The organism is Citrobacter rodentium NBRC 105723 = DSM 16636, from assembly GCF_021278985.1.
Taxonomy (GTDB): domain Bacteria; phylum Pseudomonadota; class Gammaproteobacteria; order Enterobacterales; family Enterobacteriaceae; genus Citrobacter_A; species Citrobacter_A rodentium.
The window spans coordinates 4,132,917-4,363,602 of the sequence record NZ_CP082833.1 but is presented as its reverse complement, the minus strand read 5'-3'; the positions used below and the strand labels follow the sequence as shown (position 1 = coordinate 4,363,602).

Below are 230,686 nucleotides of genomic sequence, written 5' to 3'. Positions count from 1 at the left end.
CCGAACGACCTGCTCGATCAGCGCGATCAGCTGGTCAGCGAGCTGAATAAAATTGTTGGCGTTGAAGTCAGCATTCAGGACGGCGGGACCTATAACATCACGATGGCTAACGGCTATTCGCTGGTGCAGGGCAGCAATGCGCGCCAGCTGGCGGCGGTGCCTTCGCAGGCCGATCCGTCACGCACCACCGTGGCGTATGTGGACTCCCAGGCTGGCAATATCGAAATTCCGGAAAAACTGATCTCTACCGGCTCGCTTGGCGGCCTGCTGACCTTCCGCTCCCATGAGCTTGACCAGACCCGCAACACGCTGGGGCAGCTGGCGCTGGCCTTTGCCGACGCCTTTAATAACCAGCACAACGCCGGGTTTGATGCGGAAGGCAATCCGGGGATGGATTTCTTTAACATCGGCGGTCCGACGGTCCTGAAAAACGGCAAAAATACCGGTACGGCCGACGTTGATGCGACGGTCACCGATGCCGCTAAGGTACAGGCCACCGACTATAAAATGGTGTTTGACGGATCAAAGTGGCAGATTACGCGCCTTGCCGATAACACCAGCTTCGAAGCGACGGAGACGGGCGGCAAGCTGTCTTTTGACGGTCTGGAAGTAACGGTGGGCAGCGGGGCTGCCGCCAACGACAGCTTTACCTTAAAACCGGTGAGCGGCGCCATTATCAATATGGGCGTTAACGTCACCAATGAGTCGCAAATCGCGATGGCGGAAGATCCAACGGCCGGTGAGAGCGATAACCGTAACGGCCAGGTGCTGCTGGATCTGCAAAATAACGGCACCACCGTAGGCGGCTCGAAATCCTTTAACGACGCGTACGCCACGCTGGTGAGCACTGTGGGCAGCAGAACCGCAGCGCTGAAAACCGCCAGCAAAACCCAGGACAATGTCGTGACTCAGCTGACGAAAGAACAGCAGTCTATTTCCGGCGTTAACCTTGATGAAGAGTACGGCAATCTGCAGCGCTATCAGCAGTATTACCTCGCTAACGCCCAGGTTCTGCAAACTGCCAACTCGTTATTTGACGCGCTACTGGGTATTCGCTAAGGGAGAGGGAAACAATGCGTATCAGTACACAAATGATGTATCAGCAGAACATGCGTGGCATCACCACCTCTCAGGCCGAGTGGATAAGATATGGTGAGCAGATGTCGTCGGGCAAGCGGGTGGTCAACCCGTCAGACGACCCTATCGCCGCCTCACAGGCGGTGGTGCTGTCGCAGGCGCAGGCGCAAAATAGCCAGTTTGCCCTGGCGCGCACTTTCGCCACGCAGAAGGTATCGCTGGAAGAGAGCGTACTGAGCGAAGTCACCACCGCGATTCAGGCGGCGCAGGAAAAAATCGTCAACGCCGGTAACGGCACGTTAAGCGACGACGACCGCGCCTCGCTGGCGACCGATTTACAGGGGATTCGCGATCAGCTGATGAACCTGGCGAACAGCACCGACGGCAATGGCCGCTATATTTTCGCTGGCTATAAAACCGGAGAAGCGCCGTTTGCTCAGGCCGACGGGACGTACAGCGGCGGCACGGAAAGCATCACCCAGCAGGTCGATTCTGCGCGCACAATGGTTATCGGGCATACCGGCGACAAGATCTTCGATTCCATCACCAGCAACGCGGTGCCGGAACCGAACGGCGATGATTCGGAAACGAATCTGTTCCGTATGCTGGATTCCGCTATCGAAGCGCTCAATTCGCCCGTCGGCGACGATGATGCGCTGAAGGAGCAGGCGAAAGCGGTGATTGATAAAACCAACCGTGGGCTGAAAAACTCGCTGAACAACGTGCTGGGCGTGCGGGCGGAGCTGGGGACGCAACTGAGCGAACTCAGCTCGCTGGATTCGCTGGGCAGCGATCGCGCGCTGGGGCAAAAGCAGCAGATGAGCGATCTGGTCGACGTGGACTGGAACGAGGTGATCTCCTCCTATGTCATGCAGCAGGCGGCGCTGCAGGCATCCTATAAGGCGTTCAGCGATATGCAGGGAATGTCGTTGTTCCAGTTCAACCGCTGATAAACCGTTTTAAAACATATCATGAAACTGGGTATGTTTTGTCTGCCCGCTCCATTCACCCCGGAGCGGGCAATTTTTTAACGGTCAGACTTCTGACGCCCGCGGCTCCGGCTGGCGCTTTCCGCTCACTCTTATCACCAGCGCGATAGCGCCGCTGACCGTCGCCAGAGCGACAACGCCCTGCCAGTTCGCCAGCGCATAAACCTGGCTGCCCGCCACCGATCCCAGCGCCATCCCGATAAACACGACCGTAAACAGCAGAGCGTTGAGACGACCTCTGGCCTGTGGCTCAAGGCTGTACACCAGATTCTGATGCGCCACCAGGCTTGACTGTAGCCCCAGATCAAACCCCACGGCGGAAAGAGCGATCAGCATCCACTGCCCCTGTACCGGCAGGAAGGGCAACAGGAACATCAGCGCAAAAGAGACGGTTACTAGCAACGCGCCTGCCTGCGTGACCTTTTCCGCGCCGATCCGGTCCGCCAGATGGCCCGCCATAGGCGCTGCCAGCGCGCCTGCGGCTCCGGCGATACCGAATGCGCCCGCGGCGGCGCTTCCCATCTGATAATGTTCGGCCAGCATCACGGCCAGCGTAGACCAGAACGCGCTGAAGGCGATGGAGAGAAAGCCCTGCGCCAGCGCGGCGCGACGCAGCGCCGGATGGCGACGCCACAGCTGCGCCATCGTCGCCATCAGCACCGGATAACGCAGCGCTGAGTGCGCCGTAAACGGCGGCAGCACTTTCCATAACAGCAGACCGATCAGCGCGATGCTGACCGCCGCGAGCTGGTACATCGCCCGCCAGCCAAACGCTTCGCCGACCAGACCGCTGACGGTGCGCGACAGCAGAATGCCCAACAGCAGGCCGGTCATCACCGTGCCTACCGTTTTGCCTTGTCGACCTTCGGGTGCCAGAATCGCCGCGGCGGGCACAATGTCCTGCGCCATCGTCGCCGCCATGCCCAGCAGCAGGCTGACCGCCAGCAGCGAAGGCAGATGCCCGGCGAGGCTACAGGCGAGCAACAGCAGGCTGAGCGCGAGGCTTTTAAGCACTATCAGCGTCCGGCGGTCATAGCGGTCGCCAAGCGGCAGTAAAAATAAAATCCCCAGCGCGTAGCCTGCCTGGGTCAGCGTCGGTACCAGACCCATGCCGCTAATATTCAGGTGCAGATCGTCTCCCATTAGCGGCAGCAGCGGCTGCGCATAATAGATTGCGGCAACGCTGAATCCGGCGCCGAGCGCCAGCACAAAAATCAGCCACGGTGAAGGTGTGTTCATTCTATTTTCCTCAGTCACAGGTGTGAGGCTATTTTTCACCGGCTGGCGCTGGTCTGGTAGCAGGCGAGGTGGTAAAACAGTTATACGTTTTGCGTATGAGCAGGCTGAAAATGATTAAAAATGAACGTATAGACAGGGTGGAGCTGATGCGGACGTTTGTGCGCATCGTTGAGGCGGGTTCGCTCTCTGCGGCAGCGAGGCAGCTTAATACCACTCAGGCGACCATCAGCCGACGCCTGCAATCGCTGGAGACAATGCTGGGGGTCAAGCTGGTGCTGCGCACCACGCACGCGATGAAGCTGACCGATGACGGCGAGCGCGGTTATCAGCATGCAAAACGCATTATCGACGCCTGGCTGGCGCTGGAGGATGGCCTCAACGTGGTGGAAGATGATCCGGTGGGTACGCTGCGGGTACGCGCGCCACATGCCTTTGGTCAGCAGCAGCTTCTCAGTCCTTTACTCAGCTTCCTTGCGCGTTATCCGAATCTGTCGGTAGAGTGGATGCTCAACGACAAAACGGTTGATTTTCTGCGTGACAATATCGATTGCGCCATCCGGGTGGGGGCAGAGGTTGATCCGGCCACGGTGTCGGTGCTGCTGGCGGAAGTACCGCGCAGCGTGGTGGCGACGCCGGAACTGCTGGCGCGCCATCCGCGCATCAGCTCCCCTGAACAGCTCTCCACGCTTCCCTGGATTGCGCTTAACACTTTTTACCAGCACAGCGTCTCGCTTAGCCATCGCCACAGCCGCGAGGCGGTAAGCCTGCCGATTGCGCCCCGGCTGAGCACCGACAGCATTTACGTCGCGCGCAATGCCGCGCTGGCGGGTCTGGGCGTGGCAATCGTCTCCAGCTGGACGGTGGCGGAAGATATTGCCGCCGGGCGGCTTGTTGAGCTGGTTGCTGACTGGCAGGCCGCGCCGCTGCCGGTACACCTGGTCTATCCGTGGGCGCGCTATTATCCCACCCGCCTGCGCCGGTTTCTGGAACTGATGAAAGAGGTGATGCCCGAACTGGCGGGGATGCGCCGACCGGCGGTGGAATAAAAAAAGCCGACCCGGAGGCCGGCTTGATACGCGTTTCTGCTGTTACTCGACAGGCTGCGGGCGAGTCGGAGCGGCAGAGGCGTGGTGCGTGGCGCTGTGTCCGCCTGCCGCGCCTTTACCTTCAAAGACGAAGGCAGGACGCTGCCACTCGCTGTGACGCGGCGCTTCCGGCACGTATTCCGGCGCTGGCGCGCGGGTCATCGGCGCGGTAGCGTGGCTGTGTTCGGCCAGCGGCGTGACGGCGACCGGTTTTTCCACCTTAACGGTTTCAACCGGGGCGGCAACAGGCGCAGGAGCCACAACCTCTTCCACAACGTCCTGCTCTTTCACCGGTTCGGCAACCACCTCAGGTTCGACAGCTACCGGTTCGACAGCCACTTCAGGCTCAACCGTCACCACTTCCGCCGTTTCTTCGGCCACCGGAGCGGATTCCTCGGCGGCGACGACCGGCTGCGCTTCGGCGGCGACCTCTTCAGCTACCGGTACATCCGCTTCAGCAATCACCTGTGGCTGTTCATCAACCGGCGCGGCAATCACTTCCGGATGGGTTGTTTCGATGGTTTCTTCCGGCTGAACCGGCGCTTGCTGCGCAACGGTTTCAACCACCGTCTCCGCCACTTCAACGGCGGCGACAACGGCCTGCGGCTCTGCCGCAACCGGCTGCGCCTGTACCTGTTCGATCTCCTGCTCACGCTGCTCCGCATCCTGCGGACGTGCGACCGGATAACGGATCCACACTTTACCGGAGGCCATTTCCGGCGATGCGCAGGCAACCGTCAGCGGCATCGGCGACTGGAGCGGGTAACGCTCGTCACGATAACGACGACGGCGCTGGCCGCTGACCCGCAGATGGCGCGGTGAACGACGGGAACGACGCGGCATACCGGCGCTGTCACGCGCTTCGCTGCTCTCTTCCTGCTCCTGAGGCGCTTCAGCGACAACCGGCAGCGGAACTTTCGCCAGCTCGGTGCTCTGCACAGGTGCGGACTCTTCGGCAACCGGCGTCGCCACTTTTTCTTCGCTCACTTGCGCAACCACGACTTCGCTGTCAGCCGCATTATCGGTGTAACGCACTTTCTGCGCCAGCTGACGCTGTTTACGGCGCGGCTGAGCCGGACGTACGCGCTCTTCCTGCTCGGTGTCCTGCGTCTGCTGCTCGTCAATACTCAGCGCTTTTACTTCCTGCTGCGCCTGACGTTTTTCTTCGCTACGGCGACGATTGCGCTCGCGACGCGGCTGTGGCTGCTGCTCGTCGCCGGACTTCGCTTTCTCTGCTACCTCAGCAGTCTGCTGGCGGTTGTCGCGATCGGCGCTCTGCTGCGCCTGTCGGCGGTTACGGCGATTTTCATCACGGCTTTCACCGCTTTCAGCACGTTCGCTACGGTTATCGCGGCTGTCACGACGCTCGCTGCGCTCGTTACGGTCATTGCGATCGCGGCGGTTGTTCTGACGCTTACGGCGATCCTGCTGGCGTTCCGGTTTTTCCGCCGCTTTCGGCGCAGGCTGCTCGGCAGGTTTGGCCTCTTCGCCACCGCTGAACAGCGATTTCAGCGCGCCAAAGAGACGGCTTAACAGGCCCGGCTCAGCAGGGGCGGCTGGCGCGGCGGCGGCTTTCGGCGCGGCCGCTTTCACCACCGGTTCGGCAGGCTCTGGCGCTGGCGGAACGTCTGGCATGGCAAAGGTGGCAAGCGCCGGTTGTTCAGGACGTTTGCGTTCGGCGTACTCTTCTTCAGAAGGCAGCGCCATTGCTTCTTCATGCAGCTTCGGCAGCATGTAGCTCAGGGTTGGCGTCTCTTCACCTTTGCGGACGCGCAGCACGGAGTAGTGCGGCGTTTCCATTTGATCGTTTGGTACGATGACGCAGCGCACGCCGTTCTGGCGGGTTTCAATGGCGTTGACGGCGGTGCGTTTTTCGTTCAGCAGGTAAGAGGCAATCGGCACAGGCACGATCGCATGGACCTCCTGGGTGTTCTCTTTCAGCGCTTCTTCTTCGATCAGGCGCAGAATGGACAGCGACAGTGATTCGTTGTCACGAACGGTGCCGGTGCCGCTACAGCGCGGGCAGACGTGATGGCTGGACTCGCCAAGCGACGGGCTCAGGCGCTGGCGGGACATCTCCAGCAGGCCGAAGCGGGAAATGTGGCTGATCTGAATGCGCGCTCTGTCCTGACGCACCGCCTCACGCAGACGGTTTTCCACCGCGCGCTGGTGACGAACCGGCGTCATGTCGATAAAGTCGATAACGATCAGGCCGCCGAGGTCGCGCAGACGCAGCTGGCGGGCGATCTCATCAGCGGCTTCGAGGTTGGTGTTAAACGCGGTTTCTTCGATATCGCCGCCGCGGGTAGCGCGTGCGGAGTTGATGTCGATGGCGGTTAACGCTTCGGTGCTGTCGATAACAATGGAGCCGCCGGAGGGCAGGCGCACTTCACGCTGGAACGCGGATTCAATCTGTGACTCGATCTGATAGTGGCTGAACAGCGGAATTTCACCGGTATACAGTTTAATTTTGCTGCTGAAATCCGGACGACCCAGCGCGGCGATGTGCTGACGCGCCATCTCCATGACTTTCGGGTTATCGATGAGGATTTCACCAATATCCTGACGCAGATAGTCGCGGAAGGCGCGAACGATGACGTTGCTCTCCTGATGGATCAGGAACGGGGCAGGACGGCTTTCCGCCGCTTTCTGAATCGCTTCCCAGTGTTTCAGGCGAAAGCTTAAGTCCCACTGCAGCGCTTCGGCCGATTTGCCGACGCCCGCGGTGCGCACGATAAGCCCCATGCCTTCAGGCAGCTCAAGACTGGCCAGCGCTTCTTTCAGTTCGGTGCGATCGTCGCCTTCGATACGACGGGAGATGCCGCCCGCGCGCGGGTTGTTGGGCATCAGCACCAGGTAGCTGCCCGCCAGGCTGATAAAGGTGGTCAGCGCGGCGCCTTTATTGCCGCGTTCTTCTTTATCGATCTGGACAATAACTTCCTGACCTTCACGCAACACATCTTTGATGTTGGGTCGACCATGCGCGTTGTAGCTAGCGGGGAAATATTCGCGGGCGATTTCTTTTAGCGGGAGGAAACCGTGACGTTCGGCGCCGTAATCAACAAAAGCCGCTTCCAGACTCGGTTCAATACGGGTAATTTTGCCTTTATAGATGTTCGCTTTTTTCTGCTCGTGTCCAGGACTTTCAATATCCAGATCGTACAGACGCTGCCCATCTACAAGGGCAACACGCAACTCTTCCTGCTGAGTCGCGTTGATTAACATTCTTTTCATCGTAACTTACTCATTATTCTTACATTGACGACTAAGCTGCGGGCAGAGTATCGCCTTTCCGGGTATGAACCGATGGCCTCGTGTCTAGTCGCGTCGCCAACCTCACGGTTATCGTCAGCTCAAAGAGGCGCAGAGTGTCGGTTGCCTGTATTTCATACGGAAACACAGCGCAATTATCAGGGGAACTGCCTGGGTATTACTCTCCAGAGAAGATCCAGTCTACCGGTAAGGACTGCAACCCGCAGCCCGCTAACTGCCTGAAAGATCAATACGTCTTACGCCATTGCTGCGTGGATGATCGTTCGGGCAAAATTGGGTTATTCCGTAAAATAACTTGTTTTAACAAGCGCTGGCACGGAAACGGGGACATTATTCCACTGCTAACCTTGTTATAGCAAGATGACTTTTACCATTTATCTCCCGCTTACTCACAGTTTTTTCACTTCCTGACGATGATTGCTTTAATAACCATCAAATCGTTAATGAAATCCCCGTGCGCCAGCGGATAAAGATAAATATAAGCATAGAAAAATGAGTGGCGCGAATCCGTGCGGCTATTTAGAATCGGCCCCCATGAAAACAGAGACTCCATCCGTAAAAATAGTTGCTATTACTGCTGACGAGGCGGGGCAACGCATCGATAACTTTTTGCGTACGCAGCTGAAAGGCGTGCCGAAAAGTATGATTTATCGCATTTTGCGCAAAGGCGAAGTGCGGGTGAATAAAAAGCGCATCAAGCCGGAATACAAACTGGAAGCGGGCGATGAAATTCGCATCCCGCCGGTTCGCGTCGCCGAGCGCGAAGAGGAGGCGGTGTCGCCGCATCTGCAAAAGGTGGCGGCGCTGGCCGACGTGATCCTTTATGAGGATGACCATATTCTGGTGCTGAACAAACCCTCCGGGACGGCGGTGCACGGCGGCAGCGGCCTGAGCTTTGGCGTGATTGAAGGGCTGCGCGCCCTGCGGCCGGAAGCGCGTTTCCTTGAACTGGTGCACCGGCTTGACCGCGATACCTCCGGCGTTCTGCTGGTGGCGAAAAAACGTTCGGCCCTGCGTTCGCTGCATGAGCAGCTGCGTGAAAAAGGGATGCAGAAAGATTACCTGGCGCTGGTTCGCGGCCAGTGGCAGTCGCACGTGAAAAACGTACAGGCGCCTTTATTAAAGAATATTCTGCAAAGCGGCGAGCGCATCGTTCGCGTCAGCCAGGAGGGAAAGCCCTCGGAAACCCGCTTTAAGGTGGAAGAGCGCTACGCTTTCGCCACGCTGGTTCGCTGTAGTCCGGTAACGGGACGCACCCATCAGATTCGCGTGCATACCCAGTATGCCGGGCATCCGATTGCGTTTGACGATCGCTATGGCGACCGCGAGTTTGATAAGCAACTGGCCGCCACCGGTCTTTCACGTCTGTTTCTGCACGCGGCGGCGCTGAAGTTTACCCATCCGGGAACCGGCGAAGTGCTGCGCATTGAAGCGCCGATGGACGGACAGCTTAAGCACTGCCTGCAGGTATTGCGCAAGCCCGGGTGACAGGACGCGTATGCGTCGCCATCAGGCCCACAGGAGGCACGCTACGCCTTGAGCGGGTTTATCCCCTCCTGGCGCAGCATCTGGCACAGGGCGATCAGCGGCAAGCCTACCAGCGTATTGGGGTCGCGGCCCGCCAGACGCTCAAACAGAGCAATCCCCAGCCCTTCGCTTTTAAAACTCCCGGCGCACTGTAGCGGACGCTCTTTGCGGACATAGTCCGCAATCTCTGTTGCGCTGAGATGACGGAAGTGGACGTCAAACGGCTCCACGTCGCTCTGTAGATGTCCCGTCGCTGAGTTATACAGCGCCAGACCGGTATAGAAGGTGATGATATTGCCGCTGGCCTTCGCTAACTGCTGACAGGCTTTCTCTTCCGTTAACGGCTTGCCGGTGATTTCACCCTCCAGCACGCATACCTGATCGGAACCGATAATCAGATGCGCAGGAAAGCGACGGGCGAGCGACTGCGCTTTTTCTTTCGCCAGGCGGCTAACCAGATGACGTGGCGTTTCGCCGGGCAGGGGCGTTTCATCGACCTCGGGCGCCGCGCATTCAAACGGCAACGCCAGTTTTTCCAGCAGGGCGCGACGCCAGGGAGAGGTGGAGGCGAGAATAAGATTGGGCATATTTTTTCTACCAGATATAGCGAATTAATGTGAGCCATTTTAAACTATGTTTTTCGGCGTTGAGGCGTGCCCTGGCGGCAACGTCCGCACGAAAATAAGGCTGTAAACCGCAATGTGTGCGAATTATTGGCAAAAGGCAACCGCAGGCTGCCTTTTTCTTTGACTATATGACGTTACAAAGTTAATATGCGCGCCCTATGCAAAAGGTAAAATTACCCCTGACTCTGGATCCGGTACGTACGGCGCAAAAACGCCTCGATTACGAAGGTATCTTTCCTTCCGATCTGGTTGAGCGCGTCGCCGATTCTGTAGTCAGTGTGGACAGTGATGTGGAATGCTCCATGTCGTTCGCTATCGATAACCAACGTCTCGCTGTGATTAACGGTGATGCTGCGGTTTCGGTAACGCTCGAATGCCAGCGTTGCGGGCAGCCGTTTACTCATCAGGTCCACACAACGTATTGTTTCAGTCCGGTTCGTTCCGATGAACAGGCTGAAGCACTCCCGGAAGCGTATGAGCCGATTGAGGTTAACGAATTCGGCGAAATCGATCTGCTGGCGATGGTGGAAGATGAAATTATCCTCTCCTTGCCGGTGGTTCCGGTGCATGATTCTGAACACTGTGAAGTGTCCGAAGCGGACATGGTCTTTGGTGAACTGCCTGATGAAGCGCAAAAGCCAAACCCATTTGCCGTATTAGCCAGCTTAAAGCGTAAGTAATTAAGGAGTAAGGTCCATGGCCGTACAACAGAATAAACCAACCCGTTCCAAACGTGGCATGCGTCGTTCCCATGACGCGCTGACCGCAGTCACCAGCCTGTCTGTAGACAAAACCTCTGGTGAAAAACACCTGCGTCACCACATCACTGCCGACGGTTACTACCGTGGCCGCAAGGTCATCGCTAAGTAATCACGCTTTTGCGTGATGAAGCTTAGTGAGGACGTTCCCCGTTCCGGCGGGGAAATACCGAACCAGGCGGCGAAGATACCTTGACACGTCTAACCCTGGCGTTAGATGTCATGGGGGGAGATTTTGGCCCTTCCGTGACGGTGCCTGCAGCTTTGCAGGCACTGAACTCTAATTCACAACTCACACTTCTTTTAGTCGGGGATCCCGATACAATCACGCCATTACTTGCTAAAGCTGACTTTGAACAACGTTCGCGTCTGCAGATTATCCCTGCACAGTCAGTTATCGCCAGTGATGCCCGGCCTTCGCAGGCTATCCGCGCCAGCCGCGGCAGCTCGATGCGTGTGGCGCTGGAACTCGTGAAAGAAGGGCGAGCGCAGGCCTGCGTCAGCGCCGGAAATACCGGGGCGTTGATGGGGCTGGCAAAATTGCTGCTCAAGCCGCTGGACGGCATTGAGCGTCCCGCGCTGGTGACGGTGCTGCCGCACCAGCAAAAAGGGAAAACGGTGGTCCTTGATTTGGGGGCCAACGTCGACTGCGACAGCATGATGCTGACGCAGTTTGCGATTATGGGCTCGGTGCTGGCGGAAGAAGTCGTGGGCATTAACCACCCGCGCGTGGCGCTGCTCAACATCGGCGAAGAAGAAACAAAGGGTCTGGACAGTATTCGGGACGCTTCTGCCTTGCTCAAGACGATCCCTTCCATTAATTACATTGGCTATCTGGAAGCCAATGAACTCCTGACCGGGAAAACCGATGTGCTGGTCTGTGACGGTTTTACAGGCAACGTCACATTAAAAACGATGGAAGGTGTTGTCAGAATGTTCCTTTCACTGCTGAAATCTCAGGGTGAGGGCAAAAAACGGTCGTGGTGGCTGCTGATATTAAAACGTTGGTTACAAAAAAGCCTGGCGAGGCGATTCAGTCACCTCAACCCCGACCAGTATAATGGCGCCTGTCTGTTAGGATTGCGCGGCACGGTGATTAAAAGTCATGGTGCGGCCAATCAGCGAGCCTTTACAGTCGCGATTGAACAGGCAGTGCAGGCGGTGCAGCGACAAGTTCCACAACGGATTGCCGCTCGCCTGGAATCTGTATACCCGGCTGGGTTTGAACTGCAGGACGCCGACAATGGCGATACGCCGCAGCCGCGCTGATACTGGCGCGACTGCCGGGCCTGACGTCGTCGCAGTTTATGATTCGCGGTATATAACCAAAAAGTGACTGAGCGTACATGTATACGAAGATTATTGGTACTGGCAGCTATCTGCCTGAACAGGTGCGGACTAACGCCGATCTGGAAAAAATGGTCGATACCTCTGACGAGTGGATTGTCACCCGTACAGGTATCCGTGAACGCCATATCGCTGCGCCGGAAGAAACCGTCTCCACGATGGGCTACACCGCCGCGCAGCGCGCGCTTGAAATGGCCGGCATTGATAAAGATCAGATTGGCTTGATTGTGGTGGCAACCACCTCAGCGACCCATGCTTTTCCCAGCGCGGCATGCCAGATTCAGGGCATGCTGGGCATTAAAGGGTGCCCGGCGTTCGACGTCGCGGCGGCCTGTGCGGGCTTTACCTACGCGTTAAGCGTGGCCGATATGTACGTTAAATCCGGCGCGGTGAAATATGCGCTGGTCGTTGGATCTGACGTCCTGGCCCGTACCTGCGATCCGACCGATCGCGGCACAATTATTATTTTTGGCGACGGGGCGGGCGCGGTGGTGCTTGGCGCATCCGAGGAGGAGGGCATTATCTCCACGCATCTTCATGCGGACGGAAGCTACGGCCCGCTGCTGACGCTGCCTAACGCCGATCGCGTGAATCCGGATAACCCGATTTATCTGACTATGGCGGGCAACGACGTGTTCAAAGTCGCGGTGACCGAGCTTGCGCACATCGTCGACGAGACGCTGGCCGCCAATAATTATGACCGTTCGCAGCTCGACTGGCTGGTTCCCCATCAGGCTAACCTGCGCATTATCAGCGCGACGGCGAAAAAACTGGGTATGTCGATGGATAAGGTGGTCGTCACGCTGGACAGACACGGCAACACCTCTGCGGCCTCAGTGCCGTGCGCGCTGGATGAAGCCGTGCGCGATGGCCGTATCAAAGCCGGACATCTGGTGTTGCTTGAAGCCTTTGGCGGGGGATTCACCTGGGGCTCCGCGCTGGTTCGTTTCTAGTATAAGGATTTAAACATGACGCAATTCGCATTTGTGTTCCCTGGACAGGGTTCTCAGACCGTCGGGATGCTGGCCGATATGGCGGCAAGCTATCCGATCGTTGAAGAGACTTTTGCTGAAGCCTCTGCTGCGCTGGGCTACGACCTGTGGGCGCTGACCCAGCAGGGTCCGGCTGAAGAGCTGAATAAAACCTGGCAAACTCAGCCTGCGCTGCTGGCGGCTTCCGTCGCGCTGTATCGCGTCTGGCAACAGCAGGGCGGCGAAGCGCCGACCCTGATGGCTGGCCATAGCCTGGGTGAATACTCCGCGCTGGTCTGCGCGGGCGTCATTAATTTTGCCGACGCGGTGCGTCTGGTCGAACTGCGTGGTAAATTCATGCAGGAAGCCGTTCCTGAAGGAACCGGCGCGATGGCGGCCATCATTGGTCTGGACGACGCCTCTATCGCTCAGGCGTGTGAAGCGTCCGCGGAAGGTCAGGTCGTCTCGCCGGTAAACTTTAACTCTCCGGGCCAGGTGGTTATCGCCGGTCATAAAGAGGCGGTTGAACGCGCGGGCGCCGCCTGTAAAGCGGCTGGCGCAAAGCGCGCGCTGCCGCTGCCGGTCAGCGTGCCGTCTCACTGCGCGCTGATGAAGCCTGCCGCCGAAAAACTGGCCGCTGAATTAGCGAAAATCACCTTCAACGCGCCGACCGTGCCGGTCGTCAATAACGTTGATGTGAAATGTGAAACTGACGCTGACGCCATTCGCGATGCGCTGGTGCGCCAGCTGTACAGTCCGGTGCAGTGGACCCGCAGCGTTGAGTTTATGGCGGCGCAGGGCGTGGAACATCTTTATGAAGTCGGCCCGGGTAAAGTCCTCACTGGCCTGACTAAACGCATTGTTGATACCCTGACCGCCTCGGCTCTTAACGAACCGGCGGCGGTATCTGCGGCGCTTGAGCAATAAAAGAGGAAAACCATGAGTTTTGAAGGAAAAATCGCGCTGGTCACCGGTGCAAGCCGCGGGATTGGCCGCGCAATTGCAGAGACGCTCGTTGCCCGTGGCGCGACCGTAATCGGTACGGCTACCAGCGAAAATGGCGCTCAGGCCATTAGCGATTATTTAGGTGCCAACGGGAAAGGTCTGATGCTGAATGTGACCGATCCTGCATCTATCGAATCTGTTCTGGAAAAAATTCGCGCAGAATTTGGTGAAGTCGATATCCTGGTTAATAATGCCGGTATCACTCGTGACAATCTGCTGATGCGAATGAAAGATGATGAGTGGAACGATATTCTCGAAACCAATCTTTCATCTGTTTTCCGCCTGTCAAAAGCGGTAATGCGCGCTATGATGAAGAAGCGTCATGGACGTATTATCACTGTCGGTTCTGTGGTTGGTACCATGGGAAATGCGGGTCAGACAAACTACGCTGCGGCGAAAGCGGGTCTGATTGGCTTCAGTAAATCGCTGGCGCGCGAAGTTGCGTCCCGCGGCATTACTGTAAACGTTGTTGCTCCGGGCTTTATTGAAACGGACATGACGCGTGCGCTGACCGATGAGCAGCGTGCGGGTACGCTGGCAGCCGTTCCGGCGGGTCGCTTAGGCTCCCCAAAAGAAATTGCCAGCGCGGTTGCATTTTTAGCTTCTGACGAAGCGGGTTACATCACTGGTGAGACTCTGCACGTCAATGGCGGGATGTATATGGTTTAACCACGATATACACAAAATCATCCGGGTCGCTACAGGCGGTAAGGTCAGAAAGTCCGCAAGCACAGTTTACTCTGTGACCTGGGACCGAGGGCGCAGCCGCTATCCCGGCGGCCCGATCGATAATGTGTAGAAAAATATTTGCGTTATTTGGGTGAAAAGCCGCAAAATAGCGCAAAATCGTGGTAAGACCTGCCGGGATTTAGTTGCAAATTTTTCAACATTTTATACACTACGAAAACCATCGCGAAAGCGAGTTTTGATAGGAAATTTAAGAGTATGAGCACTATCGAAGAACGCGTTAAGAAAATTATCGGCGAACAGCTGGGCGTTAAGCAGGAAGAAGTTACCAACAATGCTTCTTTCGTTGAAGACCTGGGCGCAGATTCTCTTGACACCGTTGAGCTGGTAATGGCTCTGGAAGAAGAGTTTGATACTGAGATTCCGGACGAAGAAGCTGAGAAAATCACCACCGTTCAGGCTGCCATTGATTACATCAACGGCCACCAGGCGTAAGTGAACATCTCCAGGCGGTCATTCGACCGCCTGAGTTTTATCCTTTTGTCCCACTAGAATCATTTTTCCCTCCCTGGAGGACAACCGTGTCTAAGCGTCGTGTAGTTGTGACCGGACTGGGCATGTTGTCTCCTGTCGGCAATACCGTAGAGTCTACCTGGAAAGCTCTCCTTGCCGGTCAGAGTGGCATCAGCCTGATCGACCATTTCGATACTAGCGCCTATGCAACGAAATTTGCTGGCTTAGTAAAGGATTTTAACTGTGATGACATTATCTCGCGTAAAGAACAGCGCAAGATGGATGCCTTCATTCAATATGGAATTGTCGCTGGCGTTCAGGCCATGCAGGATTCTGGCCTTGAAGTAACGGAAGAGAACGCAACCCGTATTGGCGCCGCTATCGGCTCCGGTATCGGTGGTCTCGGACTAATTGAAGAAAACCACAGTTCCCTGGTGAACGGTGGGCCGCGTAAGATTAGCCCGTTCTTCGTTCCGTCGACGATTGTCAACATGGTGGCAGGCCACCTGACCATCATGTACGGCCTGCGCGGGCCGAGCATCTCTATCGCCACCGCCTGCACCTCAGGCGTACATAACATCGGTCACGCCGCACGTATCATTGCATACGGCGATGCGGACGCGATGGTGGCGGGCGGTGCTGAAAAAGCCAGTACGCCGCTGGGCGTAGGCGGCTTTGGCGCAGCGCGCGCGCTTTCCACGCGTAACGACAATCCGCAGGCGGCCAGCCGTCCGTGGGATAAAGAGCGTGACGGCTTTGTGCTTGGCGACGGCGCCGGGATGGTTGTACTCGAAGAGTATGAACATGCGAAAAAGCGCGGCGCGAAAATTTATGCTGAGGTCGTAGGTTTCGGGATGAGCAGCGATGCTTATCATATGACGTCACCGCCGGAAAACGGCGCGGGCGCGGCGCTGGCGATGGTCAACGCGCTGCGTGACGCGGCGATTGAACCGGGCAAGATTGGTTACGTCAACGCGCACGGCACCTCCACGCCGGCAGGCGATAAAGCCGAAGCGCAGGCGGTGAAATCGGTCTTTGGCGACGCGGCGAGCCGCGTGATGGTGAGCTCCACCAAATCAATGACCGGTCACCTGCTGGGCGCCGCTGGCGCGGTAGAGTCCATTTACTCTATCCTGGCGCTGCGCGATCAGGCGGTTCCGCCGACCATCAACCTGGATAACCCGGATGAAGGCTGCGATCTGGATTTCGTGCCACATGAGGCGCGTCAGGTCAGCGGAATGGAGTATGCCCTGTGTAACTCCTTCGGCTTTGGCGGCACCAACGGTTCGCTGATCTTTAAAAAGATCTAATCGCCGTTGTCCGTAACTGCTTAAAGGCCCGCTTGTCGGGCCTTTCTTATTCTCTTCTCCACCCTTGTCCTGAGTCAGCCATCCTGCCACACTATCCTGTCATCCATAAGGAGCTGCTATGTTCTTGATAAATGGCCGTGAACAGGCGTCGCTTGCCGCGAGCGATCGCGCGATCCAGTTCGGCGATGGCTGCTTTACCACCGCGCGCATTATTGACGGAAAAGTATGCCAGCTGGCCGCGCACCTTCGACGCCTGCAGGAGGCGTGTGAGAAATTGCTGATCGCCTTCGCTGATCTGGACGAGCTTGAGCGCGAAATGAGCACGCTCTCTGCCGGTCATCTGCGCGGCGTGCTGAAAGTGATTATCAGCCGCGGCAGCTGCGGGCGAGGATACAGCGCGGCGCAGTGCCGGCAACCTACCCGCATTCTCAGCGTTTCGCCGTGGCCCTCTCACTATGACCGCTGGCGGGAGCAGGGGATTACCCTGACCCTTAGCCCGGTGCGCCTCGGACGCAATCCGATGCTGGCAGGTATCAAGCACCTGAATCGCCTTGAACAGGTGTTGATTCGCTCTCATCTTGAGCAGACGGAGGCCGATGAAGCGCTGGTTCTTGACAGCGAGGGCTGGGTTACGGAATGCTGTGCGGCTAATTTGTTCTGGCGAAAAGACAATGTGGTGTATACGCCCTGTCTCGATCAGGCGGGGGTGAATGGCATAATGCGACAATTCTGTATGCGACAGCTGGCACAATCGTCTTTTCGGCTTGTCGAAACCCGAGCCCGTGAAGAAGAGCTTCAGCACGCTGACGAAATGGTCGTCTGTAATGCGCTGATGCCGGTTGTTCCCGTACGTGCCTGGGGAACGAAACGCTTCTCATCACGTGCGCTGTATGAATTTCTGGCCCCACTGTGCGAGCATCCGAATTAGTCATGAAAAAATTGTTATCCGTTGTTCTGTTACTGGTTGTTGTGCTGGGCGTTGCCGCTGGCGTGGGCGTGTGGAAGGTCCGGCAACTGGCGGACAGTAAGATACTGATTAAAGACGAAATCGTTTTTTACCCTTAAACCGGGCACCGGTCGTCTGGCGCTGGGAGATCAGCTGTACGCTGAAGGTGTGATTAACCGTCCACGCGTATTTCAATGGCTACTGCGCGTCGAGCCTGAGCTTGCCCATTTTAAGGCGGGCACCTATCGTTTCACTCCTGGGATGCGCGTGCGCGAAATGCTGCAACTGCTGGAAAGCGGCAAAGAGGCGCAGTTCCCGCTGCGTCTGGTAGAGGGGCTACGTTTAAGCGACTATCTCAGACAGCTGCGCGAGGCGCCATACATCAGGCATACCCTGAGTGACGACAGCTACGAGAGCGTCGCCACGGCGCTGGGGATGAACGGCACCGACCGCCTTGAAGGCTGGTTCTGGCCCGATACCTGGATGTATACCGCCAACACCACCGATGTGGCCTTGCTCAGGCGCGCCCATCAAAAAATGGTGAAAATGGTTGATAGCGTCTGGGAAGGGCGGGCAAAAGGGCTGCCGTATCAGGACCAGAATCAGCTGGTGACGATGGCCTCGATTATTGAAAAAGAGACGGCGGTCGCCAGCGAGCGCGATCGGGTCGCGTCGGTATTCATTAACCGTCTGCGCGTCGGAATGCGTCTGCAAACCGATCCGACGGTGATTTACGGCATGGGTGAGCGCTATAATGGCAGGATTTCCCGCGCGGATCTGGAAACGCCGACGGCTTATAACACCTATACCATCACCGGTCTGCCGCCGGGGCCGATCGCCATGCCGGGCGAAGCTTCGCTGAAGGCCGCGGCGCATCCGGCAAAAACGCCGTATCTCTATTTTGTCGCCGACGGTAAAGGCGGGCATACGTTTAACACCAATCTTGCCAGCCATAACCGGTCGGTGCAGGAGTATCTGAAAGTGCTTAAGGAAAAAAATGCGCAGTAAGTATATCGTCATCGAGGGGCTGGAAGGCGCCGGAAAAACCACCGCGCGTAATGTGGTGGTCGAGACGCTGCAGCAGCTCGGCATTCGCGACATGGTTTTTACCCGCGAGCCGGGCGGCACGCAGCTGGCGGAAAAGTTGCGCAGCCTGGTGCTGGACATTAAATCCGTGGGCGATGAAATCATCTGCGATAAAGCGGAAGTGCTGATGTTTTACGCCGCGCGCGTGCAGCTGGTTGAAACGGTTATCAGGCCCGCACTGGCAAACGGCGCGTGGGTGATTGGCGACCGTCACGATCTCTCCACTCAGGCCTATCAGGGCGGCGGACGCGGTATCGATCGCCATATGCTGGCGACGCTGCGGGACGCGGTGCTGGGCGATTTCCGTCCCGATTTAACGCTCTACCTGGATGTGACGCCGGAGGTGGGGCTGAAACGCGCCCGCGCCCGCGGCGAGCTTGATCGCATTGAGCAGGAGTCCTTTGATTTCTTTAATCGCACCCGCGCCCGCTATCTCGAGCTTGCCGCGCAGGACCCCGGCATACGCACCATTGACGCTACGCAGCCGCTGGATGCCGTTATGCACAGCATTCGCACGGTAGTCAGCGAATGGGTGAAGGAGCAGGGCGCATGAAATGGTATCCGTGGTTACGTCCGGACTTCGAAAAACTGGTGGCCAGCTACCAGGGGGGACGGGGGCACCATGCGCTACTGATTCAGGCACTGCCCGGCATGGGCGATGACGCGTTGATTTACGCATTAAGCCGGTATCTGCTCTGTCAGCAGCCGGAGGGCCATAAAAGCTGCGGCCACTGTCGCGGCTGTCAGCTTATGCAGGCGGGCACCCATCCCGATTATTACGCGCTGTTGCCGGAAAAAGGGAAGAGCGCGCTGGGTATCGATGCGGTACGCGAAGTGGGCGAAAAGCTGTACGAAAGAGCCCGGCTTGGCGGCGCAAAAGTGGTGTGGATCCCGGATGCGGCGCTGCTGACCGACGCCGCGGCGAACGCCCTGTTGAAAACGCTGGAAGAGCCGCCGGAACACACCTGGTTTTTCCTGGCGAGTCGGGAACCGGCGCGGTTACTGGCGACATTACGCAGCCGTTGCCGTCTGCATCATCTTGCGCCGCCGCCGGAACAGTACGCCGTCGCCTGGCTGGTGCGCGAGGTGACAATGTCACAAGAGGCGATAATCACCGCGCTGCGCCTGAGCGCCGGTTCACCGGGCGCTGCGTATGAATTGCTGCAGGCTGAAAGCTGGGCGCATCGCGATGCGCTGCTCCAGGCGCTGACCGCCAGCGTTTCCAACGGCGACTGGTATACTTTACTGTCGGCACTGAATCATGAGCAGGCGCCGGAAAGGCTGCACTGGCTGGCGATGCTGTTGATGGACGCGCTGAAACGCCAGCACGGGGCATCGTCATTAACCAATGTCGATGCAGAGCCGCTGGCGGTGGCACTGGCCGCAAACTACTCCGCCAGCCGGATTCAGGCGATCCTGAATGCCGTCTGCCACAGTCGCGAACAACTGCTAAACGTGAGCGGCCTGAACCGTGAACTGGTCCTGACCGATCTCCTTCTCCGGATTGAGCATTACCTGCAACCAGGCGCCGTATTGCCTGTTCCCCATCTTTAAGAGAGACATTATGTTTTTAGTCGACTCGCATTGCCATCTTGATGGCCTGGATTATCAATCTCTGCATAAGGACGTGGATGACGTGCTGGCGAAAGCCGCCGCGCGCGATGTGAAATTTTGTCTGGCAGTGGCGACCACGCTGCCGGGCTACCGCAGTATGCGTGAGCAGGTAGGCGAGCGCGATAACGTGGTCTTTTCCTGTGGCGTTCATCCGCTGAACCAGGATGAGGACTACGCGGTAGAGGATCTGCGTCGGCTGGCAGGCGAAGAGGGCGTGGTGGCGATGGGCGAAACCGGGCTGGACTATTTTTATACCCCGGAAACGAAGCTTCGCCAGCAGGCGTCCTTTATCAATCATATTCAGATTGGTCGCGAGCTGAATAAACCGGTGATCGTCCATACCCGCGATGCCCGTGCCGATACGCTGGCAATTCTTCGCAATGAAAAGGTGACGGATTGCGGCGGCGTACTACACTGTTTTACAGAAGACAGAGAAACGGCAGGTAAATTACTGGATTTAGGCTTTTATATCTCCTTCTCCGGTATCGTCACCTTCCGTAATGCCGAACAGCTGCGCGATGCCGCGCGCTATGTGCCTCTGGATCGCCTGCTGGTTGAGACGGATTCGCCGTATTTAGCGCCGGTTCCGCACCGCGGTAAAGAAAACCAGCCTGCGATGGTGCGTGATGTCGCAGAATACATGGCCGTATTGAAGGGTGTTGCCGTTGATGAACTGGCGCAGGTAACCACCAATAACTTTGCCAGCCTGTTCCATATCGACGCTTCCCGCCTGCAATCAGCCTCTTAGATGAGTTTTTTTAAAGCTCGTAATTAATCGCTAAAGCGAGTAAAGTTCACCGCCACAAATCGGGCGGTGAATGAACGGCCTGACACATTCAGATACTATTTTTGTCAAAATGTGCAACTTAAAGCGTTACGCGGAGTTGAAACGTGATAGCCATCAAACAAAAATACGCTGAATTATTTTACTCTGTGTAATAAATAAAGGGCACTTAGATGCCCTGTCCACGGCGAGGCTCTCCCCCCTTGCTAATGCGTGAAAACATAGAAAACACAAATACTCAGGAGCACTCCTAATTATGTTTAAGAATGCATTTGCTAACCTGCAGAAGGTCGGTAAATCGCTGATGCTGCCGGTATCCGTGCTGCCGATCGCAGGTATCCTGCTTGGCGTCGGTTCCGCAAACTTCAGCTGGCTGCCAGCCGTTGTATCGCATGTCATGGCGGAAGCAGGCGGTTCTGTCTTTGCTAACATGCCGCTTATTTTCGCTATCGGCGTTGCGCTGGGCTTTACCAACAACGACGGCGTTTCCGCGCTGGCTTCGGTTGTCGCCTACGGCATCATGGTTAAAACCATGTCCGTGGTTGCGCCGCTGGTTCTGCATTTACCGGCTGAAGAGATCGCTGCGAAACACCTTGCGGATACCGGTGTTCTCGGCGGGATCATCTCCGGTGCGATTGCGGCGTATATGTTCAACCGCTTCTACCGTATCAAGCTGCCTGAGTATCTCGGCTTCTTTGCCGGCAAGCGCTTTGTACCGATTATCTCTGGTCTGGCGGCGATCTTCACCGGCGTGATCCTTTCCTTCATCTGGCCGCCGATTGGTACTGCTATTCAGACCTTCTCTCAGTGGGCTGCTTACCAGAACCCGGTTGTGGCGTTCGGTATCTACGGCTTCATTGAGCGCTGCCTGGTGCCGTTTGGTCTGCACCATATCTGGAACGTTCCTTTCCAGATGCAGATCGGCGAATACACCAACGCGGCAGGCCAGGTATTCCACGGCGATATTCCGCGTTATATGGCGGGCGACCCGACTGCGGGCAAACTGTCCGGCGGCTTCCTGTTCAAGATGTACGGTCTGCCGGCTGCGGCTATCGCCATCTGGCACTCTGCTAAACCAGAAAACCGCGCCAAAGTGGGCGGTATCATGATCTCCGCCGCGCTGACCTCGTTCCTGACCGGTATCACCGAGCCGATCGAGTTCTCCTTCATGTTCGTTGCGCCGATCCTGTACATCATCCACGCGATTCTGGCTGGTCTGGCGTTCCCGATCTGTATCCTGCTGGGTATGCGTGACGGCACCTCCTTCTCGCACGGTCTGATCGACTTTATCGTTCTGTCAGGCAACAGCAGCAAACTGTGGCTGTTCCCGATTGTGGGCATCGGTTATGCGATCGTTTACTACACCGTTTTCCGCGTGCTGATTAAAGCGCTGGATCTGAAAACCCCGGGTCGTGAAGATAACACCGACGAAGCGAAAGCGGGCGCGACCAGCGAAATGGCCCCGGCTCTGGTGGCGGCATTTGGCGGTAAAGAAAACATCACTAACCTGGATGCGTGCATTACCCGTCTGCGTGTCAGCGTGGCTGACGTGGCGAAGGTTGATCAGGCTGGCCTGAAGAACCTGGGCGCTGCTGGCGTGGTGGTTGCCGGTTCCGGCGTTCAGGCTATCTTCGGTACGAAATCCGATAACCTGAAAACTGAAATGGATGAGTACATCCGTAACAGCTAAGCAGTAAGAGTCCGGGGAGAACTAAGGCAGCCGCATGGCTGCCTTTTTTATATTCTGCGCTGCCGATCCGGCAGAGGGATCAGAACTGCCAGGTGGCGGTGATGCTCACGTTGCGCGGTTCACCGTACACAATCGAACCTTCGACGTTGGTATCGTAGGTCTTATTGAACAGATTATTGACGTTACCCTGCAGCGAGAAGTTTTTGCTGACCTGGTAGCGGGTGAAGAGATCCACCAGCGCATAGCTGCCCTGTTCGGCGCGGAAGGTGCCATACGGCGTCACCGTGTCGCTGTAGACGCGGTTTTGCCAGTTTACGCCGCCGCCGACGGTCAGTTCCGGCATATCCGGCAGGCGATAGCGGGTGAACAGTTTCACTGAAGTGCGCGGCAGATAAGGATTCACCGCATTGCCTTCGTTGTCGTTCGCGACGTAGCGCGTGGCGCCGAAGGTCATCTGCCAGTTATCGGTGATCGCGCCGTTGATCTCCAGTTCCACCCCTTTGCTGACGGTGCCGTCCACCGCTTTATAGGCGGTGTCGCCGTTGCTGCCGGCGATAGGCACGCCGGTGGACTGACCGACGTTGTCCTGCTCAATGCGGAATACCGAGAGCGTGGTGGTCAGGCGGCTGTTCAGCCAGTCAGATTTCAGACCCACTTCATAGTTATTGCCAATAATCGGGGAGAGATACTTGCCTGAGCTGTCTCGCTTATTTTGCGGCTGGAAGATCGAGGTGTAGCTGGCGTAGGTCGACCAGTTATCGTTGATATCGTAAACCAGACCGGCATACGGCGTGGTGTGGTTTTGCTCCATGCTGTAGGTCAGGGTATCAACACGCCAGTTGGTATAGCGCGCGCCGAGGATCAGGTGCAGCGGATCGGCCAGAGAAATGCGCGTTGCGGCATACAGCGACTTCATGTGCGTGGTGTCGTCCTGAGCCAGCGACTGCGGCGCCCAGTGGGTTTGCGGGAAGTTACCGTTGTCGTTGGCAAAGCTGCCGATTTCGTCCGGGAAGACGTTTGCCCATGAGCTGAAATAGCGGTTGTTTTGCTTGCTGTAGCTGCCGCCGAACATCAGGTTATGCTGTCGGCCAAACAGATCGTAGCCGCCGTCGGCAAAGAGATCGACAGCGTCAACTTTACGTTTGCCGCTGTTCCAGCCGGTCCCGCCCACATAATCGAAGCCCGGACCATAGTTTGCGTACGGGCCAACCAGCTCGCCAGTCTCTTTATTGACTAACGCATCGATATACATCGTTTTGCTGTCGAACTCCACCTCAGAGTGGGTGGCGTTCATCGTCGCCTGCCAGCTATCGGCAAAGCGCTGCCTGAGCGTCAGGAAAACTTTATTGATCTCTTTATCGTTATACGCCCAGTCCGGCGCGGTGCTGCGGGCGCGGTCATAGCTGTTTTTGCTGCCTTCGGTATTCCAGCGCGGCAGTCCGCCCCATGTCGGGCTGTTGACGTCGATTTTCTGATACTCATAGCCCGCCGCAAGGCTGGTGGTTTCGCCGAGATCGGCATCAATAATGCCTGAGAAGAAGGTTTTTTCGCTGTTGTAGCGATCGAGCCAGGAGTCGTTGTTTTGATAGCCCGCCACGATGCGCGCACGCACGTTGCCGTCGTCGGTGAGCGGGCTTTGCATATCCATAACGTAGCGCTGTTTGTTCCAGCTGCCATATTCAGCGGAAACGTCGCCTTTAAACTCGCGGCTGGTGGCGTGTTTACGGATCATATTGATCGATGCGGAGGGGTTGCCGGTACCGGTCATCAGGCCGCTGGCGCCGCGTACCACTTCCACGCGCTCAAACAGCGCGGTGTCGGAGAGCGCGTCACCGAGATTCCAGCGCGATTCAAACCAGGTCGGGATGCCGTCGACCATATAATTATCGATTTCGAAGCCGCGAGAATAGTAGCTGCTGCGGTCTGAGTCGGCCTGGCTTCTGCTGATCCCCAGCGTGTTATCCATCACCTCGCCCAGCGTTTGCAACTGCTGATCTTCCATCCGCTGCTGACCGACGATGCTGACGGATTGCGGAATATCGCGCTGGGTCATCATCATTTTGGTGCCTGCGCTGGTGGTTTTAACGCTGTAGTCCTGCTCATCGGCGGAATACCCGGCGGAGGCGGAACCTTCAACAATGACCGTCTCTTCCGGCGCGGAGGCGGCGAAGCTAATGGACGGCGTCAACGCAATTGCGATACAGGCGGCAAGCAGCGTTGGCTGACGCAGTTTGTCCCCATGAAGTGTTGTGAAAGACATCGATAAACCCTTAAGAAAGAAGGAAATTTGTTCATGCCGTGGAACGGCGCAAACCGTTTTTATTTTTTTTGCCAAGAAATGCGCATGGAAATACAAATGCGAAATATACGCATTCATATTTGTTGTGTAAACAGGGCTATTTTGCTTTTTGAAATCTTGTTTCAGGAAGTTTTACGTTCTCCACGGCGGGAAAGGGGGAAAAGCATCTTAATGCCGCTGATTTTTGCTTAAAAAATCGTGGCTTAAGGTTGAAAGAGCAGCTTTAAGTCGATCATACTCTATACTCGCAGTATGGCTCAGCGTAGCATGACATCACGCATGGCAATTTTAAGAAAAGGAAAACGTCGTGGCAGAAGAAACCATATTCAGTAAGATCGTTCGTCGTGAAATCCCTTCCGATATTGTTTACCAGGATGAACTGGTTACCGCCTTCCGCGATATTTCACCGCAGGCGCCGACCCATATCCTGATTATCCCGAATGTCCTGATCCCGACGGTTAATGATGTTACCGCCGAACACGAACAGGCGCTGGGACGGATGATCACCGTCGCGGCCAAAATCGCGGCCCAGGAAGGTATTGCCGAAGATGGCTATCGGTTAATTATGAATACCAATCGTCACGGCGGGCAGGAGGTGTATCACATCCATATGCACCTGCTGGGTGGCCGCGCGCTGGGACCGATGCTCGCGCATAAAGGGCTGTAATAATGAAAAGAGGATGCCTTGCGCTATCGCTGGGATTGCTGCTGCTGGCCGGGTGCCGTTCTCATCCTGAGATCCCCGTCAGCGATGAACAATCTCTGGTCATGGAGTCAACTCTGCTGGCGGCCGGTATTACTGCCCAGCCGCCATCGCTAAGGACGTCTGATATTCAGCCTTCGGCGTCCTCTACCTTATATAACGAAAGGCAAGAGCCCGTTACCGTGCATTACCGTTTTTACTGGTATGACGCCAGAGGGTTAGAAATGCATCCTCTGGAAGCGCCGCGCAGCGTAACGATCCCGGCGCGTTCGTCGGTCACGCTGTACGGCAGCGCCAATTATCTGGGGGCGCACAAAGTCAGACTTTATCTTTATTTGTAAGGGGTAAATCTTGAAGATGAAAATGAGTCGCTACGCACTGCTCGCCGCGCTGGCGATAATTCTTTCCGGCTGTGTGGCGCAACGCGAACCTGCGCCGGTTGATGAGGTTAAACCTGCGCCGCAACAGCCGACCCAGCCGTCGGAGCCTGCGCCGGTGGTGCCTTCTGTTCCCACTATTCCGGAGCAGCCTGGCCCGATTGAGCATGAAGATCAAACCGCGCCGCCTGCGCCTCGCGTTCGTCATTACGACTGGAACGGCGCGATGCAGCCGATGGTGAGCAAAATGCTGCAGGCCGATGGCGTCACGTCGGGCAGCGTACTGCTGGTGGATAGCGTGAATAACCGCACCAACGGTTCGCTGAACGCCAGTGAAGCCACCGAAACGCTGCGCAATGCGCTGGCGAACAACGGCAAGTTTACGCTGGTTTCAGCGCAGCAGCTGTCGATGGCGAAACAGCAGTTAGGCCTCTCCCCGCAGGACAGCCTGGGAACGCGCAGCAAAGCGATTGGTATCGCCCGTAACGTCGGCGCGCACTACGTGCTGTACTCCAGCGCTGCCGGCAACGTCAATGCGCCTTCCCTGCAAATGCAACTGATGCTGGTCCAGACTGGCGAGATAATCTGGTCAGGTAAAGGTGCCGTTCAGCAGCAATAAGCCTCTGGCGCGCGATGAGGTCCTGGCGCGCTATTTTCCGCAGTATCGCCCCGTCGCTGAAGGCCAGAATGGCCTCAGCGGCGGAAGCGTAATCATTGCGCATTCCGCCCGCCGTCTGGTGCTTCGTCGTCATCACGACCCCGATGCCCCTGCGTCCCATTTCTTACGCCAGTACCATGCGCTGGCGCGCCTGCCTGAAAACCTGGCGCCGAAGCCGCGGTTGTATATTCCCGGCTGGATGGCGGTGGACTATCTGCACGGTGAGATAAAATCGGCATTGCCGGATACCGACGAACTTGCGGGCTTGCTGTATCATCTGCACCAGCAGCCGCGTTTCGGCTGGCGCATCCAACTTCTGCCGCTGCTTGAACAGTACTGGCAGGAGAGCGATCCGGCGCGCAGAACGCCGTTCTGGCTGCGGCTGCTGAAGCGCCTGCGCCAGCGGCGGGAGCCGCCGCCGCTGCGCCTTGCGCCGCTGCATATGGACGTTCACGCCGGTAACATTGTCCATACCCCGGCAGGGCTGCGGCTTATCGACTGGGAATATGCCGGAGATGGCGACATCGCGCTTGAACTGGCGGCGGTGTGGGTGGACGACGATTTTCAACACCGGCAGCTGGTAAACGCCTACGCGGCGCGCGCGCGCATCATGGCGGAGACATTATGGCGGCAGGTCCGACGCTGGTATCCCTGGGTACTGATGCTGAAGGCCGGTTGGTTTGAATACCGCTGGCGACAGACCGGCGAACAACAATTTATCAGGCTGGCCGACGCAAGCTGGCGGCAGCTACAGACGAAGGATTAAGGAGAGCAGTGTGGGTCCAGTTATGTTGGATGTCGAAGGGTTTGAGCTGGATGCGGAAGAACGGGAAATTCTGGCCCATCCGCTGGTGGGCGGGTTAATCCTCTTTACCCGCAATTATCACGACCCTGAGCAGCTACGCGAACTGGTGCGCCAGATCCGCGCGGCGTCGCGCAATCATCTGGTGGTGGCGGTGGATCAGGAAGGCGGGCGCGTGCAGCGTTTTCGCGAAGGGTTTACCCGTCTGCCAGCCGCCCAGTCGTTTGCCGCGCTGCACGGGCTGGAGGAGGGGGGCAGGCTGGCTGAAGAGGCCGGATGGCTGATGGCCAGCGAAATGATTGCGATGGATATCGACATCAGCTTCGCGCCGGTGCTGGACGTGGGGCATATCAGCGCGGCGATTGGCGAGCGTGCTTATCACGCGGACCCGGCGAAAGCGCTGGCGATGGCGACGCGTTTTATTGACGGTATGCATGCCGCGGGGATGAAAACCACCGGCAAACACTTCCCCGGTCATGGCGCGGTGACCGCCGACTCGCATAAAGAGACGCCCACCGATCCGCGCCCGGAAGCGGAAATCCGCGCGAAAGATATGTCCGTATTCCGCGCACTGATCGGCGAAAATAAGCTGGATGCGATTATGCCCGCTCATGTCATTTACAGCGATGTCGATTCGCGCCCGGCAAGCGGTTCGCCGCACTGGCTGAAAACGGTTCTGCGCCAGGAGCTGGGTTTTGATGGCGTCATTTTCTCTGACGACCTGTCAATGGAAGGGGCGGCGATCATGGGCAGCTACGCGGAACGTGGACAGGCGTCGCTGGATGCAGGTTGCGATATGATCCTGGTCTGCAATAATCGTAAAGGGGCGGTGAGCGTATTAGATAATCTGTCGCCGATCAAAGCAGAACGTGTTACACGTTTGTATCATAAAGGTACATTTTCGCGTCAGGAACTGATGGACTCGCCACGCTGGAAACAGGTCAGCGCGCAGCTCAGCCAGTTACATGAACGCTGGCAGGATCAAAAAGCAGGTCATTAACGCAAGTTGGGTGGGGATGCGATGATTATCTATTTACACGGTTTTGACTCAAACAGTCCGGGTAACCACGAGAAGGTCCTGCAATTGCAGTTTATCGACCCGGACGTCAGGCTGATCAGCTACAGCACGCGGCATCCGAAACATGACATGCAGCATCTGCTGAAGGAAGTGGACAAAATGCTGCAGCTTAACGTCGACGAGCGTCCGCTGATCTGCGGCGTCGGTCTTGGCGGATACTGGGCTGAGCGCATTGGCTTTTTATGCGATATTCGCCAGGTGGTCTTTAACCCGAACCTGTTTCCGCATGAGAACATGGAGGGGAAAATCGACCGCCCGGAAGAGTATGCCGATATTGCCACCAAGTGCGTCACCAACTTCCGCGAGAAGAATCGCGATCGCTGCCTGGTGATCCTCTCCCGCCACGATGAAGCGCTGGACAGCCAGCGCGCCTCGGAAGTGCTGCACCATTTTTATGAGATTGTGTGGGATGAGGAGCAGACGCATAAGTTCAAGAACATCTCACCGCATTTACAGCGGATCAAAGCCTTCAAAACGTTGGGCTAAGGCCATTACCGGGCCGCAACCCTGCGCCGAACCAGCCTGCGGGCTGGTTTTTTTTGTTCCTGACGACGGTGATTGTCTATCTTTTCAGCAGCAAAACTTGATGCACATCAATTTTGGTATGACCAATGGACCGCATGTGCTATTCTCAGTGTCGAAGAAGATTTTCATTATCGTAACTTGTTGTTAATTAAAGGCTATGCTAATAACTTTTAATTAACAATTGGTTAATAATTTTAAGGGGGTCACGTTGACTACGCCATTGAAAAAGATCGTGATTGTCGGCGGTGGGGCTGGCGGGCTGGAAATGGCCACGCAGTTAGGGCATAAGCTGGGGCGCAAGAAAAAGGCAAAGATCACGCTGGTGGATCGCAATCACAGCCATCTGTGGAAGCCGCTGCTGCACGAAGTGGCCACCGGCTCCCTCGATGAGGGCGTGGATGCGCTGAGCTATCTGGCGCACGCGCGTAATCATGGTTTTCAGTTTCAGCTGGGTTCGGTGATGGATATCGATCGTGAAGCGAAGACCATTACTATCGCCGAACTGCGCGACGAGAAGGGCGAACTGCTGGTGCCGGAGCGCAAAATCGCTTACGACACGCTGGTCATGGCGCTGGGCAGTACCTCAAACGACTTCAATACGCCGGGTGTGAAAGAGCACTGCATTTTCCTTGATAACCCGCATCAGGCGCGCCGTTTCCATCAGGAAATGCTTAACCTGTTCCTGAAGTATTCCGCTAACCTCGGCGCGAACGGCAAAGTCAATATTGCTATCGTCGGCGGCGGCGCGACGGGCGTGGAGCTGTCGGCTGAACTGCATAACGCGGTAAAACAGCTGCACAGCTACGGCTACAAGGGGCTGACCAACGAAGCGCTGAACGTTACCCTGGTGGAAGCGGGCGAACGTATTCTGCCTGCGCTACCGCCGCGTATTTCCTCCGCCGCGCACAACGAGCTGACCAAACTCGGAGTACGCGTACTGACTCAGACGATGGTGACCAGCGCCGACGCGGGCGGTCTGCACACCAAAGACGGTGAGTATATCGAAGCCGATCTGATGGTCTGGGCGGCAGGGATCAAAGCGCCGGACTTTTTGAAAGAGATTGGCGGTCTGGAAACTAACCGCATTAATCAGCTGGTTGTGGAGCCGACGCTGCAAACTACCCGCGATCCTGACGTGTACGCGATTGGCGACTGTGCCTCTTGTCCACGCCGGAAGGCGGTTTTGTACCACCGCGCGCTCAGGCTGCGCACCAGATGGCAACCTGCGCGATGAATAACTTTCTGGCGCAGATGAACGGTAAGTCGCTGAAGGCGTATCAGTATAAAGATCACGGTTCTCTGGTTTCGCTGTCTAACTTCTCCACCGTCGGCAGTCTGATGGGCAACCTGACGAAAGGGTCGATGATGATAGAAGGGCGAATTGCCCGCTTTGTCTACATCTCTCTGTACCGTATGCACCAGATTGCGCTGCACGGCTATTTCAAAACCGGGCTGATGATGCTGGTCGGCAGTATCAACCGCGTGATTCGCCCGCGCCTGAAGCTGCATTAATCATCTTCTGCTCAGCATCGCCGGTTGGCGGTGCTGAGCGCCTGAACCGGCTTATACAGCGGTTATCCCGCAATCTCGCCTCAGAGTTCTCTGAATCATGCTGTTCTGACGCTGCCGGACGATATTTTCATCCGCAATCTGATGGGCCTTCGCTTGCTTTCATTGCAGTATTGTTAGCAATAGCAAAGAAGGAGGATCTCCCGTGAATAAATCGATGTTGGCGGGTATAGGGATTGGCGTAGCTGCTGCGCTGGGCGTGGCGGCGGTTGCCGGTCTGAACGTCTTTGATCGCGGCCCGCAGTATGCACAGGTCGTTTCCGCAACGCCTATTAAAGAAACCATTAAGACCCCACGCAAGGAGTGCCGCAACGTGACGGTCACCCACCGCAGACCGGTACAGGATGAAAACCGGATCGCCGGTTCCGTTCTCGGCGCGGTAGCGGGCGGGGTGATTGGTCATCAGTTTGGCGGCGGTCGCGGTAAAGATGTGGCGACGGTGGTCGGTGCGTTAGGCGGCGGCTATGCCGGTAATCAGATCCAGGGATCGATGCAGGAAAACGACACCTACACCTCGACGCAGCAGCGCTGCAAGACCGTCTATGACAAGTCGGAAAAAATGCTCGGCTATGACGTCACCTATAAAATTGGCGATCAGCAGGGCAAAATCCGTATGGACCGCGATCCCGGCACGCAAATTCCACTGGATAGCAACGGCCAGCTGGTACTGAATAACAAAGCCTAAAAAAGCTGTACTCTGCAAAATATTAGCCCCTCATTCGCTCAGGCTGAGGGGCTTTTTTCATCAGAAGGTTAGCGCATAGTTGAGGCCAAAGGTGCGTCCGCGGCCTTTGTATTCATACAGCGACGGACTGCCGTAGGTCGGACTGTAAAGCAGCGGCGCGCGCTGTCCCCAGAGGGTGGTGTAATCTTCGTCCAGCAGGTTCTCGATGCTGAAGGTCAGTTTACCCAGCGGGAGCTGATAGCTGCCGATAAAATCAACGGTGTTATAGCTATCAAGCTTATTGCCGCTGGCGTCAGTCAGGTCAAACGACTGCTGGCTCTGTAGCCGCAGCGACCACGGTTCCGGCGCCCAGCCGACCCAGGCGGTGGCTTTTGACGGCGAGGCCAGCGTCACATCCCACTTCTGCCATTTACCGCTCTGCTTCACTTCCGACTTCAGAACGTTGAAATTCGCCCCCAGGCTCCAGTCGCTGTCGGCAATGAAATAGTCCACCGCGCCCTCCATGCCGTAAATCCGCCGATCGTCAGGCTCTACGCGGATGGTCATATCGCTGCGGTTAATAACAATCGATTTATCGGAGTTGGAGTAATAGGCCGCCAGCTGCGTGCGCAGGCTGTCGCCGGTATAGCGCCAGCCCAGTTCATAAGAGTTAACCTTGATGCCTTCCAGACGCGAGTCGGCGACGTTGACGCTGCGCTGAAGCTGATAACGATCGCCCACCAGCTGATAAGTGCCGTTCCCGTAATAAGAAGTTACCGGGAAGCGATTCCCCGGTCAGGCAGGCGATTACGCTTTCAGCAGTTCAGGCCACATGCGCAGGGTGGTTCGGGTGATCTGCATCAGCTTGTCGAAGGTGGCGCCTTCGCGGGCGCTGATCGACATCCCCTGCAGGATACAGTTCAGATATTCCGCCAGATTCTGCACATTACAGTGCGCCGGTAGCTCTCCGCGCGTCTGGCGCTGGCGCAGAAACTGGGTCAGGGTTTGCTCCTGCATGGCGTGCCGGCTTTTCACGGTATGCGCGATGTCGCTTGACGCAGCGGCGAGCGTGGCGGAGGTGTTAATCATAAAGCAACCCGCCGGGGTATCTTTGCTGGTAAAGCAGGTCGCCACGGCGGTGAAATAATCTTCCAGAGCAGCCTCTGCGCTTTTTTCTTCGCAGAACAGCTGCGCTTCATGTTTCGCGGCGAAACGGGCGATATACCGGTCGAGCACCGCGCGAAACAATCCCTCTTTATTGGTGAATTCCGCGTACAGCGTCGGAGCTTTTGCGCCCGTTGCTTCAACAAGATCAGCAAGCGAAGTCGCTTCATAACCGTGCTGCCAGAAGAGTGTCATGGCCTTATCAAGCGCGGCTTCCCTGTCGAACACTTTTGGTCGGCCACGGCTTTTTTTAACGCAACCTGTCGGTTCAGTTGTCATGATGCCGTCGTACCTGAGTGAGTGTGATGAATGACCATTATAAAAATAAATGCTTCAGCTCACCAGTGCATTCAGCGGAAAAATAGTTTCAATGTATTTACATGAAAAATAACCGTTTTTTGTTTTATATAACGATCATTATAAAAAATAGTTGACGTGTGACCTGGATCACACCTATCATTTAGTTATCGATCGTTAATTAAATGCTAACTACACTGTTCATCTGCAAAGGTCATTATCATGAAAAACGTTAAAACCCTCATCGCTGCCGCTGTTCTGAGTTCACTGTCATTCGCCAGCTTTGCTGCCGTTGAAGTTCAGTCCACCCCCGCCGATCAGCAAAAAGTCGGCACTATCTCTGCAAGCGCGGGGACAAATCTGGGGTCGTTACAGGACGAACTGGCGCAAAAAGCCGATGAAATGGGGGCGAAATCGTTCCGTATTACCTCCGTCAGCGGTCCTAACACCCTGCACGGTACTGCCGTGATCTATAAATAAGCATTAATCCTCATTAATGCCGTCACTGCTTTTACTGACCTCGCCTGTTTTATACCGGCGAGGTTTTTTATAAATATCCAGTCGTTATTTTTTGTGATGTGTTTATTTATTAAATATATAATATAAACAAATCTAATGTTATCTCATGCTACATACGTTTTAAGCCTGCCTTAATCATCATGTAAGACTTATTAATTTTACTTAGTGGTTTACACTCATCTATTCTCTGTATGTATTTATAAGATTTTCCTTATTAAGCAAGGGTGCTTAATCAGTGGATAACGCTATGCTGGTTGCTGATTTTTCCGCGCCAGAACATGGATAGTAATATTTATTCTCAGGGAGCTCATAGTATGTTGCCGCTAAAAAAAGTATTATCCGCAACACTTATTTTTTCGTCCATTATTGTCACGCCTTTTACTGCGCATTCAGCCGGTATGGTTCCTGAAACCAGTTTATTGGTGATTGACGAAGCCACGCACAGTGGCACCATCAATGTAAAAAATACGGATGCCGCGCCAGCCCTGCTATATACCAATATCATCGACCTGCCGGATGATAACAACGGCTTAAAACTGATTGTCACCCAGCCTGTGGTTCGTCTGGAGCCCGGGCAAACTCAGCAGTTACGCTTTATTTTACAGAACAAGACGCCACTGGACGTTGAACATTATAAACGTGTTACCTTCGAAGGTATTCCGCCGAAAAAAGAGGGTAAAAAAATTAAAGTCGGCATTAATATCCGTCAGGATTTACCGGTATTAATTCGACCGGCAAAACTGGCGGTTGTCACCGATGCCTGGAAGTATTTGCGATGGAGTGGCTCCGGCTCGAATGTGACGGTTACAAATCCGAGTAAATACGTGGTACGTCTGGCGCAAAATGTTGTATTTCAGCCTTCCGCTACCGCCGGACGTATTGCTAAAACCTATATCCTGCCCGGTGAGACGCTGAACGTTTTACTGACCAAAGGCATTGCCGGAGATAAGAAGGCTAAATTTTTCCCGGCCAGCCGTTATGGAATTGAAGTCCCGAGCTTTACTGCCGACCTGAATGCCGAGTGAGGGGCGGTTATGCTTAAAAAAAGCTGCCTTACCCGCTGTGTTGGCGCTGCTCTTTACAGTGCATTACCGCTAATCGTCTGCCACTCTGTGATGGTGCAGGCGGAGGAAGTCACCTTTGATACCAGTATTATCCGCTCACGAGGTTTGAGCGCCGATCTTAACCATTATTTTGCTAACGCACCGCGTTTCCTTCCCGGCACGCATTCGGTTCAGGTGACGGTAAACGGTAAGAGGCGAGGCAGCGCCGCGGTGCGTTTTGGTGAGGATGGCACTCTTTGTATTGATAATGATTTTATCGAATTTGCCGGGCTGATGCCTGTAGCGCTTAAATCGAATGAGGCATGTCATAACATCACCGATGATTATCCACAGGCGGTAATCAACGCGTTGCCCGGACAGGAAAGCGTTGAGCTTTATCTGCCGGAAGAGGCGTTAAACGGCCTCAATGGCGAGATCAGAAATTTCCGCCACGGTGGGAGCGCCGGTATTCTCAACTATTCCCTGTTTACAACCCATAACGACAATGAAGGCAGCGACAGCAGCCGATATTCGCAGGCGAGTCTGGAAGGGGGGGGAAATATCGTCGACTGGTTATTGCGCAGCCGACACATCCTGACGGATGACAACGGCGAGAAGAATACCGAGAGTATTTACACTTTTGCCGAGCACGTCTTTGCCGCACAGAAAACGACTATGCAGGTCGGGGATATTAACGCCGAATCAGATGTCCTTAGCGGTGTGCCGATTACTGGCGTCCAGCTGATGCCCACCAGTGCGCTTCAGGGAAGCGGCTCGGGCGTCAGCGTCTCCGGCATCGCCAGAAACGCGCAGGCCCGCGTGGAGGTGCGTCAAAGTGGCCGTTTGATCTACAACACCCTGGTTCCCGCCGGGCCGTTTACTCTTAGCGACGTGCCCGTGGTGCGCAACAATGTGGATCTGGAGGTGACGGTTGTGGAATCAGACGGCGCGAGTAACCGTTTTATTGTTCCTGCGGCTTCGGTTAGAACCTCGCAACTTTCCCGCCCGCGCGGGCTGACGGTTTCCGCAGGACGCGTACGCAATATTAACGCCGACTACGATGAGCCCTGGGTCTTAAACCTGTCTGATGGCTGGCGTTTACGCCCAGGATTTAATTTACTGGCTTCCGGTGCGGCGGCGGAAAAGTATATCGCTTCCGGGATTCGTGCGGAGTTGTCCCTGGCGGAAAACTGGAGTACCTCTGCCAGTGTGGCGGCAAGTCAGGAAAAACACGGTGATGAAAAACGGGGGCTGAAAACGGAACTGCAAAGCACCGTTTCTCTGGCAGGATCGCTGAGTCTCTCCGCCAGCGCAGCCCATTTCAGCGGCGGTTACCGGGAGCTGGCCGACGCCCTGGTTGACGATTTTCAACCCTATGATAATACCTACGCTACGAATCTGAACTGGTCCACATCGCTGGCGGGCGCCTTCAGCGCGGGTTATACCTATAACCAGAGCGGCGGCGAAAACCATGACTCCCGCTATGTGCTGCTCTCCTGGAGTAAGAGCTTTAAATATGCCTCGGTTTCGGTGAACTGGCAGAGTGCGGTGGGCAACGTTGACGAGGATCAGGATGACGACATGATCTACGTTAACCTGAGCATTCCGCTGGGAGGCGCGCAGAGCATCAGTTCTTATATGCGTAAGCAGGGCGATCGTACCAGCTATGGGGTGCAGAACGCCGGTTCGTTGACGCAGAACACCTATTACTCGCTTTCCGTCGATCGGGACAATGACAGCCATGAGAACAGCTATAACGGTAGCCTGAGCAGCAATCTGCATTATACCCAGTTGGGCGTCGGCGGCGGCAGTAACGGAAATCATCAGCGGAACTATAATGCCATGCTGTCCGGCGGCGTAGCCATGCATAAAAGCGGGGTCACTTTCACGCCGTACGCCATTCGCAACACCTTTGCGATAGCGAAGCTCAATGAAGAAAAGGCGGGCGTGGAAATTAACACGCCGCAAGGCGTCGTCTGGACCGATGCCTGGGGTCAGGCGGTTATTCCGGGTTTAAATGAATGGCGTAACTCACGTATTGAGGTCGATGCTAACAAGTTGCCCGTGAACATGACGTTGGCCAACGGAATGAAATACCTTGCAGCCGCACATGCGTCCGTCAGCGAAGTGAATTTTAAAATCCTGAACAGCCGACGGGTGATGATTCGTGTGAAGCGTGCCGACGGCAGCACGCTGGCGAAAGGGATATCCATCGTTGATGAGAAAGGCAACTACATCGTGACCAGCGTGGATGATGGTCATGTTTTCCTGAATGACGCCGATCAGATTTCCTCACTGTACGCATCAGACGATGACCACCCTCGGCTCTGTAAGATTGATTACACCTTAAGCAATGACAGGGATGAACAGGCGTTTTACGAAGAGGTAGATGGGATATGTCAATAAAGACAGTACATGCGATAATTGCGGCGGCGGGCCTGCTACTGTCAGGAATTGTCTGTGCCGAAGAGTGTCAACTTACGGTTTCGCAGGCTGAAGTTAATTACCAGCAAATTCGCCGTGATGACATCGTCTCCACACAACAAAACTGGCACAAACTCGCGGAACGCGAGGTGAATGTCAATGTTTCCTGCCCCGAGCCACGGCAAATGGCGGTGCTGATGCAGGGCGCTTCCGGGGAGAAAGGCCGCGTGTTATTTGGCGCCCGCGGCGGTATCGGCCTGAAAATCGATAACGTCACCGTTGATGGCAGGCAATACAGCGCCGGGAAAACGACCGATCGGCTCAATTTCACTCCGGAAAGTGGAGCGACAGCACCCGTTTATTTGCGCAACAGCGAAGCCGCGATTGCCCTCGATAACCATACGGTGCCGGAAGGTAAGCAGATGAACTTTACCGTGACCCTCTTCCCGGTGCTTAATGACAGTATGTTCAATGGGAATACCGACAATACGGTCATTGAGGCGGATATTCGCTGGCAGCTGCTGACAAAATAACGTTGAAACCGCTGTGCCCGACATGCGCTGTCGGGCATTTTCCATCCTCACATCGCCTGCGGGTTCACGTCGTGATGGCGGGTGACGTCAACCGGCATCCCTGAACGCACCTCCATCACGTGCTGCATCACTGCCGCATCCGTCTGCGGCGCGCTCCTGAACGCCTGCATGGCGCTGTTTAAGGTGATAGGCAGCATCTGCGGATCGTCATCAATCTTCTTCGACAGCGGCTGGTGCACCTCAACCAGACGCGCGCCGTCTGGCTCTACCGAGGCTTTAATCGGCGTGTTGATAATATTGACTTTGGTGCCTGGCGTAACCTGTTTAAACAGCGTTTCGATATCGGCGTCGCGCAGGCGGATGCAGCCTGAGCTGACCCGCATCCCGATGCCAAAATCGGCGTTAGTGCCGTGCAACAGATAGACGCCGCCGTAGGCGGCTAAGCGAATGGCGTGATGGCCCATCGGATTATCCGGGCCTGCGGGCACCACGGCTGGCAGCTCGATGCCCTGCGCTTTATAGCGCGCGCGAATGTTCGCCGTCGGCGTCCAGGTTGGGTTGGCGCGCTTGTCGGAAACGGTCGTGACCATCGTCGGGGTGAGCGTATCGCCGCCCAGTTGACCAATGCCGATGGGGTAGACGGTAACCGAGTCTTTACCCGGCGGATAGTAATAGAGGCGCAGCTCAGCCAGATTTATCACAATGCCTTCGCGCGGCACGTCCGGCAGCAGGGTTTGCAGCGGGATAGTCAACACGCTGCCGGGGCGCGGCACATAGGGGTCGACGCCGGGGTTAGCCTGCAAAAGCGCCAGAAAACCAACGTTATATTTTTTCGCTATCGCTTCCAGTGAACCGCCGTTGTTTTCGACAACGTGATATTTATTTTCGCCCACCAGCTTGCTGCCGGGGGGCGGAAGGGGCCTGCTGTTCGCCTGCGCGGGCAACGCAAGCGTCATGCTGGCGGCGAGAGTTAAAAAGGCCAGCCAGCGGGAAAGTCGCATCGTATTCATTATCATCACAAATCAAAAGGTTATTAGAATAAGAAAAGCCAATGATAATTATGGCGGGGCGGCGCGTCCTGAAATGCAAGGGAAGTGCAAAGAGTTGTAAAGATTTCGGAAAATCGAGAGAGAAGATGCCCGATGGCGCCACGCCTTATCGGGCCTGGAAAGCACGTCCCGCAGGCCAGAAAAGGAGAAGCCGCCATCCGGCTCAGGGCATTACGCGACGGCGTTTTCCTCCAGCTGCGCCATAAACTGACGCACCCACTCCATACGCGTTTTCCGTTCCGCCAGATCCTGAATGAACTTCAGGCGCACAGGACCGTCGAGGCGGAAGTGCTGAGGCTGTTTCTGCAACAGGCCGATAAGCCAGCTCGGGTTAACGTGATTTTTCTCGGCGAACTCGATGGTGCCGCCTTTCTCGTTGCCTTCCAGCTTACGGATGCCGAGCTTCTGCGCCTGCTGGCGCAGCCTGGCGATATCCAGCAGGTTACGCGCCGGATCCGGCAGCAGGCCGAAGCGATCGATCAGCTCCACCTTGATCTCTTCCAGCTCGTTCGCACTCTTCGCGCTGGCAATCCGTTTATAGAACGACAGACGGGTATTGACGTCGGGGATAAAATCATCCGGCAGCAGCGACGGCATACGCAGCTCGACTTCCGTCTGCTGGCTGGTGAGATCTTCCAGCGACGGTTCGCGTCCGGCCTTCAGCGCATCGACGGCGTTCTCCAGCAGTTCCATATACAGCGAGAAGCCGATGGTTTCCATCTGTCCGCTCTGATCTTCGCCAAGCAGTTCGCCTGCGCCGCGTATTTCCAGATCGTGGGTCGCCAGCGCAAAACCGGCGCCCAGATCTTCCAGCGAAGCGATGGCTTCCAGCCGTTTCTGCGCGTCGGTGGTCATCGCTTTCGGATGCGGCGTCAGCAGCCACGCATAGGCCTGATGGTGCGAGCGGCCTACGCGTCCGCGCAGCTGATGCAGCTGCGCCAGGCCGAAGTGATCCGCGCGCTCAATGATGATGGTATTGGCGGTCGGAATGTCGATGCCGGTTTCGATAATGGTGGTGCACACCAGCACGTTAAAACGCTGGTGGTGGAAGTCATTCATCACCCGTTCCAGTTCGCGCTCGCGCATCTGGCCGTGACCAATGGCGATGCGCGCTTCCGGTACCAGTTCCGCCAGCCTGTCAACGGCTTTCTGGATATTTTCCACGTCGTTGTACAGATAGTAAACCTGGCCGCCGCGCAGGATTTCACGCAGGATCGCCTCGCGCACCACCAGGTTATCGTATTCGCGCACGAAGGTTTTCACCGCCAGGCGGCGAGCCGGCGGGGTGGCGATAATCGACAGATCGCGCATTCCGCTCATCGCCATATTCAGCGTACGCGGGATCGGCGTGGCGGTTAGCGTCAGTATATCCACGTCGGCGCGCATCGCTTTGATACGCTCTTTGTGGCGGACGCCGAAACGGTGCTCTTCGTCGACGATCAGTAAACCCAGATCCCGCAGCTTCACATCGCTTTGCAGCAGCTTGTGCGTGCCGATCAGAATATCGATTTTCCCTTCGGCGGCCTGTTCGAGAATCTGCGCCTGCTCTTTGGCGCTGCGGAAGCGGGAGAGCATTTCGATACGCACCGGCCAGTTGGCGAAGCGGTCGCGGAAGTTGTCGAAATGCTGCTGGGCGAGCAGGGTGGTTGGCACCAGCACCGCCACCTGTTTATGGTTTTCGACGGCGAGAAACGCCGCGCGCATGGCCACTTCGGTTTTACCAAAGCCGACGTCGCCGCAGACCAGCCTGTCCATCGCCAGCGGCTGGCACATGTCGCTGAGCACGGCGTTAATCGCCTGCGCCTGATCGGGCGTCGTTTCGAACGGGAAGCTGTCGCAGAACAGCTGGTATTGTTCGCGATCGTGTTTAAAGGCGAAGCCCTCTTTCGCCGCGCGCTGGGCGTAGATGTCCAGCAGCTCCGCCGCCACGTCGCGGACTTTTTCCGCCGCTTTCTGCCGGGCACGCGACCAGGCATCGCCGCCGAGCTTGTGCAGCGGCGCGTTTTCCTCCGCTCCGCCTGCGTAACGGCTGATAAGATGCAGCGAGGAGACCGGCACGTACAGTTTTGCATCACCGGCGTAGGTCAGCATCAGATACTCGCCCTTGATGCCGCCCGCCTCCAGGGTGGTCATTCCGGCATAGCGGCCCACGCCGTGTTCCAGATGCACCACCGGCTGGCCCGGATGCAGCTCCGCCAGGTTACGGATCAGCGTATCCGGGTTGATGGTGCGGCGGGAATCCTGACGACGGCGCGCGACGCGCTCGCCCAGCAGATCGCTTTCGCAAATCAGCGCCAGGTTGCGCTGCGTATCGATAAACCCGTGTTCGGCGGCGCCGATCATCAGATAACGTCCGGAGCCGGTCGCTTCATCGAGACGCATAATGCGCTTCGGCGCAATTTTAATCCGCGCGAGCAGTTCGCCAAGGGCTTCGCGGCGGCCTTCGCTCTCAACCGAAAACACCACCGGGCCGCTGAACGACTCAAGGAATCTGCGCAACGCGTCCAGCGGCGCTTTTTGCTGCGCCTGTACGGCCAGATCCGGCAGCGTTTGAAAGCCCAGATTGGCGTTTGCCGCTTTGTCGGGCAGATGTTCGGTTTTTAACTGGACGCGCGGCCAGCGCTTAAGTTCGGAAAACAGCGCGTCGACCCGCAGCCACAGCGCTTCCGGCGGCAGCAGCGGGCGCATCGGATCAACGCCGCGGTTTTCAAAACGCGCCAGCGTATCGGCCTGGAAGCGTTCGGCGCTGGCTTCCAGATCGCCGGTATTCACGACCAGCGTGTTTGCCGGGAAGTAGCTGAACAGCGGCGACAGCGGTTCGCTGAAAAACAGCGGCTGCCAGTATTCAATTCCCGCAGGGAGCGTACCTTTGCTGACCTGCTGATAGATATGCTCCGGGTCGCGTTTGACCTCAAACGTGTCGCGCCACTGGCTGCGGAACAGCTCAATGGCGGTTTTATCGGTCGGAAATTCGTGCGCGGGCAGCAGGTTGATCTCCGCGACCTCTTCCAGCGTACGCTGGGTATCGGCGTCAAACAGCCGCAGGCTGTCAATTTCATCATCAAAGAAATCAAGGCGGTAAGGCTGTTCGCTGCCCATCGGGAAGAGATCCAGCAGCGCGCCGCGGGTGGCATATTCGCCGTGCTCCATCACCTGGTCAACGTGCCGGTAGCCCGCGCCGTCGAGCTGGGAACGCAGGGCATCGCGCGACAGGCTCTGTCCTTTTTTCATTACCAGCGCGTGGCCGTGCAGATAGCTGTGCGGACAGACGCGCTGCATCAGAGTATTAACCGGCACAATCAGTACGCCGCGCTGCATGGTGGGCAACTGGTACAGCGTGGAAAGGCGCGAGGAGATAATTTCCTGATGCGGAGAGAAACTGTCGTAAGGGAGCGTCTCCCAGTCCGCGAGATTCATCACCATCTGGTCGGTAAACTGGCGAATTTCATCATGCAGGCGCAGGGCGTTTTGCATATCGGGAGCGATGAGCACCACGGGTCCAACATGACGCTCGGCGATTTCCGCCACCAGCGTGGCGCAGGCCGCGCCGGTCAGTTCGCCCAGCAGGCGCTGATCGCCCGCTTTAACGGGCAGCGTGTAACGTTGTAGTTCAGGCATTCGGTTGTCAGAATCTCTTTTAGATATACGACTGATAAGCAATGCTCTTTATTATCCGCGATCGTTCCTCTTTAGCAAATTGAATCGCCCTCACACGAGGGCGCAACGCTTAGCGGGAATAGCTGGCGACCGCCGGGCGGGAAGGGGGCGAGAACAGAATATCCCCCAACAGCCCTTGCGACAGTTTACGCACAGCCAGACCGAAGAGCGTACAGACCAGCAGGCTGATAAACGGGTAAACCAGCAGCAGCGCCAGCTCCGTCCGCGGGGACCATACGGCGCCGTTGATTGCAGGAATAAGCAGAAGGCTGAAGGCTTCCACCAGAATGCGGTGGGTGGTGTAAATCGCAATGGTGTTCGAGCCAATCACGTTCATCAGGCCGGATTCGCGCATGCCAAAGCGCTGTTCGTACTGATAAAACAGTTTCATAATCAGCACAATGGAGACGACCGACAGCAATAACGAGACGTTAAACAGCCAGGCCGCGACGGCCAGCACGCTCACGGCACTACATGCCAGCGCATAGCGGCGCAGCGGCACCTCTTTGATCCACTGCATCAGCGGGACGCCAAACCAGGCGCCGAGGCTGTAATAAGGCAGATTGCGGATCACGCTGTTCATGCCCCACCACGGCGTCGGAAGAAAGTTAATCGCTATGCTTAACGCGACGGAACAGACAAAAAGCGGTTTCGCCTGACGGCTAAAAATCTTACATACCGCAAAATAGACAATCAGCGCGTACAGATACCACAGGCTGGTGCTGGCGGTCAGCATACTGCGCAGGAACTGCCCGGCAGAGGCGGCGTAAGCGGCATTGGCGGCGGTATTCAGCTCGCGCTCCGGCGCCAGCGCGCCGTTGAGGGCAGTGATCGCCAGCCACTGCGCCACGCCCCACAGCGCCAGCACCCAGAAGATATTCCAGACGCGCTTATCAAGGCTCTCTTTCCAGCTCACGTCGCTGATATAGCGGCGAATCAAAAAGCCCGAGATAAAGAAAAATACCGGCATACGAAACGGCGCCAGGTAGAGGTTAAAGTAGATCCAGCATTTCGCCAGTAAGTGCGAAAACGGATACTGAAAGTGTGTCAGATGGGGGTAAAAGGTAATCACTGAATGATAAATGACCACCAGACAGATACACAGCCCCTTGATTTGGTTGATCCATAATTCTTTCTTTTTCATCGCTACAGCCTGCTCGCGTTGTTAAACATAGCGTTTAATCCTGCGAGGCGCGGCGGGCGCTGTAATGCGTAACATTCTGCTTTTTGATTTTTTTAAGATAAAGATCAGGGTGATGAGAGAGGGGCAGGAGGCGATATTTAGCAAATCGATTTGTTAAGCTTTTTCACCTTCCCGCTGACGAACACTTACGGTTCAGACATTTACCCTTTCCGCTTTCGCTTATATACTCGTGTCTTTGCTAATCGCAACCAGACGGATTTCATGTATCAACCTGTCGCTCTATTCATTGGCCTGCGTTACATGCGTGGGCGTGCAGCGGATCGTTTCGGTCGCTTCGTTTCCTGGCTTTCCACCATCGGCATTACCCTTGGGGTGATGGCGCTGGTTACGGTTTTGTCGGTTATGAACGGCTTTGAACGCGAGCTGCAAAATAACATTCTGGGCCTGATGCCTCAGGCAATTCTTTCCGCTGAACACGGCTCGCTGAATCCCCGGCAGGTGCCGGAAAAGGCCGTACAGCTAAACGGGGTTAATCGCATTGCGCCCTTGACCACCGGCGATGTGGTTTTGCAAAGCGCGCGTAGCGTGGCGGTCGGGGTGATGCTGGGTATCGATCCGGCGCAAAAAGATCCGCTGACGCCGTATCTGGTCAATGTGAAACAAACCGATCTCCAGCCGGGCAAGTATAATGTCATCCTCGGCGAACAGCTTGCCGGGCAGCTTGGGGTCAGCCGCGGCGATCAGATCCGCGTGATGGTGCCTTCGGCCAGCCAGTTTACGCCGATGGGCCGCCTGCCAAGCCAGCGTCTGTTCACCGTGATCGGCACCTTTGCGGCGAACAGCGAAGTCGACGGCTACCAGATGTTGACCAATATCCAGGATGCGTCACGACTGATGCGCTACCCGGCGGGGAACATTACCGGCTGGCGTTTATGGCTTAATGAGCCGCTGAAAGTTGACACGCTGAGCCAGCAGACGCTGCCGGAAGGGGTGAAATGGCAGGACTGGCGCGAGCGTAAAGGCGAGCTGTTCCAGGCCGTGCGAATGGAAAAGAACATGATGGGACTGCTGCTCAGCCTGATCGTGGCGGTGGCGGCTTTCAATATCATTACCTCGCTGGGGTTGATGGTTATGGAGAAGCAGGGCGAAGTGGCGATTCTGCAAACACAGGGGCTGACGCCGCGGCAGATCATGATGGTCTTTATGGTCCAGGGGGCCAGCGCCGGGATTATCGGCGCGCTGCTCGGGGCGGTGCTCGGCGTGCTGCTTGCCAGCCAGTTGAATAATCTGATGCCGGTTATCGGCATATTGCTCGACGGCGCGTCGCTGCCGGTGGCGATCGAACCGTTGCAGGTCGTTGTCATCGCGCTGGTGGCGATGGCGCTTGCTCTGCTTTCAACGCTTTATCCTTCCTGGCGCGCAGCCGCCACCCAACCCGCTGAGGCTTTACGTTATGAATAAGACCCTGTTGCAATGCGACAAACTGTGCAAACGCTATCAGGAAGGTTCCGTGCAAACCGACGTACTGCACGATGTCAGCTTCAGCGTTGGCGAAGGTGAAATGATGGCGATTGTCGGCAGCTCCGGCTCCGGCAAAAGTACGCTTTTGCACCTGCTGGGCGGCCTGGATACCCCCACCTCCGGCGACGTTATTTTTAGCGGCCAGCCGATGAGTAAACTCTCTTCAGCCGCAAAAGCGGAGCTGCGCAACCAGAAGCTTGGATTTATCTATCAGTTTCACCATCTGCTGCCCGATTTCACCGCGCTGGAAAACGTGGCGATGCCGCTGCTGATCGGCAAGCAGAATCACGCTGAGATCACCGGGCGGGCGCGGGAGATGCTGAAGGCGGTCGGGCTGGAGCATCGTGCGAACCATCGTCCTTCCGAACTTTCCGGTGGCGAGCGCCAGCGCGTGGCGATTGCCCGTGCGTTGGTCAATAACCCGCGTCTGGTGCTGGCGGACGAACCGACCGGGAACCTTGACGCCCGTAACGCCGACAGCATTTTCCAGCTGTTGGGCGAGCTGAACCGCGCGCAGGGCACCGCGTTTCTGGTGGTAACGCACGATTTGCAACTGGCGAAGCGCATGAGCCGCCAGCTGGAGATGCGTGACGGACGCCTGACGGCGGAACTGAGCCTGATGGGGGCGGAGTAATGGCCTCGCCTTTATCGTTATTGATTGGACTGCGCTTTAGCCGGGGACGGCGGCGCAGCGGCATGGTGTCGCTGATTTCGGTGATCTCCACCATCGGCATCGCGCTGGGGGTGGCGGTGCTTATCGTTGGCTTAAGCGCGATGAACGGTTTCGAACGCGAACTGAACAACCGCATTCTGGCGGTGGTGCCGCACGGCGAGATTGAGGCCGTTGAACAACCCTGGAACAACTGGCGCGAAGCGCTGGAGAAGGTGCAGAAGGTGCCGGGCATTGTGGCGGCGGCGCCGTACATCAACTTTACCGGCCTGGTGGAGAGCGGGGCGAATCTGCGCGCCATCCAGGTGAAAGGCGTTGAACCGCAGCAGGAGCAGCGTCTGAGCGCGCTGCCCTCTTTTGTGCGGAATAACGCCTGGGCCAGCTTTAAGGCCGGAGAGCAGCAGATTATCATCGGCAAGGGCGTCGCTGACGCGCTGAAGGTAAAGCAAGGCGACTGGGTGTCGATCATGATCCCTAACGCCAGCGCCGATCACAAGCTGATGCAGCCGAAGCGCGTGCGCCTGCACGTGGCGGGGATTCTGCAACTGAGCGGCCAGCTTGACCACAGCTTTGCCATGATCCCGATGGCCGATGCCCAGCAGTATCTGGATATGAACAATACGGTATCCGGGATTGCGCTGAAGGTGAATGACGTCTTTAACGCCAATAAGCTGGTGAGAGCGGCAGGGGAGGTCACCAACAGCTATGTCTACATCAAAAGCTGGATAGGCACTTACGGCTATATGTACCGCGATATCCAGATGATCCGCGCCATTATGTATCTGGCGATGGTACTGGTGATTGGCGTGGCTTGCTTTAACATCGTTTCAACATTAGTGATGGCGGTAAAAGACAAGAGCGGCGATATTGCGGTATTAAGAACGCTGGGGGCGAAAGATGGCCTGATTCGCGCCATTTTTGTCTGGTACGGCCTGCTGGCGGGACTGCTGGGCAGCATGATTGGCGTGGTGATTGGCGTGGCGGTTTCGCTGCAGCTGACGCCGATTATTAATGCCATTGAAAAGATAACCGGACATCAGTTCCTCTCCGGTGATATCTATTTTATTGACTTCCTGCCATCCGAATTACACTGGCTGGATGTGATTTATGTGCTGGTGACGGCACTGCTGCTGAGCCTTGTGGCAAGTTGGTATCCGGCGCGCCGCGCCAGCAATATTGATCCGGCAAGAGTGCTCAGCGGCCAGTAACAACAAAAGCAAAAGGACGAGGTGCGCAATGTATTACGGATTTGATATTGGCGGAACCAAGATTGCGTTAGGCGTTTTTGATAACCAACGCAAATTACAGTGGGAAAAACGCGTGCCGACGCCGCGCGAGGGCTATGACGCCTTTCTGGACGCGGTGTGCGGCCTGGTGGCGGAAGCCGACCAGCGTTTTGGCGGCAAAGGTTCGGTCGGCATTGGCATCCCCGGTATGCCGGAAACCGAAGACGGGACGCTGTATGCCGCCAATGTTCCCGCCGCCAGCGGCAAACCCCTGCGCGCCGACCTCAGCGCGCGTCTGGATCGCGACGTGCGTCTCGATAACGACGCCAACTGCTTTGCGCTCTCAGAGGCCTGGGACGATGAATTTACGCAATACCCGCTGGTGATGGGGCTGATCCTGGGCACCGGCGTGGGCGGCGGACTGATCCTTAACGGCAAACCCGTTACCGGCAAAAGCTACATTACCGGCGAGTTCGGCCATATGCGCCTGCCGGTCGATGCGCTGACGCTGATGGGTTTCGATTTCCCGTTACGCCGCTGTGGCTGCGGCCAGCTTGGCTGTATTGAAAATTATCTTTCGGGACGGGGATTTGCCTGGCTGTATCAGCACTACTATCATCAACCGCTGGAGGCGCCTGAAATTATTGCTCTGTGGGAGCAGGGGGATGAGCAGGCGCGGGCGCACGTTGAACGTTATCTGGACTTGCTGGCCGTGTGCCTGGGGAATATCCTGACGATTGTCGATCCGGATCTGGTGGTGATTGGCGGCGGGTTGTCGAACTTTTCGGCAATCACAGCTCAGCTGGCGGAGAGACTGCCGCGTCATTTGTTGCCGGTTGCGCGTGTGCCACGTATTGAACGTGCGCGTCACGGCGACGCGGGCGGAATGCGCGGGGCGGCCTTCCTGCATCTTACCGATTAAATAAAAAGAGGTTGTTATGCTGTCGCGGCGCGGTCACCGGTTAAGTCGATTTCGTAAAAATAAACGCCATCTACGTGAACGTCTGCGTCAGCGGATCTTTTTCAGAGACAGAGTGGTGCCGGAAGTGATGGAAAAACCGAGAGTATTGGTGCTTACTGGGGCGGGGATTTCGGCAGAGTCCGGGATCCGCACTTTCCGCGCGGCTGACGGCCTGTGGGAAGAGCATCGGGTCGAAGATGTGGCGACGCCGGAGGGTTTCGCCCGCAATCCGCAGCTGGTGCAATCTTTTTATAACGCCCGCCGTCGCCAGCTCCAGCAGCCTGAAATTCAGCCAAACCCGGCGCATCTTGCCCTGGCGAAGCTGGAAGAGGCGCTGGGCGATCGCTTTTTGCTGGTGACGCAAAACATCGACAACCTGCATGAGCGGGCGGGCAGTCGGAATGTTATCCATATGCACGGCGAGCTGCTGAAGGTGCGCTGCTCGCAGAGCGGACAGATCCTTGAGTGGACCGGCGACGTTACGCCCGAGGACAAATGTCACTGCTGTCAGTTCCCGGCGTCGCTGCGCCCGCACGTGGTCTGGTTCGGTGAAATGCCGCTCGGCATGGATGAAATCTATATGGCGCTGGCGATGGCCGATGTGTTTATCGCCATCGGGACTTCCGGCCACGTCTATCCGGCGGCCGGTTTCGTCCATGAAGCAAAACTGCAGGGCGCGCATACGGTTGAGCTCAATCTCGAACCAAGCCAGGTCGGCAGCGAATTTGACGAGAAAATTTACGGACCGGCAAGCCAGGTGGTGCCTGAGTTTGTTGATAAAATGCTGAAAGGTTTGTAAGCGCAGTTGCCGTAACGACATTGGCGATTTGATAATGGCTGCCCTCAGGAGCGAAAAGAGGTCGTTCTGCTGTAAGATGGCAGCGTTCTCTTCGCTGTAAGAGTCATGACAATTACTGGCTCAGCTGTGAGAAAAGTATTGAACATTTTTAGTTTACGCATTGCATCCATCAGTTGAACTCACAGCATAAAGCGGACGGAGTGTGGTGCAGAGGGGCCGCTTTGAGCGAGCAGCGGAAAGAGAGAAAAACCCCTTCAGTGACACAGAGCTATTTAAAGGGGGGTAATTAGGTTAACCGGCATATTCAGAACGTCGCAGACATAGATTAATTACTCTGCTTTTTCGGGTACAAACTGAGTCAGAAGTAGCGTAATAACACAGATCACCGCGCCTGCAAAAAATGTAGAGACAGAACCCCAGATATCCCATAACAGTCCTGCCCCCAGACTTGCTATAAGTAATCCCAATCCACTCAACAAACTGAAAAACCCAAACGCCGTTCCGCGAAGGTCAACCGGTGCTGTGCGAGCGATCATGGTGTTCAGTAAGCCCTGAGTCATTCCCATATGTAGACCCCATAATGCTACGCCAATTATGATCCCTACCCAGGAATTACTCAGGGCAAGAACTAAATCTGCCACAATGAGCACAACGAGACCCATCTGCAGTAATCGCCTGTGACTGATCCTGTCGGATAAGCGCCCAAATGGGTAGGCTGTAAAAGAAAAAACAATATTCATGGCGACCATAACGAGAGGAATTAAAGCAAGTGGGATATTGACCTCCTGTGCTCTGAGAACCAGGAAGGCCTCACTAAACCTGGCGAGAGTAAACACCCCGCCCAGTCCTATCACCCACCAACAGTGTACGCCCAGCCTTTTTAGATTTTCTTTTCTTACCGGGTTAGTTCTTGCTGTTACTACAGGTGTGCGTGGTTCATGTAATCCAAAGAATAACAGGGCAACGGCCAGAAATGCCGGCACGACCGCCATCCAGTAAACAGCGCGGAAATCGTTACTCCATAACAGCATCAGCCCCACAGCCAGCAGCGGTCCGAGGAATCCTCCCATAGTGTCCAGGGTCTGGCGCAGGCCGTAAGCCGCCCCTCTGATCTCGTGCGGCGTAACGTCGGCAACGAGAGCGTCTCGGGGCGCACCCCTTATTCCTTTTCCTACACGATCAATCATTCGCGCGCTGAATATCATTCCAGATGTGGAGGCCAGTGCAAACAGCGGCTTGCTGATCGCACCAAGACCATATCCAAGAACAGCAAGCCATTTACGTTTGCCAATGTAATCGCTGATCACGCCCGAAAATACTTTGACACATAATGCTGTTGCTTCAGCCAGTCCCTCAATAAGCCCAATGATGACAACTGGAGTTCCCAAAGCAGTTGCCATGAAAAGCGGAAGGAGGCTGTGGATCATTTCAGATGAAACATCCATCAAAAGACTGACAAAACCAATAATCCAGATGCCACCAGGAATGCGCCGCAATGTCGAAAATCGAGTGCTCATTTCATATCCTTGAAAAAGAAAAACGCTATTAAACATCACATCGCGTTATATGTTAATGAGAATCATTTTTTAACAAAACCGTGGCTGTCAGGACGAAGCTCAGGTTGCGTCTTTTTGCACAGGTAAACTTAACTTCCGTCTTTTCATGGAATTAGACGCTTCGAATATCATCAGCCGTGGTGACCGTAAGATTGATAATTTGCCTTTTGGTTCAGTTCCGCTGATCCGTGTAACGCCAATAGCAGAATCAGAGATTGAACACCTTGACCAATCTGATGAATGGGCATCAAGCGCAGCAACACGTGCTCTCATGGAACGGCAGATAGAAACATAGACAATTATCACGAAGTTATTCACGCCCCTTACGGGGCGAAGTGAGTTCACTCAACTTACTTAAAGGAAAAACTGATCCTACCCACGTCGTTAGACAAGCTCATAGAATCTGACCGTCTTTCCCTGCTTTTATACACCCGTCGAAGTCTATGAATCTAATGTATAAAATATTTTTCAGCGCTTCATCACGATATTTTGCAGGTACATTTTTAGCCGTAACGTAGGGATCTACAAAATGGACATCATAAGGGATAATTTTGATGGTGTCGTTTCTGTGTTTTTTACCGCAATCAACCCAAAACAGATCCGGGAATTTTGTAGCAGCCCATAAATCACCTTTAATGTTGAAGTAGTCAATATTAAATCTGTGGTCTATTTGCTTTAATTGTCTGTTATCTTTAAATTTGCGAATTTTAAAAGTAAGCGAATCTTTTGTTAGAACCCCTTTTTCTTGAACAAGAGAATCAAGGTTTTTGTAAGATTGCACTGTTGGCCTGACTAAAAATGGTAGCAATGTTGCAACTCCAGGATTTGACGTCAAGCCTTTTGATCCTACTGAAGTATAGGTTCCAGGATCATTATAATATAAATCTATGTTATCCATTGTATAGGATGTTAAACCTTTAGGTCTTGAAAATTCAATTGAGCCGTAATATTCATTTTTGGAGTACCCAGGTATATCAGAACCATCTCGTTCATAGTTTTTTGGTGAAGAAGAACATGACACAACAAATAATACACAACCAAATATTTTAATATATTTAATAAATTTCATTCTGCTCCCTGCTGAATAATATAACAATATATACGACTGATTTTATAGTATTATTAAAACAAAAGTGACACAAGTAAAATTGAATTCGGTTTCATAGTGTGACCGTTGCCCCGCTGTGCTTTACATTACCGCTTGAGCCTGGACAAAACGGCATATCCGGAAATTTTGCCGAAGTGACGTCAGTTTGCGGCGTTAGCCCTGGCCTTCATCGCAACATTCACGGTGCCATTTGCCAGCTGATGGCAAATCCTGCCTTTCACTTCGGATAAAAATTTATGTATATCCGAAAATAAATACTGACGGGACAAGATGTGTTCCCGCGGCAAAACAATGTTTTCAGACAGACACGGCGAATCGCATGCAATCTCTATTGGTCTGTCTATCCTGCATTGCTTCGGTGTTGATTTTAGCGGGTTTCGGGGCGCAGCCCTGAACCAGTCACGTAGCGTTAGCGGAGTGTATATTGGCTTACTATGTTGGCATAAGCGCTGTTATAGAAAAGGCACCATGCGTAAGTGCTAAATGCCAGTTCTGGGGATATGACGTCTCCTTGCTCACTTGATCGCTGATGCTCCTGCCGTTCGGCTGCGGCGGGCGTTACCTGCTGACGGAGAAAGGCATTAAAAACCCGGTACTCAGCTACCGGGTTAGTAAAGGACGGGGAAATCAGTGCTTCACGCTGTCAGAAGCTGAAGCGGTATCCGGCATTCAGCTGACGCTGGTTAAACGTCTCCCCAGATGTATTGTCGACCTCCAGGTACAGCGTGTGGGTGTTGTTAAACTGCGCGCTGACGCCCAGCCCATTGTTCCAGCCGTTGCCTCTGAAGCTGTGATTCTCGCGCGAGCCATTGAGGGTGAACGATGTGTCGCCCGCAAACTCCCGGATGGCGCCCGTTTTCAGGTAGACGTTCACCCGGCTGTTGCCCGTCTCCTTCTCATACCCCAGCAGAAGGCTGGCCCGTCCCAGAAGGGATTCGTAGCTGCCCAGATCAGTGTTAAGCCCGTTGCTGGCCCGCATTCCGGTGGAGTTCTGGTGGTTCCAGGTGAACTGCAGCTGAGGCTCGGCATAAAAACCGGCTGTTGTCACCGGCAGGGCAAACCGCTGTCCCGCTTCCAGCGAGACGCTGACGCCTGACGAGTTGCCATTGCCGGACACCCGGTTATTCTGGCTGTCGCGAACCGTAAAACTGTTTTTCTGCCGGCTGCCTTTCAGCACCAGATCGCTGTAGAAGCCATTCGCCGCAATCCAGCTGGCATACAGGCCCGCATAGTCTGAACGCACGGAGCCATCACCGCCCCGGTAATCAGGTGAGGCGCTGGTGGTACCTAAAAACAGACCCACTGACAGCGGCAGGTCTTCAGATACGCGTTTATCCGCGCCGATCTGGATCCCGCTGTAGTTCATGCTGAACCCGTCCAGAGTGCCACCGGAAAAGCTGTCCGCCTTACCGCCGTAGCCTCTGATCCACATATCTCCCTTACCGTTCTGCTGACGAAGATCGCCCATCCGCTGCATAAGGGTACTGGTTTCGACATAGCTGAGCACATAGCCCACGTTGAGATAGTTTCCGCCGGCATCCGCTGCACTGGTCAGCTGCGGCCTGTCAGGCGCGGGAGCGGGGACCGGCGTCGGTGCTGGTTCTGGTATCGAAGCTGGCTCCGGAGTCGGTACAGGATCGGGAGCCTGCGCGGAAGAATAGAGTTCCCAGTCCGTTCCGCTCTGCCGCACGCGGTACAGATATCCGCCCAGTTCAACATCAGAAGCCGCGGTAAATGATGCCCCGCCATCAGCGGTTTCGACCACGGTGAGCACCTCATTGCCGGTCGTGGCCATACTCCCCTGGTTTTTGAAGGTCAGCAGGTGGCTTCCCGCACTGCTGCCGGTCACCCTGAGTAAATCGCCGCCATTGTTAACGCCGTTACCGTCTCCGACCAGATCTGTACGCATCACGAACGACCCGTTGCCGCTCAGGCTGGCGACGGTGAGCGTACTGAAAACATCGGGATCGCTGGCCATGCTGGCGAAGTCCACCGTCGAGCCGGTCAGGGAAAGATTATCCAGATTTGAACTGCCGGAGATATTCCAGACGCTGTCATTCAGTGAGACATTCAGGTAGCCGCCGTTGACGTTATCGCTTAAGGCTTTCCCGGTCCATACCGAACCAGGGGCCATATCGATATCGATTTTCCCTCCGCGGGCATCTGCGCTGCCGACGATCAGCATTTTGCCGGTCGCACTGATGCTGCCCGGGGCATAGCCTTCATAATACGTGGAGTAAAAGGCTGTCTCGTCCGCGGAGGCCATTGAAACAGAGAGATCGCCTGTCAGATCGATACTGCCGCCGGTCATGGCATATATGCCCCGTGTACCTGCCGCGCCGGTTATGCTCAGATTTTTCCCGCTGATGGTTCCGCCATCTAACGCCACTAATCCCAGCCCTAAGTCACCACCGGGACCAACGGTGATATCCGTGTCAGAGAGCGTGATGGCAGCTCCTGTCACGGCCGCAGCTGCGTAGCCGCCGCCCGAAAAGAGCGTATTGCGCGCACTCTCTGAACCTCTGAAGTCTATTGTGGCGCCTTCGGAAGCTACCAGCGCGCTTCCTGCCGCAGAGCTGATATGGGTGTCTGCGCCGATCGTTGCGCTGCCACCACGTGCTTCGATTCCGTCAGCATCGCTTCCCTGCACATCTATCGTCAGAGCGTCAGCGTTGAACTGCCCGAAACTCGTGATCCCCATGGCGTAATCGCCTGCTGCGGTAATGACGCTGCCCGTGCCAATATCGACCACGGCATTCTTCTGAATGTACATTCCGTAAGCGCTGTTTCCTTCAGCCTTTATGGAAAGGGCAGTGGCGGTCAGCTGCGCTGGCCCCCTTGCGGCGTCGCCGTCTATGCCCGAGATGAAAATGCCGTAACTGTTCCTGCCGCTGGCGCTGATAATACTCTCGCTCCCCAGATCAACGAGGCTACCGTAACCGCCGATGTTCAGGCCAGTGCTGGCATAGCCGGCCGTCTCCACCGTCAGTTGGTCAGCCGTCAGGGCAGAGCCATTTCTGATAACAACGCCATTTGTAGAAGAACCCTCTGAAGTCGATGCGGTAATAACGCTTCCTGTGCCAAGATCGGCCTGAATGTTATTGGCGAAAAGCCAAAGTCCTGTGGCGTCCTTGCCACTGACGTTTATTGTCAGCCGATCGGCAGTCAGAACACTGTCCGCTCCCTCAACCATAACACCTTTGGCGTTCCTTTCAGGATCGTCCGCGGTGACGGTGACACCGCTGCCGAGCCTGACGGTGGCGGCCTGCTGACCCAAAGGGGTTTTTATGCCGTAAAGGTCGTCATCAGCAGTATCAGCAACGATATGGTCCCCGTTGCTGACTTCAATCAGAACACCTGTCTGGCTGCCAATTGTTGCTGCCTGCGTATAGCCGGGATAGACGGCAAGACCAATACAGCAGATACCCAGGCTAAATGCGCGCTGTGTTTCGCTGAACTGTCGGAATGCAGTAATTTTCATAGATGATCCTTTTAAGTAATGCTCCATATAAGCCGGTTGACGGCGTAAAACTTCCCTGAAGATCCGGGGCCGGATCTTCATCAGAGTCGATAATGAGTGGGGGGAGTGTGCTAAACAGCCGGAATTAACGTCAGTGGCATATGATTTCCTTTTCCTGTACGCAGAGATTTCAGCTTCACTGCTGATTCCATTCCTGAAGAATATATTATATTCACCGGGCAGATATTAACAACAGGATTACAGTATTGGCAAGTAACGTTAATCTATTGATTTTAATCGATTTAGCCGAGGATTTCGGATAAAGGAGTGATAATATCTGGAAATGTCTGTTTTCGGACTGATTTAATTCTCCCGCCCGATCGGTGCGCGGTCAGCCGTACTATTTCTGTTAACAGGCAACCTGGCATAAATATGACGCGCACTAAGGTCTGAAATAGATCTGTCGCCCCGAACCTCATTCAGAATAACTTTCAGTTTCGCTGGCTCAACAGTGAGAAAAGTGTTGAACATTTTTGGATTATGCAAGGCGTCCATTAGCTTAACTATTCTTGCTGATTTCATGAGGCGACAGAATTTCTTAAATAAACACATTAGCGCGTCAGATAATCATTATTGCCCGAATATCGTTTACGTTTGTTAACGTTGGACCGGTTATCACCAGGTCATCGATCGCGTGAAAAAAGCTGTAACTGTCATGTACATCAAGATAATTCCCCGCATTCAGGCCACCCATCTTGCCGCGCGTTAGCGTGTCCGGAAATACCAGTGCACCTGCTGCATCTTCCGTTCCGTCGATACCATCACTGTCGCCGGCGATTGCCCAGATACCGCTTTCTCCCTCTAACGCACAGGCCAGACTGAGCGAAAACTCAGTATTACGCCCCCCTTTTCCGTGCTGGCCATTATTTACCGTAACGGTGGTTTCGCCACCCGACAGCAATACAGCCGGACCGCGAACCGGATGACCATACTGTTTAACGGATTGAGCAATACCGGCCATAACAACGGCCACTTCCCGGCTTTCGCCTTCTATCGCATCGCCCAGAATAATCGGCGTGAGTCCGTGCCTGCGCACAGCCAACGCCGCAGCCTGCAAAGCCAACTGCGGCGTGGCGATGAGCCTGACTTCACTGTTCGCTGTGTTGTCAACCGGACTGGCCTGCTTGTTTAGCAGTTCATCAACCGGTCTGGAGACAGGAATCGCGTAACGCTGCAGGACCTGGAGTGCCTGCTGCGGTGTACTCTGGTCGGCAACGGTGGGGCCGGACGCCACATCAGCCGGACTGTCGCCGGGCACGTCACTGATAATCAGTGACACAATACGTGCCGGTTGCGCCATTCTTGCCAGCTTGCCGCCTTTCACCGCTGAGAGATGACGCCGTACCAGATTCATCTCTTTGATGCTGGCACCGCTGTGCAGTAGCGCGCGGGTAATTGTTTGCTTATCTTTCAGCGTTAAACCTGGCGCGGGCAGCGCCATCAGCGCCGACCCGCCACCAGAAATGAGCGCCAGCACCAAATCATCAGAGGTCAAACCGCGCAGCGCTTCCACAATGAGCATTGCGGCAACCTCGCTCATCGAATCAGATACCGGATGAGCAGCCTCGATAATCCGGATGCGGCCAGCAGGCACCGCGTAGCCGTAACGCGTTACCACCACGCCAGAAACATCCACATCCGGCCAGGCTGCATCCACAGCCGCTGCCATCGCCGCCGAGGCTTTACCGGCACCAATCACCACGCAGCGGCCACGTGGTTTTTCCGGCAGGTTAGCCAGGATCGCAGGTCCGGCACGGGCGCTATCGACGGCATGCTGAAAGATATCCTGCAGGATCTCTGCAGCCTGTTCATTTTTCATAGTCAGACGGTCCCGGCGATGGTTGCTCTGGCTTCGATAAATTCCACTACCGCGCGGGTTACTTCAGCGGTACTGGCTGTTCCTCCGACATCGGGCGTCAGAATGCCTTTCTCACAGACATATTCGATGCTTTCCATAATCAGCGCCGCGGCGTTACGTTCTCCAAGATGTTCAAGCATCTGTACCGCGGTCCAGAAGGTCGCTATCGGGTTAGCAATGCCTTTGCCAGTGATATCGAACGCTGAACCATGGATAGGTTCGAACATGGAAGGGAAGCGGCGTTCCGGATCAATATTGGCGGTCGGCGCTACGCCCAGGCTGCCCGCCAGCGCACCGGCCAGATCGGAAAGGATATCGGCGTGCAGGTTGGTGGCAACGATGGTATCCAGCGTCCGGGGATGAAGCGTCATGCGGTGCGTCATGGCATCAACCAGCATTTTGTCCCATTGCACATCCGGGAACTCCTGCGCCACTTCGGCAGCAATCTCATCCCACATCACCATGCCGTGGCGCTGGGCGTTGGATTTGGTCACCACGGTCAGCAGTTTGCGTGGTCGGGACTGCGCCAGTCGGAAGGCATAGCGCATGATGCGCGTAACACCCACACGGGTGAAGATAGCCACCTCGGTGCCGACTTCTTCCGGTAATCCACGGTGCGCACGGCCGCCATTACCGGAGTATTCACCTTCGGAGTTTTCACGCACAATAACCCAGTCAAGATCGCCTGGACCCCGATTACGTAGTGGCGAAGTGACGCCTGGCAGGATTTTGGTTGGCCGCACGTTGGCGTACTGGTCGAAACCCTGGCAAATTGGCAGACGCAGACCCCAGAGTGTGATGTGGTCAGGCACATCCGGCGCGCCTACTGCGCCGAAGTAAATCGCATCGAACGTTTTCAGCTTATTCAGTCCTTCTTCCGGCATCATCACGCCATGTTTTTTGTAATAGTCTGAACCCCAGTCAAAGGTCTCTACATCAAACTTCAGCTGCGGATCGTGGCGTGTCAGCGCATGCAGCACCTCAACACCTGCGGAAATTACTTCCGGACCGATACCGTCGGCAGGTATGGCGGCAATTTTGTAGTTACGCATCGTTATTTCTCCAGTTAATGAGTATGAGGATGAGGGATCTCTGCCGTTTGCGGCTTGGCGGCCCTGGCAGAAAGAATCAGGACAATGAGGGCCGAAATCGCCAGCAGGCAGGCGCCAATCACATGCCAGCTACGCTCTTTGGTGCGGTCGGAATGCCGTGCCCACAGGATCATAGCGATGACGCCGATGACAGCCGGGAAAGCGTTGAGGAAACCAATCTCCAGCGAGGAAGCGCCGAAGCTGCGGATGATTTGCGGGGACCAGATGCCAAGTGTGTACAATCCGGCAGACGTACCAAAATAGACCAGCGCCAGTGCCAGCACCCGCTTATCCGCAAGTCCTTTCCATGCGCTGCTGTGGCTCTGTTTTGCCGTTCGAGCCTGCTCCTCGGCCTGCATGGTGTTTTCCAGCCACGCACGCTCTTCGTCAGTCAACCATTTGGCTTTGGCTGGACGATCGGTGAGGAAGAACAGAACCACCACCCCAAGCACCAGCGCTGGCACGGCTTCCAGCACAAACATCCACTGCCACCCCGCATAGCCGAGGAAACCATGCATCTCCAGCAGGGCGGCTGAAATAGGCGAGCCCAGCGCGGTGGAAAGTGGTGCGGCGGCCATAAAGATGGCAGTGACCTGCGCACGTTTCACCGCCGGGAACCAGTAGCTGAGATAAAGGATGATGCCGGGAAAGAAACCCGCCTCCGCCACGCCGAGCAGAAAACGCAGGATATAGAAGCTTGTTGTGCCCTGCACAAAAGCCATGCAGCCAGAGACCAGGCCCCAGGTGATCATCACGCGGGCTATCCAGATGCGGACGCCGACTTTATGCAGGATTAAGTTTGACGGTACTTCAAACAAAAAGTAACCGAGGAAGAAAATGCCGGCTCCCAGCCCGAAAACGGTGGGCGAAAAACCCAAATCTTCGTTCATGGTCAGGGCGGCAAAACCAATGTTTACCCGATCGAGAAAAGCGATGAAATAAAGCAGCATAATAAAAGGAATAATGCGTAGGGTAACCTTCCGTATAACCTTTTTTTCGATGTCGTTATTCATTTCGGGATGCTCCATAGTAGTGTAGGGTTGTTATGGTTTTGTTATGATTTTATTATGAGGTTTTAGGCGGCTTTATCATCAGCACTACTTTATACAAATAATTTATATAATCTGATTCTGGTGAAAAAATGGATATAAATCAGCTGCGTTGCTTTGTGGTGTTAGGTGATGAACTTCACTTTGGCCGGGCTGCCCGTAAACTCGAAATGATGCCTGCGTCACTCAGTCGTTTCATCAAACTACTGGAGGAAGATCTGGCGATAAGGTTGCTGAATCGATCGACCCGCAACGTATCGCTGACTCCGGAAGGGGCAGAATTCTTAAATGAGGCTAAGGTTGTCATTGCTGATTTTGATGCGTTACGGCTGCGATTCCGGAAAAATATACCGTCGCAGAAAAGAACATTGCGGATCGGTGCAATTGACAGCGCCGCCAGAGGGTTATTACCGGAATTACTTAATCTTTTTGTCAGGCAGTATCCTGAAGCGGATATCCATATTACGGAAGATAAGTCTCACAGTCTTATTCCGCGGCTCATTTCAGGGTGGCTGGATATTATCTTTGTTCGTCCGCCCGAAGATGTTGATGCAACGCTGACGACGAGGTTTATCGCTAATGAAAGCTGTGTGCTCGCTGTTCCTGCCCTTCACCGGTTGGTCAGTTATGACGAAGTCAGTATTGATGATTTCTTTAATGAACCGGTTATTGTGCCGGAAAGACGCACAAGGCCCCACAGCCATGATTTAACGATGAATGTCTTCAAAGCTGGCGGCAGATCTCCTGTTATTGCGCAGTATGCTGAGGAGAAACAGACCATTCTGAGTTTAGTCGCTGCCGGGCTGGGCATTGCCTTGGTGCCAGCATCCTATAAAAATATGAATGCTGACGGTGTCAGGTATCTTCCTCTCTCGCCGATGCAGCATATTGAAGGGCTTCCCCTGAGCGCGATGTGGCATCAGGGAAATAATAATATGTATGTCAGATCCCTGCTGGATATGCTTTCCGGCAACATCGAAGAACTGACCCGTAACTTGTGATGTGAGTCCCGTATTTAAGTTTAATAATAAAATTTATAACTTCACCGTAACGGTTTGCGTTTTGCCTGAATATCCGCTGCTGACACAATAATCAGTGAATTAAAAGACAATGCTCATTGCTACCCGACGTGATGGATCGAAACCTTTTGCGAACTCATCCTCAATCATGGCCGCCAAATGCAGCGGTCGCGCATCTCCTTCCACAATCTCAAAACCTGACCTGGCGTAAAACCTGGCATTAAATGGGGCCATTTTATCCGTTGTTAGCGTGGCGCCTGTCAGGCCGCGTAGCTTTCCCTTATGGAGAATTGCCTGCATCAGTCGTTTGCCGATCCCACGTCGCTGCCAGTCCGGATGCACATCCATTTCTGCGATATGCATCCATTTGCCTTCGACTTTTCCTGCGATGAATCCGACGGGAACGGCATCTGGCGTATAGGCTGCAAGCAGTAGCCCGTTACGGCTGAAATCGCTTAATTCGTCCAGGCTACATGCGCTCGCCGGGCCGCGCATAGCCCCTGCGTGGCGTAGCGTTTCAAAGGCTGCCAGCTCGATGGCGCGAAGGGCGGCAAAGTGCCCGGGATGTGCGGGGATGATACTGAACTTTATGTGGGTGTTCTCCGTATGGGGGTTAGCGATGTCTACTTTTTTGTACGAGTTGTCATTTCTTCATTCATTTTATATAAAAAACCCGGTAATCGCCTACCGGGTTAGTACAGGACGGGGAAATCAGTGCTTCACGCTATCAGAAGCTGAAGCGGTATCCCGCATTTACCTGACGCTGGTTAAACGTCTCCCCAGATGTACTGTCGACCTCCAGGTACAGCGTGTGCGCGTTGTTAAACTGCGCGCTGACGCCCAGCCCGTTGTTCCAGCCGTTCCCCCTGAAGCTGTGATTCTCGCGCGAGCCATTGAGGGTGAACGATGTGTCGCCTGCAAACTCCCGGATGGCGCCCGTTTTCAGGTAGACGTTCACCCGGCTGTTGCCCGTCTCCTTCTCATACCCCAGCAGAAGGCTGGCCCGTCCCAGAAGGGATTCGTAGCTGCCCAGGTCTGTGTCAAGCCCGTTGCTGGCCCGCATTCCGGTGGAGTTCTGGTGGTTCCAGGTGAACTGCAGCTGAGGCTCGGCATAAAAACCGGCTGTTGGCACCGGCAGGGCAAACCGCTGTCCCGCTTCCAGCGAGACGCTGACGCCTGACGAGTTGCCATCGCCGGACACCCGGTTATTCTGGCTGTCGCGGACCGTAAAACTGTTTTTCTGCCGGCTGCCTTTCAGCACCAGATCGCTGTAGAAGCCATTCGCCGCAATCCAGCTGGCATACAGGCCCGCATAGTCTGAACGCACGGAGCCATCACCGCCCCGGTAATCAGGTGAGGCGCTGGTGGTGCCTAAAAACAGACCGACTGACAGCGGCAGGTCTTCAGACACGCGTTTATCCGCGCCGATTTGGAACCCGCTGTAGTTCATACTGAACCCGTCCAGACTGCCACCGGCAAAGCTGTCCGCCTTACCGCCGTAGCCTTTGATCCACATATCACCCTTACCGTTCTGCTGGCGCAGATTGCCCATCCGCTGCATAAGGGTGCTGGTTTCCACATAGCTGAGCACATAGCCCACGTTGAGATAGTTTCCGCCGGCATCCGCCGCATTTGTCAGCTGCGGTCTGCCAGGCGCGGGGGCGGGGACCGGCGTCGGTACCGGTTCTGGTGTCGAAGCAGGTCCCGGGGTTGGCACAGGAGCCGGTGTCGGTGCTGGTTCCGGAGCTGGTACAGGATCGGGAACCTGCCCTGAAGAATAGAGTTCCCAGTTCGTTCCGCTCTGTCGAACGCTGTACAGGTAACCCCCCAGTTCAACATCAGAAGCCGCGGCAAATGATGCGCCGCCATCAGCGGTTTCGACCACAGTGAGCACCTCATTGCCGGTCGTGGCCATACTTCCCTGGTTTTTGATGGTCAGCAGGTGGCTTCCCGCACTGCTGCCGGTCACCCTGAGTAAATCGCCGCCATTGTTCACGCCGTTACCGTCACCGACCAGGTCTGTACGCATCACGAACGACCCGTTACCGCTCAGGCTGGCGACGGTGAGCGTACTGAAAACATCGGGATCGCTGGCCATGCTGGCGAAGTCCACCGTCGAGCCGGTCAGGGAGAGGTTATCCAGATTTGAACTGCCGGAGAGATTCCAGACGCTGTTATTCAGTGCGACATTCAGGTAGCCGCCATTGACGTTATCGCTGAAGGCTTTCCCGGTCCATACCGAACCGGGGGCCATATCGATATCGATTTTGCCTCCGCGGGCATCTGCGCTGCCGACGATCAGCATTTTGCCGGTCGCACTGATGCTGCCTGGGGCATAGCCGTTATAATGCTGAGTGCCGAATGCTGTCTCGTCCGCTGAGGCCATTGAGACAGAGAGATCGCCAGTCAGGTCGATACTGCCGCCGCGCATGACATACAGGCCCGCCGTACCCGCAGCGCCGGTCACGCTAAGATTTTCCCCACTGATGGTTCCGTCATCTGACGTCGCTAATCCCGCCGCGAAGTCACCACCGCCATCAACGGTGATATCCGTGTCAGAGAGCGTGATGGAAGCGTACTCCTGGGCTCCCACAGCAGCAAAGCCGGAAAATAGTGTATTGCGTGCGTTCTCTGAGCCTCTGAAGGTTATCGTGGAGTCTGCCCCGAATGCGAACAGCGCGCTTCCTGCCGCAGAGCTGATATGGCTGTCTGCACCGACCGTTGCACTGCCGCCCCGCACGTCGATTCCGCCAGCAAAGATTCCCTGCACATCGATTGTCAGAGCGTCAGCGTTGAACTGCCCGGAGTCCTCGATCAGGACCCCCATGGCGTAATCGCTGGCAGCGGTGATTACGCTGCCCGTGCCGATATCGACCACCGCATTCTCCCGAATGTACATCCCGTAAGCGATCGAACCTTCAGCTTCAGCCTTTATGGTAAGAGCTGTTGCGGTCAGTTGCGCTGGCCCCCGGGCGGCGTTACCGTTCATGCCTGCAACGTAAATGCCGGTGCTGTTACTGCCGCTGGTGTTGATAACACTCCCGCTCCCCAGATCGGCGCGGCTACCATAACCGCTGATGTTCAGACCCGTGCTGCTAAGGCCGGTCGCCTCCACTGTCAGGTGATCGGCCGTCAGGGCAGAGCCATTTCCGACACTAATGCCCTCAGCAAGAGAACTCCCTGAAGCCGATGCCGCAATAACGCTTCCTGTGCCAAGATCGGCCTGAATAGTGTCTGAGGAGAGCCAGAGTCCTTTAGCGTTCTTGCCATTGACGTTGACGGTCAGCCGATCGGCGGTCAGAACGCTGTTTGCTCCCTGAACCAGAACACCTCTGGCGTTCCTGTCAGGATCGTCCACCGTGACGGAGACCCCGCTGCCGAGCCTGACGGTAGCCTGCTGGCCCGGAGTGGTTGTTACACCGTAAAGGTTGTCACCAGCGGTATCGGCAACGATATGGTCCCCGTCGCTGACTTCAATCAGGGCCCCGTTCTGGCTGCCGATCGTCGCCCCCAGCGAATATCCGGGATAAATAGCAAGACCAATACAGAAGATACCCAGGCCAAATATGCGCTGTGTTTCGCTGAACTGTCGGAATGCAGTAATTTCCATAGACGATCCTTTTCAGTAATACTCCATATAGCCGGTTGACGGCGTAAAACTCCCCTGAAGATCCGGGGACCGGATCTTCATCAGCGTCGATAACAGGCAGGGGGGAACTGAACAACCGGCATTAACGTCAGTGGCATAGGATTTCCCTCTCCTGTACGCGGAGATTTCAGCTTTTTACTGCTGATTCCATTTCTGATGAATATATATATTCACGAAACTGATATTAACAACAGGACTGCCCGATCGGCAAGCAATGTTAATATTTTGTTTTTATCTTAACATCTTGATTAAAGGTAGTGGTAATCACTATAAATATCTGATTGCGTATTAATTTAATTCTTCAGTATGACCATTATACGGTCAGATGTGCTATTTCTGTTCACAGGCAATCAGGTATAAATATGATGCGCACTAAGATCTGAAATAGTTCTGTCGCCCCGAATCATGTGCAGAATGACTCTCTGTTTCGCGGGCTCAGCGATGGGAAATGGGTTGAATATTTTTGGTTTATGCAATGCATTCATTTGCTCAACTATGCGCGAATAATCCTCGCGTATTACGTATACGTGAGGATTACTCGCGAAGTTCTCTCTTCTGGCCGCCCGGGAGGTGTTCAATATACTTACGCGTTTTGCGCGAGCGCTGTCCGGATGAAAAATAGCAAATATAATAGCCCTGATTGTCCGGGCTCTTATTTCTGCTGTTCCCCTTCGACATTTTTCAACCAGCCTGCCAGCGCCTCCAAAGACAGCGTTTGCGGCCCGCGCTGCGCGGGCTGACCGTGTTTTAGCACCAGCAGCGTCGGCAGACCGCGTACACCGAGAGCAGCGGCAAGTTCCTGGTTCCGATCGGCATCCAGATAGCAGGTATCCAGCGCGGCAAGTGGCGACTGGAGCTGCTCATGCGCCAGCAGTTGCCAGAGTTTACGGCAGTGCACACAGCGCTCCGCGCCCACAAATAACAGCACTGGTCGTTCACTCTCCAGCTCGCTCGCCGCGTTTACCGGCCTGAACGCGCTTTCCGCTACCTGAAACAGCTTCGGACTACGGCGCAGGGTATCGTTATCGGTTGCCACGCATAGCGCATCGGCGTTTTTGCTGTACGGCTGCACGCCCGCAACCCGTACGACGCTTTGCGCCGGACCCGCCGCCGCCGCGCTGGGCTGGCGCAGAGTACGTACGTCAACAGCGGCAATCGGCGTTTCCTGTGGCTGAGTGAGCTGCGGGATCCAGAAATACGGAATACGGTAAGCGCGATAGACCATATTGTTATTCAGCGTCTTGCCCCAGAACGGCGAGATGTACTCCCAGACAATCTCATGATCGCGGGTCACTTCAAAAATACGGCCATTAGAACCTTCGTTAATCAAGGTATTGCCATTTTCCAGGCGTTGCATATTACTGATGTACGGGCTGTAAAAACGATATGAATCGGTTGGCTGCGGTAGATCCGCTTCATAAGGGGAGTAGCGCCACTCAATATCAAGGGTAATCGGGTTAATCTCAAGGACCCGCGAATAATCGCGCCAGGCATTTTTTATCCCGTCCGCCGAGGCCGGGTTCGGCGCCCCGTATCCGGCCCAGCCACCGTTATCAAAGATCAGGATGTTCCCCGCGCCGGGCAACCCTTGTGGAATTAAATGCGCGTGGTGCTGGCCGATGATCCAGCCGATGTGCTTCAGCTCCGGTTTGCTGTAGTCCGGACCAAGCTGCCAGACGATTTTACCGCTCTGCTTATCAATGATGGCGATAATATTGGATTCGCGGGCATCCCAGATAATGTTGTCGGGATGGAAGCGTTGATCGCCCGCGTCATACCACTTATTCGGCCCCAGCGCCGACATCGAATTGATATGCATCCAGTCCCCCATGCCGCCGCCGCTGGCGCGCATGTTCGGGTTATTATACAGCGCGGTACGCGCCGCATCGTCAAAGCCAAGCTCATGGAAATGGTCGCTGCAGCGCCACTCCCACACCACGTTGCCCTGCCAGTCGACCTCAATGATGGTGTCATCCAGCAGCAGCTTGTCGGAGATGGCTTCATTAATCAGATTGGTATGGGCGAGGATAAGCGTATTCCCCCCCGTAACCTGCGGCTCCAGCCCGGGGGCATAATAGCCGACCGGGTTGCCCGCACGCTGGTAATCATGGTGCGCGCGCGCCATCCAGCGCGTTTCACTGCCCGGGTCGCTAATCTGCTCATAGCGGTCGAATTGCCAAGTGATGTTTCCTTCCCAGTCCACCTGGATTAAGTCGAGCATATCCTGCATACCGTAGCGCGGATCGCGCTCGCCGCTGTGGCCGAGTATTGCGCCGCCGGGCAGAATTTTGTTGGGGAAGCCGTGCAGCTCTGGCCATTCCCGTACCACGCAGCCATTCATATCCACCAGCACCGCGCCGTGCCCGGCGGCCTGGAAAAGCGTATAGCCGCTCCAGGCGCGCTGCGGATCGTAAAGCGTCGCGCCGGTCGGATAAACGGAAGGATGTCCCATAGTGTGCTCCTTAAATAAAAATCAGCCAGAAGTAATCAGATTACGAATTTGCCGGCAGGCCGCGATAAAAGCGGTATCGTCGCGCTGGCGCGGATGGGGCAGCGTCAGACTGACAATGTCGCGTATCCGCCCCGGACGTGGTGAGAACACCACGACTCGATCGGCGAGCGCGACCGCCTCTTCCACATCGTGCGTTACCAGTAGGGTGGTGGTTCCTGCGCTACGGTGGATTTGCAGCAGTACCTGTTGCAGGGTATGGCGCGTCAGGGCATCCAGCGCGCTGAAAGGTTCATCCAGCATCAGAATCTGCGGGCGGGCAACCAGACCGCGAGCAATCGCCACCCGCTGGGCCATACCGCCGGAAAGCTGAGCGGGCAGCGCGTGAGCAAACTCGGTTAACTGTACGCGTGCCAGCATTTCCTCTGCCCGCTGACGTTTCTCCGCCCGGCTGAGCTTTTCATCCGCCAGGCCGAGCATCACGTTGTCGATAACCTTAAGCCAGGGGAACAGGCGCGGCTCCTGGAAGACAATGCCGCGCTCTTTGCCAACGCCGGTCACCCGCTCGCCGTTGATGCGGATCTCGCCCTGAGATACCGACTCAAGGCCCACCAGCATCCGCAGCAGCGTTGATTTACCACAGCCGCTGCTGCCTACCAGCGCCACCAGCTCGCCGGCGGCAATATCAAGACTGACGTTCTGTAACGCCGTCACCTGTTGCCAGGATTTACGCACATGGTGAAATGAAACCAGGGTCGAAGAGATCATAAAGGCTCCTGTTGACGCCAGCGGGTGGCGCGAAGTTCGAGGACTCGTCCGGCTTTATCCAGCGCCGCGCCGGTGATGCCCACCAGCACCATGCCGCAAAGAATGGTCGGCATATCCAGCAGTTGCTGAGCGTTGATCATCAGACTGCCGATCCCAGGCCCCGAAGACATGAAGTATTCCGCACCGATATTGCCAAGCCAGGCGTAGATCAGCGCCAGCCGCAGACCGGCAAAAATACCCGGCGCCGCTCCGGGAAGGATCAGCGAACGCAGGCGCGTGAGCGCGCCTAAACGCAGCACGCGGGCGACCTCATCCAGTTGAGGATTACGCTGGCGTACGGCCTGCAACGTACTGAAGAACATTGGAAAGAATGAGGCGAGGGCAATAAACACGATTTTGCCGCCGTTATCGTTGCCCACCCATGCGGTCAGCAGCGGTAGCCAGGCAAACAGAGCAATATGGCGCAGCACATTAAGCGTGGGAGTGAAGATCTTCCCGGCGCGCGGGCGTAGAGCCAGAATTAACCCGCAGAGCAGACCGCTGGCGATACCCAGCGCGCCGCCGACAAAGGCCCGGCCCAGACTCGCCAGCATCGCCGCGGTCAGTTCTCCGTTCAGGGCGCCCTGAATAAAACGTTCCGCCACGGCCTGCGGGGAAGAAAACAGCGTACTGTCGATCCATGACCACTGGCTTGCCAGCTGCCACAGCGCCAGCAGCATAACCGGTAGCTGTAATGCCCGCCAGCTGGCCTGAGGCTTCCAGGCCAGGCGTCCGGCTGCTGGCTGCGGCCAGTACACCAGCCGGGAACAGGCCCGGTTAGCCGCCCATTCCATTATCATGCCGCTCAGTCCCACCACGACAATGATGACGAAAACGATATCCAGTTGAAACAGCTGGCGACCCCAGACCATCAGATAGCCAATTCCTTCGGAAGAGGCCAGCAGCTCAACGACAATCAGCGATACCCAGGCCTGGGAAAGCGCCAGCCGCAGGCCGGTAAACCAGCCCGGCAGGCTCGCCGGGATCACCAGCCAGCGTAAGCGCTGCCAGCGAGAAAAGTTCATTACTTTTCCGGCTTCGCTCAGCATCAGCGGCACGCTGGTCACCGCCTGCTGAGTATTGATGGTCAACGGCACAACGGTGGTTTTGATAATCACGGCCAGCTTGAGGCCGTTATCAATCCCGAACAGCACCATAAAGAGCGGGATCCAGCCCAGCGTCGGGATTTGCGCCAGCGCGTAAAACAGTGGCTCCACGCGTTGGGCAACTGCCGGCACCAGGCCAAATAGCGCGCCGAGCAGCGTGCCGGCAGCGGTCCCCAGCAGCAGGCCCAACGCAAGGTGGCGGAGACTAAATCCCCATTGCGCCAGCAGGTCACTGTTCAGCAGCGACAGCGCGGTTTCCGCCACCACCGACGGCGCTGGTAAAATCTGCTCCGGCATCCACTGTTCGCGGGCGGCGAAGTACCACAACAGCAGCAGTAACGCGGGCAACAACCACGGCCAGCCGTCAGGCCTGACGCCCGGCCTGTCGGCGTTGCCGGTTCTTAAGATCATCTGCGACATATCGGTCCACTTTTCGGGGAGTGATGCCGTTATAAAAACGTGACTCGCCCCGCTTCGCTATTGCGTTAGGCGAATAATCCCGATGCAACAAATGCATTTCAGCCTGCTGCAGCCGCGGCCTCTGCTTTAGCTTTTTTTTCGCTTTGCTTTGCGAATAAAAGTATTTAACAGCGGGCCCGGCGGCTCTTTAGGGTGAGAAAAAACTCAGGAGAGCAGCAGGTTATGATGAAAGTAATTTTTAGCCGCGCCTTAATTGCGCTGACGGCGATCGTCAGTCTGATGAGCGGCGGCCATGCCGAAGAGCTGCGCGCTATTCGTATCGGCGTGCCGGATCAAAGCGCAGGCAGCCAGCCTTTTATCGAGGGGCCGGTCGGCATGGCCTATATCCGCCATCAGCTGGAAGCGGTGTTTACCCCGCAGGGAGTGAAGGTCGAGTGGCAGTTCTTCAAAGGCGCGGGTCCGGCGGTGAATGAAGCGCTGGCTAACCGACAGCTTGATTTTGTCTATCTCGGCGATCTGGCGGCGATTATTGGCAAAGCGAACGGACTTCCGACACGGCTACTGCTGGGCAGCCGTGGTTCTGAGTCTTATCTGGCAGCGACCCGCGCCTCGGGAATTAAGGGCCTGGCCGACCTGAAAGGCAAACGGGTTGCGGTGTATCGCGGTACAGCGGATCAGTTGGCCTTTGACCGCGCCTTACACACCGTCGGACTCACTGAACAAAATTTACAGGTGATTAATCTCGACTGGAATGCCGGTAAAGCGGCACTGGCGGCAGGCCGTGTTGATGCTGTCTGGGGCGGCGTCTCTCTGCTGGCCTTGCGCGGCGATAAGATCGACGTGGTGGTGAAAAGCGGTGATTCCGGTCGTCAGAACACCACCCAGGCGGGATTTCTCGGCACCCAGGCTTTTATTGATGCGTGGCCGCAGGCGACCCAGCAGATTATTGACGTGCTGGTGAAGAATGCCGCAGAAATCAGCGATCCGGCGAATCGGGATAGCTGGTCTGCTGAAATGGCGCGGCAAAGCCAGATTCCCCGGACGCTCTTTCTGGAAGAACTACAGCCGCAGGATCTTAACTTTACCACTTCGCCGCGTATTGACCCGTTTCTGATCGACAGCTTCCGCAGCAGCGTGGAACAGGCTAAATCGGGCCGGTTAATCCGTAACGCTTTCGACGCTGGCGGGTGGGGGGAGGGTAAATATGTCGAACAGGCGATCAAAACGCTAAATCTGGAAAACCACTGGCCGCAGTACGATACCCGGGGCCAGCCGCTTAACGCGGGTTAAGCTTTTTCCGCCAGCGCCGGTTGCGGGTACTGACGGTCGGCGTGCAGGATAGTTTCAATCAGGGTTTCTGCCAGCGGCGACAGAACGGCATGAACCGGTGAGATAATCGCAAACCGGGTCTGCATCAGTCGCCACTCGTCAGGCAGGTCGCTAAGTTCCAGTTTTACCAGCCGGTGGCTGTTCTGGCAAAGCGCAAAGCCGTCTTCGCTGGCGAAGCTTATCGCGTCGGTATGCGCAAGCGTTGAAAATAGCGCATAGGTATGGTCGCACTGAATTGCCGGGGTAAAGTCCTGCTGCTGGCTGAGCGTTGCCAGCACTTTGCGTACCCCCGGCGGTAAATAGGGCGCCGCAAAGGGGTAACGCAGCATAGCCTGAACCGATACCGGGCCCTGTTGCGCCAGCGGATGATCGGCATGGCAGACAAAAAAACAGCGCTGCGGGCTTAGCGGTTGCACCCGCAGCTGCGGGTCCAGCTCGGCCTGCCAGCTGTCGGCGACCACAAAAGGGTATTGCTGGCTGGTCAGCGCATGGTGCAGGGCAAACCAGTTATCAATATGAAAACATACCCTTACCTGCGGCAGGCGGCGATGGTAATCGCCAACGGCGAGCGGAATCAGGCGCGCGCCGGGAGCCGGGCCACAGCCGAAAGCCACTTCGCCGCTTTGCGCATCGTCCGCTTCACGCAGCTGGCTACTCAGCTCAATATTCAGCTCCTGAAAGCGACGGGCGTAGGGCAGGAGCGTCTGCCCATGCGGCGTCAACGTGGGTAACTTGCTCTGCCGGTAAAATAAGGCATGGCCGACGCTCTGCTCGAGCGCCTGAATGCTCCGGCTGAAGGCCGATTGCGACAGGCATACGGCCTCCGCCGCGCGATTAAAACTGCCATATTCAACCAGCGCGACAAAGTTGCGCAGTTGGCGAAAATCCAGATGCATAGGCCCGCTTCATCCTCTCTTAACAGGCAATAACAATACTGGACAGTGAACCAGGAGCGCAATCACGGTCGCTGAAATGCACTCAGGTTGCCAGCAAGGCGTCAAAGGTTGAAAACCGCCTCGCTTTTCGGCAGGCGGCATTCACTTTACCTGAGCAATCAGCGCCATACCATAAAAAATCCACGCCTGAGCGTGGATCGGGAAGGAAGATACTGGCCGGGCGGGAGAAGGCATTGCCCGGCGCTTAACGGGGTTAACGACCCGCTTTTAGCTTCTGATAATACTCTTCGTAGATTGCACTGGCGGCGCCGACGTCATTCTGCCATTCCCCTTTGCTGATGGTCTGCGCGTCAGGATAAAGCGATTTATCATTAGCGACCTCCGGGCTCAGTAGCTTACGCGCCGCCAGGTTTGGCGTCGGATAGCCAATGGTTTCCGCCACTTCTTTTGCTACTTCCGGGCGCAGCAGGAAGTTAATCAGCTTCAGCGCGCCTTCTTTATTTTTGGCGTTGGCAGGAATGGCAAGGCTGTCCATCCAGAAGATCCCGCCTTCTTTCGGCCAGACGACCTCCAGCGGCGTACCGGCCTGACGCGCCACCCAGGCGGAGCCGTTCCACACCATGCCGAGGTTGACTTCACCTTCCATATACGGATTCGCCGGGTTGTCGGAGTTGAACGCCGCCACGTTTGGCATCAGCTTTTTCAGCTCGTTGTAGGCGGCTTCAATCTCTTTCGGATCGGTGGTGTTGCCGGAGTAACCCAGCTTACGCAGCGCCATCTGGAACACTTCGCGCGCGTCATCGGTCAGCAGCAGGCTCCCTTTGTATTCCGGTTTCCACAGGTCGGCCCAGCTGGTCACCGTTTTCGGATCGATGCTGTCGCTGTTAACGCCGATCGCCGTGGCGCCCCAGATATACGGAATGGAGTAGTCGTTATTCGGATCAAACGGCTTATTCAGCATGTCAGGATCGAGGTTATGGAAGTTGGTCAGCTTCGCTTTGTCGATCTTCTGGATCATCCCCTCTTTGCGCATTTTATCGACGTAATAGGTGGACGGAACCACCAGGTCATACGCGCCGTCTTTGTAGGTTTTAAGCTTGGCATACATGGTTTCATTCGATTCATAGGTCGAATAGATAACCTTAATGCCGGTCTCTTTAGTGAACTGCTCAAGCAGGCCTGGCGGCACATACTCGGTCCAGTTGTAGAAGTAGAGCGTTTTACTGTCGTCCGCGTGCGCAGCGCTCATACCGATAGCGAGAGCACCTGCCGCGAGCAGGTGGCGTGACCATTTTTTCATTTAACGTCCCCTGAGATTAACGCCTGACTCTTCAGGCTGTTTTAACAACAATTACGCCTGGCGAGACAGGCTCTTCGTTTTATCACGAGCGATAAGCTGGCTGGCAATGACCATCACCAGCGACAGCACCAGCAGTATCGTCGCCAGCGCATTCACCTCCGGTGAGACGCCGACCTTCACCATTGAGTAGATTTTCAACGGCAGGATCTCATAGCCAGGTCCGGTAACGAACGACGAGACAACCACATCGTCCATCGACAGCGTAAAGCTCAACAACCAGCCGGCGGCCACCGCCGGCATCGCCAGCGGCAGAATGATTTTCCGCAGAATGGTGAGCTCGCTGGCGCCAAGATCTTTCGCCGCTTCCAGCATTCTCACGTCGAACCCTTTCAGCCGCGAGTATACCGTTACCACCACGAAAGGCAGGCAGAAGGTGATATGCGAAAACAGCAGCGACCAGAAACCAAGCTGAATGCCGAGCAGCATAAACAGCACCAGCAGGGAGATGGCCATGACGATATCCGGCGACATCATCACCACAAACAGCATCCCGCTGACGAACGGTTTACCGCGAAAACGGTAGCGGTACAGCGCCACTGCGGTCAGCGAACCGATCAGCGTGGCAAAGGTGGCGGAAAAAACCGCCATCGTCAGCGAGTGCCGGGCCGCCTGCAACAGGCTGTCGTTATTGATCAGCAGGCCATACCATTTGGTGGTAAAGCCCTGCCAGTTGATGCCAAAGCGCGAGCTGTTGAAAGAATTCACAATCAGAATAATGATTGGAATATAGAGGTACGCGTAGATAGCGGTCATAAAACCGCCGCGAAGCAGTCGACCGATCATTCCAGCTCCACCTTCTTGTTCATAAGATGGAGCACTTTCAGGATTTTGAATTTATTCAATTTTTTCCTTTCTCCAAAATCTCTCCAAAACTTTTCCCCAAAACAAGGCCACGCATTTTACAACACTTTTTTCCTGAGATGGTGACGGATATTCCATATGGTGTTTGTCAAATAACCAACTTAACCCATTCCTGACCCCGGGTATGGGAATACAGATTAACCCAGCAGAAAATATAGCGATCGACATGGCATATGAAACTGCCGGACGTGGTGACTGGCGAACGGATGCGTTTATTGTTGGTATCGGATACCGTTTCTGACAACAGACGCCGATTTATCTTCTGTAAATATTGGTATGATACGCAGGTTCATCCGCCTTATGCGGAGAACTGTGTTTGAGGAAACGTAAAGTTACACTGTCCTGAAGCCCGTGGCGTCACTGCTGCGGGCTTTTTGTATTGGTGGAAAAGTATGACAGTAAAAATTTCTGGCGTGCTTAAAGATGGCACAGGAAAACCAGTACAGAACTGCACCATTGTGCTGAAGGCCAGACGGACCAGCACCACGGTGGTGGTGAATACGGTGGCTTCAGAAAACCCGGATGAAGCCGGGCGTTACAGCATGGAGGTGGAGTATGGTCAGTACAGCGTCATTCTGTTGGTGGAGGGATTTCCTCCGTCACATGCCGGGACCATCACCGTGTATGAAGATTCTCAACCGGGGACGCTGAATGATTTTCTCGGTGCCATGGCGGAGGATGATGTCCGTCCGGAGGCACTGCGTCGCTTTGAACTGATGGTGGAAGAGGTGGCGCGTAACGCTGAGGAGGCGAAGAAGAATGCCGGAGAAGCGGAGACGTCAGCGAGGAATGCCGGCATATCAGCCAGTCAGGCAGAAGAGAGCGCTGCAAATGCTGACACTTCAGCAGGGGGGCATCGGAGTCAGCCCGGGAGTCAGCAGAAAGCGCACAGTCAGCGGAACAAAGCAGGATAGCGGCGGAAGAAGCCGTAAACCGAATCCCCACCGTGGTGGGGCCACCCGGGCCAAAGGGAGAACCGGGGCCCGCGGGTCCTCAGGGGCCGAAGGGAGATAAAGGAGAGCGTGGCGACACCGGCCCGGCAGGGGCAACCGGTGAACGGGGGTCGGCAGGTGATGCTGGTCCGGCAGGCCCGCAGGGGCCGAAAGGCGACAGGGGAGAGCGGGGAGAGCGGGGAGAGACCGGCATGACGGGAAGTGCAGGTCCACAGGGGCTAAAGGGAGATAGCGGTCCGGCAGGCCCACAGGGACCGAAAGGAGAAACAGGTGCGGCAGGTCCGGTGGGGGCTACCGGACCTCAGGGTCCGAAGGGCGACCCGGGGGAGACACAAATACGGTTCCGTCTGGGGCCAGCAAGCATTATTGAGACAAACAGCTATGGCTGGTTCCCGGGTACAGATGGCGCACTCATCACCGGACTGACATTTCTTGACCCCAAAGATGCCACACAGGTTCAGGGAATTTTTCAGCATTTGCAGGTCAGATTTGGTGACGGGCCGTGGCAGGATGTCAAGGGGCTGGATGAAGTGGGCAGTGATACAGGCAGAACTGGAGAATGACATGAACATACTAAAAAAACTTATGCAGCGTCTGTGCGGTTGCGGAAAGCATGATGACCGTGAAAACGGGGAGTTACTTACAGCACAACTGCGGCTGGGACCGGCAGACATCCTGGAGTCAGATGAGAATGGCATTATCCCGGAGCAGGCCAGGGTAATCACGCAGGTGGTGATACTGGATGCGGATAAAAAGCAGATACAGTGCGTGGTAAGACCGCTGCAAATCCTCCGTGCTGACGGGACGTGGGAAAATATTGGCGGGATGAAGTAGTCCGACAGCTTCACAAAAACCGGAGTCCGGCTCCGGTTTTTGTGTTGCCATGTCCGGGGAATATTTGTTAGATAAAAAAGGGGAGATAATTCAATAGGGAGTTAAATTAATGCCGATAAATCTGACATCTTATTTGTGGGTACAGGGACTGAAAGTTGTCCCGGCAGTTGTGTTTTCTAATTTTTCTAATTTTACTTTAGTGGACTAAGTAGAAGGAGTGCGATAAATGCTGCCCACGACAAATATTCCTGTAAATTCTGGAATAATATCTTTTGAAGGTCCTGTAGGTTCACCATCTAACGAGGATATTAAAGTTGCACTCGAAAAGTGGTGCGCTGAGGGAGATTTCAGAGAACATCGTCATGAGGTCGCATCAAAAATACTTGATGTTATAAGTACTCATGGAGAGACTTTATCAATCAGTGAGCCAATAACAACATTACCAGACTTGCTTCCTGGTTCTTTGAAAGAACTGGTTTTGAATGGATGTACAGATCTGAAATCAATAAGCTACCTGCCACCCGGTTTATCTTCATTAAGTATGGTTGGATGCTCGTCATTAGAAGTTATAAGTTGCAACATACCTAGCACTGTCGGTAATTTATCCTTATGTCATTGTGGTTCTTTGAAGTATATAGAAGGTTCCTTTCCTGAGGCACTCAGAAATTCCGTATATTTAAATGGCTGTAATTCATTAAATGAATCGCAATGTCAATTCCTTGCATATGATGTCAGTCAAGGCCGTGTCTGCCTGAGCAAAGCTGAGCTTACTGCTGACTTAATGTGGTTGTCAGCTAACCGAACGGGTGAAGAGTCTGCTGAAGAATTGAATTACTCTGGATGTGACTTGTCAGGTCTAAGTCTTGTAGGGCTGAATTTATCATCAGTAAATTTTTCTGGAGCAGTGCTTGATGATACAGATCTCAGGATGAGTGATTTGTCTCAGGCTGTATTGGAAAACTGTTCTTTTAAAAACTCGATTTTGAATGAATGTAATTTTTGTTATGCTAATTTATCTAATTGTATTATTAGGGCTTTGCTTGAAAACTCTAATTTCAGCAATTCCAATCTTAAAAATGCATCATTTAAAGGATCTTCATATATACAATATCCTCCAATTTTGAACGAGGCTGATTTAACAGGCGCTATTATAATTCCTGGAATGGTTTTAAGTGGTGCTATCTTAGGTGATGTAAAGGAGCTCTTTAGTGAAAAAAGTAATAGCATTAATTTAGGAGGGTGTTACATAGATCTATCTGACATACAGGAAAATATATTATCTGTGTTGGATAACTATACAAAATCAAATAAATCAATTTTATTGACTATGAATACATCTGATGATAAGTATAACCATGATAAAGTAAGGGCAGCTGAAGAACTTATCAAAAAAATATCTCTTGACGAATTAGCGGCGTTTCGGCCCTATGTTAAGATGTCTTTGGCTGATTCATTAAGTATTCATCCTTATTTGAACAACGCAAATATACAGCAATGGCTCGAGCCTATATGTGATGACTTTTTTGATACTATAATGTCTTGGTTTAATAATTCAATAATGATGTATATGGGGAATGGTAGTTTATTGCAGGCAGGGATGTATTTTGAGCGACATCCAGGTGCGATGGTATCTTATAATAGTTCCTTTATACAAATTGTAATGAATGGTTCACGGCGTGATGGAATGCAGGAACGATTTAGGAAACTCTATGAAGTATATTTAAAAAATGAAAAAGTTTATCCTGTCACACAGCAGAGTGATTTTGGATTGTGCGATGGCTCTGGGAAGCCTGACTGGGATGATGATTCCGATTTAGCTTATAACTGGGTTTTGTTATCATCACAGGATGATGGTATGGCAATGATGTGTTCTTTGAGTCATATGGCTGATATGTTATCTCCTGATACATCAACTAACTGGATGTCCTTTTTTTTATATAAGGATGGAGAAGTTCAAAATACATTTGGGTATTCATTGAGCAATCTTTTTTCTGAATCATTTCCAATTTTCAGTATTCCTTATCATAAAGCTTTTTCCCAGAATTTCGTTTCTGGTATTCTGGATATACTCATTTCTGATAATGAACTCAAAGAGAGATTTATTGAGGCACTTAATTCCAATAAATCAGATTATAAAATGATTGCTGATGATCAGCAAAGGAAACTTGCCTGTGTCTGGAATCCCTTTCTTGATGGTTGGGAATTGAACGCTCAGCATGTAGATATGATTATGGGGAGCCATGTGTTGAAAGATATGCCACTAAGAAAACAGGCTGAAATATTATTTTGTTTAGGGGGGGTTTTCTGTAAATACTCATCGAGTGATATGTTTGGTACAGAGTATGATTCTCCTGAGATTCTACGGAGATATGCAAATGGATTGATTGAACAAGCTTATAAAATAGATCCTCAGGTATTTGGCTCAGTTTATTATTACAATGATATTTTAGACAGACTACAAGGAAGAAATAATGTTTTTACTTGTACCACTGTGCTAACTGATATGCTAACGGAACATGCAAAAGAATCTTTTCCTGAAATATTTTCATTATATTATCCTGTTGCGTGGCGTTGATTTAGAGACCATAGATGAATATTATTGTAACACTGTCTTTTTAGGTTTGCACATGTTCAGTGGGAACATTTATTGCTCCGTTGTTATTATGTCTTGGTTTAGTGTCATGAGCCGAATGTTCTTAAATTTTACAGTGTCGAAGATGAAAGAGTACGATAGAACTCGTTGTGATTCGATTTGTCTGATACGGTGGTAATATATGAATAGGATACAGCATATATCGTAGTGTTTGAGGATGTTGATTAGGGCATATGATTTTTATATTTCTCTTGAGCAACGTTTTAAAGGAAGATTTACATGTGACAACTTTGTCTGAAGAGTATCTTTGTTGTCAGTGTTTTTTTTGAATGTGATAATTGATTTTATTTTGCTGTGAATGGTCACTATAGATTAAATATAATTTTAATTACAACGAAAATTATGTTCGTTATTTCTGGACAAATCGTGGAGAATCATATTTTATGAATCGATATTCAGATTAATATGTTTTTGTTACTATAGTAATATGGCGTAATTAATGATTGTTTTGAAAAGACTCTCAACTGGCGTTTATTCATTGCATAGTACGTTATAAGAGGAAGTGGAATTTTAATGAAAATTACAAACTATATACTGTCAACAAGTAGTACTCATGGTTCATTCCCAACTATAAAATCATGGGACACAATGAATTATATTAAACATTTAATCAGACATACAAATGACCCTGTATTTGAAGAACAATTTTATAAAATAACACAATCTCATATTGACTTTGACAAAAGAGCTAAAGATGAAAAAAATGACACCATTAACATTTATGATAACTTTTTCTATTCATCTAATGATGATCTTGATTCTAAAATTAGAAGTATGTTAAATGATTTATATGAGAAAAGCTTAACTTTCCGAAGAATCATTAATTATTATGTGAAGGAAATAAACTTAACTGATTATGGCTTTCTAAAATGTAAGATTTTACCAGCATATGCTTATAACTATAAGATGGAAAATGATGCTCCCCCAAAAATACTAATTCCAATTGACCATAATTTAAATTTTATTGATGCAAAATATAATGGAGAAACTTATCGGGGAAATGAAGAGTTTGCTATTAATCTTTTTCTGCAGCATATATTACATAATGACATACAAGAACAAATATCGATAGACTTATACACGAGCATAATAAATAAAGAGTTGGATAGCAATAGAAAATCATACAATAATGAAATTTTTAACAATTTCTCTTTTGATAAGTCTGTAAAGTTGAATTCATATAACTATATTGCAGATGATATAGAGCAAGTAATCGATAAAGGAAGAAAAGTTCAATCGGAGGTATATAATTTATTATCCGAAGAAAAGATATTTGAACATAAAATTATGAATAATTGGACAAGGAGCATAAAAAATATATTGACGACATATTTGTTTATGTCATCAGGAGCGGTGACAGCCAGAAATGTTCAAACCTTTTCTCCAACAATAAATAATGAGTCAAGGATTCGATTGCCGAGAGCATTGCCAGTAGGCCATCCATATCCTGAGGAACATAAGGCTTCTGGTTTCTCCCCTTTTATGGGGGGGCTGAGTGGTGATATTCTTCCGGAATTTTTAACGGGGAATGGACCATCTATATTTTTTAACGGAAAACATAATAACCAACATGATGGAGCTTTTGGAAAAATAATAGATTTTACCCAAAATGGAAATAAAATAAGTGTAAAAGATAAAGAAATAATAAAAAGATATATTTTTGATAAAATCAATGTTTTGATTAAAGAGTATTTCATTAGGACTGGTAAAAATTCTCATACCCCATTTGAAGTTTTTATAAAGGAGCGATTATTTAATCAATATGATATTTTTAAAACATTAGCTAGAGATATATTGGCACACCCATTAGTAATATATGATGCGGGTTACAAAAATTATCATGAGTCATTAAATGCTGCTATTGCAATAAACGCTAGACCATTACAAGAAATACATTATGGTGATGTTTTATATCATTATCATAAAAATGACATCTCTTTGGGGTAGATACTCTTTACGGGAGGGAAAGTTTTGATATTGTACTGGATGCAATGAACGCATATAGAAAAAGTAAAAAAATGAGAGTTATTTCCAATAATGAGATGAAAAAAAAGTATTAAAATATCTGAATTGGTTATCCATAATATTATAAAGAAAGGATTGACTAATTGTTTACTTAAAAAGGATGTTCTTAATGCCAGATATGATCTTATTAGAGATATTCTTCGATATTCGTTAAATATACGACAGGGAATTAAACATAATGATGTTAATAGAATAGCGGAAAATATAATAAAAAAGTATGGTATAACTGAGGGTATGAATCCTAAACCTAGGAATGCCAGAATATCTAAAGAATTGCTTTTATTAGCTGTTGATAGACAGATTGAGTGGGCGAAAAAACATTTTATAACAAAAGATGTATTGGAAAATGTTGTGTCAAAATGTGATTTATCATCTATCTTTAATGTTAATAAAGTGCTTCAGAATACTATTCTTGAGTTTGTCCATGAAATTAATAATATATCATCTGCTCGCTGGATGTCAAAATCAGAAAAGAATAATAAACAAAAAGAGGCAATAGAAAAGTTCAAAAAAGAAGTATCCCATATGAATGGCGGGCAGCAGTTTATTTGGGGGTTGATAAGGTTATTCAAGAAGGCTTAAGTGGATTGATTGAGTTAAGTATCGATATTAATGATAGTACAAATCATCGTGATAAGTCTTCTCTTTCTCCTGATGGGAGAGCTGTGTTACATTTTTTAGGTACAATTTGGAATATGGCGATGGGAGCTGTACCTGGTTATAATGCATTGTCTGGTGTAAGTAGCATTTTACATAGTGCTATAGTAAAAGAATCTAGCAATATCTGTGATTATATTCAGGGGGCTGTACGTATTGGAATGGACTTTGTTCCTGGCACTCGCTCTGACTTACATAGCCGTTCGCTGCAGATAAAATATGAGGCTTTGAAGCATATAGAAAAAAACATTAATGATAATATTATTTATCATCCGAGTAATAATGCTAATTTCTACTCTGTAATTGAGTCAATTGATGGTAATGACTTTATATATAACGAAAAACAATCTAAAATATTAGAAATGAAACAGGATCGTGGGGGGAATAGATATAGTGCAGTAGACCTTAACTCTTCTAAGTATGGGTATTATGAGAAAGTTGGCGGTGGTTTTTATAGATATCTAGAATCCTTTAACCCCATATCTTCAGAGACACCAAATAGAATAGTCTACAAGGGGGAATCAGTAGATTTAACTAAGGAGCCAAATTCGGAATTATATTCAGGTAGGTATTCTATAAATAACAAACAGGTTAATGTTTATTTCTTTCGTGACGCTGATGGTACATTTTATAAATCAGAAGGTCTTCATGGTGGGGGAGTTATTAGATACATAGATAAACCGTATTCTCAGTTAAGAGAAGGAGATATTGGGTATGATGAGGATTTGTTGGATATATACGATGATTCTCCGGTGCTTGAAGACACGTTGCCTGCTTTATCTTCTGAAATAGTACCAACTCCAGAACATAGTATTAAACAAATTTATTCGAAAATTAAGGAGGGGCACATAGAACTGTCCGATTCAGACATCATATTGTGTCGCGGCACAACCGGTATTCAAGCTGAAAATATCGTTGAATATAAAACTGCTGGAGGGCTTCCTGATTCAAATCCAAATGTAAAAGCACCAGATGAATATATGGCACAACAGCAGGTACGTATTGGATGAATATTGCCTGAATACACATCGGATCTTAGCGTTGCTGATCGGTTTAGTCGTGAGCATTATCTAATAGTTGTTAAAGTAAAGGCAAAATATATCACACGAGGAAGTGTTACAGAGAGTGGTTGGGTTATAGATAAGACAGCACCTGTTGAACCACTTGCGATAATTGATAGAACTTTTGGTATGAAGGAAAATATCTCAATGGTAAATGCATCGAAATAGTTTTTTTACAATCTATGTCCTGCCTCCTCTGGTAAAAACGATGCTACTCTTGGGGATGTTGCACGTGCAGTACGGTGTTGACCGATATGTAGTGAAGTACACATCGGTCAACGAATTACCATTGTCAGCAATATCATCCTGATAAACTCAGTACTCGTGAGCCGCTTGATGACGGGCTGAATAGCCCAGGGTAAACGATCCGCATGGCAGTCCGTCGGAAAGCTGTTGCTTCATACGACCGCTTAAACCGTCAGTTAGTGTCAGTATCGCTGAAGATCAACTAGGCTTCTTTTGCTGATTTACTCTGTTTTTACCTGCCCTGATGAAATACTCTTTAATCATAACATTGATTATATCGAAAATATATTTTTTGCTATCATTAAGAATATTTATATGTGGAACCGGAGTATTTTGGACGGTAGTCTTTCCACTCTGGTGTATCTAATATTCTTTCTGCTGGTATCTCTTTGCCATGCAGATAAAATTTTATGTTTTTCATTATTTGGCTGTTGTCTTTATTACGGTAAATCCATCGTAATTCGCTGGCGGTAATACTCTGGCCATAGCCCTCTGACTTGTTAGCTATGAGTTTGAGTGAGTTGACAAGCTCATCCGCACAAAACATAACAGTTCTGTTGCGTATTAATGTTTGAAACTCTAGGCCTGCCTTGCTTGTTTTTGCCCATAACTTGTCTCGATTGTATACGGAAAGGTCGGCCATGATGACATTATAATTATTGTGATTTTTTAAGCACTGTTTAAATTTTGTTCCTCTTTCATGTTCATTTAATGCTCTTTTGATAAGCGAGTCTTGCTTATATTTACGGGGGGTTCTGGCGTCCCATACTGCGTTTGTTAATGTATTCTGAATTACAATATCTTTTTTGGAAAAGTCGTTAACCAGTTTGATGCTGTTGACAAGTTTTTCTCTGGGAGAGGATAGCCCATAGACAATGTCTCCCGGACGAAAATGCAAGGCAGCATCCAGTACGTTGCCCTGAAAAGTGATGTTTTTTTCTTTAATTACATCCGGAGAGAGTAGTACATTTTGTAAATCAAGATCCAGTCCATCAGGAACCCCTTCAGCTACGATGTTCCATGTAGTTTTCTGCTCCACATGAATGGTTACAGATCTCACACTGTCCGGCAGTTTCTCCGGCAGTATAATATTGCTACATCCAGTCAGAGATAGCGTCTGCAGTGACGGTGATATCAGGCTGTCAATTCTGGCCTGATTTTCCGGGGTATAACTATTGATGCTGAGAGATGATAACCCATTTGGAACATTTTTTATGCCGTCTGTGGCGTAACCTCTGATCTCAAGATGACGGACACTCTCTGGCACTCCAGATATATGGCAGTGGCAAACCGTCAGGGCATCGATGCCTTCAGATATGATGTGTATAAATGGTGAATCAGTTAATTCAATATGTAGATTTTTTACTGTCGATGGTATGTCTGTGATTTGTAATTTTTCACAGTTAATGACGGACAGGTTTTGTGTATTAACCGGTAATCCTGTAAGGGTGATCAGGTTATTGCAATTTTCGATTGTAACTGATGTTATTTCGTTTGGTAACTGTGGCAGATACTCAATATCACAATCTTTGATATATAAACGACCACTGGCCCGCGCTTCTTCTATCTGAGTTGGTGTGATTTCGCTTTTGATGCCTGCTGATGTTTCAGCGGAATAGGAGCAGAATGTCCCGGACGGTCGTAATTGCGATGTAGGAAGCATTGATAAATTCCATTTTTAGAAGTAAATAACAGTGTAAGTTCTATCCATACTACTAATTAACAAGCTAATTTTAACAACCAGCAAAGCCAAGGTGTCAATATTAGAAAAGAGAGTTATATCTCAAAATCAACAGACTGTTGATTTTAACTTTTGCGAATACTTTCTCCAGTCCGTCATACATGGATTAGGATTGCTCATTTTTATGCCATTTGTTGTTTTTTATAGCGATTTGCTAAAAGGGAGAAGAAAAAACGTTCTCCAAAATTAGATTGCAACTGTTTGATTTTATGGATAGAGGCATGCTGTTTACTAGACAGTAAAAAGCATGCCAAATTTGCTATTAACCTTTTGAATATAAAGCACTAATTATCTATTTCTGTTGCCTTCTTGTTCAGCAGTCGGGACGCACGCCAGTAAACCAGCAGCATCAGGCCCATGACGATCGTCAGCGTAATGCTGGTCGCCGCGCCAAACGGCCAGTCGCGAATATTAAGGAACTGCACTTTGATCACGTTACCGATCAGCAGGTTTTTCGCCCCGCCCATCAGATCCGAGACGTAAAACAGCCCCATCGCGGGCAGCATCACCAGCAGACAACCGGCAATAATCCCCGGCATGGTCAACGGAATAATAATACGGATAAAGGTCTGCAGCTTACTGGCGCCCAGATCTTTTGCCGCCTCCAGCAGCGGTTTGTCGAGCTTTTCAATGCTGGAGTAGAGCGGCATCACCATAAACGGCAGCAGAATATACACCAGACCGATAATCACCGCGCCCGGAGTAAACATGATGCGGATCGGCGTGTCGATTACCCCCAGCCACAGCAGGAACTCGTTCAGGTATCCCTTTGTGCTGAGGAAGATTTTCAGCCCGTAGATACGGATCAGCGAGTTGGTCCAGAAAGGGACAATCAGCAGAAACAGCAGCAGCGGGCGCACCTTCTGCGGCAGTTTCGCCAGAAACCAGGCGAAAGGGTAGCCCAGCGCCAGGCAGGCGAGGGTGGCGATCAGCGCCATATTCAACGAGTGCAGCAGCACCTGGAAATAGAGCGGATCGAGCAGGCGCGCATAGTTATCCAGCGTAAAGACCATTTTGACGAAACTGGCGTCGTCGCGGGTCAAAAAGCTGGTGCCAATGATCATCAGGTTAGGCAGAAAGACAAACAACACAAGCCAACCGACGATAGTGACGATCACTACATTCTGGAACTTACTTGTGTTCTTCATCTGCCAGTACGACCTCCCAGCTTTCTACCCAGTTGACGGCCATTTTTTGATCGAGCGAGTGGTCAAAGTCCGGATCGTCTTCGTTGAAGAATTCGCTGACCATGACCATCTTGCCATTTTCCAGCTCCACAACCGACTCAAGGGTCATACCCTTGTAGTTGCGTTCACGCACGTAGCCGATCAGCCCTTCGATGGGTTTATCGTCGTTAATTTCTTCTACGCGCAGATCTTCTGGACGCAGCAGAACATGCAGCTTCTGCCCTGGCTCAACGGCGAAATTGACGTAGATATTGCATTCCCGCCCCTCTACGTTAGCACGAACCCGCTGGGCGTCCAGACGTTCGATAACGGTCGCGTTAAACATATTGATCTCGCCGATGAAGCCAGCGACGAACAGGTTTTTCGGCTCTTCGTAAATCTCACGCGGGGTGCCGTCCTGCTCAATACGCCCGTCGCGCATCACCACAATGCGGTCGGACATGGTCAGCGCTTCTTCCTGATCGTGGGTGACGAAAACGAAGGTAATGCCAAGCTTTCGCTGCAACGCTTTCAGCTCGTTCTGCATCTGCTTTCGCAGCTTGTAATCCAGCGCCGAAAGGGACTCATCAAGCAGCAGCAGACGCGGTTTATTGACCACCGCCCGGGCGATGGCGACGCGCTGCTGTTGGCCGCCGGAGAGCTGATGCGGTTTACGCTGAGCGAACTCCTCCAGTTGCACCATCCGCAGCGCTTCAGTAACGCGCGGGGCGATATCGGCCGCAGGGGTTTTCTGCATGCGTAACCCAAACGCCACGTTTTCAAATACGGTCATGTGCGGGAATAACGCATAGCTCTGGAAAACCGTGTTCACATAACGATTTTCCGCCGGAACGTGGGTGATATCCTGATTATCCAGTTTGATATGGCCGGTATCCACGGTTTCCAGACCGGCAATCAGGCGCAGCACGGTTGTTTTACCACAGCCAGAAGGGCCGAGCAGCGTGAGGAACTCGCCATTATTGATGGTCAAGTCCAGCTGGGAAATGACCTCTTTGCCATCGAAGCTTTTGCTTATGCCGGATAAAAGCACCAGCGGTGAAAGCGAACGCGGTTGTTTATTCAATTTTTTACTCTGTCCCATGTAGACGCAACGGATGGCTGACCGATGCGGGGTTTGTGATTGACCACCCTGGTGACTCTTAATGAGGGCGGACATTCTACGGCAAACCACTGTAATCGCCAATCCTTGTTATAGTCAGTAAGGGTCGGAAGAGAAATATTCTCGTTTGCGGGGATAAAAGTGACCTGACGCAATATTTGTCTTTTGTGGCTTCCTGATAATGTTGTCACAAATAGTGAGGGTGACTGCATGGATAAACTACTTGAGCGTTTTCTACACTACGTTTCATTGGATACCCAATCGAAGGCGGGTGTAAGACAGGTTCCCAGTACTGAGGGACAGTGGAAATTATTACATTTGCTCAAACAACAGCTCGAAGAGATGGAGCTGGTCAATGTGACGCTAAGTGACAAAGGGACGCTTATGGCAACGCTGCCGGCGAACGTTCCCGGCGATATCCCAGCCATTGGTTTTATTTCCCATGTGGATACCTCACCCGATTTCAGCGGTAAAAACGTCAATCCGCAGATCGTTGAAAATTATCGCGGCGGCGATATCGCGCTCGGTATTGGCGATGAGGTGCTGTCGCCCGTAATATTCCCGGTGCTGCATCAGCTGCTGGGACAAACGCTGATTACCACCGATGGTAAAACGCTGCTCGGCGCGGACGACAAGGCGGGCATTGCGGAAATCATGACCGCGCTGGCGGTGCTGAAGGAAAAAAATATTCCGCATGGCGATATTCGCGTGGCGTTCACGCCGGATGAAGAGGTTGGTAAAGGGGCGAAACATTTTGATGTCGCGGCGTTTGGCGCGCAGTGGGCGTATACCGTCGACGGCGGCGGTGTGGGGGAGCTGGAGTTTGAAAACTTCAATGCGGCATCGGTGAATATCAAAATCGTCGGCAACAACGTGCATCCCGGCACCGCTAAAGGGGTTATGGTCAATGCGCTGTCGCTGGCGGCGCGCATTCATGCTGAGGTGCCGGCGGACGAAAGCCCGGAAGCCACCGAGGGCTATGAGGGCTTTTATCATCTGGCCAGCATGAAAGGCACCGTCGATCGTGCCGATATGCACTACATCATCCGTGATTTCGACCGTAAGCAGTTTGAGGCGCGTAAGCGTAAGATGATGGAGATCGCCAAAAAGGTCGGAAAAGGGCTGCATCCGGACTGCTACATCGAACTGGTGATTGAAGACAGCTATTACAATATGCGTGAGAAGGTGGTTGAGCATCCGCATATTCTGGCTATCGCCCAGCAGGCGATGCGCGATTGCGATATTGAGCCGGATATGAAGCCGATTCGCGGCAGCACCGACGGCGCGCAGCTTTCGTTTATGGGGTTACCGTGCCCGAACCTGTTTACCGGCGGCTACAACTATCACGGCAAACATGAGTTTGTCACCCTCGAAGGGATGGAGAAGGCGGTGCAGGTGATTGTGCGTATCGCTGAGTTAACCGCGAAGCAGCCGTAGTTTTGTTGATGGCGGATAGCCTGATGGCGCCGCTGTCGCGTCTTATCAGGCCTTGTATTATCCCTTCAGTGCAGGGAGAACCGGCCAGTTCTCTCTGCCATGCGGTCCGCATGCCGTATCAGGCCTCAGGCTAATAACCTGTGACGTAGATTTATGCAGCGGACCGCCGTTCTCCACAAGTGACAAACCGGACAGTATCATGGACCGGTTTTCCCGGTAATCCGCATTCACAAGGCTGGTCTCACTATGGAACAGGAACTTCATTTTATCGGTATCGATGTCTCTAAAGCTAAGCTGGATGTCGATGTGTTGCGGCCTGATGGCCGTCACCGCAGCAAAAAATTTGCCAACACCCCGAAGGGCCACGACGAACTTCTCCGCTGGCTCAGCGGTCATCGCGTGGCACCGGCACATATCTGCATGGAAGCCACCAGTACGTATATGGAAGACGTTGCCGCTCATCTCAGTGATGCCGGTTACACCGTCTCCGTCATCAACCCCGCCCTGGGTAAAGCCTTTGCACAGAGTGAAGGTCTGCGCAGCAAAACCGATGCAGTGGATGCCCGTATGCTGGCAGAGTTCTGTCGTCAGAAGCGCCCTCCGGCGTGGGAAGCCCCGCATCCGGTTGAACGGGCCCTGCGGGCTCTGGTGCTGCGCCATCAGTCGCTGACGGACATGCACACGCAGGAGCTGAACCGCCTGGAGACAGCGCGTGAGGTGCAGCGTCCGAGTATAGACGCCCATCTGCTGTGGCTTCATGCCGAACTTAAGCGCATCGAAAAGCAGATAAAGGACCTGACGGATGATGACCCGGATATGAAGCACCGCAGGAAGCTGCTGGAAAGTATCCCGGGCATCGGGGAGAAAACGTCCGCGGTATTACTGGCTTATACCGGTCTGAAGGAGCGCTTCACCCATGCCAGGCAGTTCGCCGCTTTTGCGGGTCTGACGCCGCGGCGGTATGAATCAGGCAGCAGTGTGAACAGGGCCAGCCGGATGAGTAAAGCCGGACATGCGTCGCTTCGCAGGGCGCTGTATATGCCTGCGATGGTGGCGGTAAGTAAAACGGAATGGGGAAGAGCGTTCCGTGACCGTCTGGCAGGGAACGGTAAAAAAGGGAAAGTGATAATCGGTGCGATGATGCGCAAGCTGGCGCAGGTGGCGTACGGTGTTCTGAAGTCAGGCGTGCCGTTCGATGCGTCCCGGCATAATCCGGTAGCAGCGTAAAATATGGTGGAAGGGATGAAAAAACAGCGCCTGACGGCGCTGTGACTGGTATGCCTGCAATCTGGTAAGGCGGAAAATAAAAAAGCTTGCAGGCGATAACAGTATCTACGGGATTTGTAGGCCGGATAAGCGAAGCGCCATCCGGCAATCATCAGGCATCCACGTAAATCTTACCCCTCGAAGAACCAGTAGCCGCTGTTGACCAGCGCTGCCAGCATCGCCAGGAAAGAGGGATCTTCCAGCGCATCGCCAAAGTTTTCGCCGGTCAGCACGATATGGCTGGCGAGCGCCTCCAGCGCCGGACGGTGTGGAGAATCGATCTTCTCGCCGTTGGCATACACCTCATCACCGATGCGCAGTACCCGCAGCCCGCCGAGACGCACCAGCACATCGCCTTGCTTCAGGGCATCGTAGATTTCGTCCGGCTGGTACGGCGGTTCCGGCGGCGCGATATCCAGTTCATGACGCGACTGGGAGATAAACTCGCCAAACCACTGCCTGAAGTGCTCCGGCTGGTTAATCAGGTCGAGCATCATCGCCCGCAGCTTGTCCATCTCCTGCGGCAGCACGTCGGCCGGGTGCTCCCGCGGCGGCAGGTCCGGGTCGCTGTAGTAGGTGCTGCCCAGTTCACGTTGCAGCACAAAGTCGGCGAAACCGCTGATCAGCTCACGGGTATTCGGCGCGCGGAAGCCGACGGAGTAGTTCATCGCGTTTTCCAGCGCGTAGCCTGCATGCGGGAAGCCCGGTGGAATATAGAGAATATCGCCCGGCTCCAGCTCTTCATCAATAATCGCTTCAAACGGATCGACCTGGAGCAGGTCCGGATGCGGACAATGCTGCTTCATTTGCTGCTTTTCCCCCACGCGCCAGCGACGGCGGCCGGTTCCCTGAATAATAAACACATCGTACTGGTCCAGATGCGGACCAACGCCGCCGCCCGGCACAGAGAAGGAGATCATCAGATCGTCAATCCGCCAGTCCGGCAGGGCGCGGAAGGGACGCATCAGCGCGGCGGTGGGCTCATGCCAGTGGTTAACAGCCTGCACCAGCAGCGACCAGTTGCTCTCGCCGAGATGGTCATAGCTTTCGAACGGACCGTGGCTGACCTGCCATTTGCCATCCTGATGGCTTACCAGACGGCTATCAACTTCGCTTTCCATCGCCAGTCCCGCCAGCTCATCAGGCGAAATGGGATCGATGAAGTTATTAAAGCCGCGCTTCAACACCACCGGGCGTTTTTGCCAGTGACGTTCAAGAAAGTCGGGCCAGTTGAGGGGTAATTGATATTCCATTTTGCGCATCCACAGGCTGTTGGTTGCCACCGATTATAACGGATGCGTAACAGGATGAATGCAGTTAGCGCATATTTATTGCTTCGCGTTGCCTTAGCCGTCCTTCTGCCCCGGCTGCTGTCGGCCAAAAATGACCTCCATACGCGCTCCGCCCAGTAAACTGTCGCCAGCGATAATTCTGCCGTCATACTGTTCGGCGATCTCCCTGGCAACCGCCAGACCCACCCCCTGGCCTGGCCGCAGGGTATCCACGCGCTGGCCGCGATCGAACACCAAATCGCGCATGCTTTGAGGAATTCCCGGCCCGTCATCTTCCACCACAATGTACAGATGATCGTCGGTCTGGCGCGCCGAGATCTCCACAAACTCCAGACAATATTTGCAGGCGTTATCCAGCACGTTGCCCATCACTTCGACAAAGTCGTTTTGTTCGCCGACGAAGCTGATTTCCGGTGAAATATCGAGGTTGATGGTAACGCCTTTACGCTGGTAAACCTTGTTCAGCGCCGACGTCAGGTTATCGAGCAATGGCGCGACCGGATGTAGTTCCCGGCTGAGCAGCATGCCGCCGCGCATATTGGCGCGGTGCAGGTAATAGCCGATCTGCTGGGAAATACGGCTGATCTGCTCAAGCATAACCGGCTCGGCTTCGCTGACGCTCAACTTCTCGCTGCGCATTGAACGCAGCGTGCTTTGCAGCACGGCCAGCGGCGTCTTCAGGCTGTGCGTAAGATCGGTAAGCGTGGTGCGATATTTGTCGTAGCGTTCGCGTTCGCTCTTCAGCAGGCGATTCAGGTTGCGTACCAGACTGGTCAGCTCACGGGTGGTTTCCGGGTTTAGCTGTTCACGATTGTGTTCTTCCAGCTCGCGCACTTCGCGCGCCAGCGCTTCGATCGGGCGCAGGCTCCACCAGGCAGCGACCCACAGCAGGGGAATCACCAGCAGCAGGTTGGCCGCCAGCACATAGATAAACCAGCTCCAGACCATATAAGAGCGTTTAAGCTCAACGGGGATGGTATCGACCACGACGATCGTCAACTGCGGCATACGCGCCGTCGCGGGATAGACGTTCACCGCCACCGAGTGGGTCATTTCCGCATCGTCGTCATCTTCCCGCACCTCTTTTAACTGCTCCTGAATCGTGTGATCGTCGTTTAGCAGGGTGCTGGTGGCGTCAATATCCGCTTCTATTTCATGAAAGCCGTTGCTTTTTAGCCAGTCAGGCTGAATAAGCTTAACCAGCCAGGGAACGTTGCGCTGGGCCCACAGGAGTTTTCCGTTTTCGTTGTAAATCAGGGCGATGGTGGGACTTTGCATGTCGAGATTTTCCGGAAGCTCGACGTGGATCTGCTGCTTTTCCCATTTCGAGAGGGTATAAAACAGGTTACTTTCGCCGCGCAGCAGGCGAAACGTGGTCTTATCAAAGCTGACGCTGTAGCCCACCAGCGCAACCGCGCCATAGGCCAGCGAGAGCACCAGCACCACCCCCGCGGTACCCAGCAGGAAGCGCAGGCGCAGGGAGAGCGGGAAAAGATGACGCAACAGTTTATTCATTAGCGCAGTTCAAAAAGATAACCCTGACCACGCACCGTGGTAATGACATCGTCCGGATACTGCGCCTGAATTTTCTTGCGCAGACGCCCCATCAGTACATCGATGGTATGGCTTTCCCGCAGCTCTGCGTCCGGGTAGAGCTGTAACATCAAGGCGTCCTTACTGACCACTTTACCGTTATTACGGATCAGCGTTTCCATAATGGTGTATTCGAACGCGGTCAGTTTGATCACCTCATCGTTGATCGACAGCTCCCGGCGCGAGAGATCGACCTGGAAGGGCGGGATAGAGATAATTTGCGAAGCATGGCCGCTGTTGCGACGCATCAGCGCCTGCATGCGCGCCACCACTTCTTCGATATGGAAAGGTTTAGTGACGTAGTCATCCGCACCAGCGCTCAGCACTTCCACTTTATCCTGCCAGCCTTCACGCGCGGTGAGCACCAGCACCGGCAGAGAAACGTCATTGCCGCGCCAGCGGCGGATCAGGGAAAGGCCGTCTTCATCCGGTAACCCGAGATCGACAATCGCGATATCTGGCAGATGCTCGTTAAGATAATAATCGGCCTCTTTGGCATCTTCCGCGTCATCAACCTGATGTCCCGCATCCTGAAGTTGCACCTTCAGGTGGTGACGTAGTAACGCATTATCCTCAACAACCAGAACGCGCATCATCTTTTCTCCCTCAGTTAACGGTATGGACAGTTTAACGCTGATTATGTTGCTGTGGGGATAAACATTTTATAAACCAGGGGGAGGGAAATGCCGGATGGACTCCGGCATCGGGAGAATGGCTGGCCGGATCGGATGCTTTGGCATCGTTATCCGTATATGGACACCTCCCGTTATGCAAGCCACTAATCATGTTTTGTGTAACGGGAGTAAGATGCTTTCGTATATCCGGCCTTTCTTTCGGCACCGTCGTGCCCGGCCATGATGTTATCTGCACACCTGGTTCCATTCGGCCTGACGGCTTTGCTTCGCAGGGAGCCTTCGGATAAACCGGAGTTTTCAGGTGTCGGTCTTACCTGTTACACATTTGTGCTTAATGACTCTGCAATCTCACGACAGGATTATTCTTTTCTCTCACTCTTACCGTTTCGTTCTACATCACGCGATATTCTTCTTCCCGACTCAGCACGGCCCACGCGATACGGGCATTTTTGTTCGCCATGGCGACCGTTGCGACATTCCTGTTACGTCTTTCTGCCACTGACTGCAGCCACTGGCTTCGACGGTCTTCCTTGTTACCGCAGGCATTCAGTACTGCACGCGCTCCGTGGATCAGCAGCGTTCGCAGGTAGCTGTCACCCCGCTTACTGATGTGACCCAGCCGGTTTTTTCCGCCGCTTGAGTGCTGCCCGGGAACCAGCCCCAGCCAGGCCGCCATTTCACGTCCGTTTTTAAACTGTCTTGCATTACCCACTGCTGCAACCAGCGCGCTGGCGGTTACCGGGCCAATCCCGCTGATCTCCTGAAGCCGCCTGATACGGTCATCGTCCTGCGCCAGCTGTTTAAGCCGCCGGTCATAACGCGCCAGTCGGTCATCCAGTATCTGCAATTCCTCCGCTAACTCGCACAGCAGACGGATAAAGCGGTTATCCCATTGTTCCTGCTGAGAAAGTATCTCCGGCAGGGCTCGTCTGAGCGCGGCAAGCCCGACAGGAAGCACAAGGCCAAACTCGCCCAGCATGCCGCGTATCTCGTTGCTGAGCGCCGTTCTGTCGCGAAGCAGGCGGGCACGAACCCGGTGCTCTGCCTGCATGCTCTGTTGCGCTTCAGATTTAACGGCAACATAGCGCATACCGGGCCTGCTGACGGCCTCGCAGATAGCTTCGGCATCATTGGCATCGTTTTTGTTGCCCTTCAGATAAGGCTTAACGAACCGGGGCGGGATAATACGGACAGAGTGCCCGAGTCGGGTCAACTCTCTGGCCCAGTAATGCGAGGAGCCGCAGGCTTCGATACCAATAAGACAGGGCTCAAGCCGGGCGAAAAAGACAAGCATCTGTGAACGGCGCAGTGTTTTACGGAGAACAACGCGTTCATGGTGATCAACGCCATGAAGCTGAAAAACCAGCTTTGCGAGATCGAGGCCAATACGTTTAATATTCATGTGGACACCTCCCCCTGGGAACTGAAGTTAACACCTCAGTCTGGCACTAATGATGCCGTAAGGTGGGAGGTGTCCATCACATCGGCCTGGTCGTATGGCTTATTTCAGCTCATCGACCATCGTCACCGCGCGGCCAATATAGTTCGCCGGGGTCATCGCTTTCAGACGCGTTTTTTCCTCTTCCGGCAGCGCCAGACCATCGATAAACTGCTTCATACCTTCGGCATCAACGCGTTTGCCGCGGGTCAGCTCTTTCAGTTTTTCGTACGGTTTTTCAATGCCATAACGACGCATCACGGTCTGAATCGGCTCCGCCAGCACCTCCCAGTTATGATCCAGCTCGTCCAGCAGACGATCGCGGTTCACTTCCAGCTTGCTTACCCCTTTCAGGGTGGACTGATACGCGATCAGCGCATAGCCAATGCCCACGCCCAGATTACGCAGAACGGTGGAGTCGGTCAGATCGCGCTGCCAGCGCGACACCGGCAGTTTGCTGGCCAGATGCTGGAGAACGGCGTTTGACAGACCCAGGTTGCCTTCGGAGTTTTCGAAGTCGATAGGGTTAACCTTATGCGGCATAGTGGAAGAACCAATCTCGCCGGCAATGGTTTTCTGCTTAAAGTGGTTCAGGGCGATGTAGCCCCAGACGTCGCGATCGAAATCGATCAGAATGGTGTTAAAACGGGCGACGCAGTCGAACAGCTCGGCGATATAGTCGTGCGGTTCAATCTGGGTGGTGTATGGATTCCACTGAATGCCCAGCGAGGTAACGAACTCTTCGCTGAACTGATGCCAGTCGACTTCCGGATAGGCCGCGATATGCGCGTTATAGTTACCGACGGCGCCATTGATTTTGCCGAGAATTTCCACCTGGTTCAGCTGGCGGAACTGGCGCTCCATGCGGTAAGCCACGTTCGCCATCTCTTTACCCATCGTGGACGGCGTCGCCGGCTGCCCGTGGGTTCGGGAGAGCAGGGGGATGTCGCGGTACTGTACGGACAGATCTTTCACCGCGTCGATCATTTTGCGCCAGTACGGCAGGATCACCTCATCGCGCGCGGTTTTCAGCATCAGCGCGTGCGACAGGTTGTTGATATCTTCCGAGGTGCAGGCGAAGTGGATGAATTCGGAAACCGCATGCAGTTCCGGGATATCCGCCACTTTTTCTTTCAGGAAATACTCAACTGCCTTGACGTCGTGGTTGGTGGTGCGCTCGATCGTTTTAATACGTGCGGCATCTTCTTCACTGAAGTTAGCCACGATTGCGTCGAGGAAACCGTTTGCGTCGGCAGCAAAAGCAGGAACTTCCTTGATCGCTGCGTGCGCGGCCAGTTTTTGCAGCCAGCGTACTTCTACCTGTACGCGGAATTTCAGCAAACCGTATTCGCTGAAAATCCCGCGCAGCGCGCTGACTTTATCGCCGTAGCGTCCATCGACAGGGGAAACGGCGGTCAGTGAGGATAATTCCATAGATCACAACTCCGGGGTTAAATGAGCAAGAATTTGTTTTGCCTGTGTGGCCAGGCGATTACGGGAAAACATTAACTGCAGACGGCCCCCGCCAACCTGCTGCCAGAGCACGGCGGCGCGAATACCGGCCAGAAGTGAGGCGCGTACCTTTGCCTGCACCTGCGGGCTTTGCAGTACGGCTGGCGAACCGGTCACCTGAATGCGCGGCCCCAGCGGGCTGATGACATCGACATAAATCCCCGCCATCGCGCTCATCAGCGTTTCTGACTGGAGGTCAAAATGTTCAAGCTGGCGCTGCAGGCCGTTGATGCGATCGCCCAGCGTGTCGAGCGCGCCTCTGGCGGCGGAGAGTTTGCGCTCCAGCACCATCAGGCTCAGGGTATAGCGGGTCAGCTCCGCGTTCAGTCCCTGACGACTGCTGGCGTTAAGCACGGCGAGGATGGTTTCCAGACCGAGACGCAAATTGGCCTCGCTGCCGCCGAACACGCCCAGCGTCGAGCTGGGATTCATATCAATAACGCTGTTGAGTGAGACGTGGAGCGCATCGGCATCACAGTGCCCTTGGTGCGCCAGCTGCTGCACCAGGCGTGCCGACTGGCAAATACCGGCCAGTGCGAGGGTGATGTCATAGTAATTTTTTGCCACGTTCACTGCTTCCTTGTTATTGGTGAGGTAAAAATTATGCCGGCAGCGGTAAACGCTGTTCGATAATGCCGCCGCCGAGGCACACTTCGCCGTTGTAAAACACTGCCGACTGACCCGGCGTCACCGCCGCCACCGGCTCGTCAAAAATCACTTCAATACGGTCATTGTCCAGCGCCTTCACTGTGCAGGGAATATCGGTCTGACGATAGCGGGTTTTCACCGTGCAGCGCATTGTGCCGGTGAACGGCAGGCGATCGACCCAGTGGAGCTGCTGCGCGATCAGGCCGACGGACATCAGGCGCGGATGATCGTGCCCCTGAGCGACAATCAGGATGTTGTTCTCAACGTCCTTGTCCACCACGTACCACGGATCTTCGGTGCCCTCTTTGGTGCCGCCGATGCCAAGTCCTTTACGCTGACCCAGCGTGTGATACATCAGTCCCTGGTGCTGACCAATCTCGTCGCCGTCGACGGTAACGATTTTGCCCGGCTGCGCGGGCAGATAACGGCCAAGGAATTCGCGGAACTTACGCTCGCCGATAAAGCAGATGCCGGTGGAGTCTTTTTTCTTTGCGGTGACCAGTTCCAGATCTTCGGCGATTTTACGCACCTGCGGCTTGGAGAGTTCGCCGACCGGGAACAGGCTCTGCGCGATCTGCTCATGACCCAGCGTATAGAGGAAGTAGCTCTGGTCTTTGTTGCCGTCGAGCCCGCGCAGCAGGCGGCTTTTGCCGTCCACGTCGGCGCGGCGCACGTAGTGGCCGGTGGCGATATAGTCGGCGCCTAAATCTTCCGCGGCGAATTCGAGGAACGCTTTAAATTTGATCTCTTTATTGCACAGAATGTCCGGATTCGGCGTGCGTCCCGCTTTGTACTCTTCAAGGAACAGCTCAAAGACGTTATCCCAGTACTCTGCGGCAAAATTGACGGTGTGCAGTTCAATACCGAGCTTGTCGCAGACCGCCTGCGCGTCGGCCAGATCGGCCGCCGCGGTGCAGTATTCCTCACCGTCGTCCTCTTCCCAGTTCTTCATGAACAGACCTTCTACCTGATAACCCTGTTGTTGCAACAGCCAGGCGGAAACAGAGGAGTCGACACCGCCGGACATGCCGACGATCACTTTTTTTGGGCTTTCAGACATTGGAATACTCACGACATTGAACTTCAAGGCGGCGTATTCTAGCACGCACCCCTTTTAGTTGACACCCTCTGTAAATGGCCAGTTAAACTCACCGATCAGCGCCAGCGGATAACGTTCGCCTCGCTGGTAGCTGCGGATACTCTCGGCCACCAGCGGCGATCGCAGGTTCGGCGCAGCAAGAATCTCCTCTGCGCTGACCCAGCGGCAGCAGTCGATATCGCTGTCATGGGGTTCGGTGTCGCACATATTGGCAAGTTCAATGGCAAACAGAAAACGCAGGAAGGGCGTTTTGTCCGGCGCAATCCACTGATGCATGCGAATAAAGTGCTGAGGCTGCGCGTGGATGCCGGTTTCTTCCCACAGTTCGCGCGCGGCGGCCTGCGCCAGCGTCTCGTCAGCCTCCAGATGGCCGGCAGGCTGGTTCCACAGCGCTTTGCCGTTAATAGTTTCTTCGACAACTAAAAATTTGCCTTCTGCATGGACGATGCAGGCGACCGTAACGTGCGGTTTAAACATGGCTTATCCTTTATTCTCCGGTAATATCCCGCCATTCGCCGTTAGCAAGATTATCCAGCGTGTAATCGCCCATTGCGTAGCGAATCAGCCTTAGCGTCGGAAAGCCGACATGCGCGGTCATACGCCGCACCTGCCGGTTACGCCCTTCATATAAGGTGATTTTCAGCCAGCGGGTAGGGATGGTTTTTCGCTCGCGGATCGGCGGGTTGCGCGGCCATAGCCAGTCAGGCTCCGCTACAAGCTCGACGCCGGCGGGCAGGGTGGGACCATCGTTCAGCGTGACGCCATTGCGCAGTGCGTTCAGCGCTTCCGCCGTGGGGTCGCCTTCAACCTGCACAAAGTAGATTTTGCCGGTCCGCTTGCCGGGCTGCGTCAGGCGCGCCTGCAGCGCGCCGTCGTTGGTCAGCACCAGAAGCCCTTCACTGTCCCGGTCAAGGCGACCCGCGGCATAGACCCCCTGAACGGGAATAAAATCCTTCAGCGTCCGGCGTCCCGCCTCGTCAGTAAACTGAGGCAAAACATCGTAAGGTTTATTGAATAAAACCACGCGTTTTGGCTGGTTTTCCCTACGCCGCTTAGTGACTTGTCGTTGGCTGAATCGCTCAACCCGGTGATTTCTAAAAGAAGTTTTTTGCATGGTATTTTCAGAACTTATCAATTGCCGCATTATAGCCTAATCACGAGCGTCTTTCATGGCGGCGAACATTAGGGTAGTATTGACATGCTCATTACAAAACATTAACAAAAAATTGCTCTAACGCATTCGTGCAGCAGGACGCAATGGCACATGCAGCGCGATGACAGACGAGCAAACCAGAAGCGCTCGAAGGAGAGGTGAATGGAAAGCAAAGTAGTTGTTCCGGCGGAAGGTAAGAAGATCACCCTGCAAAACGGCAAACTCAACGTTCCTGAGAATCCGATTATCCCGTTTATCGAAGGCGACGGTATCGGTGTTGATGTAACCCCTGCCATGCTCAAAGTGGTCGATGCCGCGGTCGAGAAAGCCTATAAAGGTGAGCGTAAAATCTCCTGGATGGAAATTTACACCGGTGAAAAATCCACCCAGGTTTATGGTCAGGACGTCTGGCTGCCCCCTGAAACCCTGGATCTGATTCGTGAATACCGCGTGGCGATTAAAGGCCCGCTGACCACCCCGGTTGGCGGCGGCATTCGCTCGCTGAACGTGGCGCTGCGTCAGGAACTTGATCTGTACGTTTGCCTGCGTCCGGTACGCTATTACCAGGGCACTCCAAGCCCGGTGAAACATCCGGAACTGACCGACATGGTTATCTTCCGTGAAAACTCCGAAGACATCTACGCCGGTATTGAATGGAAAGCGGACTCTGCGGACGCGGAGAAGGTAATTAAATTCCTGCGCGAAGAGATGGGCGTGAAGAAAATCCGCTTCCCTGAGCACTGCGGTATCGGTATTAAGCCGTGCTCTGAAGAAGGGACCAAGCGTCTGGTTCGCGCGGCAATTGAATACGCCATCACCAACGACCGTGACTCTGTGACCCTGGTGCACAAAGGCAACATCATGAAGTTCACCGAAGGCGCGTTTAAAGACTGGGGCTACCAGCTGGCGCGTGACGAGTTCGGCGGCGAGCTGATTGACGGCGGTCCGTGGGTGAAGATCAACAACCCGAACACCGGCAAAGAGATCGTCATTAAAGACGTGATTGCCGATGCGTTCCTCCAGCAGATCCTGCTGCGTCCGGCGGAATATGACGTTATCGCCTGTATGAACCTGAACGGCGACTATATCTCCGACGCGCTGGCGGCGCAGGTCGGCGGTATCGGTATCGCGCCGGGCGCGAACATCGGCGACGAGTGCGCGCTGTTCGAAGCGACCCACGGCACCGCGCCGAAATATGCAGGTCAGGACAAAGTAAACCCGGGCTCCATTATTCTTTCCGCTGAGATGATGCTGCGCCACATGCAGTGGTTCGAAGCCGCAGACCTGATTGTTAAAGGCATGGAAGGGGCAATTGCCGCGAAAACCGTGACCTATGACTTCGAGCGTCTGATGGAAGGCGCTAAACTGCTGAAATGCTCAGAGTTTGGCGACGCGATTATCGCCAATATGTAATCCAGTCTCTGGGTTAAACAATAACGGGAGCCGGCTGGTTCCCGTTTTTTTGCGTGTTACCCTATTTTTTGCACGCTTAGCGTCGTGTCCTTATTTCAAACTACGTGACGATTAAATAGGATTAATATATGTAAATTTTTCTTGCAACAGTGGCGTTTGGATGATTAAGTATTGATTAATATTAATTTCTACACAAGGATAAGTGTATGAGTAATCCAGGACCGCTTGTATTTTTTCTTTTAATGATATTTCTTGTCATTCCAGGGGCATTGCTGACGCTGTTATTTATCTGGCAGGCCGTTTATAAAAAAAATAAAAAGGGATTACGCCATGTTTTTAGCATTCTGGCATGGCTGTCGGGCGCGTTTTTATTTTTTATCGTAGTGTGGGGCTATGGTTCGTTCATGTAGTCATTATGCTGAGAGGGGGGCCAGAGCGAAGATTTTCCATCTGCCATGAGGAAATACCTGAGCGTTCTGGCCGCAGAAAGTGCCGCGAGCAATGTTCTCTGCTCGCGGCCCGTCTTAATTCACTCTGAGCGACAGCGCGCTGGCCATTATCATCATGAGGCTAAATTCGGGCGGGCATGGGTTCCCATCTTAATTCATCTTCCTGGGGGGCGGGAACTAATATGACATTATTAAAGAAATCAAGCCCGCTCATAAAGCCAATAACAGCGTTTGCCGGAATCCCGCCCAGCTTTGACCATTCTCTTTGCGCCCGGAAATTATTAGTTTGACTAAATCTGTCAAACATATCATTCACATCAAAGAATTCTCCGGTTGTTAAGGCTATATGGGTATCTATTTTATAAATACGCGATCTGGTCAGCATTTCACCCATTCGACCATCGCCAAAACGTGAATATGCCTGAAATGAAGATGTCGATACATATTGACTTTGTAATTTTGCTGCGTTGCCTGTATCAAGCACACCTTTGACATGTTCAAAAATATTTATGTTTCCCTGAGGATTCCATGGCTGAAAGCCTGTTTGCGCAATAACTTGCGGGTCGCGGCCATCTAAGCGATAAACAAACGACGGAAGGCTTTTTCGGGACAGTAATCTTTTGAATGTTCTCCATTTGGATGGCGCTCTATTTCTTTTGATGTCATATTGAGTCAACATATAGATGTCCTTATTTAATTGCTAACAGGAATATTATAATTCCTGTGAATTACTTTCCTTAAATCCTGGTGTATTTTACGATCATGCCCTTGCCGTGTGAAATTTTTTATTTGCCGGGGCGAGGGTAAATAGTCAGACAGATGCGGATAATGAATAACTTTCGGTTGGCGTGATCAGAAGAATGCCTGCACAAACTTTATTTTGCGCAGGCGAGAGGATACACCTTTTATTGTGCGATAAGCTCCGGTTCTGCTGCGCTACTCTGAGCGCTGCGCCAGCGACAGCGCGCTGGCGCTGGCGGGATCGAAGAGTGAAAGACTTTCAATTTGATCCAGCATAATCACCTTTCTGAAAGCCATAGCGCTTTTGGGTTCTGAATCGAGCGTAATATCATGCTCGGCATACCATCTGCTGTAATTGTGCTCAATGCACAGATCCATCTTCTTTCCGTCGCGGTAGCCGCTCAGCATCGGGATCAGGACGATATTTGCCGTCTTCTCATATTCCAGCGTCGCGGTATGGATCATGCCGACATAAATTCGTCGTGACTTCAGCGTGACCAGCGCCAGTTCGCCTTCCTCCATACACTGATAGAGCAGTTGTTCAATACCGCTCGATCGCGCCAGGCGTTTATACAGCTGTTTGCGGCCTTCGCCATCCAGCCGGGCGCTGCCCGCCCAGTTAGAACGATAAAGACAGAACAGAATAGCGAATGCCAGCATGACCACCACCGGTGCCTGGATGCCAAGAAAGCTCCAGTTCATAAACTCAACCTGCCAGTTGGCGTAGTGCTGCGACGTAAAGTGATAGGTATTGTCAGCGGCAGAAAGCGCAAGCAGTAACAGCCAGAGCAGCCCGGTGGCAATGACGCCCTGTAAAACGAAGACGCAGCCATACAGCGCGACGAGAAAATAGACGTCCCAGCCGAAGGAGCGCTTAATTTTAAAGCGGGTGGAAAGGTCGCGGCTGGTGTACCAGTAGCCGCACACCATCAGCACCATAAATATTGCCGTACCCATATTAAGCCCTCTTCAGGGCGTTAACATGGCGCAGGAAGTCCTGACGCACCTCTCTGCTTTTGAAGTTGACTGAAGCATTACCATCCTGGTCGATAATGATGCGATCGCCATCCTCTACGGCCTCAATAATTTCCTGCTGGCTCATCACCTGCAGCAACGACTCAGGGCTTGAGAAGATAGACATAAATACACGTCTCATCGTATGAATCCTCATAAGCAAAAGGGATAAGCCTGGCAGAACAATGATGACCCTGCCTTAAGGTTAAACTGAAATCGTTTACTTATGGTGATGACCCGCATCAGCGCAAATAATAAGCAAACGAATAGTAATGACCATTTTCTTCAGACCACAGGTATTGCATGGGTTATGTGAGTTATGTATCATCCACGCCGTTATCACTGATAGGTAAATTCTTAATCAGTTAAAGGTAACGGCTAACCGCCATTAGCTCATCAGGAAGAGCGAACGACTTTTGTTGTAGGGAACGGGGTTCGAGGCCTCGATGGCGGCCCAAATTTTACAGGCCCGGATAAATATCCGGGCCTTTTTCTTTTGCGGCAGCAGGAAAAACCACGCCATATAGCGTGGTTTAATGCCAGATATGAGCTTATTTTTTGGCGTCGTTATAAATATCGGCGACCGCTTCAAAATTAGGGCCATGCTGACGGGCGGCAATAATATGGTAATATTTCCCGCCTTTTTCATCCGTCAGTTTTGAAAGCTCTTCACGAAGATCGCTTGGCGAGGAAATAGCGCCGCCGCTCTGCGAAACGTTAACGGTTCCCACTTTTTCCAGCTTGAAGTGATCAACTTCTTCTTTTGAAACCTGGTCAGCGGCGATAGCGCTGAAAGAGAAGGCAGAGACAAGCAGGGTAGTTGCGAAAGCAATTTTTTTCATATCGAGCGCATCCTTGTTTAGTTGACTGGTGAGAGATAATTCACTCATTTTTAGTGTAGACCAATTCTCCAGCGAGGCGCTGTTTTCTCAGCAGATGCCGCCTGGTATCTGCTGAAATAAGACGCTCTGTGTTATTAACGGCCTTCCGTAACGATTTTCGCCGCGGCGGCAAGCACGTCCTTACGCCATTTCGCATCCTGCTGTCGCTGCGTAAAATAGGTCACCAGAATGAGCGGGGGGCGATTTTCCGGCCAGATAATCGCGATATCATTGGTGGTGCCATACTCTCCGGCGCCGGTTTTATCGCCAACTACCCAGTGGGCGGGAACGCCGGCGCGAATGCTTTGACCGCCGGTGGTATTGCCTTTCAACCATGCCACCAGCTGGGCACGCTGCGTGTCGGCCAGCGCATCGCCCAGCGTCAGGTTACGCAGGCTGTCAGCCATCGCCCGCGGCGAGGAGGTGTCGCGTTCATCACCCGGAATGGCGGTATTCAGCTCGGGTTCCTGGCGATCCAGACGGAAAGTGGTATCGCCCGTCGAGCGTGCGAATGCCGTGACCTTGCCAGGACCGCCCAGATGCGCAATCAGTTTATTCATGGCGGTATTGTCGCTGTATTGCAGCGTCGCTGCGCTTAGCTCAGCTAACGTCATCTCTTTGCCGACATATTTTTCCGTTACCGGATTCCAGTTCGTCAGGTCGGCTTTTTTAATCGGTATTTTTTGCTGCAAAATAGCGGGGCGGGTTTCGCTTTGTTTTAACACCGCGGCGGCGACCATCACTTTACTGGTGCTGCACATCGCGAACCGTTCGTCACCCCGGTACAGCAGTTGTGAATTATCGGCGGTATTAATTAGCGCAACGCCCAGACGCCCCCCCGATTGTTTTTCCAGCGCCGCCAGCTTCTGCTGAACCTGCTGTGCGTCTGGCTGCGCCTGCGCCCAAAGCGATGCGCTGCCAACAACGAAGGGCATCATCGTAGCGGCGATAAGCACCGTCCGGCGAAACCGGTTTTTAAACATCAGTACTCTCCTTGATAAGAAATAAAAGGGAAATGGCGCAGGCGGTTTCATGGTGCGGAAATCACCTGGTCCGGCCAAAAATAAGAGAACGAAAGCGCGTTATTGATTTCCGGCAGTCGACTATCCGCTCTCTGCGTTTGTCTGGCAAGCGAGAAGAATTTGTCCTGCACGAAAGAAAAACTTATTAGTATTCGTTATGCGTTTTTTTCCCTCTCAATACGCGATGCGCTTACGTTTTATGCGCGCCTCGCCCGTCGGGGGCAAATCAATAAAACGGCGTTGTTACCTGGCGAGGTGAGGCATTCTGTGCAGACTTATCTACTCCCGTTAATAAAATAAGGAGCGAGTTATGCAACAAGAGTACCGTGAATGTATTGAAATGTGTTACGCGTGCGCGGCGGCATGCGATTACTGCGCTGCGTCCTGTCTGAAAGAACAGGATGTCGACATGATGAAAAATTGTATCCGGCTGGATACGCAATGTGCCGCGATGTGCCGTCTGGCGGCGCAGTTTATGGCGCTGGGCAGCGACTATGCCAGCCAGATCTGTCGACTCTGCGTGGAACTGTGTAAAGCCTGCGCGCAGGAGTGTGCCAGACATGAACATCAGCACTGTCAGGATTGCGCTCGCGCCTGCAATGCCTGCGCGGATGCGTGCCTGAAAATGGCCGCCTGACAGCCCTCACAGGCCACCCGTCGGTGGCCTTTTGCTTCCTCATACTGTTACTCACTCTTTCTCAGCGGAGAGTTGAATTGTAATTTTTGTTATATTATAACATTTCAACTTTAGGCTGTGATTGAGGATGCAATTTTGGTGACGAATTTAAAAAAACTATCGATTTCTCTGGGGATGTTACTGGCGAGCGGCTACGCCTTCGCGCATGGACACCACTCTCATGGCGCGCCTTTGACAGATGTCGAACAGAAGGCCGCGGAAGGTATCTTCGATGACAAAAATGTGCAGGACCGGGCGCTTAGCGACTGGGAGGGGATGTGGCAATCCGTTTACCCTTATCTGGTCAGCGGCGAGCTGGATCCGGTTTTTAAGCAGAAAGCAGAGAAAGATAAGCGTAAAACGGCGGAGGAAATAAAAGCGTATTACCGTAAAGGCTATGCCACGGAGGTTGACACTATCGGTATTGAAAATGGCGTGATGGAGTTCCATACCGGCAGCCAGGTCGCCTCCTGCCAGTATGCGTATGCCGGACACCGGATCCTGACCTACGCTTCGGGTAAGAAAGGCGTGCGCTACCTGTTTGAGTGTAAAGAGGCGAACAGCAGGGCGCCGAAATATGTGCAGTTCAGCGACCATATCATCGCGCCGCGTAAGTCGAGTCATTTCCATATTTTTATGGGCAATAGCTCACAGCAGGCGCTGCTGGAGGAGATGGATAACTGGCCAACCTACTATCCTTATCAGCTCAGGGCGCAGGCGGTGGTGGACGAGATGTTGCACCACTAAGTTTACAGTAACCCGTCGCCGGGCGGCGGGTTATCAGGTGCTGGTTTTTTCACCGTTCGATTTGCCCCGCGCACGTTTTTTTCTCCGCAGTAATAAATAAAATCAACGCGCTGCGTGAATAGCCCGCCAGTGCGCGCTTTCCGCTACTTGATCTCGCTATAGTTTAAATCTACTGTATATAAATACAGGTTAACCAGGGATATGTGATGAGGATGTACCACAAACCCGTCGATTCGCGTCAGATTGTAACGATCCCGCTTTTTGCCGACATCGTTCAGTGCGGCTTTCCGTCACCCGCGCAGGATTACGTGGAACAACGTATCAATCTGAACGAACTGCTTATTCAGCATCCCAGTGCGACCTTTTTTGTCCGCGCCGCGGGCGATTCCATGATCGATGGCGGGATTGGCGACGGCGATTTGCTGGTGGTGGATAGCGCGCTGCGCCCGACGCACGGCGACATTGTCATTGCGTCGGTTGAGGGGGAGTTTACGGTAAAGCAGCTACAGCTAAGACCAGTGGTGCAGTTAAACCCGATGAACAGCGCCTGGTCGCCCATTAAAGTCAGCAGCGAAGCGTCGCTCGATATTTTCGGCGTCGTGACGCATATCATCAAAACGACAAAATAAGCATGTTCGCGCTGGTGGAAGACTGGGTGAGAGTTAAAGGGCAGAGAGTCAGCAACCCTTTAACGATTTTCCCCAAACCGGCTAAACGGGAATTATCCCTGTAATCAACGCGGCGACGAGCGCACAGACGCTCATCGTCCAGACTTTTACCAGGGAATGTTTTATATGTTCATCAACCCGTAAGTTGAGCAAGCTTAACCCAAGATGCGTGGCGGGAATCACCGGGCTTAGCAGTAACCCAATCTGTTCGGTAATGAGCATCGCAATCGTGACGTGTAAGGGCGATACCCCAAAACGTTGCCCCAGCCCAACGGCCAGCGGCAGCAGAGCAAAATAGAAAGCATCAGAGCCAATCAGTATCACGACAGGTACGCTGAATGCGGCCAGGATCAGGTACAGATAGGGCCCGAGACTCGCCGGAAAGATCTCTGCAATCTCGTTGACCAGCACTTTTATGATGCCGGTATTTTGCAGTATACCAACGAAGACGCCAATGGTTAAAAAGATGACGATAACGGGAAATATGGTGAGCGCATAATCTTTTATCTTCTGTTGCGCCTTTTGCGTATCGGGATAATTAACGATCACGGCTAATGAGAAGGCGATCATAAATAAAAAATTACCCGCAACCAGACCTGACACCAGGATGACAATGGTTGCAATAACGAGCGCAAAATTGAGCTTCAACAGCCAGGGGTTATGATCGGTTTTACAGGTAAGCATATCTGCACGCATTATGCGAAACGCTTCTGGTGAAATACCCGATCCGCTTCGGTTCTCAATTCTCGCCATAAACCAGCAGAGAATAACCCCGAGGGCAAACAGTATGCCCTGCAAAGGGATAAGCCGGTAATAAACATCCAGAATATCAAGGTGCGTAACCGCAATGGCCCGGTTAAGCGAACCGCCCCACGGGGTAATACCTGTGACGCCAACGCCAACGGTTATCAACAGTAAAAGCGTTTTTTTACTGATGTTCATTTTTTCATAAATCGGCAACAGGGCGGGGACCGTAACCAGTAAGGTCGCGTAGGCATTACCATCCAGGCTACATATTGAAGCAATGACCAGGGTTGCAAGCAAGACTGAAAATGTTGAGGCTTTTATAAAGCGTAAAATGAAGCGTACGATGACATCAAACACTCCCGCTTCTTTCATCAACGTAAAAAACATTGCGCTGAATGCCACCAGCGTTGCCGTTCCTACCACCGATTTCAAGCCCTGCGCCACATACTCTCCCAGTTCCTTAAAACCAAATCCACATATCAGCGCAGCGATGGTGGGCAGTAGAATAAATAAGATACTCGGCGGGAATATGTTTTTTAATAAGCACCAGGTTAATATTATAAACATTATTATCCCGGTGATAAGCATAATAGGCATAACAATCCTTATTATATTTTAATTTATCACAGGTACAGCAAGCCTGCACGGTTATACCGGCAGGCTGATAGATGTTATTTACTTCATATGAAATGTAGCGTTTAGTTCATCAACATTTTCGCGGGTTAACGTATTCATGCCAAAGGGTTTAAGCATAAAATACAATTTTGCGGTTTCTTCTAACTCTTCAGCGTTAAATACCGCTTCACGAATATCTTTTCCTGAAATAACCGGACCATGATTAGCCAGAAGAATAGCGTTGTGTTCAGCCGCCAGTTTTTCCACCTCCCCGGCAATGCGCGGCGAACCAGGGCGGATATAAGGTATCACCGGCAGTTTGCCTACGCGCATTACGTAATAAGGCGTAATGGGCGGGAGGGCATTTTCCGGGTCAATGCCTGGTAAGCAGGATAACGCTGTGAGCCACGGGGAATGAAGATGGACGATGGCTCCGCACTGTGGGCGCTGACGATACATTGCGAGATGCATCAGCACTTCTTTGGACGCTTTTTGACCCGACAAAAGCTCGCCCGCCATCGTGACTTTGCTGAGTTCATCCGCATTCAGATCGCCGAAACTGGAATTGGTCGGCGTTGCCAGAATATTACCGTCCGAAAGCTTAAGACTGATATTTCCCGCCCCTCCGCTACTGTAACCCCGTTCGAACATTGAGCGGGCATAGCGAACCAAATCCTCACGTAACTGCTTTTCACTCATGATAGTACTCCTGCGCTTTCAGGAAGAAGTCTGGATTACCAAAGTTCCCGGATTTAAGAATGACCCACTGCTGTTTATTGAGAACCTGGGTCCACGGCACGCCAGGAGCCACCGATTCTCCGATGACCATTCCATCGATATTTAAACCCTGTGTAACGGCGCCGGAAGTTTCGCCTCCCGCCACAATAAATTTATTAAAGCCTGCTGCGGCAAGTGATTGCGCCAGTGAAGAAAAGAAGCTTTCAATTTTGTCACTAACAACCTGGGCGCCGTAATTTTTCTGGATCAGCTCTATGATTTGAGGCGGCTGGGTGGCATATACCATGGGAGCCGTAGGGTCCTGAGAATGTGATTTTACCCAGGCGGAAACCGTCTCTAAGTAAGCAGGTTCATTAATGATTTTTTCCACATCCAGCGCCAGGGATGATGCCCTTTGTTTATAAAATTCAACCTGCTGATTGGTCATTGCTGAACAGCTACCCGAGAGCACCACGCCCGGCCCTTTTGATCCGACGCTGATGGCGACTTTTTTAGCCGATGAAACATGTTGTTTATCGAGCGCCGCGATGGCGTAGCCTAATCCTGCCGCGCCGGTAACCAGCGGGAAACTGGCGGTTGCTTTAGCAACCGTCAACAGATCGTGATTGTCGAGCACATCAAAGATCAAATATCTGGCTTTGTTGGCCATTTTATTTTCAATTTCAGAGGCTATCTTCTCAGGATGGTTTTTAACGATATCCAGAGTAATGTTGCCGCACAGCCCGACGGACTGCGCTTCCATCAGTTTCTTTAAGGAAGAATGTTTCATCGGCGTGACGGGATGGTGCTCCATTCCACTTTCATTGAGCAGCTCACCTTTAACAAACAGATGTCCGTTCAGAATCGTTCTGCCGTTATCCGGCACCGCCGGGCAAATGAGCGTTACCGGGGTGGCCAGGCTTTTCATCAAGGCATCCGTTACCGGACCGATGTTTCCCCGCGCAGTCGAGTCAAATGTCGAACAATATTTAAAAAGCTGACGCTGGCAGCCCTGCGTTTTTAACCACGCAGAGGCAGATAAAGACATCGCCACCGCTTCACTGGCCGGAACCGAGCGACTTTTCAATGCGATCACAATGGCATCCATGTCGCCAACGTCGAATGCCTTATTCGGTATGCCGTTGAAAAGAACAACTTTCCAGCCTGCATTCACCATAAAACTGGCAATGTCTGTCGCGCCGGTGAAGTCATCGGCAATCACGCCTAACGTAGTCATTTTCCTTCCTCACAAACACTTTAATCGGCTTATACTGCTTTTATATATATTAAAATGCAAATAAGGTAATTGTTAAGTTGTGGTTAAGATCACACTTCGCGACTCATTTAAGCGACAAAGCATTTTTATTGATATAGAGGGAAGGCCTGATATCAACTGATTTTTAAAACGGAATGGCAAGCGGATTAACGACCTGAAAAGTAAAGGAAATGATAAATTCATTCAATTTTATAAAATAAATGTGATCTTCATCATCTTGCGTTATGTGCATTTATTAGTATAAAAAAGCAATCAAAAGTAAGCAACCTATTGGAGTCTTTTTATGCGTATTCTGGTTCTGCCTTGTGACGGCATCGGTCCTGAAATCACCTCAGCAGCGGTAACCGTGTTGAATTCACTGGATAAAGCCTATGGTCTGGGCTTCGAATTCGATTATGACGATGTGGGTTTTAAAAGCCTTGAAAAACACGGCACCACCCTTCGCCAGGAAACCCTCGACAAAGCAAAAACTTACGATGGCATCATTCTTGGCACACAGTCGCATGCGGATTATCCCGCGCCAGAAAAGGGAGGGCGAAATGTGTCAGCAGGCTTTCGTATCGGTCTGGACCTGTATGCCAATGTTCGTCCCGCACGTACCCGACCGTTTCTGACGTCAAATATGAAAGAAGGCAAAACCATGGATCTGGTGATCATGCGTGAAGCCACTGAAGGTTTTTATCCGGATCGCAACATGACGCGAGGCTGGGGTGAAGTGATGCCAAGCCCGGATATGGCGCTCTCAACCCGTAAGATCACCCGTCACTGTTCAGAGCGTATTGCCCGCAAAGCGTTTGAGCTGGCAATGCAGCGGAAGAAAAAAGTTACCGCGATCCATAAAGCAAACAGCTTCCATATGACAGATGGCCTGTTCCTGGAAGCCGTGCGTACCGTCGCAAAAGAGTTCCCGGAAGTGCAACTGGACGATCTGCTGGTTGATGCGTCTACAGCGCACCTGGTTCGTAACCCTGAGCGATTTGATGTTCTCGTCGCCACCAACTTCTATGGCGACATTATTAGCGACCTGGCAAGCGAGCTGTCGGGCAGTCTCGGCCTGGCAGGGTCAATTATGGCAAGCGATACGCATTGTTGCGCCCAGGCGCAGCATGGGTCAGCGCCGGATATTCAGAACCAGGATAAAGCTAATCCGGTTTCCATGATCCTTTCAGCGGCAATGATGCTTGCCTGGTATGCAGAGAAGCACAACCAGCCAAAATTCCTGAAGGCGGCGGATGAAATCAGCCGCGCTGTCGACGAAGTTCTGGAAAATCCTGAGACTCGCACGCCGGATTTGGGCGGTACTTGCGGTACTAAAGCGTTTGCCGAAAAGGTCGCGGCAGCTATTCGTGCCTGAGCCAGATGATGGCTGCCCAACTTACGGGCAGCCGCTTTAATAGAGAGAATTATGAGCCAACGTATTGTACTTATTCATGCCACGCCACTGGCTGTCGCTCCCATTAACAACACCTTCAAACAGCTGTGGCCTGACGCTGAGGTCAGCAATTTACTTGACGATGCCCTGAGCGTTGATCGGGAAAAGGAGTCGGCGTTAACGCCACGCCTGTACAGACGGATTGATGAGTTGCTTCACTATGCGCTCGGTATCGATGCCGCGGCGGTGCTTTTTACCTGTTCTGCATTTGGCGCAGCGATAGATGCCAGTGCGCAGGCGCAATCAGTACCTGTACTTAAGCCCAACGAGGCGATGTTCGAAGATGCGCTGGCGTTGGGGACGAATATCGTCATGTTGGCAACATTCGCGCCTGCGGTAAAAGGTATGGAGGAGGAGTTTGCACAACTGGCTACTTCGCGCCATTCCAGCGCAAGGTTAAACAGTTATATTGTTGCTGGCGCGCGTGATGCGCTGAATGCCGGTAATGCGGATCTTCATAATCAGCTTATTGTTGAAGCGGCAAAGCAGCATCAGGATGCCGACGTAATTCTTCTCGCTCATTTTTCAATGGAAATTGCTTATAACCAGGTGAATACAGCTGTCGCGAGTACGGTTTTAAGTAGTCCACAATCCGCAGTTAAAAAACTCAGGCTGCTGATGAGCTAATTAATTGCGTGCAATCTGAAAAAGGCACCGCTATGAATAATAAAAAAATAGCGGCGGGGATAAAACATACCCACGTTGCGTCCCTGCCTGATGTTGAATTACCTGCTAATAGCTGCGACTGCCACCATCATATTTTCGATCGCCGTTATCCCTGGGCGCCGGATGATAAACGTAATTTACCTGACGCCACCGTAAATGATTTTCGGCAGTTTAAACAATGGCTGGGTTTTAAACGCCATGTTCTTGTTCAGCCTTCATCTTACGGTACAGATAACCGTTGTCTTATCGACGCGCTTCAGACGTTCGGACCGGATGCCCGGGGGGAAGCGGTGGTGACAGATTCTGTCAGCGACAGCGAGCTGGACAGGCTCTCCCGGGCTGGCGTGCAAGGGATTCGGTTTAATTTTGGCGCCGGCAGCGCCACCACGCCGGAGATGCTGTTACCTCTTGCTGCCCGTGTCGCTGAGCGGGGATGGCATATCCAGGTTCATGCTACCGCCGACCAGCTTTGGGCGCTTCGTCCACTACTCAAACGCGTGCCTGGCAGGCTGGTCATCGATCACTTCTTTCGTCTCCCGCAGCCGGAACCGATGGCTCATCCGGCGTGGAAACTGGCATGGGAACTGATTGCGTCAGGGCGCTGCTGGGTGAAATTATCAGCCCTTTATCATCAGTCTCAACGTGACGATGTATCTGATATGGCAGAGATGATCAGATATTTTTTAAATGAAGCAACGGAACGCGTGGTATGGGGAAGTGACTGGCCGCACCCCAATCTTATTAGCGCACATAAGAAAATGCCAGACGATGCTTTAATTCTTGCGAATATCTTTCATTGGGCAAGTAATGGACAGGTTCGCCATAAATTATTTGTGAAAAACCCGGCTGAACTTTATGGATTTAACGCTTAGTCTTCAGGATAAGGCCGAAAAAAATGAAAACTCTTGACTCTACCGCATCAAAAAAGAAACCTACACATTATCGTTATATGATTTTGTTAATGGTATTTCTGAGCATTGCACTGAATCATGGCGATCGCGCAACGTTTTCGATTGCGGGAACGGATATGGTAAAAGCCGCCGGATTAGATATTGTGGCTCTGGGATATCTTATTTCCACATTTACCTGGGCATATGTTCTTGGTCAATATCCCGGAGGCTGGCTACTCGACCGCTTCGGCTCCAAAAAAGTACTGGTAACCGGCGTATTTAGCTGGTCCTTTTTCGTTTTTCTGGTGGGATTCAGTACTTCATTTGACAACGTATGGGTAACCCGCGTGATGATTTTTGGCTTCATCTTTATGATGGGGTTAATTGAAGCGCCAACGCTGCCTGCGAATTCACGCTTTCTCGCCGCGTGGTTTCCGGCAAAGGAGCGTGGCAAAGCATCCGGTTTTACGACGGCCGCCCAGTATTTCGCGCTGGTGGTATTTTTACCGCTAATGGGCTGGTTTTCTTACACCTATGGCTGGGAGTCGGTATTCTGGTTTATGGGCGGACTCGGGATCTTTGTTTCGTTGATAATGAACAAGGTGCTTGCCGATACGCCAAAAGTTCATCCTCTGGTGAACAACGAGGAGCTGGAATATATCCAGGCGGGCGGCGGTCTGACAAATATGAAGGTGACGAAAAAAGGTGAAAGTAAAGGCACAGGTTACACCCGAAAGCTGCTGACTAACCGTCTGGCTTTAGGGGTATACATGGGGCAGTTTTTCTTCACTGTACTTTCCTACTTTTTCCTGACATGGTTTCCGGTATATCTGGTCCATGACCGTGGAATGACCATTCTTAAAGCGGGGTTTGTCGCATCGTTACCTGCTCTGTGCGGCTGCGTCGGCGCGCTGTCAGGCGGCGTTCTGTCAGATTATATGCTTTCTCGCGGATTCAGCCTTTCCGCCGCGCGTAAGACGCCGATCGTGATTGGGATGCTGTTAGCGGTGAGTATGGTGATTTGTAACTACGTCGATTCGGCGTGGATCGTTATTGCGATTATGTCGCTTGCTTTCTTTGGCAAAGGTTTTGGCGCCATGGGGTGGTGCGTGGTCTCTGATTTTTCCCCTAAAGAAGCGGTCGGCCTGAGCGGGGGACTGTTTAACATGATCGGTAATATCTCTGGTATTTTCACCCCCATTATTATCGCTTACATTATTAAAGATACGGGCTCCTTTAATGGCGCGCTCATTTTCGTCGGCGTCTGTGCTTTCCTCAATCTTTGTTGCTATCTGTTCGTGGCAGGGAAAATCCAGCGCCTTAGTTTCGATAAACGCGATACCCATCGCGATGAACCTGTTACGGAGGAGTCGCATGTCAGCCGCTGACACACTACGCTTTGCCATTAATTTGGGCAACGCTGTCCTCGCAAGAGAGCTGGCGGACGGTAAACCCGCAGGCATTACCGTCGGGCTGGCCAGTAAAATTGCCGCAGCGCTGGGCGCAGTCCCTCAGTTCAAAACATACCCGACAGCGGGGAAGGTGGTGGACGATGCCCAAAATGACGCCTGGGACGTTGCTTTTCTTGCCGTCGATCCGTTACGTGAAGAGGTATTGCAGTTTACGCAGCCCTATATCGTTATTCAGGGAACCGTACTGGTTCGTGAAAGCAGTCCCTGGCAAAGCGTCACGCAAATGGATAGCGCTGGAGTGGTCATTAATGTGGGCAAGGGCGCCGCTTATGATCTCTATCTCACGCGGCAGCTTAAAAAGGCGAGCATTAATCGGTTGAGTTCATCTCAGGCGGCAATAGATGCGTTTCTGAAAGGCGAAGGCGATATGGCTGCGGGTATTCGTCAACCGCTTGAGCGCGCAGCCGCTGTACATCCCGGTTTTCGGGTGTTGCCTGATAATTTTGGCCAGATAAACCAGGCAATTTGCGTTCCTCATGGCAATGAGGAACGCTACCGACTCATAGCTGAACTGCTGACTGAATGGCAACAGGACGGTTCCGTACAGCAGCTTATTGACCGTGAATTAACCGCCTCGTGATACGTTACGTAGCGTTCTCCTTTTGAGAACGCTATCTTATCAAAAGCTCAATTTTCCTCCCTTCATTTGCATGGCACTTTATCTGCTTAAGAACATTCATGCACTGCTGTGATGGAAGGATTTTATGACGCCTCTCTTACCTCTGAAACGCTTCCCGTTGGTGGTAAATAACCAACGGTACGATTATCTGGATCTCACTCAGCTACTCCCGTCCGGGCAGTTGCAAAAAATTCCATTTTGCCTGCGCGTTCTGCTTGAGAACGTGGCGCGGCGTTCACCCCATGCCTTAACACCGTTTTTGCGTATGCTTGACGGTGCGTCTGATAAAGGCGAGGTGGCGTTTTATCCGGATCGCCTGATGTTCCATGACACCACCTGTCTGCCGGCCCTGGCCGATTTTGCCGCCATGCGTGACCTGACGACAGAGCTGGGAGGGGATGCGACCGCCATTAATCCGCGTATTCCGGCGGTACTGACGATCGATCACTCGGTGATTGTGGAAAGCTATGCTTCACCTTCCGCGCTGGAAGACAATCTGCGCTACGATTTTCGACGTAATGCGGAACGTTATCGCTTTATCCGCTGGGCGGAAAAGAGCCTGAATAATTTCCGCGTTATTCCGCCAGGAACGGGAATCATTCATTTGATGAACCTTGAGGCCATCGCTGAGGTTGTCACCGTCGATGAAGCCGCTCCGGTTCCGCTTTTGCACGCTGACTGCATGATTGCGACCGACAGCCATACCCCCATGATTAACGCGTTGGGGATCCTGGGATGGGGCGTCGGCGGGCTTGAAGGGCAGGCAGCATTGGTGGGTGAGCCTGTCACCTTAAGCTTTCCGGACGTTATTGGGATTTCGCTATCCGGCGCTCTGCCACATGATGTCAATGACAGTGATTTGGCTTTACATATTACCCGTCTGCTGCGTGAGATTGGCGTCGTCGGTAAATTTGTTGAGTTCACCGGACCTGCGCTGCACGCGATACCCGTTGAATCACGCGCCACCATAGCCAATATGGCGCCCGAGTATGGCGCGACCGTGGTTTACTTTCCTTTTGATGAACGCAGCGCTGAATACGTTGCGCTAACCGGGCGCACAGAAGAAAAACAGTCTCTGATTAAAGCGTATATGCAGGCGCAGCATCTGTGGCGGAGCGCGGATTCACCGCAACCGGAATTCAGCCAGCTTATTGAGATCGATCTGACGACTATTGAACCCTGTATGGCCGGTCCTGTTAACCCGCATCAGCAGATCCCGCTGGGGCAGGCCGCAGCCAGTTTTGAAGAGACGCTTAATGCGCAGACGAGGGGGCTATGCTGGCGGCATCCCGCTTACGGTGAACCCATCAGGCAAGGCGCCGTTGCCATTGCCGCCATTACCAGTTGTACAACAACGGCCAACCCCTGGCTTATCGTTCAGGCTGCCCTGTTTGCCCGCAATGCCGCAAAGGCAGGATTAAAACCTAAACCCTGGGTCAAAACGTCGTTCTCTCCGGGCTCGCGGGCTGTCACCGACTATCTTGGTGAGGCCGGTTTGTTATCCGAACTGGAGAAGGTCGGTTTTGATGTCACGGGCTACGGCTGCATGACCTGCATCGGGAGTTCGGGCGCTTTGCAACCTGCAATGGAAGAGCTGGTCAACGAAGGATTACAGGCAGTATGCGTCTTATCCGGAAACCGAAACTTTCCTCGACGTGTCAACCCGTCGCTTGGCCACGGTTATCTGACCTCACCGGCACTGGTGATCGCGTGGGCGATAGCGGGTCATATGTCTCATGATATGGTGAACGAACCTCTTGGCGTTGACCGCAACGGGTCGCCCGTCACTATGCGCGATCTGATGCCAGCCCGGGATGAAGTGGAAATGTGGCTCAAGCGCGTCGTTAAACGTGAGCATTATGTTAAACGCAGGGACATTATCTGGCAGGGAACGCCGCACTGGCAGCAGGTGGAGGCGCCGGGAAGCGTGCATTATCCGTGGGAGGCGTCATCAACGTATCTTCGTCGTCCAGGGTATCTTGAGCGTCTGCCACGCGATCCGGCAACGCCGCTTTCATTATCAGGCGCGCGTCCATTCCTGTGGCTGGGTGATGATGTGACCACCGATCATATTTCTCCCGCGGGCGCAATCCCGCCATCCAGTCTCGCCGGACAGTGGCTGCTTGATCATCATGAAGATCCTGCCGATCTTAATTTGTATTCCACCCGCCGAAGTAATCACGAAGTAATGGTTCGCGGCGCTTTCACCAATAAAGCGCTGGCAAACCGGCTGCTTCCTTCAGAGCTGCGCGGCGGGGGAGGCAATGCCTGGGATGCGCGGCATAGTCATATTCTGCCTGCTTATGAGGCCGCGCAAAGCTGGCTAAAAGAGGGAACGCCGCTGGTGATCTTCGCTGGTGAACGCTATGGCGCAGGTTCCAGTAGAGACTGGGCCGCAAAAGCGCAGGCGCTACTGGGCGTAAAGGCGGTGGTGGCATACAGTTTTGAGCGTATCCACCGTACCAATCTTATTGGGATGGGGATTTTGCCACTCCATATCGACCCCGAACATGCCGCGCATTTACCTGCTATGACGGGAACGGAGGTGATTGATTTTTATGGCCTGGAAAACTTGCAGCCTGGTACGATGCCTTTGTCGATGCGCATCAGTCGTCATGGAGCCTTGCTCCAGGAGCTTCCGCTAACCCTGACCCTGGATTCACAGCAGGAGCTGCGTTATCTTCAGCATGGTGGCATTCTGCCTTATGTTATCCAGCAAACCCTGAAGCGCTAATAATGGATACAGCGATGCGTTTTGACCTGATTTCTTTATCTATTTTTGTTGCCGTGGCAGAAGAGCAAAATCTTACTCGTGCAGCCCGCCGAAAGCATACCGCGGTCTCTGCCGTCAGTAAGCGCATCGCTGAACTGGAGCAACAGGTCGGTACTCCGCTCATGCTGCGCATGCCGCGAGGTATCGCGCTTACGCCAGCCGGTCACTCTTTGCTTTATCATGCGAGACAGGTGTTTCATAAGCTTGAAAAAATGGGAAGAAGAGCTTAGTGATTACGCCGCAGGTATTCGCGGACATATCCGTATTTACACCATTTCCGCAGCGCTAATGAATCATTTACCGGGCGTGATAAGCAATTATCTTTCGCTCTATCCGCAAACCGATATTGAGATTGAGGAGCATACCGGGTTGGCTGTGGTACAGGGGTTACTGGCAGGTGAAGCCGATGTCGGTTTCTTTTCTGACTGGACACCCTCTGCCGGCATTGAATTCTGGCCGTGGCAACAGGATCTGTTATCTGTACTGGTCTGGCCGACTCATCCGCTGGCTGAACGTGACGAACTAAAATTCGAAGATATCCTTTATGAAAAATTGATAGGGTCTCATCGCAACAGCGCCGTCAGCTATATCCTTGAGAGACAGGCCCGGGCTTACGGCAAAACGCTGGGACGTGGGGTTACGCGTCAGCAGTTTTATCTCTATGGCTGAGCTGGTGGCGCAAAAGCTGGGAATTGCCGTTTTGCCGGTGAATGAGGTCGCGTCGTCAACGCTACACGGTGGGGTCAGATTGATCCCGCTGTCTGACGCCTGGGCAAGACGTGAACTCCTTGTCGGCGTGAAAAACTACGCCCAGACATCTCCTTCAGTAAAAGCGCTCATTAGTAGTTTGCTCCCCAGTGAGAAAAGTATCCCTCCTGACCTTAACGCCACTCCCCTGTAAACCCGGCGGGCTTACAGGAGGCCGTGGATCTCACGCAAAACAGATGCAGGTTGGGCTGGCTGACGGGATAACGACGTCTGTTTTTGCAAGCATACCGGTGGCAGCATCGACATCAAAAACCTGAATGGTGTCGGAATCTTCATTTGCGCTGTAAAACTGCGCGCCATCAGGGGATAACGTAGTGAAACGGGGCGTTTTTCCGCCGCACGGAACCCATCCTGCTAAGTTAAGAGAACCATCATGCGGATTGATATGGAAGACCGCTATTGTGTCATGTCCCCGGTTGGCGGCGTAAAGAAAGCGGCCATCAGGATGCACCTCCACTTCGCTTGCGTCACTTCGGCTGTTATAACCCTCTGGCAATGTACCGATCGTTTGCTTAACGGTAAGTGAACCGCCATCTTTGTCGACATCAAAAACCGTCACGGTGTTGCTCAGTTCGCTAATCCCGTAAAGCCATTTACCATTGGGATGAAAATCAACGTGACGCGGCCAGCTGCCGGGCGTAAGACGTACTTCATCAGACAGGAACGCCCGGGTTCCGGCCCAACGATAAAGCCGTATCATATCGATTCCATTTCCTGCTTTTCTGCCCTGAACGGGCACGGCGAAGAGATCGCTGCCGGGCAGGAAGACGACTTCATGCGGACGTGACAGCGTTGGCAAAGTATCATCGGTAGCGGGGTGCCCTTCGATACAGGAAAAATGCGCTGGCTTATCAAGTCCATCGTCGTTCACCGGCAATGCGGCAACGTTGCCGCCTTCATGGTTAGCGATCAACAGCGTAGCCATATCAGGCGTTAACGCAGAGCTGACAGGGTTATTCCTGCGGGCAGCCTCCAGATCCGGGTTGGTATGGCGCGGGCCGGTGGTCTGATCATTACGCAGACTCAGTCGCCCGGTTTCCGGATCGCGATTAAATACCGCAACCCTGTCGCCGTCTCCGTGTAATACGTATAAGCGGTTACGTTTCGCATCCAGCGTCAACCAGGAGGGATTGTCCTGAATGGAAGGAATGCATTGGATCTGCTCCCATTCTCCCGAGTCTGCAATGCGGAACACCGTGATACCTTTTCCGCGCGCCCCGCGCCATTTCGACGTCCGGCAGCCAACATAAGCGTATGTGATCATTACTGCTCCTTTTTGCTTTTTTTATAAACTAAATGCAGAATTGGCGCCGTGACGCCTCTCTCATTTAAGTCGTTTTACTGTTTTTCCTCTGCATGGCATCACCGTGAATGGATGGATGCTGATGCGTTACTCGATGTTGTTTTATTTAACGATGTAAATTGCATTTAGTTAAGTTTAAATGCAAAAACTGAACGATCCCGCTCACATTTTCGGCAAGCTCAGGTTGCGGAAATCTCCCTGCCGCTTCTTAATGTTAATAATTGGTTGAAAGTTGTTAATAAACTGCTGCGGGAGAGGGCGATGACCCAACGTATTGCATATGTGACATCTGGAATGGGTAGCCTGGGCACGGCTATCTGCCGTCGGTTAGCGCAGGACGGATTCATTGTTATTGCGGGCTGCGCGCCCAATTCCGGAAGAAAAGCGTCCTGGCTTGAAGATAACAAGAAGCTGGGATTTGATTTTATTGCCTCTGAGGGGAACGTTGCAGACTGGGACTCAACGGTAAAAGCCTTTGAAAAAATCCGTAACGAGGTGGGGGAGGTTGACGTCCTGGTTAATAATTCCGGGACGGCCAGGAATGTTCTGTTTCGTGATATGCAGCCTCAGGAATGGCAGGCTGTTATCGATACCAATATGAATTCGCTTTTCAATGTCACCCGCCAGGTCGTGGACAGCATGATGGCGAGAGGTTGGGGGCGGATCATTAATATTTCTTCCTTAAATGCGCAAATTGGCACCGTCGGGCAGGTTAACTACTCAACGGCGAAGTATGCCGTTCGCGGTTTTACCCGCGCGCTGGCGCGGGAAGTATCGGCGCGGGGAGTCACGGTAAACACCGTATCACCTGGCTACCTGGCTACAAGCAAACTCAAAACGGTTACCCCAGTTCAGGTCATCGATAAGATCGTCCAGGAAATTCCACTCAGACGTCTGGGCTCGCCAAAAGAGATCGCCTCTATTTGTGCCTGGCTGGCCTCTGATGAGTCTGGTTACGCAACGGGCGCTAATTTCTCCGTCAATGGCGGTATGCACATGAGTTAATTATTTCTCATCTCAGCATTTAATAACGTAATTAACTTCATTACGTATATAGCGATATATACGGCGGAGACTCTTATGCTCTCGTTACTGGGTTACGGCATGATTGTGGTTTTTATGATCCTTATCATGACCAAAAAATTATCTGCACTGACGGCTCTGACCATTATTCCCATTATCTTTGCGCTTATTGCCGGATTCGGCGCTGAGATGGGCGACATGATGATTGACGGGCTGAAGAAAGTCGCGCCAACGGCGATTATGGTGATATTTGCCATTCTTTATTTTTGCACGATGTTCGATACCGGGTTATTTGATCCGATTATACGTTTCTTCCTGCGTATCATTAATGGCGATCCTGTTAAGGCTGTAATGTGTACCGCTCTGCTGGCGGCGATGGTTTCCCTCGATGGAGACGGTTCAACGACCTATATGATCTGCGTGACCGCCATGCTGCCGCTGTTTAAGCGCATTCGTCTGGACCCGCTGGCGCTGACCTGCGTTGTCTTTTTGTCCGGGAGCGTCACAAACCTTTTACCCTGGGGCGGGCCGCTGGCCCGGGTTTCGGCTTCACTTAAAGTTGAGTCCAGCGATCTGTTTATTCCGCTGATCCCATCCATGATCTGCGGTCTGGTCGGTGTGCTGGTACTCTCCTGGTATATTGGCATTCGTGAGCGACGCCGCCTGGGGAAACTGAGCATTCAGACGAATGGTCATGGCTCGGTGATTGAAGAAGACGCCGAGAGTTATCTGCCGGCAATCAACGAAGTTAATGATGAGCTGTGTCGGCCTAAGATGTTCTGGCTTAATGCTGCCCTGACGTTAGCGCTTATGGCTTCACTGGTCATGGAACTGCTTCCATTATCGGTACTGTTTATGGTGGCGTTTGCTATAGCGCTGTTGATTAACTATCCGCACCTTGATGCTCAACGCCAGCGTATTGCCGCTCATGCCCCGGCTGCGCTGAATCAGACATCCATCTTTCTGGCCGCGGGTATCTTTGCCGGGATCCTTTCAGGCACCGGAATGGTAACGGCGATGTCCAGCACGCTTCTGGATATCCTGCCGCAGTCATGGGGACCCTATCTTGCGCCGATCACCGCGCTGATTAGCCTTCCGGGCACTTTCTTTATGTCTAACGACGCATTTTATTATGGCGTTCTGCCGGTTCTGGCCGAAGCGGCGAAAGTCTATGGCATTGAGCCTGTGGAAATCGGTCGTGCTTCGCTTGTCGGGCAGCCTGTGCACCTGCTAAGCCCGCTGGTAGCCTCAACCTATCTGCTGGTGGGCCTCGCCGGTGTGGAATTCAGCGATCATCAAAAATACACCTTTAAATGGGCCTTCTTGCTGTGCATGATCTTCCTGGCTTCGGGATTATTGTTGGGTTTATATCCGCTATATTCCGTCGCAGGTTAAGCGATATTCGGCTCACAACGTGAGCCGGTTTAATTGCGTTATATTTAACTGTCAGCGCTAATACGGCGCATTTTTTTATTATCAAGCGCAACGGCTAAATGTTGCTTCATTGTGTATGACGCCTCAATACGCTGCCCTGACTCAATAAGCGACAGTATGCGCAGATGATCTTTCACTTCCGCATAATAACGATTACGGTCATCCATAATGCGATAATCCATCAGGCGGCGCATCCGATTGACGTTACGCAGTGAGATTTCAAAAAAAGGATTGTTTGAAAAGCTGATCACCGTTTCGTGGAACCGGTATCCGGCTAACTGAAGCTGGGTAGGGGAGAGGCGCTCAATACCGTTTTCCAGGAGCATTTCAAGCTCACGTCGTATCTCGTTTATCTTTTCCTGCGGTGCGTTGAAGGTGGGTTCAAGGATAGCCATCGGTTCAATAACCATGCGGAAGCTAAAAATCTGCTCCAGCGCCGCTTTGGTTTTCGCAACGGCTAAAAATCGCCAGCCATATCCCTGTTTACGCTCAACCCAGCCTTCGCTTATCCCCCGGGCCAGAACGGTGGCGAGCTGGCTTTTGGTCAGGTTATAGCGCTTCATTAAGAAAAGCTCGGTGACTTCTGAATCGATTTTATCCTGTAGCCAGTCCTCCGCCATTTGATAATATTCAGGGAGATCCAGCTCATCGGAGAGCGCCTGTTGCACGTCCGGTTTATAATCTTCCTTAACAAAAAAACCGCGATTGACTTTCTGGAATAAGACGCCTTTCTGTTCCAGAAAGACCAGCGCTTCCCGGACAGGAGATCGGGAGACATCAAATGTTTCTGCCAGCTTAGGGACGCTCAAATGCGAACCCGGTGCAATATCGCCTTTGTCGATCAACGCTATAATTTTCTGGGAGATACGTTCAGTGAGTGCACTAATTTTCATGTAAGCGCCCTGGCAGGAGAGAAAAAAATGCAAATTTTCACAATATTATTGCATTTATTTTCCTCTAAAAGCAATGTTTTACGGCGCTCAGGTTGTACATGCGACACAAACTGTGATCGTGTCGGGTATCACTTCACGGTAAGTAAATCAGCATAACGTGTGGTGTATCGCGGGGAGAGCATTTCCCGCTTCATCTGCCACTGCTGCTGGATACCTTGTCCGGCGAAGTAAAGCGTTCCTCGTCCTCCTTCAGCGTTCAGGCGATCCAGCACATTCATTAACTTGTCGCTACCGGCGTGCGGCGCGTTATCATCGAACAGGTTCAGCTGAGCGACGCCCTGGCTGTAAAAGTCACCCAGCATGACTCCGGCTTTCTGATAGCGATGACCCTCTTTCCAGATTGCCTCCAGGCAGCGTGACGCGGCGTTGATGATATCTCTGCTGTCCTGTGTTGGCGTCAATAGCTTTATCGATGCGCTATTGCTGTAATACGGTCTGTGTAGTGCGTATGGCGACGTTTTAACAAACGCTGAAATAAACCGCGAGAATTGATGCTCGCTGCGAAGTTTCTCGGCAGCCCGGGCGGCATAACTACAAATAGCCTGGCGCATCTCTTCGTATTCCGTCACGCAATCGCCGAACGAACGGGAACAGATGATCTCCTGCTTTGTTGGCGCAAACTCGTCCAGTTCGAGACACGCTTCGCCCCGTAATTCACGGACCGTCCTTTCCAGGACCACAGTGAAATGTTTTCTGATAAAGCGGATATCCGTTTCTGCCAGCTGCAACACGGTTTCAATCCCCATACTGTTCAGGCGTTTCGTCAGGCGCCGGCCTATCCCCCAAACCTCTTCTACCGGGAGCGCCGCCATCAGTTTTCTCTGGCGATCGCTGTCTGATAAATCAACTACCCCTCCCGTCTGCCGCTGCCACCGTTTCGCTGCATGGTTTGCCAGTTTTGCAAGGGTTTTTGTCGGTGCAATACCAACCCCCACCGTCAGATGGGTATGCTGGAGAACTGTCGCTCTTATTTCACGCCCAAATTCGGTCAGATCGCGGCAGTTTCGTACGCCGGTCAGATCGCAAAAAATCTCGTCAATTGAATACCTTTCGCAGCGAGGAGTCAGCGCTTCGATAGTACTCATCACCCTTTCGGACATATCCGCATAGAGCTCGTAGTTACTACTGAAACAAACCACACCGTGATGTTTTAAGCGATCTTTCAGCTTAAAGTATGGTTCGCCCATTTTCACAAATGGCTGTGCTTCAGCGGAGCGCGAGATGACGCAGCCATCGTTATTTGACAAAACAATGACAGGTTTTCCTTTCAGGTCCGGACGAAATACGGTTTCGCAGGACGTATAAAAATTGTTCACATCGCAGAGGGCAAACATGATCAGCTCGCAACCGTTACGGGCAGAGTCGCCACATGGGTGTCGCGCTCGAGCAGAAGTACATTCAGGACGATACGCCGTTCACGATACGCCTGCGCGGGGCGAAGAAAAATCCGGCAGGCAGCATCGCGGGGCAGGCTAAATGCCATTACCTGGCGTTGTCCGGTAGGTGCGGGAACCAGCATTATGACCACCATTAACTTTGCTGTTTATATATACAGTATTACGTATTCGCAGCAAAGATCAAGCGGTGCATACTTCAGGAACGTTCAGGCACGGCCCGGAAAGGAGAGGCGTAATGCAGACCCTGCGGTAAAGGGATTTCCCTTTCCATCATCAGGTGCATTGGTTAGCATATTGTTACGCCGCTAAAGGTATAAGTTGTTTAGGGAACGAGGTTAACGTGTTTGCAGAGTATGGTGTACTGAATTACTGGACCTATCTGGCAGGAGCGATTTTTATTGTATTAGTCCCCGGGCCGAATACGCTCTTTGTACTGAAAAATAGCGTCGGGCGGGGGATAAAAGGCGGCTACCTTGCGGCAGGCGGCGTATTTATTGGCGATGCGGTGCTGATGTTTTTAGCCTATGCCGGGGTGGCAACGCTGATTAAAACCACGCCGGTTCTGTTTAATATTGTGCGCTATCTCGGCGCGTTTTATCTGCTGTATCTTGGCGCCAGGATCCTCTGGTCCACGCTCACGGCAAAGAGCGCAGCCGCCGCTGAAGGCGCCGCGCCGTTTGGCGCAATTTTTAAACGCGCGTTAGTGCTGAGCCTGACCAACCCGAAAGCCATCCTGTTTTATGTCTCATTCTTCGTACAGTTTATTGATGTGAATGCGCCACATGCAGGATTGTCTTTCTTTATTCTGGCGACGACCCTTGAGGTGGTGAGCTTTTGCTATCTGAGCTTCCTGATCGTGTCCGGCGCTTTTGTCACGCAGTACATCCGTACGAAAAAGAAACTGGCGAAGGTGGGCAACTCGCTGATTGGCTTGTTATTTGTCGGCTTTGCCGCGCGTCTGGCCACGCTGCAATCGTAACCTTATCGGCCCGCGAAACGGCGGGCTTTATCCGTATATCCCCGTCATTTGTATTATAAATAATAACCAATAAATGGTATTTAAAATGCCATTTATGAGGCGTAACCTGTTCTGGAACAGCGGTTTAAAGATAATCGCGTGATAACGACTGGAAGAGGGAAGAACATGCTTCAGATTCCACAAAATCATATCCATACGCGTTCCACGCCGTTCTGGAACAAAGAGACTGCGCCTGCCGGAATTTTCGAACGCCACCTTGATAAAGACACCCGACCGGGAGTGTATCCCCGGCTGTCGGTGATGCAGGGGGCGGTCAAATATCTCGGATATGCGGATGAACACAGCCCGGAACCGGAAAAGGTGATGATCATCGAGGCCGGGCAGTTTGGCGTTTTTCCACCGGAAAAGTGGCACAACATCGAAGTAATGACCGATGACACCTATTTTAATATCGACTTTTTTGTTGCCCCGGAGGTGCTGATGGAAAGCGCGGGACAGCGAAAAGTCATTCATACCGGGAAGAAATAATCATGGGCAAAGCAACCTATACCGTCACCGTGACAAATAACAGCAATGGCGTCTCCGTAGATTATGAAACCGAAACGCCGATGAGCTTACTGGTGCCAGAGGTGGCCGCCGAAGTGGTGAAAGATCTGGTGAATACCGTTCGCTCCTACGATACGGAAAATGAGCACGACGTCTGCGGCTGGTGATGCCGCTGCGCGAATAACCGTACCGCTTACAGGCGACGCTGTGCGGTTTTTTTTTGCCCTTTCAGCACGTATTGCTTATCACTGAAATCAATTGAAACGAAAGATTAAGAAATCCTTAAGTTCACAGCATGTATTGCTAATTTAAGAATATTCGTAAAATTTATGATCGGTAACAGAACCTTAACAGGACTGATTCCGATGAAATTTGATTTACAATTCTCTTCCACTGCGCTGTTTCTCACGCTGGCAGCCGTGGTGATTCCTTTTACCGCAAACTGGCATTTACCTTTGTATCACGGCGCGCTTGTCTTATGGATTGAAAACGGACAGGCGCTATGGCTGCTCTCTGGCGCGCTGTTTAGCGCGTGGTATATCAGACCGCTCTCCCGTCCGCAGGGAGCGAAACAGTTCTGGCTATGGGCGGTTATCTGGTGGGTGGTATTGCTGGGCAGAAGCACCAGCTGGGGACGTGATTATTTTCCCGCGGAGCCCAGAGTGCTGTTTCGCGGTATCTCTGTCATGCTGATTGCTGCGCTGGTCCTGCCGGTTTTCCTGTCAGCGTCATTGCGCCGGGAGATTACGCGTCGCCTGCGTGAAGAACCGCTTCCCGTGTGGCTGTTTGCGCTGACGGGCTGTTCATTTTTAATCTCCGACACCGTAGAGCATCACCGTTTACTGGCGCCGCTATTTTTGCACGACGTGAAGTATACCGACCTGATCGAAGAGCTGTATGAATTGCCTTTTATGGCCGGACTGTTCTTCATCACGCTGGGCTTTATGCAAAAGGAGAAACGGCGGGAAGAGAACGCGCTGCCGCTGGGTGAACCGCAGCGCGTGGGGTACTGAAAACAGCCTGAATCTGCAGCGTGGTTCAGGCTCAGGTAAAGCGTGCCGTCAGGCAATAGCCTCGCACCGCCGCGTTTTCAACTCACTGTAGGTCTGCAAGCGACATAAGTAACGAGTTAACGTCAAAAAAAAGCCCGCGCAGAGGCGGGCAAGAAATACTGGAAGCAATGTGAGCAATGTCGTACTGAATACCTGAGTCGTTTACTCAACTATTCAGTAATGAGAAAGATAATCTTTATCATCTAAACTTGCAACCCCAACTTTTGTGTGACAACGCGGAGAGGAGAAGAAAGTGATGTTAATCACAAATTTCACTTTCCGGATGATGTGCTATGCTTTTTAACGGTGACTAAACCACTAACGTAAAAACATAAGTGAGGAAAAAATGGGCATTCTTTCATGGATTATTTTTGGTCTTATTGCGGGTATTCTGGCGAAGTGGATCATGCCTGGTAAGGATGGCGGTGGTTTCTTCATGACGATCATCCTGGGGATCGTTGGTGCCGTAGTCGGGGGCTGGATCAGTACGCTCTTTGGCTTTGGCAGAGTCGACGGTTTTAACTTCGGCAGCTTCGTGGTGGCGGTTATCGGTGCCATCGTGGTTCTGCTGATCTACAGAAAGATCAAAAGCTAAACGGTCATTCTGGCTGACAAAAGGCTACCTCAGGGTGGCCTTTGTTATTTCAGGGCCGCGTTACCACCAGCCCAACTGAGTTCCCAGCACCACCACGATTGCCACAGCCATCATAATCAGCGTGGTTTTTTTCATTGTTTAGGCCCCCGGCGCGGCATAGCCGCCGATAAAAAACCAGGCCAAAAAAATCACGGCGGTAATGAAAATGACAACGGGAAACATAATGCCCAGTCTCATGCGGTCACCTGTCTGAATAATGTAAAGTGGCGCAAGGATAGCAGGGGTTAATGGGTGGCAAAAGGGATTTTATCCGCCTGTTTATTAACGTGAAGCATGGCAATGTCGATGCGGCGCAGGAAAACATGGAGCCGCAAACCTTAGCGCGATACGCTATCGGGTGATTATCGTTTACGGGAGGAATTATGAGATTGTTGTTTATTATGTTGTCGTGCGCCTGTTTCTTATCGGCCTGCGACACGGCTTCGCAGCCCGAGGCGCCAAAGCCGCCGATAATCGGTATGCCAAACCCCGCCGCCGTATATTGTGGCGAAAAAGGCGGGACGCTGGTACCGGTGCAAAGCCCGCAGGGCGTGCGTTCAGACTGCAAACTGCCGGGTGGGGAAGTCATTGAAGAGTGGACGTTGTGGCGTCGCGACCATCCGCAAACCGGTAAGTGACAACAGGGCGTCCGGCAGGCTATTATTTCTCGGAATTATCTTAACTGACGGCGCAGAGGCGCAACGAGAGAAGTATGTTTCAGCTTAAGCCGGGCACCGTGGCGCTGGTCATTGGTGCGAAAACGTCCGCCGGACGCTGCAATATCGGCAAGTCGGTCGAATTGTTTCAACTTTGCCAGCCGGGTGAAGTATTCATTAACCCAGTGAATGGTTTTACCACCATGCTGCCGAAAGCGTCGCCGAGAGCGCTCTGGCTGGTGACGGGAGAGGTGGTTTCGGCCAGCGGCCAGCAGGGGGTTGCCTGGGTACGCGCAGAACATCTCATGCCGCTGTCGCCCGATCGCCAGCCTGATGATGCAACGACCGGTGAATCACAGTTCGCGTAGCCACGCGGCCAGCACAATGGCGTGATTCTGTTCGCTGTTTTTTGCGCCGTACAGCAGCGTCAGCGTCTGCTGGCGGGCAATCGACGCCAGGCGCTGGCCTTGCTGGCGCTGCGCCGCTAACTCCTCGCGATAGCGTTCGCTAAAATGGGTGAAATCGATCGTCTGCGCATGAAACGCTTTACGTAATTCGCCAGAGGGAGCCAGCGGTTTAACCCATTCATCGAATGCCAGATCCGTTTTTTTGATGCCGCGCGGCCACAGCCGATCGACCAGGACGCGATAGCCGTCGCTTTGCTCTGCCGGTTTGTAGAGGCGTTTACACTGAATCTTCATGCTTATCTTTCTCCTCAATCCACGCGCAAAATTCGCTTAACTGTTGGTCGGAAAAGACGGTGATTCCATGCTGATGCAGCAGCGTGGCGGCAACGCCCATGCCCGGATGGCGCTGGCCGCTAAAGGTGCCATCGTAGATAAACCGGCTGCCGCAGGTTGGACTGCCGTCGGTGAGTAACGCGACGTCGCAACCGGCCTCCTGCGCCGCGCGAAGGGCAAGCCAGGCGGCAAGCTGATAGTGGGCGGTGGCGTCATTACCGCTCTTTTCATATACCCTGGCGCGACCTTCGAGCACCGCCTCGCCGTTTGCAGCGATAATTTCCGCCGGCGGGCGCGGCGTTGGCAGTCCGGCCGCCAGCTCCGGGCAGTGAACAATCAGGCGCTGCTCATCCTGTAAACGCGCCAGCGTGGCGTTCAGTCGGGCTTTTTCGCTACCGTTGTAGCGAACCTTAAACCCCATCAGGCATGCGCTAATCAGTATTTTACTTTTCATGATGATGTCGTTGGCTAAGCGGAAAACGGAACGCTATCACTATAACACTTCGCAGGGCGTCAACTCTAAATTAAAGGATTGTGATAGCAGTAAAAGATCGGTAGTCTGAGGTTCCTTATGTTGTTCACAATTCTCCTGACGTAAGGAATTCCTCATGAAAATATCCCCTGTGAAAGATACGCTGCGGATTGCGCTGGTGGGTGACTATAACGCCAGCGTCACGGCGCATCAGGCGATACCTCTGGCCATCGACGATGCCGCCGCCGTGCTCGAACTGATCGCCGATTATGACTGGCTCGCCAGCGCGGAAATTACCAGCGGCGAAGATTTGGTGGGATATGACGCGATCTGGGTGGTGCCCGGCAGCCCCTATAAAAATACCGACGGCGCGCTGACGGCCATCCGCTATGCCCGTGAAAACGGCATTCCTTTCCTGGGGACCTGCGGCGGTTTTCAGCATGCGATTCTGGAATACGCCCGCAACGTGCTGGGCTGGCGCGACGCCGCCCACGCCGAAACCGATACGCAGGGGCGAATGGTGATTGCGCCGCTCGCCTGCTCGCTGGTGGAAAAAACGGACGACATTGAGCTGCGGTCCAATACGCTGATTGCCAGAGCCTACGGCCAGACGCTGATTTCCGAAGGTTACCACTGTAATTATGGTATTTCCACGGCGTTTGCCGGTGAGCTGGAAAGCGGCGATTTGCGGGTAACCGGCTGGGATGACAATGGTGATATCCGCGCGGTTGAACTGGTGACGCATCCGTTCTTTGTCGCGACGCTGTTCCAGCATGAGCGTGGGGCGCTGGCGGGAAAACCCGTTCCGTTAGTCCAGGCCATGCTGCGCGCGGCGCAGGGGTAAAGGTATGTTGCCGGATGGCGGCTTCGTCTTATCCGGCCTGGGGGAGAACGCCTCCAGGCCTGTTGTAGGCCCGATAAGCGCAGCGCCATTGGGCAATCCACGGCCGGTGGCGGCAGGCTACTGCTTCCCCACAATCAGCGACACCAGCCCCGCAGCGATAAGCGGTCCGACGGGAACGCCGCGAAACAGCGCCACGCCGAGAACGGTGCCGACCAGTAAACCGGCGACCAGCTGCGGCTGACTGCCCATCAGCGTGACGCCGCGCCCGCCGAGCCAGGAAACCCCCACGCCAACCACGATCGCCACCAGCGACTTCCAGTTAAGAAAGGAGTGAATCAGCGTGGAGGGGGGAAGCGTACCGCTGGCGATGGGCGCCATCACCCCAATCGTCAGGATAATGATCCCGATGGTCAGCCCCTGTTTTTCAATCCACGGGAAAAAGGCGTTGAGAGGGGTAACGCGAACAATGATCAGCACCAGTATCGAAACGGCGACCGTGGTGTTATGGCTGATAAAGCCCAGCGCTGCCAGTCCAAGAAGGATCAGCAGAGTGACATCAAACATCGTGGTTTCCTTGCCAAAAAAAAGTTAAGCCCATTTATTCTACGCGCAAACGCGAAGCTGAACAGATTTTTTTCATCGTCAACAACCGTTTCAGGCAAACGCCTGACGGGGTGTCATCAAACTGCCATTCTGATGCGTTATCACTATCCGGGACGTCCTCTTTCGCTATCGGGTGTAACGATGAACGATCAGATGTTTATTGAGACGCTAATCATCGCCTTTTCGTTTTTCACCATCGCCGCGCTTCTGGTGCTGTCGGTATTGATCCTTGAGCGTTCAGGCTAAGCGGCGGAAAATGACCTGCTCAGGCCGCGCAATACGCAGATAATCTTCGGTATTAAGGATAATGGATTTATCGAGCACGCCAGCGTTAAAGGCGATTTCCGAGAACCGTTCGAACAGCAGCGGGTCGGCGACCAGCTTCAGTTGCGGATGAAAACTGAAGGGCGGAATGGCGCCGAAAACGCAGCCGGTGAGCGCATTCACTTCCGCCGGGCTGGCAAGAGAGGCGCGCAGACCGCCGAGATGGGCGGCGAGCCGCGCAAGATCGGCCTGCTGATCGGCGGCTAAAATCGCCAGCACGTGCTGGTTGACGCCGTTACCCTTCACCTTGCACACCAGCGCTTTTGCCCCCTGTCCCAGCGCAGTGCCGCGAATTTCCGAAACGGCTTCACACTTTCCCACCGCCTGATGGCTGACGACGCGATAACGCGCCCCTTCCAGGGACAATAAGTCGAGTAAACGCTGATGGGTCACGTTGCCCTTAGCCACTTCGCACATCTTTCACTCCTGTTAGCGCAAAAAAACACGGCAAAAGATTATCATGAACGCTGGCGATTTTTGTGCTTATTAAGGTAGAGCTGTTCGTCGGACGCCTTGTAGGCATCCTGCAACGTATCGTTCGCTTGCATATTGTAATAGCCTGAGGAAAAACGGATCTCGTTGCCTGGCGCGATAGTCTCCAGATAATGCTGAATACGTTCAGGCAGATGCGCGGTCAGGGCGGGTTCCGCATCTATCAGGATCACGCAGAATTCATCGCCGCCCAGCCGAATGGCGTAATCGCTTTTGCGCACCGACGCTTCAATAGCCTGCGCCAGCAGGTGAATGGCCCGATCGCCTTCCTGATGCCCCTGCGTGTCGTTAATCTGCTTTAGCTTATCGAGATCTATCGCGATAAAGGTGACCGGCGTTCCCCCGCTCACTAACCGCTGCAAGCGCTGCTCGAAAGTGGAGGTTAATATTTTACGGTTATACAGACCGGTCATCGCGTCGCTGATATTTTCACGGCTAACGTTGTGGTAAAGCCGGAAATGCAGCCTGACCATATTCAGCAGCAGGGCGGTCGCTAACAGATAAAAGAGAAAAATTTTCCAGTTCGAAACGACAAAATAGAGAATGTCGAGCGACAGCTCAACGTGCAGTCCGCCGGGAAGGTCGATGGTATACCTGACGTAATGAAAAAGATTATTCGTGCTTTCATGAATATGAATGGATTTGTGCGAGTCGGTATCGGTTACCGCGATATTCAGATAGCGCCAGACGAGGGGACGATCCCGCGGATAAAAGATCGTCTGTAATTTTTGCTTATTGATATCGACCATCACCATGCCTTTTAACCTGCCGTCCTGGTAAACCGGCGTTAAAAAGCTCATTACGTTATGTTCGGTACGATCGTCCTGATAAATACTCGACAGCACGGTGCGGCCAGTGAACACCCCCTCAATATCGGGCAGGTTAATCCCCAGCGTGCCTTCCTGTAAAAAATGCCAGTGCCGCATAGCGAATTGCCGCGTGTCGACCAGGTTATAGAAATAGATCAGATGATTTTGCAAATCCAGGTAATAGCGAAAACTCTCTCCCGCTGTGGCTAAGCCTTTGCCGTAATCGGTCTGCTGTCGGTTGACCATCACGGCCTGATCAAAGGCGGCAAGCTGAAGTACCTCATCGGCGATATGCGCGCACTCGGGCACGGCGGTTTGCAGCGTACCGTGAAGCGCAAGGTAATTATGGCGCGTAAGGTTAACGCCATATACCGTATTAACCCGTTCAAATGCCTGACAGACCGCGCGACGTTTTGCCGCAGAAAAGGGCGTTTCTGGGGTGGAAAACGTCCGCATCAGGTGAGCGGCAATGCTCTGATTGCGGTATTTTTCATACAAAAAAGAGGAGTCCGCTTTTTCAATAAGGTAACGCATATAGCCATTCATCGCCCTGTGGCTATTAACGAGCTCAAGTAAGAGAAACGAGGAGGTCAGAACAACGACGCTTACAGAGATAAAGAGCCTGAGCGCTTTATGGTGCAATTTCATGATAAAAGATAACTCTCCAGGTCAGGCTCTCTATTTTATCACACGACGTAAGTCCAACCTCCCGATCCCGGGAGGAGGGGAAATCACAGAGAATGGGTGAATCAGCCAGGCGGCAGTATACCTGACTGATTGACGATTAGCTGGCGCTGGTTGTGCCTTGCTTATGAAAAAGCTCGCGGAACACGGGATAAATATCGTCCTGATCGCGGATATGCTGCATCGCAAAATTGTCAAAGCTGGCCTGCAGATGCTCATATTCGCGCCACAGGGTCTGGTGCGCGCGCCGGGTAATTTCGATATAACTGTAATAGCGCACCACCGGCAGCAGTTTCTTCGCCAGAATCTCATGGCACAGCGGGGAGTCGTCGGCCCAGTTATCGCCATCCGAGGCCTGCGCGGCGTAAATATTCCACTGCGCCGGGTCGTAGCGCGCCTTGACCACCTCATCCATCAGCTTCAGGGCGCTGGAGACAATGGTGCCGCCGGTTTCCTGCGAGTAAAAGAACTCGTGTTCGTCGACCTCTTTCGCCTGGGTATGATGGCGGATATACACCACTTCAACGTTTTTATAGGTCCGGCTGAGGAACAGATAGAGCAGAATATAAAAACGCTTCGCCATATCTTTTGTCGCCTGGTCCATCGAACCGGAAACGTCCATCAGACAAAACATCACCGCCTGGCTGGAAGGATCGGGCCGCTTTTCATAATTTTTGTAGCGCAGGTCAAAGGTATCTATAAACGGCACGCGCTCAATTTTCGCCCGCAGTTCGGCAATCTCTTTGCGCAACCGCTCCTCTTCCAGCAGCTGTGCCGGTTCGCTCTGGCTGATGGTTTCCAGATCCTGTTCAAGCGCATGCAGTTCGCGACGTTTGCCCGCCGTCATCGCCGTGCGGCGCGCCAGCGAGTTTTGCAGCGAACGCACCACGCTGATATTGGCCGGGACGCCGTTGGAGGTAAAACCTGCCCGATGCGTTTTGTACTCGGTGAGTTGGCGCTGCTGGTTTTGCTTCAGGTTTGGCAGCGCCAAATCCTCAAACAGCAGGTCGAGATATTCATCTTTTGAGATCTGAAAAACGAATTCATCCTGACCTTCGCCGTCCTGGCTGGCCTGCCCCTGGCCGCTGCCGGAACCGCCGCCGCCGCCCTGCGGACGTTCGATACGGTCATTTTGCACAAAATGATCGTTACCGGGATGGACGCGATGGCGCAGGCCGCCGCGCCCCTGATGAAACATAGGTTCGCTGATATCTTCCGTAGGTATCGAGACAGATTCACCGCTGTCTACGTCGGTCACCGAACGCTTGTTTATGGCCTCGGAGATCGACTGTTTAATCTGCGCTTTATAACGGCGTAAGAAGCGCTGGCGGTTTACCATGCTCTTATTTTTGCCGTTGAGTCGTCGGTCTATGAACCAGGTCATATGCCCCCCGTACTGCAGTTGCCAACTTTATGCTACGTCAGTAATGCCGGATGCGCTGCGCTTATCCGGCCTACGGAACCGTGTTCCTGGCCCGGCTGGCGTAATTGCCGCCGGGCGAAGGCGTTAAGACGATTTACGTACGCGCAAATACCATTCGCACAGTAAACGGACTTGTTTACGGGTATAGCCTTTCTCCATCATACGGTCGACAAAATCGTCGTGTTTTTTCTGCTCGTCGGTTGAGGTTTTGGCGTTGAACGAAATGACTGGCAACAGTTCCTCGGTATTCGAGAACATTTTCTTCTCGATCACCGTGCGCAGTTTTTCATAGCTGGTCCAGTTTGGATTACGTCCATTGTTATTCGCTCTGGCGCGCAGCACGAAGTTAACGATCTCATTGCGGAAATCTTTCGGGTTGCTGATCCCCGCCGGTTTTTCGATTTTCTCCAGCTCGGCGTTCAGCGACTCACGGTCGAACAACTGGCCGGTATCCGGGTCACGGTATTCCTGATCCTGAATCCAGAAGTCGGCATAGGTGACATAGCGGTCAAAGATGTTCTGCCCGTACTCGGAGTAGGACTCAAGATAGGCGGTCTGAATCTCTTTGCCGATAAACTCAGCATATTTCGGGATCAGATACCCTTTCAGGAACTCCAGGTAGCGTTCAGCCTGCTCCTGCGGGAACTGCTCGCGCTCAATCTGCTGTTCCAGCACGTAGAACAGGTGCACCGGGTTGGCCGCCACTTCCGCATGATCAAAGTTAAACACGCGGGAGAGGATCTTAAACGCGAAGCGCGTTGACAGGCCGTTCATCCCTTCATCCACTCCGGCGTAGTCGCGATACTCCTGATACGACTTCGCTTTCGGGTCGGTGTCTTTCAGGCTTTCGCCATCATAGACGCGCATTTTGGAGTAGATACTCGAGTTTTCCGGCTCTTTCAGGCGGGAAAGGATCGAGAAGCGGGACAGCGTTTCCAGCGTTCCCGGCGCGCAGGGGGCATGGGTCAGCTCGCTGTGGTTAAGCAATTTCTCGTAGATTTTGATCTCTTCGGAAATGCGTAAGCAGTACGGCACCTTGACGATGTAAACACGGTCGAGGAAGGCTTCGTTGTTTTTATTGTTGCGGAAGGTCACCCATTCAGATTCGTTCGAGTGGGCGAGAATAATCCCGTTAAACGGCAGGGCGGAGATGCCTTCGGTACCGTTGTAGTTTCCTTCCTGGGTGGCGGTCAGCAGCGGATGCAGCACCTTGATCGGCGCTTTAAACATCTCGACGAACTCCATAATCCCCTGGTTGGCGCGGCACAGCGCACCGGAGTAGCCATAGGCATCCGGATCGTTTTGCGCGTGGTTTTCAAGCTTACGGATATCCACTTTGCCGACCAGCGCCGAGATATCCTGGTTGTTTTCGTCGCCCGGTTCCGTTTTGGCGATGGCGATTTGCTCCAGAATCGACGGCCAGACCTTCACCACGCGGAATTTGGTGATATCGCCGCCGAATTCATGCAGGCGTTTCGCCGCCCAGGGCGACATAATGGTGCCGAGATAGCGGCGGGGAATGCCATATTCTTTCTCCAGAATCTGGGCATCCTCCTGCGGATTAAACAGGCACAGCGGGTGGTCATTGACCGGGCTGCGTTCACCGTTGGCGCTCAGTACGTAAATCGGCACGCGCTGCATTAATGACTTCAGTCGTTCGGCAAGCGACGATTTACCGCCCCCTACAGGCCCCAACAGATACAGGATCTGTTTCTTCTCTTCCAGCCCCTGAGCTGCATGTTTCAGATAAGAGACAATTTGCTCAATGGCGTCTTCCATGCCGTAGAACTCTTCAAACGCCGGGTATCGGGCGATGACCCGGTTAGAGAAGAGTCGGGAAAGTCGGGGTTCCTGGGCAGTATCGACCATGACGGGCTCACCAATAGCCATCAGTAGCCGCTCTGCCGCGTTGGCATAAGCACTGCGATCTTGCCGACAAGTGGTAAGAAACTCCTGCAGTGTGAACTCTTCGTCCTTGGCAGCTTCATAGCGCTGGCGATAGTGATCGAATATATTCATGGTATGCCGTCCTTTCGTTTTTTAGCACAGGTTAAGAGCCGTTCATATGAATAGTAGAGGCTCCCGGAAGAGGTAGACTGAACGACGCCGCTTACTGTCCTATCGCGAAAACAGCAACTCTCATGCCATCATGCAAAACAGGAGAACAACGTGCCCGGTGTTACACCTTCTAAATTTAAGCGTAGATGGCATTTGCAAAACTTGCCTGTGATGGCAAATGAATTTCAATGGCATATCAATAACTCATCCACAAAAAATGCATAGCTAATGTAAAGAAAGTCGTAGCCTTTCATACAGACTTCATCTGGCTGCCAACGGGGTGTCATCTCAGCCAGAGAAATTAATCGGTTACATTCTCTGAGTTATTTGTAAAATAGTTGGGTTGCGGCTTAATTGGCGATTACACTTTGCCGCGGACATTTAAATAAGGAATTATGGACTGTGACCAAACTCAAACTTCTGGCACTTGGCGTGCTTATCGCAACGTCTGCTACCGTAGCGCACGCTGAAAGCAACCTGACGCTGGGCGCGGGCGTTGGTGTGGTTGAACACCCGTATAAGGATTACGACGCGGACGTCTATCCGGTTCCGGTTATCAGCTACGAGGGGGATAACTTCTGGTTCCGTGGTCTCGGCGGCGGTTACTATCTGTGGAATGACGCGACCGACAAACTGTCGATCACCGCGTACTGGTCGCCGATGTACTTCAAGCCGGGCGACAGCGACGACCGTCAGCTGCGCCGTCTGGACAAGCGTAAAAGCACCGTGATGGCGGGCTTATCGTATATTCACAACACCGAATATGGTTTCCTGCGCACCACCTTATCAGGCGATACCCTGGATAACAGTAACGGTATCGTCTGGGATCTGGCCTGGCTGTACCGCTATACCAACGGTGGTCTGACCCTGACGCCGGGTATCGGCGTGGAATGGAATAGCGAAAATCAGAACGAATACTACTACGGCGTATCGCGCAAAGAGTCGGCGCAAAGCGGCCTGCGCGGCTATAACCCGGACGATAGCTGGAACACGTATCTGGAGCTGAGCGCGAACTACAACTTCCTCGGCGACTGGAGCGTTTACGGTACGGCGCGTTATACCCGTCTGTCGGACGAAATCACCGACAGTCCGATGATCGACAAATCCTGGACTGGCCTGATCTCCACCGGGATCACCTATAAATTCTGATTGTGCATTGTCATAGTACAATTTGTGCAACAAAACAGGGCGCTTGCGCCCTGTTTTACTTTACGGTAGTGGGCGACAAAGGAGATTGCAATGACAGAGAAACAGATTGTATTTGCCGGACACGCCGCGCTGCCTGCTATCGGGCAGGGAACCTGGTATATGGGCGAGCGCGCCGATATGCGCAAAGCGGAAGTGGCTGCGCTGCGGGCGGGCGTTGATGCAGGGCTGACGCTTATCGACACCGCTGAAATGTATGCCGACGGCGGGGCGGAAGAGGTGGTGGGCGACGCGCTTAACGGGCGGCGTGATAAGGTCTTTCTGGTATCAAAAGTCTATCCGTGGAACGCGGGCGGTCAAAAAGCGATCGCCGCCTGTGAGGCCAGCTTGCGTCGCCTGCAAACCGATTATCTGGACCTTTACTTGCTGCACTGGTCAGGGAGCTTCTCTTTTGAAGAAACCGTTGCGGCGATGGAAACGCTGATTGCTCAGGGCAAAATTCGCCGCTGGGGCGTGTCGAACCTCGATTATGACGATATGCAGGCGCTGTGGCAGGTGGCGGGCGGCAGGGCGTGCGCCACCAATCAGGTGCTTTATCATCTGGCCTCGCGCGGCATTGAATATGATCTGCTGCCGTGGTGTCAGCAGCAAAACCTGCCGGTCATGGCCTACAGTCCGCTGGCGCAGGCTGGCCGTTTACGCAACGGCTTATTTAACCATCCGGTTGTTAACGATATCGCGCAGACGCATAACGCCAGCGCGGCGCAGATCCTGCTGGCATGGGGGATCAGTCATCCGGGCGTGATGGCGATTCCGAAAGCGGCGAGCGTCGAACATGTGCAACAAAATGCGGCGGCGCTGGAGATTACGCTTTCAGCCGATGAACTTGCCGCCCTGGATAAGGCCTATCCTGCGCCAAAAGGCAAAACGGCGCTGGATATGGTGTGAGGCGTTTTGATCAGCAGGCCGGATAAGATGCGCAATCCGGCAAACAATAGCTGATGGCGGCAGGAGAGTTCCTGCCGCCATATGTTTTAGCGCTTCGTTACGCGAATTGTTTGCGCCAGACGAGACGGTTTCTCTTCCGTCGCTTTTTGCGGCGCGGTGGCATACGCCGTCTCCACGCAAACAAAGGTTTTGTAGCCGTCGTCCGGCATATCGCCCATGCTGACGGAGAGCGCCGGGCCCGGGTTCCAGCCGACAACGTTGAGATGGTGATGGTGAATCACGTCGATGTTACGGTTCAGCGCCGTATCGTGGATCACGCTGCATGCTTCCGGATTCAGATACACGCGGTCGGTACGGTCGGGGAATGCCTGGACGCCATCCGCCAGCACGTCTTCTCTGGCATCGTTCACTTTATCAATGAAGCGATCGCCCAGTCCGCTGACCTTCACTGCGGTAATGTCGCCAACGTTGAAATAGGTGTGCAGCGCGGAGGTCGTTTCAAAGTCGCCGTGCGCTTCCAGTTCGATTTCACAGGTTTTACCCACTTTAAAACGCGCCAGCAGCGTAAAGTCTTGCGGCCAGTACTGGCGAGTCGCATCGCTGTTTTGCAGTTCAAAAGTCAGCACCGCGCCGTTGTCATCTTCGTTGTGCGCTTTCAGCGTCCAGGGCAGATTGCGGGCAAATCCGTGGGAAGGGAAACCCTGTTGGGCAGATGGACCAAACCACGGCCAGCAGATCGGCACGCCGCCGCGCAGCGCGACGCCATTTTTAAACGGCGTATTATTGCTTAGCCACAGAACCTCTTCCTCTCCCGCCGGTTTCCAGGAGAGCAGGTGCGCGCCCTGCAGTGCGAAAGAGGCTTTCACCTGCGGATGGTCGACCACGATCAGTTCCAGTTCGTCCAGCTGGCGACGAGACAGGACGGGGGTTATCTGTTCAGTTATCGGCAGTGCAAAAATTTTATTAATCATCACGCAATCCTTTATCTGCAAACGTCAGGCAAAAAAAAGAGCGACCAGACGGTCGCTCTTACAATTTACTGCTTCATCTCAACTTATTTGGAGATGTGAGCAATCAGATCCAGAACTTTGTTGGAGTAACCGGTTTCGTTATCGTACCAGGAGACCAGTTTCACGAAGTTGTCGTTCAGTGCGATACCAGCTTTAGCATCGAACACGGAGGTGCAAACTTCGCCGTTGAAGTCGGTAGAAACAACGTCGTCTTCGGTGTAGCCCAGAACGCCTTTCATTTCGCCTTCGGAAGCAGCTTTGATTGCTTTCTTAATTTCTTCGTAAGAAGCAGCTTTTTCCAGACGTACGGTCAGGTCAACAACGGATACGTTCGGAGTCGGAACGCGGAACGCCATACCGGTCAGTTTGCCGTTCAGTTCCGGCAGAACTTTACCTACTGCTTTAGCAGCGCCGGTAGAGGACGGGATGATGTTCTGAGCTGCGCCGCGGCCGCCGCGCCAGTCTTTGTGAGACGGGCCGTCAACGGTTTTCTGAGTAGCGGTGGTTGCGTGAACGGTAGTCATCAGACCTTCGATGATGCCGAAGTTGTCGTTGATAACTTTTGCCAGCGGAGCCAGGCAGTTGGTGGTGCAGGAAGCGTTGGAAACGATGTCCTGGCCGGCATATTTGTCAAAGTTAGCGCCTTTAACGAACATCGGGGTGTCATCTTTGGAAGGACCCGTCAGAACAACTTTTTTCGCGCCAGCGGTGATGTGCTTACGTGCGGTTTCGTCAGTCAGGAAGATACCGGTCGCTTCAGCAACGACGTCAACACCAACTTCGTCCCATTTCAGGTTAGCCGGATCGCGTTCAGCGGTAACACGGATTTTTTTACCGTTAACAATCAGATGACCGTCTTTCACTTCAACGGTGCCATCGAAACGGCCGTGAGTGGAGTCATATTTCAGCATGTAAGCCATGTAATCAGCGTCTAACAGGTCGTTGATTGCAACGATCTCGATGTCAGAACGTTTCTGAGCAGCACGGAAAACAATGCGACCGATACGGCCAAAACCGTTGATACCTACTTTGATAGTCATATATTCCACCAGCTATTTGTTAGTGAATAAAAGGTTGCCTGTAAAATTACAAAAACCTTACGCAGCGTCAAGCGGAATCGTGTCAATCATTGCGACAAATCAATCCTCTGCGCAAGCTTTGCGCGGCTGACTCGCCTCACTCTTCCTTTGGGCTTGAAACCACATGGGGGCGGCGCCCCGAATTTTAAAGGGCAACGGAGATAAAAATGTGATTCCTGTCACGATTCTCGAGCTACCATTTCGCAAGGATCAAGTTTAGAACAAAAGTTGGTACTGAGGTGTTAATGTTTTGTTAGAATCGGTCACGTAATGTGAGCGTGTTAACAGCGAGAAGTGAGCAAAATGGCGAACAAACCTTCTGCAGAAGATCTGAAAAAAAACTTGTCCGAAATGCAGTTCTACGTGACGCAAAATCACGGTACTGAACCGCCGTTTACCGGGCAATTACTGCATAACAAGCGTGACGGCGTCTACCACTGCCTGATCTGCGACGCGCCGCTGTTTACCTCCCGGTCAAAATACGATTCCGGCTGCGGCTGGCCAAGCTTCTACGAGCCAGTAAGCGACGAGGCGATCCGCTATCTCAATGACGATTCGCACGGGATGCAGCGCATTGAAATTCGCTGCGGCAACTGTGACGCGCATCTTGGACACGTCTTTCCGGATGGGCCTCAGCCGACCGGCGAGCGTTACTGCGTCAACTCCGCTTCGCTGAGCTTTACCGATGACGAAAACGGCGAACAAATCCAGGGCTGAAAAAACGATTCAGCAAATTATTCCATTAGAGCAGGGCAATCATGAATCTTGATGAGATAATTAACAACATGACCCCGGAGGTCTATCAACGTTTAGTGACCGCCGTCGAGCTGGGGAAATGGCCGGACGGCGTGGCGCTGACGGCGGAGCAAAAAGAGAACAGTCTGCAACTGGTGATGCTCTGGCAGGCCCGTCATAACACCGACGCGCAGCATATGACCATCGATACCAACGGGCAGATGGTGATGAAAAGCAAACAGCAGCTGAAAGAAGATTTTGGCATCGCGCCGAAGCCGATAGCGACGTTTAAATCCTGAGAAAAATCAATGCCCGGCAGGGAATGCCGCGCCGGGCAGGGACAATAACGCCACGGGCATTATTTCTTGTTCATCATCGCCTTGAGATCGGCAAAGGGATTATAGGTGGCTTCACCCACGCTCTTTTGCGCGTCTTCACCCGCAACGACCGTCGAGCCGTACTGGTCGGCTTCGGTATATTTTGAGTGCTCATGATCGTGGCAGTAGAGGCACAACATCTCCCAGTTGCTGCCATCTTCCGGGTTATTGGAATGATCGTGATCGATATGGTGTACCGTCAGTTCGCGAAGGTTTGAATAGACAAATTCGCGTGAGCAACGTCCACAAACCCAGGGAAAGAGCTTTAGCGCCTTTTCGCGATAACCCACTTCCAGACGGGCGTAGTTGCGGGGGATAAAAGCCATAATGCCCCATGCCTCCTGTTGAGAATGAAATAGCGGCGTAACATGCCGCGGCGACCTTGTTAATCATAACCCACAGCAGGGCTAACGCCCCACATTTAATCGCGGGGCGTAGAGAGGATCAGGGGGTTATCGCCAGGGATTCAGCCAGCTGTTTCGCTAACTGATTATTATCGTCCGCGCCGTACTCCCAGAACATCGCGCCCGCCAGCCCGCGCTTTTTAATGTAGTCGGCTTTGATCGCCACCGAACGCGGATTCTCGTAAGAGAGAGCAAATAACTCTTTGCCTGCGGCTGATTTCACCGACAGCCAGGGCACCTTCGCCTCGTCGTCCCACTGTTCGGTAAAACGCTTCTGCGGATCGTTGAGGAAGGTTTTCACGATGTCGTTGTACTTCACGTAGGTATCTTTTTTCAGATCGATTCCCAGTGATTTAAACAGGGCTATTTCCCGCTCGCCAAACCAGGGCAGGGTAACCGGATTTTTTTGCGCATCGGGTTTGCTCCAGTCGATTCCCGGCTCAACGGAACGCTTAGGCACGCGGCCATAAAAGCCGATGCCGAGGTTCATCTGCCGGGGCTTCAGGCCGGCGGCCAGGTAGTTGTTGACCACGAAATCCACGCTGTATTTATCGGCGGCGGCAACGGTAGGCCAGGCTTTTGAATCATACAGGTTGGCGTTGAAATATTGCGTCCCGTAGGCCATGTCGTAGGTCATCAGATTGATATAATCGAGCAGCGGCGCAATGGCTTTGACGTCCACCCAGCTTTTCGGACTTTCCGCATTCGCGCCGACAGCAATCGTGATCAGCTTTGCTTTACCGAATGCCTGACGCAGTTCTTTCAGCAGCAGGGTGAAATTTTCACGATCCGCAGGCTGGCTTTCCACCAGCCCCCATGCGCCGTTGACCGGGTATTCCCAGTCGAGCTCGATGCCGTCAAGGCCATATTTCGCGACAATATCCTGCGCGGAGCGGATAAACACCGCCCGCGTTTGCGCCGTGGCGGCTGCGCCGGAGAAGCCCCGCGCGCCCCAGCCGCCTACCGACAGCAGCACCTTAAGCCTGGGATTTTGTTTGCGCAGCACCGGGAGCAGAGCCAGATCGGACTGGACTTTTGGCGACAGCCAGATCTGATGCAGCTTAGCCGGATCTTTCAGCGCAGGATTGGTTTCGTCTTTTTCGGCGTTGTAAATCAGGCCAAACGAATAGTTCAGGTGGGTTATCTGGCGAACGTCAAGCTTGTTGATGTCGCCGCCCGGTCCCGCGGTGACATCGCCGCCGCCGTTAAAATAGCCAACGGACATTAGCGAACCTGCGGACGCGACAGAGGCGCAGAGCAGGGGAAGTGCTGCCAGCAATGGCAAAAGTTTCATAGTCGATCCTCTTTGACGATAAAAAAGCAAACGCGCCACGGAAAGGGCGTGGCGAAAAGTTTCCACAAATTAACACCTTCCTGTAGGGAAAACTGCGAAGGTGTTCACGCCATCTCTTGCGAAGCCGTACTCATAATCCTTCGTTTTTTATTACTGCTTGCCAGCGTTTTGTGATCTTTGTTGTGAAATGAAGATTGTTGTCTGTGTTTTGAAGATATCATGTTGACCTCAAAAATTATGTGGGTAAGTATGATGAGCACTTTCAGAAAACCAGACACAGAGGAAGAAGCAATGAAAGCGTTGGCAAGATTTGGTAAGGCCTTTGGCGGTTACAGGATGATTGATGTTCCGGTGCCGGTATGCGGACCCGATGATGTGGTCATTGAAATTAAGGCCGCGGCAATCTGTGGGGCTGATATGAAGCACTACAAGGTGGATAGCGGCTCCGACCAGTTTAATTCCATTCGCGGTCATGAATTTGCGGGATGTATTGCCCAGGTTGGGGCCAACGTTAAAGACTGGAAGGTTGGACAACGCGTGGTTTCTGACAACAGTGGTCATGTTTGCGGCGTTTGTCCTGCCTGTGAACAAGGCGATTTTCTGTGTTGTACAGAAAAAGTGAATCTTGGTCTCGATAATAATCCCTGGGGAGGCGGATTTTCAAAGTACTGTCTCGTTCCGGGAGAAATATTGAAAATTCATCGCCACGCCCTGTGGGAAATACCGCAAGGGGTTGATTACGAGGAGGCAGCGGTACTGGATCCCATCTGTAACGCTTATAAATCTATCGCCCAACAATCCAGGTTCTTGCCAGGTCAGGATGTTGTCGTTATCGGGACAGGGCCGCTCGGCCTGTTCTCTGTCCAGATGGCACGCATTATGGGGGCGGTTAACATTGTCGTGGTTGGCCTGGAGGACGATGTTCCTGTTCGTTTTCCGATTGCGAAAGAACTCGGTGCGACGGCTGTCGTCAATGGCTCCACGGAAGATGTCGTGGCGCGTTGCCAGGCGATCTGCGGGAAAGACAATCTTGGTCTGGTTATCGAATGCTCCGGTGCCAATATCGCCCTGAAACAGGCAATTGAGATGCTGCGGCCTAATGGTGAAGTGGTACGGGTCGGCATGGGTTTCAAACCTCTCGATTTCTCCATTAATGACATTACCGCGTGGAATAAAAGCATTATCGGGCATATGGCCTACGACTCTACTTCCTGGCGAAACGCCATCCGCTTACTTGCCAGCGGGGCCATCAAAGTCAAACCGATGATTACGCACCGGATTGGGCTGTCCCGGTGGCGCGAAGGCTTTGACGCCATGCTCGATAAAACAGCGATCAAAGTCATCATGACCTATGACTTTGATGAGTAACCCCTTAAATAAAGGAACGTTATCGCATGGAACAGATAACAAAACCTCACTGCGGCGCCCGACTGGATCGTCTACCGGATTGTCGTTGGCATACTTCGATGTTCGCGATGGTCGCTTTTGGATTGCTGGTCTGCTGGAGTAATGCGGTCGGCGGTTTGATTCTTGCCCAGTTAAAAGAATTAGGCTGGACTAATAACTCTACCACGGCCACCTTTTCCGCAATCACCACCGCCGGAATGTTTTTGGGCGCGCTGGTGGGGGGAATTATTGGTGATAAAACCGGACGCAGAAACGCTTATATTCTCTACGAAGCCATTCATATTGCCGCCATGGTAATAGGGGCGTTTTCGCCAAATATGGACTTCCTTATCGCCTGCCGTTTTGTCATGGGCGTTGGGTTAGGCGCATTGCTGGTCACTCTGTTTGCCGGATTTACCGAATATATGCCCGGAAGAAATAGGGGAACATGGTCCAGTCGGGTTTCGTTTATCGGCAACTGGTCGTATCCGCTGTGTTCACTTATCGCAATGGCGCTTACACCGCTCATTAGCGCGGAGTGGAACTGGCGCGTGCAGTTGTTGATCCCGGCTGCGCTCTCATTAATCGCCACCGCATTCGCCTGGCGCTGGTTTCCTGAATCTCCGCGTTGGCTGGAATCACGCGGTCGTTATGAGGAAGCCGATAAGGTGATGCGGGCTATCGAAGAGAGCGTTATGCGCCAGACCGGCAAGCCGTTGCCTCCGGTGGTTATCGATACCAATGGCAAACCGCCACGTTCAGTACCGTACTCGGCATTATTGACCGGTGTATTACTCAAGCGCGTTATTTTGGGATCCTGCGTGCTGATCGCGATGAACGTAGTGCAATACACGTTAATTAACTGGTTGCCGACAATTTTTATGACCCAGGGAATTAACCTGAAAGACTCAATTGTTTTAAATACGATGAGTATGTTCGGCGCCCCGTTTGGTATTTTTATCGCCATGCTGGTGATGGATAAGATTCCCCGTAAAACGATGGGCGTCGGCTTATTAATGTTAATTGCGGTGCTGGGATATATCTACTCTCTGCAAACCAGCATGCTGCTGATAACGTTAATTGGCTTTTTCCTGATTACCTTTGTCTATATGTATGTTTGCTACGCCTTGGCGGTTTACGTACCGGAAATTTGGCCTACGGAAGCAAAATTGCGGGGATCCGGGCTGGCGAATGCTGTAGGGCGGATCAGCGGAATTGCCGCGCCCTATGCCGTTGCTGTGCTACTCAATGGCTACGGCGTAACGGGCGTTTTTATACTGCTGGGCGCCGTCTCACTAATTGTCGCTGTCGCCATTGCCACTATCGGAATAGAAACAAAAGGCGTTTCTGTCGAAAGTCTCGGGATCGACGCGGTGGTAAATAAATAAAGGAGTGAAAATGCAAAACTCGAAAGCGATTTTAGCAACACCGGGTACGATGAAGATCATCGCTGCTGATATTCCGGTGCCAAAAGACAATGAAGTGTTGATTAAAGTGGAGTACGTCGGTATTTGCGGTTCCGATGTGCATGGCTTTGAATCAGGTCCCTTTATCCCGCCAAAAGATCCGCGCCAGGAGATCGGTCTGGGCCACGAATGCGCCGGTACGGTTGTGGCGGTTGGCAGGCGCGTGAGTAAATTCAAACCTGGCGATCGGGTAAATATTGAACCCGGAGTTCCCTGTGGCCGCTGCCGCTATTGTCTGGAGGGGAAATACAATATCTGCCCGGATGTGGATTTTATGGCGACCCAGCCGAACTATCGCGGCGCGCTGACTCATTATTTGTGTCATCCCGAGAGCTTTACTTATCATTTGCCGGACAATATGGACACGATGGAGGGCGCGCTGGTTGAGCCTGCCGCTGTTGGAATGCACGCGGCGATGCTGGCGGAGGTCAGACCCGGAAAGAAAATTGTCATTCTTGGCGCCGGTTGCATTGGTTTGATGACGCTCCAGGCCTGTAAATGTCTTGGGGCTACGGATATTACCGTAGTTGATGTTCTGGAAAAAAGACTGGCAAAGGCCGAACAGCTTGGCGCATCAACGGTAATTAATGGTGCTACGGAGGATACTGTCGGCCGCTGTCAGCAACTATCCGGCGAGCAGGGAGCTGATATTGTGTTTGAAACCGCCGGTTCGCCTCTCACCGTCCGGCAAGCGCCGTATCTGGTGATGCGCGGCGGAAAAATCATGATAGTTGGCACCGTAGCGGGCGATAGTGCAATCAATTTCCTCAAAATTAACCGGGAAGTGACTATTCAGACCGTATTCCGCTATGCCAACCGTTATCCCGTCACGATTGAGGCCATTGCCTCGGGCCGTTTCGATGTCAAATCTATGGTAACGCATATTTATGATTATGACGATGTACAGCGAGCTTTTGAAGAGTCGGTGAATAACAAAAGCGACATTATTAAAGGTGTTATTAAAATTAGCGATTAATTAAATGGGAGAAACCGCCATGCTGGCAGATATTAAATATTGGGAAAAAGATGCGCAAAATAAACGTTATGCAATAGCGCACTTTAACGTGTGGAATGCTGAAATGTTGATGGGGGTAATTGACGCGGCGGAAGAGGCAAAAGCGCCGGTTATTATCTCTTTCGGCACCGGATTTGTTGGCAATACGTCGTTTGAAGATTTTTCGCAGATGATGGTAGCAATGGCCAAAAAGGCCTCTGTACCGGTGATTACGCATTGGGATCACGGACGCAGCATGGAGATTATCCATAATGCCTGGGTACACGGGATGAATTCGTTGATGCGGGATGCGTCTGCCTTTGATTTTGAAGAGAATATTCGCCTGACGAAAGAGGCTGTGGATTTCTTTCATCCGTTGGGTATCGCAATAGAAGCTGAGCTGGGGCACGTGGGGAATGAAACGGTATATGAAGAGGCGCTGGCAGGCTATCACTATACCGATCCTGACCAGGCGGCGGAGTTTGTCGAACGCACGGGCTGTGATTCGCTGGCGGTCGCTATTGGCAATCAGCACGGCGTATATACCTCCGAACCAAAGTTGAATTTTGACGTGGTCGAGCGCGTTCGCCGGGCTGTTTCCGTGCCGCTGGTGCTACATGGCGCTTCCGGTATTAGTGATGCTGATATTAAAAAAGCCATTTCACTTGGCATTGCCAAAATTAATATCCATACAGAGCTGTGCCAGGCGGCAATGACGGCGGTGAAAGAGAACCAGCATCAACCGTTCCTGCATCTGCAACGTGAGGTGCGCAAGGCGGTAAAAGCACGGGCGCTGGAAAAAATTAATCTGTTTGGTTCAGACGGTAAAGCGGAATAATGTTATGGATGAGATAGAAGTGCTGTGCATTGGCGCGGCAATAGTCGACATACCTTTGCAACCGGTCAGTAAAAATATCTTTGATGTGGACTCTTATCCCTTAGAGAGAATTGCCATGACCACCGGGGGAGACGCCCTTAATGAAGCCACCATTATTTCCCGACTTGGGCATCGTACCGCGTTAATGAGCCGGGTGGGGGATGATGCCGCAGGACATTTTATTATCGGGCATTGCCGAAAAGAAAATATTGATATTCAGAGTCTGAAGCAGGATCCACAAATTGATACGTCGATTAACGTCGGATTAGTGACCGTAGACGGTGAACGTACTTTTGTCACCAATCGCAACGGGAGCCTGTGGAAACTGAATATTGATGATATTGATTTCAGCCGTTTTTCTCAGGTCAGGCTGCTATCGCTGGCCAGTCTTTTTAACAGCCCGTTACTGGATGGTAAAGCATTAACGGAAATTTTTTCCCGCGCAAAGGCGCAGCAGTTAATTATCTGCGCCGATATGATCAACCCCAGGCTGAATGAAACTCTGGAGGATATTCGCCAGGCGCTGAGCTTTGTCGATTATCTGTTCCCCAATATTGATGAAGCAAAAAAGCTGACCGGAAAAGAGGCGCTGGATGACATTGCTGACACTTTTTTGCAGTGCGGGGGCAAAACGGTAGTCATTAAAACAGGTAAGCACGGCTGCTTTATCAAACGTGCTGATACCCGATTGCAGATACCGGCGGTATCAGGGATCGACGCCATTGATACCATTGGCGCGGGCGATAATTTTGCCGCCGGTTTTATCTCTGCGCTCCTTGAAGGAAAAACGCTGCGCGAATGTGCGCTATTTGCTAATGCGACCGCAGCGATTTCAGTGCTGAGCGTGGGGGCGACAAGCGGCGTGAAGAACAGAATACTCGTGGAACAGCTCCTCGATGAATATGAAGGATAATAGCGGCAGATGAAAATGATACCTTTAGGCAATACCGGAATTTCGCTGTCACGGATGGGATTAGGCACCTGGGCTATCGGTGGCGGTCCGGCCTGGAATGGCGATCTCGATCTCCGGATCTGTATCGATACCATTATTGAAGCGCATCGTTGCGGCATTAATCTGATTGATACCGCTCCGGGATATAACTTCGGCAACAGCGAAGTGATTGTTGGGCAGGCGCTGAAAAAGCTACCTCGCAGCGAGATCGTCGTTGAGACCAAATGTGGGATTGTCTGGCAACGCGAAGGAAGCCTGTTTAATAAAGTGGGCGATCGCCAGTTATATAAAAATCTTTCCCCGGACTCGATACGTGAAGAAGTGGAGGCCAGTCTGCAACGTTTGGGTATTGATTGTATCGATATTTATATGACGCACTGGCAATCGGTACCCCCGTTTTTTACGCCTGTTGCGGAAACGGTTGGTGTACTCAATGAATTAAAAGCGGAGGGGAAAATTCGTTCTATCGGCGCAGCGAATGTCGATGCCGCGCATATTCATGAATACCTTAAACACGGCGCGCTGGATATTGTGCAGGCAAAGTACAGCATACTGGATCGGTCGCTGGAGAGCGAATTGCTGCCGCTTTGTCTGGAAAACAACATTGTCGTACAGGTTTATTCGCCGCTGGAGCAGGGGCTACTGACCGGTACGATAACCCGGGACTACGTTCCGGAGGGAGCACGGGCAAACAAGGTTTGGTTCCAGCGCCAGAATATGTTGCGTGTCCTTGATATGCTGGAACAATGGCGTCCGCTGTGCCGTAAGTATCAATGCGCGATTCCCACCCTGGCGCTGGCGTGGATATTAAAACAGAGTAATTTAATTTCCATCCTTAGCGGCGCTACCGCGCCGGAACAGGTGCGCCAGAACGTTGAAGCGCTGGCTATTGAATTATCGGATGCTGATTCATTGTTGATGAGGGAAATGGCGGAAGCACTCTGTCAATAATAGCACGCTAAATACCACCTCTGTTTCTGCCTTTGGGTTATTAAAATCTGTGATTCAGGCAGATTATTTTGAAAATAAATATAGTTTATGGGATACTGTCAACTTATCATGGACATAAAAGGAACAGAGGTGGCACCGTGGCGGCAAAAGACAGAATTCAGGCAATCAGGCAAATGGTTACCAATGATAAAAAAGTGGTGGTCTCCAATTTAAGCGCCCTGTTTCAGGTGACTGAAGAAACGATTCGCCGCGATCTGGAAAAGCTCGAAGATGAAGGTTTTTTAACCCGAACTTACGGCGGCGCGGTATTAAATGTTAACGCATTAGCAGAAAACGTGCATTTTTATAAACGCGCCAGGTCGTTTTATGAAGAAAAGCAGGTTATTGCGCGTAAATCGTTACCCTTTATTAAAAATAAAACCACCATGGCGGCAGATTCCAGCAGTACGGTGATGGAGTTATTAAAGCTGCTGAAAGACAGAAGCGATTTGACCTTGCTAACCAATTCCGCAGAGGCTTTTCATGAGTTGGCGCAATCGGAACTCAACGTTGTTTCTACCGGTGGTGAGTTAAACAAGAATACGTTGTCTTTGCAGGGACGAATCACGAAAGAGATTATCAGTCGTTACCATGTGGACATCATGGTAATGAGCTGTAAAGGCCTGGACAGAGAAAGCGGCGCGCTGGATTCTAATGAAGCAGAAGCGGAGATTAAAAAAGTCATGATTCGCCAGGCGGCGGAGGTGGCATTACTGGTAGACCATTCAAAGTTCGATCGCAAAGCTTTCGTTCAATTAATTGATTTAAGCCATATTAATTACATTATAACGAATAAAGCGCCAGGTGCGGAATGGGTTGCGTTTTGTAAACAAAACAACATCCAGCTTATTTATTAAGCGCTGATTTTATCGTGTCGATATTATTTATTGGCGCCTGGTGATTTATTATTTTTGCCTGATGATGATAACGCATCTTATCAGGCCTACTTAATCCTTACGCGTAGGTCAGATAAAATGCTGCGATCAGCATCTGGCATCTTATTATAATAAGGCAACCAGATGGAACAATATGATCATATCGGCGCAAGAATGGACCGCTTGCCTTTGGCCCGGTTTCATTATCGTATTTTCGGCATTATCAGCTTTAGCCTGCTTCTGACCGGATTCCTCAGTTATTCCGGCAATGTCGTGTTGGCGAAACTGGTCAGCAATGGCTGGTCAAATAATTTTCTCAATGCGGCTTTTACCTCGGCATTAATGTTTGGTTATTTTATCGGTTCTCTCTGTGGAGGATTTGTTGGCGATTGTCTGGGGCGGCGTAAAGCCTTCCGGATGAATCTGTTGATGGTTGGGATCTCCGTAAGCGGCTCGCCAGAACCGTATTGATATTTACTGAGAGCTCAGATCAACTTTCCAGGGCAACAGATCGCGTACCCGATTTGCCGGCCAGTCCTGGATATGCTCAATGACGTAACGCAGCCATTTTTCTGGCTCCACATTGTTCAGACGGCATGTGCCGATCAGCGAGTACAACACCGCCGCATGTTCGCCACCGCTGTCAGAACCCGCGAACAGCCAGTTTTTCCGGCCTACGGCCACTCCCCTTAAGGCGTTCTCTGCGATGTTGTTGTCGATTTCCACCCAGCCATTACTGCAGTACACGTTCAGGCTATCCCACTGTTTCAGCAGGTATGCGAACGCTTTTGCCGTATCCGAGTGACGCGACAGTGTTTTCATCTGAGTCTGTATCCAGTCATACAGTGACTGCATCAGTGACGCAGCTCTGGCTTTTCTTGCCGCCAGACGCTGTTCTGCTGAACATCCCCGGACTTCTGCTTCGATGGCATACAGTTCACCGATACGCTGCAGGGCTTCCGTGGTGATATCGGTTGGCGCTCTTGCATGCACATCGTGGATTTTTCTCCGGGCATGGGCCATACACGCGGCTTCCGTTATTCTGCCGGATTCGTATAACGCCCGGTAGCCACCGTAAGCATCGGCCTGAAGCACTCCGCTGTAACCGGACAGGTGATTCTGTGGATGTATGCCTTTCCGGTCCGGGCTGTACGCGAACCAGACCGCCGGGGGCATCTGTGAACCGGCGTTACGGTCATCACGGACGTAGACCCACAGCCGGGCTGTCCGGGTTTTACCGCTGCCCGGCTCCTGGACCGGGACGGGGATATCATCAGCATGGACTTTACCGGGCATCAGCACATACTGGCGCAGGACGTCATACAGCGGCTCCAGCAGTTCAGCAACAGCACCTGTCCAGCGCCCCAGTGTGGCACGGCTCAGCTCCACTCCCTGACGACGGTATATTTCTGACTGGCGGTATAACGGCAGATGGTCTGCATATTTCCCGGTGACAACATGGGCCAGAAGCCCCGCTCCGGCATAACTGCGTGCAATGGGTTTTGAAGGTACTGGTGCCTGCACGATATGGTCGCACCGGCAACAGGCCAGTTTCGGACGTTGTGTTTCGATAACCTTAAAGGCGCTGCTGATAAGCTCCAGTTGCTCTGACACATCACATCCCAGAGAACTGAGTTCACCACCACAGGCAGGACAGCATTCCTCTTCCGGCCGGATAACCCGGGTTTCACGGGGAAGTGAGGCCGGTAACGGTTTACGGGCTGAAGACTGGCGCAGGGCGGATGGCAGTGCCGGGTCATATTGCTCACCCAGCGTTTCAGCCATTTCTTCCTGAAGTGCGCTGATTCTCTCCTGTGCATCCTGTATCTGCCGTTCGGTTTTTGCGCGAAGTTTTTCTGAGCTTTTACCGAACTGCATACGTTGCAGTTTCGCAACCAGCGCCTTCAGCCGGTTGATTTCGGAAGCATAAGCCGCCACCCGCTGTGAGAGCAGGCGGTTGTATTCGGCCATCTGGCGGATGGTGTCCTGTTGCGTCTGCAACAGTGCCCGCAGGCGGGCGTTCTCATGAGCAAGTGAGGTGTCCATATCCTCACTTTACAACGGGTTATATGCGGATTCCAGCGCGTTCCGTTCGTTTCGGGTGCTTCCAGTTGATACCTTCAAGAAGCATGGATAACTGAGCCGGAGTAAGGTGCACCTTGCCGTCACGGGTGACTGGCCAGATGAAGCGGCCCCGCTCCAGGCGTTTGGTGAAGAGGCACAGTCCGTCACTGTCAGCCCACAACACTTTTATCTGGTCACCCCGGCGTCCGCGGAAGATGAACAGGTGTCCGGAGAACGGGTCATCCTTCAGGACGTTCTGAACTTTTGATGCCAGGCCGTTAAAGCCATTTCGCATATCGGTGATACCTGCAACCAGCCAGATACGCGAACCTGCAGGGAGAGATATCATCAGTGGCTGCTCCCTTTTATTTCGCGGATAAGTGTCTGTAATAACGCCGGCGTCAGTTTACCTTTAAGCCTGAGAGTTCCGGCCGGCAGAACCAGCTCACAACACAGACTGTCGGACGGTGTATTTATCTGCTCTGGTTCCTGTGCGGGGGCCGGGATTTTATTATCCGGCTCCGGCGTTAACGTCACGGGAAGCAGTGCCGGCATATTTTTTCCGGAAGGCAGCAGGCCACCTTTCCGGTATTGATGGCGCCAGTTGAAGAGCAGGTTATCGTTGATTCCGTTTTCCCGGGCGATCTGCGCCACACAGGCTCCGGGCTGCAGTGACTGCTCCACTAAGGCGATTTTAAACTCATAAGGGAAGTTGGGCCGCCGGGGACGTTTTTTTACCACGGGGGTTTCGGATATAACGGTGCTTTCAGGACGTACGACTGGTACCGTGGAAAATTGTCCGTAAAGGCAGGCATCAAGTTCCTGCTCCGACATGCCTGCGGGCAAAGGCCACGAAAGGCCAGCTCTCCGAAAGCGCACGAACATACTACAAACTGTTGATTTTGGTACACCCAGGCGACGTCCGGCCACAACCCGAGGTAAATGTTCTTCGAAGTGAAGGCGTAAAGCTTCAGTAATCCAGGTCCGGTATTCCATACGATAGTGTCCACTAAAAATGATGGACATTATTTTTGTGGAGCCGGAGGAAACAGACCAGACGGTTTAAATGAGACGCTTACGGATCTCCGCTACCGCGGCCTCTTTTGTGCCCAATATGTACTGGCTCATTTTCTTCCGTTGTCTGATGGGAACAGGAATGGGTGCGCTTATCATGATTGGGTATGCTTCGTTTACCGAATTCATTCCCGCGTCGGTGCGAGGTAAATGGTCAGCAAGGCTTTCGTTTGTGGGGAACTGGTCGCCAATGCTGTCTGCTGCGCTTGGCGTGGTTGTTATTGCTTTTCTTAGCTGGCGAGTGATGTTTCTGCTCGGTGGGGCAGGTATGCTGTTGGCGTGGTATCTTTCCGGCAGGTATTTCATAGAATCGCCGCGCTGGCTGTCGGGAAAAGGCCTGCAAAATATTGCCGAAAAACAACTGCGCGCTGTCGAGCTTCAGATTGAGCAAGAAAAGAACATCAGTCTACCCGCTGCGCGCGACATGCCGGTCGCGAATGCCGATAATAAAGAAAATGGCGACTTCTGGCTGTTATTTAAAGGACAGATGCTACGCCGCACGCTGGTGGCGATCACTGTACTTATCGCGATGAATATTTCGCTCTATACCATCACCGTGTGGATCCCAACGATTTTCGTAAACTCCGGGATCGATGTCACCAAATCTATCTTTATGACCGCGATTATTATGATTGGCGCGCCGGCTGGCATCTTTATTGCCGCGCTGGTTATTGACCTCTTTCCTCGACGCCTATTCGGTTCGTTATTACTGATTATTATTGCCGTTCTGGGTTACTTCTATTCGATCCAGACCTCGGAATGGGCCATCCTGAGCTATGGCCTGATAATGATTTTTTTCCTGTATATGTACGTTTGCTTTGCCTCAGCGGTCTACGTGCCGGAGCTGTGGCCGACACATCTGCGCCTGCGTGGATCGGGGTTTGTAAATGCGGTAGGAAGAATTGTGGCAGTATTTACGCCGTACGGCGTTGCTCTGTTGTTGACACGCTACGGCCCGGTTACCGTGTTTGTTGTACTCGGAGTAATGCTGGTGTTATGCGCGTTAATTCTGTTTCTCTTTGGTACTGAAACGCGAAGGGTATCACTGGAAGAGATTTCCGCTGTCAAATGAGGGCGGCACGGCGCATCAGACAGACGCCGCGCCATCCGGCAACGGCTTTTAACCCTGCGTCTCTTCCCAGTCGGCCAGGGTATACAGCGTTGCGCCTGCTGCGGCCATCTCCATAAACGCCTGGCTGCTGTCCTGTGGCTGCAGGTTCACGCCGCGACAGCCGTCGGTGATGACGTTTACGCTATAGCCTAACTGCAAGGCGTCCAGCACGGTGAATTTTACGCAGTAGTCGGTCGCCAGCCCCATAACGATCAGCTCGCTAACGTCATGTGCTTTCAGCCAGGCGTCCAGACCGGTCTGTTGACGACGTCCGTTATCAAAAAACGCGCTGTAGCTGTCAACCTGCGGATTTTCGCCTTTGTAAAATACCTCCCCGATGGCTTGCTGATTTAACAGCGGATGCAGCGCCGCGCCTTCGGTATGCTGCACGCAGTGATCGGGCCAGAAGGTTTGCGCCAGACCGTCAAGCTGCCCCCGGGTATAAGGTTCAACCTGATGCTGGCTGGCGAAACTGCCGTGGTTGGCCGGATGCCAGTCCTGACTGGCGATAACCAGCACGCCGCGCGCCTGACACCAGCTTATCAGCCGGTTAGCAATGTCCACCGTGCTGTCGCCTTCGGGGACCGCCAGCGCGCCGCCGGCGCAGAAGTCGTTTTGTAAATCGACCAGTAACAGAGCGCGATGCGTCATAGAGATCTCCTTAGTCGTCCGGCGTCAGTTCGCCACGCAGGTTTTGCCTCATGGCCTTGCGGATTGCCGCTGTGTCCAGACCCTGGCTTAACAGAAAATGCAGTTTGGTCAGCGTCGCCTCCACGGTCATATCCGCGCCGCCAATCACCCCGGCATGGGCCAGCGCGTTACCGGTGGCGTAACCGCCCATATTCACTTTGCCCGACATGCACTGCGTCAGGTTGACCACCACGATCCCGCGGTCGCTGGCCTCGCTCAGCTCGCGCAGAAACGCTTTATTCTGCGGCGCGTTGCCCACGCCATAAGAGCGCAGAATCAGCGCCTTCACCGGCTGGCGCAGAAAGTTCCGCACCACGTCGGCGGAAATGCCCGGATAAATGGTCACCACGCCAATCGGCTGCGGAGTGATAGGGTGGACGACTAACGGCCCGTCGCCATGTGGAGCGGGCGGGGTGCCGAGTCGCCGGATATGGATGCCGGCTTCCAGCAGCGGCTGAAGGTTGGGAGAGGCGAAGGCGTCAAAGCCGTCCGCGTGGGCTTTCGTCGTGCGGTTACCGCGAAACAGCCGATTGTTGAAAAACAGGGTGACTTCATTAATCGGATAATTGGCCGCCACGTACAGCGCGTTAAGCAGATTGATCTGCCCGTCTGAACGCAGCTCGGCCAGCGGGATTTGTGACCCTGTCACTATTACCGGTTTGCCAAGATTCTCCAGCATAAACGACAGCGCCGAGGCGGTGAACGCCATGGTGTCCGTTCCGTGCAGGATAACGAAGCCATCATACTCGTCGTAATGCGCCTGAATGTCGTCGGCAATATGCTGCCAGTCCGCCGGCGTCATATCGGACGAGTCCATCAGCGGAGCGTATTCATGAATAGTGAAGTCGGGCATTTCCGGACGATGGAATTCGGGCATCAGCGCCAGCTGGCGCTGAAGGTGACCGGAAACCGGAATGTAACCCTGTTCCGAACGCTGCATCCCAATGGTGCCGCCGGTATAGGCAACGTAAATAGATTTCTTCTGCATGATGATGTTCATTTTTCAGGGAAGAGGCGGACATTGTGGCCGGATGGCGGTTGGCTTTGCCATCCGGCGACATAATTTAGCGCATGTTAGCGCAGGTCAGACAAAAGGCATAACGGTTTTGCGGATCGTTAAACGCCGCCAGCTTGTCGCCTTCGGCTTTAACCGCGCTGGCGGCGGTGGCCAACGGCGCGGGCAGCATCGCCTGAATCGCCTGCGGCAGCATCGCGCGCACCGAGCCGGACATACTGTCCATTACCATATCGAAGAAGGACGGCTCGCTCTGATAATAGTCGATATGCCACTGTTTGAGTTTCGCCAGCTCAGCGGCTTTCGCCACCGCGTCATCGAAATCGCCCAGACTGTCGACGAGGCCGTTCGCTTTTGCGTCCTGACCGGTCCAGACGTGGCCCTGAGCGATTTTATCTACCTGCTCAGGCGTGGATTTACGCGACTCGGCGACCAGGGTGATAAAGCGCTTATAGCCATTCTCGATGCTCAGCTGCATGATTTGCTGAACTTCCGGCGGCAGGGCTTTGGTCATGGAAATATCCGCCAGCGGCGACGTCGCCACGCCATCGGTATGTACGCCAATGGAGTCCAGGCTGTTCTCAACGGTATTGATCACCCCGAAAATACCGATCGAGCCGGTCAGCGTGCTCGGGTTAGCGACAATGTAGCTGGCAGGCGTGGAGATCCAGTAGCCGCCGGATGCCGCCATACCGCCCATTGACACGACTACCGGCTTACCGGCCGCTTTCGCGGCGGCCAGCTCAGAGCGGATCACTTCCGACGCCGTCACGCTGCCGCCGGGGCTGTTTACGCGCAGGACTATAGCCTTCACTTTCGGGTCCAGACGGGCATCGCGAATTTGCGCGGCGGTGGTATCGCCGCCAACGTTCCCCGGCGTCTCCTCGCCATCCATAATCGCGCCGTTAGCAAACACCACGGCGACAGAGCTGCCGGTATCCGCAGGCGTATTCAGCGAGTAGTCGTAATAGCTTATCGCCCGATAGTTGTTATCAGACTTGCTCCAGCCAAACGCTTTGCTCAGCGCTTTTTCCATTTCGCTACTGGAAAGCAGGGCGTCAACCAGCTTATGGTCAAGCGCATATTTCGCGGTATCGCCGCCGACTTTTGTCAGGCCGTCCAGCACGCCCTGGGCGCCAGGGAACACCTGCTGCGCGGTGATCTGGCGGTTCGCCGCAATGGTGTTAAGGTAGTTCTGCCACAGTTCGCCAATCCAGCGGCTGTCCGCTTCGCGCGCGGCAGGGGACATATCGTCGCGGATAAATGGCTCAACGGCGGATTTATAGGTGCCGACGCGGAAGACGTGGGTCGATACCTTCAGCTTATCCAGCAGGGATTTGTAATACAGACCGTTGGTGGCGAAGCCATGCAGGTCAACGGACCCTTGCGGAGTCAGCCAGATCTTATTGGCGAAGCTTGCCAGGTAATACTGGCCCTGGCTGAAGTTATCGCCAATGGCATAGACCGGCTTACCGCTGTCGCGGAATTCGCGCAGCGCTTTACCGATGTATTGCATCGACGGCTGATCGGCGCCAGCGAAATCCTTCAGATCCATCACGATACCGGTGATGTTGCTATCGTCTTTCGCCTGGCGGATGGTGTTGACGATGTCAAACAGGGAGTTCTCCTGCAGGCGGTCAGAACTGGCGCCGAACAGCTGACGGCCAATCACGCCCAGGCGATTGGTGCTGGACGGCTTATCGACGATCACGCCGGAGATATCCAGCAGCAGGGCGCCGCGCGCGACCTTTTCGCTGCTGGCACCGTTGTTGACCTGCATCCAGATCCCGACGCCGACCAGGATCAGGAAAATAAAGAGCAAATTAAGCACCATTTCACGGACAAAATTCAGTAATCGCCACGTCCATTTAAAAAAACCGGCAATAAATCGCCACAGGGTTCGCATGTATTCTCCCTATCATTACCAATACGGCATCCGCTCAGGATGTGTGAGATGAGGCTATCCTAATGACCCGGCAGGCAGTTGTCAGCAGGAATCACCGTTGTCACTGTAACTAATTCTGCCCACATGTTAATTTTGTGAATATTTACCCTGACAGGAGTTAACCAAATGGATGCACTTGAATTACTTGTTAACCGCCGTAGCGCCTCGCGTCTGGCAGAGCCTGCTCCTGCCGGTGAGCAATTACAGAATATCCTGCGGGCGGGAATGCGGGCGCCCGACCATAAGTCCCTTCAGCCCTGGCATTTTTTTGTGATCGAGGGCGAAAGACGCGAGCGTTTCAGCGCCGTGCTGGAAAAAGGGGCGCTGGCCGCCGATGGCGATGAAAAAGCCATAGAAAAAGCGCGCAGCGCGCCGTTTCGCGCGCCGCTGATTATCGCGGTAGTGGCGAAGTGTCAGGAAAATCATAAAGTCCCGCTCTGGGAACAGGAGATGTCCGCCGGCTGCGCGGTGATGGCGATGCAAATGGCGGCGGTAGCGCAGGGCTTTGGCGGCATCTGGCGCAGCGGGGCGTTAACCGAAAGCCCGGTGGTGCGCGAGGCGTTTGGCTGTCGTGCGCAGGATAAAATCGTCGGTTTTCTCTACCTTGGCACGCCGCAGCTGAAAGCCTCCACCACCATTAACGTGCCGGACACGGCGCCATTCGTCACTTTATTCTAGAATAATCCGCAAAACTGTCTGGATTCTGAGCAAAGAGGCCGGAATTCAGACGCGCATACTTACCACATCAGGGAATGAGCGCTACCATAGCCCGATTGCAATGACAGGAGATGTCCATGAGCGAGCATGCTATTCGTTTAACGCAGTACAGCCACGGAGCGGGTTGTGGTTGTAAAATTTCCCCGAAAGTGCTGGAAACCATTCTGCACAGCGAGCAGGCGAAGTTTGTCGACCCGAACCTGCTTGTGGGCAATGAGACCCGCGACGACGCGGCGGTGTATGACCTGGGCAACGGCACCAGCGTTATCAGTACCACCGACTTCTTTATGCCGATCGTCGATAATCCATTTGATTTTGGCCGTATTGCGGCGACCAACGCCATCAGCGATATTTTCGCCATGGGCGGCAAACCGATTATGGCGATTGCCATTCTCGGCTGGCCTGTCAGTAAACTATCGCCGGAAATCGCCCGCGAGGTGACCGAAGGTGGGCGGTTTGCCTGTCGTCAGGCGGGGATTGCGCTGGCGGGCGGCCACTCGATTGACGCGCCGGAACCGATCTTTGGTCTGGCGGTGACGGGCGTCGTGCCTACCGAACGGGTAAAGAAAAACAGCACCGCGCAGGCGGGCTGCAAACTTTTCCTTACCAAGCCGCTTGGCATTGGCGTTCTGACTACCGCCGGGAAAAAGTCGCTGCTTAAGCCTGAGCATCAGGGGCTGGCGACGGAGGTGATGTGCCGGATGAATATCGCCGGCGCCGCGTTTGCTGAGATCGACGGGGTTAAAGCGATGACCGACGTCACCGGCTTTGGCCTGCTTGGCCACCTGAGCGAAATGTGCCAGGGCGCAGGCGTTCAGGCGCAGATCGACTACCAGGCGGTGCCGAAACTGCCGGGCGTTGAGGAGTACATTCGCCTTGGCGCAGTGCCGGGCGGCACCGAACGAAACTTTGCCAGCTATGGTCATTTGATGGGCGAAATGCCGCGTGAAGTGCGCGACCTGCTGTGCGACCCGCAAACTTCCGGCGGCCTGCTGCTGGCGGTGACGCCGGAAGCGGTAGCGGAAGTGCAGGCCGCCGCTGCAAAGTTCGCTATCGACCTGACGGCGATAGGCGAGCTGGTCGAGGCCCGCGGCGGGCGCGTCATGGTCGAGATCCGTTAATTCGATGCGGTTGTTTATTGCCGAAAAGCCGAGTCTGGCCCGCGCGATTGCCGATGTGCTGCCGAAGCCGCACCGTAAAGGCGATGGCTTCATCGAGTGCGGAAACGGGCAGGTGGTCACCTGGTGTATCGGCCACCTGCTGGAGCAGGCGCAGCCTGACGTCTATGACAGCCGCTATGCGCGCTGGAATCTTTCCGACCTGCCGATTGTGCCGGAAAAGTGGCAGTTGCAGCCGCGTCCGTCGGTGACCAAACAGCTTAATGTGATCAAGCGGTTCCTGCATGAAGCCAGTGAAGTCGTTCACGCCGGCGACCCGGATCGTGAAGGGCAGCTGCTGGTCGATGAAGTGCTGGATTACCTGCAGCTGGCGGCGGAAAAGCGTCAGCAGGTGCAGCGCTGCCTGATCAACGACCTGAACCCGCAGGCGGTAGAGCGGGCCATTGAGCGTCTGCGTTCCAACAGCGAGTTTGTGCCGCTGTGCGTTTCGGCGCTGGCGCGCGCCCGCGCCGACTGGCTGTACGGCATCAATATGACCCGCGCTTATACCATTCTCGGACGCAATGCTGGTTATCAGGGCGTGCTCTCGGTCGGGCGCGTCCAGACGCCGGTGCTGGGGCTGGTGGTGCGTCGCGACGAAGAAATTGAGAACTTTATTCCAAAAGATTTCTTTGAGGTGAGAGCGCATATCGTCACTCCCGCTGACGAGCGTTTTATCGCTATATGGCAGCCGAGCGAAGCCTGTGAGCCGTATCAGGACGAGGAGGGGCGACTGCTGCACCGTCCGCTGGCCGAGCATGTGGTGAACCGGATCAACGGTCAACCGGCCTTCGTCACCAGCTATAACGATAAACGGGAATCAGAATCCGCGCCGCTGCCGTTTTCGCTTTCCGCCCTGCAGATTGAGGCGGCAAAGCGTTTCGGCCTGAGCGCGCAAAACGTTCTCGACATCTGCCAGAGGCTGTATGAAACCCATAAACTGATCACCTACCCGCGTTCTGACTGCCGCTACCTGCCGGAAGAGCACTTTGCCGGTCGTCATGCGGTGATGAACGCTATCGGCGTTCACGCGCCGGATCTTCTGCCGCAGCCGGTGGTTAACCCGGATACCCGCAACCGCTGCTGGGATGATAAAAAGGTCGATGCGCACCACGCCATCATTCCTACTGCGCGCAGTTCGACAATCAACCTCAGCGAAAATGAAGCGAAGGTTTATAACCTGATTGCGCGTCAGTATCTGATGCAGTTCTGTCCGGATGCGGTGTTCCGCAAATGTGTGATAGAGCTGGAGATCGCCAAAGGCAAATTTATCGCCAAAGCGCGCTTCCTGGCGGAAGCCGGGTGGCGCACGCTGCTGGGCAGTAAAGAGCGCGACGAGGAGAACGACGGAACGCCGCTGCCGGTGGTGGCGAAAGGTGATGAGCTGCTGTGTGAAAAGGGCGAGGTCGTTGAGCGTCAGACCCAGCCACCGCGGCACTTTACCGACGCCACGCTGCTGTCGGCGATGACGGGGATCGCCCGCTTTGTGCAGGATAAAGATCTGAAGAAGATCCTGCGCGCCACCGACGGGCTGGGAACGGAAGCGACCCGCGCCGGGATTATCGAGCTGTTGTTTAAGCGCGGTTTTTTAACCAAAAAAGGGCGCTATATTCACTCGACCGACGCTGGCAAAGCGCTGTTCCACTCGCTGCCGGAGATGGCGACCCGTCCCGATATGACCGCGCACTGGGAGTCGGTGCTGACGCAAATCAGCGAAAAGCAGTGCCGCTATCAGGATTTTATGCAGCCGCTGGTAGGAACGCTGTATCAGCTGATCGATCAGGCGAAGTCGACGCCGGTTCGCCGCTTTCGCGGCATTGTCGCCCCCGGCGGCGGAAGCAGCGAGAAGAAAAAGAGCGCGCCGCGTAAGCGGGCGGCGAAAAAAAGCCCGCCATCGGCAGAGGCGGGCCTGTAGTTCGTTGTTCGTATTGGTGGGTCTGCTTTGTAGATACTGTTATCGCCTGCAAGCTTTTTTATTTTCCGCCTTACCGGATTGCAGGCATACCAGTCACAGCGCCGTCAGGCGCTGTTTTTTCATCCCTTCCACCATATTTTACGCTGCTACCGGATTATGCCGGGACGCATCGAACGGCACGCCTGACTTCAGAACACCGTACGCCACCTGCGCCAGCTTGCGCATCATCGCACCGATTATCACTTTCCCTTTTTTACCGTTCCCTGCCAGACGGTCACGGAACGCTCTTCCCCATTCCGTTTTACTTACCGCCACCATCGCAGGCATATACAGCGCCCTGCGAAGCGACGCATGTCCGGCTTTACTCATCCGGCTGGCCCTGTTCACACTGCTGCCTGATTCATACCGCCGCGGCGTCAGACCCGCAAAAGCGGCGAACTGCCTGGCATGGGTGAAGCGCTCCTTCAGACCGGTATAAGCCAGTAATACCGCGGACGTTTTCTCCCCGATGCCCGGGATACTTTCCAGCAGCTTCCTGCGGTGCTTCATATCCGGGTCATCATCCGTCAGGTCCTTTATCTGCTTTTCGATGCGCTTAAGTTCGGCATGAAGCCACAGCAGATGGGCGTCTATACTCGGACGCTGCACCTCACGCGCTGTCTCCAGGCGGTTCAGCTCCTGCGTGTGCATGTCCGTCAGCGACTGATGGCGCAGCACCAGAGCCCGCAGGGCCCGTTCAACCGGATGCGGGGCTTCCCACGCCGGAGGGCGCTTCTGACGACAGAACTCTGCCAGCATACGGGCATCCACTGCATCGGTTTTGCTGCGCAGACCTTCACTCTGTGCAAAGGCTTTACCCAGGGCGGGGTTGATGACGGAGACGGTGTAACCGGCATCACTGAGATGAGCGGCAACGTCTTCCATATACGTACTGGTGGCTTCCATGCAGATATGTGCCGGTGCCACGCGATGACCGCTGAGCCAGCGGAGAAGTTCGTCGTGGCCCTTCGGGGTGTTGGCAAATTTTTTGCTGCGGTGACGGCCATCAGGCCGCAACACATCGACATCCAGCTTAGCTTTAGAGACATCGATACCGATAAAATGAAGTTCCTGTTCCATAGTGAGACCAGCCTTGTGAATGCGGATTACCGGGAAAACCGGTCCATGATACTGTCCGGTTTGTCACTTGTGGAGAACGGCGGTCCGCTGCATAAATCTACGTCACAGGTTATTAGCCTGAGGCCTGATACGGCATGCGGACCGCATGGCAGAGAGAACTGGCCGGTTCTCCCTGCACTGAAGGGATAATACAAGGCCTGATAAGCAGAGCGCCATCAGGCAATCAATGCCGGATGGCGGCTTCGCCTTATCCGGCCTACGGAAAATTAAATCACGCCCTGGCCGAACATCGCGTCGGCGACTTTTACAAAGCCCGCGATATTGGCGCCGCGCACGTAGTTGGTCTGCTTGTCTTCGCCGCCATACTCCACGCAGGCGTGGTGGATATCCAGCATAATGTGGTGCAGACGGGCGTCCACTTTTTCCGCTTTCCAGCTCAGACGCGCGGCGTTCTGCGCCATCTCCAGACCGGAAGTGGCAACGCCGCCTGCGTTTGCCGCTTTACCCGGCGCGAACAGGACACCAGCGTCGAGGAACAGGTCGGTAGCTTCGATGGTGGTCGGCATGTTGGCGCCTTCGGCGACCGCCTTCACGCCGTTGGCGATCAGCATACGCGCGGCGTCAACATCCAGTTCGTTCTGCGTCGCACACGGCAGGGCGATATCCACCGGCACCGACCACGGCTGTTTGCCTTCCAGCCAGGTCAGGCCAAACTCTTTGGCATAAACGGACAGGCGGCTGTCACGATTTGCTTTGATTTCGCACAGGCGCGCCAGCTTCTCTTTGCTGAAGCCGCTTTCATCCACCACCGTACCGCTGGAATCCGATGCCGTCACCACGCGTGCGCCAAATTCCATTGCTTTTTCAATAGCGTATTGCGCCACGTTGCCGGAGCCGGAAACCGCCACGCGCATCCCTTCGAAACCGAGGCCGTGACGTTTGAGCATCGCTTCGGTGAAGTACACCAGCCCATAGCCGGTGGCTTCCGGACGGATCAGGCTGCCGCCGAAAGAAAGCCCTTTGCCGGTAAAGACGCAGGCGCTGTTATTGGATAGCTTACGCATCATCCCGGCCATAAAGCCCACTTCGCGGCCGCCGACGCCGATATCCCCGGCCGGAACGTCAGTATCCGGCCCCAGGTGGCGGTAGAGCTCGGTCATCAGCGCCTGGCAAAAGCGCATCACTTCGCCTTCGCTTTTGCCTTTCGGATCGAAATCGCTGCCGCCTTTCCCGCCGCCCATCGGCAGGGTGGTGAGGGCGTTTTTAAAGGTTTGCTCAAAGCCGAGGAATTTCAGGATGGAGAGGTTAACCGAGGGGTGGAAGCGCATCCCGCCTTTGTACGGGCCAATCGCCGAGTTAAACTGCACGCGCCAGGCGCGGTTAACCTGAACCTGATTGCGGTCGTCGAGCCACACGACGCGAAACTGGATCACACGCTCTGGCTCAACCAAACGTTCCAGTAATGACATTTCTCGATAACGTGGGTTTTGTTCAAGGAACGGCCACAGGGTGGTCATCACTTCACGAACGGCCTGCGCGAACTCGGTCTGATCCGGGTCGCGCTTTTGTACATGGTTGAAGAACGATTCCAGAGAGCGTGTCTGATCCATAGATATAAGTACCTCTTATATGTCAATAATGTGGTTGTCGTTGTTTTTTGTTAACGTATTTGCCGTTTTTGACTATACCACCAGCAATGTGACGGGAAGCAAGGAAAAAATCGTGAGGCCAGGCAAATTAATAACCCGCTCTCGGTCATAATAAAAAACGATGACGGCAGAGAGTAAAGTTTTCCGAAGAAATGACCGTTATAGTCAGAACAGATCCGTAATGTTAAGGAGTTCCAGTGCGATATTTCGTTATGGCAACCGCGCTGATGGCGCTCTCATTTTCCACGCTCGCTAACCCCCTGATTCGCCCGGAAGTGGAGGTGAACGTGCCGCCGGAGGTCTTTAGCAGCGGCGGCCAGCGCGCACAGCCCTGTGCTCAGTGCTGTATTTATCAGGATCGCGCCTATTCCGAAGGGGCAGTCATTAAGGCCGAAGGCGTGCTGTTGCAGTGCCAGCGAGATGAAAGGACGCTCAGCACGAATCCGCTGGTCTGGCGGCGCGTGAAAGTATAAAGGCGTTAAGCAGAGGAATATCGGCAGGCGCAAGCGGATAGTCCAGCGCGGCGACGGGGGCGCACCACGCGAGCTGCTGATGCTCATGGGCGGTTAACTCGCCGCGAAACGCCGGAACGTGCCAGGCGTGCAGATGTATCAATCGTCCTGAAACTTCGTGCTGATGGCTGGCGATATATGCCCCGATCGTGGCCTCAATCCCCAGCTCTTCCCTGAGTTCGCGAGCGAGCGCCTGCGGCTGCGTTTCGCCGGGTTCGACTTTCCCGCCGGCAAATTCCCACAAGCCCGCCTGATCCGCATGAGCCGGGCGCTGGGCGAGCAAAATTTTTCCATCGCGCTCAATAATGGCGGCGACCACGTCGAGAGTTTTCATCATATTCGTCAATGTTTAACAGCAGAAAGTGACATACTATCGTTATCTTTGTCTGACCAGAAGTCCCGGGAGTCCTCCTTGAACGATCCGCAACCGTGGGTTAAGCCATTAACCCGCCTTCCTTCAGGCCTGAAGCCGCTGACGATGGCCCAGAAAAAACACTATGGCGAGGTGCTGCACCCCACGCGCTGGTGGGGACGGATGCCGTTTCTGTTCTGGCTGGTGGCGCTGTTTGTCGGCTTTCTGGAGCGCAGGCGCGCGCGGCTGACGCCAGAGATGCGCGCGCTGCTGATGTCCCGCGTTTCGCAGGCGTGCCACTGCGCGTTCTGCATTGATGCGAACAGCCTGCGCCTGGCGGAACGCTGCGGCGCGATGGACAAAGTGCTGGCGGTCGCGCAGTGGCAAACGTCAGCGCTGTTCAGCGCGCAGGAGCGCGTGGCGCTGGCCTATGCCGATGCGGTTACCGCCACCCCGCCGCAGGTTGATGAGGCGCTGAAGGCGCAAATGAAACAGCATTTCAGCGATGACGAGATTAGCGAAATGACCGCGCTGCTGGCGTTTCAGAATCTCTCCGTGCGCTTTAACGCCGCGCTGGATATTCCATCCCAGGGGCTGTGCGACAGCCAGAAAGGAGCGCCGCGTGCTTGACCGTCATCTGCATCCGCGGCTGAAGCCGCTGTTACACCGCTGCGCCGGTCTGCTCGACAGGCCGGGCTTCTCCCCGGACGGGATCACGCTGACCGGCTTTGCCATCGGCGTGCTGGCGCTGCCGTTCCTCGCGCTGGAATGGTATCCGGCGGCGCTGGTCGCCATTGTGCTGAACAGAGTGCTTGACGGACTGGACGGCGCGCTGGCGCGGCGGCGAGGGCTGAGCGACGCGGGGGGCTTTCTCGATATCTCGCTCGATTTTCTGTTTTACGCGCTGGTGCCGTTCGGTTTTATTCTGGCGGATCCGCAGCAAAACGCGCTGGCGGGCGGCTGGCTGCTGTTCGCTTTTATCGGTACCGGCAGCAGTTTTCTGGCATTTGCCGCGCTGGCGGCGAAGCACAATATCGCGAATCCCGGCTATGCGCATAAATCGTTCTATTATCTGGGCGGGCTGACGGAAGGGGCGGAAACCATTTTCCTTTTCGTTCTGGCCTGCCTTTTACCGCACTATTTTGCGCCGATGGCGTGGATATTTGGCGCGCTGTGCTGGTTAACGACCGCAACGCGGGTCTGGAGTGGTTATCTGACGCTGAAAGCGCTTCAGCGTCAGGGGTGAGGTTTCGCCGGATCGCTTATCCGGCGTTTGAACGGTTACAGGCTGCTCTGCGGACCGCGCTCGCCGCGCGCTACCGGATTTTTCGGATCGCGGCTCCACTCGTACCAGCCGCCGTCATACACGGCGACGTTCTGCCAGCCCATCGCCCTGGCGTACATGAAGGTTTCTGAGGCGCGCCAGCCGGTGCCGCAGTAAAAAGCGACCTGCTGATCCGGCAGAATGTTCCACTGCTTCCACATCGCGGCGATATCGTCTGCGCTGCGCATGGTGCCGTCCGGGTTATGGAAATCTTCCATGTGGGTCGAGTCGCTGCCCGCATGACCCCAGCGCGCCCCGGCGATCTCGCCTTTCGGCTTGATGTAGCTGTAGCCGCTGGTGACGCCGATAAATTCCGGCCATGAGCGAATGCTGACCAGCGAGGCGTCCTGACGATGCAGCAGCCCGCGCGCCTGTTCCGTGTTCAGCATCAATTGCGGCTGCGCCGGAATGGTCGCGCCGAAATCCGTTTCAGGCTTCACTTGCGTCGGCGTTCCGCGCTCGACTGGTAAGCCTGCGTCGGACCAGCTTTGCCAGCCGCCGTCGAGCAGGCGCACGTCTTTTACCCCGGCGTAAAGCATAATTTGCGCCACGCGCGCAGCGGCATAGACGTCGCGCCCGTAGAGGATCATCGTGGTGTCGTGGCGAATGCCGTGTTTCGCCAGCATTGCTTTCAGGTCGGCATCAGAGACTTTGTTCCACAGCGGTTCGCTTTCCACCTCATTGGTGTCAATGTAACTGGCACCGGGAATATGGCTGAGCAGATAGAACTTCGGCGCGCCCCAGGCGACTTCGATCACCTTCCAGTCACCGGCGGGTTTCGCCGTTACCGCTTTCCCCTGTTGCAGATCGTGCAGCCATTGCGGATAGACCAGCTGTTCGAAATGCGCCAGTCGTTGCAGATGGGCAGGCGTCTGCAACGCATCGCTGAGCGTGGCGATCTGCTGAAGCCCCGCCTGTCGCAGACGAGTTTTCACTGCCTGAATATCGCCATTGCTGCCGTACAGCGCGACCGGCGTGTCGGTCTTGATCTGATGCTGTTTAAGCCAGTTGTCCAGCTGCTGGTCGCTCATCTTATCAAGCCAGCTGGCGGAAAGGTTAAGGGCGGAAGGTTCGTGTCCGGAAGGGCCGTTAAGGCTTTGCGGCCAGCCGTTGTAGAAGGCGCTTTGGCGGGTGTCGATCGCCGTTCCGTGCTGTTGTTGCAGCTGAGTAAAATTGAGCGCCTGCGCCATATCCTCAGCCCAGGAAGAAGCGCAAGCCAGCCCAAGAGCCATTGCCAGCGCGGTCATTTGAGAAACACGTTTCATCTAATTGCCCGACGTTGAGATAAGAGGGCGTCATTCTGGGCCTCCTTGCGGCGAAAAACTTTGCGTTAACGCAGGGTGTATGCAATTCACGATGGCGGCGTCAGGTACAACACGCGTCCGCCGGACGGTATATCCTGCTCATCATGAGTGACCTGCACCACCGGAATATTGCGGCGGCGTACTTCGGCAAACACCCACTGGCGGAAATCGGCGCGCCGGTCGGCGTCAAGACGGCTGAAGGGTTCGTCGAGCAGCAGCGCCCGCGGCTGCGCCAGCAGGGCGCGAAGCAGGGCAATCCGCGCGCGCTGACCACCGGAGAGCGACGCCGGATCGCGGGAGAAAAACCCCGCCATCCCCGCGTGCTCCAGCGCATGAAGCACCGCGTCTCGCCGCGATGCGCCTTTCACCCCCGCGGGCAGCGCCAGCAGCAGATTTTGCCCGACGCTGAAGTGATCAAACAGCAGCGCATCCTGAAATAAAATGCCCACCTGCCGCGCGGCGGTGGGCAGCAGGTCGATTCGCCGATCGTCGAGCCACATTTCGCCTTCGGCCGTTAGCGGAGACGACAGCGCGCCCACCATCCAGGCCATCAGCGAGGACTTACCGCAGCCGGAAGGCCCCATTAAGGTGACAATGTCACCTTTTGCCACGTCGAAAGTTAACGGCCCGCAAAGCCGGGTATGTTTCAGAGCGAGAGAAAGATGGCGAACGGTAAGCATCAGCGCAGTCCTTGTCGGGCGCGCCCGACCCAGTGTGAAATTCCGCCTGCCAGCATAAAGACCAGCAGCGGCAACAGCATTTGCCACAGCGCCTGCGCCGCCATGATCCCGCTACTGCCGCCGCTGCTGAGCGCGACGGCCTCTGTCGTCAGCGTGGGAAAGCGCCCCGCGCCGAGCCACAGCGTCGGCATATATTGCGCAATGCTGACCGAGAAGCCGACCGCCAGCGCGGCCAGCGCCGGGCGCAGCATCAGCGGACATTTCAGGTAGCAGAAAATCCGCAGCGGCGACCAGCCCAGCGTTTGCGCGACCAGCACCAATCGCGGGTCGATGCTTTGCCAGGCAGGCTTCAGCACAAACAGCATCCACGGCGTCACCCACAGCAGATGTCCCCAGATCAGCGTGGTATACAGGCCGTCCTGTCCGAGACGCAGCGCAATGGCGTATTGTCCGGCAACCAGCGGTAGCGCCGGAAGAAAAATCGGCAGCCATACCCAGCGGTGACCGCGCTGCGGCCCCCACTCCAGCCAGAGCAGCAGGATTATCAGCGCCAGTACGCTGGCGATAATGCCCGACAGCAGGCTGTTGTTCAGCGCCTCGCGATCGAGGGCGGAATGGGTGGCGGTAGCGGCCAGGACGACGGCGCAGAGAAGCCCCGTCAGCGGCAGAAGGCGTGTGAGGATGCCGCCCGCCAGCGCCGGAGAGTGACGCTGACGCAGGCCGCTGACGTCAAGAAACGTTCGCCGCCAGCTGCGCCAGAAAAGATAAGCGGGCAGCGCGAAAACGATGGGCAGCAGCGCCAGCAGCAGGCTTGCCAGCGTGCCTTTGATCTGCTGCGCGCTGTCGCCCTGGCTTAACCATTGCCAGCTTAGAACCGCCAGCGTCGGCGGGTTGCCGGGGCCGAGAATCATCGCCACATCCACCGTCGACAGCGTCCAGGCGATCACCGCCAGCATTATCGCCCCCAGCGCGGGCGCGGTGGCGGGCAGGATCAGCCAGCGGAGCGCCTGCCAACGGCTGTAGCCGAGGGAATCGAGAACCACCATGTGCTGCGTAAGCCGTTTTTCGCTCAGTACGACCGCCAGCACCCACAGTACAAAGGCGCTCTCTTTAACCGCCAGCGTGACGCCCATTCCGATAGCGTAGCCGTCCATCGGCGGCGTCAGAAACGGCAGTGCGCGCCAGAGTAAGCCGCCATCGGCAAACAGCAGCAGCGCCGCGCTGGCGAACGCGACGTGGGGGATCGCCAGCAGCCACGGCAGCCGTCTGCTCAGCTGACGCCATTTGTCACCGGGCCAGATCGCCACGACGATCGCCAGGGCGATAAACAGCGCGCCGGCGGCGGCAATCAGTACCGAAACGAGGGTAGCCAGCAGGGCCTGCGGCAACTGCGGATCGGCGAACAGCGCCTGCCAGTTCGCCAGCGAAAAAGCGGGCCGGAGCAGCAGAAAGGCGGCAGGCGGCAGCGGCGAGTAGACGACTGCCATGCCCAGCCATGCCAGCAGGATCAGCGCGTACCGTAACGGCGCAGCCATTCCTGCTCCAGTGCGTTAACCCAGGCCGCGTGCGGTTCAGGCAGTACGGCGGGCAGACCCGCTGGGGTATAAGCGGCTAACGCCTCCCGCTGGGCGGCGGGCAGCTTTTGCGGATCCAGCACCGACGGGTCGCCCCAGATGGTCGGATCGGCCTTGCGCAGCTGCGCCTGCGGCGAAAGCAGGAAGTTCGCCACCACTTTGGCTCCGGCGCTGGCGCGGGCGTTAGCCGGGATGGTCACGAAGTGGACGTTGCCAATCATGCCTGTGGAAAAGCCGAAGCTGTAGCTGCTTGCGGGCAGTTCGCCGCTGGCGATTTTTTGCTGCGCGTGGGCCGGATTAAAGGTCATCGACAGGCGCAGCGTGCCGCTGTTTAACAGGGTATCCATTCGCGCCGGGGTGGGGGGGAAATCTTTTCCCTGCCGCCACAGGTACGGATGCAGGGCGTCGAGATAGTGCCACAAAGGGGCGGTCACCTCAGTGAACGAGGCGTTATCCGGCGCCGTGTTAAGGGCTTCCGGGCGCCTGGTCAGCGAAATCAGCAGCTGTTCCAGGAAGGCCGTACCGGTGAAATCCGGCGGTCGCGGGTAGCTGACGGCGCCCGGATGGGCTTTGGCGAACGCCAGCAGCGCCTGCGGACTTTGCGGCGGCTGCGGCGTGACCTTACGGTCGGCGATAAAGGTTAGTTGCGCGCCGCCCCAGGGGGATTCTGCGCCGTCGGTGGGAATGGAAAAATCTTCGCGCACCGGCTTTTGCGTATCGACGTAGCGCCAGTCTGGCAGCGTTTCCGCCCAATGACTTTGCAACAGTCCCGCCTGTTTCAGCGTGCGGAAGTTTTCGCCGTTCACCCACAGCAGATCCACCGAACCGCCGCTTTTGCGTCCGGCGGCGGCTTCGGTCTGGATGCGCCTGACCGCATCGGCGGCATCCGCCAGATGGACGATTTTAAGATCGATGGCATAATGGGTTTTCATCTCGCCGCTGACCCAGTCCAGATACCGGTTGATTGCGCTGTCGCCGCCCCAGGCGTTAAACCATACCGTCTGGCCTTTGGCCTCCTCTTTGATCTGCTGCCAGCTCTCCGCAGCATGAAGCTGGGCGCTTAACAAAAGGCCGGCAATAACATATCCCCAACGCATCGTTACTCCTGAATAAAACGTGTCGCCAGCCAGCGAGAGGCCAGCGGTAAAAGCCCGAGCAGGGCGAAGGCGGCCAGCATAGCCGGAGAGAGAATCTCACGCATTGATGTCAGCTGACTTAACTGGCGTCCGGCGTTCAGATAAACCAGCGTGGCGGGCAGCATCCCCAACTGGCTGACCCACCAGTAGCGGCGAACGCCAACGGTCGTTAATCCCGCCAGCAGATTCACCATCACAAACGGGAACAGCGGCATCAGGCGTAGCGCAAAAAGGTAGAATACGCCGTCCCGCGCCATGCCGCGATTCAGCGCCGCCATCTGGCGGCTGAAACGGCGCGTTACCTGTTCACGCAGCAGGTAGCGGCTGGCGAGCATCGCCAGCGTGGCCCCCAGCGTCGAGGCGAAAGAGACCAGCAGCGCGCCCTGGCAAAGACCAAACAGCGCCCCGCCGAGCAGGGTCAGCAGCGCAGCGCCGGGAACGGACAGCGCCGCCACCGCGGTGTAGAGCAGAAAATAGAGCGCCGCGCAGAGAAAAGGCGACTGGCGCTGCCAGTCCGCCAGCAGAGAATGATTGCGCCTGATCGTCTCAAGGGTAAGAAGGCCGGGGGGCATCGCCCATACCACCCCGACTATACAGAGGACGATCAGGCCCGTTAACAGGCGTTTCTTTGACTTCACCGGCGTCGATCAAACGTCAAACTTCGCCCACACCGGCGCGTGATCGGACGGTTTTTCCATGCCGCGAATCGCATAGTCGATGCCGGTTTCCACGCAGCGCTCCGCCAGCGGCTGGCTGGCCAGCAGCAGATCGATGCGCAGGCCGCGGTTATCGTCAAACCCTTTCGAGCGGTAGTCAAACCAGGAGAATTTATCGTTCGTTTCCGGGTGCGCATGGCGGAAGGTGTCCACCAGCCCCCAGTTCAGCAGGCGGTCCATCCATTCGCGCTCTTCCGGCAGGAAAGAGCATTTCCCGGTGCGCAGCCAGCGCCTGCGGTTCTCTTCACCGATGCCAATATCGCGATCTGACGGGCTGATATTCATATCACCCATGATTAGTACGGGATTATCGCGCTTCAGTTCGCTGTCGAGGTAATTCTGTAAGTTCTGATAAAACTGCGCTTTGGCCGGGAATTTAAGCGGATGGTCGCGGCTTTCGCCCTGCGGGAAATAGCCGTTGATAACGGTGACATTGCCCAGCGGCGACGGGAGTTCCGCCATGATGATCCGGCGCTGCGCCTCCTCGCCATCGTCCGGGAAGCCGCGGCGAACGGCAATGGGCGTCTCTTTGGTCAGCAGCGCCACGCCGTAATGGCCTTTCTGGCCGTGATAAAAGACGTTGTAGCCGAGCCTGGCGACATCCTCGAGCGGGAACATGTCATCATGAACTTTTGTCTCCTGCAGGCCAATGACGTCCGGTTGGTGTTTTTCGACGATGGCTTCCAGTTGATGAGGTCTGGCGCGCAGGCCGTTGATATTAAAAGAGACAAATTTCATAGTCGCTGCCACTTTACTGGGTGAATAGTGCAGGGATGGTAGCAGAATTTCCGCTGCCTGACTGCCACTTGTCGCCAGTTTCCGCGAATGATGGCGAATACGATTAACGATGGGGCACAGCCTGCGCTTTTTATGGGCAGAGTGCTGCGCAATGAGGCAATACTTTCCGGTAAATTTCGCAGGCGATCACAAATCCAGAATTATATTTGGTTTTTGCATAATACTTCAGATTTTCATCCATTAGTTCCTCTTTCCGGTAAATATATTCACTTTTTATGCAATAAAAGTGCATATCGTCAGGTTTTAAGCCGTTGATTTTGCGTTTCCGGCTCTCGTTTATGCATTTTTCCTCTGGCTGGCATGAAGTCTGCAATCTACATTTACAGCGCAAACGCTACTTTTTATTAACATATAAATAACTTTTTATTTACCGTTGAGGTTGCTATGTCTCAGTCAATTACGCGTGAAAATTTTGATGAATGGATGATGCCCGTTTATGCCCCCGCGCCTTTTATTCCGGTTCGCGGCGAAGGTTCACGCTTGTGGGATCAGCAGGGAAATGAGTATATCGACTTTGCTGGCGGCATTGCGGTTAATGCCCTGGGACATGCGCACCCGCAGCTGCGCGAGGCGCTGAACGAGCAGGCCAGCAGGTTCTGGCATACCGGCAATGGCTATACCAACGAACCGGCGTTGCGTCTGGCGAAAAAGCTTATCGACGCCACTTTTGCCGACCGCGTTTTTTTCTGTAATTCCGGCGCGGAAGCCAACGAAGCGGCGCTCAAGCTGGCGCGCAAATATGCCCACGATCGCTACGGCAGTGACAAGAGCGGTATCGTGGCGTTCAAAAACGCTTTTCATGGCCGTACGCTGTTCACCGTCAGCGCAGGCGGACAGCCTGCCTATTCTCAGGACTTCGCGCCGCTGCCGCCGGAGATCCGCCATGCGGTGTATAACGATATTAACTCCGCCAGCACGCTGATTGACGATACCACCTGCGCGGTGATCGTCGAGCCGATGCAGGGCGAGGGCGGCGTGGTGCCTGCCACTCCCGCGTTTTTACAGGGGCTGCGCGAGCTGTGCGACCGTCACAATGCGCTGCTGATTTTTGACGAAGTGCAGACCGGCGTTGGCCGTACTGGCGAACTGTATGCCTATATGCACTACGGCGTTACGCCGGATCTTCTGACCACCGCCAAAGCGCTGGGCGGCGGTTTCCCCATCGGCGCGCTGCTGGCGAGCGAAAAATGCGCCAGCGTGATGACGGTCGGTACGCACGGCACCACCTACGGCGGCAATCCGCTGGCCACCGCCGTTGCCGGAACGCTGCTGGATATCGTCAATACGCCCGACATGCTGAACGGCGTGAAGCAGCGCCACGCCTGGTTTGTCGAACGCCTGAACGCCATTAACCTGCGCACCGGCCTGTTCAGCGAAATTCGCGGGCTGGGGCTGCTGATTGGCTGCGTTCTCAGCGCGGAGTATGCCGGAAAGGCCAAACAGATCTCACAGTACGCCGCCAGCGCAGGCGTCATGGTGCTGATTGCCGGGGCTAACGTGGTGCGCTTCGCGCCTGCGCTGAACATCAGCGAGGAAGAGGTCGCTAGCGGGCTGGATCGCTTTGCGCTCGCCTGCGAACAGATTAAAGCGGGAGGCTCATCATGATGGTTATCCGCCCCGTTGAACGCGCTGATGTGGCGGCGCTGATGCAGCTGGCCGGTAAAACCGGCGGCGGGCTGACGTCGCTGCCAGCCGATGAAGCGACGCTTGTTGCGCGCATTGAGCGCTCGCTTAAAACCTGGCGCAACGAACTGCCCAACAGCGAGCAGGGCTTTGTCTTTGTGCTGGAAGACACCGAAACCGGTACTGTCGGCGGCATCTGCGCGATTGAAGTGGCGGTCGGCCTGAACGATCCCTGGTACAACTATCGCGTGGGGACGCTGGTGCATGCTTCCAAAGAGCTGAACGTGTATAACGCGCTGCCGACGCTGTTTCTCAGTAACGATCACACCGGTAGCAGCGAACTGTGCACCCTGTTTCTCGACCCGGCGTGGCGTAAAGAGGGCAATGGCTATCTGTTGTCGAAATCGCGTTTTATGTTTATGGCGGCGTTTCGCGACAGGTTTAATGAAAAAGTGGTGGCGGAAATGCGCGGCGTCATTGATGAGAACGGCTACTCTCCGTTCTGGCAAAGCCTCGGCAAACGCTTTTTTTCGATGGAGTTTAAGCGGGCGGATTATCTTTGCGGCACCGGACAAAAAGCCTTTATTGCCGAACTGATGCCCAAGCATCCTATCTATACCCATTTTCTTTCCCCACAGGCGCAGGCGGTAATCGGCGAGGTACACCCGCAGACGGCGCCCGCCCGCGCGGTGCTGGAAAAAGAGGGGTTTCGCTACCGTAACTACATCGATATTTTCGACGGCGGACCGACGCTGGAGTGCGACATCGACCGGGTGCGGGCGATTCGTAAAAGCCGGCTGGTGGAGGTGGCCGAAGGGCAGCCCGCGGCGGGCGATTTTCCGGCCTGCCTGGTCGCCAATGAAAACTATCATAACTTCCGCGTCATGCTGGTGCGCGCTGACCCGGATATGCAACGGCTGGTGCTGACTGCGGCGCAGCTGGATGCCCTTAAATGTCAGGCGGGAGCGCGCGTGCGCTTCGTGCGTCTTTGCGCTGAGGAGAAAACGGTATGACGCTATGGATTAATGGCGACTGGGTCACCGGTCAGGGTGAACGTCGGGTGAAACAGGATCCGGTGAAGGGCGATGTGCTCTGGCAGGGTCATGATGCCGATGCCGCGCAGGTGATGCAGGCCGCCCACGCCGCCCGCGCCGCGTTTCCTGGCTGGGCGCGACGCCCGTTCAGCGAACGTCAGGCGATAGTTGAAAAATTCGCCGCTCTGCTGACGGAAAATAAAACGCAGCTGACGGAAATTATCGCCCGCGAAACCGGCAAGCCGCGCTGGGAAGCGGCGACCGAAGTCACGGCGATGATCAATAAAATCGCCATCTCGGTGCAGGCTTATCACGCCCGCGCCGGCGAGCGGCACAGTGAACTGCCTGACGGCGCGGCGACGCTGCGGCATCGTCCCCACGGCGTACTGGCGGTCTTTGGTCCATATAATTTCCCCGGCCATTTGCCGAACGGCCATATCGTCCCGGCGCTGCTGGCGGGCAATACGCTGCTGTTTAAGCCCAGCGAACTGACGCCGTGGAGCGCAGAGGCGGTGGTTAAACTCTGGCAGCAGGCGGGATTACCGCACGGCGTGCTGAATCTGTTGCAGGGGGGACGGGAAACCGGCCAGGCGCTGAGCGCGCTGGATACGCTTGACGGGCTGCTGTTCACCGGCAGCGCCAGTACCGGCTATCAGCTGCATCGCCAGCTTGCCGGTCAGCCGGAAAAAATACTCGCGCTGGAAATGGGCGGCAACAATCCGCTGATCGTGGAAAATCCGGCTGACATTGATGCCGCGATGCATCTGACCATCCAGTCGGCGTTTATTACCGCCGGACAGCGCTGTACCTGCGCGCGCCGGCTGCTGGTGAAGAAGGGCGCGCAGGGCGATGCCTTTCTTGCGCGTCTTGTGGCGGTGAGCCAGCGCATTCAGCCGGGTCGCTGGGACGCCGGGCCGCAGCCGTTTATCGGCGGGCTGATTTCAGCGCAGGCGGCGCGCCAGGTCTATGATGCCTGGCAACGTCTGGCGGCGCTGGGAGGCCGGACCCTGCTGGCGCCGCGCCTGATTGAAGAGGGGACTTCGCTGCTGTCGCCGGGAATCATTGAGCTGAGCGGCGTGGCGAACGTCCCGGATGAAGAGGTATTTGGCCCGCTGCTGGGAGTCTGGCGCTACGATAGTTTTGCCGACGCCATTGCGCTGGCGAACGCTACCCGCTACGGGCTGTCGTGCGGGTTGATCTCCCCCGACCGCGCGCAGTTCGACCAGCTGCTGCTTGAGGCGCGGGCGGGGATCGTCAACTGGAATAAGCCGCTGACCGGCGCTGCCAGCACCGCGCCGTTTGGCGGCGTGGGAGCCTCCGGCAACCATCGCCCCAGCGCGTGGTATGCCGCTGATTATTGCGCATGGCCGATGGCGAGTCTGGAATCACCGGCGCTGTCCCTGCCGGAGACCCTCAGTCCCGGGCTCGATTTTTCACATGAGGATGCGGTATGAGAGCGCGCGAGGTGAATTTTGACGGGCTGGTCGGGCCGACGCACCACTATGCCGGGCTGTCTTATGGCAATGTGGCCTCTGTGCAGCATCGCTTTCAGGTGTCGAATCCGCGGCTGGCCGCGAAGCAGGGTCTGCTGAAAATGAAAGCGCTGGCCGATGCGGGCTATCCGCAGGGGGTGATCCCGCCGCATGAACGTCCGTTTATCCCGGCGCTGCGCCAGCTCGGCTTTCGCGGCAGCGATGAGCAGATCGTGGAAAACGTCGCGCGCCAGGCCCCGCAGTGGCTCTCCAGCGTCAGCTCAGCGTCGCCGATGTGGGTGGCGAACGCGGCAACGGTCGCGCCCTCTGCCGACACTCTGGACGGCAAGGTGCATCTGACGGTGGCGAACCTGAACAATAAGTTCCACCGTTCGCTGGAAGCGCCGACCACCGAAGCGCTACTGCGCGCCATTTTCCGCGACGAAGCCTATTTTACCGTCCATCCGGCGCTGCCGCAGGTGGCGATGTTTGGCGATGAAGGGGCGGCGAATCATAACCGGCTGGGCGCGGAGTATGGCGAACCCGGTATCCAGCTTTTCGTCTACGGGCGTGAGGAGGGCAACCGGACCCGGCCTTCCCGCTATCCGGCACGGCAGACCCGCGAGGCCAGCGAAGCCGTGGCGCGGCTGAACCAGGTAAATCCGCAGCAGGCACTTTTTGTCCAGCAGCATCCGGAGGTCATCGATCTCGGCGTGTTTCACAACGATGTGATTGCGGTGGCGAATCGTGAAGTGCTGTTCTGCCATGAGCAGGCCTTTGCCAGGCAGGAGGAGGTATTGCGCCAGCTGCGCCTGCGGGTGCCGGGCTTTACGCCGGTGGTAGTGCCAGCGTCAGACGTCTCCGTTTCTGACGCGGTTTCAACCTACCTGTTTAACAGTCAGCTGTTAAGCCGTGAAGATGGCACTATGCTGCTGGTGTTGCCGCAGGAGTGCCGTGACCATGCTGGCGTGTGGCGCTATCTGAGTCATCTGCTCGAAGCCGATACCCCGATTCGCGATATGCGGGTCTTCGACCTGCGGGAAAGCATGTCCAACGGCGGCGGCCCGGCCTGCCTGCGTCTGCGGGTGGTGCTGACCGCTGAGCAACAGCTGGCGGTTAATCCGGCGGTAATGATGAACGACACGCTGTTCGATACGCTGAATGACTGGGTGGATCGCTACTATCGCGACCGGTTAACCGCAGCGGATCTCGCCGACCCGCAGCTGTTACGCGAAGGGCGGGAGGCGCTGGATACGCTGACGCAACTGCTACAGCTGGGGTCCGTTTATCCGTTCCAGCAGACGGGAGGCGAACATGGATAATTTTCTGGCCGCCACCCTTGGCGGAACGATGCCGGAGGGAAAAGAGGGGGCGAAAGCGCATTTTCACTGGCGCTGGACGCAGCCGGGCGTCCTCGAACTGATTCCGCAGGCGGCAACGGAAGGCGCGCTGGTAATCTCCGCTGGGATCCACGGTAATGAAACCGCGCCGGTTGAGATGCTGGATGCGCTGCTGCGGGCGTTGTCACGGGGCGAGATTGCGCTGCGCTGGCGTTTGCTGGTGATACTGGGCAATCCGCAGGCGCTGGCGGAGGGCAAACGCTACTGCCACAGCGATATGAACCGGATGTTTGGCGGACGCTGGCGGCAGTTTGCCCGGAGCGGCGAGACGCTGCGCGCGCGGCAGCTGGAGCGCTGCCTGGAGGATTTCTGGTCCGGGACGGCGGCATCGCGCCGCTGGCATCTGGATCTTCACACCGCTATCCGCGGTTCTCATCATCTGCGGTTTGGCGTCCTGCCGCAGCGGCTGGAGCCCTGGGATGAGGCGTTTCTCGCCTGGCTTGGCGCCGCCGGGCTGGAGGCGCTGGTTTTTCACCAGACGCCGGGCGGCACCTTCACCCATTTCAGCGCCGAGCATTTCGGCGCGCTCTCCTGCACTCTCGAGCTGGGTAAAGCGCTGCCGTTCGGGCAAAACGATCTGCGGCAGTTTACGCCGACGGCGGATGCGCTTTCCGCGCTGCTGAGGGGAGAACTCGTCACGACTCGCGGCGCGGCGCCGGTTCGCTATCGGGTGGTGTCGCAGATTACCCGCCGCAGCGAAGCGTTCATTCTGCATATGGACAGCCAGACGCTGAACTTTACGCCATTCAGCGAAGGCGCACTGCTGGCGGAAGATGGTGATGAGCGTTTTTTTGCCACCCATCCGGTGGAATATGTTCTTTTTCCCAATCCCGGCGTGGCGCCCGGATTACGCGCCGGCCTGATGCTGGAGAAAATAGCCTGATGCTGTTTCCACAGGCGCGGAACCGCCTGTGGCGCTTATATTTCAGCGGGGCGTAAAACAAATACGGATTATTCCTGGTAAACTGCTTTATTTATCATCACTGCTACGTTATAGTTCTGCATATTTCCTGCAAAATCAGTTGGTTGTTACATTTACTTTCAACTCTCCGCAATCATTTCTTATTTTCTCCATAATTGGCGAAATAGTGTTTTTTATACTTTCATTGTTTTACCGTTACTCTGACTAATTGACGATTAAGCCGCTAAAGTTAATTTCGTCAACACGGCGCTGTCCCTTTCATCAGCGACAGGAACGCCGGAAAAAATAACTGAAAGGAAGGATAAGAATATGCGTAAATTAACTGCACTGTTTGTTGCTTCAACGCTGGCTCTGGGCGCGGCTAACCTGGCTCACGCCGCTGACACAACGTCCGCCGCGCCGGCAGACGCAAAACCGATGATGCACCATAAAGGCAAATTCGGACCGCATCACGACATGATGTTTAAAGACCTGAACCTGACCGATGCGCAGAAGCAGCAGATTCGCGACATCATGAAAGACAAGCGTGACCAGATGAAGCGCCCGTCGGCTGATGAACGCCGCGCGATGCACGACATTATCGCCAGCGACAGCTTCGACAAAGCGAAAGCTGAAGCGCAGATTGCGAAAATGGAAGAACAGCGCAAGGCCAACATGCTGGCGCATCTGGAAACCCAGAATAAGATCTACAACATTCTGACCCCGGAACAGAAAAAGCAGTTTAATGCCAATTTTGAGAAGCGTCTGACAGAACGTCCGGCACATGACGGTAAAATGCCCGTACCTGCTGAGTAATCGCTTAGCGCTCTGATTCGGAAACCGCCGGTCTTGTTCATCCTCTCCCGTGAGGCGATGGACAGGACCGGCGGTTTTTTTTCTAAGACGTGTACTGCTGCCATTTGCGGCGCCGGAAGACGAAAACGGACGTTCAGGCCGGTGATAAAAAGTTGTGCGGAAAATTAGCTGATGGGGGGCATATGTTCCGGACCCAGCTCAATAATTTCACAGGCGCCTGAGATGAGGGGCTTGCAGAGAATTTTGTAGCCATCATGATCAAAACCCGCTGGCGTTTGCACCAGCGTCGCTACATTTTCCAGCGTCTCAACTGCTCCCAGCCACAGCCAGTTATTAATAATGTGGTACTGGGTCATCTGCGGGCGGCTCTCTTTCAACGCAATCGCACTTTTCCACGGCCAGCACACCACGCGCAGTTTTTCCAGCGCGGCCTGCAAACGAGCGGCGTGATCGTCAGGGCTCTCTCTACCGCAGCAGGCGCCAGCGCAACGTTTTAACGCCGAGCGAAAACAGGCGCGACCACGGCTTAGCGGCTCAAGGCCGAGCAGTCCGTAACACAATTTTTGTTCGTCGGCGAGGGTCTGCAACGCCTGTAGCGCGGCGCGGCGGTTGGCAAAAAGGCCGAACAGGTTCGGCGCGTGGGAAAAATCGACCTCCCGGGCGTAGACCACCTCAACCTGACCGTTGGCAAGCCTGAGCGCGCAGAGCTGACGGTTACGCCGCAGACGCTTATTAAACAGCGGCTGCTGCTCTTTAATCAGCCTGGCTTCCAGCAGCAGCGCGCCAATCTCCCCGGCGGTGCAGATCCAGCTGATGCGTCGCGACTGGCGCAGCATCGCCGCTTCATCGGCGGTGCGCAGGTGCGACAGCACCCGGCTGCGGATATTGACGCTTTTGCCGATGTACAGCGGCATTGCTTCGCTTTCGCCGTGAAACAGATACACCCCCGGAACGGAGGGCAATGCCTCCAGAAAGGGGCGCAGATGTTCGGGATATTCGTAAATAGCTGCTGCTTCAAACTCGAGACGAGGGGCTGATTGACGCCGTACCACTGTTGACTCCGGATGCTGGTTATTCATCCAGTATAACAGCGCAGGGGAGATTAAAAAAGAGGCGCTGCGTTGAGAGGGCCGGACAGGACGCGGGCGTCGTCATCCGGCCACGGGCAATTACTGTTTCCAGAAGTCGTCAAAGACGGTAATCGGCGGACGGCGCTTGTGCTCCGTCTTCAGATACCAGCCTTCGATGATGCTGGCGATAGCAGGATCAATCGCTTTGCCTTCGAGGTAATCATCGATATTGTCATAGCTGACGCCAAGCGCGGCTTCATCCGGCAGAGAAGGGCGGTCATCTTCCAGATCGGCGGTTGGCGCTTTCTTATACAGATGTTCCGGGCAGCCCAGCGCCGCAAGCAGCTGCTTGCCCTGACGTTTATTCAGGCGAAACAGTGGGTTGATATCGGTACCGCCGTCGCCGTATTTGGTGAAGAAACCGGTGATCGCCTCTGCCGCATGATCGGTGCCGACCACCACGCCGCCGGTCATACCGGCGATGCTGTACTGCGCTTTCATGCGTTCACGCGCCTTTTCGTTGCCGCGCACAAAGTCGCTCAGTTCGATGCCCGCGTCGCGCAGCGCCTGTTCGCTTGCCAGCACCGCGCTTTTAATATTGACGGTCAGCACGCGGTCGGGCTGGATAAATTCGAGCGCGTCCTGGCAGTCCTGTTCGTCGAATTGCACGCCGTAAGGCAGACGCACCGCGATAAACTGCAGCGCCGCGTTGCCGGTTTCCTGGCGCAGCTCAGTGATGGCCATCTGGCACAGTTTCCCTGCCAGCGTAGAGTCCTGGCCGCCGCTGATACCCAGCACCAGACTTTTCAGAAAGGAATAGCGTTGCAGATACGCTTTCAGAAAATCCACGCTGCGGCGAATCTCTTCCTGCGGATTAATATGCGGCTTTGCGCCCAGCGCCTGGATGATCTCTTGTTGCAGAGACATTGAACCCCTCCCAATGTGAAAAGAATAAAGCTGTCTGTGTTAAAGCTAACCTGTTGTCGGGGAAACGACAAGTGAGCGCAGGCTGAGTGACGTTTAAAACGACATCCCACTGTTTTATTAGAATCTTCTGAAACAACCTTTGTGTGAATTGTCACCTTGAAAAATCCGATGATGTATTCCAGGCTTACATAACACGCTGAAAAACAAGAGGACGGAAAATGAACAAGAACTTAGCAGGAATTTTAAGCGCAGCGGCAGTATTGACCATGCTGGCAGGGTGTACGGCTTACGATCGTACGAAAGACCAGTTTGTGCAGCCGGTCGTCAAAGATGTTAAAAAAGGCATGAGCCGCACTCAGGTTGCCCAGATTGCCGGTAAGCCGTCTTCCGAAGTCAGCATGATTCATGCGCGCGGCACCTGCCAGACCTACATTTTGGGTCAACGTGATGGTAAAGCCGAAACCTACTTTGTCGCCCTTGACGACACCGGCCATGTCATTAACTCTGGCTACCAGACCTGCGCCGAATATGACACCGATCCGCAGGCTCCGAAGCAGTAATCACTGATTAAAGCCTGAACAACGCGGATAACCGGCCCCTGGGCCGGTTTTTTTTGTCGCTAATGATCTTAATTATTGCTGCGAATTATTTGCCCGAAATGTGAAGAGGGTCATAGCTCCAGGTCAATGAGAAACAATTTGAAAGGTCAATGAAATACCATCAGCGGGCCCGATATCGTATACTCGTTTCAGACACAGAAATAAGTTTTCGGTTACGCAGGTTGATCAGCGCATGGATGCAGGTCTGAGACTTGCGGCGTGTCTGGTTAACAGATAATCGCACATGAGGATGGTTTTTATGGAAAAGAAACACATTTATCTGTTTTGCTCCGCGGGCATGTCTACCTCTCTACTGGTTTCCAAAATGCGCGCCCAGGCTGAGAAATATGAAGTACCGGTTATTATTGAAGCATTCCCGGAAACCCTGGCCGGGGAAAAAGGTCCCGCAGCGGACGTCGTCTTATTAGGTCCGCAAATTGCTTATATGTTGCCCGAAATTCAGCGTTTGTTACCCAACAAGCCTGTAGAAGTGATTGACTCGCTGCTGTATGGCAAGGTCGATGGTTTAGGCGTGCTTAAGGCTGCGGTTGCAGCAATTAAAAAAGCCGCAGCAAATTAATATTTTTAATTTTTCCCGTCAAAGAGTTATTTCATTTACATATACCGCAATGTCTGATTGCGGTTTTTAAGGGTATTTTTCTATGAGTAACGTCATTGCTTCACTTGAAAAGGTACTCCTTCCTTTTGCTGTTAAAATCGGAAAGCAACCGCACGTTAATGCAATCAAAAACGGTTTTATTCGCTTAATGCCGTTAACCCTCGCGGGGGCCATGTTTGTATTAATCAATAACGTTTTCCTCAGCTTTGGGGAGGGGTCGTTTTTTTATTCCCTCGGCGTTCGTCTGGATGCCTCCACCATTGAAAATCTTAATAGTCTGAAAGGTATTGGCGGCAACGTCTATAACGGTACGTTAGGGATTATGTCGTTAATGGCGCCGTTCTTTATCGGTATGGCGCTGGCGGAAGAACGCAAAGTTGACGCGCTGGCGGCAGGATTATTATCCGTCGCGGCGTTCATGACCGTTACCCCTTACAGCGTTGGCGAAGCCTATGCGGTTGGCGCTAACTGGCTGGGCGGCGCGAATATTATTTCCGGTATTATTATCGGCCTGGTCGTTGCGGAGTTGTTCACTTTTATTGTCCGCCGCAACTGGGTTATCAAATTACCGGATAGCGTACCGGCTTCCGTTTCCCGCTCATTCTCGGCGCTCATTCCTGGCTTTATTATCCTTTCTATTATGGGGATTATCGCCTGGGCGCTGAACACCTGGGGAACAAACTTCCACCAGATCATTATGGATACCATCTCTACGCCGCTGGCGTCGCTGGGCAGCGTTGTGGGCTGGGCTTACGTTATTTTTGTCCCGCTGCTGTGGTTCTTCGGTATTCACGGCTCCCTGGCGCTGACCGCGCTCGACAGCGGCATCATGACGCCGTGGGCGCTGGAAAACATTGCCATCTATCAGCAGTACGGCTCCGTTGACGCGGCGCTGGCCGCCGGTAAGACCTTCCACATCTGGGCAAAACCGATGCTGGATTCGTACATCTTCCTCGGCGGCAGCGGCGCAACGCTCGGCCTGATTATCGCTATCTTTATCGCCTCTCGTCGCGCGGATTACCGTCAGGTAGCGAAGCTGGCGCTGCCGTCAGGCATCTTCCAGATTAACGAACCGATTCTGTTTGGCCTGCCGATTATTATGAACCCGGTAATGTTTATCCCGTTCATTCTGGTACAGCCGATTCTGGCCGCGATTACGCTGGTGGCGTACTATCTGGGCATTATCCCGCCGATTACAAACATCGCGCCGTGGACCATGCCAACCGGTCTGGGGCCTTCTTTAACACCAACGGCAGCGTCGCCGCTCTGTTGGTTGCGCTGTTCAACCTTGGCATCGCGACCCTGATTTACCTGCCGTTTGTGGTGGTGGCGAACAAAGCGCAGAACGTCATTGACGAAGAGGAAAGCGAAGAAGACATCGCTAATGCCCTGAAATTTTAAGTTTAACCCGGTATGCGCAGCCGTATGCCGGGCCGTCAAAGAGGAATGATTTATGATGGATCTCGATAATATCACCGATACCCAGAGCGAAGCCGAAGAGCTTGAAGAAGTGGTGATGGGCCTTATCATCAACTCCGGGCAGGCGCGCAGCCTGGCTTACGCAGCGCTTAAGCAGGCGAAGCAGGGCGATTTTGAGGCGGCGAAAACGATGATGGAGCAGTCGCGGCTGGCGCTGAATGAGGCGCACCTGGTACAAACGAAGCTGATTGAAGGCGATCAGGGCGAAGGTAAAATGAAGGTCAGCCTGGTGCTGGTTCACGCCCAGGATCACCTGATGACCTCAATGCTGGCGCGCGAGCTGGTGTCAGAACTGATTGAGCTTCACGAAAAGCTGAGCAAGTAAGGAGTCGATGATGCAGCTACAGGCTACCGCTACCGCACCGGAAATTACCGTCGCCCATGAGCAACAGCTGTTTAACGGTAAAAATTTCCATGTCTTTATCTATAACAAGACAGAGAGCGCCTGTGGTCTGCATCAGCACGATTATTATGAGTTCACGCTGGTGCTGACCGGTCGCTATTATCAGGAGATCAACGGCAAGCGCGTACTGCTTGAGCGCGGCGATTTTGTGTTTATCCCGCTGGGGTCGCATCACCAGAGCTTCTACGAGTTCGGCTCTACGCGCATCCTCAACGTCGGTATCAGTAAGCACTTTTTTGAACAGCACTACAGCCCGCTTATGCCGTACTGCTTTGTGGCATCGCAGGTCTACCGTATCAACAGCGCATTTTTAACCTATGTCGAAACGGTCGTCGCGTCGCTTAACTTTCGTGATACCGGGCTGGAAGAATTTGTCGAAGTGGTCACCTTCTACATTATCAACCGTCTGCGCCATTATCGTGAGGAGCAGGTGCCCGACGATATTCCTCAGTGGTTAAAAGCGACTGTGGAAACCATGCATAACAAGGAGCAATTCGGCGAAAACGCGCTGGAAAATATGATTGCTCTGTCGGCAAAATCTCAGGAGTACCTGACGCGAGCGACCCAGCGCTATTACAGAAAAACGCCGATGCAGTTAATTAACGAAATTCGGATCAACTTCGCCAAAAAACAGCTGGAGATGACTAACTATTCGGTTACGGATATTGCTTTTGAAGCGGGCTACAGCAGTCCGAGTCTGTTTATTAAGACGTTTAAAAAAATGACGTCGTTTACGCCGAACAGTTATCGAAAAAAACTTACGCAATATAGCCAGTAAATTATTTTACGTAACAATCTGATTTTAAGCTTGCCCATCATTTACGCGGGAGAACCGCGTTATTACTGAAAAATGGGCAGAGCATAATTCACGCCAGTGTTTATCACTGAAGGGAGAAATTATGAGCCAGAAATTAAAAGTCGTCACCATTGGTGGCGGCAGTAGCTATACCCCGGAATTACTGGAAGGCTTTATTAAGCGCTATCATGAACTACCGGTCACTGAATTGTGGCTGGTTGATGTGGAAGGCGGCGAAGAAAAACTGGCGATCATTTATAACCTTTGCCAGCGTATGATTGCAAAAGCCGGCGTGCCGATGAAGGTTTTCAAAACGCTGGATCGCCGCGAAGCGCTGAAAGATGCTGATTTTGTCACCACTCAGCTGCGCGTAGGCCAGCTGAAAGCCCGTGAGCTGGATGAGCGCATTCCGCTGAGCCACGGCTATCTGGGGCAGGAGACGAACGGTGCTGGCGGTCTTTTCAAAGGACTGCGCACTATTCCGGTGATTTTTGACATCATTAAAGACGTCGAGGAGCTGTGCCCGAATGCCTGGGTGATTAACTTCACCAACCCGGCCGGCATGGTGACCGAAGCGGTGTACCGTCATACCGGCTTTAAACGCTTTATCGGCGTCTGCAACATTCCTGTCGGGATGAAAATGTTCATCAGCGACGTGCTGGCGCTGACTGAGCATGACGCTCTCTCTATCGATCTGTTCGGCCTCAACCATATGGTGTTTATCAAAGATGTGTTCGTTAACGGACAGTCCCGCTTTGCTGAACTGCTGGATGGCGTAGCGTCGGGTCAGCTGAAAGCCTCCGGCGTGAAGAATATTTTCGATCTGCCGTTCAGCGAAGGTCTGATTCGCTCGCTGAATCTGCTGCCGTGTTCGTATCTGCTCTACTACTTCAAGCAGAAAGAGATGCTGGCGATTGAAATGGGCGAATATTACAAAGGCGGCGCGCGCGCCCAGGTGGTGCAGAAAGTTGAGAAGCAACTTTTCGAGCTGTATAAGAATCCGGAGCTGAACGTCAAGCCGAAAGAGCTGGAGCAGCGCGGCGGGGCTTACTACTCCGATGCCGCCTGCGAAGTTATCAACGCGATTTTCAACGACAAGCAGACCGAGCACTATGTCAATATTCCGCACCACGGCCATGTGGATAATATCCCGGCGGACTGGGCGGTAGAAATGACCTGCACGCTGGGACGCGACGGCGCGAAGCCGCATCCGCGCATCACCCATTTTGATGAGAAAGTGTTAGGGCTTATCTATACCATCAAGGGCTTTGAGGTGGCGGCCAGCAAGGCGGCGCTGAGCGGCGAATTTAACGACGTGCTGCTGGCGTTGAACCTCAGTCCGCTGGTTCACTCCGATCGCGATGCGGAAACCCTGGCGCGTGAGTTGATTCTGGCGCATGAGACGTGGCTGCCAAACTTCGCCGGGTGTATTGAACAACTGAAAGGCGCACAGCGCTAAAGAGGTTGGTTATGGAACGCGTATTGATTGTAAATGCGGATGATTTTGGCCTGAGCAAAGGACAAAACTACGGCATTGTGGAGGCCTGTCGCCACGGCGTGGTGACCTCCACGACCGCGCTGGTGAACGGCGACGCCATTGAACACGCGGCGCAGCTGAGTCGCGAACTGCCGACCCTGGCGGTCGGGATGCACTTTGTCCTGACCCTGGGTAAACCATTGAGCGAAATGCCCGGGCTGGCCCGTGAAGGGCGGCTGGGGAAATGGATATGGCAGATGGCGGAAGAGGATACGCTGCCGCTGGATGAGATCGCCCATGAGCTTGAATGTCAGTATCAGCGTTTCATTGACCTGTTCGGGCGGGAGCCTGTGCATCTGGACAGTCATCATCACGTGCATATGTTCCCGCAAATTTTCCCTCTCGTCGCGCGTTTTGCGGCCGAACGGGGCGTGGCGCTGCGCATCGACCGTCGGCTGGTGCCGCAGGACGCCGAACTGCCCGCGACGCTGCGCAGTTCGCAAGAGTTCAGTAGTGATTTTTACGGCGAGGAGATTTCCGAAGCCCTGTTTCTTGAGGTGCTGGACGCCTCCGCGGCGCGCGAAGAAGCCTCCCTGGAGGTGATGTGTCATCCGGCGTTCATCGACAATACGCTTCGTCAGAGCGCCTACTGTTACCCCCGCTTGACTGAACTGGAGGTGCTGACCTCTGCGTCGCTTAAATATGCGATTGCAGAACGCGGCTACCGTCTGGGCAGTTTTCTTAATGTGTAGTTCCTGAGTTTGCGGCGCAATGTGCGCCGCATTTTTTTACCTTCTGACTCTTATGCCGGTACCAGCGGCACTTTACCCGTCCGCGACCAGACGCGATGCCCGGCCATCAGCGTAAACAACGTGTCCATAAAATGGCTGTCCGCGCTGTCGGCTTCGACAATGCCTTCTTCCCCCTGACTATCGACATTGAGCACCGCCTTAAAGCGCCGTGCGTCACCCGCCAGCGCAATCGGTTTGAGGTGCTTATATGCTTCAAGCAGGTAATAACGGGCATCCCCGCTGTTTTCGATATCAGCGATATCACCGCACGGCACAATGACCGCATCCACGGTAAGGGAGGGGGCCCCGGCAAAAGTGGCGGCAATGGTCAGGGTGGAGCCATCGTCGGCTACCACTTCGCCCATCCGCGAGTACAGCAGTTTTGCATGGACGCCTTTTGCCTTCAGCGCCTGCAGAATGGTCAGCAGATCGGCGGATTTCACTTTGCCGTTAAGTAAAATTCCTACCACCCGGCCTTTAATATCACCGTCCGGAATGGCGTAAAGGCTCAGCGAAGGATCTTTCTTCAGCCCGTTGACGTCCGGCGGCGGGGCGATTTGCGTCTGCTCCGGCGTCAGCTCAATGCCCAGATTCTTACCTACCGCCTGGGCAAGATTAACGTCGATATGCGCCAGTTGATCGACCACCCGCTCGCGGATATAGGTGCGAACCACTTTACTTAACTCAAAGCTGAAGGCGTCAACAATGTGCAGCTGTTCAACCGGCGTCTGGCTAAGCCAGAACAGGCGCGGATGTGCATAGTATTCGCCAAACGACGGGCTACGCTCGCGGATCTTGTTGCCGTCAACGCGTTCCTGGTACGTTTCAAATCCGCCGCGCTTCGGCGCAGGCGGCGTCTCGCGCGGCCAGTTGTCGTTAATCGAGTTAGGCTCGTAGTTTGCCGGATTGGTGTCGATGTCCATCCGATGCATACCGTCACGCTGGAAGTTGTGATACGGGCAGGTCGGACGGTTGATTGGAATTTCGTGGAAGTTGGGGCCGCCCAGACGACTAATCTGCGTATCGGTATAAGAGAACAGACGTCCCTGCAGCAGCGGGTCATTGGTGAAATCAATGCCCGGCACGATGTGACCGGGGTGGAAAGCGGCCTGCTCGTTTTCCGCGAAAAAGTTATCCGGGTTGCGGTTGAGCACCATTTTGCCCACGCGCTGTACCGGCACCAGTTCTTCCGGGATCAGCTTGGTCGGATCCAGCAGGTCAAAGTCGAATTTGAATTCATCTTCTTCCGGAATGAGCTGGAAGCCCAGTTCGTATTCCGGGAAATCACCTGCTTCGATGGCTTCCCACAGTTCACGGCGATGGAAATCCGGATCGCGCCCGGTGAGCTTTTGCGCTTCGTCCCACACCAGCGACGCTTTGCCCGCCAGCGGTTTCCAGTGGAAGCGTACGAAGGTTGCTTTGCCTTCGGCGTTGATCAGGCGGAAGGTGTGAATGCCGAATCCTTCCATCGTGCGATAGCTGCGCGGGATACCGCGATCGGACATGGCCCACATCACGTTATGCAACGTTTCCGGTTGCAGCGAGACGTAGTCCCAGAAGGTGTCATGGGCGCTCTGCCCCTGGGGGATTGCCCAGTGCGGCTCAGGCTTCACGGCATGAACGAAGTCCGGGAACTTGTGCGCGTCCTGAATAAAAAAGATCGGCGTGTTGTTGCCGACCAGATCGAAAATACCTTCTTCGGTATAAAATTTTGTGGCGAATCCGCGAATATCCCGCACGGTATCGGCAGAGCCCGCGTTGCCCTGAACCGTTGAGAAGCGGACGAATACCGGGGTTATCTTATCGGGGTCGCAAAGAAACGCCGCTTTCGTAATATCGCTCAGGTCGCGGTAGGGCTGGAAATAGCCATGCGCCGCCGAGCCGCGCGCGTGAACGATACGTTCCGGGATGCGTTCGTGGTCAAAGTGGGTAATTTTTTCGCGTAAAATAAAATCTTCCAGCAGCGTAGGACCACGGCTACCGGCCCGCAGCGAATTTTGATCGTCGGCGATGCGTACGCCCTGATTAGTGGTAAGGGCAAAGTTTTCGCTGCCTTTACGCACGCTTTCCAGATCGTTAAGTTTTTCGTTGCCCGTATCCGGCGATTTCAGACTACCGGGAGCCGTAGGCTGTGCGCCAGGCGGCGTCGGTTCAGGGGAAGGGCGATGCGATCCGTCCTCAGGGGCCAGGGAGCCGAGGCCTGGCTGGGATTCACGGGTGTCATGAACCGGCGACTGGTGCGGATGGGGGTTTTTCTCATTATGCGACATTGAACTCGTCTCCATTTTCCATTAATGAAAGGGTCGTTGCTGTAGTCAAAATCTTCTTAAATATAGTCCAGGAGAGGTATTTTGCCGGAAGTGACCGCAGTACAACGGGTTGTATGGCGCATAAAGAGTGCGTGCAGAGCAGGGCGCACAAGGGAAAAATCGGCTAAGATAGTTTTTTTCTGATTTTTAGCATCGGTCTTTAGTGAAGCAATTAATGATGAAACCTTTACGCCAACAAAATCGCCCGGTTATTAGCTATGTCCCGCGTGTGGAACCTGCACCGCCGGAACATGCAATAAAAATGGACGCGTTTCGTGACGTATGGATTTTGCGCGGAAAATATGTCGCGTTTGTCTTACTCGGAGAGTCGTTTCAGCGATCGCCAGCGTTTACCGTACCGGAGTCCGCCCAGCGCTGGGCAAACCAGGTCCGCCAGGAAAACGAAATTGCCGGTTAAGCGGCGAAAAAAAACCGCCCGAAGCGTTAAGGGCGGTTTTTTTATAAGTAACGGCGCTTAGCGATGCGCCAGTTCGGCGTCGTCTTCGCTGTCCAGAATGGTTTTATCGGTCTGCTTCAGCCACTGGCTGGTCAGCGTACCGGCGGTCATTGAACCGCTGACGTTCAGCGCGGTGCGTCCCATGTCGATCAGCGGCTCGACGGAGATCAGCAGCGCTACCAGGGTTACCGGCAGGCCCATCGCGGGCAGCACAATCAGTGCGGCGAAGGTTGCGCCGCCGCCTACGCCGGCAACGCCTGCGGAGCTGACGGTGACGATACCGACGAGGGTGGCGATCCATACCGGATCCAGCGGGTTAATGCCTACCGTTGGGGCAACCATCACCGCCAGCATGGCCGGATAGAGACCCGCACAGCCGTTCTGACCAATGGTCGCGCCAAAAGAGGCGGCGAAGCTGGCGATAGATTCCGGTACGCCCAGACGACGGGTTTGCGCTTCAACGTTCAGCGGGATAGAGGCGGCGCTGGAACGGCTGGTAAAGGCAAAGGTCAGCACCGGCCACACCTTACGGAAGTATTTCAGCGGGCTGACGCCGTTGATGCCCAGCAGCACGCCGTGCACGATAAACATAATCGCCAGACCCAGATACGAGGCCACCACGAAGCTGCCCAGCTTAATGATGTCCTGCAGGTTGGAACCGGCCACCACTTTGGTCATCAGCGCCAGTACGCCGTAAGGGGTTAACTGCATCACCAGACGCACCAGCTTCATCACCCAGCTTTGCAGCGTATCGATAGCGGTTAACACCCGTTCGCCTTTCGGCGCATCGTCTTTCAGCAGTTTCAGCGCCGCAACGCCGAGGAAGGCGGCGAAAATGACGACGCTAATAATGGAGGTCGGATTCGCGCCGGTCAGATCGGCAAACGGATTTTTCGGCACAAACGACAGCACCAGCTGTGGTACGCTCAGATCGGCTACTTTGCCCACGTAGTTGGTTTCGATGGCGTTAAGACGCGCCGTTTCAGCGCCGCCCTGCACCAGACCTTCGGCGGTCAGGCCAAACAGGTTGGTGACCAGCACCCCGACCAGCGCGGCAATCAGCGTGGTAAACAGCAGCGTGCCGATGGTCAGCAAGCTGATTTTTCCCAACTGCGAAGCGTTATGCAGGCGGGCGACAGCGCTCAGAATCGAGGCGAAAACCAGCGGCATGACGATCATTTGCAGCAGTTGAACATAGCCGTTGCCGACGATGTTGAACCACTGGATGGAATCTTTCAGCACCGGGCTGTCAGAGCCATAAACGGTATGCAGCGCAAGGCCAAAGACCACGCCGATAACCAGGCCGACCAGTACTTTCTTTGCCAGACTCCACTGTTTATGGCGGGTTTGCGCCAGCGCCAACAGCAGAATGACGAACACCACGATGTTCGCGATTAATGGAAAATTCATCCCCGTTCTCCTGATGTTATTATGCGTATCTCTGTCTGGAGAGATACTGTTCGCGCAAGAGTAGCAGAACTGTGACCTGGCTCTTATATTCAAATGGAATTGTTTATGCCAAAAATGAAAGTTTCGCTGATTTACTAATCGATCTGCTGCTTTATAAGGCGATTAAACTGCATTTGCAGGGTATTGATCATATCTGACGACCAGCGAACGGCACTGTTCTGGGGCAGGTTCTGCGGCATCCAGACCGCCCAGGCAAACAGCGCCAGGCACAGAAAACGCTCCAGCTGATTGCCTTTTTGCGGCACCAGAATGGGCAGCCGGAAGCGCCAGCGGCAAGGCCAGAGCAGAGGTACGCCAGCGGGCGTCAGCATGTCCGCGAGGATATGGCTCAGATAGCCCAGCACCATCCCTTGCAGCGCGTCGGCAGGCACTATCCAGCTGTCAGGCACTTTCAGATAGAAGGTGGTCAGCAGGGCGAACACGGCGAGCAGGCTATGGGTAAAGCCCCGGTGTCCGAAGGTGCGGGCGATGGGCTTTGAGATCCACTTCAGCCGCTGCCCGAGGAATGACTTAGGGTGATCGATGTCCGGCAGCAGGCAGGTCAGAATGGCGGAGGGAACGATATGCCACCAGTCGCCCTGTGCCAGCACAGGGGTAAGCTCGGCGTTTTTAGCAAACACCGCGCAGGCAATAGAAAAGAGAAGGTGACCTTCCGCCGTCATGATAAAACCCGGTAAACTGTTAATTCGTACAGTATAGGATTTTTATACAGTAGGCGGAAGTGGTGACGTTGTAACTCTTTGTCAATTTTGCGCGATTAGCGCGCTAACCAGCCACCATCAACGGCCAGCGTATAGCCGTTCACGTAATCAGAAGCGCCGGAGGCGAGAAACACCACCGGCCCTTGCAGATCTTCCGGGGTGCCCCAGCGACCCGCAGGAATGCGATCGACAATCTCTTTATTCCGCCCGGCATCTTCCCGCAGCTGCTGCGTATTGTTGGTCGCCATATAGCCGGGCGCAATGGCGTTGACGTTGATGCCGTACTGCGCCCACTCATTGGCCAGCAGGCGAGTCAGGCCGAGCACGCCGCTTTTAGATGCCGTGTATGAAGGAACGCGAATCCCGCCCTGAAATGAGAGCATCGAGGCGATATTAATGATTTTGCCTCCCTGCTGCCGGGCGACAAAGTGCCGCGCCACGGCCTGCGAAAGGAAAAAAACCGATTTCAGATTCAGGTCCATCACCTCATCCCAGTCTTTCTCGCTGAAGCTGAGCGCATCCTCGCGGCGAATGGTGCCAGCGTTATTGACCAGAATATCGATCCGGCCAAATTTTTCGACGGTCTGGCTGACAATATCCGGGATGGCGTCTTGCTGACTTAAATCTGCCTGAATGGCGAAAAATCGTCGCCCGGCGGCGGCTACGATGGTTGCGGTTTGATGGGGGACTTTGCGATTGACGCCAACGATGTCGCAGCCCGCTTCGGCAAGCGCCGCCGTCATGCCCTGACCGAGACCGGTATCGCAGCCGGTGACGATGGCCACTTTACCGGCAAGAGAAAATGCATTCAGAATCATAATGACCTCGGCTACCCGTTTTTCTCAGTGATGTGCCCAGCGAAAAGGATAGAAGAGGTTAGGCCAGAATTCAATATAAAATGAAACGTCGTTTTAATTTTTCTGCAAGATGGTGCAACGGGCAGAGAGGCCTCTGCCCGCCGTCACTTTCAGCCGCGCAGATGCCCGGCGGTCAGTTCGCTTAAGGACGTAAGCTTCACGTTGGCGAGGGCAAAGCGCGGATCGTGCTGGTCTTCTTTCGCCGGTACCACGATTGAACGCATACGCGCAGCTTTCGAGGCCACCATGCCGTTAACGGAATCTTCCAGCGCGACGCAGGTTAACGGGTCAACGCCCAGTTTCGCCGCGCAGTCGAGATACACCTGCGGGTGCGGTTTGCTGTAGGGCAGATTTTCTGCGGAGGCGAGGGCGTCGAAACTGTCGCGCAGATCAAACATGGTCAGCACCTTCTCCAGCATATGCAGCGGTGAGGCTGAGGCAAGCCCGACCAGCAGCCCCTGTTCTTTACACAGCGCTACGGCTTCCTTCACGCCGGGCAACAGCGGACGCGTCTCTTCCACCAGCGAGATGGCGCGGGCGATAATGCGCTGCGTGACTTCCTCACGGCCCGGCCCGTTCCACGGCTGCCGGGCAAACCAGAGTTCAACTACCATATCAATACGCAGGCCAAGCGTATCCGGGAGCTCATGGCGACGGGTAATATCAACGCCAACACTTGCCAGCACATCCAGTTCAGCCCGATCCCATAATGGTTCGGAATTAATCAGCAAGCCATCCATATCGAATATTGCCGCAAGAATTTGACGCGAAATTGCCATTGCCAGCTCTCCTTTTAAAGCATTCAGGGCTCAGAGAATAATCATAGCCGCTTTAAAGATCGAGCGAAAACAGCCATCAGCGGGTAGACTTAATCCAAAACGACGCGTCTTTATCAAGGGGAACTCATGACGTATCAACAAGCTGGACGCATTGCGGTGTTAAAACGGATCCTGGGATGGATAATATTTATACCGGCATTACTTTCCACATTGATTTCGGCATTGAAATTTATGTATGCCCACAGTGAAAAACAGGAAGGGATTAATGCGGTGATGCTCGATTTTACCCACGTGATGATCGACATGATGCGGGTTAACACGCCGTTTCTTAATCTGTTCTGGTATAACTCGCCGACGCCGGATTTCCAGAACAGTCTGAATATTATCTTCTGGCTAATTTTTATGCTGATTTTCGTTGGCCTGGCGATGCAGGACTCCGGGGCCAGGATGAGCCGCCAGGCGCGCTTTCTGCGTGAAGGCGTTGAGGATCAGCTTATTCTGGAAAAAGCGAAGGGCAGCGAAGGCTTAACCCGCGAGCAAATTGAGTCGCGCATCGTTGTGCCGCATCACACCATCTTTCTGCAATTCTTTCCGCTCTATATTTTGCCGGTAATAATTATTGTGCTCGGCTACGTATTCTTTTCTCTGCTCGGTTTTTTATAAGTCAGCAACGGCCCGATGGCGCTTCGCTTATCGGGCCCGTCACATCACGCCGCTAAAATCCGATCCATCGCCTGCTGCGCGGTCACCAGGTGTTGTCCGCCAAACAGCCTTGCCCGGTTAAGCAGGGTATACAGCTGATAAACCGGTTGCCTGTCGAGGAAGTCCTGCGGCAGCGGCGCGACCGACTGATAGCCATCATAAATTTGCGGCGGCTGTTCCGTATGCAGCGGCAGCATCGCCAGGTCGCATTCCCGGTCTCCCCAGTAGCAGGCGGGATCGAAAATATACGGACCGTCCGGCCCCAGCGCGCAGTTTCCTGACCATAAATCGCCGTGCAGCAGCGAGGGCTGCGGCTGGTGTGACGACAGGCGCTGCTGGATGTGTTCGACGATGGTGTCGATATTGCCGAAGGCGATCCCTTTTTCCGCGGCCAGCTCAAGCTGCCAGCCGATGTGCTGCTCGGCAAAGAAGGTCGACCAGCGGCGCTGCCAGGCGTTAGGCTGCGGCGTGGTGGAGAGCGCATTATCAAAATCCAGACCGAACTGCGGCTGATCGCTCCACTGATGCAGACGCGCCAGCTGTTGCCCCAGCATAAACGCATTGTGCGCATCCAGCGGACGCGGAGGGAGAAAATCCATCACCAGAAAGCTGTAGTCACGATCGGCGCCCACCGCCCAGACTTTCGGCACCGTAACGGTACGGCTTCGGGATAACAGTTCAAGCTGATCGGCTTCGGCGGTGAAACCCGCAAGCAGCTCCCGCTCATCACATTTCACAAAGAAATCGCGTCCCGCGTAGCGAATATGCCATGCGGCATGAATTTCTCCGCCAGGCAGTTCGTTACGCAGTTCGATTTCGCCTTCGCCAAGCTGTTCGCTTAAAAGACGACTGATAGCCTGCCACATGATGTCTCTCCCCATGTTGTCTGCCAGATCATAAGGTTAGCGCAAAAAGGCGGTTAAAAAACACGAACTAACGCACACCGTGGACGCGTTATCGTGGTAATGGCGCTTATTGCTGGTCTTTTTTCCACTCCTCCCAGCTGACCACCGTGACCTCCGGGGTCTTTTCAATCGCGCTTTCGGCAAGCCCTGTGGTCAACGCTTCGACCTCCTGCGGGCTTTGCGCGCTGATAAGGCCGAACGTATTGGTTCCCAGTTCATGGACGTTGCCCTCATCATCCGTCATGGTGAGCAAAAATCCGGCGCGGGTAAGATGATTGTTCAGCTCGTTGATTTGCGTCAACGAGTCCTCATGAAACTTCACGGTAATGACGTATCGCTTGATTTCTCCACTGGCCATTTGGCACCTCTTTGTAATCCCATGCGTTTTTAGCATAGACGGTGAAAGCGGATGCCGACAGCTCAGGGAAGGGGGAATCCCCCGACAAGCGGGGGAAGGGTTACTGCTGATCAAGCCAGGCGTAGATCTTTTGCGTGTCCTCATGGGAACACAGGCGTGTGCCCTGATTGATGGTTGCTGCGCTCCCGGCAGCGACGCCAAAGCGCACCATATCCTCCAGCGGGGCATCTTCAGCCAGTTTCAGCGTCATCGCGCCGACCATGCTGTCGCCTGCGCCAACGGTGCTCTGGCTTTTAAGCGGCGGCGGCACCACCTGTACGCAGGTTTCGCCGTCCACGCCCAGCGCCCCCTGGGGGCCGAGAGAGACCACCACGCGCCGGGCTTTACCGCTGCGGACGATCTCTTCCGCCGCTTTGCGCACATCGTCAGGCTGCGTCAGATCCCGGTTTACCAGCGCGCTCAGCTCTTTCTTGTTCGGCTTTACCAGCTCAATATTGCCGATGGCTAACGCTGCGGTCAGCGCTTCGCCGGAGCTATCAATAATGCAACGAATTCCCTGCTTCTGGGCGGCGGTAAGCAGCTGCGTCAGTTTTTCAACGCTGACGCCGGGCGGCAGGCTACCGCTGATGACCAGAATGGCGCCGGATTCGATCTCCAGCACCTGCTCTTCAAGCTGACGAAACTCATCATCATCCAGCGCCGCGCCGGGCATCACAAAGCGGTACTGTTCGCCGCTGGACTCCACGTGGACGTGCAGGTTCTGGCGGGTCCAGTCTTTTGCCTCAACGGTGGCGACCGGGACATGTTCGTCGGCAAGCAGCGAAACCAGATGCTCGCCGGTGGCGCCGCCAGCCGGGAAGATTGCGGTAGCCGACCCGCCGAGATGGGTAATGGCGCGGGCGACGTTAATACCGCCGCCGCCCGGTTCAAAGACCGGCGACGTACAGCGCAGTTTCCCTTCGGGATAGATTTGCGGGGTGATCGTTGCGCTATCGAGTGAGGGCGCAAGCGTCAACGTATAGATACGTACCATCGTTACCTCCTGTTAGGCTAATTTCAGTCTGGCACCGAACAGGCATAAAGTGAAGTGATTAACAAGCTGATTTACTGACTCTTTATTCATTTTACTTACCATAGAGATATATAAAATATTTATTAATTTAAACGCGCGCTTATTCAAAAAATGAAATAAGAATTCATTGCTATGTTATTCCCGCCTTTTTATAATTCGCTTCCTTTCTTGGGGCGTTTGTCTTTGATCCCTCTGAAAGTTTCCGGGACCGTAACGGTCTCTTTTTTTGTGGTACGGACTCTTAATAAATGAAGCTTTTTAAGACAGTTCCCGCTGCGCTACTGCTGGCGGGGGGCGTGCTTGCGTCGATGAATGCAGCTGCCGATGGTTCCGTTTTTACTGTCATGGACGATCCCTCAAGTGCGAAAAAACCTTTTGAAGGCGAGCTTAACGCGGGCTATCTGGCGCAGTCGGGTAACACGAAAAGTTCTTCCTTAACCGCCGACACCACGATGACCTGGTACGGGCAGACCACCGCCTGGTCGCTGTGGGGAAACGCGAGCAATACCTCCTCTAACGATGAACGTTCGTCAGAAAAATATGCGGTGGGCGGGCGTAGCCGTTTTAACCTGAGCGATTACGACTATCTGTTTGGTCAGGCCAGCTGGCTGACGGATCGTTATAACGGCTATCGCGAACGCGATGTGCTGACCGCCGGTTATGGTCGCCAGTTCCTTAACGGCCCGGTACACAGCTTCCGTTTTGAATTCGGTCCCGGCGTGCGTTACGACGAGCACACCGATGACACCAGAGAAACACAGGCGCTGGGCTACGCCTCCGGCGCCTATGCCTGGCAGTTGACCGATAACGCCAAATTCACTCAGGGCGTATCGGTGTTTGGCGCCGAGGACACAACCCTGAACTCTGAGACGGCGCTGAACGTCGCTATCAACGAACACTTTGGTTTAAAAGTGGCTTATAACGTCACCTGGAACTCGCAGCCGCCAGAAACCGCGCCGGAACATACGGATCGCCGTACTACCGTATCTCTGGGTTATCGCATGTAAGCGCAGGCCAGACTGTAATGCAGTCTGGCTTTTCACTGTGCTCCGCTGTATTATTATTTTTCGACCACGGTTTTATTTTTTCCAAAATTTATCTTTCTTCATATTTTCTCCATAATTGCCCCTTCTTTGCTTCATACAATTTATTTGACACGAATTGTTAATTATTTTGACTGTTCAAAAGTGTGATCCAGATCTACACTGGTAATCACAGGCGATAAATTGCCTTCAGTATTGAAGACGTAATTTCAGTAAGAGAAGAAATAATATGAATAATATCAAAATGGCCAGTGCAGCAATTGTGCTCTCCGCGCTCTCCTTTGGCGTTTTCGCCGCCGAACCGGTAAGCGACGCGCAACAGGTGGGCATCACCAAAGCTTCTGACGTCGAAGCAGGCTCAAATATCGCGCCGGGTTCGCAGTCTACCGGCCAGAGTATGAATGATGCTTTCAATGTGCATACGCTGGTGGCGGGTGAATGGTCTTAAGCACCGCTCCCGATAAAAAACTTTGTCCTGGAGACTGTTTGTTATAATAAAAAACCGGATCGTGATGTACCGGTTTTTTTATTTTGTCATTAACTGTCAATTAATCTAAAACAATTAAAACGCTGCTGCTGAAACTTATTCGCCTGCGTTAACCCCAAATCATAGCCGCCCAGCGTAGTAAAAGCATGGCGCCGCAGATGGCGAGCAGCACCAGCACCATCTTCCAGTGTTTTTTGGCGAAGCGATGTGTCGGCATTATGGTTATCCCGTTGGTTCACTCTTTGGTACAGTGTAACAAAACCGACGGCGCTTCAGTGTATTGATTTACATCATATCATCCACGGTGATTGCGGCTTTGAACCACAGTCAATGCCGTGTACACTGTCAGACGGTGTTATCAAAAAGCGGGTGTAGGCCCAGCGTCGCCGTTACGGCGGCCCGTGACATATTTCGCAGAGTGAAGCGGGAATCAGCCCATCACTTTTTGATAATTTTAAATTTCGACATTTTGTATGTGATCTTGCGTATGGGTCACCACTGCAAATAAGGACATAACATGCCTGTTATTACTCTTCCTGATGGCAGTCAACGCCATTACGATCACGCTGTAAGCCCTATGGATGTTGCGCTGGATATCGGTCCGGGACTGGCGAAAGCCACCATCGCTGGCCGCGTTAACGGCGAACTGGTTGATGCTTCAGATCTGATTGAAAACGATGCGACCCTGTCTATCATCACCGCGAAAGATGAAGAAGGGCTGGAGATCATCCGTCACTCCTGCGCGCACCTGTTAGGCCACGCGATCAAACAACTCTGGCCGCACACCAAAATGGCTATCGGTCCGGTTGTCGACAATGGCTTCTACTATGACGTCGATCTTGACCGCACCTTAACTCAGGAAGATGTCGACGCGCTCGAGAAGCGGATGCACGAGCTTGCGGAGAAAAACTACGACGTTATCAAGAAAAAAGTGAGCTGGCACGAAGCGCGCGAAACCTTTGTGAAGCGCGGCGAACCGTACAAAGTCTCTATTCTTGATGAGAACATTGCACATGATGATCAGCCTGGCTTGTATCATCATGAAGAATATATCGATATGTGCCGCGGTCCGCACGTACCGAACATGCGTTTCTGCCATCACTTTAAGCTGATGAAAACCGCAGGCGCATACTGGCGCGGCGACAGCGACAACAAGATGCTGCAACGTATCTATGGTACGGCGTGGGCGGACAAAAAGGCCCTCAATGCCTATCTGCAGCGCCTGGAAGAAGCGGCGAAGCGCGACCACCGTAAAATCGGCAAGCAGCTCGATCTGTATCATATGCAGGAAGAAGCGCCGGGGATGGTGTTCTGGCATAACGACGGCTGGACTATCTTCCGTGAACTGGAAGTTTTTGTTCGCTCCAAGCTGAAAGAGTACCAGTATCAGGAAGTTAAAGGTCCGTTCATGATGGACCGCGTGCTGTGGGAAAAAACCGGGCACTGGGAAAACTATAAGGATGCGATGTTCACCACCTCGTCTGAGAACCGTGAATATTGCATCAAGCCGATGAACTGCCCGGGTCACGTACAGATCTTCAACCAGGGGCTGAAGTCTTACCGCGATCTGCCGCTGCGTATGGCGGAATTCGGCAGCTGCCATCGTAACGAACCGTCAGGCGCGCTGCATGGTCTGATGCGCGTTCGCGGCTTCACTCAGGATGATGCGCATATCTTCTGTACCGAAGAGCAGATCCGCGATGAAGTTAACGCCTGTATTCGTATGGTCTACGATATGTACAGCACCTTTGGCTTCGAGAAGATCGTCGTCAAACTTTCCACTCGTCCTGAGAAACGTATCGGCAGCGACGAAATGTGGGATCGTGCTGAGGCGGACCTGGCGGTTGCGCTGGAAGAGAACAACATCCCGTTTGAGTATCAGCTGGGTGAAGGCGCATTCTACGGTCCGAAAATTGAATTTACTTTGTATGACTGCCTCGATCGTGCATGGCAGTGCGGTACTGTACAGCTGGACTTCTCTCTGCCGTCCCGTCTGAGCGCCTCTTATGTTGGCGAAGACAACGAGCGCAAAGTCCCGGTGATGATTCACCGCGCAATTCTTGGGTCGATGGAGCGTTTCATCGGTATCCTGACCGAAGAGTTCGCTGGCTTCTTCCCGACCTGGCTGGCGCCGGTTCAGGTAGTGGTTATGAATATCACCGATTCGCAGTCTGAATACGTTAACGAATTGACGCAGAAACTACAAAATGCGGGCATTCGTGTAAAAGCAGACTTGAGAAATGAGAAGATTGGCTTTAAAATCCGCGAGCACACTTTACGTCGTGTCCCTTATATGTTGGTCTGCGGTGACAAAGAGGTGGAAGCTGGCAAAGTGGCCGTTCGCACCCGCCGTGGTAAAGACCTGGGCAGCCTGGACGTAAATGAAGTGATCGAGAAGCTGCAACAAGAGATTCGCAGCCGCAGTCTTCAACAACTGGAGGAATAAGGTATTAAAGGCGGAAAACGAGTTCAAACGGCACGTCCGAATCGTATCAATGGCGAGATTCGCGCCCAGGAAGTTCGCTTAACAGGTCTGGAAGGTGAGCAGCTGGGGATTGTGAGTCTGAGAGAAGCGATCGAAAAGGCTGAAGAGGCTGGAGTAGATTTAGTTGAAATCAGCCCTAACGCCGAACCGCCAGTTTGTCGTATTATGGACTACGGCAAGTTCCTTTATGAAAAGAGTAAGTCTTCTAAGGAACAGAAGAAGAAGCAGAAAGTTATCCAGGTGAAGGAAATCAAATTCCGCCCTGGTACTGATGAAGGTGACTATCAGGTAAAACTCCGCAGCCTGATTCGCTTTCTCGAAGAAGGCGATAAGGCCAAAATCACGCTGCGTTTCCGCGGTCGTGAGATGGCCCACCAGCAAATCGGTATGGAAGTGCTTAATCGCGTGAAAGACGATTTGCAAGAACTGGCAGTGGTCGAATCCTTCCCAACGAAGATCGAAGGCCGCCAGATGATCATGGTGCTCGCTCCTAAGAAGAAACAGTAAGGCCTTCAAGTAACCATTTCTGTGAAGCCTTTGGGCTTCACAGATTTTGTTCGCCTGGGTTTCGTTTAATTAACAATGCGAAGTGGAAGTAATTAAGATGCCAAAAATTAAGACCGTACGCGGTGCTGCTAAGCGCTTCAAAAAAACCGGTAAAGGTGGTTTTAAGCACAAGCACGCTAACCTGCGTCATATTCTGACCAAAAAAGCGACCAAACGTAAACGTCACCTGCGTCCGAAAGCCATGGTTTCCAAAGGCGATCTGGGCCTGGTTATCGCGTGCCTGCCGTACGCATAAGCCGTTAACGATTTTTTTAACTTTTTTACGCCCAACGGGGTTTGCATTAGCGTCAGGCGATTAACGTCCCGCAATGACGAAGATCCAAGGGCAAAGCAGAATAGATACAGGAGAGCAACATGGCTCGCGTAAAACGTGGTGTAATCGCACGTGCACGTCACAAGAAAATTTTGAAACAAGCTAAAGGCTACTACGGTGCGCGTTCTCGCGTATACCGCGTTGCCTTCCAGGCTGTTATCAAAGCAGGTCAGTACGCTTATCGTGACCGTCGTCAGCGTAAGCGTCAGTTCCGTCAACTGTGGATTGCGCGTATCAACGCGGCAGCACGTCAGAATGGTATTTCTTACAGCAAATTCATCAACGGCCTGAAAAAAGCCTCTGTTGAAATCGACCGTAAGATCCTGGCTGACATCGCCGTATTCGACAAAGTAGCGTTCACCGCTCTGGTTGAAAAAGCGAAAGCAGCACTGGCTTAATAAGTCAGTTGAAAGAGGGGGCATTGCTCCCTCTTTTCGTATCAACCGTATCAGAACATTGACTTTTTTCCGTTAAGTCTTTTCAATAGAGTCTTTACGGTCATTATCCTGTAAGGTAACGCAAGCATGAATGCTGCTATTTTCCGCTTCTTCTTTTACTTTAGCACCTGACTTCAGGAGGCTAGCGCGTGAAAGATGAAACGGAAAACAGCGCCTAGAAAGCCTCCCTGGTGGAGGCTTTTTTTATACACTTCATCCTTCTGGCTGTCTCTGCATTGGCTGCATTCGCTTATCCCGTTCACGTACTGATGTACGCGCCTGAGGATCGCTCTCTTGCCGCCTTGATACCGCCAGAATGATGTTATGTATTTGTGCGTCTCAGGAATATCGCCACATAATGAGGAAAACCATGTCACATCTCGCAGAGCTGGTTGCCAGTGCGAAGGCAGCCATAAACCAGGCGTCAGATGTTGCCGCGTTAGACAATGTTCGCGTCGAATATCTGGGCAAGAAAGGGCACCTGACCCTTCAGATGACTACCCTGCGTGAGCTGCCGCCTGAAGAGCGTCCGGCTGCGGGGGCGGTGATTAACGAAGCGAAAGAGCAGGTTCAGCAGGCACTTAACGCACGTAAAGCGGAGCTGGAAAACGCCGCGCTGAATGCGCGTCTGGCAGCAGAAACCCTCGACGTGTCGCTGCCGGGACGTCGTATCGAAAACGGTGGCCTGCATCCGGTCACTCGCACCATTGACCGTATTGAAAGCTTCTTCGGCGAGCTGGGCTTTACCGTCGCCACCGGGCCGGAAATTGAAGATGATTACCACAACTTCGACGCTCTGAATATTCCGGGCCACCATCCGGCGCGTGCCGACCATGATACTTTCTGGTTTGACGCCACCCGTTTACTGCGCACCCAGACCTCCGGCGTGCAGATCCGCACCATGAAGGCCCAGCAGCCGCCGATTCGCATTATTGCGCCGGGTCGCGTGTACCGTAATGACTACGATCAGACGCACACCCCGATGTTCCATCAGATGGAAGGCCTGATTGTGGATACCAACATCAGCTTTACCAACCTGAAAGGGACGCTGCATGACTTCCTGCGTAACTTCTTTGAAGAAGATCTGCAGATTCGTTTCCGCCCGTCCTATTTCCCGTTTACCGAACCGTCTGCGGAAGTTGACGTGATGGGGAAAAACGGTAAATGGCTGGAAGTGCTGGGCTGCGGAATGGTGCATCCGAACGTACTGCGTAACGTTGGAATCGATCCGGAAATCTACTCCGGCTTTGCGTTTGGCATGGGGATGGAGCGACTGACGATGCTGCGTTACGGCGTCACCGATCTGCGCGCCTTCTTCGAAAACGATCTGCGTTTCCTCAAACAGTTTAAATAAAGGCAGGGTAAATCAATGAAATTCAGTGAACTGTGGTTACGCGAGTGGGTTAACCCAGCTATTGATAGCGACGCGCTGTCGAACCAAATCACGATGGCGGGTCTGGAAGTGGACGGCGTTGACGCCGTTGCCAGCGCTTTTAACGGCGTGGTTGTCGGGGAAGTGGTTGAGTGCGCTCAGCATCCGAATGCCGACAAACTGCGCGTGACGAAAGTAAACGTCGGCGGTGAGCGCCTGTTGGACATCGTCTGCGGCGCGCCAAACTGCCGCCAGGGGCTGAAAGTGGCGGTGGCGACCATCGGCGCCGTCCTGCCGGGCGACTTCAAAATTAAAGCGGCGAAGCTGCGCGGCGAGCCGTCGGAAGGGATGCTGTGCTCTTTCTCCGAGCTGGGTATTTCTGACGATCACAGCGGCATTATTGAGCTGCCGGCCGATGCGCCGATTGGCGTTGATATCCGCGAATACCTGAAGCTTGACGATAACACGATTGAAATCAGCGTGACGCCAAACCGCGCCGACTGCTTAGGGATTATCGGCATCGCCCGCGACGTGGCGGTGCTGAACAGCGCGCCGCTGACGGAGCCGGAAATCGCGCCGGTCGCGGCGACCATCAACGATGTGCTGCCGATTAGCGTAGAGGCAACGGAAGCGTGCCCGCGCTATCTGGGCCGCGTGGTGAAAGGCATCAACGTCAAAGCGCCGACGCCGCTGTGGATGAAAGAGAAACTGCGCCGCTGCGGTATTCGCTCCATCGACGCGGTGGTTGACGTGACCAACTATGTCCTGCTTGAGCTGGGTCAGCCGATGCACGCTTTCGATAAAGATCGCATTGACGGCGGCATCAACGTGCGCATGGCGAAAGAGGGCGAAACGCTGGTGCTGCTGGACGGAACGGAAGCAAAGCTGAGCGCCGATACGCTGGTGATTGCCGACCATACCAAAGCGCTGGCGATGGGCGGTATCTTTGGCGGCGAACACTCTGGCGTTAGTGATGAAACGCAGAATGTGCTGCTGGAATGCGCTTTCTTCAGTCCGCTGTTGATTACCGGACGCGCGCGTCGTCATGGGCTGCATACTGACGCTTCCCACCGCTATGAGCGCGGTGTCGATCCGGCATTGCAGTACAAAGCGATGGAGCGCGCCACCCGCCTGCTGATGGATATCTGCGGCGGTGAAGCGGGCCCGGTGATTGACGTAACGAACGACGCGACGCTGCCGAAACGTGCCACCATCACCCTGCGCCGCAGCAAGCTGGATCGCCTGATTGGTCATCACATTGCCGATGAACAGGTCAGCGATATTCTGCGTCGTCTCGGCTGTGAGGTGACGGAAGGCGCCGGTGAATGGCAGGCCGTTGCCCCGAGCTGGCGTTTCGACATGGAAATTGAAGAAGACCTGGTCGAAGAGGTGGCGCGTGTCTACGGCTACAACAACATCCCTGACGAACCGGTACAGGCCGGACTGATCATGGGCGCTCACCGTGAGGCGGATCTGTCGCTTAAGCGCGTGAAAACTCTGCTTAACGACAAAGGTTACCAGGAAGTCATTACCTATAGCTTTGTCGATCCGAAGGTGCAGCAGCTGATTCATCCGGGCGAAGAGGCGCTGTTGCTGCCAAGCCCGATTTCGGTCGAAATGTCGGCGATGCGTCTGTCGCTGTGGACCGGGCTGCTGGCAACGGTGGTCTATAACCAGAACCGTCAGCAGAACCGGGTGCGCATTTTTGAAAGCGGTCTGCGCTTCGTACCGGATACGCAGGCGAGCCTTGGCATTCGTCAGGATCTGATGCTGGCTGGCGTTATCTGCGGAAACCGCTACGATGAACACTGGAACCTGGCAAAAGAGTCCGTTGATTTCTATGATTTGAAGGGCGATCTCGAAGCGGTGCTGGATCTGACCGGCAAACTCGGGGACGTGCAGTTCAAAGCCGAAGCTAATCCGGCGCTGCATCCGGGCCAGTCGGCCGCGATTTATCTGAAAGGCGAACGTATTGGTTTCATTGGTGTTGTTCATCCGGAGCTGGAGCGTAAGTTGGATCTCAATGGCCGTACGCTGGTGTTTGAACTGGAGTGGAACAAGCTTGCAGACCGCGTGGTGCCTCAGGCGCGCGAAATTTCTCGCTTCCCGGCGAACCGTCGCGACATCGCCGTGGTGGTCGCCGAAAACGTTCCCGCAGCAGATGTTTTATCTGAATGTAAGAAAGTTGGCGTAAATCAGGTAGTTGGCGTAAACTTATTTGACGTGTACCGTGGTAAGGGTGTTGCGGAGGGGTATAAGAGCCTCGCCATTAGCCTTATCCTTCAGGATACCAGCCGTACACTCGAAGAAGAGGAGATTGCCGCTACCGTCGCCAACTGTGTAGAGGCATTAAAAGAGCGATTCCAGGCATCATTGAGGGATTGAACCTATGGCGCTTACAAAAGCTGAAATGTCAGAATATCTGTTTGATAAGCTTGGGCTTAGCAAGCGGGATGCCAAAGAACTGGTCGAACTGTTTTTTGAAGAGATCCGTCGTGCTCTGGAAAACGGTGAACAGGTGAAACTCTCTGGTTTTGGTAATTTCGATCTGCGTGATAAGAACCAACGTCCGGGACGTAACCCGAAAACGGGTGAAGATATTCCCATTACAGCAAGGCGCGTGGTGACCTTCAGACCCGGACAGAAGTTAAAAAGCCGGGTTGAAAACGCTTCGCCCAAAGATGAGTAATTTGATCCAAACCTGACTAACAAAAAAGGCCGCATTGCGGCCTTTTTTCTTTTCTGCATCGCCGCTGCGCCGTAGAATCAGGCACATCTTTTTCAGCTGAATGGACAACATGCTGCCTTTCGCCCGTCAACAACAGCGACAAAACGTACGCTGGATCGCGAGCCTTGCGCTTCTTATGCTGCTGGCGCTGCTCTTAAGCCTGTGTGCGGGCGAGCAGTGGATATCGCCAGCCGACTGGTTAACTCCGCGCGGCGAGCTGTTCGTCTGGCAAATTCGCCTGCCGCGCACGCTGGCGGTGCTGTTAGTCGGCGCCGCGCTGGCCCTTTCAGGCGCCGTTATGCAGGCCCTGTTCGAAAACCCGCTGGCAGAGCCCGGCTTACTCGGCGTATCAAACGGCGCGGGCGTTGGGCTTATCGCTGCCGTCCTGCTGGGACAGGGTACGCTTCCCCAGTGGTCCCTGGGGCTTTGCGCCATTGCCGGCGCGCTTCTCATCACGCTGATCCTTCTGCGTTTCGCTCGCCGTCATCTTTCCACCAGCCGCCTGCTGCTGGCTGGCGTGGCGCTGGGGATTATCTGTAGCGCCCTGATGACCTGGGCTATCTATTTTTCGACCTCACTGGACCTTCGCCAGCTAATGTACTGGATGATGGGCGGATTTGGCGGCGTCGACTGGGGAGAGTCCTGGCTGATGCTGGCGCTGGTGCCCGTACTGGTCTGGATCTGCTGCCAGTCGCAGCCAATGAATATGCTGGCGCTGGGGGAAACTTCCGCCCGCCAGTTGGGATTACCGCTGTGGTTCTGGCGCAATCTGCTGGTGGTGGCGACTGGCTGGATGGTAGGGGTGAGCGTCGCGCTGGCCGGGGCGATTGGCTTTATTGGCCTGGTGATCCCGCATATTTTACGGCTGTGCGGGTTAACCGATCATCGCGTCCTGCTGCCGGGATGCGCACTGGCGGGCGCGATAGCGCTGCTGCTGGCTGACGTTATTGCCCGCCTCGCGCTGGCCTCTGCGGAACTGCCGATTGGCGTGGTGACCGCCACGCTCGGCGCGCCGGTGTTTATCTGGTTACTGCTGAAAGCCAGACGTTAAGCGGCAAAAACGAACTATGATTAGAAGCTGGCAACAGCCTTACTCACTCTCTGGAGACGCTATGCAAGACTCGATTCTGAATACTGAAGTGACGACAATTGACGGAGACGTTATTACCCTGGACAAGTACGCCGGTAAGGTGCTGCTGATAGTCAACGTGGCGTCAAAATGCGGACTTACGCCCCAGTACGAGCAACTGGAAAACATCCAGAAGGCGTGGGCTGACCGGGGATTTGTGGTGCTGGGCTTTCCCTGCAATCAGTTCCTCGGCCAGGAGCCGGGCAGCGATGAAGAGATTAAAACCTGGTGCTCGGCCACCTGGGGCGTTACCTTCCCGATGTTCAGTAAGATCGACGTTAACGGCGAAGGACGCCATCCGCTGTACCAGAAGCTGATTGCCGCCGCGCCAACGGCGGTAGCGCCTGAAAACAGCGGCTTCTACGAGCGTATGGCAAGCAAAGGGCGCGCGCCGCTTTATCCGGATGATATTCTGTGGAATTTTGAAAAATTCCTCGTCGGGCGGGATGGCAACGTGGTTCAGCGTTTTTCGCCGGATATGACGCCGGAGGATCCTATCGTGATGGAAAGTATCAAAATCGCGCTGGCTAAATAATGTCTTTACTGATGCAGCTACAGGATGTTGCCGAGAGCACCCGGCTTGGACCACTCTCCGCAGAGGTTCGGGCAGGGGAGATCCTGCATCTGGTCGGGCCTAACGGCGCCGGAAAAAGCACTCTGCTGGCGCGGATGGCGGGTTTAACCCGCGGCGACGGGACGGTTACTTTTGCCGGCACTGCGCTGGAATCCTGGCCAGCCGGCAAACTGGCGCGGCATCGCGCCTTTCTGGCGCAGCAGCAGAACCCGCCGTTCGCGATGCCGGTATGGCACTACCTGACGCTGCATCAGGCCGACAGCGCGCGCGTTGACCAGCTGGAGCAGGTCGCGGCTTCGTTAGGGCTGGCCGATAAGCTCGGACGCAACGCCAGCCAGCTTTCCGGCGGCGAATGGCAGCGCGTACGTCTTGCCGCGGTGATTCTGCAAATCGCGCCGCAGACAAACCCGCAGGGTCAGCTGCTGCTGCTTGATGAACCGATGAACAGCCTTGACGTCGCGCAGCAGAATGCGCTGGACCGTATTCTGAGCGAGTTATGTCGGCAGGGGATAGCCATTGTGATGAGCAGCCACGATCTGAATCATACGCTGCGCCATGCGCATCGGGTATGGCTGCTCAGGCAGGGCAAACTGCTGGCCAGCGGACCGCGCGATGAGGTTATGACACCGCCCAATCTGGCGCGGGCGTATGGCCTTAATTTTCGTCGTCTGGACATCGAAGGGCATCGAATGCTGATTTCGACCTGAACAGCGCCTTGAAAAACCATGCCCATAACCGCTAAATTGGTATAAAAATAAAAACAGAGGATTCGTCCTGAATGCGTTTCTGGTTTCTTCTTTTTGCAGCACTATGGCTGGCAGGATGCAGCAGTCATCGCGCCCCTGCGCCCAATGCCCGGCTTTCTGATTCAATTACCGTCATCGCCGGTCTCAACGATCAGCTTCAGAGCTGGCGCGGTACGCCGTACCGCTATGGCGGGATGAGTCGCGGTGGTGTGGACTGCTCCGGTTTTGTACTGATGACGATGCGCGATCAATTCTCTTTGCAGCTACCGCGCGAAACGCGTCAGCAGGCCAAAATTGGCACTGAAATCAGCAAAGATGATTTACTGCCGGGCGATCTGGTCTTTTTTAAAACCGGCTCAGGAGAGAGCGGACTGCACGTAGGTATTTATGATACCGACGGACAGTTTATTCATGCCTCAACCAGTCGGGGGGTTATGCGATCGTCGCTGGATAACGTTTACTGGCGGAAAAACTTTTGGCAGGCAAGACGTATTTAATCTGAAAATCTTATTTTCCGCATAAAAGTAAGTCATTACCTTATTACAGAAAAAAGACAAAGCTGAATAAGCGTATATAATCACGTTACGCTAAATATGAAGGAACCGGCCCCCCGGGTGAAAAGGACAATATGAACGTATTCCCGTTAGCATCTGAAAAGACGTGCGTTCACGTCCTGCGTCGCCGACTGCCGTATCACGCCCTGAGTGAGCAGGAGCGCTGATGAAAATCTCGCTGGAGAATGTTTATTATTCTGAACTCTGTTTTCAGCCCGCGCGCAGCGTCGACAGAAAACTGGCTGGTTTAGAAATTATTGCAAACTTTATTAGCGAGGACGGCGCCGTGCGCTTTCCGACGGAGCTGGCGCAGGCGCGTTTTACGCCTGAAGAGCATTGCCAGCTGTTTGCCGAAAAACTGGCGCTGCTTGAAACCTGCCAGCACTTTTTTATTCAGCATAAACTGACTGCCTGGATAAATATTACGCCAGCCGTAGCGCCGCTGTTATTAATGAACAGCGAACGTTTTTCAACCGTCAAACGTTTTCCCTTTCTGGAGTTACTGATCGAGGAAAATTTCCCTGAGCTGGCGGCGGGAAAAGAGAATCAAATGCTGAGCGCGCTGGCGGCACGTTATCCGCTGGTACTGGCTAATTTCGGCGCCGGAGAAAGTTCCACCCGCGCTATTTTTGATGGTCTGTTCCGGCGTATTATTCTGGATCGAAACTTCGTGCAACGACGGGCCATGAGTCTGTCATTTGAACCTTTTATGCGCGCCATTATTACTCAGGTTACTCCTTATTGCGATTCGCTGATGATTGCAGGCATCGACAGCGAGGAGATGCTGGCGCGGGTAACGCCATTTGGCTTCAGCGCGATGCAGGGGGCGCTGTGGCCTGCCGTAACGGCAAGCCGCATCACCCGGCTGATTCAGGGATAACCTTGCTGTTTGCTGGTGTTTAGTCGGGAATTAACCGACTACACTACAGACAGGAGGCCCTATGACCCTGTCTTTTACTGCCCGCTGGCGCGATGAGTTGCCGGCAACCTATACCGCGCTTTCACCGACGCCGCTGAAAAATGCCCGACTCATCTGGCACAACAGCGCGCTCGCGCAACAGCTGAATATTCCACAGACGCTTTTTGATGCCGATGGCCCCGCGGGCGTGTGGGGCGGCGAGTCGTTGCTGCCAGGGATGTCTCCGCTGGCGCAGGTGTACAGCGGACATCAGTTCGGCGTCTGGGCCGGACAGCTCGGCGACGGACGCGGCATACTGCTGGGCGAGCAGGCGCTGCCTGACGGCAGCATCCTGGACTGGCATCTGAAAGGCGCTGGCCTGACGCCATACTCGCGAATGGGCGATGGTCGCGCGGTGCTGCGCTCAACCATCCGCGAAAGCCTTGCCAGCGAAGCGATGCACTATCTGGGCATACCGACCACCCGGGCGCTGACGATTGTAACCAGCGATACGCCTGTCTACCGGGAAACGGTGGAATCCGGCGCGATGCTGATGCGCCTCGCGCAAAGCCATATGCGCTTCGGCCATTTTGAACATTTTTATTACCGCCGCGAGCCAGAAAAAGTTCAGCAGCTGGCCGACTTCGCTATCCGCCATTACTGGCCTCATCTTCACGAAGAGACAGATAAATATCTGCTGTGGTTTCGCGACGTGGTCGCCCGTACTGCGACACTGATAGCAGACTGGCAAACCGTTGGTTTCGCGCACGGGGTGATGAATACCGATAATATGTCGATCCTGGGACTGACGATGGACTACGGCCCGTTTGGCTTCCTTGATGATTATGAGCCGGGGTTCATCTGTAACCACTCCGATCATCAGGGACGTTATCGCTTCGACAACCAGCCGGCGGTAGGGCTGTGGAATCTCCAGCGTCTGGCCCAGAGCCTGTCGCCGTTTATCGGGGTTGAGGCGCTTAATAACGCGCTGGATGAGTATCAGCAGGAACTGTTACGGCGTTACGGCCAGCGGATGCGTCAGAAGTTAGGCTTTATTTCCGAGCAAAAAGAAGATAATGAACTGCTTAATGCGCTGTTCAGCCTGATGGCGCGCGAGCGCAGCGATTACACGCGCACCTTCCGGATGCTGAGCCGGACCGAACAACAGAGCGCAGCATCGCCGCTGCGCGATGAGTTTATCGACCGCGCAGCGTTTGACGCCTGGTTTGCCCGCTACAGAGAGCGTCTACTGCGCGACGGTGTGGATGATGCCGCCCGTCAGATGCTGATGCTCAGCGTGAATCCGGCGTTAGTGTTGCGTAACTGGCTGGCGCAACGCGCCATTAGCGCGGCGGACCAAGGCGATATGAGCGAATTGCATCGCCTGCACGCCGCGCTGCGCGATCCTTTCACTGACCGCAGCGATGATTACGTTAATCGTCCGCCGGACTGGGGAAGACATCTGGAAGTAAGCTGCTCCAGCTGATTCAGCCGCCATGCCCGCGCCTGTCGGACAACCCCGTTATTTCGTCAGCAGGAGCTTACCCGCCTGCGTTTTACGCAGCAGGTACTCCTGTCCGTCATGATTAATAATCACTTTGCCTTCCGCGCCGAGCAGATGCTGACTGCTGATTTTGCGTACAGGCGCACATGGCGTGGCGTCTTCTCTTTCCTGAGGGCGAGGGGAGCCGGGGTTATCCTTCTGTGACATAGCGATAATTATTGATAATTAATTTAACAATGATTTTTATTATCAATAAATTGCGCACCATCGACAAGCGTTAAATCGGCGTGTCTGGCAAAGCAAAGGGGCGTTGCCCATTCTCAGAGGAATGGGCAAGCGATCAGAAGCGGCTGTCCACCGCTGAGGCCAGTTTATCCAGCAGCAGTTCCGTGTCTTCCCAGCTCAGGCAGGGATCGGTAATCGACTGCCCGTACACCAGCGGCTGCCCGCTGACGATTTTTTGCGTGCCTTCGCGCAGAAAGCTTTCCGCCATCACTCCGGCAATGGCCGTCGAACCGTTACGTATCTGCTGACAAATATCGTTACAGACGTCCAGCTGGCGGCGATGCTGTTTCTGACAGTTGCCGTGGCTGAAATCGACCACCAGATGTTCGGGCAGGTCAAACTCATGCAGCGTGTCGCAGGCGGCGGCGATATCCTGCGCATGATAGTTCGGCTTCTTGCCGCCGCGCATGATGATATGCCCGTACGGATTGCCGCTGGTCTGATAAATCGTCATCTGGCCGGTTTTGTCCGGCGAAAGGAACATATGGCTGGCGCGGGAGGCGCGAATGGCGTCCACGGCGATGCGCGTATTGCCGTCGGTGCCATTTTTAAAGCCCACCGGGCAGGAGAGCGCCGAGGCCATTTCGCGGTGGATCTGGCTTTCGGTGGTCCGCGCGCCAATCGCTCCCCAGCTAATCAGGTCGGCAATAAACTGTCCGGTCACCATATCCAGGAATTCGGTGGCGGTAGGCACGCCAAGTTCGTTCACCGCCAGCAGCAGTTTGCGCGCCAGCTCAAGGCCGTGATTGACGCGATAGCTGCCGTTAAGATCGGGGTCGGAAATCAGTCCTTTCCAGCCCACGACGGTACGCGGCTTTTCAAAATAGGTGCGCATGACGATCTCCAGCCGCGACTGATGCTGAATGCGCAGCGTCTGTAAACGCGTTGCGTACTCCATTGCCGCATCCAGATCGTGTATCGAGCAGGGGCCGACAATCACCAGCAGGCGGCGATCTTCGCCGTTCAGTATCTTCTCTATCCGGCGTCGGGCGCCGGTAACGTGACTGGCGACGGCGGACGAGACGGGATGCCGGAGCGCAAGCTCAGCGGGCGTTACCAGTGTGTCTATCCGCGCGGTGCGCAGTTCATCGGTTCTGTTCATGGTTATTTCTCAGAAATGTGTTGCTTCTACGGCAGGGCACCGGAAGTGATGGGCACAACCTTAAACCAATCCCTGCTGATTTCAAGTGCGAGGTGCGTCACACCTCGCAAGCAGAGCGGCATCATAGCAAAAAATACGAACCATTGAACTAGTTTATTAGTACATGCGGCGATTAAGCCCCATTATGTCGAGGATCTTGGTGGCAATCTCTTCTACCGAATAGTTGGTGCTGTTCAGACAGGGGATCTGATTCTTACGATATAACGCTTCCACCTCCGCCACTTCCATCCGACACTGGCGCAGAGAGGCGTAACGGCTGTTTTCCCGACGCTCTTCACGAATCGCCGCCAGGCGCTCCGGGTCAATCGTCAGGCCGAATAGCTTATGCTGTAAGGGCTTTAACGACGCAGGCAGCACAAGGTTGTCCATGTCGTCGGCAATAAAGGGGTAGTTTGCCGCGCGGATGCCAAACTGCATCGCCAGATAGAGGCTGGTGGGGGTTTTACCGCAGCGGGAGACGCCCAGCAAAATGACCTGCGCCTGATCGAGATTGCGCAACGAAATGCCGTCGTCGTGGGCGAGGGTATAGTCGATCGCCGCAATGCGCGCGTCGTACTTGTTGAGGTTGCCGGGATTGAGGCCATGCGTGCGGTGGGCGATTGGCGTTGGATCGAGCTTCATCTCCTGCTGCAACGGGGCAACCAGCGCCTGCACGATATCCTGGCAGAACCCCTCGCTTTGCAGAATGATGGCGCGGATTTCCGGTAACACGATCGAATAGAACACCAGCGGTCGCACGCCGGTCTGCTGATAAATCGCATCAATCTGCTCTTTCACCGCGCGGGCACGGCTTTCGTTTTCGACAAACGGCAGCGTTATGCTGTTAATCGTTACGGGGAATTGCGACATCACCGCGTGGCCTAAAACCTCAGCGGTAATCGCCGTTCCATCAGAAATATAAAATACATGACGGTCTACAGCATTATCCATTTTGTCCATCCAGTCACCCGGCCATAATTCTCTGAAAGCATAAATTAAAAATAACGTAAAGCGTAGATAATCAGACTCGTTTGTTAAAGTGAAAAGGTGTTTTTATATTTTGTGAAAAGTACATTTCATTTTCCGGAACGAATGTTTATACCGACTTTTATTGTGGAGATCCGCGCCATACGCGGGTTTGCGCAACGGGGTAAACTGTCTGAAAAAATAAAAAATATATTTGCTTGAACGATTCACCGTTTTTTTCATCCGGTTAAGTGTGCAAAGATAAATATGCAGTTAAGCGTTTCCTAAACTCGTTCATTTATCACAAAAGGATTGTTCGATGTCCAACAATGGCTCGTCACCGCTGGTGCTTTGGTATAACCAACTCGGCATGAATGATGTAGACAGAGTTGGGGGCAAAAATGCCTCCCTGGGTGAAATGATTACTAATCTTTCCGGTATGGGCGTTTCCGTGCCGAATGGTTTTGCAACCACCGCCGATGCGTTCAATCAGTTTCTCGACCAAAGCGGTGTAAACCAGCGCATTTATGAACTGCTGGATAAAACGGATATTGACGATGTCTCTGCGTTAGCGAAGGCTGGCGCGCAAATCCGCCAGTGGATTATCGACACTCCTTTCCAGCCCGAGCTGGAAAACGCCATTCGCGACGCTTACGCGCAGCTGTCTGCCGATAACGAACACGCCTCTTTTGCCGTCCGCTCCTCGGCGACGGCGGAAGATATGCCGGACGCCTCGTTCGCCGGCCAGCAGGAAACCTTTCTCAACGTTCAGGGCTTTGATGCGGTTCTGGTGGCGGTGAAGCACGTCTTCGCCTCGCTGTTTAATGACCGCGCCATCTCTTATCGCGTCCATCAGGGCTATGACCATCGCGGCGTGGCGCTTTCGGCGGGCGTTCAGCGGATGGTGCGCTCCGATCTCGCTTCGTCCGGGGTGATGTTCTCCATCGATACGGAGTCCGGCTTCGACCAGGTGGTATTTATCACCTCGGCATGGGGATTGGGCGAGATGGTGGTGCAGGGGGCAGTGAACCCGGATGAGTTCTATGTGCATAAACCGACGCTGGCGGCGAATCGTCCGGCGATTGTGCGTCGCACGATGGGCTCGAAAAAAATTCGCATGGTCTACGCGCCGACCCAGGAGCATGGCAAACAGGTCACCATTGAAGATGTGCCGCAGGAGCAGCGCGACGTCTTTTCACTGACCAACGATGAAGTGCAGGAGCTGGCGAAACAGGCGGTGCAGATCGAGAAACACTACGGTCGTCCGATGGACATCGAGTGGGCGAAAGATGGTCATACCGGCAAGCTGTTCATCGTCCAGGCGCGTCCGGAAACCGTCCGTTCCCGCGGCCAGGTGATGGAGCGTTATACCCTCCACGCGCAGGGTAAAATCATTGCCGAAGGGCGCGCCATCGGCCATCGCATCGGCGCCGGGACGGTGAAGGTCATTCATGATATCAGCGAAATGAACCGCATCCAGCCGGGAGACGTGCTGGTGACCGACATGACCGACCCGGACTGGGAGCCGATCATGAAAAAAGCGGCGGCGATTGTCACTAACCGCGGCGGGCGCACCTGTCACGCGGCGATTATCGCCCGTGAGCTGGGCATCCCGGCGGTGGTCGGCTGCGGCGATGCCACCGAGCGCATGAAGGATGACGAGAAGGTGACCGTCTCCTGCGCTGAAGGCGACACCGGTTATGTCTATGCCGAACTGCTCGACTTCAGCGTTAAGAGCTCCAGCGTCGATACCATGCCGGATCTGCCGCTGAAGGTGATGATGAACGTCGGTAACCCGGACCGCGCCTTTGACTTCGCCTGTCTGCCGAACGAAGGCGTGGGGCTGGCGCGTCTGGAATTTATCATCAACCGCATGATCGGCGTGCACCCGCGCGCGCTGCTGGAGTTTGACGATCAGGAGAGCAAACTGCAGGCTGAAATCCGCGAGATGATGAAAGGCTTCGACTCGCCGCGTGAATTCTACGTGGGCCGCCTGACGGAAGGGATTGCCACTCTCGGCGCGGCGTTCTGGCCGAAGCGCGTGATCGTGCGCCTGTCAGACTTTAAGTCGAATGAATATGCCAACCTGGTCGGCGGCGAGCGTTACGAGCCGGAGGAAGAGAACCCGATGCTGGGCTTCCGCGGCGCCGGTCGCTACGTCTCTGACAGCTTCCGCGACTGCTTCGCGCTGGAGTGCGAGGCGGTGAAACGCGTACGCAACGAGATGGGGCTGACCAACGTCGAAATTATGATCCCGTTCGTGCGTACCGTTGAGCAGGCCAAAGCGGTGGTCGAAGAACTGGCGCGTCAGGGGCTGAAGCGCGGCGAGAACGGGCTGAAAATCATCATGATGTGCGAAATCCCCTCTAACGCGCTGCTGGCCGAACAGTTCCTGGAGCACTTTGACGGTTTCTCGATCGGTTCTAACGATATGACGCAGCTGGCGTTAGGTCTGGATCGTGACTCCGGCGTGGTTTCAGAACTGTTCGATGAGCGTAACGATGCGGTAAAAGCGCTGCTGTCGATGGCGATTCGCGCCGCCAAAAAACAGGGCAAATACGTCGGGATTTGTGGACAGGGTCCGTCTGACCACGAAGACTTCGCCGCCTGGCTGATGGAAGAGGGGATCGACAGCCTGTCGCTGAACCCGGACACCGTGGTCCAGACCTGGCTGAGCCTGGCCGAGCTGAACAAATAACCCGCTACCGGATGGCGGCGCGCCGCCATCCGTTTCAGGCGTTATGCAAAATCGTCAACACGGCGCGCAGATCGTCCACCGCAATCTGCCCCGGCGCAGAGGCTTTTTTCACCGCGCCGAAGGTCGCGGCGGAACCAAACACTTCTCCCGCCAGGCGTGAAATTACTCCCTCTTTCGCCATCGACATGGTAATAATCGGCCGGTTAGCGTAGCGCTGATGCATCTCCAGCGTCGCGGCGAGCAGCGTTAACACATCCTCTTTACTTTGCGGCATCACGGCGATCTTGGCGATATCGGCGCCCAGCGCCTGCATTTTGCGCAAGCGCCGGATAATCTCTTCGCCGGGCGGCGTTTTTTCAAAGTCATGGTTAGACATTACTACCCGCACCTGTTTCTCCCGGGCGTGCTCCACCATCTGCTGAAGCTGCGTATCGCCGATAAACAGCTCCAGATCGATCATATCCGCCAGCCCGCTGTCGATAACGCGACGGTTCAGGGCCAGGTACGCCTCAAGGGAAATGGCCTGTTCTCCGCCCTCTTCGGCGCGGCGAAATGTCGCCAGCAGAGGCGTGTGGGGCAGGGCGTCGCGGATAGCGCGCAGCGCGTCAGGAACGGAAGAGTCCGTGGCGAGGTCGCGAAAATGGTCGACGCGCCACTCCAGAATATCAAACTGCGCGTCGCGATAAGCCAGCGCCTCTGATTTGACGCCAGCGAGATCGTTAGCCATCAACGACACGATAATTTTGGGCGCGCCTTCGCCAATAACGAGCTCTTTTACGGTTACAGTTTTCATTGCTTACCTTTTCTTATAGCGATCTCAGCCAGCCTGCCGCCAATCCATCGCCTGCTTTCACTGCTGCGGAACATTTTTGCTGCCCCATAGTGTGAACTGTTCGGCGGCTTGCGACAACCGTCTGCCGTTATCGCCGGGCATTGTGCTACAGAAAGCCGCGGAGGGCTGACGATTGCGCCGGAAAAGCAAAAAAACGCCGCAGATCAATGCGGAAGTGCGTCAGGTCACATTAACCAAATTACGTAATTACGCTGTTTATTTCCGCAATTGTTCCCTTTGCTTCCCCTTCCAATACTTAACCTGCAACGCGTTCGGCAGTGTTACTGATATTCCTGATTAACGGTGAATGACCTGATAAAAAGGTACAATAATGATGATAACCTCTGTCCTTACTACCCGCGATAAGATCGGCTACGGCCTTGGCGATATGGCCAGCGCGCTGGTCTGGCAAACCGCCACCCTGTTTCTGGCGTTTTTTTATACCGACGTATTCGGCCTGCCCGCCGCCGTGATGGGCACTATGTTCCTGCTGGTACGGGCGATCGACGCGTTTGTCGACCCGTGTATCGGCGCGCTGGTTGACCGCACGCAAACCCGCCACGGTCGCTTCCGTCCCTGGCTGCTGTGGTTCGCCATCCCGTTTGGCGTAAGCTGCATCATCACCTTCTATGTCCCGGACGCCAGCGCAACGGCGAAAACGGTTTATGCCTGCCTGACCTACGGCCTGCTGAGCTTTATCTATTCGGCGATCAACGTCCCCTATTGCGCCATGCCGGGGGCGCTGACGATGGATCCGCATGAGCGGCATTCATTGCAGTCCTGGCGTTTTGGCTTGTCTTTTATCGGCGGGCTCATTGTTATCGTCATCGCCCTGCCGCTGGTGGCGATACTGGGCAAAGGGGATGCGCAAAAAGGCTATTTTTATGCCATGAGCCTGATGGGCGTGCTGGGGATTGCGCTCTTTTTCGCCTGCTTTTTGCTCACCAAAGAACGCTTTACGCCGCGTAGCGACAGCAGTGGCTCAATGTGGGGGGATCTGAAGCTGCTGGCAGGCAACGGCCAGTGGCGGATTGTTTTTATCTTCAACATCATGCTTTTGACCGCCGTGGTGACGCGCGGTTCGGCGACGATGTATTACGTGAAGTATGTGCTGCTAAGACCGGATATGGTGTTCACGTTTATCGTGTCGGGCATGATTGCGGCGCTATTGGGCGCGCTGCTCTCCGCGCGTCTGCTGGGGAAATTCGATCGCGTCCGCGCCTACCAGTGGACCATCGTCACCTTTGTTATCTTTGCCTCATTGATCTTCTTTATTCCGCCCGGTCAGGTCTGGACGATCTTCGCTCTCAATATCGCCTACAGCTTCATTCAGAATCTGACCACGCCGTTACAGTGGACGATGTTCTCTGATGTTGTCGACTATGAGGAGCAGCGCAGCGGGAGACGTCTTGACGGTCTGGTGTTCTCAACCGCGCTGTTTGCCATTAAGTTCGGCCTTGCGCTGGGCGGGGCGGTCGTCGGCTGGCTGCTGGCCGCGGTGGATTATGCGCCGAATGCCGCGCAGCAAAGCGCGACGGTACTTACCACCATCAATGCGCTGTTTTCGTTAATCCCTGCGGCGCTGTTCCTTGGTATGGCGCTGTTGCTGATGATTTACAAACTCAATAGCCAGACCGCAGACCGCATCGCGCGTGAGCTGGCGCAAAAGCGCCACCTTAACGCCGGAGATGAACGACCCTCTCCCGCGCTGAATTCCGCAATACAGGAGTGAACCATGAATATGATTTACAAGGATGCGACACGTCCCGTACCTGAACGCGTCGCCGATCTGCTGGCGCGAATGACGCCAGAGGAAAAATTTGCCCAGATGCATGCTTACTGGCTGGTGTTATCGGAGGAGGGCGATCATCGGGAACGCAGCGACATGAGCGATGAATTTGCCGGCGTGAGCGAGCAGGCGGTGCTGGGCGAACGACTGAAAATCGGCGTCGGACAGATAACGCGTCCGCTTGGCACACACATCGTGGAGGCGAAAACGGGCGTGCGGGCGGCAAACCGCCTGCAGAAAATGCTGATGGAAGAGACGCGGCTGGGGATCCCGGCGTTGTTTCATGAAGAGTGTCTGGTGGGATTACTGTGCAAAGACGCCACGCTGTTTCCCTCTTCGCTGAATTACGGCTCCACCTGGGACCCCGAACTGGTCACACGGGCGGCGCGGCAGATAGGCATTGAGGCGCGCTCAGCCGGATGTCGGCAGGGGCTGGCGCCGGTGCTGGACGTCTTGCGCGATGTGCGTTGGGGAAGAACCGAAGAGACGTTTGGCGAAGATCCCTGGCTGGTCGGGGTGATGGGCTGCGCTTATGTCGCCGGACTACAGGGCGAAAAACGCGACCTGCTGGCCACGCTTAAACATTATGTCGGCCACTCGTTCAGCGAAGGGGCGCGTAACCATGCGCCGGTGCATCTGGGATTCTGCGAACTGAACGATACCTTCCTGTTGCCTTTTGAGATGGCGGTGAAGCTGGCGAATGCCGGTTCCGTCATGCCTGCCTACCACGATATCGACAATCAGCCCGGCCACAGCGACGCGTTTTTGCTTACCACCCTGTTACGTGAGCAGTGGGGTTTTGACGGCATTATCGTCGCGGATTACGGTGGGGTGAGTTTGCTGCATCAGCATCATGGCGTTTCCCATGACGCAACTGAGTCTGCGGCGCTGGCCTTTAACGCCGGGCTGGACGTGGAGCTGCCAAAAGATGACTGCGCCCGTCATCTGGCGACGGCGGTGGCGCGTGGGCTTATCAGCATGGCGAAAATTGATGAAATTGTGTCGCGCATCCTGACAGAGAAATTCCGCCTTGGCCTGTTCGAACAGCCGTATGCCGATGAATCGGCGGTGGATTTACAGTCTGCGGTTACCCGCCAGGTGGCGCGGGAGGTGGCGACCCGCTCGCTGACGCTGCTGGAAAATAACGGCATTCTGCCGTTGCAGGGGCAACCGCGGCTGGCGGTCGTGGGGCCGACGGCGGACGATCCGCTGGCGCTGCTCAGCGGCTACAGCTTCCCGGTGCATCTGATTATCAGCGATATGGTGGATAACACCGCGCAGGTGACCACGCCGCTGGCGGCGTTACGCCATTATCTCGGCGAGGAAAATGTCCGCTATGCCAAAGGGTGCCATATTATCGAAAAACGGTTAGCGGGCGCGCCGGTCTTTCCGGGCGACAGCAGCGGCAAGCCGATGCAATCGTCGCCCGTTTCCCGCGACGTTTCATTAATCCCTGATGCGCTGGCCGCGGCAGAACAGTCAGAGGTGGTGATCGCCTGCGTCGGCGATCTGGCCGGACTGTTCCAGAGCGGCACGGTGGGGGAAGGTTCCGATACCGACAGCCTGAATCTGCCGGGTGTGCAACAGCAGTTGCTGGAGGCGCTGGTCGCCACCGGCAAGCCGGTCATCGTGGTGATGACCGGCGGCAGGCCGTACAACCTGCAGGGGCTGGAGGATAAGGTCGCCGCGCTGTTAATGGCGTGGGCGCCGGGGCAGGAGGGCGGATGGGCCATTGCCGACGTGCTGACCGGATGCGCTGAGCCGCAGGGAAGGCTGGTGGTGAGCGTGCCGAAAAGCGCGGGCGCGATGCCCTATTATTACAATCACAAGCTGAAAAGCGGCGGTACGCCGTTTGCTTTCCACTTTGGTTCGCGCTATCCCTTCGGCTATGGCAAAGGCTGGACGGAATTTTCCTGCGAAGGAATAACATTGCAGACGCCGGAAGTGCCGATCGACGGCGAGATAGCGCTTCAGGTCACGCTGACCAACTGCGGAGAACGCAGGGGAAGCGAGGTGGTGCAACTGTATGTGCGCGATAAGGTGGCGTCGATGGTGCGTCCCGTAAAAGAACTGAAAGCATTTCAGCGCGTCGGGCTGGATGCCGGAGCGCGCGCCACGCTGACTTTTTATCTGCCTGTCGACATGCTGAACTTTACCCGTCGGGACGGAAAGCGGGTGGTTGAACCGGGAGAATTTGAACTGATGGTGGGGAATTCCTCAGACAACATCTGGGCAAGCGTAACGGTTAACGTGACCGGGCAGACGCGGGAGATGCCGACAAACTGGCGAATGATGAGCCGCTGTCAGGTGAGCGGGGTATAGACGATCAAAGTTTATCGCAATTCGTTGTGAAAAGAGAAAAAACGGTAGTCAGAATGTTTGGGGATTCATTAATAGCCCCGTCACTTCAAAACTACCGTTGCCATCATTATCAGCAGACTTTTTGGCTGTTATTCTGGAATGTCCGGGTTATTATTCAGCTCACTGATGTATGTTCGTCATAAATTAAATGCGCCTGTTAATCATTGATGGTCGATATAATAGTCTGCAATGGCATTTCTATAGTGGGAGAGGGTGAATAAAATGTACAAGAATTATTTAAAGTTGATCCTGCTCACAACAAACACCCCGAATTTTCCTTTTAATATTCATTAATTTCAAACAAATACATTTCTGGCACCTTCAATTCATGGTGTCAATGTAATTTGTGTTATATTAAAAGGAGCCAACTTTTACATGGAGTTTTTCAATTTCAGACTTCTCCTGGGGAGATTAAGCTCCTGCCCGGTTGCACAGAATAATGACTTCATATCTGTGCAAATCTTCTGCGATATTCTTGTCTATAAAATATTGCTGTTAACCTGTATTGATTTTTACTGGCGTCAGGTGTTTCGCCAGCATGCGGATATTGCAGGAACGAAATAATGGCGAAAAATTATATCGCCCGTCAGGACGGGCTGTGGACGGTGGTCAGCCTGACGCCGGATGTCTGTAAAACCCCGATCGGTCCCGCCACGCCGCCCGTCCCCTATCCGGTGACCGCCAGCCTTGGCGATGCCGTACAGACTGTGCCGTCGGTGAAAGCCAACGGACGGCCGGTACTGATACTGAACCAGAGTTTCATTCCCCGGACAAAAGGCGATGGGCCGGGCGTGGCTAAGGGGATTAAAAGTGGTACGGTGGGCGACATCTGCGAACCGCTGGAGCACAGTACAACCTTTTATGTAAGTGGCCAGCCGGTTCTCCGCCACTATGACCAGTTCTGGATGAATGCCCGCAACACCACCGGCCTGATTATCGGGCAGCCTCCCGCCGCCAGCGTGTCGGCAGAAGGGGCTGATCCTGTTATCAATTCTGAAACGGCGGAAGAACAGGCGTTTATGGACACCCTGTACCGCACTTTTGAAAATGAAGCTGATGCACGGCGCCAGGCGGCACAGTCCATGACTGAGACGGCGGTAAAAATAAAGGAAGCGGCGACTGATTTTTTTACCGACCATACGCCCGATGGCGTAATGAACAGTCAGGCTATCGGCGCAATGCTCAATGCTTCAACCCGTTACAGCACCACGCCGGAAGCTGCGCAGAAGATGGCTGAGCAGATTGGCGGGGAAGCGCTGGATACCTTTAATGCCATTAATACACCTGAAAATCAGGGAATGCTGACTGCCGCGCAAAGCATATTTATGGCTTTTTCGCTGAGAACCGCTGGTGGTGCAGATATGGATGGCGCCATTATTAAAGGAAAAGAAAAAGTAAAAGCAGGGCAAGGGGATGAACTTGACTGCAGTTTTCTGATATGTCGCAGCGACCCGGTTGATGTGGCGTCCGGCAGTCTGATTCAGCAGCTTAATGTCCTGCATATACCCGGGTCTGTACCTCTCGGTCTGTCACGATCCTATCGCTCCCGGGCAAAAAGGAAGGGGCTGTTTGGTAATATGTGGTCAGATGACTGGTCCCAGTCGCTGCTGTTACAAAACGGTAATTTATATTTTACTAACCATGAAGGTGTGGTGCTCTGTTATCCCGTCCCACAGGACGGTATTTTTCGGGGAGCAGTCAATCCTCGTCAGGTATGTTACCGGCTGTGCGGTAACATAAACAGTGAACTCACCATTTTCGATCGCCGCTCACAGCAGACGCTAGTATTTTCTCCCGCAGGCTCCGGCACGTATCCGCTGTCCGCCATTCATGACAGTTACGGTAACCGGGCTGATTTTCACCGCACAGATGACCTGCTGACAGAAATCCGCCACAGTGATGGCTACACGCTTGCGCTTGCCTGGCAGCAACAGCAGTTAATGCACATTGACCTGACGGCCCCGCAACAACAGCGTCTCGTCACCTGTCAGTACGATGATAATGGCTTCCTGACAGAGTGCGACACCTTCCAGTTCACTCATATAGGGCATGAATACTCTTCAGAAGGGTTTATGACCTGCTGGCGGGACACGGACAAAACACGGGTCAGTTATCGCTATGACAACGCCGGGAGAGTCACGGAAGTTTCCACACCGGAAGGGTATTACGATGACCGCTTTATCTATAACGACCAGGAACGCTGCACCACCTACACCGACGCAGAAGGCGGCGAAACCCGTTTCTGGTACAACGAAGACGGCCTCGTCACCCGCAGCCTCGACCCGCTGGGGCGTGAAGAAACCTCCGTATGGAAGAACACGCAACTGCAGTCCCGCACCGATGCCCTGGGGCGCACCACGCAATATCAGTACAACGACGACGGCGATATCTCTCAGGTTGCCCTGCCGGGCGGCCACAGCCTGTATTACGACTACAACGAGTCCGGACAGCTCACCCGCCTGACGCTGCCCGGCGAACAGGTCTGGCAGTGGGACTATGACGACCGCGGCAGCATGGTCAGCCTGACTGACCCGCAGGGCCGCCGTCAGCAGTTCAGCTACAGCGAACACGGCGACCTGCTGCGGCAGATTATGCCGGGCGGCGTCACCTGGCAGTGGGATTACGATGCCCTGCACCGGCTGCGGGAAACCACCGCCCCGGATGGCGGCGTGACGCAGACGGAACAGGATATGCTGGGCCGCCTGCTGAGCGTGCAGGACCCGCTGGGCTTCACCACGCAGTTCCGCCACAGTAAACATCATGCCGGGCCGCAGGGCAGCGTGGAGGAAATCCACCGTCCGGACGGCGTGCGCGAACTGATGCGCCAGAACAGCGAAAAGCTGCCGGAAAGCGTCACCGATGGCGAGGGGCGGACCACCCGCTATGAGTACGGCGCCTTTGACCTGCTGACCGCCATCATCCGTCCGGACGGCGAACGGCTGGAGTGCCGCTATGATAAGCTCACCCGCCTGACGGAAATCATTAATGCAGAAGGTGAAAGCTACCGCCTGACTTACGACAAAGCCGGACAGCTTGTCGCTGAAACCGACTTTACCGGACGCACGCTGACCTACAGCTATGATGCCGCCGGGCGCTGTATCCGCACCACCTTCCCGGACGGCACCCGCCTTAACCGCCGCTATAACGTCACCGACCAGGTGACTGACGAGGAGGTGACGCAGGGCGACAGCGACCGGGTACTCAGCCGCACCACCTTCCGCTATGACACGCTCTGCCGTCTGGTGGAGGCGAAAAATGACGATGCCACCGTCACCCTCGAATACGACAGTGCCGGGAGGCTCACCGCCGAAACCCTCAACGGCAGGCGTACGGAGTACCGGTATGATGCGGAGCGGGATTACGTCACGCAGCGCACCACCGCCGGTATCACGGAGCGCTTCACCCGCAGCCTGACGGGGAAACTGTCATCATGGCAGCTGGCTGACCACGCCCCGCTGACACTGGAACACGACCTGTGCGGCCGGGAGACTGCCCGGCGCAGCGATGCCGGATTCAGCCTGCGCCAGAGCCACACCCCCACCGGGATGCTGGCGGAGCAGCAGGCCGGCGACCTCACGGAACCGGACCCGCACTACCGGCGCAACAGCACCCTGCACCGCCAGTGGCTGTATGACAGGGCGTACAACCTGACAATGGTCTGCGACTCACACCGGGGGACGATGGTCAACAGCCTCACGGCAAACGACCAGATAAGCCACGCCACCCGGACCGGCAGCAGTGCCATCCCGATGCGTGAGGAGCGCTTCACTTACGACAAAAACCTGAATATCGCCCGTCGCCAGACCTGGATGAATGAGGTGATGGAAAGTGAGACGCACCAGCGCCAGCAGCATGGCCGGGTGACGTCGCGGAAGTACAGAGTCTGGCGGCACACCACCTCGCGCATCAACCCGGACAGCGGGATGCCGGAAGAAGGGAAGTTTGTCCGGGTTATCCGGGATGAACGGACCACCTGGAAATATGACGTGAATGGCCGTCTGGTGGAAAAGCGGGTCGGTAAAAGCGGTTACCGCCCGCTCACGTGGCGCTACCGCTGGGATGCCAGAAGTCAGCTGACCGGGCTGGAGACACCGGAGGGCGAACGCTGGGAATATAAATATGACCCGTTCGGGCGCAGAATCAGCAAGCGCTGCATTAACCGGGACAAACCCGGCGCCGGCTTTCACTGGAACGGCGACCAGCTGACGGAGGAAATCCCGGCAGGCACGGAGGGCAAACCGGAATACAGGAACGCCATCCGCTGGATATACGAGCCGGGCAGCTTCCCCCCGCTGGCACGTTATGAGAAAGGCCGGCTGCACTATGTCATCACGGATATCACCGGGCGCATTCAGGAGCTGCTGACGGAAGACGGCACCATCGTCTGGCGGGGAGAGCAGCAGCTGTGGGGCCGGGAGGAAGGCCGGAACAGGGACGATGCCCCCGCCTGCCGGCTGCGCTTTCCGGGGCAGTATGAGGATGAGGAATCAGGGCTGTACTATAACCGCTTCCGGTACTATGATTGTGAGGCAGGGCAGTATCTGTGTGCGGATCCGGTGGGGCTGGCAGGAGGACTGAATCCGTATGGATACGTTAATAATCCTCTTAAATATATTGATCCGCTTGGGTTAAATCCTTTAGCTTTACCTGCACCTACGTCTTTAGAACCATGGGGAACTGGTGCTACTTTAAATTCTATTCAAATACCGAAGGGTGGAATAATAGTTGAAATGGCTATGTCACCAGGACAATCCACTCCGGGTGGGTGGGCTACATTAGATCATATACCTGATGTGAATTATGTTAGAAATGAGTTAGCTGTAATTCCCGAATTTAAACCAGAAATATCGCATGTTCAAAAATTCTATATACCTGAAGGTGTTCAAATCCAAACGGGATCTGTAGGACCCCAGGTTTCTGGCGGCAAGATTTACCCTGGAGGAGGAACTCAGGTACAAATACTGAATTATAGAGATAGAGCAAAGCTTGTACCTGTTGGCAAACCGAGAAAAATCTATAGTGATAAATGTGGTGGCTGATATGAATACTATTGTTAACTTTAATGTGTTAGATGAACTTGGTAAATATGATAAAGAATCAAACCCCAGTAAGCTGAGCGTGTTTGATTTATTACCATCAGGAGTATCATGGTTGTATGGTACTAAAAAAATAGAAATCAGAGATCACAAAAAAATAATCCCACTTTTATTGTTGGGTGATGCCGAGGTAGCTTTAGTTAGAGCGCCGTTTGATAAGGATAAATCTCAGGCTTATATTTTGAGTTCGACGGGGGAAATTATGTGGGATGTTAAGGAAATTATTGAAAAAAAAATAAAAGAAGTTGTTTTTTATGATGTTTATTATATATCTGATATTCTTTTCTTTTTTATTAATATAAATGGTCATGACTATCGTTTTTCATTCGATGTAAGCACGGGTATAGCTGGAGATATAATTCAAAACTATTAAAAGTTACTAAGTCGGGAAACAAATTTAATCTTCCCGGCTTTTTATTTAATCGCCGTTTAGTAGACTAAATATCCCTTCCGTAATCTCCATAACAACCTGTTTAGCACCGGACCGGCAGCAGTATCCCCATGCATAAGGAGCGCTTCGGCTATGATAAAAATCTTAATATCGCTCGTCGCCAGACCTGGATGGATGAGGTGCCGGAAAGCGAGACGCACCAGCGCCCCCGCTTTCCTGGGCAGTATGAGGATGGGGAATCAGGGCTGTACTACAACCGCTTCCGGTACTATGATTGCGGGACAGGGCAGTATTTGTGTGCGGATCCGGTGGGTCTAAGATACGGGTTAAACTTATACAGTTATGTATCAAATCCGCCGAAATATATGGATCCGCTTGGGTTGTGTAAGGACGATATAATATCTAAAGCCTCAAAGTGGCAAGGTAAAGGTGACTATCCGGGAGTCGACAAGTGGCAATTAGGCACTTTAAATAAAGGCGATATTATTTACGGTGGTGTTTCCGGACAAACGGAGTTTTATCTATCACAGTCAACATTAAATACAGCTGAAGGATCAATGTCATCTCTTTGCAAAAGTGATCAAGTGAAACCTCATGATCTTTTTGGCTACAGGTCACAGGTACAGGTATATGAAGTATTGAAAGCTACTGATATAGCTACTGCTAACCCTCATTTGGGTGAAGGTGGCGCTATACAATATTTTGTAGAGGATTACCAGGGTCGTTCTACGTGCAACTGGAAAACCTTAGGATTGAAATGATATGAAAGTAGATGATATTGAAGTCTGCAAACCAATAACTGAATTAGTATCATTATTTACTAAGAGTGGATTTGTGATACTTGAAAGCAAAGTCAGCGATTATCATTTTTATGAGGTTTTTATAAAAATAACTCAATTATCGAACTTGATAACGTTAATTTTGAAAAAATAACGCAACCAAAGCTCGAGACATTTTGTTGTAGTCGTCACTGGTCTTGTGTGAAAATAGAGTAAATTTATAAGTCAATAGATTAAGAGCCGGGAAAGATTTTCTGTTCTTCCCGACTTTTTATTACTTAATCTCCGTTCAGTTCACTAAACATCCCGTTCTTAATTCCCTGTTTAACACGATAATGTAAACGACCAGATAAGCCACACCACTCGAACCGGCAACAGCAGTACCCCTATGCGCGAGAAGCGCTTCACTTAGGACAAAACCTGAATATCACCCTTCGCCAGGTAAACAGACCTATTTTAGCTCCATGCATTTTGAGATCCCGGTCAAATTGACCCCATCCCAAAAGTACGACAAAAAAAAGCCCATCGTGGGAGATGGGCAAAGACTACACACAGCAATTCGTTGTTTCACTCAGGGGATTTCCATGCTTATAAATCAATGTGTTGATTTATAACGTTGAGCTAATAGTAGGGCATGGGGCTTTTTGGCGTCGATCAGATTCGTCTCAATAGTTTAAAAACTGTAAAGAATTTGCGACATAATCCTGAACGGGCAGAGCGACGGCAGGGGAAACAGCAACGTTGCGGTAGTCAATCAATAAGGCGTGCTTAACATTCAGGCGGCCTGCGCCGCCTGATAAGCGCTACTTTTTAAGTTCTTCAATCTCCGCCAGCTCTTCGAGGATCTGCTCCGGCTCATCGGTCGGCGACGGCGCTTCGTGCACCCAGGCTGAGAAAAGGCGCCAGGTCACCGCCAGCAGTACCGGGCCGATAAACAGGCCAATCATGCCGAACGCAATCAGACCGCCAATCACCCCGGATAAAATCAGGATCAGCGGTAAATCCGCCCCCATGCGGATCAGCACCGGACGGATGACATTATCAAGCGTACCAACGACGCAGCTCCAGACCAGCAGCACCGTGCCCCAGGTGGTTTCGCCGCTCCAGTAGAGCCAGATAATGGCGGGGACCAGCACCGGCAGCGGACCTAACTGCACCAGGCAGGAGAGGATCATCACTACCGTCAGCAGTGTGGCATAAGGCACGCCGGAGATAGCCAGTCCGATGCCGCCCAGCACCGCCTGAACCAGCGCAGTCACCACCACGCCCAGCGCCACGGCGCGAATCGCCTGGGCAGCCAGCAGTATCGCCGCGTCGCCGCGTTTGGCCGCCAGGCGGCAGGCAAAATGGCGGATACCAAAGGCCACCTGTTCGCCTCGCCAGTACAGCAGCGCGCTGAACAACAGCATCAGCGCACAGTGGACCATAAAGCGACCAATATGCGCCGCCTGGCCGACAAACCAGGTGGTGGTGGCGCCGAGATAGGGACGAACTTTCGCCATAATGGCCGCGCCGCCCATATCGAGCAGGTTATGCCATCCGGCATACAGCTTAGCGCCGACCAGCGGAATGCTGTTCAGCCAGGCAAGATCCGGCAGCGTCATGTCACCGCCGGTCACCGCGTGGATAAGCGGGCCGCTGCCGTCAACGATGCTGTTTACCAGCAGCGCCACCGGAATGACAAACAGCAGGACCAGTAAAAGCGTCATCACCAGAACCGCCAGCGAACGGCGGCCCCAGAGCAGCTTTTGCAAGCGTAATAAAACGGGCCAGGTGGCGATAACGATAGTGCCGGCCCAGGCAAAGCCCAGAATAAACGGCTGAACAATCCACAGACACGCCACAATCATAATGGCTAAAAACAGCACCGACAGCAGCACCTGCGCGATATCCCTGGGCTGACGAACATTGACCATAAACTCTTTTCACCTATGTAGTGCGTCAGGACGTTGACGCGACCTCAGCACGCGAAACGCATCTCATTATGATGAGCAGTTTCAGCGAATTTTGACAGGCGGATTCTGCCAGTATTTCTGTTGAGCGTATAAGAAAAAAATGTGATACAACAAATAAACCAACGATACGCAAACGATAACCTCCCAACACAGACCGCAGGAAAGGGTCAGAATAATGATTCCACAGATTTCTCAGGCACCTGGCGTCGTTCAACTGGTGCTCAATTTTTTGCAAGCGCTGGAGCAACAAGGTTTTACCGGCGATACGGCGACGAGCTACGCCGATCGCCTGACCATGGCAACGGATAACAGTATCTATCAACTTC

At 54.0% G+C, this 230,686-nt stretch carries 210 protein-coding genes, 1 other RNA gene, 11 pseudogenes and 1 other annotated feature (2 of these 223 only partly in view); of the genes and pseudogenes, 131 read left to right on the top strand and 91 right to left on the bottom strand.

What is annotated here, in order from left to right; all coding sequences use genetic code 11:
* Window positions 1-1,059, top strand: the 3' portion of a protein-coding gene (gene flgK, locus K7R23_RS20760; protein WP_012905430.1) for a flagellar hook-associated protein FlgK. Its footprint begins 582 nt before the window's first position; the window shows 1,059 of its 1,641 coding nt (coding positions 583-1,641); its start codon lies beyond the left edge, outside the window; its stop codon occupies window positions 1,057-1,059.
* A 14-nt stretch (window positions 1,060-1,073) separates the two neighbouring features.
* A complete protein-coding gene (gene flgL / locus K7R23_RS20755; RefSeq protein WP_012905431.1) occupies window positions 1,074-2,027 on the top strand; it encodes a flagellar hook-associated protein FlgL in 954 nt (317 codons plus the stop codon).
* An 84-nt stretch (window positions 2,028-2,111) separates the two neighbouring features.
* Here flgL and K7R23_RS20750 read toward each other — a convergent pair whose 3' ends face one another.
* Window positions 2,112-3,305: an MFS transporter gene (locus tag K7R23_RS20750; RefSeq protein ID WP_042623222.1), complete on the bottom strand. Its 1,194-nt coding sequence runs from the start codon at window positions 3,303-3,305 to the stop codon at window positions 2,112-2,114.
* 110 nt (window positions 3,306-3,415) lie between these two features.
* Between K7R23_RS20750 and K7R23_RS20745 the strand changes: the two genes are divergently transcribed.
* Complete coding sequence (locus K7R23_RS20745; RefSeq protein WP_024132612.1) at window positions 3,416-4,351, top strand: LysR family transcriptional regulator; 936 nt, start codon at window positions 3,416-3,418, stop codon at window positions 4,349-4,351.
* A gap of 42 nt (window positions 4,352-4,393) precedes the next feature.
* On the opposite strand, the gene rne is transcribed toward K7R23_RS20745, so the two are convergent.
* Window positions 4,394-7,624, bottom strand: a complete 3,231-nt coding sequence (gene rne / locus K7R23_RS20740) for a ribonuclease E (RefSeq protein WP_012905434.1) — start codon at window positions 7,622-7,624, stop codon at window positions 4,394-4,396.
* 573 nt (window positions 7,625-8,197) lie between these two features.
* Between rne and rluC the strand changes: the two genes are divergently transcribed.
* The gene (rluC, locus tag K7R23_RS20735; protein ID WP_012905435.1) at window positions 8,198-9,151 is read left to right on the top strand and encodes a 23S rRNA pseudouridine(955/2504/2580) synthase RluC; all 954 of its coding nucleotides are present in this window, start codon (window positions 8,198-8,200) and stop codon (window positions 9,149-9,151) included.
* A 41-nt stretch (window positions 9,152-9,192) separates the two neighbouring features.
* Here rluC and K7R23_RS20730 read toward each other — a convergent pair whose 3' ends face one another.
* Window positions 9,193-9,777: a Maf family protein gene (locus K7R23_RS20730; RefSeq protein ID WP_012905436.1), complete on the bottom strand. Its 585-nt coding sequence runs from the start codon at window positions 9,775-9,777 to the stop codon at window positions 9,193-9,195.
* Between the two features lie 197 nt (window positions 9,778-9,974).
* On the opposite strand from K7R23_RS20730, the gene yceD reads away from it, so the two are divergent.
* The 14 genes and pseudogenes from yceD to ptsG all read left to right on the top strand — a co-directional run bounded on the left by yceD (window position 9,975) and on the right by ptsG (window position 22,527).
* Complete coding sequence (gene yceD / locus K7R23_RS20725; protein WP_012905437.1) at window positions 9,975-10,496, top strand: 23S rRNA accumulation protein YceD; 522 nt, start codon at window positions 9,975-9,977, stop codon at window positions 10,494-10,496.
* A 16-nt stretch (window positions 10,497-10,512) separates the two neighbouring features.
* A complete protein-coding gene (gene rpmF / locus K7R23_RS20720) occupies window positions 10,513-10,686 on the top strand; it encodes a 50S ribosomal protein L32 (RefSeq protein WP_000290727.1) in 174 nt (57 codons plus the stop codon).
* Window positions 10,687-10,766: 80 nt separating this feature from the next.
* Entirely contained in the window at window positions 10,767-11,843 is a 1,077-nt protein-coding gene (gene plsX, locus K7R23_RS20715) for a phosphate acyltransferase PlsX (RefSeq protein WP_012905438.1), read from the top strand.
* 77 nt (window positions 11,844-11,920) lie between these two features.
* Window positions 11,921-12,874, top strand: coding sequence for a beta-ketoacyl-ACP synthase III (locus tag K7R23_RS20710; protein ID WP_012905439.1), 954 nt, complete (start codon window positions 11,921-11,923; stop codon window positions 12,872-12,874).
* Between the two features lie 15 nt (window positions 12,875-12,889).
* Complete coding sequence (fabD, locus tag K7R23_RS20705) at window positions 12,890-13,819, top strand: ACP S-malonyltransferase (protein WP_012905440.1); 930 nt, start codon at window positions 12,890-12,892, stop codon at window positions 13,817-13,819.
* 12 nt (window positions 13,820-13,831) lie between these two features.
* Entirely contained in the window at window positions 13,832-14,566 is a 735-nt protein-coding gene (fabG, locus tag K7R23_RS20700; protein WP_012905441.1) for a 3-oxoacyl-ACP reductase FabG, read from the top strand.
* Between the two features lie 276 nt (window positions 14,567-14,842).
* Window positions 14,843-15,079 carry an acyl carrier protein gene (acpP, locus tag K7R23_RS20695; protein WP_000103754.1) on the top strand — a complete coding sequence of 79 codons (237 nt, stop codon included), beginning with the start codon at window positions 14,843-14,845 and terminating at the stop codon, window positions 15,077-15,079.
* Between the two features lie 86 nt (window positions 15,080-15,165).
* Window positions 15,166-16,407: a beta-ketoacyl-ACP synthase II gene (gene fabF, locus K7R23_RS20690; RefSeq protein ID WP_024132614.1), complete on the top strand. Its 1,242-nt coding sequence runs from the start codon at window positions 15,166-15,168 to the stop codon at window positions 16,405-16,407.
* 118 nt (window positions 16,408-16,525) lie between these two features.
* A complete protein-coding gene (gene pabC, locus K7R23_RS20685; protein WP_012905443.1) occupies window positions 16,526-17,335 on the top strand; it encodes an aminodeoxychorismate lyase in 810 nt (269 codons plus the stop codon).
* Between the two features lie 2 nt (window positions 17,336-17,337).
* Window positions 17,338-18,361, top strand: a pseudogene (yceG, locus tag K7R23_RS20680) (cell division protein YceG).
* Window positions 18,351-18,992: a dTMP kinase gene (gene tmk, locus K7R23_RS20675; RefSeq protein WP_012905445.1), complete on the top strand. Its 642-nt coding sequence runs from the start codon at window positions 18,351-18,353 to the stop codon at window positions 18,990-18,992. Before yceG ends, tmk begins: the two are co-directional and overlap by 11 nt.
* Window positions 18,989-19,993 carry a DNA polymerase III subunit delta' gene (gene holB, locus K7R23_RS20670; RefSeq protein WP_012905446.1) on the top strand — a complete coding sequence of 335 codons (1,005 nt, stop codon included), beginning with the start codon at window positions 18,989-18,991 and terminating at the stop codon, window positions 19,991-19,993. The genes tmk and holB overlap by 4 nt, the downstream gene beginning before the upstream one ends.
* Window positions 19,994-20,003: 10 nt before the next feature.
* The gene (locus K7R23_RS20665; RefSeq protein ID WP_012905447.1) at window positions 20,004-20,801 is read left to right on the top strand and encodes a metal-dependent hydrolase; all 798 of its coding nucleotides are present in this window, start codon (window positions 20,004-20,006) and stop codon (window positions 20,799-20,801) included.
* A gap of 292 nt (window positions 20,802-21,093) precedes the next feature.
* The gene (gene ptsG, locus K7R23_RS20660; protein ID WP_012905448.1) at window positions 21,094-22,527 is read left to right on the top strand and encodes a PTS glucose transporter subunit IIBC; all 1,434 of its coding nucleotides are present in this window, start codon (window positions 21,094-21,096) and stop codon (window positions 22,525-22,527) included.
* 79 nt (window positions 22,528-22,606) lie between these two features.
* Here the strand turns inward: ptsG and fhuE are convergent, their stop codons facing one another.
* Complete coding sequence (gene fhuE / locus K7R23_RS20655; protein WP_024132615.1) at window positions 22,607-24,787, bottom strand: ferric-rhodotorulic acid/ferric-coprogen receptor FhuE; 2,181 nt, start codon at window positions 24,785-24,787, stop codon at window positions 22,607-22,609.
* A gap of 346 nt (window positions 24,788-25,133) precedes the next feature.
* On the opposite strand from fhuE, the gene hinT reads away from it, so the two are divergent.
* The 8 genes and pseudogenes from hinT to K7R23_RS20615 all read left to right on the top strand — a co-directional run bounded on the left by hinT (window position 25,134) and on the right by K7R23_RS20615 (window position 31,223).
* Entirely contained in the window at window positions 25,134-25,493 is a 360-nt protein-coding gene (hinT, locus tag K7R23_RS20650) for a purine nucleoside phosphoramidase (RefSeq protein WP_012905450.1), read from the top strand.
* Between the two features lie 2 nt (window positions 25,494-25,495).
* Complete coding sequence (locus K7R23_RS20645; RefSeq protein WP_012905451.1) at window positions 25,496-25,870, top strand: YcfL family putative periplasmic lipoprotein; 375 nt, start codon at window positions 25,496-25,498, stop codon at window positions 25,868-25,870.
* Between the two features lie 16 nt (window positions 25,871-25,886).
* Window positions 25,887-26,525 carry a penicillin-binding protein activator LpoB gene (gene lpoB / locus K7R23_RS20640; protein ID WP_012905452.1) on the top strand — a complete coding sequence of 213 codons (639 nt, stop codon included), beginning with the start codon at window positions 25,887-25,889 and terminating at the stop codon, window positions 26,523-26,525.
* Window positions 26,506-27,330 (top strand): thiamine kinase, encoded by an 825-nt coding sequence (gene thiK, locus K7R23_RS20635; protein WP_012905453.1) that lies wholly within the window; start codon window positions 26,506-26,508, stop codon window positions 27,328-27,330. Before lpoB ends, thiK begins: the two co-directional genes overlap by 20 nt.
* A gap of 10 nt (window positions 27,331-27,340) precedes the next feature.
* Window positions 27,341-28,366, top strand: a complete 1,026-nt coding sequence (nagZ, locus tag K7R23_RS20630) for a beta-N-acetylhexosaminidase (RefSeq protein ID WP_012905454.1) — start codon at window positions 27,341-27,343, stop codon at window positions 28,364-28,366.
* Between the two features lie 21 nt (window positions 28,367-28,387).
* Window positions 28,388-28,930 carry an alpha/beta hydrolase YcfP gene (gene ycfP / locus K7R23_RS20625; RefSeq protein WP_012905455.1) on the top strand — a complete coding sequence of 181 codons (543 nt, stop codon included), beginning with the start codon at window positions 28,388-28,390 and terminating at the stop codon, window positions 28,928-28,930.
* Between the two features lie 247 nt (window positions 28,931-29,177).
* A pseudogene (ndh, locus tag K7R23_RS20620) lies at window positions 29,178-30,481 on the top strand (NADH-quinone dehydrogenase).
* Window positions 30,482-30,683: 202 nt separating this feature from the next.
* The gene (locus tag K7R23_RS20615) at window positions 30,684-31,223 is read left to right on the top strand and encodes a glycine zipper 2TM domain-containing protein (RefSeq protein ID WP_012905458.1); all 540 of its coding nucleotides are present in this window, start codon (window positions 30,684-30,686) and stop codon (window positions 31,221-31,223) included.
* A 60-nt stretch (window positions 31,224-31,283) separates the two neighbouring features.
* Here the strand turns inward: K7R23_RS20615 and K7R23_RS20610 are convergent.
* Both K7R23_RS20610 and comR read right to left on the bottom strand, forming a co-directional pair.
* A pseudogene (locus tag K7R23_RS20610) lies at window positions 31,284-31,970 on the bottom strand (TonB-dependent receptor domain-containing protein); the annotation flags it as partial.
* A gap of 39 nt (window positions 31,971-32,009) precedes the next feature.
* Window positions 32,010-32,645 (bottom strand): TetR family copper-responsive transcriptional repressor ComR, encoded by a 636-nt coding sequence (gene comR, locus K7R23_RS20605; protein ID WP_012905459.1) that lies wholly within the window; start codon window positions 32,643-32,645, stop codon window positions 32,010-32,012.
* A 240-nt stretch (window positions 32,646-32,885) separates the two neighbouring features.
* Here comR and bhsA point away from each other — a divergent pair, with 240 nt between their 5' ends.
* From bhsA to K7R23_RS20585, 4 genes are all read left to right on the top strand, one after another.
* Window positions 32,886-33,143 carry a multiple stress resistance protein BhsA gene (gene bhsA / locus K7R23_RS20600; protein ID WP_012905460.1) on the top strand — a complete coding sequence of 86 codons (258 nt, stop codon included), beginning with the start codon at window positions 32,886-32,888 and terminating at the stop codon, window positions 33,141-33,143.
* A gap of 353 nt (window positions 33,144-33,496) precedes the next feature.
* A complete protein-coding gene (locus K7R23_RS20595; protein ID WP_012905461.1) occupies window positions 33,497-34,207 on the top strand; it encodes a fimbria/pilus chaperone family protein in 711 nt (236 codons plus the stop codon).
* A gap of 9 nt (window positions 34,208-34,216) precedes the next feature.
* Window positions 34,217-36,631: a fimbrial biogenesis outer membrane usher protein gene (locus tag K7R23_RS20590; RefSeq protein WP_012905462.1), complete on the top strand. Its 2,415-nt coding sequence runs from the start codon at window positions 34,217-34,219 to the stop codon at window positions 36,629-36,631.
* Window positions 36,622-37,182, top strand: a complete 561-nt coding sequence (locus K7R23_RS20585) for a DUF1120 domain-containing protein (protein WP_012905463.1) — start codon at window positions 36,622-36,624, stop codon at window positions 37,180-37,182. Before K7R23_RS20590 ends, K7R23_RS20585 begins: the two co-directional genes overlap by 10 nt.
* A gap of 47 nt (window positions 37,183-37,229) precedes the next feature.
* On the opposite strand, the gene ldtC is transcribed toward K7R23_RS20585, so the two are convergent.
* The 3 genes from ldtC to K7R23_RS20570 all read right to left on the bottom strand — a co-directional run bounded on the left by ldtC (window position 37,230) and on the right by K7R23_RS20570 (window position 43,032).
* Complete coding sequence (ldtC, locus tag K7R23_RS20580) at window positions 37,230-38,192, bottom strand: L,D-transpeptidase LdtC (RefSeq protein WP_012905464.1); 963 nt, start codon at window positions 38,190-38,192, stop codon at window positions 37,230-37,232.
* A gap of 210 nt (window positions 38,193-38,402) precedes the next feature.
* On the bottom strand, window positions 38,403-41,849 hold the full coding sequence (mfd, locus tag K7R23_RS20575; RefSeq protein WP_012905465.1) for a transcription-repair coupling factor: 3,447 nt from the start codon (window positions 41,847-41,849) through the stop codon (window positions 38,403-38,405).
* Between the two features lie 109 nt (window positions 41,850-41,958).
* Complete coding sequence (locus K7R23_RS20570; RefSeq protein WP_012905466.1) at window positions 41,959-43,032, bottom strand: acyltransferase family protein; 1,074 nt, start codon at window positions 43,030-43,032, stop codon at window positions 41,959-41,961.
* Between the two features lie 261 nt (window positions 43,033-43,293).
* Here K7R23_RS20570 and lolC point away from each other — a divergent pair, with 261 nt between their 5' ends.
* The 5 genes from lolC to cobB are packed head-to-tail and all read left to right on the top strand — an operon-like array spanning window position 43,294 to window position 48,209.
* Window positions 43,294-44,493, top strand: coding sequence for a lipoprotein-releasing ABC transporter permease subunit LolC (gene lolC, locus K7R23_RS20565; protein WP_012905467.1), 1,200 nt, complete (start codon window positions 43,294-43,296; stop codon window positions 44,491-44,493).
* Window positions 44,486-45,187 (top strand): lipoprotein-releasing ABC transporter ATP-binding protein LolD, encoded by a 702-nt coding sequence (gene lolD, locus K7R23_RS20560; RefSeq protein WP_012905468.1) that lies wholly within the window; start codon window positions 44,486-44,488, stop codon window positions 45,185-45,187. The genes lolC and lolD overlap by 8 nt, the downstream gene beginning before the upstream one ends.
* The gene (gene lolE, locus K7R23_RS20555; RefSeq protein ID WP_012905469.1) at window positions 45,187-46,431 is read left to right on the top strand and encodes a lipoprotein-releasing ABC transporter permease subunit LolE; all 1,245 of its coding nucleotides are present in this window, start codon (window positions 45,187-45,189) and stop codon (window positions 46,429-46,431) included. Before lolD ends, lolE begins: the two co-directional genes overlap by 1 nt.
* Before the next feature lie 28 nt (window positions 46,432-46,459).
* A complete protein-coding gene (nagK, locus tag K7R23_RS20550) occupies window positions 46,460-47,371 on the top strand; it encodes an N-acetylglucosamine kinase (protein WP_012905470.1) in 912 nt (303 codons plus the stop codon).
* Between the two features lie 16 nt (window positions 47,372-47,387).
* Entirely contained in the window at window positions 47,388-48,209 is an 822-nt protein-coding gene (gene cobB, locus K7R23_RS20545; RefSeq protein WP_012905471.1) for a Sir2 family NAD+-dependent deacetylase, read from the top strand.
* A 329-nt stretch (window positions 48,210-48,538) separates the two neighbouring features.
* Here the strand turns inward: cobB and K7R23_RS20540 are convergent, their stop codons facing one another.
* On the bottom strand, window positions 48,539-49,726 hold the full coding sequence (locus tag K7R23_RS20540; RefSeq protein WP_012905472.1) for an MFS transporter: 1,188 nt from the start codon (window positions 49,724-49,726) through the stop codon (window positions 48,539-48,541).
* Window positions 49,727-49,871: 145 nt separating this feature from the next.
* Here K7R23_RS20540 and K7R23_RS20535 point away from each other — a divergent pair, with 145 nt between their 5' ends.
* Window positions 49,872-50,060, top strand: coding sequence for a hypothetical protein (locus K7R23_RS20535; RefSeq protein WP_012905473.1), 189 nt, complete (start codon window positions 49,872-49,874; stop codon window positions 50,058-50,060).
* Window positions 50,061-50,159: 99 nt separating this feature from the next.
* Here K7R23_RS20535 and K7R23_RS20530 read toward each other — a convergent pair whose 3' ends face one another.
* The 5 genes and pseudogenes from K7R23_RS20530 to K7R23_RS20510 form a co-directional block, all read right to left on the bottom strand.
* Window positions 50,160-50,834, bottom strand: a complete 675-nt coding sequence (locus K7R23_RS20530) for a hypothetical protein (RefSeq protein ID WP_012905474.1) — start codon at window positions 50,832-50,834, stop codon at window positions 50,160-50,162.
* 682 nt (window positions 50,835-51,516) lie between these two features.
* Window positions 51,517-54,354 (bottom strand): autotransporter outer membrane beta-barrel domain-containing protein, encoded by a 2,838-nt coding sequence (locus tag K7R23_RS20525; protein WP_012905475.1) that lies wholly within the window; start codon window positions 54,352-54,354, stop codon window positions 51,517-51,519.
* A gap of 598 nt (window positions 54,355-54,952) precedes the next feature.
* Window positions 54,953-56,212: a glycerate kinase type-2 family protein gene (locus K7R23_RS20520; RefSeq protein ID WP_012905476.1), complete on the bottom strand. Its 1,260-nt coding sequence runs from the start codon at window positions 56,210-56,212 to the stop codon at window positions 54,953-54,955.
* Between the two features lie 2 nt (window positions 56,213-56,214).
* Window positions 56,215-57,303: a tartrate dehydrogenase gene (locus K7R23_RS20515; protein ID WP_012905477.1), complete on the bottom strand. Its 1,089-nt coding sequence runs from the start codon at window positions 57,301-57,303 to the stop codon at window positions 56,215-56,217.
* A gap of 80 nt (window positions 57,304-57,383) precedes the next feature.
* A pseudogene (locus K7R23_RS20510) lies at window positions 57,384-58,355 on the bottom strand (MFS transporter); the annotation flags it as partial.
* Window positions 58,356-58,483: 128 nt separating this feature from the next.
* Here K7R23_RS20510 and K7R23_RS20505 point away from each other — a divergent pair.
* Window positions 58,484-59,392: a LysR family transcriptional regulator gene (locus tag K7R23_RS20505; protein ID WP_012905479.1), complete on the top strand. Its 909-nt coding sequence runs from the start codon at window positions 58,484-58,486 to the stop codon at window positions 59,390-59,392.
* Window positions 59,393-59,491: 99 nt separating this feature from the next.
* On the opposite strand, the gene K7R23_RS20500 is transcribed toward K7R23_RS20505, so the two are convergent.
* The 5 genes from K7R23_RS20500 to K7R23_RS20480 all read right to left on the bottom strand — a co-directional run bounded on the left by K7R23_RS20500 (window position 59,492) and on the right by K7R23_RS20480 (window position 67,841).
* The gene (locus K7R23_RS20500) at window positions 59,492-59,905 is read right to left on the bottom strand and encodes a GNAT family N-acetyltransferase (protein WP_012905480.1); all 414 of its coding nucleotides are present in this window, start codon (window positions 59,903-59,905) and stop codon (window positions 59,492-59,494) included.
* A gap of 232 nt (window positions 59,906-60,137) precedes the next feature.
* Window positions 60,138-63,020, bottom strand: a complete 2,883-nt coding sequence (locus K7R23_RS20495; RefSeq protein WP_012905481.1) for an autotransporter outer membrane beta-barrel domain-containing protein — start codon at window positions 63,018-63,020, stop codon at window positions 60,138-60,140.
* A 691-nt stretch (window positions 63,021-63,711) separates the two neighbouring features.
* Window positions 63,712-65,511 carry an aryl-sulfate sulfotransferase gene (locus K7R23_RS20490; protein ID WP_012905482.1) on the bottom strand — a complete coding sequence of 600 codons (1,800 nt, stop codon included), beginning with the start codon at window positions 65,509-65,511 and terminating at the stop codon, window positions 63,712-63,714.
* Between the two features lie 21 nt (window positions 65,512-65,532).
* The gene (locus K7R23_RS20485; protein WP_012905483.1) at window positions 65,533-66,276 is read right to left on the bottom strand and encodes an ABC transporter ATP-binding protein; all 744 of its coding nucleotides are present in this window, start codon (window positions 66,274-66,276) and stop codon (window positions 65,533-65,535) included.
* Window positions 66,273-67,841, bottom strand: coding sequence for an ABC transporter permease (locus K7R23_RS20480; protein ID WP_012905484.1), 1,569 nt, complete (start codon window positions 67,839-67,841; stop codon window positions 66,273-66,275). Before K7R23_RS20480 ends, K7R23_RS20485 begins: the two co-directional genes overlap by 4 nt.
* Window positions 67,842-68,063: 222 nt before the next feature.
* Here K7R23_RS20480 and K7R23_RS20475 point away from each other — a divergent pair, with 222 nt between their 5' ends.
* Window positions 68,064-69,131: an ABC transporter substrate-binding protein gene (locus K7R23_RS20475; protein WP_012905485.1), complete on the top strand. Its 1,068-nt coding sequence runs from the start codon at window positions 68,064-68,066 to the stop codon at window positions 69,129-69,131.
* On the opposite strand, the gene K7R23_RS20470 is transcribed toward K7R23_RS20475, so the two are convergent.
* From K7R23_RS20470 to potC, 3 genes are all read right to left on the bottom strand, one after another.
* Window positions 69,128-70,066: a LysR family transcriptional regulator gene (locus K7R23_RS20470; RefSeq protein ID WP_012905486.1), complete on the bottom strand. Its 939-nt coding sequence runs from the start codon at window positions 70,064-70,066 to the stop codon at window positions 69,128-69,130. The genes K7R23_RS20475 and K7R23_RS20470 overlap by 4 nt on opposite strands.
* Before the next feature lie 253 nt (window positions 70,067-70,319).
* The gene (gene potD / locus K7R23_RS20465) at window positions 70,320-71,366 is read right to left on the bottom strand and encodes a spermidine/putrescine ABC transporter substrate-binding protein PotD (protein ID WP_012905487.1); all 1,047 of its coding nucleotides are present in this window, start codon (window positions 71,364-71,366) and stop codon (window positions 70,320-70,322) included.
* A gap of 51 nt (window positions 71,367-71,417) precedes the next feature.
* Entirely contained in the window at window positions 71,418-72,209 is a 792-nt protein-coding gene (gene potC, locus K7R23_RS20460) for a spermidine/putrescine ABC transporter permease PotC (protein ID WP_012905488.1), read from the bottom strand.
* 181 nt (window positions 72,210-72,390) lie between these two features.
* Between potC and K7R23_RS20455 the strand changes: the two are divergent.
* The 7 genes and pseudogenes from K7R23_RS20455 to espN all read left to right on the top strand — a co-directional run.
* Window positions 72,391-72,528, top strand: a pseudogene (locus tag K7R23_RS20455) (Ail/Lom family outer membrane beta-barrel protein); the annotation flags it as partial.
* A 151-nt stretch (window positions 72,529-72,679) separates the two neighbouring features.
* Window positions 72,680-73,803 (top strand): annotated as a pseudogene (locus K7R23_RS20450) (prophage tail fiber N-terminal domain-containing protein).
* Window position 73,804: 1 nt separating this feature from the next.
* Window positions 73,805-74,074, top strand: coding sequence for a phage tail fiber C-terminal domain-containing protein (locus K7R23_RS20445; RefSeq protein ID WP_001023417.1), 270 nt, complete (start codon window positions 73,805-73,807; stop codon window positions 74,072-74,074).
* Between the two features lie 14 nt (window positions 74,075-74,088).
* A pseudogene (locus tag K7R23_RS26005) lies at window positions 74,089-74,171 on the top strand (tail assembly protein); the annotation flags it as partial.
* Between the two features lie 12 nt (window positions 74,172-74,183).
* Entirely contained in the window at window positions 74,184-74,282 is a 99-nt protein-coding gene (locus K7R23_RS20440) for a hypothetical protein (protein ID WP_148222075.1), read from the top strand.
* Window positions 74,283-74,300: 18 nt separating this feature from the next.
* Window positions 74,301-76,649, top strand: a complete 2,349-nt coding sequence (gene nleL / locus K7R23_RS20435; RefSeq protein ID WP_012905489.1) for a type III secretion system effector E3 ubiquitin ligase NleL — start codon at window positions 74,301-74,303, stop codon at window positions 76,647-76,649.
* A 591-nt stretch (window positions 76,650-77,240) separates the two neighbouring features.
* A pseudogene (espN, locus tag K7R23_RS20430) lies at window positions 77,241-80,638 on the top strand (type III secretion system effector EspN).
* A gap of 379 nt (window positions 80,639-81,017) precedes the next feature.
* Here the strand turns inward: espN and espK are convergent.
* The 3 genes from espK to potA all read right to left on the bottom strand — a co-directional run bounded on the left by espK (window position 81,018) and on the right by potA (window position 84,725).
* The gene (espK, locus tag K7R23_RS20425) at window positions 81,018-82,379 is read right to left on the bottom strand and encodes a type III secretion system effector EspK (RefSeq protein WP_012905490.1); all 1,362 of its coding nucleotides are present in this window, start codon (window positions 82,377-82,379) and stop codon (window positions 81,018-81,020) included.
* Window positions 82,380-82,741: 362 nt separating this feature from the next.
* The gene (potB, locus tag K7R23_RS20420) at window positions 82,742-83,605 is read right to left on the bottom strand and encodes a spermidine/putrescine ABC transporter permease PotB (protein ID WP_012905491.1); all 864 of its coding nucleotides are present in this window, start codon (window positions 83,603-83,605) and stop codon (window positions 82,742-82,744) included.
* A complete protein-coding gene (potA, locus tag K7R23_RS20415) occupies window positions 83,589-84,725 on the bottom strand; it encodes a spermidine/putrescine ABC transporter ATP-binding protein PotA (protein ID WP_012905492.1) in 1,137 nt (378 codons plus the stop codon). Before potA ends, potB begins: the two co-directional genes overlap by 17 nt.
* 228 nt (window positions 84,726-84,953) lie before the next feature.
* Between potA and pepT the strand changes: the two genes are divergently transcribed.
* The gene (gene pepT, locus K7R23_RS20410) at window positions 84,954-86,180 is read left to right on the top strand and encodes a peptidase T (RefSeq protein WP_012905493.1); all 1,227 of its coding nucleotides are present in this window, start codon (window positions 84,954-84,956) and stop codon (window positions 86,178-86,180) included.
* 246 nt (window positions 86,181-86,426) lie between these two features.
* The gene (locus K7R23_RS20405) at window positions 86,427-87,407 is read left to right on the top strand and encodes an IS110-like element ISCro4 family transposase (RefSeq protein ID WP_012904434.1); all 981 of its coding nucleotides are present in this window, start codon (window positions 86,427-86,429) and stop codon (window positions 87,405-87,407) included.
* A 170-nt stretch (window positions 87,408-87,577) separates the two neighbouring features.
* Here K7R23_RS20405 and roxA read toward each other — a convergent pair whose 3' ends face one another.
* From roxA to rluE, 9 genes are all read right to left on the bottom strand, one after another.
* Window positions 87,578-88,699 (bottom strand): [50S ribosomal protein L16]-arginine 3-hydroxylase, encoded by a 1,122-nt coding sequence (gene roxA / locus K7R23_RS20400; RefSeq protein ID WP_012905494.1) that lies wholly within the window; start codon window positions 88,697-88,699, stop codon window positions 87,578-87,580.
* A gap of 93 nt (window positions 88,700-88,792) precedes the next feature.
* The gene (gene phoQ / locus K7R23_RS20395) at window positions 88,793-90,253 is read right to left on the bottom strand and encodes a two-component system sensor histidine kinase PhoQ (protein WP_012905495.1); all 1,461 of its coding nucleotides are present in this window, start codon (window positions 90,251-90,253) and stop codon (window positions 88,793-88,795) included.
* Window positions 90,253-90,924: a two-component system response regulator PhoP gene (phoP, locus tag K7R23_RS20390; RefSeq protein ID WP_012905496.1), complete on the bottom strand. Its 672-nt coding sequence runs from the start codon at window positions 90,922-90,924 to the stop codon at window positions 90,253-90,255. Before phoP ends, phoQ begins: the two co-directional genes overlap by 1 nt.
* Before the next feature lie 433 nt (window positions 90,925-91,357).
* Window positions 91,358-92,368: an IS110-like element ISCro5 family transposase gene (locus tag K7R23_RS20385; protein WP_012904517.1), complete on the bottom strand. Its 1,011-nt coding sequence runs from the start codon at window positions 92,366-92,368 to the stop codon at window positions 91,358-91,360.
* A 99-nt stretch (window positions 92,369-92,467) separates the two neighbouring features.
* Window positions 92,468-93,838, bottom strand: a complete 1,371-nt coding sequence (purB, locus tag K7R23_RS20380; protein ID WP_012905497.1) for an adenylosuccinate lyase — start codon at window positions 93,836-93,838, stop codon at window positions 92,468-92,470.
* Window positions 93,839-93,841: 3 nt separating this feature from the next.
* Window positions 93,842-94,483 carry a high frequency lysogenization protein HflD gene (gene hflD, locus K7R23_RS20375; protein WP_012905498.1) on the bottom strand — a complete coding sequence of 214 codons (642 nt, stop codon included), beginning with the start codon at window positions 94,481-94,483 and terminating at the stop codon, window positions 93,842-93,844.
* A 34-nt stretch (window positions 94,484-94,517) separates the two neighbouring features.
* Window positions 94,518-95,624, bottom strand: coding sequence for a tRNA 2-thiouridine(34) synthase MnmA (mnmA, locus tag K7R23_RS20370; protein ID WP_012905499.1), 1,107 nt, complete (start codon window positions 95,622-95,624; stop codon window positions 94,518-94,520).
* Window positions 95,625-95,678: 54 nt separating this feature from the next.
* Window positions 95,679-96,140, bottom strand: coding sequence for an NUDIX hydrolase (locus tag K7R23_RS20365; RefSeq protein ID WP_012905500.1), 462 nt, complete (start codon window positions 96,138-96,140; stop codon window positions 95,679-95,681).
* 10 nt (window positions 96,141-96,150) lie between these two features.
* Window positions 96,151-96,807: a 23S rRNA pseudouridine(2457) synthase RluE gene (gene rluE / locus K7R23_RS20360; RefSeq protein WP_012905501.1), complete on the bottom strand. Its 657-nt coding sequence runs from the start codon at window positions 96,805-96,807 to the stop codon at window positions 96,151-96,153.
* A gap of 171 nt (window positions 96,808-96,978) precedes the next feature.
* Here rluE and icd point away from each other — a divergent pair, with 171 nt between their 5' ends.
* Both icd and K7R23_RS20350 read left to right on the top strand, forming a co-directional pair.
* Window positions 96,979-98,229 (top strand): NADP-dependent isocitrate dehydrogenase, encoded by a 1,251-nt coding sequence (gene icd, locus K7R23_RS20355; RefSeq protein ID WP_012905502.1) that lies wholly within the window; start codon window positions 96,979-96,981, stop codon window positions 98,227-98,229.
* 206 nt (window positions 98,230-98,435) lie between these two features.
* On the top strand, window positions 98,436-98,639 hold the full coding sequence (locus tag K7R23_RS20350; RefSeq protein WP_012905503.1) for a hypothetical protein: 204 nt from the start codon (window positions 98,436-98,438) through the stop codon (window positions 98,637-98,639).
* A 160-nt stretch (window positions 98,640-98,799) separates the two neighbouring features.
* On the opposite strand, the gene K7R23_RS20345 is transcribed toward K7R23_RS20350, so the two are convergent.
* From K7R23_RS20345 to bla, 5 genes are all read right to left on the bottom strand, one after another.
* Window positions 98,800-99,357: a scabin-related ADP-ribosyltransferase gene (locus K7R23_RS20345; protein ID WP_012905504.1), complete on the bottom strand. Its 558-nt coding sequence runs from the start codon at window positions 99,355-99,357 to the stop codon at window positions 98,800-98,802.
* A gap of 257 nt (window positions 99,358-99,614) precedes the next feature.
* Entirely contained in the window at window positions 99,615-100,376 is a 762-nt protein-coding gene (locus K7R23_RS20340; protein WP_012905505.1) for a hypothetical protein, read from the bottom strand.
* A 1-nt stretch (window position 100,377) separates the two neighbouring features.
* The gene (locus K7R23_RS20335; RefSeq protein ID WP_012905506.1) at window positions 100,378-100,575 is read right to left on the bottom strand and encodes a hypothetical protein; all 198 of its coding nucleotides are present in this window, start codon (window positions 100,573-100,575) and stop codon (window positions 100,378-100,380) included.
* 409 nt (window positions 100,576-100,984) lie between these two features.
* Window positions 100,985-101,275, bottom strand: a complete 291-nt coding sequence (locus K7R23_RS20330; RefSeq protein WP_024132623.1) for a YdgH/BhsA/McbA family protein — start codon at window positions 101,273-101,275, stop codon at window positions 100,985-100,987.
* Window positions 101,276-101,409: 134 nt separating this feature from the next.
* Window positions 101,410-102,297 carry a CdiA/SED family class A beta-lactamase gene (gene bla, locus K7R23_RS20325; protein ID WP_012905508.1) on the bottom strand — a complete coding sequence of 296 codons (888 nt, stop codon included), beginning with the start codon at window positions 102,295-102,297 and terminating at the stop codon, window positions 101,410-101,412.
* A 349-nt stretch (window positions 102,298-102,646) separates the two neighbouring features.
* On the opposite strand from bla, the gene K7R23_RS20320 reads away from it, so the two are divergent.
* From K7R23_RS20320 to K7R23_RS20310, 3 genes are all read left to right on the top strand, one after another.
* Window positions 102,647-102,973: a four-helix bundle copper-binding protein gene (locus K7R23_RS20320; protein ID WP_012905510.1), complete on the top strand. Its 327-nt coding sequence runs from the start codon at window positions 102,647-102,649 to the stop codon at window positions 102,971-102,973.
* Window positions 102,974-103,111: 138 nt separating this feature from the next.
* Window positions 103,112-103,759 carry a metal-binding protein ZinT gene (zinT, locus tag K7R23_RS20315; RefSeq protein ID WP_162467720.1) on the top strand — a complete coding sequence of 216 codons (648 nt, stop codon included), beginning with the start codon at window positions 103,112-103,114 and terminating at the stop codon, window positions 103,757-103,759.
* 212 nt (window positions 103,760-103,971) lie between these two features.
* Window positions 103,972-104,388 (top strand): translesion error-prone DNA polymerase V autoproteolytic subunit, encoded by a 417-nt coding sequence (locus K7R23_RS20310; RefSeq protein ID WP_049794247.1) that lies wholly within the window; start codon window positions 103,972-103,974, stop codon window positions 104,386-104,388.
* An 81-nt stretch (window positions 104,389-104,469) separates the two neighbouring features.
* Here the strand turns inward: K7R23_RS20310 and K7R23_RS20305 are convergent, their stop codons facing one another.
* The 3 genes from K7R23_RS20305 to otnK form a co-directional block, all read right to left on the bottom strand.
* A complete protein-coding gene (locus tag K7R23_RS20305) occupies window positions 104,470-105,771 on the bottom strand; it encodes an SLC13 family permease (protein ID WP_012905513.1) in 1,302 nt (433 codons plus the stop codon).
* Window positions 105,772-105,849: 78 nt separating this feature from the next.
* Complete coding sequence (otnC, locus tag K7R23_RS20300) at window positions 105,850-106,488, bottom strand: 3-oxo-tetronate 4-phosphate decarboxylase (protein ID WP_012905514.1); 639 nt, start codon at window positions 106,486-106,488, stop codon at window positions 105,850-105,852.
* Entirely contained in the window at window positions 106,481-107,743 is a 1,263-nt protein-coding gene (gene otnK, locus K7R23_RS20295; RefSeq protein WP_012905515.1) for a 3-oxo-tetronate kinase, read from the bottom strand. The genes otnC and otnK overlap by 8 nt, the downstream gene beginning before the upstream one ends.
* Before the next feature lie 322 nt (window positions 107,744-108,065).
* On the opposite strand from otnK, the gene K7R23_RS20290 reads away from it, so the two are divergent.
* The 9 genes from K7R23_RS20290 (at window position 108,066) to K7R23_RS20250 (ending at window position 116,535) form a co-directional block, all read left to right on the top strand.
* Window positions 108,066-109,136, top strand: coding sequence for an isocitrate/isopropylmalate dehydrogenase family protein (locus K7R23_RS20290; protein ID WP_012905516.1), 1,071 nt, complete (start codon window positions 108,066-108,068; stop codon window positions 109,134-109,136).
* Between the two features lie 51 nt (window positions 109,137-109,187).
* Window positions 109,188-109,841 (top strand): aspartate/glutamate racemase family protein, encoded by a 654-nt coding sequence (locus K7R23_RS20285; RefSeq protein ID WP_012905517.1) that lies wholly within the window; start codon window positions 109,188-109,190, stop codon window positions 109,839-109,841.
* 32 nt (window positions 109,842-109,873) lie between these two features.
* Entirely contained in the window at window positions 109,874-110,752 is an 879-nt protein-coding gene (locus K7R23_RS20280) for an amidohydrolase family protein (RefSeq protein ID WP_012905518.1), read from the top strand.
* Window positions 110,753-110,775: 23 nt separating this feature from the next.
* Complete coding sequence (locus K7R23_RS20275; RefSeq protein ID WP_012905519.1) at window positions 110,776-112,158, top strand: MFS transporter; 1,383 nt, start codon at window positions 110,776-110,778, stop codon at window positions 112,156-112,158.
* Window positions 112,145-112,822, top strand: coding sequence for a transporter substrate-binding domain-containing protein (locus K7R23_RS20270; protein ID WP_012905520.1), 678 nt, complete (start codon window positions 112,145-112,147; stop codon window positions 112,820-112,822). The genes K7R23_RS20275 and K7R23_RS20270 overlap by 14 nt, the downstream gene beginning before the upstream one ends.
* A 124-nt stretch (window positions 112,823-112,946) precedes the next feature.
* On the top strand, window positions 112,947-115,595 hold the full coding sequence (gene acnA, locus K7R23_RS20265) for an aconitate hydratase (protein WP_012905521.1): 2,649 nt from the start codon (window positions 112,947-112,949) through the stop codon (window positions 115,593-115,595).
* A 2-nt stretch (window positions 115,596-115,597) separates the two neighbouring features.
* On the top strand, window positions 115,598-115,864 hold the full coding sequence (locus tag K7R23_RS20260; RefSeq protein ID WP_232796087.1) for a LysR family transcriptional regulator: 267 nt from the start codon (window positions 115,598-115,600) through the stop codon (window positions 115,862-115,864).
* Window positions 115,839-116,303, top strand: coding sequence for a LysR substrate-binding domain-containing protein (locus tag K7R23_RS20255; protein WP_232796086.1), 465 nt, complete (start codon window positions 115,839-115,841; stop codon window positions 116,301-116,303). Before K7R23_RS20260 ends, K7R23_RS20255 begins: the two co-directional genes overlap by 26 nt.
* Window positions 116,296-116,535 carry a type 2 periplasmic-binding domain-containing protein gene (locus K7R23_RS20250; RefSeq protein ID WP_232796085.1) on the top strand — a complete coding sequence of 80 codons (240 nt, stop codon included), beginning with the start codon at window positions 116,296-116,298 and terminating at the stop codon, window positions 116,533-116,535. The genes K7R23_RS20255 and K7R23_RS20250 overlap by 8 nt, the downstream gene beginning before the upstream one ends.
* 30 nt (window positions 116,536-116,565) lie before the next feature.
* Here K7R23_RS20250 and K7R23_RS20245 read toward each other — a convergent pair whose 3' ends face one another.
* On the bottom strand, window positions 116,566-117,666 hold the full coding sequence (locus K7R23_RS20245; protein WP_012905523.1) for a lactonase family protein: 1,101 nt from the start codon (window positions 117,664-117,666) through the stop codon (window positions 116,566-116,568).
* 300 nt (window positions 117,667-117,966) lie between these two features.
* Between K7R23_RS20245 and phbB the strand changes: the two genes are divergently transcribed.
* Both phbB and K7R23_RS20235 read left to right on the top strand, forming a co-directional pair.
* Entirely contained in the window at window positions 117,967-118,710 is a 744-nt protein-coding gene (gene phbB, locus K7R23_RS20240) for an acetoacetyl-CoA reductase (protein ID WP_012905524.1), read from the top strand.
* 75 nt (window positions 118,711-118,785) lie between these two features.
* A complete protein-coding gene (locus K7R23_RS20235) occupies window positions 118,786-120,123 on the top strand; it encodes a CitMHS family transporter (RefSeq protein ID WP_012905525.1) in 1,338 nt (445 codons plus the stop codon).
* 44 nt (window positions 120,124-120,167) lie between these two features.
* Here the strand turns inward: K7R23_RS20235 and K7R23_RS20230 are convergent, their stop codons facing one another.
* Together K7R23_RS20230 and K7R23_RS20225 are read right to left on the bottom strand one after the other, a co-directional pair.
* Window positions 120,168-121,055, bottom strand: coding sequence for a GntR family transcriptional regulator (locus tag K7R23_RS20230; protein WP_012905526.1), 888 nt, complete (start codon window positions 121,053-121,055; stop codon window positions 120,168-120,170).
* Window positions 121,056-121,183: 128 nt separating this feature from the next.
* Window positions 121,184-122,449, bottom strand: coding sequence for a Y-family DNA polymerase (locus K7R23_RS20225; RefSeq protein ID WP_012905527.1), 1,266 nt, complete (start codon window positions 122,447-122,449; stop codon window positions 121,184-121,186).
* 35 nt (window positions 122,450-122,484) lie between these two features.
* Here K7R23_RS20225 and K7R23_RS20220 point away from each other — a divergent pair, with 35 nt between their 5' ends.
* The 6 genes from K7R23_RS20220 to K7R23_RS20195 all read left to right on the top strand — a co-directional run bounded on the left by K7R23_RS20220 (window position 122,485) and on the right by K7R23_RS20195 (window position 125,684).
* Window positions 122,485-122,649, top strand: coding sequence for a hypothetical protein (locus K7R23_RS20220; RefSeq protein WP_012905528.1), 165 nt, complete (start codon window positions 122,485-122,487; stop codon window positions 122,647-122,649).
* Window positions 122,650-122,852: 203 nt separating this feature from the next.
* The gene (leuE, locus tag K7R23_RS20215; protein ID WP_012905529.1) at window positions 122,853-123,491 is read left to right on the top strand and encodes a leucine efflux protein LeuE; all 639 of its coding nucleotides are present in this window, start codon (window positions 122,853-122,855) and stop codon (window positions 123,489-123,491) included.
* Between the two features lie 165 nt (window positions 123,492-123,656).
* The gene (gene yeaR / locus K7R23_RS20210) at window positions 123,657-124,019 is read left to right on the top strand and encodes a DUF1971 domain-containing protein YeaR (protein ID WP_012905530.1); all 363 of its coding nucleotides are present in this window, start codon (window positions 123,657-123,659) and stop codon (window positions 124,017-124,019) included.
* A 2-nt stretch (window positions 124,020-124,021) separates the two neighbouring features.
* Entirely contained in the window at window positions 124,022-124,204 is a 183-nt protein-coding gene (locus tag K7R23_RS20205; RefSeq protein ID WP_012905531.1) for a DUF1869 domain-containing protein, read from the top strand.
* 198 nt (window positions 124,205-124,402) lie between these two features.
* A complete protein-coding gene (locus K7R23_RS20200; protein WP_012905532.1) occupies window positions 124,403-125,050 on the top strand; it encodes a hypothetical protein in 648 nt (215 codons plus the stop codon).
* Window positions 125,051-125,435: 385 nt separating this feature from the next.
* Complete coding sequence (locus tag K7R23_RS20195; RefSeq protein ID WP_012905533.1) at window positions 125,436-125,684, top strand: GlsB/YeaQ/YmgE family stress response membrane protein; 249 nt, start codon at window positions 125,436-125,438, stop codon at window positions 125,682-125,684.
* Window positions 125,685-125,744: 60 nt separating this feature from the next.
* Here the strand turns inward: K7R23_RS20195 and yoaJ are convergent, their stop codons facing one another.
* Both yoaJ and K7R23_RS20185 read right to left on the bottom strand, forming a co-directional pair.
* Window positions 125,745-125,819, bottom strand: a complete 75-nt coding sequence (gene yoaJ, locus K7R23_RS20190) for a protein YoaJ (RefSeq protein WP_148222133.1) — start codon at window positions 125,817-125,819, stop codon at window positions 125,745-125,747.
* A 3-nt stretch (window positions 125,820-125,822) separates the two neighbouring features.
* On the bottom strand, window positions 125,823-125,921 hold the full coding sequence (locus K7R23_RS20185) for a YoaK family small membrane protein (protein ID WP_024132625.1): 99 nt from the start codon (window positions 125,919-125,921) through the stop codon (window positions 125,823-125,825).
* Between the two features lie 185 nt (window positions 125,922-126,106).
* Here K7R23_RS20185 and K7R23_RS20180 point away from each other — a divergent pair, with 185 nt between their 5' ends.
* A complete protein-coding gene (locus K7R23_RS20180) occupies window positions 126,107-126,361 on the top strand; it encodes a putative hemolysin (protein ID WP_024132626.1) in 255 nt (84 codons plus the stop codon).
* A 74-nt stretch (window positions 126,362-126,435) separates the two neighbouring features.
* Entirely contained in the window at window positions 126,436-126,747 is a 312-nt protein-coding gene (locus K7R23_RS20175) for a hypothetical protein (RefSeq protein ID WP_012905536.1), read from the top strand.
* Here the strand turns inward: K7R23_RS20175 and K7R23_RS20170 are convergent.
* Complete coding sequence (locus K7R23_RS20170; protein WP_012905537.1) at window positions 126,733-127,080, bottom strand: DUF488 domain-containing protein; 348 nt, start codon at window positions 127,078-127,080, stop codon at window positions 126,733-126,735. The two genes, K7R23_RS20175 and K7R23_RS20170, sit on opposite strands and share 15 nt — an antisense overlap.
* Window positions 127,064-127,573, bottom strand: a complete 510-nt coding sequence (locus K7R23_RS20165) for a 2-thiouracil desulfurase family protein (RefSeq protein WP_012905538.1) — start codon at window positions 127,571-127,573, stop codon at window positions 127,064-127,066. The genes K7R23_RS20170 and K7R23_RS20165 overlap by 17 nt, the downstream gene beginning before the upstream one ends.
* A gap of 154 nt (window positions 127,574-127,727) precedes the next feature.
* On the opposite strand from K7R23_RS20165, the gene K7R23_RS20160 reads away from it, so the two are divergent.
* A complete protein-coding gene (locus K7R23_RS20160) occupies window positions 127,728-128,435 on the top strand; it encodes a CTP synthase C-terminal region-related (seleno)protein (RefSeq protein ID WP_012905540.1) in 708 nt (235 codons plus the stop codon).
* A 117-nt stretch (window positions 128,436-128,552) separates the two neighbouring features.
* Here K7R23_RS20160 and K7R23_RS20155 read toward each other — a convergent pair whose 3' ends face one another.
* Window positions 128,553-128,999: a DUF441 domain-containing protein gene (locus tag K7R23_RS20155; protein ID WP_012905541.1), complete on the bottom strand. Its 447-nt coding sequence runs from the start codon at window positions 128,997-128,999 to the stop codon at window positions 128,553-128,555.
* Between the two features lie 180 nt (window positions 129,000-129,179).
* Here K7R23_RS20155 and yoaI point away from each other — a divergent pair, with 180 nt between their 5' ends.
* Window positions 129,180-129,284: a small membrane protein YoaI gene (gene yoaI / locus K7R23_RS20150; protein WP_012905542.1), complete on the top strand. Its 105-nt coding sequence runs from the start codon at window positions 129,180-129,182 to the stop codon at window positions 129,282-129,284.
* Here yoaI and K7R23_RS20145 read toward each other — a convergent pair.
* The 4 genes from K7R23_RS20145 to yeaG form a co-directional block, all read right to left on the bottom strand.
* On the bottom strand, window positions 129,276-129,779 hold the full coding sequence (locus tag K7R23_RS20145; protein ID WP_012905543.1) for a YbaK/prolyl-tRNA synthetase associated domain-containing protein: 504 nt from the start codon (window positions 129,777-129,779) through the stop codon (window positions 129,276-129,278). The genes yoaI and K7R23_RS20145 overlap by 9 nt on opposite strands.
* Window positions 129,780-129,820: 41 nt before the next feature.
* A complete protein-coding gene (dgcJ, locus tag K7R23_RS20140; RefSeq protein WP_012905544.1) occupies window positions 129,821-131,311 on the bottom strand; it encodes a diguanylate cyclase DgcJ in 1,491 nt (496 codons plus the stop codon).
* Window positions 131,312-131,447: 136 nt separating this feature from the next.
* Window positions 131,448-132,731: a YeaH/YhbH family protein gene (locus tag K7R23_RS20135; protein WP_012905545.1), complete on the bottom strand. Its 1,284-nt coding sequence runs from the start codon at window positions 132,729-132,731 to the stop codon at window positions 131,448-131,450.
* A 123-nt stretch (window positions 132,732-132,854) separates the two neighbouring features.
* A complete protein-coding gene (yeaG, locus tag K7R23_RS20130; protein WP_012905546.1) occupies window positions 132,855-134,789 on the bottom strand; it encodes a protein kinase YeaG in 1,935 nt (644 codons plus the stop codon).
* A gap of 441 nt (window positions 134,790-135,230) precedes the next feature.
* Between yeaG and K7R23_RS20125 the strand changes: the two genes are divergently transcribed.
* Window positions 135,231-135,977, top strand: a complete 747-nt coding sequence (locus K7R23_RS20125; protein WP_012905547.1) for a MipA/OmpV family protein — start codon at window positions 135,231-135,233, stop codon at window positions 135,975-135,977.
* A gap of 90 nt (window positions 135,978-136,067) precedes the next feature.
* Window positions 136,068-136,922, top strand: a complete 855-nt coding sequence (locus tag K7R23_RS20120; RefSeq protein WP_012905548.1) for an aldo/keto reductase — start codon at window positions 136,068-136,070, stop codon at window positions 136,920-136,922.
* Between the two features lie 86 nt (window positions 136,923-137,008).
* On the opposite strand, the gene K7R23_RS20115 is transcribed toward K7R23_RS20120, so the two are convergent.
* Together K7R23_RS20115 and gapA are read right to left on the bottom strand one after the other, a co-directional pair.
* A complete protein-coding gene (locus K7R23_RS20115) occupies window positions 137,009-137,893 on the bottom strand; it encodes a D-hexose-6-phosphate mutarotase (protein ID WP_012905549.1) in 885 nt (294 codons plus the stop codon).
* 83 nt (window positions 137,894-137,976) lie between these two features.
* Entirely contained in the window at window positions 137,977-138,972 is a 996-nt protein-coding gene (gene gapA / locus K7R23_RS20110) for a glyceraldehyde-3-phosphate dehydrogenase (RefSeq protein WP_012905550.1), read from the bottom strand.
* Between the two features lie 342 nt (window positions 138,973-139,314).
* On the opposite strand from gapA, the gene msrB reads away from it, so the two are divergent.
* Together msrB and K7R23_RS20100 are read left to right on the top strand one after the other, a co-directional pair.
* On the top strand, window positions 139,315-139,728 hold the full coding sequence (gene msrB / locus K7R23_RS20105; protein WP_024132627.1) for a peptide-methionine (R)-S-oxide reductase MsrB: 414 nt from the start codon (window positions 139,315-139,317) through the stop codon (window positions 139,726-139,728).
* A 41-nt stretch (window positions 139,729-139,769) separates the two neighbouring features.
* A complete protein-coding gene (locus tag K7R23_RS20100) occupies window positions 139,770-140,045 on the top strand; it encodes a YeaC family protein (protein WP_012905552.1) in 276 nt (91 codons plus the stop codon).
* Window positions 140,046-140,104: 59 nt separating this feature from the next.
* Here the strand turns inward: K7R23_RS20100 and yajD are convergent, their stop codons facing one another.
* Window positions 140,105-140,449, bottom strand: a complete 345-nt coding sequence (gene yajD / locus K7R23_RS20095) for an HNH nuclease YajD (RefSeq protein WP_012905553.1) — start codon at window positions 140,447-140,449, stop codon at window positions 140,105-140,107.
* A 118-nt stretch (window positions 140,450-140,567) separates the two neighbouring features.
* On the bottom strand, window positions 140,568-141,821 hold the full coding sequence (gene chiD / locus K7R23_RS20090) for a chitinase ChiD (RefSeq protein WP_012905554.1): 1,254 nt from the start codon (window positions 141,819-141,821) through the stop codon (window positions 140,568-140,570).
* 291 nt (window positions 141,822-142,112) lie between these two features.
* Here chiD and K7R23_RS20085 point away from each other — a divergent pair, with 291 nt between their 5' ends.
* From K7R23_RS20085 to K7R23_RS20050, 8 genes and pseudogenes are all read left to right on the top strand, one after another.
* The gene (locus K7R23_RS20085; protein WP_012905555.1) at window positions 142,113-143,189 is read left to right on the top strand and encodes a zinc-binding dehydrogenase; all 1,077 of its coding nucleotides are present in this window, start codon (window positions 142,113-142,115) and stop codon (window positions 143,187-143,189) included.
* A gap of 26 nt (window positions 143,190-143,215) precedes the next feature.
* Window positions 143,216-144,595, top strand: a complete 1,380-nt coding sequence (locus tag K7R23_RS20080; protein WP_012905556.1) for an MFS transporter — start codon at window positions 143,216-143,218, stop codon at window positions 144,593-144,595.
* 10 nt (window positions 144,596-144,605) lie between these two features.
* Complete coding sequence (locus K7R23_RS20075; protein WP_012905557.1) at window positions 144,606-145,649, top strand: NAD(P)-dependent alcohol dehydrogenase; 1,044 nt, start codon at window positions 144,606-144,608, stop codon at window positions 145,647-145,649.
* Between the two features lie 19 nt (window positions 145,650-145,668).
* Window positions 145,669-146,505 carry a ketose-bisphosphate aldolase gene (locus K7R23_RS20070; RefSeq protein ID WP_012905558.1) on the top strand — a complete coding sequence of 279 codons (837 nt, stop codon included), beginning with the start codon at window positions 145,669-145,671 and terminating at the stop codon, window positions 146,503-146,505.
* A gap of 4 nt (window positions 146,506-146,509) precedes the next feature.
* On the top strand, window positions 146,510-147,457 hold the full coding sequence (locus K7R23_RS20065) for a carbohydrate kinase family protein (RefSeq protein WP_012905559.1): 948 nt from the start codon (window positions 146,510-146,512) through the stop codon (window positions 147,455-147,457).
* A 9-nt stretch (window positions 147,458-147,466) separates the two neighbouring features.
* Window positions 147,467-148,447, top strand: coding sequence for an NADH-dependent methylglyoxal reductase (ydjG, locus tag K7R23_RS20060; protein ID WP_012905560.1), 981 nt, complete (start codon window positions 147,467-147,469; stop codon window positions 148,445-148,447).
* A gap of 137 nt (window positions 148,448-148,584) precedes the next feature.
* A complete protein-coding gene (locus K7R23_RS20055; RefSeq protein ID WP_012905561.1) occupies window positions 148,585-149,343 on the top strand; it encodes a DeoR/GlpR family DNA-binding transcription regulator in 759 nt (252 codons plus the stop codon).
* A 162-nt stretch (window positions 149,344-149,505) separates the two neighbouring features.
* Window positions 149,506-149,817 (top strand): annotated as a pseudogene (locus K7R23_RS20050) (MFS transporter); the annotation flags it as partial.
* 18 nt (window positions 149,818-149,835) lie between these two features.
* Here the strand turns inward: K7R23_RS20050 and K7R23_RS20045 are convergent.
* The 3 genes from K7R23_RS20045 to tnpA are packed head-to-tail and all read right to left on the bottom strand — an operon-like array spanning window position 149,836 to window position 152,451.
* Window positions 149,836-151,407 (bottom strand): IS66-like element ISCro1 family transposase, encoded by a 1,572-nt coding sequence (locus K7R23_RS20045; protein ID WP_012904571.1) that lies wholly within the window; start codon window positions 151,405-151,407, stop codon window positions 149,836-149,838.
* 19 nt (window positions 151,408-151,426) lie between these two features.
* On the bottom strand, window positions 151,427-151,774 hold the full coding sequence (gene tnpB, locus K7R23_RS20040) for an IS66 family insertion sequence element accessory protein TnpB (protein WP_012904570.1): 348 nt from the start codon (window positions 151,772-151,774) through the stop codon (window positions 151,427-151,429).
* Complete coding sequence (tnpA, locus tag K7R23_RS20035; RefSeq protein ID WP_012904569.1) at window positions 151,774-152,451, bottom strand: IS66-like element accessory protein TnpA; 678 nt, start codon at window positions 152,449-152,451, stop codon at window positions 151,774-151,776. Before tnpA ends, tnpB begins: the two co-directional genes overlap by 1 nt.
* Window positions 152,452-152,506: 55 nt before the next feature.
* Between tnpA and K7R23_RS20030 the strand changes: the two are divergent.
* Window positions 152,507-153,571 (top strand): annotated as a pseudogene (locus K7R23_RS20030) (MFS transporter); the annotation flags it as partial.
* Between the two features lie 48 nt (window positions 153,572-153,619).
* Here the strand turns inward: K7R23_RS20030 and pncA are convergent.
* The 3 genes from pncA to sppA form a co-directional block, all read right to left on the bottom strand.
* On the bottom strand, window positions 153,620-154,261 hold the full coding sequence (gene pncA / locus K7R23_RS20025; protein ID WP_012905562.1) for a bifunctional nicotinamidase/pyrazinamidase: 642 nt from the start codon (window positions 154,259-154,261) through the stop codon (window positions 153,620-153,622).
* A gap of 10 nt (window positions 154,262-154,271) precedes the next feature.
* The gene (gene ansA / locus K7R23_RS20020) at window positions 154,272-155,288 is read right to left on the bottom strand and encodes an asparaginase (protein WP_012905563.1); all 1,017 of its coding nucleotides are present in this window, start codon (window positions 155,286-155,288) and stop codon (window positions 154,272-154,274) included.
* A 76-nt stretch (window positions 155,289-155,364) separates the two neighbouring features.
* On the bottom strand, window positions 155,365-157,221 hold the full coding sequence (gene sppA / locus K7R23_RS20015; protein ID WP_012905564.1) for a signal peptide peptidase SppA: 1,857 nt from the start codon (window positions 157,219-157,221) through the stop codon (window positions 155,365-155,367).
* Window positions 157,222-157,386: 165 nt separating this feature from the next.
* On the opposite strand from sppA, the gene K7R23_RS20010 reads away from it, so the two are divergent.
* The 3 genes from K7R23_RS20010 (at window position 157,387) to topB (ending at window position 161,049) form a co-directional block, all read left to right on the top strand.
* Window positions 157,387-157,938: an NAD(P)H nitroreductase gene (locus tag K7R23_RS20010; RefSeq protein WP_012905565.1), complete on the top strand. Its 552-nt coding sequence runs from the start codon at window positions 157,387-157,389 to the stop codon at window positions 157,936-157,938.
* Between the two features lie 116 nt (window positions 157,939-158,054).
* Complete coding sequence (selD, locus tag K7R23_RS20005) at window positions 158,055-159,098, top strand: selenide, water dikinase SelD (protein ID WP_012905566.1); 1,044 nt, start codon at window positions 158,055-158,057, stop codon at window positions 159,096-159,098.
* A 4-nt stretch (window positions 159,099-159,102) separates the two neighbouring features.
* On the top strand, window positions 159,103-161,049 hold the full coding sequence (gene topB, locus K7R23_RS20000) for a DNA topoisomerase III (protein ID WP_012905567.1): 1,947 nt from the start codon (window positions 159,103-159,105) through the stop codon (window positions 161,047-161,049).
* 138 nt (window positions 161,050-161,187) lie between these two features.
* Here the strand turns inward: topB and K7R23_RS19995 are convergent, their stop codons facing one another.
* Together K7R23_RS19995 and gdhA are read right to left on the bottom strand one after the other, a co-directional pair.
* A complete protein-coding gene (locus K7R23_RS19995; RefSeq protein ID WP_012904434.1) occupies window positions 161,188-162,168 on the bottom strand; it encodes an IS110-like element ISCro4 family transposase in 981 nt (326 codons plus the stop codon).
* Between the two features lie 266 nt (window positions 162,169-162,434).
* Complete coding sequence (gdhA, locus tag K7R23_RS19990; protein ID WP_012905568.1) at window positions 162,435-163,778, bottom strand: NADP-specific glutamate dehydrogenase; 1,344 nt, start codon at window positions 163,776-163,778, stop codon at window positions 162,435-162,437.
* Window positions 163,779-164,029: 251 nt separating this feature from the next.
* Here gdhA and K7R23_RS19985 point away from each other — a divergent pair, with 251 nt between their 5' ends.
* Window positions 164,030-164,290, top strand: a complete 261-nt coding sequence (locus K7R23_RS19985) for a YnjH family protein (protein WP_024132629.1) — start codon at window positions 164,030-164,032, stop codon at window positions 164,288-164,290.
* On the opposite strand, the gene K7R23_RS19980 is transcribed toward K7R23_RS19985, so the two are convergent.
* Complete coding sequence (locus tag K7R23_RS19980; RefSeq protein WP_024132630.1) at window positions 164,250-164,666, bottom strand: pyrimidine (deoxy)nucleoside triphosphate diphosphatase; 417 nt, start codon at window positions 164,664-164,666, stop codon at window positions 164,250-164,252. The genes K7R23_RS19985 and K7R23_RS19980 overlap by 41 nt on opposite strands.
* A 75-nt stretch (window positions 164,667-164,741) precedes the next feature.
* Between K7R23_RS19980 and K7R23_RS19975 the strand changes: the two genes are divergently transcribed.
* Window positions 164,742-165,311 (top strand): carboxymuconolactone decarboxylase family protein, encoded by a 570-nt coding sequence (locus K7R23_RS19975; protein ID WP_024132631.1) that lies wholly within the window; start codon window positions 164,742-164,744, stop codon window positions 165,309-165,311.
* The gene (locus tag K7R23_RS19970) at window positions 165,304-165,927 is read left to right on the top strand and encodes a CDP-alcohol phosphatidyltransferase family protein (protein WP_012905572.1); all 624 of its coding nucleotides are present in this window, start codon (window positions 165,304-165,306) and stop codon (window positions 165,925-165,927) included. Before K7R23_RS19975 ends, K7R23_RS19970 begins: the two co-directional genes overlap by 8 nt.
* 35 nt (window positions 165,928-165,962) lie before the next feature.
* Here the strand turns inward: K7R23_RS19970 and K7R23_RS19965 are convergent, their stop codons facing one another.
* The 6 genes from K7R23_RS19965 to xthA form a co-directional block, all read right to left on the bottom strand.
* Window positions 165,963-167,270, bottom strand: coding sequence for a sulfurtransferase (locus tag K7R23_RS19965; protein WP_012905573.1), 1,308 nt, complete (start codon window positions 167,268-167,270; stop codon window positions 165,963-165,965).
* Window positions 167,271-167,356: 86 nt separating this feature from the next.
* A complete protein-coding gene (locus K7R23_RS19960; RefSeq protein WP_012905574.1) occupies window positions 167,357-167,989 on the bottom strand; it encodes an ATP-binding cassette domain-containing protein in 633 nt (210 codons plus the stop codon).
* Entirely contained in the window at window positions 167,989-169,524 is a 1,536-nt protein-coding gene (locus K7R23_RS19955; protein ID WP_042623273.1) for an ABC transporter permease family protein, read from the bottom strand. The genes K7R23_RS19960 and K7R23_RS19955 overlap by 1 nt, the downstream gene beginning before the upstream one ends.
* Window positions 169,497-170,660: an ABC transporter substrate-binding protein gene (locus tag K7R23_RS19950; protein WP_012905576.1), complete on the bottom strand. Its 1,164-nt coding sequence runs from the start codon at window positions 170,658-170,660 to the stop codon at window positions 169,497-169,499. The genes K7R23_RS19955 and K7R23_RS19950 overlap by 28 nt, the downstream gene beginning before the upstream one ends.
* 2 nt (window positions 170,661-170,662) lie before the next feature.
* A complete protein-coding gene (locus K7R23_RS19945; protein WP_012905577.1) occupies window positions 170,663-171,337 on the bottom strand; it encodes a TVP38/TMEM64 family protein in 675 nt (224 codons plus the stop codon).
* 9 nt (window positions 171,338-171,346) lie between these two features.
* Window positions 171,347-172,153 (bottom strand): exodeoxyribonuclease III, encoded by an 807-nt coding sequence (xthA, locus tag K7R23_RS19940; protein ID WP_012905578.1) that lies wholly within the window; start codon window positions 172,151-172,153, stop codon window positions 171,347-171,349.
* Window positions 172,154-172,240: 87 nt separating this feature from the next.
* Here xthA and K7R23_RS19935 point away from each other — a divergent pair, with 87 nt between their 5' ends.
* From K7R23_RS19935 to spy, 7 genes are all read left to right on the top strand, one after another.
* Window positions 172,241-172,468 (top strand): hypothetical protein, encoded by a 228-nt coding sequence (locus K7R23_RS19935; protein ID WP_232796084.1) that lies wholly within the window; start codon window positions 172,241-172,243, stop codon window positions 172,466-172,468.
* A gap of 129 nt (window positions 172,469-172,597) precedes the next feature.
* Window positions 172,598-173,818 carry a succinylornithine/acetylornithine transaminase gene (astC, locus tag K7R23_RS19930; RefSeq protein WP_012905580.1) on the top strand — a complete coding sequence of 407 codons (1,221 nt, stop codon included), beginning with the start codon at window positions 172,598-172,600 and terminating at the stop codon, window positions 173,816-173,818.
* Window positions 173,815-174,849 (top strand): arginine N-succinyltransferase, encoded by a 1,035-nt coding sequence (gene astA, locus K7R23_RS19925; RefSeq protein ID WP_012905581.1) that lies wholly within the window; start codon window positions 173,815-173,817, stop codon window positions 174,847-174,849. The genes astC and astA overlap by 4 nt, the downstream gene beginning before the upstream one ends.
* Complete coding sequence (gene astD / locus K7R23_RS19920; RefSeq protein ID WP_012905582.1) at window positions 174,846-176,324, top strand: succinylglutamate-semialdehyde dehydrogenase; 1,479 nt, start codon at window positions 174,846-174,848, stop codon at window positions 176,322-176,324. The genes astA and astD overlap by 4 nt, the downstream gene beginning before the upstream one ends.
* Window positions 176,321-177,664, top strand: coding sequence for an N-succinylarginine dihydrolase (astB, locus tag K7R23_RS19915; protein WP_012905583.1), 1,344 nt, complete (start codon window positions 176,321-176,323; stop codon window positions 177,662-177,664). The genes astD and astB overlap by 4 nt, the downstream gene beginning before the upstream one ends.
* On the top strand, window positions 177,657-178,625 hold the full coding sequence (gene astE / locus K7R23_RS19910) for a succinylglutamate desuccinylase (protein ID WP_012905584.1): 969 nt from the start codon (window positions 177,657-177,659) through the stop codon (window positions 178,623-178,625). The genes astB and astE overlap by 8 nt, the downstream gene beginning before the upstream one ends.
* Window positions 178,626-178,973: 348 nt before the next feature.
* Window positions 178,974-179,459 (top strand): ATP-independent periplasmic protein-refolding chaperone Spy, encoded by a 486-nt coding sequence (gene spy / locus K7R23_RS19905; protein ID WP_012905585.1) that lies wholly within the window; start codon window positions 178,974-178,976, stop codon window positions 179,457-179,459.
* 164 nt (window positions 179,460-179,623) lie between these two features.
* On the opposite strand, the gene cho is transcribed toward spy, so the two are convergent.
* Both cho and nadE read right to left on the bottom strand, forming a co-directional pair.
* Entirely contained in the window at window positions 179,624-180,511 is an 888-nt protein-coding gene (gene cho / locus K7R23_RS19900; RefSeq protein ID WP_012905586.1) for an excinuclease Cho, read from the bottom strand.
* Between the two features lie 117 nt (window positions 180,512-180,628).
* A complete protein-coding gene (gene nadE, locus K7R23_RS19895) occupies window positions 180,629-181,456 on the bottom strand; it encodes an ammonia-dependent NAD(+) synthetase (protein ID WP_012905587.1) in 828 nt (275 codons plus the stop codon).
* 218 nt (window positions 181,457-181,674) lie between these two features.
* Between nadE and osmE the strand changes: the two genes are divergently transcribed.
* The 7 genes and pseudogenes from osmE to chbG all read left to right on the top strand — a co-directional run bounded on the left by osmE (window position 181,675) and on the right by chbG (window position 187,581).
* Window positions 181,675-182,016, top strand: a complete 342-nt coding sequence (gene osmE / locus K7R23_RS19890; protein ID WP_012905588.1) for an osmotically-inducible lipoprotein OsmE — start codon at window positions 181,675-181,677, stop codon at window positions 182,014-182,016.
* 298 nt (window positions 182,017-182,314) lie between these two features.
* Window positions 182,315-182,635 carry a PTS N,N'-diacetylchitobiose transporter subunit IIB gene (gene chbB, locus K7R23_RS19885; protein WP_003030620.1) on the top strand — a complete coding sequence of 107 codons (321 nt, stop codon included), beginning with the start codon at window positions 182,315-182,317 and terminating at the stop codon, window positions 182,633-182,635.
* Between the two features lie 82 nt (window positions 182,636-182,717).
* Window positions 182,718-184,075, top strand: a pseudogene (gene chbC / locus K7R23_RS19880) (PTS N,N'-diacetylchitobiose transporter subunit IIC).
* Between the two features lie 52 nt (window positions 184,076-184,127).
* Entirely contained in the window at window positions 184,128-184,478 is a 351-nt protein-coding gene (gene chbA / locus K7R23_RS19875; RefSeq protein ID WP_012905591.1) for a PTS N,N'-diacetylchitobiose transporter subunit IIA, read from the top strand.
* Between the two features lie 7 nt (window positions 184,479-184,485).
* A complete protein-coding gene (chbR, locus tag K7R23_RS19870) occupies window positions 184,486-185,334 on the top strand; it encodes a transcriptional regulator ChbR (RefSeq protein WP_012905592.1) in 849 nt (282 codons plus the stop codon).
* Between the two features lie 121 nt (window positions 185,335-185,455).
* Complete coding sequence (locus tag K7R23_RS19865) at window positions 185,456-186,811, top strand: 6-phospho-beta-glucosidase (protein ID WP_012905593.1); 1,356 nt, start codon at window positions 185,456-185,458, stop codon at window positions 186,809-186,811.
* A gap of 11 nt (window positions 186,812-186,822) precedes the next feature.
* Window positions 186,823-187,581: a chitin disaccharide deacetylase gene (gene chbG, locus K7R23_RS19860; RefSeq protein ID WP_012905594.1), complete on the top strand. Its 759-nt coding sequence runs from the start codon at window positions 186,823-186,825 to the stop codon at window positions 187,579-187,581.
* Between the two features lie 50 nt (window positions 187,582-187,631).
* Here the strand turns inward: chbG and katE are convergent, their stop codons facing one another.
* A complete protein-coding gene (gene katE / locus K7R23_RS19855) occupies window positions 187,632-189,890 on the bottom strand; it encodes a catalase HPII (protein WP_024132634.1) in 2,259 nt (752 codons plus the stop codon).
* A 202-nt stretch (window positions 189,891-190,092) separates the two neighbouring features.
* Here katE and cedA point away from each other — a divergent pair, with 202 nt between their 5' ends.
* Window positions 190,093-190,347, top strand: a complete 255-nt coding sequence (gene cedA / locus K7R23_RS19850; RefSeq protein WP_012905596.1) for a cell division activator CedA — start codon at window positions 190,093-190,095, stop codon at window positions 190,345-190,347.
* A gap of 57 nt (window positions 190,348-190,404) precedes the next feature.
* Here the strand turns inward: cedA and tcyP are convergent, their stop codons facing one another.
* From tcyP to hxpB, 4 genes are all read right to left on the bottom strand, one after another.
* Window positions 190,405-191,796 (bottom strand): cystine/sulfocysteine:cation symporter, encoded by a 1,392-nt coding sequence (gene tcyP, locus K7R23_RS19845; RefSeq protein WP_012905597.1) that lies wholly within the window; start codon window positions 191,794-191,796, stop codon window positions 190,405-190,407.
* Window positions 191,797-191,930: 134 nt separating this feature from the next.
* Window positions 191,931-192,518 carry a metal-dependent hydrolase gene (locus K7R23_RS19840; RefSeq protein WP_012905598.1) on the bottom strand — a complete coding sequence of 196 codons (588 nt, stop codon included), beginning with the start codon at window positions 192,516-192,518 and terminating at the stop codon, window positions 191,931-191,933.
* Between the two features lie 95 nt (window positions 192,519-192,613).
* Complete coding sequence (kduD, locus tag K7R23_RS19835; RefSeq protein WP_012905599.1) at window positions 192,614-193,375, bottom strand: 2-dehydro-3-deoxy-D-gluconate 5-dehydrogenase KduD; 762 nt, start codon at window positions 193,373-193,375, stop codon at window positions 192,614-192,616.
* Between the two features lie 149 nt (window positions 193,376-193,524).
* Window positions 193,525-194,193 (bottom strand): hexitol phosphatase HxpB, encoded by a 669-nt coding sequence (gene hxpB / locus K7R23_RS19830; protein ID WP_012905600.1) that lies wholly within the window; start codon window positions 194,191-194,193, stop codon window positions 193,525-193,527.
* A 126-nt stretch (window positions 194,194-194,319) separates the two neighbouring features.
* Between hxpB and K7R23_RS19825 the strand changes: the two genes are divergently transcribed.
* Complete coding sequence (locus tag K7R23_RS19825) at window positions 194,320-194,856, top strand: YniB family protein (protein WP_012905601.1); 537 nt, start codon at window positions 194,320-194,322, stop codon at window positions 194,854-194,856.
* Window positions 194,857-194,900: 44 nt separating this feature from the next.
* Here K7R23_RS19825 and K7R23_RS19820 read toward each other — a convergent pair whose 3' ends face one another.
* The 3 genes from K7R23_RS19820 to pfkB all read right to left on the bottom strand — a co-directional run bounded on the left by K7R23_RS19820 (window position 194,901) and on the right by pfkB (window position 197,191).
* Window positions 194,901-195,761: a fructosamine kinase family protein gene (locus K7R23_RS19820; protein WP_012905602.1), complete on the bottom strand. Its 861-nt coding sequence runs from the start codon at window positions 195,759-195,761 to the stop codon at window positions 194,901-194,903.
* A gap of 106 nt (window positions 195,762-195,867) precedes the next feature.
* A complete protein-coding gene (ghoS, locus tag K7R23_RS19815) occupies window positions 195,868-196,158 on the bottom strand; it encodes a type V toxin-antitoxin system endoribonuclease antitoxin GhoS (protein WP_012905603.1) in 291 nt (96 codons plus the stop codon).
* Window positions 196,159-196,258: 100 nt separating this feature from the next.
* Window positions 196,259-197,191, bottom strand: a complete 933-nt coding sequence (gene pfkB / locus K7R23_RS19810; RefSeq protein ID WP_012905604.1) for a 6-phosphofructokinase II — start codon at window positions 197,189-197,191, stop codon at window positions 196,259-196,261.
* Window positions 197,192-197,478: 287 nt separating this feature from the next.
* Between pfkB and K7R23_RS19805 the strand changes: the two genes are divergently transcribed.
* Both K7R23_RS19805 and K7R23_RS19800 read left to right on the top strand, forming a co-directional pair.
* Window positions 197,479-198,237, top strand: coding sequence for a DUF481 domain-containing protein (locus K7R23_RS19805; protein WP_012905605.1), 759 nt, complete (start codon window positions 197,479-197,481; stop codon window positions 198,235-198,237).
* 265 nt (window positions 198,238-198,502) lie between these two features.
* Window positions 198,503-198,721, top strand: a complete 219-nt coding sequence (locus K7R23_RS19800) for a YdgH/BhsA/McbA family protein (RefSeq protein ID WP_012905606.1) — start codon at window positions 198,503-198,505, stop codon at window positions 198,719-198,721.
* Between the two features lie 148 nt (window positions 198,722-198,869).
* On the opposite strand, the gene yniD is transcribed toward K7R23_RS19800, so the two are convergent.
* Window positions 198,870-198,977, bottom strand: a complete 108-nt coding sequence (yniD, locus tag K7R23_RS19795; protein WP_148222077.1) for a small membrane protein YniD — start codon at window positions 198,975-198,977, stop codon at window positions 198,870-198,872.
* 300 nt (window positions 198,978-199,277) lie between these two features.
* Between yniD and thrS the strand changes: the two genes are divergently transcribed.
* From thrS to selO, 14 genes are all read left to right on the top strand, one after another.
* Window positions 199,278-201,206, top strand: coding sequence for a threonine--tRNA ligase (gene thrS / locus K7R23_RS19790; RefSeq protein WP_012905608.1), 1,929 nt, complete (start codon window positions 199,278-199,280; stop codon window positions 201,204-201,206).
* 3 nt (window positions 201,207-201,209) lie between these two features.
* A complete protein-coding gene (gene infC, locus K7R23_RS19785; protein WP_012905609.1) occupies window positions 201,210-201,752 on the top strand; it encodes a translation initiation factor IF-3 in 543 nt (180 codons plus the stop codon).
* Between the two features lie 97 nt (window positions 201,753-201,849).
* Window positions 201,850-202,047 (top strand): 50S ribosomal protein L35, encoded by a 198-nt coding sequence (gene rpmI, locus K7R23_RS19780; RefSeq protein WP_001124225.1) that lies wholly within the window; start codon window positions 201,850-201,852, stop codon window positions 202,045-202,047.
* Window positions 202,048-202,166: 119 nt separating this feature from the next.
* Window positions 202,167-202,523, top strand: coding sequence for a 50S ribosomal protein L20 (gene rplT / locus K7R23_RS19775; RefSeq protein WP_000124850.1), 357 nt, complete (start codon window positions 202,167-202,169; stop codon window positions 202,521-202,523).
* Between the two features lie 121 nt (window positions 202,524-202,644).
* Window positions 202,645-202,770 (top strand) — a sequence feature (Phe leader region).
* On the top strand, window positions 202,650-202,694 hold the full coding sequence (gene pheM / locus K7R23_RS19770) for a pheST operon leader peptide PheM (protein WP_001386830.1): 45 nt from the start codon (window positions 202,650-202,652) through the stop codon (window positions 202,692-202,694). (Overlaps the previous feature by 45 nt.)
* Window positions 202,771-202,932: 162 nt before the next feature.
* Window positions 202,933-203,916, top strand: coding sequence for a phenylalanine--tRNA ligase subunit alpha (gene pheS, locus K7R23_RS19765; RefSeq protein ID WP_012905610.1), 984 nt, complete (start codon window positions 202,933-202,935; stop codon window positions 203,914-203,916).
* Between the two features lie 15 nt (window positions 203,917-203,931).
* Window positions 203,932-206,319, top strand: a complete 2,388-nt coding sequence (gene pheT / locus K7R23_RS19760; protein WP_012905611.1) for a phenylalanine--tRNA ligase subunit beta — start codon at window positions 203,932-203,934, stop codon at window positions 206,317-206,319.
* A gap of 4 nt (window positions 206,320-206,323) precedes the next feature.
* Window positions 206,324-206,623 (top strand): integration host factor subunit alpha, encoded by a 300-nt coding sequence (gene ihfA / locus K7R23_RS19755; protein WP_001229265.1) that lies wholly within the window; start codon window positions 206,324-206,326, stop codon window positions 206,621-206,623.
* 109 nt (window positions 206,624-206,732) lie between these two features.
* A complete protein-coding gene (gene btuC / locus K7R23_RS19750) occupies window positions 206,733-207,713 on the top strand; it encodes a vitamin B12 ABC transporter permease BtuC (RefSeq protein WP_012905612.1) in 981 nt (326 codons plus the stop codon).
* A 61-nt stretch (window positions 207,714-207,774) separates the two neighbouring features.
* Window positions 207,775-208,326, top strand: a complete 552-nt coding sequence (locus tag K7R23_RS19745; RefSeq protein ID WP_012905613.1) for a glutathione peroxidase — start codon at window positions 207,775-207,777, stop codon at window positions 208,324-208,326.
* On the top strand, window positions 208,326-209,072 hold the full coding sequence (btuD, locus tag K7R23_RS19740) for a vitamin B12 ABC transporter ATP-binding protein BtuD (protein ID WP_012905614.1): 747 nt from the start codon (window positions 208,326-208,328) through the stop codon (window positions 209,070-209,072). The genes K7R23_RS19745 and btuD overlap by 1 nt, the downstream gene beginning before the upstream one ends.
* Before the next feature lie 71 nt (window positions 209,073-209,143).
* Window positions 209,144-209,608, top strand: a complete 465-nt coding sequence (locus tag K7R23_RS19735) for an NlpC/P60 family protein (RefSeq protein ID WP_012905615.1) — start codon at window positions 209,144-209,146, stop codon at window positions 209,606-209,608.
* A gap of 223 nt (window positions 209,609-209,831) precedes the next feature.
* Entirely contained in the window at window positions 209,832-210,545 is a 714-nt protein-coding gene (locus tag K7R23_RS19730) for an EAL domain-containing protein (RefSeq protein ID WP_012905616.1), read from the top strand.
* A gap of 61 nt (window positions 210,546-210,606) precedes the next feature.
* A complete protein-coding gene (selO, locus tag K7R23_RS19725) occupies window positions 210,607-212,049 on the top strand; it encodes a protein adenylyltransferase SelO (protein ID WP_012905617.1) in 1,443 nt (480 codons plus the stop codon).
* A 36-nt stretch (window positions 212,050-212,085) separates the two neighbouring features.
* Here the strand turns inward: selO and hemP are convergent, their stop codons facing one another.
* The 3 genes from hemP to ppsR all read right to left on the bottom strand — a co-directional run bounded on the left by hemP (window position 212,086) and on the right by ppsR (window position 214,444).
* Window positions 212,086-212,274, bottom strand: coding sequence for a hemin uptake protein HemP (gene hemP, locus K7R23_RS19720; protein WP_012905618.1), 189 nt, complete (start codon window positions 212,272-212,274; stop codon window positions 212,086-212,088).
* 133 nt (window positions 212,275-212,407) lie between these two features.
* Entirely contained in the window at window positions 212,408-213,454 is a 1,047-nt protein-coding gene (aroH, locus tag K7R23_RS19715) for a 3-deoxy-7-phosphoheptulonate synthase AroH (protein ID WP_012905619.1), read from the bottom strand.
* Window positions 213,455-213,610: 156 nt separating this feature from the next.
* The gene (gene ppsR, locus K7R23_RS19710; protein WP_012905620.1) at window positions 213,611-214,444 is read right to left on the bottom strand and encodes a posphoenolpyruvate synthetase regulatory kinase/phosphorylase PpsR; all 834 of its coding nucleotides are present in this window, start codon (window positions 214,442-214,444) and stop codon (window positions 213,611-213,613) included.
* Window positions 214,445-214,778: 334 nt separating this feature from the next.
* Here ppsR and ppsA point away from each other — a divergent pair, with 334 nt between their 5' ends.
* Window positions 214,779-217,157, top strand: a complete 2,379-nt coding sequence (ppsA, locus tag K7R23_RS19705) for a phosphoenolpyruvate synthase (protein ID WP_012905622.1) — start codon at window positions 214,779-214,781, stop codon at window positions 217,155-217,157.
* A gap of 34 nt (window positions 217,158-217,191) precedes the next feature.
* Here ppsA and aroD read toward each other — a convergent pair whose 3' ends face one another.
* On the bottom strand, window positions 217,192-217,950 hold the full coding sequence (gene aroD / locus K7R23_RS19700; protein ID WP_012905623.1) for a type I 3-dehydroquinate dehydratase: 759 nt from the start codon (window positions 217,948-217,950) through the stop codon (window positions 217,192-217,194).
* A 370-nt stretch (window positions 217,951-218,320) separates the two neighbouring features.
* Here aroD and K7R23_RS19695 point away from each other — a divergent pair, with 370 nt between their 5' ends.
* The 5 genes from K7R23_RS19695 (at window position 218,321) to K7R23_RS19675 (ending at window position 228,387) form a co-directional block, all read left to right on the top strand.
* Window positions 218,321-219,721: an MFS transporter gene (locus K7R23_RS19695; RefSeq protein ID WP_012905624.1), complete on the top strand. Its 1,401-nt coding sequence runs from the start codon at window positions 218,321-218,323 to the stop codon at window positions 219,719-219,721.
* A 3-nt stretch (window positions 219,722-219,724) separates the two neighbouring features.
* Window positions 219,725-222,100 (top strand): glycoside hydrolase family 3 N-terminal domain-containing protein, encoded by a 2,376-nt coding sequence (locus tag K7R23_RS19690; RefSeq protein ID WP_012905625.1) that lies wholly within the window; start codon window positions 219,725-219,727, stop codon window positions 222,098-222,100.
* A 602-nt stretch (window positions 222,101-222,702) separates the two neighbouring features.
* Window positions 222,703-227,178, top strand: coding sequence for a PAAR-like domain-containing protein (locus tag K7R23_RS19685; protein ID WP_024132636.1), 4,476 nt, complete (start codon window positions 222,703-222,705; stop codon window positions 227,176-227,178).
* Window position 227,179: 1 nt separating this feature from the next.
* On the top strand, window positions 227,180-227,608 hold the full coding sequence (locus tag K7R23_RS19680) for a hypothetical protein (RefSeq protein WP_012905628.1): 429 nt from the start codon (window positions 227,180-227,182) through the stop codon (window positions 227,606-227,608).
* A gap of 128 nt (window positions 227,609-227,736) precedes the next feature.
* On the top strand, window positions 227,737-228,387 hold the full coding sequence (locus K7R23_RS19675) for an RHS repeat-associated core domain-containing protein (RefSeq protein ID WP_024132637.1): 651 nt from the start codon (window positions 227,737-227,739) through the stop codon (window positions 228,385-228,387).
* Window positions 228,388-228,915: 528 nt separating this feature from the next.
* Here K7R23_RS19675 and rprA read toward each other — a convergent pair.
* An RNA gene (gene rprA, locus K7R23_RS19670) (antisense sRNA RprA) lies at window positions 228,916-229,022 on the bottom strand.
* A 186-nt stretch (window positions 229,023-229,208) separates the two neighbouring features.
* On the bottom strand, window positions 229,209-230,321 hold the full coding sequence (gene ydiK, locus K7R23_RS19665) for an AI-2E family transporter YdiK (protein ID WP_012905629.1): 1,113 nt from the start codon (window positions 230,319-230,321) through the stop codon (window positions 229,209-229,211).
* Between the two features lie 214 nt (window positions 230,322-230,535).
* On the opposite strand from ydiK, the gene ydiJ reads away from it, so the two are divergent.
* Window positions 230,536-230,686, top strand: the 5' end (the start) of a protein-coding gene (gene ydiJ, locus K7R23_RS19660; RefSeq protein WP_012905630.1) for a D-2-hydroxyglutarate dehydrogenase YdiJ. It continues 2,906 nt past the right edge of the window; the window shows 151 of its 3,057 coding nt (coding positions 1-151); its start codon is at window positions 230,536-230,538; its stop codon lies beyond the right edge, outside the window.

Excerpts from the sequence above, each read along its gene's own strand:
- flgL (WP_012905431.1), top strand. The coding sequence starts at position 1,074 with ATGCGTATCAGTACACAAATGATGTATCAGCAGAACATGCGTGGCATC.
- K7R23_RS20750 (WP_042623222.1), bottom strand. The coding sequence starts at position 3,305 with ATGAACACACCTTCACCGTGGCTGATTTTTGTGCTGGCGCTCGGCGCC.
- K7R23_RS20745 (WP_024132612.1), top strand. The coding sequence starts at position 3,416 with ATGATTAAAAATGAACGTATAGACAGGGTGGAGCTGATGCGGACGTTT.
- rne (WP_012905434.1), bottom strand. The coding sequence starts at position 7,624 with ATGAAAAGAATGTTAATCAACGCGACTCAGCAGGAAGAGTTGCGTGTT.
- rluC (WP_012905435.1), top strand. The coding sequence starts at position 8,198 with ATGAAAACAGAGACTCCATCCGTAAAAATAGTTGCTATTACTGCTGAC.
- K7R23_RS20730 (WP_012905436.1), bottom strand. The coding sequence starts at position 9,777 with ATGCCCAATCTTATTCTCGCCTCCACCTCTCCCTGGCGTCGCGCCCTG.
- yceD (WP_012905437.1), top strand. The coding sequence starts at position 9,975 with ATGCAAAAGGTAAAATTACCCCTGACTCTGGATCCGGTACGTACGGCG.
- rpmF (WP_000290727.1), top strand. The coding sequence starts at position 10,513 with ATGGCCGTACAACAGAATAAACCAACCCGTTCCAAACGTGGCATGCGT.
- K7R23_RS20710 (WP_012905439.1), top strand. The coding sequence starts at position 11,921 with ATGTATACGAAGATTATTGGTACTGGCAGCTATCTGCCTGAACAGGTG.
- fabD (WP_012905440.1), top strand. The coding sequence starts at position 12,890 with ATGACGCAATTCGCATTTGTGTTCCCTGGACAGGGTTCTCAGACCGTC.
- fabG (WP_012905441.1), top strand. The coding sequence starts at position 13,832 with ATGAGTTTTGAAGGAAAAATCGCGCTGGTCACCGGTGCAAGCCGCGGG.
- acpP (WP_000103754.1), top strand. The coding sequence starts at position 14,843 with ATGAGCACTATCGAAGAACGCGTTAAGAAAATTATCGGCGAACAGCTG.
- pabC (WP_012905443.1), top strand. The coding sequence starts at position 16,526 with ATGTTCTTGATAAATGGCCGTGAACAGGCGTCGCTTGCCGCGAGCGAT.
- tmk (WP_012905445.1), top strand. The coding sequence starts at position 18,351 with ATGCGCAGTAAGTATATCGTCATCGAGGGGCTGGAAGGCGCCGGAAAA.
- holB (WP_012905446.1), top strand. The coding sequence starts at position 18,989 with ATGAAATGGTATCCGTGGTTACGTCCGGACTTCGAAAAACTGGTGGCC.
- K7R23_RS20665 (WP_012905447.1), top strand. The coding sequence starts at position 20,004 with ATGTTTTTAGTCGACTCGCATTGCCATCTTGATGGCCTGGATTATCAA.
- ptsG (WP_012905448.1), top strand. The coding sequence starts at position 21,094 with ATGTTTAAGAATGCATTTGCTAACCTGCAGAAGGTCGGTAAATCGCTG.
- fhuE (WP_024132615.1), bottom strand. The coding sequence starts at position 24,787 with ATGTCTTTCACAACACTTCATGGGGACAAACTGCGTCAGCCAACGCTG.
- K7R23_RS20645 (WP_012905451.1), top strand. The coding sequence starts at position 25,496 with ATGAAAAGAGGATGCCTTGCGCTATCGCTGGGATTGCTGCTGCTGGCC.
- lpoB (WP_012905452.1), top strand. The coding sequence starts at position 25,887 with ATGAAAATGAGTCGCTACGCACTGCTCGCCGCGCTGGCGATAATTCTT.
- ycfP (WP_012905455.1), top strand. The coding sequence starts at position 28,388 with ATGATTATCTATTTACACGGTTTTGACTCAAACAGTCCGGGTAACCAC.
- comR (WP_012905459.1), bottom strand. The coding sequence starts at position 32,645 with ATGACAACTGAACCGACAGGTTGCGTTAAAAAAAGCCGTGGCCGACCA.
- bhsA (WP_012905460.1), top strand. The coding sequence starts at position 32,886 with ATGAAAAACGTTAAAACCCTCATCGCTGCCGCTGTTCTGAGTTCACTG.
- K7R23_RS20595 (WP_012905461.1), top strand. The coding sequence starts at position 33,497 with ATGTTGCCGCTAAAAAAAGTATTATCCGCAACACTTATTTTTTCGTCC.
- K7R23_RS20590 (WP_012905462.1), top strand. The coding sequence starts at position 34,217 with ATGCTTAAAAAAAGCTGCCTTACCCGCTGTGTTGGCGCTGCTCTTTAC.
- K7R23_RS20585 (WP_012905463.1), top strand. The coding sequence starts at position 36,622 with ATGTCAATAAAGACAGTACATGCGATAATTGCGGCGGCGGGCCTGCTA.
- ldtC (WP_012905464.1), bottom strand. The coding sequence starts at position 38,192 with ATGAATACGATGCGACTTTCCCGCTGGCTGGCCTTTTTAACTCTCGCC.
- mfd (WP_012905465.1), bottom strand. The coding sequence starts at position 41,849 with ATGCCTGAACTACAACGTTACACGCTGCCCGTTAAAGCGGGCGATCAG.
- K7R23_RS20570 (WP_012905466.1), bottom strand. The coding sequence starts at position 43,032 with ATGAAAAAGAAAGAATTATGGATCAACCAAATCAAGGGGCTGTGTATC.
- lolC (WP_012905467.1), top strand. The coding sequence starts at position 43,294 with ATGTATCAACCTGTCGCTCTATTCATTGGCCTGCGTTACATGCGTGGG.
- lolD (WP_012905468.1), top strand. The coding sequence starts at position 44,486 with ATGAATAAGACCCTGTTGCAATGCGACAAACTGTGCAAACGCTATCAG.
- lolE (WP_012905469.1), top strand. The coding sequence starts at position 45,187 with ATGGCCTCGCCTTTATCGTTATTGATTGGACTGCGCTTTAGCCGGGGA.
- nagK (WP_012905470.1), top strand. The coding sequence starts at position 46,460 with ATGTATTACGGATTTGATATTGGCGGAACCAAGATTGCGTTAGGCGTT.
- cobB (WP_012905471.1), top strand. The coding sequence starts at position 47,388 with ATGCTGTCGCGGCGCGGTCACCGGTTAAGTCGATTTCGTAAAAATAAA.
- K7R23_RS20540 (WP_012905472.1), bottom strand. The coding sequence starts at position 49,726 with ATGAGCACTCGATTTTCGACATTGCGGCGCATTCCTGGTGGCATCTGG.
- K7R23_RS20535 (WP_012905473.1), top strand. The coding sequence starts at position 49,872 with ATGGAATTAGACGCTTCGAATATCATCAGCCGTGGTGACCGTAAGATT.
- K7R23_RS20530 (WP_012905474.1), bottom strand. The coding sequence starts at position 50,834 with ATGAAATTTATTAAATATATTAAAATATTTGGTTGTGTATTATTTGTT.
- K7R23_RS20525 (WP_012905475.1), bottom strand. The coding sequence starts at position 54,354 with ATGAAAATTACTGCATTCCGACAGTTCAGCGAAACACAGCGCGCATTT.
- K7R23_RS20520 (WP_012905476.1), bottom strand. The coding sequence starts at position 56,212 with ATGAAAAATGAACAGGCTGCAGAGATCCTGCAGGATATCTTTCAGCAT.
- K7R23_RS20515 (WP_012905477.1), bottom strand. The coding sequence starts at position 57,303 with ATGCGTAACTACAAAATTGCCGCCATACCTGCCGACGGTATCGGTCCG.
- K7R23_RS20505 (WP_012905479.1), top strand. The coding sequence starts at position 58,484 with ATGGATATAAATCAGCTGCGTTGCTTTGTGGTGTTAGGTGATGAACTT.
- K7R23_RS20500 (WP_012905480.1), bottom strand. The coding sequence starts at position 59,905 with ATGCGCGGCCCGGCGAGCGCATGTAGCCTGGACGAATTAAGCGATTTC.
- K7R23_RS20495 (WP_012905481.1), bottom strand. The coding sequence starts at position 63,020 with ATGGAAATTACTGCATTCCGACAGTTCAGCGAAACACAGCGCATATTT.
- K7R23_RS20490 (WP_012905482.1), bottom strand. The coding sequence starts at position 65,511 with ATGGGACATCCTTCCGTTTATCCGACCGGCGCGACGCTTTACGATCCG.
- K7R23_RS20485 (WP_012905483.1), bottom strand. The coding sequence starts at position 66,276 with ATGATCTCTTCGACCCTGGTTTCATTTCACCATGTGCGTAAATCCTGG.
- K7R23_RS20480 (WP_012905484.1), bottom strand. The coding sequence starts at position 67,841 with ATGTCGCAGATGATCTTAAGAACCGGCAACGCCGACAGGCCGGGCGTC.
- K7R23_RS20475 (WP_012905485.1), top strand. The coding sequence starts at position 68,064 with ATGATGAAAGTAATTTTTAGCCGCGCCTTAATTGCGCTGACGGCGATC.
- K7R23_RS20470 (WP_012905486.1), bottom strand. The coding sequence starts at position 70,066 with ATGCATCTGGATTTTCGCCAACTGCGCAACTTTGTCGCGCTGGTTGAA.
- potD (WP_012905487.1), bottom strand. The coding sequence starts at position 71,366 with ATGAAAAAATGGTCACGCCACCTGCTCGCGGCAGGTGCTCTCGCTATC.
- potC (WP_012905488.1), bottom strand. The coding sequence starts at position 72,209 with ATGATCGGTCGACTGCTTCGCGGCGGTTTTATGACCGCTATCTACGCG.
- K7R23_RS20445 (WP_001023417.1), top strand. The coding sequence starts at position 73,805 with ATGAACATACTAAAAAAACTTATGCAGCGTCTGTGCGGTTGCGGAAAG.
- K7R23_RS20440 (WP_148222075.1), top strand. The coding sequence starts at position 74,184 with ATGCCGATAAATCTGACATCTTATTTGTGGGTACAGGGACTGAAAGTT.
- nleL (WP_012905489.1), top strand. The coding sequence starts at position 74,301 with ATGCTGCCCACGACAAATATTCCTGTAAATTCTGGAATAATATCTTTT.
- espK (WP_012905490.1), bottom strand. The coding sequence starts at position 82,379 with ATGCTTCCTACATCGCAATTACGACCGTCCGGGACATTCTGCTCCTAT.
- potB (WP_012905491.1), bottom strand. The coding sequence starts at position 83,605 with ATGAAGAACACAAGTAAGTTCCAGAATGTAGTGATCGTCACTATCGTC.
- potA (WP_012905492.1), bottom strand. The coding sequence starts at position 84,725 with ATGGGACAGAGTAAAAAATTGAATAAACAACCGCGTTCGCTTTCACCG.
- pepT (WP_012905493.1), top strand. The coding sequence starts at position 84,954 with ATGGATAAACTACTTGAGCGTTTTCTACACTACGTTTCATTGGATACC.
- K7R23_RS20405 (WP_012904434.1), top strand. The coding sequence starts at position 86,427 with ATGGAACAGGAACTTCATTTTATCGGTATCGATGTCTCTAAAGCTAAG.
- roxA (WP_012905494.1), bottom strand. The coding sequence starts at position 88,699 with ATGGAATATCAATTACCCCTCAACTGGCCCGACTTTCTTGAACGTCAC.
- phoQ (WP_012905495.1), bottom strand. The coding sequence starts at position 90,253 with ATGAATAAACTGTTGCGTCATCTTTTCCCGCTCTCCCTGCGCCTGCGC.
- phoP (WP_012905496.1), bottom strand. The coding sequence starts at position 90,924 with ATGCGCGTTCTGGTTGTTGAGGATAATGCGTTACTACGTCACCACCTG.
- K7R23_RS20385 (WP_012904517.1), bottom strand. The coding sequence starts at position 92,368 with ATGAATATTAAACGTATTGGCCTCGATCTCGCAAAGCTGGTTTTTCAG.
- purB (WP_012905497.1), bottom strand. The coding sequence starts at position 93,838 with ATGGAATTATCCTCACTGACCGCCGTTTCCCCTGTCGATGGACGCTAC.
- mnmA (WP_012905499.1), bottom strand. The coding sequence starts at position 95,624 with ATGTCTGAAAGCCCAAAAAAAGTGATCGTCGGCATGTCCGGCGGTGTC.
- K7R23_RS20365 (WP_012905500.1), bottom strand. The coding sequence starts at position 96,140 with ATGTTTAAACCGCACGTTACGGTCGCCTGCATCGTCCATGCAGAAGGC.
- rluE (WP_012905501.1), bottom strand. The coding sequence starts at position 96,807 with ATGCGGCAATTGATAAGTTCTGAAAATACCATGCAAAAAACTTCTTTT.
- icd (WP_012905502.1), top strand. The coding sequence starts at position 96,979 with ATGGAAAGCAAAGTAGTTGTTCCGGCGGAAGGTAAGAAGATCACCCTG.
- K7R23_RS20350 (WP_012905503.1), top strand. The coding sequence starts at position 98,436 with ATGAGTAATCCAGGACCGCTTGTATTTTTTCTTTTAATGATATTTCTT.
- K7R23_RS20345 (WP_012905504.1), bottom strand. The coding sequence starts at position 99,357 with ATGTTGACTCAATATGACATCAAAAGAAATAGAGCGCCATCCAAATGG.
- K7R23_RS20340 (WP_012905505.1), bottom strand. The coding sequence starts at position 100,376 with ATGGGTACGGCAATATTTATGGTGCTGATGGTGTGCGGCTACTGGTAC.
- K7R23_RS20335 (WP_012905506.1), bottom strand. The coding sequence starts at position 100,575 with ATGAGACGTGTATTTATGTCTATCTTCTCAAGCCCTGAGTCGTTGCTG.
- K7R23_RS20330 (WP_024132623.1), bottom strand. The coding sequence starts at position 101,275 with ATGAAAAAAATTGCTTTCGCAACTACCCTGCTTGTCTCTGCCTTCTCT.
- bla (WP_012905508.1), bottom strand. The coding sequence starts at position 102,297 with ATGTTTAAAAACCGGTTTCGCCGGACGGTGCTTATCGCCGCTACGATG.
- K7R23_RS20320 (WP_012905510.1), top strand. The coding sequence starts at position 102,647 with ATGCAACAAGAGTACCGTGAATGTATTGAAATGTGTTACGCGTGCGCG.
- K7R23_RS20310 (WP_049794247.1), top strand. The coding sequence starts at position 103,972 with ATGTACCACAAACCCGTCGATTCGCGTCAGATTGTAACGATCCCGCTT.
- K7R23_RS20305 (WP_012905513.1), bottom strand. The coding sequence starts at position 105,771 with ATGCCTATTATGCTTATCACCGGGATAATAATGTTTATAATATTAACC.
- otnC (WP_012905514.1), bottom strand. The coding sequence starts at position 106,488 with ATGAGTGAAAAGCAGTTACGTGAGGATTTGGTTCGCTATGCCCGCTCA.
- otnK (WP_012905515.1), bottom strand. The coding sequence starts at position 107,743 with ATGACTACGTTAGGCGTGATTGCCGATGACTTCACCGGCGCGACAGAC.
- K7R23_RS20290 (WP_012905516.1), top strand. The coding sequence starts at position 108,066 with ATGCGTATTCTGGTTCTGCCTTGTGACGGCATCGGTCCTGAAATCACC.
- K7R23_RS20285 (WP_012905517.1), top strand. The coding sequence starts at position 109,188 with ATGAGCCAACGTATTGTACTTATTCATGCCACGCCACTGGCTGTCGCT.
- K7R23_RS20280 (WP_012905518.1), top strand. The coding sequence starts at position 109,874 with ATGAATAATAAAAAAATAGCGGCGGGGATAAAACATACCCACGTTGCG.
- K7R23_RS20275 (WP_012905519.1), top strand. The coding sequence starts at position 110,776 with ATGAAAACTCTTGACTCTACCGCATCAAAAAAGAAACCTACACATTAT.
- K7R23_RS20270 (WP_012905520.1), top strand. The coding sequence starts at position 112,145 with ATGTCAGCCGCTGACACACTACGCTTTGCCATTAATTTGGGCAACGCT.
- acnA (WP_012905521.1), top strand. The coding sequence starts at position 112,947 with ATGACGCCTCTCTTACCTCTGAAACGCTTCCCGTTGGTGGTAAATAAC.
- K7R23_RS20260 (WP_232796087.1), top strand. The coding sequence starts at position 115,598 with ATGGATACAGCGATGCGTTTTGACCTGATTTCTTTATCTATTTTTGTT.
- K7R23_RS20250 (WP_232796085.1), top strand. The coding sequence starts at position 116,296 with ATGGCTGAGCTGGTGGCGCAAAAGCTGGGAATTGCCGTTTTGCCGGTG.
- K7R23_RS20245 (WP_012905523.1), bottom strand. The coding sequence starts at position 117,666 with ATGATCACATACGCTTATGTTGGCTGCCGGACGTCGAAATGGCGCGGG.
- phbB (WP_012905524.1), top strand. The coding sequence starts at position 117,967 with ATGACCCAACGTATTGCATATGTGACATCTGGAATGGGTAGCCTGGGC.
- K7R23_RS20235 (WP_012905525.1), top strand. The coding sequence starts at position 118,786 with ATGCTCTCGTTACTGGGTTACGGCATGATTGTGGTTTTTATGATCCTT.
- K7R23_RS20230 (WP_012905526.1), bottom strand. The coding sequence starts at position 121,055 with ATGAAAATTAGTGCACTCACTGAACGTATCTCCCAGAAAATTATAGCG.
- K7R23_RS20225 (WP_012905527.1), bottom strand. The coding sequence starts at position 122,449 with ATGTTTGCCCTCTGCGATGTGAACAATTTTTATACGTCCTGCGAAACC.
- K7R23_RS20220 (WP_012905528.1), top strand. The coding sequence starts at position 122,485 with ATGGGTGTCGCGCTCGAGCAGAAGTACATTCAGGACGATACGCCGTTC.
- yeaR (WP_012905530.1), top strand. The coding sequence starts at position 123,657 with ATGCTTCAGATTCCACAAAATCATATCCATACGCGTTCCACGCCGTTC.
- K7R23_RS20205 (WP_012905531.1), top strand. The coding sequence starts at position 124,022 with ATGGGCAAAGCAACCTATACCGTCACCGTGACAAATAACAGCAATGGC.
- K7R23_RS20200 (WP_012905532.1), top strand. The coding sequence starts at position 124,403 with ATGAAATTTGATTTACAATTCTCTTCCACTGCGCTGTTTCTCACGCTG.
- K7R23_RS20195 (WP_012905533.1), top strand. The coding sequence starts at position 125,436 with ATGGGCATTCTTTCATGGATTATTTTTGGTCTTATTGCGGGTATTCTG.
- K7R23_RS20185 (WP_024132625.1), bottom strand. The coding sequence starts at position 125,921 with ATGAGACTGGGCATTATGTTTCCCGTTGTCATTTTCATTACCGCCGTG.
- K7R23_RS20180 (WP_024132626.1), top strand. The coding sequence starts at position 126,107 with ATGAGATTGTTGTTTATTATGTTGTCGTGCGCCTGTTTCTTATCGGCC.
- K7R23_RS20175 (WP_012905536.1), top strand. The coding sequence starts at position 126,436 with ATGTTTCAGCTTAAGCCGGGCACCGTGGCGCTGGTCATTGGTGCGAAA.
- K7R23_RS20170 (WP_012905537.1), bottom strand. The coding sequence starts at position 127,080 with ATGAAGATTCAGTGTAAACGCCTCTACAAACCGGCAGAGCAAAGCGAC.
- K7R23_RS20165 (WP_012905538.1), bottom strand. The coding sequence starts at position 127,573 with ATGAAAAGTAAAATACTGATTAGCGCATGCCTGATGGGGTTTAAGGTT.
- K7R23_RS20160 (WP_012905540.1), top strand. The coding sequence starts at position 127,728 with ATGAAAATATCCCCTGTGAAAGATACGCTGCGGATTGCGCTGGTGGGT.
- K7R23_RS20155 (WP_012905541.1), bottom strand. The coding sequence starts at position 128,999 with ATGTTTGATGTCACTCTGCTGATCCTTCTTGGACTGGCAGCGCTGGGC.
- yoaI (WP_012905542.1), top strand. The coding sequence starts at position 129,180 with ATGAACGATCAGATGTTTATTGAGACGCTAATCATCGCCTTTTCGTTT.
- K7R23_RS20145 (WP_012905543.1), bottom strand. The coding sequence starts at position 129,779 with ATGTGCGAAGTGGCTAAGGGCAACGTGACCCATCAGCGTTTACTCGAC.
- dgcJ (WP_012905544.1), bottom strand. The coding sequence starts at position 131,311 with ATGAAATTGCACCATAAAGCGCTCAGGCTCTTTATCTCTGTAAGCGTC.
- K7R23_RS20135 (WP_012905545.1), bottom strand. The coding sequence starts at position 132,731 with ATGACCTGGTTCATAGACCGACGACTCAACGGCAAAAATAAGAGCATG.
- yeaG (WP_012905546.1), bottom strand. The coding sequence starts at position 134,789 with ATGAATATATTCGATCACTATCGCCAGCGCTATGAAGCTGCCAAGGAC.
- K7R23_RS20120 (WP_012905548.1), top strand. The coding sequence starts at position 136,068 with ATGACAGAGAAACAGATTGTATTTGCCGGACACGCCGCGCTGCCTGCT.
- K7R23_RS20115 (WP_012905549.1), bottom strand. The coding sequence starts at position 137,893 with ATGATTAATAAAATTTTTGCACTGCCGATAACTGAACAGATAACCCCC.
- gapA (WP_012905550.1), bottom strand. The coding sequence starts at position 138,972 with ATGACTATCAAAGTAGGTATCAACGGTTTTGGCCGTATCGGTCGCATT.
- msrB (WP_024132627.1), top strand. The coding sequence starts at position 139,315 with ATGGCGAACAAACCTTCTGCAGAAGATCTGAAAAAAAACTTGTCCGAA.
- K7R23_RS20100 (WP_012905552.1), top strand. The coding sequence starts at position 139,770 with ATGAATCTTGATGAGATAATTAACAACATGACCCCGGAGGTCTATCAA.
- yajD (WP_012905553.1), bottom strand. The coding sequence starts at position 140,449 with ATGGCTTTTATCCCCCGCAACTACGCCCGTCTGGAAGTGGGTTATCGC.
- chiD (WP_012905554.1), bottom strand. The coding sequence starts at position 141,821 with ATGAAACTTTTGCCATTGCTGGCAGCACTTCCCCTGCTCTGCGCCTCT.
- K7R23_RS20085 (WP_012905555.1), top strand. The coding sequence starts at position 142,113 with ATGAAAGCGTTGGCAAGATTTGGTAAGGCCTTTGGCGGTTACAGGATG.
- K7R23_RS20080 (WP_012905556.1), top strand. The coding sequence starts at position 143,216 with ATGGAACAGATAACAAAACCTCACTGCGGCGCCCGACTGGATCGTCTA.
- K7R23_RS20075 (WP_012905557.1), top strand. The coding sequence starts at position 144,606 with ATGCAAAACTCGAAAGCGATTTTAGCAACACCGGGTACGATGAAGATC.
- K7R23_RS20070 (WP_012905558.1), top strand. The coding sequence starts at position 145,669 with ATGCTGGCAGATATTAAATATTGGGAAAAAGATGCGCAAAATAAACGT.
- K7R23_RS20065 (WP_012905559.1), top strand. The coding sequence starts at position 146,510 with ATGGATGAGATAGAAGTGCTGTGCATTGGCGCGGCAATAGTCGACATA.
- ydjG (WP_012905560.1), top strand. The coding sequence starts at position 147,467 with ATGAAAATGATACCTTTAGGCAATACCGGAATTTCGCTGTCACGGATG.
- K7R23_RS20045 (WP_012904571.1), bottom strand. The coding sequence starts at position 151,407 with ATGGACACCTCACTTGCTCATGAGAACGCCCGCCTGCGGGCACTGTTG.
- tnpB (WP_012904570.1), bottom strand. The coding sequence starts at position 151,774 with ATGATATCTCTCCCTGCAGGTTCGCGTATCTGGCTGGTTGCAGGTATC.
- tnpA (WP_012904569.1), bottom strand. The coding sequence starts at position 152,451 with ATGTCCATCATTTTTAGTGGACACTATCGTATGGAATACCGGACCTGG.
- pncA (WP_012905562.1), bottom strand. The coding sequence starts at position 154,261 with ATGACGCATCGCGCTCTGTTACTGGTCGATTTACAAAACGACTTCTGC.
- ansA (WP_012905563.1), bottom strand. The coding sequence starts at position 155,288 with ATGCAGAAGAAATCTATTTACGTTGCCTATACCGGCGGCACCATTGGG.
- sppA (WP_012905564.1), bottom strand. The coding sequence starts at position 157,221 with ATGCGAACCCTGTGGCGATTTATTGCCGGTTTTTTTAAATGGACGTGG.
- K7R23_RS20010 (WP_012905565.1), top strand. The coding sequence starts at position 157,387 with ATGGATGCACTTGAATTACTTGTTAACCGCCGTAGCGCCTCGCGTCTG.
- selD (WP_012905566.1), top strand. The coding sequence starts at position 158,055 with ATGAGCGAGCATGCTATTCGTTTAACGCAGTACAGCCACGGAGCGGGT.
- topB (WP_012905567.1), top strand. The coding sequence starts at position 159,103 with ATGCGGTTGTTTATTGCCGAAAAGCCGAGTCTGGCCCGCGCGATTGCC.
- K7R23_RS19995 (WP_012904434.1), bottom strand. The coding sequence starts at position 162,168 with ATGGAACAGGAACTTCATTTTATCGGTATCGATGTCTCTAAAGCTAAG.
- gdhA (WP_012905568.1), bottom strand. The coding sequence starts at position 163,778 with ATGGATCAGACACGCTCTCTGGAATCGTTCTTCAACCATGTACAAAAG.
- K7R23_RS19985 (WP_024132629.1), top strand. The coding sequence starts at position 164,030 with ATGGCAACCGCGCTGATGGCGCTCTCATTTTCCACGCTCGCTAACCCC.
- K7R23_RS19980 (WP_024132630.1), bottom strand. The coding sequence starts at position 164,666 with ATGATGAAAACTCTCGACGTGGTCGCCGCCATTATTGAGCGCGATGGA.
- K7R23_RS19965 (WP_012905573.1), bottom strand. The coding sequence starts at position 167,270 with ATGAAACGTGTTTCTCAAATGACCGCGCTGGCAATGGCTCTTGGGCTG.
- K7R23_RS19960 (WP_012905574.1), bottom strand. The coding sequence starts at position 167,989 with ATGCTTACCGTTCGCCATCTTTCTCTCGCTCTGAAACATACCCGGCTT.
- K7R23_RS19955 (WP_042623273.1), bottom strand. The coding sequence starts at position 169,524 with ATGGCTGCGCCGTTACGGTACGCGCTGATCCTGCTGGCATGGCTGGGC.
- K7R23_RS19950 (WP_012905576.1), bottom strand. The coding sequence starts at position 170,660 with ATGCGTTGGGGATATGTTATTGCCGGCCTTTTGTTAAGCGCCCAGCTT.
- xthA (WP_012905578.1), bottom strand. The coding sequence starts at position 172,153 with ATGAAATTTGTCTCTTTTAATATCAACGGCCTGCGCGCCAGACCTCAT.
- K7R23_RS19935 (WP_232796084.1), top strand. The coding sequence starts at position 172,241 with ATGATGGCGAATACGATTAACGATGGGGCACAGCCTGCGCTTTTTATG.
- astC (WP_012905580.1), top strand. The coding sequence starts at position 172,598 with ATGTCTCAGTCAATTACGCGTGAAAATTTTGATGAATGGATGATGCCC.
- astA (WP_012905581.1), top strand. The coding sequence starts at position 173,815 with ATGATGGTTATCCGCCCCGTTGAACGCGCTGATGTGGCGGCGCTGATG.
- astD (WP_012905582.1), top strand. The coding sequence starts at position 174,846 with ATGACGCTATGGATTAATGGCGACTGGGTCACCGGTCAGGGTGAACGT.
- astB (WP_012905583.1), top strand. The coding sequence starts at position 176,321 with ATGAGAGCGCGCGAGGTGAATTTTGACGGGCTGGTCGGGCCGACGCAC.
- astE (WP_012905584.1), top strand. The coding sequence starts at position 177,657 with ATGGATAATTTTCTGGCCGCCACCCTTGGCGGAACGATGCCGGAGGGA.
- spy (WP_012905585.1), top strand. The coding sequence starts at position 178,974 with ATGCGTAAATTAACTGCACTGTTTGTTGCTTCAACGCTGGCTCTGGGC.
- nadE (WP_012905587.1), bottom strand. The coding sequence starts at position 181,456 with ATGTCTCTGCAACAAGAGATCATCCAGGCGCTGGGCGCAAAGCCGCAT.
- osmE (WP_012905588.1), top strand. The coding sequence starts at position 181,675 with ATGAACAAGAACTTAGCAGGAATTTTAAGCGCAGCGGCAGTATTGACC.
- chbB (WP_003030620.1), top strand. The coding sequence starts at position 182,315 with ATGGAAAAGAAACACATTTATCTGTTTTGCTCCGCGGGCATGTCTACC.
- chbA (WP_012905591.1), top strand. The coding sequence starts at position 184,128 with ATGATGGATCTCGATAATATCACCGATACCCAGAGCGAAGCCGAAGAG.
- chbR (WP_012905592.1), top strand. The coding sequence starts at position 184,486 with ATGATGCAGCTACAGGCTACCGCTACCGCACCGGAAATTACCGTCGCC.
- K7R23_RS19865 (WP_012905593.1), top strand. The coding sequence starts at position 185,456 with ATGAGCCAGAAATTAAAAGTCGTCACCATTGGTGGCGGCAGTAGCTAT.
- chbG (WP_012905594.1), top strand. The coding sequence starts at position 186,823 with ATGGAACGCGTATTGATTGTAAATGCGGATGATTTTGGCCTGAGCAAA.
- katE (WP_024132634.1), bottom strand. The coding sequence starts at position 189,890 with ATGTCGCATAATGAGAAAAACCCCCATCCGCACCAGTCGCCGGTTCAT.
- tcyP (WP_012905597.1), bottom strand. The coding sequence starts at position 191,796 with ATGAATTTTCCATTAATCGCGAACATCGTGGTGTTCGTCATTCTGCTG.
- K7R23_RS19840 (WP_012905598.1), bottom strand. The coding sequence starts at position 192,518 with ATGACGGCGGAAGGTCACCTTCTCTTTTCTATTGCCTGCGCGGTGTTT.
- kduD (WP_012905599.1), bottom strand. The coding sequence starts at position 193,375 with ATGATTCTGAATGCATTTTCTCTTGCCGGTAAAGTGGCCATCGTCACC.
- hxpB (WP_012905600.1), bottom strand. The coding sequence starts at position 194,193 with ATGGCAATTTCGCGTCAAATTCTTGCGGCAATATTCGATATGGATGGC.
- K7R23_RS19825 (WP_012905601.1), top strand. The coding sequence starts at position 194,320 with ATGACGTATCAACAAGCTGGACGCATTGCGGTGTTAAAACGGATCCTG.
- K7R23_RS19820 (WP_012905602.1), bottom strand. The coding sequence starts at position 195,761 with ATGTGGCAGGCTATCAGTCGTCTTTTAAGCGAACAGCTTGGCGAAGGC.
- ghoS (WP_012905603.1), bottom strand. The coding sequence starts at position 196,158 with ATGGCCAGTGGAGAAATCAAGCGATACGTCATTACCGTGAAGTTTCAT.
- pfkB (WP_012905604.1), bottom strand. The coding sequence starts at position 197,191 with ATGGTACGTATCTATACGTTGACGCTTGCGCCCTCACTCGATAGCGCA.
- K7R23_RS19805 (WP_012905605.1), top strand. The coding sequence starts at position 197,479 with ATGAAGCTTTTTAAGACAGTTCCCGCTGCGCTACTGCTGGCGGGGGGC.
- K7R23_RS19800 (WP_012905606.1), top strand. The coding sequence starts at position 198,503 with ATGAATAATATCAAAATGGCCAGTGCAGCAATTGTGCTCTCCGCGCTC.
- yniD (WP_148222077.1), bottom strand. The coding sequence starts at position 198,977 with ATGCCGACACATCGCTTCGCCAAAAAACACTGGAAGATGGTGCTGGTG.
- thrS (WP_012905608.1), top strand. The coding sequence starts at position 199,278 with ATGCCTGTTATTACTCTTCCTGATGGCAGTCAACGCCATTACGATCAC.
- rpmI (WP_001124225.1), top strand. The coding sequence starts at position 201,850 with ATGCCAAAAATTAAGACCGTACGCGGTGCTGCTAAGCGCTTCAAAAAA.
- rplT (WP_000124850.1), top strand. The coding sequence starts at position 202,167 with ATGGCTCGCGTAAAACGTGGTGTAATCGCACGTGCACGTCACAAGAAA.
- pheS (WP_012905610.1), top strand. The coding sequence starts at position 202,933 with ATGTCACATCTCGCAGAGCTGGTTGCCAGTGCGAAGGCAGCCATAAAC.
- pheT (WP_012905611.1), top strand. The coding sequence starts at position 203,932 with ATGAAATTCAGTGAACTGTGGTTACGCGAGTGGGTTAACCCAGCTATT.
- ihfA (WP_001229265.1), top strand. The coding sequence starts at position 206,324 with ATGGCGCTTACAAAAGCTGAAATGTCAGAATATCTGTTTGATAAGCTT.
- btuC (WP_012905612.1), top strand. The coding sequence starts at position 206,733 with ATGCTGCCTTTCGCCCGTCAACAACAGCGACAAAACGTACGCTGGATC.
- K7R23_RS19745 (WP_012905613.1), top strand. The coding sequence starts at position 207,775 with ATGCAAGACTCGATTCTGAATACTGAAGTGACGACAATTGACGGAGAC.
- btuD (WP_012905614.1), top strand. The coding sequence starts at position 208,326 with ATGTCTTTACTGATGCAGCTACAGGATGTTGCCGAGAGCACCCGGCTT.
- K7R23_RS19735 (WP_012905615.1), top strand. The coding sequence starts at position 209,144 with ATGCGTTTCTGGTTTCTTCTTTTTGCAGCACTATGGCTGGCAGGATGC.
- K7R23_RS19730 (WP_012905616.1), top strand. The coding sequence starts at position 209,832 with ATGAAAATCTCGCTGGAGAATGTTTATTATTCTGAACTCTGTTTTCAG.
- selO (WP_012905617.1), top strand. The coding sequence starts at position 210,607 with ATGACCCTGTCTTTTACTGCCCGCTGGCGCGATGAGTTGCCGGCAACC.
- hemP (WP_012905618.1), bottom strand. The coding sequence starts at position 212,274 with ATGTCACAGAAGGATAACCCCGGCTCCCCTCGCCCTCAGGAAAGAGAA.
- aroH (WP_012905619.1), bottom strand. The coding sequence starts at position 213,454 with ATGAACAGAACCGATGAACTGCGCACCGCGCGGATAGACACACTGGTA.
- ppsR (WP_012905620.1), bottom strand. The coding sequence starts at position 214,444 with ATGGATAATGCTGTAGACCGTCATGTATTTTATATTTCTGATGGAACG.
- ppsA (WP_012905622.1), top strand. The coding sequence starts at position 214,779 with ATGTCCAACAATGGCTCGTCACCGCTGGTGCTTTGGTATAACCAACTC.
- aroD (WP_012905623.1), bottom strand. The coding sequence starts at position 217,950 with ATGAAAACTGTAACCGTAAAAGAGCTCGTTATTGGCGAAGGCGCGCCC.
- K7R23_RS19695 (WP_012905624.1), top strand. The coding sequence starts at position 218,321 with ATGATGATAACCTCTGTCCTTACTACCCGCGATAAGATCGGCTACGGC.
- K7R23_RS19690 (WP_012905625.1), top strand. The coding sequence starts at position 219,725 with ATGAATATGATTTACAAGGATGCGACACGTCCCGTACCTGAACGCGTC.
- K7R23_RS19685 (WP_024132636.1), top strand. The coding sequence starts at position 222,703 with ATGGCGAAAAATTATATCGCCCGTCAGGACGGGCTGTGGACGGTGGTC.
- K7R23_RS19680 (WP_012905628.1), top strand. The coding sequence starts at position 227,180 with ATGAATACTATTGTTAACTTTAATGTGTTAGATGAACTTGGTAAATAT.
- K7R23_RS19675 (WP_024132637.1), top strand. The coding sequence starts at position 227,737 with ATGCATAAGGAGCGCTTCGGCTATGATAAAAATCTTAATATCGCTCGT.
- ydiK (WP_012905629.1), bottom strand. The coding sequence starts at position 230,321 with ATGGTCAATGTTCGTCAGCCCAGGGATATCGCGCAGGTGCTGCTGTCG.